Origin of the sequence: Halobacillus sp. ACCC02827 (assembly GCF_030291935.1) — a bacterium.
GTDB lineage: Bacteria > Bacillota > Bacilli > Bacillales > Halobacillaceae > Halobacillus.
This window is the reverse complement of the sequence record NZ_CP128168.1, coordinates 1,495,555-1,726,240: the sequence shown is the minus strand read 5'-3', so window position 1 is coordinate 1,726,240 and position 230,686 is coordinate 1,495,555. Positions and strand designations below refer to the sequence as shown.

Annotated in this window: 238 protein-coding genes and 2 riboswitches (2 of these 240 running past the window's edge); of the genes, 33 read left to right on the top strand and 205 right to left on the bottom strand. The window is 47.5% G+C overall.

The window, feature by feature from the left end; genetic code table 11:
* The 69 genes from nusA to smc form a co-directional block, all read right to left on the bottom strand.
* On the bottom strand, positions 1-1,090 hold the 5' portion of the coding sequence (gene nusA / locus QRD89_RS09205) for a transcription termination factor NusA (protein WP_008639616.1). 20 nt of this gene lie to the left of the window's left edge; the window shows 1,090 of its 1,110 coding nt (coding positions 1-1,090); the start codon lies at positions 1,088-1,090; its stop codon lies off the left edge, out of view.
* 14 nt (positions 1,091-1,104) lie between these two features.
* Positions 1,105-1,578, bottom strand: a complete 474-nt coding sequence (rimP, locus tag QRD89_RS09200) for a ribosome maturation factor RimP (RefSeq protein WP_008639614.1) — start codon at positions 1,576-1,578, stop codon at positions 1,105-1,107.
* Positions 1,579-1,931: 353 nt separating this feature from the next.
* On the bottom strand, positions 1,932-6,224 hold the full coding sequence (locus QRD89_RS09195; RefSeq protein ID WP_286096768.1) for a PolC-type DNA polymerase III: 4,293 nt from the start codon (positions 6,222-6,224) through the stop codon (positions 1,932-1,934).
* A 93-nt stretch (positions 6,225-6,317) separates the two neighbouring features.
* Positions 6,318-8,021: a proline--tRNA ligase gene (locus tag QRD89_RS09190; RefSeq protein WP_026577455.1), complete on the bottom strand. Its 1,704-nt coding sequence runs from the start codon at positions 8,019-8,021 to the stop codon at positions 6,318-6,320.
* Positions 8,022-8,103: 82 nt separating this feature from the next.
* Entirely contained in the window at positions 8,104-9,360 is a 1,257-nt protein-coding gene (gene rseP / locus QRD89_RS09185; protein WP_026577456.1) for an RIP metalloprotease RseP, read from the bottom strand.
* 108 nt (positions 9,361-9,468) lie between these two features.
* Positions 9,469-10,614 carry a 1-deoxy-D-xylulose-5-phosphate reductoisomerase gene (gene dxr / locus QRD89_RS09180; protein ID WP_286096767.1) on the bottom strand — a complete coding sequence of 382 codons (1,146 nt, stop codon included), beginning with the start codon at positions 10,612-10,614 and terminating at the stop codon, positions 9,469-9,471.
* Positions 10,615-10,630: 16 nt separating this feature from the next.
* On the bottom strand, positions 10,631-11,431 hold the full coding sequence (locus QRD89_RS09175) for a phosphatidate cytidylyltransferase (RefSeq protein WP_008639604.1): 801 nt from the start codon (positions 11,429-11,431) through the stop codon (positions 10,631-10,633).
* A 16-nt stretch (positions 11,432-11,447) separates the two neighbouring features.
* The gene (gene uppS, locus QRD89_RS09170; RefSeq protein WP_026577457.1) at positions 11,448-12,215 is read right to left on the bottom strand and encodes an undecaprenyl pyrophosphate synthase; all 768 of its coding nucleotides are present in this window, start codon (positions 12,213-12,215) and stop codon (positions 11,448-11,450) included.
* A 154-nt stretch (positions 12,216-12,369) separates the two neighbouring features.
* Positions 12,370-12,927 carry a ribosome recycling factor gene (gene frr / locus QRD89_RS09165; RefSeq protein WP_008639599.1) on the bottom strand — a complete coding sequence of 186 codons (558 nt, stop codon included), beginning with the start codon at positions 12,925-12,927 and terminating at the stop codon, positions 12,370-12,372.
* A gap of 2 nt (positions 12,928-12,929) precedes the next feature.
* Entirely contained in the window at positions 12,930-13,652 is a 723-nt protein-coding gene (gene pyrH, locus QRD89_RS09160) for a UMP kinase (RefSeq protein WP_008639597.1), read from the bottom strand.
* 107 nt (positions 13,653-13,759) lie between these two features.
* Positions 13,760-14,644 carry a translation elongation factor Ts gene (gene tsf, locus QRD89_RS09155; protein WP_008639595.1) on the bottom strand — a complete coding sequence of 295 codons (885 nt, stop codon included), beginning with the start codon at positions 14,642-14,644 and terminating at the stop codon, positions 13,760-13,762.
* A 137-nt stretch (positions 14,645-14,781) separates the two neighbouring features.
* Positions 14,782-15,519, bottom strand: coding sequence for a 30S ribosomal protein S2 (gene rpsB, locus QRD89_RS09150; protein ID WP_008639593.1), 738 nt, complete (start codon positions 15,517-15,519; stop codon positions 14,782-14,784).
* Between the two features lie 148 nt (positions 15,520-15,667).
* Complete coding sequence (locus tag QRD89_RS09145) at positions 15,668-16,129, bottom strand: hypothetical protein (protein WP_286096766.1); 462 nt, start codon at positions 16,127-16,129, stop codon at positions 15,668-15,670.
* Between the two features lie 31 nt (positions 16,130-16,160).
* Positions 16,161-16,937, bottom strand: coding sequence for a FliA/WhiG family RNA polymerase sigma factor (locus tag QRD89_RS09140; RefSeq protein ID WP_286096765.1), 777 nt, complete (start codon positions 16,935-16,937; stop codon positions 16,161-16,163).
* Positions 16,938-16,975: 38 nt separating this feature from the next.
* Positions 16,976-17,455, bottom strand: coding sequence for a chemotaxis protein CheD (locus QRD89_RS09135; RefSeq protein ID WP_286096764.1), 480 nt, complete (start codon positions 17,453-17,455; stop codon positions 16,976-16,978).
* Positions 17,456-17,462: 7 nt separating this feature from the next.
* A complete protein-coding gene (locus QRD89_RS09130; RefSeq protein ID WP_008639586.1) occupies positions 17,463-18,092 on the bottom strand; it encodes a chemotaxis protein CheC in 630 nt (209 codons plus the stop codon).
* Positions 18,092-18,562: a chemotaxis protein CheW gene (locus tag QRD89_RS09125; RefSeq protein ID WP_062513407.1), complete on the bottom strand. Its 471-nt coding sequence runs from the start codon at positions 18,560-18,562 to the stop codon at positions 18,092-18,094. Before QRD89_RS09125 ends, QRD89_RS09130 begins: the two co-directional genes overlap by 1 nt.
* A gap of 11 nt (positions 18,563-18,573) precedes the next feature.
* A complete protein-coding gene (locus QRD89_RS09120; protein WP_286096763.1) occupies positions 18,574-20,559 on the bottom strand; it encodes a chemotaxis protein CheA in 1,986 nt (661 codons plus the stop codon).
* Positions 20,560-20,564: 5 nt separating this feature from the next.
* Positions 20,565-21,623 (bottom strand): protein-glutamate methylesterase/protein-glutamine glutaminase, encoded by a 1,059-nt coding sequence (locus QRD89_RS09115; RefSeq protein WP_062513403.1) that lies wholly within the window; start codon positions 21,621-21,623, stop codon positions 20,565-20,567.
* Positions 21,620-22,480 (bottom strand): MinD/ParA family protein, encoded by an 861-nt coding sequence (locus tag QRD89_RS09110; RefSeq protein ID WP_286096762.1) that lies wholly within the window; start codon positions 22,478-22,480, stop codon positions 21,620-21,622. The genes QRD89_RS09115 and QRD89_RS09110 overlap by 4 nt, the downstream gene beginning before the upstream one ends.
* Positions 22,473-23,342, bottom strand: coding sequence for a flagellar biosynthesis protein FlhF (locus tag QRD89_RS09105; protein ID WP_353477946.1), 870 nt, complete (start codon positions 23,340-23,342; stop codon positions 22,473-22,475). Before QRD89_RS09105 ends, QRD89_RS09110 begins: the two co-directional genes overlap by 8 nt.
* An 8-nt stretch (positions 23,343-23,350) precedes the next feature.
* Positions 23,351-23,548 (bottom strand): hypothetical protein, encoded by a 198-nt coding sequence (locus QRD89_RS19245; RefSeq protein WP_008639576.1) that lies wholly within the window; start codon positions 23,546-23,548, stop codon positions 23,351-23,353.
* Complete coding sequence (gene flhA, locus QRD89_RS09100; RefSeq protein ID WP_286096761.1) at positions 23,545-25,575, bottom strand: flagellar biosynthesis protein FlhA; 2,031 nt, start codon at positions 25,573-25,575, stop codon at positions 23,545-23,547. The genes QRD89_RS19245 and flhA overlap by 4 nt, the downstream gene beginning before the upstream one ends.
* Positions 25,576-25,593: 18 nt before the next feature.
* The gene (gene flhB, locus QRD89_RS09095) at positions 25,594-26,679 is read right to left on the bottom strand and encodes a flagellar biosynthesis protein FlhB (protein WP_062513399.1); all 1,086 of its coding nucleotides are present in this window, start codon (positions 26,677-26,679) and stop codon (positions 25,594-25,596) included.
* A 3-nt stretch (positions 26,680-26,682) separates the two neighbouring features.
* On the bottom strand, positions 26,683-27,459 hold the full coding sequence (fliR, locus tag QRD89_RS09090) for a flagellar biosynthetic protein FliR (RefSeq protein ID WP_008639566.1): 777 nt from the start codon (positions 27,457-27,459) through the stop codon (positions 26,683-26,685).
* A 3-nt stretch (positions 27,460-27,462) separates the two neighbouring features.
* A complete protein-coding gene (gene fliQ / locus QRD89_RS09085) occupies positions 27,463-27,732 on the bottom strand; it encodes a flagellar biosynthesis protein FliQ (RefSeq protein WP_008639564.1) in 270 nt (89 codons plus the stop codon).
* 15 nt (positions 27,733-27,747) lie between these two features.
* Entirely contained in the window at positions 27,748-28,413 is a 666-nt protein-coding gene (fliP, locus tag QRD89_RS09080) for a flagellar type III secretion system pore protein FliP (protein ID WP_008639561.1), read from the bottom strand.
* Positions 28,406-29,038 carry a flagellar biosynthetic protein FliO gene (locus QRD89_RS09075; RefSeq protein ID WP_286096760.1) on the bottom strand — a complete coding sequence of 211 codons (633 nt, stop codon included), beginning with the start codon at positions 29,036-29,038 and terminating at the stop codon, positions 28,406-28,408. Before QRD89_RS09075 ends, fliP begins: the two co-directional genes overlap by 8 nt.
* 13 nt (positions 29,039-29,051) lie before the next feature.
* Positions 29,052-29,414 carry a response regulator gene (locus QRD89_RS09070; RefSeq protein WP_008639557.1) on the bottom strand — a complete coding sequence of 121 codons (363 nt, stop codon included), beginning with the start codon at positions 29,412-29,414 and terminating at the stop codon, positions 29,052-29,054.
* A gap of 22 nt (positions 29,415-29,436) precedes the next feature.
* Positions 29,437-30,609 (bottom strand): flagellar motor switch phosphatase FliY, encoded by a 1,173-nt coding sequence (gene fliY / locus QRD89_RS09065; RefSeq protein ID WP_286096759.1) that lies wholly within the window; start codon positions 30,607-30,609, stop codon positions 29,437-29,439.
* Positions 30,599-31,603, bottom strand: coding sequence for a flagellar motor switch protein FliM (gene fliM, locus QRD89_RS09060; protein ID WP_008639553.1), 1,005 nt, complete (start codon positions 31,601-31,603; stop codon positions 30,599-30,601). Before fliM ends, fliY begins: the two co-directional genes overlap by 11 nt.
* A gap of 26 nt (positions 31,604-31,629) precedes the next feature.
* Positions 31,630-32,046 carry a flagellar basal body-associated protein FliL gene (gene fliL, locus QRD89_RS09055; protein WP_008639551.1) on the bottom strand — a complete coding sequence of 139 codons (417 nt, stop codon included), beginning with the start codon at positions 32,044-32,046 and terminating at the stop codon, positions 31,630-31,632.
* Positions 32,043-32,261 (bottom strand): flagellar FlbD family protein, encoded by a 219-nt coding sequence (locus QRD89_RS09050; RefSeq protein WP_008639549.1) that lies wholly within the window; start codon positions 32,259-32,261, stop codon positions 32,043-32,045. Before QRD89_RS09050 ends, fliL begins: the two co-directional genes overlap by 4 nt.
* A 42-nt stretch (positions 32,262-32,303) precedes the next feature.
* Positions 32,304-33,236 (bottom strand): flagellar basal body rod protein FlgG, encoded by a 933-nt coding sequence (gene flgG / locus QRD89_RS09045; protein ID WP_286096758.1) that lies wholly within the window; start codon positions 33,234-33,236, stop codon positions 32,304-32,306.
* An 87-nt stretch (positions 33,237-33,323) separates the two neighbouring features.
* Positions 33,324-33,686 (bottom strand): TIGR02530 family flagellar biosynthesis protein, encoded by a 363-nt coding sequence (locus QRD89_RS09040; RefSeq protein ID WP_286096757.1) that lies wholly within the window; start codon positions 33,684-33,686, stop codon positions 33,324-33,326.
* Position 33,687: 1 nt separating this feature from the next.
* The gene (flgD, locus tag QRD89_RS09035; protein ID WP_286096756.1) at positions 33,688-34,131 is read right to left on the bottom strand and encodes a flagellar hook assembly protein FlgD; all 444 of its coding nucleotides are present in this window, start codon (positions 34,129-34,131) and stop codon (positions 33,688-33,690) included.
* A gap of 8 nt (positions 34,132-34,139) precedes the next feature.
* On the bottom strand, positions 34,140-36,476 hold the full coding sequence (locus tag QRD89_RS09030) for a flagellar hook-length control protein FliK (RefSeq protein ID WP_286096755.1): 2,337 nt from the start codon (positions 36,474-36,476) through the stop codon (positions 34,140-34,142).
* Between the two features lie 28 nt (positions 36,477-36,504).
* The gene (locus QRD89_RS09025) at positions 36,505-37,083 is read right to left on the bottom strand and encodes a MotE family protein (RefSeq protein WP_286096754.1); all 579 of its coding nucleotides are present in this window, start codon (positions 37,081-37,083) and stop codon (positions 36,505-36,507) included.
* A gap of 4 nt (positions 37,084-37,087) precedes the next feature.
* Entirely contained in the window at positions 37,088-37,537 is a 450-nt protein-coding gene (gene fliJ, locus QRD89_RS09020; RefSeq protein WP_008639536.1) for a flagellar export protein FliJ, read from the bottom strand.
* A gap of 15 nt (positions 37,538-37,552) precedes the next feature.
* Positions 37,553-38,860: a flagellar protein export ATPase FliI gene (gene fliI, locus QRD89_RS09015; protein WP_286096872.1), complete on the bottom strand. Its 1,308-nt coding sequence runs from the start codon at positions 38,858-38,860 to the stop codon at positions 37,553-37,555.
* Complete coding sequence (gene fliH / locus QRD89_RS09010) at positions 38,853-39,587, bottom strand: flagellar assembly protein FliH (RefSeq protein WP_286096753.1); 735 nt, start codon at positions 39,585-39,587, stop codon at positions 38,853-38,855. Before fliH ends, fliI begins: the two co-directional genes overlap by 8 nt.
* Positions 39,580-40,593: a flagellar motor switch protein FliG gene (gene fliG, locus QRD89_RS09005; RefSeq protein ID WP_008639530.1), complete on the bottom strand. Its 1,014-nt coding sequence runs from the start codon at positions 40,591-40,593 to the stop codon at positions 39,580-39,582. Before fliG ends, fliH begins: the two co-directional genes overlap by 8 nt.
* A 13-nt stretch (positions 40,594-40,606) precedes the next feature.
* On the bottom strand, positions 40,607-42,211 hold the full coding sequence (gene fliF / locus QRD89_RS09000) for a flagellar basal-body MS-ring/collar protein FliF (protein WP_286096752.1): 1,605 nt from the start codon (positions 42,209-42,211) through the stop codon (positions 40,607-40,609).
* 64 nt (positions 42,212-42,275) lie between these two features.
* Positions 42,276-42,590 (bottom strand): flagellar hook-basal body complex protein FliE, encoded by a 315-nt coding sequence (gene fliE / locus QRD89_RS08995; RefSeq protein ID WP_008639526.1) that lies wholly within the window; start codon positions 42,588-42,590, stop codon positions 42,276-42,278.
* Between the two features lie 12 nt (positions 42,591-42,602).
* Positions 42,603-43,055, bottom strand: coding sequence for a flagellar basal body rod protein FlgC (flgC, locus tag QRD89_RS08990; RefSeq protein WP_026577469.1), 453 nt, complete (start codon positions 43,053-43,055; stop codon positions 42,603-42,605).
* A 1-nt stretch (position 43,056) separates the two neighbouring features.
* The gene (gene flgB / locus QRD89_RS08985; protein WP_026577470.1) at positions 43,057-43,449 is read right to left on the bottom strand and encodes a flagellar basal body rod protein FlgB; all 393 of its coding nucleotides are present in this window, start codon (positions 43,447-43,449) and stop codon (positions 43,057-43,059) included.
* A gap of 337 nt (positions 43,450-43,786) precedes the next feature.
* A complete protein-coding gene (gene codY, locus QRD89_RS08980) occupies positions 43,787-44,566 on the bottom strand; it encodes a GTP-sensing pleiotropic transcriptional regulator CodY (RefSeq protein ID WP_026577471.1) in 780 nt (259 codons plus the stop codon).
* Between the two features lie 28 nt (positions 44,567-44,594).
* Positions 44,595-45,992, bottom strand: a complete 1,398-nt coding sequence (gene hslU / locus QRD89_RS08975; RefSeq protein ID WP_008637897.1) for an ATP-dependent protease ATPase subunit HslU — start codon at positions 45,990-45,992, stop codon at positions 44,595-44,597.
* Between the two features lie 12 nt (positions 45,993-46,004).
* Entirely contained in the window at positions 46,005-46,550 is a 546-nt protein-coding gene (gene hslV, locus QRD89_RS08970) for an ATP-dependent protease subunit HslV (protein ID WP_008637896.1), read from the bottom strand.
* Positions 46,551-46,555: 5 nt separating this feature from the next.
* Entirely contained in the window at positions 46,556-47,455 is a 900-nt protein-coding gene (xerC, locus tag QRD89_RS08965) for a tyrosine recombinase XerC (protein WP_286096751.1), read from the bottom strand.
* 287 nt (positions 47,456-47,742) lie between these two features.
* A complete protein-coding gene (topA, locus tag QRD89_RS08960; RefSeq protein WP_008637892.1) occupies positions 47,743-49,818 on the bottom strand; it encodes a type I DNA topoisomerase in 2,076 nt (691 codons plus the stop codon).
* Between the two features lie 384 nt (positions 49,819-50,202).
* Positions 50,203-51,072: a DNA-processing protein DprA gene (gene dprA, locus QRD89_RS08955; protein WP_235601463.1), complete on the bottom strand. Its 870-nt coding sequence runs from the start codon at positions 51,070-51,072 to the stop codon at positions 50,203-50,205.
* Between the two features lie 67 nt (positions 51,073-51,139).
* A complete protein-coding gene (gene sucD / locus QRD89_RS08950; RefSeq protein WP_008637886.1) occupies positions 51,140-52,042 on the bottom strand; it encodes a succinate--CoA ligase subunit alpha in 903 nt (300 codons plus the stop codon).
* Positions 52,043-52,060: 18 nt separating this feature from the next.
* Positions 52,061-53,221, bottom strand: a complete 1,161-nt coding sequence (gene sucC, locus QRD89_RS08945; protein ID WP_008637885.1) for an ADP-forming succinate--CoA ligase subunit beta — start codon at positions 53,219-53,221, stop codon at positions 52,061-52,063.
* Between the two features lie 136 nt (positions 53,222-53,357).
* The gene (locus tag QRD89_RS08940) at positions 53,358-53,630 is read right to left on the bottom strand and encodes an EscU/YscU/HrcU family type III secretion system export apparatus switch protein (RefSeq protein ID WP_008637883.1); all 273 of its coding nucleotides are present in this window, start codon (positions 53,628-53,630) and stop codon (positions 53,358-53,360) included.
* Positions 53,627-55,288 (bottom strand): hypothetical protein, encoded by a 1,662-nt coding sequence (locus QRD89_RS08935; protein WP_286096750.1) that lies wholly within the window; start codon positions 55,286-55,288, stop codon positions 53,627-53,629. Before QRD89_RS08935 ends, QRD89_RS08940 begins: the two co-directional genes overlap by 4 nt.
* A gap of 16 nt (positions 55,289-55,304) precedes the next feature.
* Entirely contained in the window at positions 55,305-56,069 is a 765-nt protein-coding gene (rnhB, locus tag QRD89_RS08930; RefSeq protein WP_286096749.1) for a ribonuclease HII, read from the bottom strand.
* Between the two features lie 108 nt (positions 56,070-56,177).
* Positions 56,178-57,020: a ribosome biogenesis GTPase YlqF gene (ylqF, locus tag QRD89_RS08925; RefSeq protein WP_008637877.1), complete on the bottom strand. Its 843-nt coding sequence runs from the start codon at positions 57,018-57,020 to the stop codon at positions 56,178-56,180.
* A gap of 10 nt (positions 57,021-57,030) precedes the next feature.
* Positions 57,031-57,579, bottom strand: coding sequence for a signal peptidase I (lepB, locus tag QRD89_RS08920; protein WP_026577475.1), 549 nt, complete (start codon positions 57,577-57,579; stop codon positions 57,031-57,033).
* A 107-nt stretch (positions 57,580-57,686) separates the two neighbouring features.
* Positions 57,687-58,031, bottom strand: a complete 345-nt coding sequence (gene rplS / locus QRD89_RS08915; RefSeq protein WP_008637874.1) for a 50S ribosomal protein L19 — start codon at positions 58,029-58,031, stop codon at positions 57,687-57,689.
* 127 nt (positions 58,032-58,158) lie between these two features.
* Positions 58,159-58,890, bottom strand: a complete 732-nt coding sequence (gene trmD, locus QRD89_RS08910) for a tRNA (guanosine(37)-N1)-methyltransferase TrmD (protein ID WP_008637872.1) — start codon at positions 58,888-58,890, stop codon at positions 58,159-58,161.
* A complete protein-coding gene (rimM, locus tag QRD89_RS08905) occupies positions 58,890-59,405 on the bottom strand; it encodes a ribosome maturation factor RimM (protein WP_008637870.1) in 516 nt (171 codons plus the stop codon). Before rimM ends, trmD begins: the two co-directional genes overlap by 1 nt.
* A gap of 8 nt (positions 59,406-59,413) precedes the next feature.
* Positions 59,414-59,800 (bottom strand): YlqD family protein, encoded by a 387-nt coding sequence (locus QRD89_RS08900; RefSeq protein ID WP_008637869.1) that lies wholly within the window; start codon positions 59,798-59,800, stop codon positions 59,414-59,416.
* Between the two features lie 80 nt (positions 59,801-59,880).
* A complete protein-coding gene (locus QRD89_RS08895; RefSeq protein ID WP_008637868.1) occupies positions 59,881-60,108 on the bottom strand; it encodes a KH domain-containing protein in 228 nt (75 codons plus the stop codon).
* An 18-nt stretch (positions 60,109-60,126) separates the two neighbouring features.
* Positions 60,127-60,396 carry a 30S ribosomal protein S16 gene (rpsP, locus tag QRD89_RS08890; RefSeq protein ID WP_008637867.1) on the bottom strand — a complete coding sequence of 90 codons (270 nt, stop codon included), beginning with the start codon at positions 60,394-60,396 and terminating at the stop codon, positions 60,127-60,129.
* An 85-nt stretch (positions 60,397-60,481) separates the two neighbouring features.
* Entirely contained in the window at positions 60,482-61,822 is a 1,341-nt protein-coding gene (gene ffh, locus QRD89_RS08885; RefSeq protein ID WP_026577477.1) for a signal recognition particle protein, read from the bottom strand.
* A gap of 12 nt (positions 61,823-61,834) precedes the next feature.
* Positions 61,835-62,164 (bottom strand): putative DNA-binding protein, encoded by a 330-nt coding sequence (locus QRD89_RS08880; protein WP_008637865.1) that lies wholly within the window; start codon positions 62,162-62,164, stop codon positions 61,835-61,837.
* A 75-nt stretch (positions 62,165-62,239) separates the two neighbouring features.
* Positions 62,240-63,496, bottom strand: coding sequence for a signal recognition particle-docking protein FtsY (gene ftsY, locus QRD89_RS08875; RefSeq protein WP_008637861.1), 1,257 nt, complete (start codon positions 63,494-63,496; stop codon positions 62,240-62,242).
* Between the two features lie 13 nt (positions 63,497-63,509).
* Positions 63,510-67,070, bottom strand: a complete 3,561-nt coding sequence (gene smc / locus QRD89_RS08870; protein WP_286096748.1) for a chromosome segregation protein SMC — start codon at positions 67,068-67,070, stop codon at positions 63,510-63,512.
* Between the two features lie 176 nt (positions 67,071-67,246).
* On the opposite strand from smc, the gene QRD89_RS08865 reads away from it, so the two are divergent.
* Positions 67,247-67,468, top strand: a complete 222-nt coding sequence (locus QRD89_RS08865; RefSeq protein WP_008637180.1) for a DUF1128 domain-containing protein — start codon at positions 67,247-67,249, stop codon at positions 67,466-67,468.
* A gap of 73 nt (positions 67,469-67,541) precedes the next feature.
* Here QRD89_RS08865 and rnc read toward each other — a convergent pair whose 3' ends face one another.
* The 9 genes from rnc to sdaAB all read right to left on the bottom strand — a co-directional run bounded on the left by rnc (position 67,542) and on the right by sdaAB (position 75,687).
* Positions 67,542-68,234, bottom strand: a complete 693-nt coding sequence (rnc, locus tag QRD89_RS08860; RefSeq protein ID WP_008637182.1) for a ribonuclease III — start codon at positions 68,232-68,234, stop codon at positions 67,542-67,544.
* 75 nt (positions 68,235-68,309) lie between these two features.
* The gene (acpP, locus tag QRD89_RS08855) at positions 68,310-68,543 is read right to left on the bottom strand and encodes an acyl carrier protein (protein ID WP_008637184.1); all 234 of its coding nucleotides are present in this window, start codon (positions 68,541-68,543) and stop codon (positions 68,310-68,312) included.
* 85 nt (positions 68,544-68,628) lie between these two features.
* Positions 68,629-69,369 carry a 3-oxoacyl-[acyl-carrier-protein] reductase gene (fabG, locus tag QRD89_RS08850; protein WP_026577480.1) on the bottom strand — a complete coding sequence of 247 codons (741 nt, stop codon included), beginning with the start codon at positions 69,367-69,369 and terminating at the stop codon, positions 68,629-68,631.
* Positions 69,369-70,313: an ACP S-malonyltransferase gene (fabD, locus tag QRD89_RS08845; protein ID WP_286096747.1), complete on the bottom strand. Its 945-nt coding sequence runs from the start codon at positions 70,311-70,313 to the stop codon at positions 69,369-69,371. The genes fabG and fabD overlap by 1 nt, the downstream gene beginning before the upstream one ends.
* Positions 70,310-71,314, bottom strand: a complete 1,005-nt coding sequence (gene plsX / locus QRD89_RS08840) for a phosphate acyltransferase PlsX (RefSeq protein ID WP_286096746.1) — start codon at positions 71,312-71,314, stop codon at positions 70,310-70,312. The genes fabD and plsX overlap by 4 nt, the downstream gene beginning before the upstream one ends.
* A gap of 15 nt (positions 71,315-71,329) precedes the next feature.
* The gene (fapR, locus tag QRD89_RS08835; protein ID WP_008637193.1) at positions 71,330-71,890 is read right to left on the bottom strand and encodes a transcription factor FapR; all 561 of its coding nucleotides are present in this window, start codon (positions 71,888-71,890) and stop codon (positions 71,330-71,332) included.
* Positions 71,891-72,075: 185 nt separating this feature from the next.
* The gene (recG, locus tag QRD89_RS08830; RefSeq protein WP_026577482.1) at positions 72,076-74,121 is read right to left on the bottom strand and encodes an ATP-dependent DNA helicase RecG; all 2,046 of its coding nucleotides are present in this window, start codon (positions 74,119-74,121) and stop codon (positions 72,076-72,078) included.
* Entirely contained in the window at positions 74,118-75,002 is an 885-nt protein-coding gene (sdaAA, locus tag QRD89_RS08825; RefSeq protein WP_008637195.1) for an L-serine ammonia-lyase, iron-sulfur-dependent, subunit alpha, read from the bottom strand. The genes recG and sdaAA overlap by 4 nt, the downstream gene beginning before the upstream one ends.
* A gap of 22 nt (positions 75,003-75,024) precedes the next feature.
* Positions 75,025-75,687 (bottom strand): L-serine ammonia-lyase, iron-sulfur-dependent subunit beta, encoded by a 663-nt coding sequence (gene sdaAB, locus QRD89_RS08820; RefSeq protein WP_026577483.1) that lies wholly within the window; start codon positions 75,685-75,687, stop codon positions 75,025-75,027.
* Positions 75,688-75,851: 164 nt separating this feature from the next.
* Between sdaAB and QRD89_RS08815 the strand changes: the two genes are divergently transcribed.
* Positions 75,852-77,180: an NCS2 family permease gene (locus tag QRD89_RS08815; protein WP_082794438.1), complete on the top strand. Its 1,329-nt coding sequence runs from the start codon at positions 75,852-75,854 to the stop codon at positions 77,178-77,180.
* Positions 77,181-77,277: 97 nt separating this feature from the next.
* On the opposite strand, the gene QRD89_RS08810 is transcribed toward QRD89_RS08815, so the two are convergent.
* The 11 genes from QRD89_RS08810 to QRD89_RS08760 form a co-directional block, all read right to left on the bottom strand.
* Entirely contained in the window at positions 77,278-77,658 is a 381-nt protein-coding gene (locus QRD89_RS08810) for a YuzC family spore coat inner layer protein (protein ID WP_502875718.1), read from the bottom strand.
* Between the two features lie 100 nt (positions 77,659-77,758).
* Positions 77,759-78,199 (bottom strand): Hsp20/alpha crystallin family protein, encoded by a 441-nt coding sequence (locus QRD89_RS08805; RefSeq protein ID WP_008637207.1) that lies wholly within the window; start codon positions 78,197-78,199, stop codon positions 77,759-77,761.
* Positions 78,200-78,263: 64 nt separating this feature from the next.
* Positions 78,264-79,976 carry an assimilatory sulfite reductase (NADPH) hemoprotein subunit gene (cysI, locus tag QRD89_RS08800; protein WP_008637208.1) on the bottom strand — a complete coding sequence of 571 codons (1,713 nt, stop codon included), beginning with the start codon at positions 79,974-79,976 and terminating at the stop codon, positions 78,264-78,266.
* Between the two features lie 21 nt (positions 79,977-79,997).
* Entirely contained in the window at positions 79,998-81,806 is a 1,809-nt protein-coding gene (locus QRD89_RS08795) for an assimilatory sulfite reductase (NADPH) flavoprotein subunit (RefSeq protein WP_008637209.1), read from the bottom strand.
* A 22-nt stretch (positions 81,807-81,828) separates the two neighbouring features.
* Complete coding sequence (locus QRD89_RS08790; protein WP_026577488.1) at positions 81,829-82,644, bottom strand: uroporphyrinogen-III synthase; 816 nt, start codon at positions 82,642-82,644, stop codon at positions 81,829-81,831.
* The gene (locus tag QRD89_RS08785) at positions 82,632-83,270 is read right to left on the bottom strand and encodes an NAD(P)-dependent oxidoreductase (RefSeq protein ID WP_008637212.1); all 639 of its coding nucleotides are present in this window, start codon (positions 83,268-83,270) and stop codon (positions 82,632-82,634) included. The genes QRD89_RS08790 and QRD89_RS08785 overlap by 13 nt, the downstream gene beginning before the upstream one ends.
* Positions 83,271-83,283: 13 nt before the next feature.
* On the bottom strand, positions 83,284-84,024 hold the full coding sequence (locus QRD89_RS08780) for a sirohydrochlorin chelatase (protein ID WP_008637213.1): 741 nt from the start codon (positions 84,022-84,024) through the stop codon (positions 83,284-83,286).
* A gap of 17 nt (positions 84,025-84,041) precedes the next feature.
* Complete coding sequence (gene cobA / locus QRD89_RS08775; protein ID WP_008637214.1) at positions 84,042-84,821, bottom strand: uroporphyrinogen-III C-methyltransferase; 780 nt, start codon at positions 84,819-84,821, stop codon at positions 84,042-84,044.
* Positions 84,822-85,430 carry an adenylyl-sulfate kinase gene (gene cysC, locus QRD89_RS08770; protein WP_008637215.1) on the bottom strand — a complete coding sequence of 203 codons (609 nt, stop codon included), beginning with the start codon at positions 85,428-85,430 and terminating at the stop codon, positions 84,822-84,824.
* Positions 85,431-85,435: 5 nt separating this feature from the next.
* Positions 85,436-86,581 carry a sulfate adenylyltransferase gene (gene sat / locus QRD89_RS08765; RefSeq protein ID WP_008637216.1) on the bottom strand — a complete coding sequence of 382 codons (1,146 nt, stop codon included), beginning with the start codon at positions 86,579-86,581 and terminating at the stop codon, positions 85,436-85,438.
* A 30-nt stretch (positions 86,582-86,611) separates the two neighbouring features.
* Positions 86,612-87,340, bottom strand: coding sequence for a phosphoadenylyl-sulfate reductase (locus QRD89_RS08760; RefSeq protein WP_286096745.1), 729 nt, complete (start codon positions 87,338-87,340; stop codon positions 86,612-86,614).
* A gap of 78 nt (positions 87,341-87,418) precedes the next feature.
* A riboswitch (SAM riboswitch) is annotated at positions 87,419-87,536 on the bottom strand.
* Between the two features lie 165 nt (positions 87,537-87,701).
* Positions 87,702-87,797, top strand: a riboswitch (SAM riboswitch).
* A gap of 139 nt (positions 87,798-87,936) precedes the next feature.
* Here QRD89_RS08760 and QRD89_RS08755 point away from each other — a divergent pair.
* A complete protein-coding gene (locus QRD89_RS08755; protein ID WP_008637218.1) occupies positions 87,937-88,809 on the top strand; it encodes a sulfite exporter TauE/SafE family protein in 873 nt (290 codons plus the stop codon).
* Positions 88,810-88,898: 89 nt separating this feature from the next.
* On the opposite strand, the gene QRD89_RS08750 is transcribed toward QRD89_RS08755, so the two are convergent.
* Positions 88,899-90,563, bottom strand: a complete 1,665-nt coding sequence (locus QRD89_RS08750; RefSeq protein ID WP_008637220.1) for a DAK2 domain-containing protein — start codon at positions 90,561-90,563, stop codon at positions 88,899-88,901.
* 32 nt (positions 90,564-90,595) lie between these two features.
* Positions 90,596-90,958, bottom strand: coding sequence for an Asp23/Gls24 family envelope stress response protein (locus tag QRD89_RS08745; protein WP_008637222.1), 363 nt, complete (start codon positions 90,956-90,958; stop codon positions 90,596-90,598).
* A 236-nt stretch (positions 90,959-91,194) separates the two neighbouring features.
* Here QRD89_RS08745 and rpmB point away from each other — a divergent pair, with 236 nt between their 5' ends.
* Positions 91,195-91,380: a 50S ribosomal protein L28 gene (gene rpmB, locus QRD89_RS08740; RefSeq protein ID WP_008637223.1), complete on the top strand. Its 186-nt coding sequence runs from the start codon at positions 91,195-91,197 to the stop codon at positions 91,378-91,380.
* A 53-nt stretch (positions 91,381-91,433) separates the two neighbouring features.
* Here rpmB and spoVM read toward each other — a convergent pair whose 3' ends face one another.
* From spoVM to QRD89_RS08670, 14 genes are all read right to left on the bottom strand, one after another.
* Positions 91,434-91,514 carry a stage V sporulation protein SpoVM gene (spoVM, locus tag QRD89_RS08735; RefSeq protein ID WP_035531293.1) on the bottom strand — a complete coding sequence of 27 codons (81 nt, stop codon included), beginning with the start codon at positions 91,512-91,514 and terminating at the stop codon, positions 91,434-91,436.
* A 42-nt stretch (positions 91,515-91,556) separates the two neighbouring features.
* Positions 91,557-92,219 (bottom strand): thiamine diphosphokinase, encoded by a 663-nt coding sequence (locus QRD89_RS08730; RefSeq protein ID WP_286096744.1) that lies wholly within the window; start codon positions 92,217-92,219, stop codon positions 91,557-91,559.
* An 80-nt stretch (positions 92,220-92,299) separates the two neighbouring features.
* Positions 92,300-92,950 carry a ribulose-phosphate 3-epimerase gene (gene rpe, locus QRD89_RS08725; protein WP_286096743.1) on the bottom strand — a complete coding sequence of 217 codons (651 nt, stop codon included), beginning with the start codon at positions 92,948-92,950 and terminating at the stop codon, positions 92,300-92,302.
* A 3-nt stretch (positions 92,951-92,953) separates the two neighbouring features.
* A complete protein-coding gene (gene rsgA / locus QRD89_RS08720) occupies positions 92,954-93,835 on the bottom strand; it encodes a ribosome small subunit-dependent GTPase A (protein ID WP_286096742.1) in 882 nt (293 codons plus the stop codon).
* A gap of 12 nt (positions 93,836-93,847) precedes the next feature.
* On the bottom strand, positions 93,848-95,878 hold the full coding sequence (gene pknB, locus QRD89_RS08715; RefSeq protein ID WP_286096741.1) for a Stk1 family PASTA domain-containing Ser/Thr kinase: 2,031 nt from the start codon (positions 95,876-95,878) through the stop codon (positions 93,848-93,850).
* The gene (locus tag QRD89_RS08710) at positions 95,878-96,636 is read right to left on the bottom strand and encodes a Stp1/IreP family PP2C-type Ser/Thr phosphatase (protein ID WP_286096740.1); all 759 of its coding nucleotides are present in this window, start codon (positions 96,634-96,636) and stop codon (positions 95,878-95,880) included. The genes pknB and QRD89_RS08710 overlap by 1 nt, the downstream gene beginning before the upstream one ends.
* 61 nt (positions 96,637-96,697) lie before the next feature.
* Positions 96,698-98,044: a 16S rRNA (cytosine(967)-C(5))-methyltransferase RsmB gene (gene rsmB / locus QRD89_RS08705; RefSeq protein ID WP_286096739.1), complete on the bottom strand. Its 1,347-nt coding sequence runs from the start codon at positions 98,042-98,044 to the stop codon at positions 96,698-96,700.
* Complete coding sequence (fmt, locus tag QRD89_RS08700) at positions 98,037-98,984, bottom strand: methionyl-tRNA formyltransferase (RefSeq protein ID WP_026577495.1); 948 nt, start codon at positions 98,982-98,984, stop codon at positions 98,037-98,039. The genes rsmB and fmt overlap by 8 nt, the downstream gene beginning before the upstream one ends.
* A gap of 27 nt (positions 98,985-99,011) precedes the next feature.
* Positions 99,012-101,423: a primosomal protein N' gene (gene priA, locus QRD89_RS08695; protein WP_286096738.1), complete on the bottom strand. Its 2,412-nt coding sequence runs from the start codon at positions 101,421-101,423 to the stop codon at positions 99,012-99,014.
* Positions 101,420-102,628 (bottom strand): bifunctional phosphopantothenoylcysteine decarboxylase/phosphopantothenate--cysteine ligase CoaBC, encoded by a 1,209-nt coding sequence (gene coaBC, locus QRD89_RS08690; RefSeq protein WP_286096737.1) that lies wholly within the window; start codon positions 102,626-102,628, stop codon positions 101,420-101,422. Before coaBC ends, priA begins: the two co-directional genes overlap by 4 nt.
* 123 nt (positions 102,629-102,751) lie before the next feature.
* On the bottom strand, positions 102,752-102,979 hold the full coding sequence (gene rpoZ / locus QRD89_RS08685; protein WP_008637239.1) for a DNA-directed RNA polymerase subunit omega: 228 nt from the start codon (positions 102,977-102,979) through the stop codon (positions 102,752-102,754).
* Positions 102,980-102,981: 2 nt separating this feature from the next.
* On the bottom strand, positions 102,982-103,596 hold the full coding sequence (gene gmk / locus QRD89_RS08680; RefSeq protein WP_008637240.1) for a guanylate kinase: 615 nt from the start codon (positions 103,594-103,596) through the stop codon (positions 102,982-102,984).
* Between the two features lie 14 nt (positions 103,597-103,610).
* The gene (gene remA / locus QRD89_RS08675) at positions 103,611-103,874 is read right to left on the bottom strand and encodes an extracellular matrix/biofilm regulator RemA (protein ID WP_008637241.1); all 264 of its coding nucleotides are present in this window, start codon (positions 103,872-103,874) and stop codon (positions 103,611-103,613) included.
* Between the two features lie 79 nt (positions 103,875-103,953).
* Complete coding sequence (locus tag QRD89_RS08670) at positions 103,954-104,832, bottom strand: YicC/YloC family endoribonuclease (RefSeq protein ID WP_162129288.1); 879 nt, start codon at positions 104,830-104,832, stop codon at positions 103,954-103,956.
* A 136-nt stretch (positions 104,833-104,968) separates the two neighbouring features.
* On the opposite strand from QRD89_RS08670, the gene QRD89_RS08665 reads away from it, so the two are divergent.
* On the top strand, positions 104,969-106,696 hold the full coding sequence (locus tag QRD89_RS08665; RefSeq protein ID WP_286096736.1) for an Rqc2 family fibronectin-binding protein: 1,728 nt from the start codon (positions 104,969-104,971) through the stop codon (positions 106,694-106,696).
* 46 nt (positions 106,697-106,742) lie between these two features.
* On the opposite strand, the gene QRD89_RS08660 is transcribed toward QRD89_RS08665, so the two are convergent.
* From QRD89_RS08660 to QRD89_RS08460, 41 genes are all read right to left on the bottom strand, one after another.
* The gene (locus QRD89_RS08660) at positions 106,743-108,092 is read right to left on the bottom strand and encodes a vWA domain-containing protein (protein ID WP_286096735.1); all 1,350 of its coding nucleotides are present in this window, start codon (positions 108,090-108,092) and stop codon (positions 106,743-106,745) included.
* A 139-nt stretch (positions 108,093-108,231) separates the two neighbouring features.
* Positions 108,232-110,418: an FUSC family protein gene (locus tag QRD89_RS08655; RefSeq protein ID WP_286096734.1), complete on the bottom strand. Its 2,187-nt coding sequence runs from the start codon at positions 110,416-110,418 to the stop codon at positions 108,232-108,234.
* A 150-nt stretch (positions 110,419-110,568) separates the two neighbouring features.
* Positions 110,569-110,841: a hypothetical protein gene (locus tag QRD89_RS08650; protein ID WP_235601483.1), complete on the bottom strand. Its 273-nt coding sequence runs from the start codon at positions 110,839-110,841 to the stop codon at positions 110,569-110,571.
* Positions 110,842-110,905: 64 nt separating this feature from the next.
* On the bottom strand, positions 110,906-111,535 hold the full coding sequence (gene pyrE / locus QRD89_RS08645; RefSeq protein WP_026577500.1) for an orotate phosphoribosyltransferase: 630 nt from the start codon (positions 111,533-111,535) through the stop codon (positions 110,906-110,908).
* Positions 111,510-112,232: an orotidine-5'-phosphate decarboxylase gene (gene pyrF / locus QRD89_RS08640; protein WP_286096871.1), complete on the bottom strand. Its 723-nt coding sequence runs from the start codon at positions 112,230-112,232 to the stop codon at positions 111,510-111,512. The genes pyrE and pyrF overlap by 26 nt, the downstream gene beginning before the upstream one ends.
* On the bottom strand, positions 112,198-113,130 hold the full coding sequence (locus QRD89_RS08635; RefSeq protein WP_286096733.1) for a dihydroorotate dehydrogenase: 933 nt from the start codon (positions 113,128-113,130) through the stop codon (positions 112,198-112,200). Before QRD89_RS08635 ends, pyrF begins: the two co-directional genes overlap by 35 nt.
* Positions 113,127-113,888 (bottom strand): dihydroorotate dehydrogenase electron transfer subunit, encoded by a 762-nt coding sequence (locus tag QRD89_RS08630; protein ID WP_286096732.1) that lies wholly within the window; start codon positions 113,886-113,888, stop codon positions 113,127-113,129. Before QRD89_RS08630 ends, QRD89_RS08635 begins: the two co-directional genes overlap by 4 nt.
* On the bottom strand, positions 113,885-117,085 hold the full coding sequence (gene carB / locus QRD89_RS08625; protein WP_026577502.1) for a carbamoyl-phosphate synthase large subunit: 3,201 nt from the start codon (positions 117,083-117,085) through the stop codon (positions 113,885-113,887). Before carB ends, QRD89_RS08630 begins: the two co-directional genes overlap by 4 nt.
* On the bottom strand, positions 117,064-118,173 hold the full coding sequence (locus QRD89_RS08620) for a carbamoyl phosphate synthase small subunit (protein WP_026577503.1): 1,110 nt from the start codon (positions 118,171-118,173) through the stop codon (positions 117,064-117,066). Before QRD89_RS08620 ends, carB begins: the two co-directional genes overlap by 22 nt.
* Positions 118,154-119,443, bottom strand: a complete 1,290-nt coding sequence (gene pyrC, locus QRD89_RS08615; RefSeq protein WP_062513347.1) for a dihydroorotase — start codon at positions 119,441-119,443, stop codon at positions 118,154-118,156. The genes QRD89_RS08620 and pyrC overlap by 20 nt, the downstream gene beginning before the upstream one ends.
* A complete protein-coding gene (locus tag QRD89_RS08610; protein WP_026577505.1) occupies positions 119,444-120,322 on the bottom strand; it encodes an aspartate carbamoyltransferase catalytic subunit in 879 nt (292 codons plus the stop codon).
* 181 nt (positions 120,323-120,503) lie between these two features.
* Positions 120,504-121,898: a solute carrier family 23 protein gene (locus tag QRD89_RS08605; RefSeq protein WP_286096731.1), complete on the bottom strand. Its 1,395-nt coding sequence runs from the start codon at positions 121,896-121,898 to the stop codon at positions 120,504-120,506.
* Positions 121,899-122,066: 168 nt separating this feature from the next.
* A complete protein-coding gene (gene pyrR / locus QRD89_RS08600; RefSeq protein ID WP_286096730.1) occupies positions 122,067-122,717 on the bottom strand; it encodes a bifunctional pyr operon transcriptional regulator/uracil phosphoribosyltransferase PyrR in 651 nt (216 codons plus the stop codon).
* Positions 122,718-122,799: 82 nt separating this feature from the next.
* Positions 122,800-123,711: an RluA family pseudouridine synthase gene (locus QRD89_RS08595; protein WP_026577507.1), complete on the bottom strand. Its 912-nt coding sequence runs from the start codon at positions 123,709-123,711 to the stop codon at positions 122,800-122,802.
* The gene (gene lspA / locus QRD89_RS08590; RefSeq protein WP_008639203.1) at positions 123,708-124,181 is read right to left on the bottom strand and encodes a signal peptidase II; all 474 of its coding nucleotides are present in this window, start codon (positions 124,179-124,181) and stop codon (positions 123,708-123,710) included. The genes QRD89_RS08595 and lspA overlap by 4 nt, the downstream gene beginning before the upstream one ends.
* 168 nt (positions 124,182-124,349) lie before the next feature.
* Positions 124,350-124,871: a DivIVA domain-containing protein gene (locus QRD89_RS08585; RefSeq protein WP_008639201.1), complete on the bottom strand. Its 522-nt coding sequence runs from the start codon at positions 124,869-124,871 to the stop codon at positions 124,350-124,352.
* Positions 124,872-124,936: 65 nt separating this feature from the next.
* Positions 124,937-125,728, bottom strand: coding sequence for a YlmH family RNA-binding protein (locus QRD89_RS08580; protein ID WP_008639199.1), 792 nt, complete (start codon positions 125,726-125,728; stop codon positions 124,937-124,939).
* 69 nt (positions 125,729-125,797) lie between these two features.
* On the bottom strand, positions 125,798-126,067 hold the full coding sequence (locus QRD89_RS08575) for a YggT family protein (RefSeq protein WP_062513343.1): 270 nt from the start codon (positions 126,065-126,067) through the stop codon (positions 125,798-125,800).
* A 3-nt stretch (positions 126,068-126,070) separates the two neighbouring features.
* Positions 126,071-126,520 (bottom strand): cell division protein SepF, encoded by a 450-nt coding sequence (locus QRD89_RS08570; RefSeq protein WP_026577508.1) that lies wholly within the window; start codon positions 126,518-126,520, stop codon positions 126,071-126,073.
* A gap of 20 nt (positions 126,521-126,540) precedes the next feature.
* On the bottom strand, positions 126,541-127,212 hold the full coding sequence (locus QRD89_RS08565) for a YggS family pyridoxal phosphate-dependent enzyme (protein WP_008639196.1): 672 nt from the start codon (positions 127,210-127,212) through the stop codon (positions 126,541-126,543).
* 22 nt (positions 127,213-127,234) lie between these two features.
* On the bottom strand, positions 127,235-128,032 hold the full coding sequence (gene pgeF, locus QRD89_RS08560) for a peptidoglycan editing factor PgeF (protein ID WP_286096729.1): 798 nt from the start codon (positions 128,030-128,032) through the stop codon (positions 127,235-127,237).
* 57 nt (positions 128,033-128,089) lie between these two features.
* Positions 128,090-128,365, bottom strand: coding sequence for a YlmC/YmxH family sporulation protein (locus QRD89_RS08555; protein ID WP_008639194.1), 276 nt, complete (start codon positions 128,363-128,365; stop codon positions 128,090-128,092).
* Between the two features lie 100 nt (positions 128,366-128,465).
* Positions 128,466-129,245 (bottom strand): RNA polymerase sporulation sigma factor SigG, encoded by a 780-nt coding sequence (gene sigG, locus QRD89_RS08550; protein ID WP_286096728.1) that lies wholly within the window; start codon positions 129,243-129,245, stop codon positions 128,466-128,468.
* Positions 129,246-129,323: 78 nt separating this feature from the next.
* A complete protein-coding gene (gene sigE, locus QRD89_RS08545) occupies positions 129,324-130,043 on the bottom strand; it encodes an RNA polymerase sporulation sigma factor SigE (protein ID WP_008639191.1) in 720 nt (239 codons plus the stop codon).
* Between the two features lie 17 nt (positions 130,044-130,060).
* A complete protein-coding gene (spoIIGA, locus tag QRD89_RS08540) occupies positions 130,061-130,969 on the bottom strand; it encodes a sigma-E processing peptidase SpoIIGA (protein ID WP_286096870.1) in 909 nt (302 codons plus the stop codon).
* 368 nt (positions 130,970-131,337) lie between these two features.
* Positions 131,338-132,495, bottom strand: a complete 1,158-nt coding sequence (ftsZ, locus tag QRD89_RS08535) for a cell division protein FtsZ (RefSeq protein WP_008639189.1) — start codon at positions 132,493-132,495, stop codon at positions 131,338-131,340.
* Positions 132,496-132,570: 75 nt separating this feature from the next.
* Positions 132,571-133,872: a cell division protein FtsA gene (gene ftsA, locus QRD89_RS08530; RefSeq protein WP_008639188.1), complete on the bottom strand. Its 1,302-nt coding sequence runs from the start codon at positions 133,870-133,872 to the stop codon at positions 132,571-132,573.
* 395 nt (positions 133,873-134,267) lie between these two features.
* Positions 134,268-135,200 carry a cell division protein FtsQ/DivIB gene (locus QRD89_RS08525; RefSeq protein ID WP_286096727.1) on the bottom strand — a complete coding sequence of 311 codons (933 nt, stop codon included), beginning with the start codon at positions 135,198-135,200 and terminating at the stop codon, positions 134,268-134,270.
* Between the two features lie 606 nt (positions 135,201-135,806).
* Positions 135,807-136,904 carry a stage V sporulation protein E gene (gene spoVE / locus QRD89_RS08520; protein ID WP_286096726.1) on the bottom strand — a complete coding sequence of 366 codons (1,098 nt, stop codon included), beginning with the start codon at positions 136,902-136,904 and terminating at the stop codon, positions 135,807-135,809.
* 64 nt (positions 136,905-136,968) lie between these two features.
* Positions 136,969-138,312: a UDP-N-acetylmuramoyl-L-alanine--D-glutamate ligase gene (gene murD, locus QRD89_RS08515; protein ID WP_286096725.1), complete on the bottom strand. Its 1,344-nt coding sequence runs from the start codon at positions 138,310-138,312 to the stop codon at positions 136,969-136,971.
* Positions 138,309-139,295, bottom strand: coding sequence for a phospho-N-acetylmuramoyl-pentapeptide-transferase (gene mraY / locus QRD89_RS08510; protein ID WP_026577512.1), 987 nt, complete (start codon positions 139,293-139,295; stop codon positions 138,309-138,311). Before mraY ends, murD begins: the two co-directional genes overlap by 4 nt.
* Before the next feature lie 39 nt (positions 139,296-139,334).
* The gene (locus QRD89_RS08505) at positions 139,335-140,693 is read right to left on the bottom strand and encodes a UDP-N-acetylmuramoyl-tripeptide--D-alanyl-D-alanine ligase (protein ID WP_286096724.1); all 1,359 of its coding nucleotides are present in this window, start codon (positions 140,691-140,693) and stop codon (positions 139,335-139,337) included.
* Positions 140,690-142,165, bottom strand: a complete 1,476-nt coding sequence (locus tag QRD89_RS08500) for a UDP-N-acetylmuramoyl-L-alanyl-D-glutamate--2,6-diaminopimelate ligase (protein WP_286096723.1) — start codon at positions 142,163-142,165, stop codon at positions 140,690-140,692. The genes QRD89_RS08505 and QRD89_RS08500 overlap by 4 nt, the downstream gene beginning before the upstream one ends.
* Before the next feature lie 43 nt (positions 142,166-142,208).
* A complete protein-coding gene (locus QRD89_RS08495; protein WP_286096722.1) occupies positions 142,209-144,131 on the bottom strand; it encodes a stage V sporulation protein D in 1,923 nt (640 codons plus the stop codon).
* Between the two features lie 87 nt (positions 144,132-144,218).
* Positions 144,219-146,366, bottom strand: a complete 2,148-nt coding sequence (locus tag QRD89_RS08490) for a penicillin-binding protein (protein WP_286096721.1) — start codon at positions 146,364-146,366, stop codon at positions 144,219-144,221.
* Between the two features lie 21 nt (positions 146,367-146,387).
* Positions 146,388-146,759, bottom strand: coding sequence for a cell division protein FtsL (gene ftsL, locus QRD89_RS08485; protein ID WP_008639173.1), 372 nt, complete (start codon positions 146,757-146,759; stop codon positions 146,388-146,390).
* Entirely contained in the window at positions 146,756-147,736 is a 981-nt protein-coding gene (gene rsmH / locus QRD89_RS08480; RefSeq protein ID WP_008639172.1) for a 16S rRNA (cytosine(1402)-N(4))-methyltransferase RsmH, read from the bottom strand. The genes ftsL and rsmH overlap by 4 nt, the downstream gene beginning before the upstream one ends.
* Before the next feature lie 21 nt (positions 147,737-147,757).
* Entirely contained in the window at positions 147,758-148,189 is a 432-nt protein-coding gene (gene mraZ / locus QRD89_RS08475) for a division/cell wall cluster transcriptional repressor MraZ (protein WP_008639171.1), read from the bottom strand.
* A gap of 162 nt (positions 148,190-148,351) precedes the next feature.
* Positions 148,352-149,977: a bacillithiol biosynthesis cysteine-adding enzyme BshC gene (gene bshC / locus QRD89_RS08470; protein ID WP_286096720.1), complete on the bottom strand. Its 1,626-nt coding sequence runs from the start codon at positions 149,975-149,977 to the stop codon at positions 148,352-148,354.
* A 158-nt stretch (positions 149,978-150,135) separates the two neighbouring features.
* Positions 150,136-150,519, bottom strand: a complete 384-nt coding sequence (locus tag QRD89_RS08465) for a DUF3397 domain-containing protein (protein ID WP_008639169.1) — start codon at positions 150,517-150,519, stop codon at positions 150,136-150,138.
* Positions 150,512-151,390 carry a 2-dehydropantoate 2-reductase gene (locus tag QRD89_RS08460; RefSeq protein WP_026577516.1) on the bottom strand — a complete coding sequence of 293 codons (879 nt, stop codon included), beginning with the start codon at positions 151,388-151,390 and terminating at the stop codon, positions 150,512-150,514. The genes QRD89_RS08465 and QRD89_RS08460 overlap by 8 nt, the downstream gene beginning before the upstream one ends.
* Positions 151,391-151,548: 158 nt before the next feature.
* Between QRD89_RS08460 and QRD89_RS08455 the strand changes: the two genes are divergently transcribed.
* Complete coding sequence (locus QRD89_RS08455) at positions 151,549-152,037, top strand: N-acetyltransferase (RefSeq protein ID WP_008639167.1); 489 nt, start codon at positions 151,549-151,551, stop codon at positions 152,035-152,037.
* 103 nt (positions 152,038-152,140) lie between these two features.
* Here the strand turns inward: QRD89_RS08455 and QRD89_RS08450 are convergent, their stop codons facing one another.
* The 4 genes from QRD89_RS08450 to QRD89_RS08435 form a co-directional block, all read right to left on the bottom strand.
* Complete coding sequence (locus QRD89_RS08450) at positions 152,141-152,623, bottom strand: RsfA family transcriptional regulator (RefSeq protein WP_008639166.1); 483 nt, start codon at positions 152,621-152,623, stop codon at positions 152,141-152,143.
* Positions 152,624-152,687: 64 nt separating this feature from the next.
* Positions 152,688-153,440, bottom strand: a complete 753-nt coding sequence (locus QRD89_RS08445) for an enoyl-CoA hydratase/isomerase family protein (RefSeq protein ID WP_062513327.1) — start codon at positions 153,438-153,440, stop codon at positions 152,688-152,690.
* A gap of 106 nt (positions 153,441-153,546) precedes the next feature.
* Positions 153,547-153,720, bottom strand: a complete 174-nt coding sequence (gene rpmF / locus QRD89_RS08440) for a 50S ribosomal protein L32 (protein WP_008639163.1) — start codon at positions 153,718-153,720, stop codon at positions 153,547-153,549.
* A gap of 48 nt (positions 153,721-153,768) precedes the next feature.
* Positions 153,769-154,290: a YceD family protein gene (locus tag QRD89_RS08435; RefSeq protein WP_008639161.1), complete on the bottom strand. Its 522-nt coding sequence runs from the start codon at positions 154,288-154,290 to the stop codon at positions 153,769-153,771.
* 193 nt (positions 154,291-154,483) lie between these two features.
* Between QRD89_RS08435 and QRD89_RS08430 the strand changes: the two genes are divergently transcribed.
* On the top strand, positions 154,484-155,695 hold the full coding sequence (locus QRD89_RS08430; protein ID WP_286096719.1) for a nucleotidyltransferase: 1,212 nt from the start codon (positions 154,484-154,486) through the stop codon (positions 155,693-155,695).
* Between the two features lie 35 nt (positions 155,696-155,730).
* On the opposite strand, the gene QRD89_RS08425 is transcribed toward QRD89_RS08430, so the two are convergent.
* Entirely contained in the window at positions 155,731-156,759 is a 1,029-nt protein-coding gene (locus QRD89_RS08425) for a SepM family pheromone-processing serine protease (RefSeq protein ID WP_008639157.1), read from the bottom strand.
* Positions 156,756-157,553: a patatin-like phospholipase family protein gene (locus tag QRD89_RS08420; protein WP_008639155.1), complete on the bottom strand. Its 798-nt coding sequence runs from the start codon at positions 157,551-157,553 to the stop codon at positions 156,756-156,758. The genes QRD89_RS08425 and QRD89_RS08420 overlap by 4 nt, the downstream gene beginning before the upstream one ends.
* A 161-nt stretch (positions 157,554-157,714) precedes the next feature.
* Between QRD89_RS08420 and spoVV the strand changes: the two genes are divergently transcribed.
* Complete coding sequence (gene spoVV, locus QRD89_RS08415; RefSeq protein ID WP_236096548.1) at positions 157,715-158,911, top strand: dipicolinic acid transporter SpoVV; 1,197 nt, start codon at positions 157,715-157,717, stop codon at positions 158,909-158,911.
* 19 nt (positions 158,912-158,930) lie between these two features.
* Here spoVV and coaD read toward each other — a convergent pair whose 3' ends face one another.
* The 3 genes from coaD to QRD89_RS08400 all read right to left on the bottom strand — a co-directional run bounded on the left by coaD (position 158,931) and on the right by QRD89_RS08400 (position 161,516).
* Positions 158,931-159,407 (bottom strand): pantetheine-phosphate adenylyltransferase, encoded by a 477-nt coding sequence (gene coaD / locus QRD89_RS08410; RefSeq protein WP_008639152.1) that lies wholly within the window; start codon positions 159,405-159,407, stop codon positions 158,931-158,933.
* Between the two features lie 14 nt (positions 159,408-159,421).
* Complete coding sequence (rsmD, locus tag QRD89_RS08405) at positions 159,422-159,994, bottom strand: 16S rRNA (guanine(966)-N(2))-methyltransferase RsmD (protein WP_081594849.1); 573 nt, start codon at positions 159,992-159,994, stop codon at positions 159,422-159,424.
* A gap of 259 nt (positions 159,995-160,253) precedes the next feature.
* The gene (locus QRD89_RS08400; protein WP_286096718.1) at positions 160,254-161,516 is read right to left on the bottom strand and encodes a hypothetical protein; all 1,263 of its coding nucleotides are present in this window, start codon (positions 161,514-161,516) and stop codon (positions 160,254-160,256) included.
* Positions 161,517-161,617: 101 nt separating this feature from the next.
* Between QRD89_RS08400 and QRD89_RS08395 the strand changes: the two genes are divergently transcribed.
* Positions 161,618-162,007: a DUF7147 family protein gene (locus QRD89_RS08395; RefSeq protein WP_008639146.1), complete on the top strand. Its 390-nt coding sequence runs from the start codon at positions 161,618-161,620 to the stop codon at positions 162,005-162,007.
* 34 nt (positions 162,008-162,041) lie between these two features.
* Here the strand turns inward: QRD89_RS08395 and QRD89_RS08390 are convergent, their stop codons facing one another.
* Positions 162,042-162,320, bottom strand: coding sequence for a YlbG family protein (locus tag QRD89_RS08390; RefSeq protein ID WP_008639144.1), 279 nt, complete (start codon positions 162,318-162,320; stop codon positions 162,042-162,044).
* Between the two features lie 99 nt (positions 162,321-162,419).
* Here QRD89_RS08390 and QRD89_RS08385 point away from each other — a divergent pair, with 99 nt between their 5' ends.
* Complete coding sequence (locus tag QRD89_RS08385; protein ID WP_152413415.1) at positions 162,420-162,746, top strand: hypothetical protein; 327 nt, start codon at positions 162,420-162,422, stop codon at positions 162,744-162,746.
* Here the strand turns inward: QRD89_RS08385 and QRD89_RS08380 are convergent, their stop codons facing one another.
* The 4 genes from QRD89_RS08380 to QRD89_RS08365 all read right to left on the bottom strand — a co-directional run bounded on the left by QRD89_RS08380 (position 162,747) and on the right by QRD89_RS08365 (position 165,243).
* Positions 162,747-163,190, bottom strand: coding sequence for a YlbF/YmcA family competence regulator (locus QRD89_RS08380; RefSeq protein WP_062513317.1), 444 nt, complete (start codon positions 163,188-163,190; stop codon positions 162,747-162,749).
* 82 nt (positions 163,191-163,272) lie between these two features.
* Entirely contained in the window at positions 163,273-163,638 is a 366-nt protein-coding gene (ylbD, locus tag QRD89_RS08375; RefSeq protein ID WP_008639137.1) for a spore coat protein YlbD, read from the bottom strand.
* Between the two features lie 57 nt (positions 163,639-163,695).
* Complete coding sequence (locus tag QRD89_RS08370; RefSeq protein WP_286096717.1) at positions 163,696-164,700, bottom strand: CAP domain-containing protein; 1,005 nt, start codon at positions 164,698-164,700, stop codon at positions 163,696-163,698.
* A 114-nt stretch (positions 164,701-164,814) separates the two neighbouring features.
* Positions 164,815-165,243, bottom strand: a complete 429-nt coding sequence (locus QRD89_RS08365) for a CBS domain-containing protein (RefSeq protein ID WP_008639132.1) — start codon at positions 165,241-165,243, stop codon at positions 164,815-164,817.
* 206 nt (positions 165,244-165,449) lie between these two features.
* Here QRD89_RS08365 and QRD89_RS08360 point away from each other — a divergent pair, with 206 nt between their 5' ends.
* Together QRD89_RS08360 and ytvI are read left to right on the top strand one after the other, a co-directional pair.
* A complete protein-coding gene (locus QRD89_RS08360; RefSeq protein ID WP_026577524.1) occupies positions 165,450-165,926 on the top strand; it encodes a YugN family protein in 477 nt (158 codons plus the stop codon).
* Positions 165,927-166,058: 132 nt separating this feature from the next.
* Positions 166,059-167,117 (top strand): sporulation integral membrane protein YtvI, encoded by a 1,059-nt coding sequence (gene ytvI, locus QRD89_RS08355; RefSeq protein ID WP_008639128.1) that lies wholly within the window; start codon positions 166,059-166,061, stop codon positions 167,115-167,117.
* A 39-nt stretch (positions 167,118-167,156) separates the two neighbouring features.
* On the opposite strand, the gene QRD89_RS08350 is transcribed toward ytvI, so the two are convergent.
* From QRD89_RS08350 to glsA, 10 genes are all read right to left on the bottom strand, one after another.
* Positions 167,157-167,699 carry a GNAT family N-acetyltransferase gene (locus QRD89_RS08350; protein ID WP_008639124.1) on the bottom strand — a complete coding sequence of 181 codons (543 nt, stop codon included), beginning with the start codon at positions 167,697-167,699 and terminating at the stop codon, positions 167,157-167,159.
* Positions 167,700-167,852: 153 nt separating this feature from the next.
* A complete protein-coding gene (locus QRD89_RS08345; protein ID WP_008639123.1) occupies positions 167,853-168,308 on the bottom strand; it encodes a DUF420 domain-containing protein in 456 nt (151 codons plus the stop codon).
* Positions 168,309-168,371: 63 nt separating this feature from the next.
* A complete protein-coding gene (gene ctaG / locus QRD89_RS08340) occupies positions 168,372-169,271 on the bottom strand; it encodes a cytochrome c oxidase assembly factor CtaG (RefSeq protein WP_008639122.1) in 900 nt (299 codons plus the stop codon).
* 157 nt (positions 169,272-169,428) lie between these two features.
* A complete protein-coding gene (ctaF, locus tag QRD89_RS08335; protein ID WP_008639121.1) occupies positions 169,429-169,755 on the bottom strand; it encodes a cytochrome c oxidase subunit IVB in 327 nt (108 codons plus the stop codon).
* A 3-nt stretch (positions 169,756-169,758) separates the two neighbouring features.
* Positions 169,759-170,382 (bottom strand): cytochrome c oxidase subunit 3, encoded by a 624-nt coding sequence (locus QRD89_RS08330; RefSeq protein WP_008639120.1) that lies wholly within the window; start codon positions 170,380-170,382, stop codon positions 169,759-169,761.
* Positions 170,379-172,250, bottom strand: a complete 1,872-nt coding sequence (gene ctaD / locus QRD89_RS08325) for a cytochrome c oxidase subunit I (protein ID WP_008639118.1) — start codon at positions 172,248-172,250, stop codon at positions 170,379-170,381. Before ctaD ends, QRD89_RS08330 begins: the two co-directional genes overlap by 4 nt.
* 38 nt (positions 172,251-172,288) lie before the next feature.
* A complete protein-coding gene (gene coxB, locus QRD89_RS08320) occupies positions 172,289-173,353 on the bottom strand; it encodes a cytochrome c oxidase subunit II (protein ID WP_008639116.1) in 1,065 nt (354 codons plus the stop codon).
* Positions 173,354-174,051: 698 nt separating this feature from the next.
* Complete coding sequence (gene pyc, locus QRD89_RS08315) at positions 174,052-177,495, bottom strand: pyruvate carboxylase (RefSeq protein WP_026577525.1); 3,444 nt, start codon at positions 177,493-177,495, stop codon at positions 174,052-174,054.
* Positions 177,496-177,700: 205 nt separating this feature from the next.
* Positions 177,701-177,982, bottom strand: coding sequence for an Fpa/YlaN family protein (locus QRD89_RS08310; RefSeq protein WP_008639110.1), 282 nt, complete (start codon positions 177,980-177,982; stop codon positions 177,701-177,703).
* Between the two features lie 87 nt (positions 177,983-178,069).
* On the bottom strand, positions 178,070-178,999 hold the full coding sequence (glsA, locus tag QRD89_RS08305) for a glutaminase A (protein WP_008639108.1): 930 nt from the start codon (positions 178,997-178,999) through the stop codon (positions 178,070-178,072).
* 89 nt (positions 179,000-179,088) lie between these two features.
* Here glsA and QRD89_RS08300 point away from each other — a divergent pair, with 89 nt between their 5' ends.
* Together QRD89_RS08300 and QRD89_RS08295 are read left to right on the top strand one after the other, a co-directional pair.
* Positions 179,089-179,583 carry a hypothetical protein gene (locus QRD89_RS08300; protein ID WP_008639106.1) on the top strand — a complete coding sequence of 165 codons (495 nt, stop codon included), beginning with the start codon at positions 179,089-179,091 and terminating at the stop codon, positions 179,581-179,583.
* Between the two features lie 85 nt (positions 179,584-179,668).
* Complete coding sequence (locus tag QRD89_RS08295; RefSeq protein WP_008639104.1) at positions 179,669-180,247, top strand: YhcN/YlaJ family sporulation lipoprotein; 579 nt, start codon at positions 179,669-179,671, stop codon at positions 180,245-180,247.
* A gap of 28 nt (positions 180,248-180,275) precedes the next feature.
* On the opposite strand, the gene QRD89_RS08290 is transcribed toward QRD89_RS08295, so the two are convergent.
* Positions 180,276-180,560 carry a YbyB family protein gene (locus QRD89_RS08290; protein ID WP_008639103.1) on the bottom strand — a complete coding sequence of 95 codons (285 nt, stop codon included), beginning with the start codon at positions 180,558-180,560 and terminating at the stop codon, positions 180,276-180,278.
* Between the two features lie 137 nt (positions 180,561-180,697).
* On the opposite strand from QRD89_RS08290, the gene QRD89_RS08285 reads away from it, so the two are divergent.
* Positions 180,698-180,901: a YlaI family protein gene (locus QRD89_RS08285; RefSeq protein ID WP_008639102.1), complete on the top strand. Its 204-nt coding sequence runs from the start codon at positions 180,698-180,700 to the stop codon at positions 180,899-180,901.
* A 53-nt stretch (positions 180,902-180,954) separates the two neighbouring features.
* On the opposite strand, the gene QRD89_RS08280 is transcribed toward QRD89_RS08285, so the two are convergent.
* On the bottom strand, positions 180,955-181,335 hold the full coding sequence (locus tag QRD89_RS08280) for a YlaH-like family protein (RefSeq protein ID WP_008639101.1): 381 nt from the start codon (positions 181,333-181,335) through the stop codon (positions 180,955-180,957).
* Positions 181,336-181,468: 133 nt separating this feature from the next.
* On the opposite strand from QRD89_RS08280, the gene QRD89_RS08275 reads away from it, so the two are divergent.
* Positions 181,469-181,651: a DUF5325 family protein gene (locus tag QRD89_RS08275; protein ID WP_008639100.1), complete on the top strand. Its 183-nt coding sequence runs from the start codon at positions 181,469-181,471 to the stop codon at positions 181,649-181,651.
* Positions 181,652-181,690: 39 nt separating this feature from the next.
* Here the strand turns inward: QRD89_RS08275 and QRD89_RS08270 are convergent, their stop codons facing one another.
* Both QRD89_RS08270 and QRD89_RS08265 read right to left on the bottom strand, forming a co-directional pair.
* Positions 181,691-182,497 (bottom strand): inositol monophosphatase family protein, encoded by an 807-nt coding sequence (locus tag QRD89_RS08270; RefSeq protein ID WP_008639099.1) that lies wholly within the window; start codon positions 182,495-182,497, stop codon positions 181,691-181,693.
* 147 nt (positions 182,498-182,644) lie between these two features.
* The gene (locus QRD89_RS08265) at positions 182,645-182,833 is read right to left on the bottom strand and encodes a YkzI domain-containing protein (RefSeq protein WP_008639098.1); all 189 of its coding nucleotides are present in this window, start codon (positions 182,831-182,833) and stop codon (positions 182,645-182,647) included.
* 181 nt (positions 182,834-183,014) lie between these two features.
* On the opposite strand from QRD89_RS08265, the gene QRD89_RS08260 reads away from it, so the two are divergent.
* A complete protein-coding gene (locus QRD89_RS08260; protein WP_008639095.1) occupies positions 183,015-183,650 on the top strand; it encodes a YktB family protein in 636 nt (211 codons plus the stop codon).
* A gap of 60 nt (positions 183,651-183,710) precedes the next feature.
* Here QRD89_RS08260 and QRD89_RS08255 read toward each other — a convergent pair whose 3' ends face one another.
* Both QRD89_RS08255 and QRD89_RS08250 read right to left on the bottom strand, forming a co-directional pair.
* Positions 183,711-183,983, bottom strand: coding sequence for a UPF0223 family protein (locus QRD89_RS08255; protein WP_008639092.1), 273 nt, complete (start codon positions 183,981-183,983; stop codon positions 183,711-183,713).
* Between the two features lie 17 nt (positions 183,984-184,000).
* Entirely contained in the window at positions 184,001-184,966 is a 966-nt protein-coding gene (locus tag QRD89_RS08250; RefSeq protein ID WP_369815261.1) for an NAD(P)H-dependent flavin oxidoreductase, read from the bottom strand.
* Positions 184,967-185,090: 124 nt separating this feature from the next.
* Here QRD89_RS08250 and QRD89_RS08245 point away from each other — a divergent pair, with 124 nt between their 5' ends.
* On the top strand, positions 185,091-186,560 hold the full coding sequence (locus tag QRD89_RS08245; RefSeq protein WP_008639089.1) for an aminotransferase class I/II-fold pyridoxal phosphate-dependent enzyme: 1,470 nt from the start codon (positions 185,091-185,093) through the stop codon (positions 186,558-186,560).
* A 53-nt stretch (positions 186,561-186,613) separates the two neighbouring features.
* On the opposite strand, the gene QRD89_RS08240 is transcribed toward QRD89_RS08245, so the two are convergent.
* Positions 186,614-186,727 (bottom strand): GapA-binding peptide SR1P, encoded by a 114-nt coding sequence (locus QRD89_RS08240; RefSeq protein ID WP_008639088.1) that lies wholly within the window; start codon positions 186,725-186,727, stop codon positions 186,614-186,616.
* A 213-nt stretch (positions 186,728-186,940) separates the two neighbouring features.
* A complete protein-coding gene (locus QRD89_RS08235) occupies positions 186,941-187,777 on the bottom strand; it encodes a polysaccharide deacetylase family protein (RefSeq protein WP_008639087.1) in 837 nt (278 codons plus the stop codon).
* A gap of 155 nt (positions 187,778-187,932) precedes the next feature.
* Here QRD89_RS08235 and QRD89_RS08230 point away from each other — a divergent pair, with 155 nt between their 5' ends.
* From QRD89_RS08230 to QRD89_RS08220, 3 genes are all read left to right on the top strand, one after another.
* Positions 187,933-189,003 carry an FUSC family protein gene (locus QRD89_RS08230; RefSeq protein ID WP_286096716.1) on the top strand — a complete coding sequence of 357 codons (1,071 nt, stop codon included), beginning with the start codon at positions 187,933-187,935 and terminating at the stop codon, positions 189,001-189,003.
* A 61-nt stretch (positions 189,004-189,064) separates the two neighbouring features.
* Positions 189,065-190,594, top strand: a complete 1,530-nt coding sequence (locus QRD89_RS08225) for a glycine betaine uptake BCCT transporter (protein WP_008639085.1) — start codon at positions 189,065-189,067, stop codon at positions 190,592-190,594.
* Positions 190,595-190,761: 167 nt separating this feature from the next.
* Positions 190,762-191,157, top strand: coding sequence for a hypothetical protein (locus QRD89_RS08220; RefSeq protein WP_026577528.1), 396 nt, complete (start codon positions 190,762-190,764; stop codon positions 191,155-191,157).
* A 112-nt stretch (positions 191,158-191,269) separates the two neighbouring features.
* On the opposite strand, the gene QRD89_RS08215 is transcribed toward QRD89_RS08220, so the two are convergent.
* Positions 191,270-192,586, bottom strand: a complete 1,317-nt coding sequence (locus tag QRD89_RS08215) for a YvbJ-related protein (protein WP_286096715.1) — start codon at positions 192,584-192,586, stop codon at positions 191,270-191,272.
* A 255-nt stretch (positions 192,587-192,841) separates the two neighbouring features.
* Between QRD89_RS08215 and QRD89_RS08210 the strand changes: the two genes are divergently transcribed.
* Positions 192,842-192,964 carry a hypothetical protein gene (locus QRD89_RS08210; RefSeq protein ID WP_255358485.1) on the top strand — a complete coding sequence of 41 codons (123 nt, stop codon included), beginning with the start codon at positions 192,842-192,844 and terminating at the stop codon, positions 192,962-192,964.
* 163 nt (positions 192,965-193,127) lie between these two features.
* Here QRD89_RS08210 and QRD89_RS08205 read toward each other — a convergent pair whose 3' ends face one another.
* From QRD89_RS08205 to QRD89_RS08180, 6 genes are all read right to left on the bottom strand, one after another.
* Positions 193,128-193,880, bottom strand: a complete 753-nt coding sequence (locus QRD89_RS08205) for an arylamine N-acetyltransferase family protein (protein ID WP_286096714.1) — start codon at positions 193,878-193,880, stop codon at positions 193,128-193,130.
* 71 nt (positions 193,881-193,951) lie between these two features.
* Positions 193,952-195,358: a dihydrolipoyl dehydrogenase gene (gene lpdA / locus QRD89_RS08200; RefSeq protein ID WP_008639079.1), complete on the bottom strand. Its 1,407-nt coding sequence runs from the start codon at positions 195,356-195,358 to the stop codon at positions 193,952-193,954.
* Between the two features lie 3 nt (positions 195,359-195,361).
* A complete protein-coding gene (locus QRD89_RS08195) occupies positions 195,362-196,642 on the bottom strand; it encodes a dihydrolipoamide acetyltransferase family protein (protein ID WP_008639078.1) in 1,281 nt (426 codons plus the stop codon).
* A gap of 29 nt (positions 196,643-196,671) precedes the next feature.
* Positions 196,672-197,649 carry an alpha-ketoacid dehydrogenase subunit beta gene (locus tag QRD89_RS08190; RefSeq protein WP_008639076.1) on the bottom strand — a complete coding sequence of 326 codons (978 nt, stop codon included), beginning with the start codon at positions 197,647-197,649 and terminating at the stop codon, positions 196,672-196,674.
* Positions 197,650-197,653: 4 nt separating this feature from the next.
* Positions 197,654-198,736 (bottom strand): pyruvate dehydrogenase (acetyl-transferring) E1 component subunit alpha, encoded by a 1,083-nt coding sequence (pdhA, locus tag QRD89_RS08185; RefSeq protein ID WP_008639074.1) that lies wholly within the window; start codon positions 198,734-198,736, stop codon positions 197,654-197,656.
* Positions 198,737-199,237: 501 nt separating this feature from the next.
* Positions 199,238-199,921, bottom strand: a complete 684-nt coding sequence (locus QRD89_RS08180) for a YkyA family protein (protein WP_008639072.1) — start codon at positions 199,919-199,921, stop codon at positions 199,238-199,240.
* Between the two features lie 181 nt (positions 199,922-200,102).
* Between QRD89_RS08180 and def the strand changes: the two genes are divergently transcribed.
* Positions 200,103-200,657: a peptide deformylase gene (gene def / locus QRD89_RS08175; RefSeq protein WP_286096713.1), complete on the top strand. Its 555-nt coding sequence runs from the start codon at positions 200,103-200,105 to the stop codon at positions 200,655-200,657.
* A gap of 122 nt (positions 200,658-200,779) precedes the next feature.
* Here def and QRD89_RS08170 read toward each other — a convergent pair whose 3' ends face one another.
* Entirely contained in the window at positions 200,780-201,559 is a 780-nt protein-coding gene (locus QRD89_RS08170) for a Cof-type HAD-IIB family hydrolase (RefSeq protein ID WP_286096712.1), read from the bottom strand.
* Between the two features lie 426 nt (positions 201,560-201,985).
* Between QRD89_RS08170 and QRD89_RS08165 the strand changes: the two genes are divergently transcribed.
* Together QRD89_RS08165 and rnjA are read left to right on the top strand one after the other, a co-directional pair.
* Entirely contained in the window at positions 201,986-202,195 is a 210-nt protein-coding gene (locus QRD89_RS08165; RefSeq protein ID WP_008639066.1) for a DNA-dependent RNA polymerase subunit epsilon, read from the top strand.
* A 3-nt stretch (positions 202,196-202,198) separates the two neighbouring features.
* A complete protein-coding gene (rnjA, locus tag QRD89_RS08160; protein ID WP_008639064.1) occupies positions 202,199-203,869 on the top strand; it encodes a ribonuclease J1 in 1,671 nt (556 codons plus the stop codon).
* 53 nt (positions 203,870-203,922) lie between these two features.
* Here the strand turns inward: rnjA and QRD89_RS08155 are convergent, their stop codons facing one another.
* From QRD89_RS08155 to QRD89_RS08135, 5 genes are all read right to left on the bottom strand, one after another.
* Positions 203,923-205,644, bottom strand: a complete 1,722-nt coding sequence (locus QRD89_RS08155) for a pyruvate oxidase (protein WP_062513310.1) — start codon at positions 205,642-205,644, stop codon at positions 203,923-203,925.
* A gap of 167 nt (positions 205,645-205,811) precedes the next feature.
* Entirely contained in the window at positions 205,812-207,275 is a 1,464-nt protein-coding gene (locus tag QRD89_RS08150; protein WP_286096710.1) for a hypothetical protein, read from the bottom strand.
* A gap of 29 nt (positions 207,276-207,304) precedes the next feature.
* The gene (locus QRD89_RS08145; RefSeq protein ID WP_008639061.1) at positions 207,305-207,586 is read right to left on the bottom strand and encodes a hypothetical protein; all 282 of its coding nucleotides are present in this window, start codon (positions 207,584-207,586) and stop codon (positions 207,305-207,307) included.
* Positions 207,579-208,130, bottom strand: coding sequence for a hypothetical protein (locus tag QRD89_RS08140; RefSeq protein ID WP_008639060.1), 552 nt, complete (start codon positions 208,128-208,130; stop codon positions 207,579-207,581). Before QRD89_RS08140 ends, QRD89_RS08145 begins: the two co-directional genes overlap by 8 nt.
* 97 nt (positions 208,131-208,227) lie before the next feature.
* Positions 208,228-208,914: a BMQ_0737 family morphogenetic spore coat protein gene (locus QRD89_RS08135; RefSeq protein ID WP_008639059.1), complete on the bottom strand. Its 687-nt coding sequence runs from the start codon at positions 208,912-208,914 to the stop codon at positions 208,228-208,230.
* Positions 208,915-209,229: 315 nt separating this feature from the next.
* Here QRD89_RS08135 and QRD89_RS08130 point away from each other — a divergent pair, with 315 nt between their 5' ends.
* The 3 genes from QRD89_RS08130 (at position 209,230) to QRD89_RS08120 (ending at position 211,056) form a co-directional block, all read left to right on the top strand.
* Complete coding sequence (locus tag QRD89_RS08130) at positions 209,230-210,438, top strand: hypothetical protein (protein WP_008639057.1); 1,209 nt, start codon at positions 209,230-209,232, stop codon at positions 210,436-210,438.
* 6 nt (positions 210,439-210,444) lie between these two features.
* Positions 210,445-210,849, top strand: a complete 405-nt coding sequence (locus QRD89_RS08125) for a M67 family metallopeptidase (protein WP_008639056.1) — start codon at positions 210,445-210,447, stop codon at positions 210,847-210,849.
* 63 nt (positions 210,850-210,912) lie between these two features.
* Complete coding sequence (locus QRD89_RS08120) at positions 210,913-211,056, top strand: hypothetical protein (protein ID WP_161484896.1); 144 nt, start codon at positions 210,913-210,915, stop codon at positions 211,054-211,056.
* A 159-nt stretch (positions 211,057-211,215) separates the two neighbouring features.
* Here the strand turns inward: QRD89_RS08120 and QRD89_RS08115 are convergent, their stop codons facing one another.
* The 5 genes from QRD89_RS08115 to QRD89_RS08095 all read right to left on the bottom strand — a co-directional run bounded on the left by QRD89_RS08115 (position 211,216) and on the right by QRD89_RS08095 (position 218,258).
* Positions 211,216-211,881, bottom strand: coding sequence for a potassium channel family protein (locus QRD89_RS08115; protein ID WP_008640449.1), 666 nt, complete (start codon positions 211,879-211,881; stop codon positions 211,216-211,218).
* Positions 211,882-212,035: 154 nt separating this feature from the next.
* Positions 212,036-213,049 carry a cytochrome d ubiquinol oxidase subunit II gene (locus tag QRD89_RS08110; protein WP_062513301.1) on the bottom strand — a complete coding sequence of 338 codons (1,014 nt, stop codon included), beginning with the start codon at positions 213,047-213,049 and terminating at the stop codon, positions 212,036-212,038.
* Positions 213,046-214,407, bottom strand: a complete 1,362-nt coding sequence (locus QRD89_RS08105) for a cytochrome ubiquinol oxidase subunit I (RefSeq protein ID WP_026577534.1) — start codon at positions 214,405-214,407, stop codon at positions 213,046-213,048. The genes QRD89_RS08110 and QRD89_RS08105 overlap by 4 nt, the downstream gene beginning before the upstream one ends.
* Positions 214,408-214,661: 254 nt before the next feature.
* A complete protein-coding gene (locus tag QRD89_RS08100; RefSeq protein ID WP_286096709.1) occupies positions 214,662-216,485 on the bottom strand; it encodes an ABC transporter ATP-binding protein in 1,824 nt (607 codons plus the stop codon).
* Positions 216,486-216,500: 15 nt separating this feature from the next.
* Complete coding sequence (locus QRD89_RS08095; RefSeq protein WP_008640443.1) at positions 216,501-218,258, bottom strand: ABC transporter ATP-binding protein; 1,758 nt, start codon at positions 218,256-218,258, stop codon at positions 216,501-216,503.
* A gap of 342 nt (positions 218,259-218,600) precedes the next feature.
* On the opposite strand from QRD89_RS08095, the gene QRD89_RS08090 reads away from it, so the two are divergent.
* Positions 218,601-219,440 (top strand): mechanosensitive ion channel family protein, encoded by an 840-nt coding sequence (locus QRD89_RS08090; protein WP_008640442.1) that lies wholly within the window; start codon positions 218,601-218,603, stop codon positions 219,438-219,440.
* Between the two features lie 98 nt (positions 219,441-219,538).
* On the opposite strand, the gene QRD89_RS08085 is transcribed toward QRD89_RS08090, so the two are convergent.
* From QRD89_RS08085 to cbpB, 5 genes are all read right to left on the bottom strand, one after another.
* Positions 219,539-220,828: a hemolysin family protein gene (locus QRD89_RS08085; RefSeq protein ID WP_286096708.1), complete on the bottom strand. Its 1,290-nt coding sequence runs from the start codon at positions 220,826-220,828 to the stop codon at positions 219,539-219,541.
* Between the two features lie 73 nt (positions 220,829-220,901).
* A complete protein-coding gene (locus QRD89_RS08080; RefSeq protein ID WP_026577537.1) occupies positions 220,902-222,017 on the bottom strand; it encodes an N-acetyldiaminopimelate deacetylase in 1,116 nt (371 codons plus the stop codon).
* A gap of 60 nt (positions 222,018-222,077) precedes the next feature.
* The gene (gene dapD, locus QRD89_RS08075; protein ID WP_026577538.1) at positions 222,078-222,797 is read right to left on the bottom strand and encodes a 2,3,4,5-tetrahydropyridine-2,6-dicarboxylate N-acetyltransferase; all 720 of its coding nucleotides are present in this window, start codon (positions 222,795-222,797) and stop codon (positions 222,078-222,080) included.
* A gap of 61 nt (positions 222,798-222,858) precedes the next feature.
* Positions 222,859-224,340 carry an MDR family MFS transporter gene (locus QRD89_RS08070; RefSeq protein ID WP_035387996.1) on the bottom strand — a complete coding sequence of 494 codons (1,482 nt, stop codon included), beginning with the start codon at positions 224,338-224,340 and terminating at the stop codon, positions 222,859-222,861.
* 87 nt (positions 224,341-224,427) lie between these two features.
* Positions 224,428-224,898, bottom strand: a complete 471-nt coding sequence (gene cbpB, locus QRD89_RS08065; protein WP_008640437.1) for a cyclic-di-AMP-binding protein CbpB — start codon at positions 224,896-224,898, stop codon at positions 224,428-224,430.
* A 256-nt stretch (positions 224,899-225,154) separates the two neighbouring features.
* On the opposite strand from cbpB, the gene trhA reads away from it, so the two are divergent.
* Entirely contained in the window at positions 225,155-225,793 is a 639-nt protein-coding gene (gene trhA / locus QRD89_RS08060; RefSeq protein ID WP_026577540.1) for a PAQR family membrane homeostasis protein TrhA, read from the top strand.
* Positions 225,794-225,865: 72 nt separating this feature from the next.
* On the opposite strand, the gene fadH is transcribed toward trhA, so the two are convergent.
* Positions 225,866-226,630, bottom strand: coding sequence for a 2,4-dienoyl-CoA reductase (gene fadH, locus QRD89_RS08055; RefSeq protein ID WP_286096707.1), 765 nt, complete (start codon positions 226,628-226,630; stop codon positions 225,866-225,868).
* A gap of 145 nt (positions 226,631-226,775) precedes the next feature.
* Here fadH and QRD89_RS08050 point away from each other — a divergent pair, with 145 nt between their 5' ends.
* The 3 genes from QRD89_RS08050 (at position 226,776) to QRD89_RS08040 (ending at position 228,654) form a co-directional block, all read left to right on the top strand.
* On the top strand, positions 226,776-227,636 hold the full coding sequence (locus QRD89_RS08050) for a metallophosphoesterase (protein ID WP_286096706.1): 861 nt from the start codon (positions 226,776-226,778) through the stop codon (positions 227,634-227,636).
* 263 nt (positions 227,637-227,899) lie between these two features.
* Entirely contained in the window at positions 227,900-228,367 is a 468-nt protein-coding gene (locus tag QRD89_RS08045) for a YkyB family protein (RefSeq protein WP_008639875.1), read from the top strand.
* A 68-nt stretch (positions 228,368-228,435) separates the two neighbouring features.
* Complete coding sequence (locus QRD89_RS08040) at positions 228,436-228,654, top strand: hypothetical protein (RefSeq protein ID WP_008639876.1); 219 nt, start codon at positions 228,436-228,438, stop codon at positions 228,652-228,654.
* Between the two features lie 60 nt (positions 228,655-228,714).
* On the opposite strand, the gene QRD89_RS08035 is transcribed toward QRD89_RS08040, so the two are convergent.
* The 3 genes from QRD89_RS08035 to QRD89_RS08025 all read right to left on the bottom strand — a co-directional run.
* The gene (locus QRD89_RS08035; protein WP_062513292.1) at positions 228,715-229,620 is read right to left on the bottom strand and encodes a chemotaxis protein; all 906 of its coding nucleotides are present in this window, start codon (positions 229,618-229,620) and stop codon (positions 228,715-228,717) included.
* 184 nt (positions 229,621-229,804) lie between these two features.
* Positions 229,805-230,209: a hypothetical protein gene (locus QRD89_RS08030; protein WP_062513290.1), complete on the bottom strand. Its 405-nt coding sequence runs from the start codon at positions 230,207-230,209 to the stop codon at positions 229,805-229,807.
* Positions 230,210-230,263: 54 nt separating this feature from the next.
* On the bottom strand, positions 230,264-230,686 hold the 3' portion of the coding sequence (locus QRD89_RS08025) for a DNA alkylation repair protein (RefSeq protein ID WP_062513288.1). The gene runs 276 nt beyond the window's last position; the window shows 423 of its 699 coding nt (coding positions 277-699); the start codon falls outside the window, past its right edge; it ends in the stop codon at positions 230,264-230,266.

Sequence of the window (230,686 nt, the reverse complement as noted above, 5' to 3'; positions counted from 1 at the left end):
CGTCAAGGTCAGATGCGTCTTCACCTTCAGAGGAAGCTTTAGTCAGGATTCCCTGTTCAAGCGCTTCACTCTCACTCTTTATATCAATTTTCCATCCTGTCAACTTGGCTGCCAGGCGTGCGTTCTGCCCGCGCTTACCAATTGCCAGGGAAAGTTGATAATCCGGAACGATAACGGTCGTTGCTTTATCCTCTTCATTTACGAGGACTTCGATAACCTTAGATGGACTGAGAGCGTTGGATACGTATTCTACAGGATCTTCGGACCACTGCACGATGTCGATCTTTTCACCCTTCAGCTCATTGACGATTGCCTGTACACGCTGTCCACGCTGACCGACACAAGAACCGACCGGATCGATTTCCTGATCTTCTGCATAAACGGAGATCTTCGAGCGGTCACCTGCTTCACGCGCTACGGATTTAACTTCGACCGTACCATCATAGATCTCCGGCACTTCCATTTCGAACAGGCGCTTAAGCAGTCCTGGGTGTGTTCTTGACACATAAATATGAGGACCCTTGTTGCTGTTCTCTACTTTCGTGACGAACACCTTGAGGCGGTCATGCACTTCGTAAGTTTCGGTAGGCATCTGCTCTCCCTCAGGGAGACGGGCTTCGATCTTGCCTAAGTTGACATAAACGAAACGCGGGTCTTTACGCTGAATGATACCTGTCATGACGTCTTCTTCGCGATCGACGTACTCTCCGTAAATAATACCTCGTTCTGCTTCCCGTACGCGCTGTGTTACCACCTGCTTCGCAGCCTGTGCTGCGATTCGACCGAAATCCATGGGCGTTACTTCAAGCTCTATGACATCTTCCAGCTCATAGTTAGGATCGATGCCTTTTGCTTCTTCCAAGGAAATCTCCTGTTGTGGATCCATAACCTCTTCCACAATTTCTTTACGAGCAAGCACCTTCATGGCACTTTCCTGCTCATTAATATCCACACGTACGTTCGTTGCAGAATTAAAATTTTTCTTATATGCAGAGATCAAAGCTGCTTCCAAAGCTTCAAGCAACAGGTTTTTGTCGATGCCTTTTTCCTTCTCTAGATAATCCATGGCATCAAATAGTTCACTACTCAACGGTTTTCTCCCCCTTAATTAAACGTGACAGCCAGATTTGCTTTTGCAATTTTAGCAAATGGTACGTCCAACTGTTTCTTTCTCGTCTTGATGGTGATTTCGACGGAAGCGACCCCATCCTCAAAGGCTGTAAGTGTCCCTTCAAATTCTTTCTCTCCATCAATCGGTTCGTATAGTTTCATATAGACATATTCCCCGACGTACTTCTTAAAGTCGGCTTCCGTTTTCAACGGTCGCTCTGCACCTGGTGATGCGACTTCTAGAAAGTAAGGAATTTCAATTGGATCTTCTTCGTCCAATTTCTCACTCAGCTGTTCAGATACTTGTCCGCATTCTTCTATGTCGATGCCGCCTTCTTTATCAATGAAGACTCGCAGATACCAGTTCTGTCCTTCTTTCTTGTATTCCACGTCGACAAGCTCCAAATTCATTTCATCCAATATAGGCTGAACGAGACGTTCAGTGACGGATGTGACATGATTACTCATGTTCTTCCCTCCTTCAATTGCAATGCTTTGCTTCTATTAGTATTGCATGGATTTGCAGATTTCATAGCCGTTTATCTAAGTTGACTAAAAAGCATTACGCAGGTTCAGGCATATACGTAAAATGTCACGAGAAACCGCTATGACATAAATCATAGCGGTTCGTCTCGTGGGCATCCAAGCCCCTGATGCATCGAAGTTTAACCACAAGCAAGAGCCTGGAATATGACGAAAGAGTGGGTTTCCCCACTCTTCCGCCGTTCGTATCGCTCTTCTCACCATTAGAAATATATCATACATGCTTCATTTATGCAACACATGAAGAAAATGACACGGGCTCTCACAAAGCAGGAAGATTAGAATAGAGAAAGCTGGTTTTCTTCCGGCATCCCTTCCAAACAGCCAAAGTTATCCAAGTATTCGAGAACGGTCTTAGAGATACGGCTGCGTTCCCTTAAATCCTGTTTGGATAAGAATTCGCCTTCTTTCCTTGCATTTACAATATTGATCGCGGCATTCGTTCCAAGTCCGTCCACAGCGTTGAATGGCGGGATCAGATAGTCTCCTTCTACTAGAAAGTCTGTAGCGCTCGATTGGTAAAGGTCCACATTCTTAAACCCATACCCACGTTCCGCCATTTCAAGGGAAAGCTCAAGAACAGTCAATAAGCTCTTCTCCTTCGGCGTTGCGTCAAGGCCCTTCCCTTGTATCTCCTGAATTCTCGAGCGGATAGCGTCCGCTCCTTTCATCATCGTTTCCAATTCGAAGTCGCTTGCTCTAACTGTAAAGTAAGCAGCATAGAAGTAAATGGGATAATGAACCTTGAAGTAAGCGATTCGGACCGCCATCAGGACATAAGCTGCTGCGTGGGCTTTAGGGAACATGTATTTGATCTTTTTACAGGAGTCGATATACCAGTCCGGCACCCCGTGTTTCTTCATCTCTTCGATCCACTCATCCTGAAGCCCCCGTCCTTTACGGACAAACTCCATGATTTTAAAAGCAAGAGATGGATCGAGACCCTTGTGCATCAAATAAACCATGATATCGTCCCGGCACCCGATAACTTCCGGCAATGTACAAATACCGTCATTAATCAACTGTTCCGCATTTCCAAGCCATACATCCGTCCCGTGGGACAGACCTGATATAATAACTAGCTCGGCAAACGTCTTCGGTTTCGTATCTTCAAGCATCTGCCGGACGAAGCGTGTACCAAATTCCGGTACTCCCAGCGTCCCTGTCTTACACATGATCTGTTCTGCTGTTACACCAAGTGCTTCCGGTCCGCTGAAAATCTTCATCACTTCCGGATCGTCGACAGGTATTTCCTTCTGATTGATTCCACTTAAATCCTGAAGCATGCGGATAACCGTCGGATCATCGTGCCCGAGAATATCAAGCTTCAGCAAGTTATCGTGGATGGAGTGGAAGTCAAAGTGGGTCGTTCTCCACTCGGATTTCGTATCATCCGCCGGATACTGGATCGGAGAGAAATCATAAATTTCCATATCATCCGGAACAACGATGATCCCGCCGGGGTGCTGCCCGCTTGTCCTTTTGACACCTGTACAACCCTGGACGAGCCTGTCTATCTCTGCATTTTTATATTGAAGCTGATGGTCTCCAGCATAGCCTTTCACGTACCCATAGGCCGTCTTCTCCGCAATCGTACCGATCGTACCCGCCCGGTACACACTATCCTCGCCAAACAACTCTTTCGTGTAGTTGTGGGCATGGGGCTGATATTCCCCGGAGAAGTTCAAGTCAATATCCGGAACCTTGTCCCCTTTGAAACCAAGGAACGTTTCAAACGGGATGTCCTGACCGTCTTTTTTAAGGGATGTACCACATTCCGGGCACTCTTTCTCCGGAAGATCGAATCCACTCCCCACAGAACCATCTGTGAAGAATTCATTGTATTGACAGGATGGACAAACATAGTGAGGCGGAAGTGGGTTCACCTCTGTAATATCGGTCATCGTAGCAACAAAGGAAGAACCGACGGAACCACGAGATCCCACTAGATAACCGTCCTCAAGCGATTTCGTTACAAGCTTCTGGGAAATCAAATAAATGACCGCAAAACCGTTACCGATAATACTGTCGAGTTCCTTTTCCAGACGCTTAACAATCAGGTCCGGTATCTGTTCGCCGTAAATGCTGCGGGCTTTATTATAAGACATCTCCCTGATTTCCTGCTCCGCCCCTTCGATATTCGGGGTGTACAGGTCATCTTTTACGGGTTTCACATCTTCGATCAACCCGGATACTTTATGGGTGTTGTCGACGACCAGTTCCTTCGCTTTATCCTTACCTAGAAACGACAATTCTTCTATCATCTCGTTGGTTGTCTTGAAATGGACTTCAGGAAGAGTTTGGCGGTTCAAAGGATTTCCGTTCTGGGAGGAGACGAGAATCTGCCGGTACTGCTTTTCATGCGGCTCCAGGTAGTGGGTATTCCCTGTAGCGACGACCGTTTTTCCAAGTCTTTCTCCCATAGCGACGAGACGCTTAAGAATATCCAGCACCTGCGCTTCTGTCTGAACGAGATCTTTCTCAATCAGGTGATTGTAGTTTCCTGGAGGCTGGATTTCAATGTAGTCGTAGAATTCGGCAACCTTCTCTGCCTCTTCCTCCGACTTCTGCATGATCGTTTCAAACACCTCACCTTTATCACAGCCGGAGCCGATCAAAATCCCCTCTCTATATTTAGACAATAGAGAACGGGGGATGCGCGGTACACGGTAAAAATAGTTAACATGTGCTTCTGATACGAGCCTGTAAATATTCTTAAGACCAGTACTGTTTTGAGCTAGAAGCGTACAATGAAAAGGCCGGGAACGTTGATAAGCTTTCCCTTCCCCCATATAATCGTTTAAGTTCTTATGGTTGGTAATTCCTCTTTCAAACGCACGTTTTAACAATTTCCACAAAAGATAACCGGTCGCCTCGGCATCATAAATCGCACGGTGGTGCTGAGTAAGTTCAATATCAAATTTCTTACACAACGTATTTAAACGGTGGTTCTTAAGTTCTGGAACAAGAAAACGGGCAAGTTCAAGCGTATCGATAACCGGGTTCTTTGCTTTTCCATAATCAATACGCTTGAACCCTGCATTTAGGAATCCCATATCGAAACTTGCGTTGTGGGCGACGAGAATATCGTCTGCCATCCACTCATGGAAATCCTTCAGGACGTCCCCGATCTCCGGCGCATCCTTTACCATATCGTCCGTAATACCAGTTAAATCGATTGTCGTTTGAGACAGCGGGTGATGAGGGTTTGCAAAGGACTCAAAGCGATCGATGATCTCTCCGCCCTTCACTTTCACTCCTGCAAGCTCAATAATCTGATCATATACGGCAGACAGTCCGGTAGTCTCTACGTCAAAAACGACATAGACATCGTCTTCGAGCACCCTGTCCTGGGCTTCATAAGCAATGGGCACCCCGTCATCAACGAGATTCGCCTCCACACCGTAAAGGATTTTTATGCCGTTCTTCTGGCCGGCTGCGTAGGCATCCGGGTAGGCTTGGACGACGGCGTGATCCGTAATGGCTACCGCCTCATGCCCCCAATCTGCCGCCTGTTTGACGAGACGGGAAGGAGCAACAGGAGCGTCCATCGCACTCATCGTCGTGTGCGCATGCAATTCAATCCGTTTCTCCCCTTCTGGTGCTTCGTCTCTGCGGAGATTTGGTTTCACTTCATTGATGTCATTAGCCATCATCGTCAATTCATTCGTGAAATTATCGGTCTGGATACTTCCCCGGGCCTTTACCCACATGCCTTTTTCCACATGCTTGAACATTTCTGCATGATCATCGCCGCGGGAGAACATCTTAATGGAGAAGGAATCACTGTAGTCCGTAACTTTCAATAGAAGCAGGTGTCGACCTGAGCGAAGTTCCTTTACTTCTACATCAAATACGTACCCCTGTACAGCAAGCTTTCTCTCTTCTTCCAGAATGTCCGACATCATCACAATATCATCCTGAATCTTATACCCGATTTCAAGCGGCCCTTTCGGTTTTGTATCATCCTTCTCTTTTGCGCGTTCTTCCTGTTCTTTAACCGCTTGCTGCACAAGAATTTTGTCTTCTTTCTGCCGCTCTTCCTGGAACTTCTTGATTTGTTCCTTCTCCTCTTTCACACGTGTAGACAGCATATATGGCGGAAGCCCTGTGACGGAACAGAACTGCTTCAGCGGTTCTTCGAGATTCTTTTGGACCGCGTGGCTTTCTGCAAGATTTCTACAAGTTAACATAATCTTATTTCCGTTAACCTCAGGCTGTTGTTCCATAAGTAAGTCTTTGTAACCAGGCGTCAAGTTCTTCAGAGTACGGATGAACGCCTGCCAATATTCCAAAACGTCTGATGGTGTCAATTCTTTTTCTGTCGTTTCCATCGTCCAGGAAACCTCTGCAATGGCGCGGAACGCGCTCGTAAGTTTGGACGTAAACAATTCATAGACAGACGGCGGCAGCGGTTTAGGCAGTTGAAAATGAAAGTGCCATACTTTCCTTTCCCGATAAACGACCACTTTTTCGAGACGGCTGTCTTTGAAATGAGGCTCAATCAAATCATGAGGAAATTGGATCTGTTCCAGCAGATAGTGCATTTTCTCCTGATTGGATACGCTCATAAGGGTTCCTCCTCTTCCACAGAACACAGGTCATCATGGAAATACCCTTGCTAAAGTTTCTCGCAGCAAGGGTATGTGTTCTCCATTCGATTCTTATGCCTGATACCAGTTTTTCACATAGTCGATGATTTCATTTGTTTCCAAGTCCTTCTGTTCTCCGGTTGCACGCTCTTTCAGTTCAACCACTGCTTCAGGAGCACGCTTTCCTACCGTTATCCTGAGCGGGACACCGAACAGGTCACTGTCTGCGAACTTGACTCCGGCACGTTCTTTACGATCATCATATAGGACCTCGATGCCCGCTTCAAGCAGCATCCCGTAAATTTCTTCTGCCAAATCCTTCTGCTCCTGCTTCTTCGGATTCATGGATAAAAGATGAACTTTGTAAGGAGCGATATTGGCCGGCCAAGTGATGCCGCGCTCATCATGATATTGTTCCACAATGGCAGCTACTGTCCGGGAGACACCGATTCCGTATGATCCCATGATCATTGTTTTCGCTTTCCCCTGATCATTTAAGAATGTCGCGTTCATGCGTTCCGAGTAGAATTCGCCCAGCTTGAACACGTGACCAACCTCGATTCCCCGCGCGAACTTAATGGAACCCTCACCGTCCGGGGAAGGATCCCCTTCTTGAATGAAGCGAAGATCTGCATACTGCTTCACTTGGAAATCTACACCGGGCGTTGCGTTTGTGTAATGATACCCTTCCTCATTTGCCCCACAAGAAGCATTAACAAGTGCTTCCACGGCAAAGTCTGCTACAACATCCACGTCTTCCGGCACATTAACCGGTCCAAGAGAACCGAAACCCGTTCCAAGGAGCCGCTTTGTATCTTCTTCCGATGCTAGTTCTACGACACCGGCGTCATACAGATTTTTCAACTTCACATCGTTGACTTCGTGATCGCCGCGTGTAATAACCATCACAAACGCTTCGTCCACTTGGAAAAGGATCGCTTTCATACCCTTATCGAGATCATGACCAAGGAAGTCCGCGACTTCCTTCATCGTTTTCTTACCTGGTGTTTCGACTTTCTCCATTTCTTTGGAGGCTTCTTTGGACTTCTCGTATTTAGTCACGACCGGTGCCATTTCGATGTTCGCTGCATAACGGGACGTATCGGAATAAGCGATCACGTCTTCCCCTACTTCCGACAGCACCATGAATTCATGGGTGTCCTTCCCTCCCATTGCTCCAGAGTCAGCAATGACCGCTCGGAAGTTCAAGCCTAAACGGCTGAAAATATTAGAGTAAGCCTGAAACATTTTGTCATACGTTTCATCAAGGCTTTCGTACGATTCATTAAACGAGTAAGCATCCTTCATCAAGAATTCACGGCCGCGAAGCAGTCCGAATCGAGGACGTGCTTCATCACGGAATTTGTTTTGAATTTGGAAGACGGTCAGCGGCAGCTGCTTGTAACTTTTCACCTCATCACGGACAAGGCTTGTGATTACTTCCTCGTGTGTGGCACCCAGCGCGAATTCACGGCCGTTTCGGTCATGCATTCGCATCAGCTCAGACCCGAAGGTTGTCCAACGACCACTTTCTTTCCACAATTCAGACGGCTCAAGAGCGGGCATCGCCATTTCGTGAGCACCGATTTTCTCCATTTCTTCACGTACGATAGCTTCTACTTTATTCAATACACGTTTGCCGATTGGTAGGAAACTGTAAATTCCAGATGCAATCTGGCGTATGTAACCTGCCCGGACGAGCAGCTGGTGGCTCTTAATATCCGCATCAGCCGGGTTTTCTTTCAACGTTGGAATTAACATTTGACTTTGTCTCATAGTGACACCTCAGTTCTTGATTAATAAAAGAAGCTAGAAGCCTAGGAATCAACCTGTACCTGAAGGCTTCCAGCCATATTTTCTATAAAAATAACCGTTGAATGTCGTTCCAGGTGACGACAAGCATCAGCAGGAACAATAGTGCGAAACCGATGAAATGGACCATACCCTCTTTTTGAGGATCGATCGGCTTTCCTCGGATTCCTTCTAATCCAACGAACAACAGACGTCCGCCATCCAGTGCCGGAAGCGGCAGCAGATTGACAATCCCCAGATTGATACTAAGGATCGCCGTCCACATGACGAAATTCGTGAAACCTGTCTGGACGACCTGGTCGGTGGCATCATAAATGCCGACAGGTCCGGAGAGCATATCAAGCGAGAACTGGCCTGTTACAAGCTTTCCGAGATTCGTAAGGATAAGCGTGGACCACTCGTAGGTCTGCGTGAATCCGAACGTCAGCTTCTTAGCGAAAGAATCCTCAAATGCCCTTGAAACGCCGACTTGACCGATGGTAATATCCTGCGCCTCTACCGCAGCAGGAGTAACATTCACTTCCTGCGTTTGGTCATTTCTCTGAAGCGTAAGTGCAACTTCTTCATCCGGATGTTCGCGGATGATCGTCGTGAATTCTTCCCACGTGTCGACAGACTGTCCGTCGACAGCAGTCACTCGATCACCAGCCATTAACCCCGCCTGGTCTGCAGGCGAATTGTCCTGTATGGTACCAAGCTTCGCTTCATCAGACGGCACACCCTGAGCAAATCCAAGGATCAGGAACAGAATAATGGCTAGTACAAAGTTCATTAAAGGACCGGCGAATAGCTGCATCGCTCTCTGCGGCACTGTTTTGGATGCGAATTGACGATCGTATGGAGCAATCTGCGTTTCCTTCTCATCCATGACGAACATCGCCTTCGGATCGACTTCAAAGAAAAGTTTCTCGTCCTCATCGATTTCATACCCTTCAATCAGAAGGTTATGATCGAGATCTGCTTTTTCCACTTCGATGACTCTCGCGTGTGGATGCTTCGACTTGTTGTTAACGATGATCCGATTCACTTTTCCTTCCTGGTTGAATTCAAGACCGATATGGTGACCGGCTTTCAATTCAACAATTTCGGGATCCTCCCCTGCTACCCGAACGTACCCACCGACCGGCAGCAGCCGAATGGTGTATAGTGTTTCGTTTCGAGTGAAGGCGAAGATCTTGGGTCCGAAACCGATCGCAAATTCACGGGCGAGCATCCCTGCACGCTTAGCGAAAATAAGATGCCCCCACTCATGAACGAAAACCAAAAGCCCGAACATGAGTATAAATGCAATCACGGTAGTCAAATGAAGCACCTTCCTTCTTTTATGGCATTGTTATCGAGCAGACTCGTCCGCTTTACGGCTCCAATCTGCAGCAGCCAGGAAAGGCGAACACCTTTCCCATTAAAACCGTTATACAAGAAAAGAACGGACGCTCTTTCTCGTTTCCTCATCTATAGAAATTATGGTAGACAAGTCCGGGTTATGAATCCTTGTGTGGTTTTCCAATGCTTGTGCAATGTATTTCTCAATATCGAGGAAGGATATTTTGCCTTCCAGGAAAAGCTGCACCGCTTCTTCATTTGCTGCGTTAAGCACCGTCGGCATCGAACCACCCGAAGCTCCTGCTTCATACGCCATTTTCAAACAAGGAAAACGTTCAAAGTCCATTTTTTCAAAATGAAGCGCAGCTATCTCTTCAAGGTTTAACGGCTTCGTAATCGGAAGCTCTTTCCGTTCCGGATATGTCAATGCATACTGGATCGGCACTTTCATATCCGGTGTTCCGAGCTGGGCAATCACGCTTCGATCGGAGTATTCCACCATGGAATGGATGACGCTTTCTCTATGAAGAATAACATGAATCTGTTCATAAGGTACACCGAAAAGCCAGTGTGCTTCGATCACTTCAAGCCCCTTATTCATCATGGATGCAGAATCAATGGTGATTTTAGCTCCCATACTCCAATTCGGATGCTTGAGGGCGTCTTCCACTGTTACCCCTTTTAATTCTTCACGTGTCCGGTCCCGGAAGCTCCCACCGGAAGCGGTGATGATCAGTTTATTTATATCTTTTGGATTCTCCCCGTTCAGGGACTGGTATATGGCAGAATGCTCACTGTCTACCGGGAGAAGTTCAACGCCGTACTTCTCTGCTTCTGCCATTACTAAATGACCGGCTGTTACCAAAGTCTCTTTGTTGGCAATCGCAATTACTTTCTGAGCCTGAATGGCTTTCAACGTCGCCGGAAGTCCAACACTTCCCATGACGGCATTGACTACTACATCCACAGCATCGGCTACACAGGCTTCAATTAAACCCTTGGATCCAGAAAGGACAGAAATACCTTCTATTTCTTTCTCCAGCTTGTCTTTGGTCTCTTCATCCTGAACGACTATCATTTCAGGCTGGAATTCCTTGATGAGCGGCAAAGCTTTTTCAATATTCCTTCCGAACGCCATTGCGTACAGACGGAACTCGTCGGGATGCAGTCGGATGACATCGAGGGTTTGAATACCAATGGACCCTGTCGCCCCGAGCAGTGCTATTTGTTTCATCTCTCATACTCCCCCTTTAGACCGTAATGAAATTAATTAAATGGAGGATCGGCAGAATGAAGATTAAACTGTCGAATCGATCAAGCACGCCTCCATGTCCAGGGAGGATTTTCCCGGAATCTTTAACGGCATAATGTCTTTTAAATGCAGATTCGACCAGATCACCGATCTGTCCTGCAATGGAAACCAATATCGTGACAAGCAGGATGACGATCAAAGAATGATCAAGTGGATAGACCCACTGAAACAGGACGGCCACGATGCAGGCAAGTACGATTCCCCCGATCGATCCTTCAATGGTCTTCTTCGGACTGATCTGCGGCCAGAGCTTGTGCTTTCCAAATGAACGGCCGAACAGATAAGCACCTGTATCCGTCGCCCAAACAACAAACAAGGAGAAAAACACATATTCAAGTCCCGCTTGTTGTGTTTCGATCAAATAATTAAATCCCATTCCGATGTAAATGGCGGACAGCAGGAGAAATCCGGCATCATCGAAAGTGAAGCGGTTCTTGACGAGTACCGTGTAGCTCAACAACACTAAAACGGCCAGAAGAGTTATTTCGGACTTCGTAATTAAATCCTCATCCGCCACAATACCGTCAAACACTTCATAAGGAAACATAAGCGCCCACATAAGCAGGAGACCAAGTCCTGCAGCGACTGAATATCTAGCAATTTTTTTCATACGTATGAGTTCCAGCAAAGCGATACTCGCAATGATGTACACGAACGCCTGGAACGGCCATCCTCCGAGCATGATGATCGGAATAAAGATCAATGCGGCAACTACTGCTGTAATGGTTCTTTGCTTCATAAAGATTAATCACACCTTATACTCCGCCGTAACGACGTTTACGATTTTGAAAATCATAGAGAGCTTTCTCAAAATGGCTCTCATTGAAATCAGGCCAATATACTTCAGTAAACCAAAATTCTGCATAGGCGAGCTGCCAAAGCAGAAAATTACTAAGCCTCTGTTCCCCGCTTGTACGGATCAGGAGGTCCGGTTCAATCAAGTCGGAAGTATAAAGCTCCTTACTGAAAACCTCTTCATTAATATCTTCCGGGACCAGTTCACCTGACTGGACTTTGGAAGAAATCTGCCTGACTGCCTGCACCATTTCAAAGCGGCTGCCGTAGTTGAGTGCAAAGTTAAGAATAAGTCCGTCGTTGTTCTTTGTTTTTTCCATCGCTTCTTTGACTGCCTTTCTCGTATGAGGTGGCAGGACATCAAAATCTCCGATGGTCTGGACCCGGACATTTCTCTCGATCAGTTCAGGCAAATATGTATTTAAGAAATCAACAGGAAGCTTCATCAGGAAATCGACCTCTTTTTTCGGGCGTTTCCAATTTTCAGTTGAAAATGCATACAGAGTGAGAACCTTCACGCCGATATCGGACGCATAACGCACGATCCGTTTCACTACTCCCATACCTTCCTTATGCCCGGCAATTCGCGGCATTCCACGGTTCTTCGCCCAACGGCCGTTTCCATCCATGATGATTGCCACGTGCTCCGGAATATGATCGTAATCGAGCCCGAGCGGCTGGGATTTCGGTTGTTTTTTTCTTTTGGCAAATGGAAACTTGATTGGCATGTTGAATCCTCCAGTCCGTTTCTTCCATCTTTCTATTATATACTATATTTCGACGATATGTCGTTCTATATGATGGAAACAAAATGAAAGCCGCGCTGCCAAACATCTACAGCGCGGCTTATACACCTCAAGGCATATGAGTTCAGGAAGAAGATCAAACTTCCATGATCTCTTCTTCTTTCGTTTTGGCCAACTCATCGATTTTGACGATGTGCTGATCCGTTACCTTTTGGACATCTTCCTGATAAGATCGAAGATCATCTTCTGTGAGTTCGCCGTCTTTTTCAAGTTTCTTCAGTTTGTCGTTGGAATCGCGGCGGATATTACGAATTTGTACTTTCGATTCTTCCGAGTACTTGCCTACTACTTTGGCAAGGTCCTTACGACGCTCTTCTGTCAGTGCAGGAATGTTAATTCTGACAACATTTCCGTCACTGGATGGAGACAACCCAAGATCCGCTTTCTGGATTGCTTTCTCAATTTCAGCAATCGCAGTCTTATCATATGGTGTAATGACAAGCAGACGAGGCTCTGGTGCGGATACTTGTGCAAGCTGGTTCAACGGCGTCGCAGCTCCGTAGTAGTCCACATACACATTGTCAAGGATAGATGGATTGGCGCGTCCGGCACGAACTGTCGCCAACTGGCGAGAAAAAGCTTGTACCGCCTGCTCCATTTGTTGTTTTGTCTCATTAATCACGGCTTCAGACATGATTATTTCCCCCTCACGATCGTTCCAATATTTTCGCCCATTACGGCCTTTTTGATATTACCGTCTTCTGTAATAGAGAATACCAATAAATCGATATCGTTGTCCATACATAGGGAAGATGCAGTGGAATCCATGACTCCAAGCCCTTCGTTAAGGACGTCCATGTAAGAGAGCTGGTCGTACTTGACAGCATCTTCATTCAGTTTTGGATCATCTGTGTAAACACCGTCAACATTATTCTTCGCCATAAGAATGACGTCGGCTTCAATCTCAGCAGCTCTCAAGGCCGCTGTCGTATCCGTAGAGAAATACGGATTACCTGTACCCGCAGCGAAAATGACGACACGCTTTTTCTCCAGGTGGCGGATCGCTTTTCTGCGAATATATGGCTCGGCTACCTGTCTCATTTCAATAGATGTCTGAACACGGGTCGGAATACCGAGGTTTTCCAGGCTGTCCTGCAGTGCAAGAGAGTTCATAACCGTTGCGAGCATTCCCATATAGTCGGCATTCGCACGATCCATGCCCATTTCTGCACCGACTTTTCCGCGCCAGATGTTTCCGCCTCCGACGACGACAGCAACTTCTACTCCCAGTTCCGCTACTTCTTTCACTTGTCTAGAGACAGACTTGATGATGCTCGGCTCCAATCCGAACCCTGCCTTACCACTCAAAGCTTCTCCACTTAATTTTAATACGATACGACGATAACGAGCTGTAGTCATAGTAACCTCCCGTGAATTTTGCTATTCCTGTTTGCTTGCACATCTGCCACTATGTAGCATGTTTGAAAATAGGGAACACCGACAGTGTCCCCTACTCTTCACTATCCTTATTTTTTAACTTGGCTCATTACCTCATCAGCAAAGTTTTCTTCACGTTTCTCCATACCTTCTCCTACTTCGAAACGATCGAAACCAGTGATTTGTCCGCCTGTAGAAGCGACGAACTGTTTCACTTTCTGGTCAGGATCTTTAACAAAGCTTTGGTCGAGCAGGCAGATCTCTTCGAAGAACTTGTTGATGCGTCCTTCTACCATTTTCTCAACGATGTTGGCAGGTTTGCCTTCGTTAAGCGCCTGAGTCTTAAGAACTTCGCGCTCTTTGTCTGCTTCTTCGGCAGGGATTTCATCACGGGATACATAACGAGGACTTACAGCCGCTACGTGCATCGCAACGTCTTTAGCTGCCGCTTCGTCTGTAGAACCTTCAAGGACGGTAAGGACACCGATGTTCCCACCCATGTGAAGGTAAGCACCAAACGCATCGTTATCTGTTTTTTCTTTGATTACGAAACGGCGAAGGGAAAGCTTTTCACCGATTTTCGCTACGCGGTCTGTAATGTAGCTGCTAAGAACTTCTCCATCACCGTGAAGTTTCTGTTCAAGCGCTTCTTCTACAGTAGCCGGCTTTTGGTTAACCAGGTGTTGACCAAGTTCTTTCAAAAGCTCTTTGAACTGGTCGTTCTTTGTTACGAAGTCTGTTTCACAGTTCACTTCGAAAAGAACAGCCGTGTTCCCTTGGATTTCAATTGCAGCAGAACCTTCTGCAGCGATACGATCTGCTTTCTTAGCAGCTTTGGAGATACCTTTCTCACGAAGCCACTCGATCGCTTTGTCCATGTCACCATCAGTTTCTGTCAGCGCTTTTTTACAGTCCATCATACCTGCGCCAGTTTTTTCACGAAGTTCTTTTACCATTTTTGCATTTACAGCCATTGTTAAAGCCTCCTTGTTAATATACAAATCGAAGCCGCTTCTCTGTCCTGGTCAAGGATGAGAGGCGGAATATTAAAGAAAGTCTCTTTAAAAAAGGTGATAAAGGTACGTCCCCTTATCACCTTTTTGACCCTTTTTTACTCTTGAGCAGCTTCTACTGCAGCTTCTGTTTCTTCCGTTGTTTCTGTTTCTTCCCCTTGTTTCGCTTCAAGAACAGCGTCTGCCATCTTGGAAGTCAACAATTTAACGGCACGGATTGCGTCATCGTTTGCTGGGATGACATAATCGATTTCGTCTGGGTCACAGTTAGTATCAACGATACCTACAACCGGGATATTCAATTTATGAGCTTCAGCGATTGCGATGCGCTCTTTACGAGGGTCAATGACAAACATTGCATCCGGAAGGCTCTTCATTTCTTTAATTCCGCCTAGGAATTTAACAAGACGATCTTTTTCTTTAAGCATGTCGACAACTTCTTTTTTAGGAAGTACGTCGAACGTACCGTCTTCTTCCATACGCTCAATATCTTTCAAACGATAGATACGTTTGCGGATTGTTTCGAAGTTAGTAAGCGTTCCACCCAACCAACGTTGGTTGATGTAGTACATGCCACAACGAGTAGCTTCGTCGCGGACAGTGTCCTGCGCTTGTTTTTTCGTACCTACGAAAAGAATGTTACCGCCGTCAGCAGCGACCTCTTTCACGTAGTTGAATGCCTCGTCTACCTTCTTCACAGTTTTCTGAAGGTCGATGATGTAAATCCCGTTACGCTCCGTGAAGATGTATTTCTTCATTTTCGGGTTCCAGCGACGGGTTTGGTGTCCGAAGTGAACACCAGCTTCTAGCAGCTGTTTCATAGAAATTACTGACATGTTAGTTCCTCCTGTTAGGTTTTTTTAGTATCCTCCGCCTCTATCATTTCCTCTAGTGAACTCTTCTTGTGAAGAGCAACCTCACCGGAGGATCCAAAGGCGTGTGTATTGACACCGTCAGTAAATATACCACAAGAGCGGAGGACGTTCAAGTTTTTTCGCTAGTTTTTTGGCTCCATTTGTACAACAGCTCCACTTCTGTCTTTCCTCTATCTAATTTCCGGGCTGTTTCTTCAATGGTAAGGCCGCTCTGCATCATGTCGATCACCTGCGACTGCAGGGAACGCTCATAAATAACTTCTGTTCCTTCTACAGGGACGGGGGGAGTATAAACCGGAGCACTCTCCCGAATAGATGCTTTCGCTTGGTGCTCATCGGTGTATGTGACCGGCTTTTGTTCCGGAGGATTTGCCACCCATGCCATCAAACGCTCATTCTCATCTTTCAGCTCTGCTAAATAGGAAGTAAACAGGTCGTCTATTTCAGAAGCGGTCTCTTGCTTCTGCTCTTCCAGTTCCCCTGCCTGTTTGACTCGCTTCATCAGTATGAAAATAGCATAAAGCAGCACCCCGTCGATCAGGAAGCTTATGGATAATAGAAATCCTGTCATCTAATCACCTGTCAATTCTGTTGATATTCCGTCATGCTTCTATCATCTCCCGTAGGGAATGACGCAGTTTATATATTGCTTTCGCATGAATTTGCGAGATTCTGGACGTGGTCAGCTCCAACACATGACCAATTTCCGTCAACGTCAGTTCTTCATGGTAAAACAAACTGATTACCAGCTGCTCCTTTTCATTCAACTGCCGTATTTCTTTTGCAAGCTCCTGGAAGTTTTCTTTTCGTACAATGGAGTCCTGTGGTGTCCGGGTCTGTTCATCAGGGATGGAGTAGCCGATTCCTTCTTTATGATCTTCCCTGCCGTCTTTCGGTTTTTCTTCCATAGAAAGGACGTTCGCATAAAGAGAGTCTTTCACGATCTCTTCCACTTCTGCCTGCGTGACCTCAAGCTCTGCAGCCACCTCCCATGAGGTAGGAGGACGCTGCAGTTTCTGCTCCAGCCTTTCTGTCGTCTGTTCCACCTTCTTAGCTTTGTCCCGGACAGATCTTGGGAGCCAGTCCTCTTTTCTGAGACCGTCCATAATGGAGCCCCTGATTCTGAAAGATGCATAGGTATCGAATTTCAAATCTCTTGTCGGATCGAACTTCTTCAACGCATCGTAGAGACCGAACATGCCCAGGCTGCGGACATCATCTTTGCTCACGCTTTTTGGAAGGTGGGCAGATATCCTTTGTACGTGGTAATTTACAAGATAATCATATCGCTCGACTAAGTGGTTGACAGCATCTACGTCCTGCTTCTTCGTCCAAAGTTCCCACCACTGTTGTTCCTGAGGAGATAAACAGATGGCCATTTTCATCCTCCCCGCTTGTTTATTGGATCGTTGTTCCATTATATAATCCGTTCCCCCGCCCCGACCGTTCGTATCTTAAGGGCATTGGTGGAAGGATCGAATTCAATTGTTCTTCCTTTTGATCCCCCAACGTCTGCTGCGACAATCGGAATATGAACCTTTGCGAGACACTGACGTACCGCTTGTACGTTCCTCGGCCCAATCCGCATCGTGTCATTTGCCTCCCCGAACTGAAACATTTGTGACCCACCGGCAATTTTCGCTTTAACCTTATGTAGGGGAACACGCTGCTCTTTTATTAGTCGGCAGAGATCTTCTACAGCTGTATCTGCATACTTGGCCCGGTTCCGCGCATTCCTTGAAACCGTCGAATCCGGCAGCATGATATGACCCATGGCCGCGAACTTTGACCTCTCTTCGTAAAGGACGATTCCGACACAAGAACCAAGTCCCGACGTACGAATCGTGTCCGGAGCTTTCACACCAGCCATCTCCCCTATCCCTACACGTATGAGCATCCCTATCTCACCCATCCGCTTGAATTCCCAACGACTTAAAAATACGGTCATAGGATACAGGATCCGGAAAGAAGAAAATGTGCCCTTTCATCGATTCCGCTTTCTCGCGGTCCACCAGAACCGTCTCTATAACCAGAGCAGTGTCCCTGTCAACGGCAATTCGAACCAGCCCTTCACTGAGGACGGCACCTGCCATATCCTTGGATAAAGAAGGAATGGACGGGTACATCGTGAGTGCTGTCATTTGGTTCAATGCTGCTAAATACGAGCCGGACAAAATGTTCCCAAGTTCTTTGACCGCAGATACAGCCAGCGTCGGATCATTTCTATATGACTGCCCGGCCGCAAAAGTCAAGTGGTCTGCGAACATGGCGGCTTGTTTAGGAGAGAAAAGAAAGAACATATATCCAGAGGCGTCGCCGTGGATTTGGAGGCAGACTCCTACCACTTCTTCTTCGCTCCCTCCAGCAAGTTTCAGCACCTCATCGAAACCAGCAGCATGGACATCGGGAACATGCATGTCAAAGCCTCTGCCCAGAAGACGGGAAAGGGCCGTCGCAGCATGCCCGGCGCCGATCGTCCCTATCTCCCTCCACACGTCTATGTGTGCCTTAGTATAGCTGAAGCTATCCTCCATTAATTTCCAGCCTTTTGTAAGCTCTTCGCTTCTTCTTCTGAGAGGATTTTCTCCAAATTCAACAAAATGAGAAGCCTGTGTTCCTGTTTAGCAACACCCTGTATATATTCCGCCTCTACGGTACCGACAATCTCAGGCGGTGGTTCGACTTCCGTTTCGTCCAGGTCAAGCACATCATTCGCTGCATCCACAATCAACCCGACATTCAGCTCTCCCACCGTTACCGTGATAATCCTCGTTCTCTCATCAGCTTCTTTGAACGGCAGGCCGAATCGTTCTCTAAGGTCAATGACAGGAGTGACTACTCCTCTCAGATTTAAGACACCTTTAACAAATGCACTTGTCCCCGGAACACGGGTGATCGGCATCATTCTTTCTATAGAACCTACTTGATCAACCGGGACCGTATATTCTTCATTATTGATTTGAAAGACGATGACTTTCCTAATGGATCGGCTTTGTTCCGTCATTTCTATCCCTCCTATTTAATTAGTGCATTGCTGTCCAGAATGAGCGCTACCTGTCCATCCCCAAGTATTGTAGCCCCCGAGATGGCGAATACACCGGAGAGGTACTCTCCGAGTGATTTCAGCACGACTTCCTGCTGTCCAATGAACGTATTGACAACGAGAGCTGCCATTTTTTCTCCTTTTCGAACGATAACAACGGAATAATGCTCCTTTTCTTCCAGCGATTCCGGTACATGAAGGATGTCTTTTAAGAAAACAAGTGGAACGACCCGCCCGCGGAAGTCGATGACCTTCTTATTGTGGGCATGGAGGATGTCTTCCTTCTTGACAATCGCGGTTTCTATTATAGAAGAAAGCGGAATTGCGTACTTCTCTTCCTGGACTTCCACAAGCATGACGGAAATAATGGAAAGTGTCAGAGGAAGCTGAATAGAGAATCTGCTCCCTTCTCCGGAGACACTCTCAATCGTGATGGCTCCCCCCAGAGATTCAATCGTATTCTTTACGACATCAAGGCCGACTCCTCTGCCGGAAACATCAGAAATAGTATCAGCAGTGGAGAAGCCGCTTGCCATGATCAACTCGAACACTTCCGAATCCGTCATGGTTTCCGCTTGTTCCCGTGTGATTATCCGGTTACCAACAGCTTTTTCAATTACCTTATCCCTATTTATTCCGGCACCGTCATCCGTAATTTCGATGAACACATGGTTTCCGCTGTGGTAAGCCTTGAGCTCCAAACTTCCTGCCGGGGGCTTCCCTTGCGCTGTGCGGATTTCCGGACTTTCAATCCCATGATCAAGCGCATTACGAATAAGGTGGACAAGCGGATCACCGATTTCGTCAATGACGGTTCGATCCAGCTCCGTTTCTGCTCCAAGTATGGAGAGATGGATCTCTTTATGGAGATCCCTTGAAAGTTGACGAACCATTCTTGGAAAGCGATTAAACACCTGTTCAACAGGCACCATACGCATATTTAAAATGATGCTCTGCAGATCACCGGAGATCCGGACCATCCGCTCTACCGTTTCCTGAAGCTCGTCATGCTTCATTTCATTAGAAATTTGTTCCAGCCGTCCACGATCGATGACAAGTTCTTCAAACAAATTCATTAATGCATCCAGTCGGTCGATATTGATTCGTATCGTTTTATTTCCAATCTGCTTCTTCTCTGATTCTAACTCTTCCTTCGTCTCTTCTTTTCGTACTTCTTTTATCTCCTGCGCCTTTTGTTCAGGAAGCTCATAAGGAGAAACGTCCACTTGCTCCACTTCCGAAACCTGAAGAATTTTCTCCTTTACTTCCTCCGCCGGTTCTGTTGTCGTCAGCAAGACGGTGAACTGTTCTTCGAAGGCTTCATTCTCCAAATCTTCTGCAGAAGGATTCGTTTGCAGCACTTCCCCCATTTGTTCGAGAACTTCAAATATCATGAACACGCGGACCGACTTGAGCAGGCAGTCCTCCCTTAAACGAACCCGAACCTCATAATTAATATGTCCCTGCTCCTCCGCTTGGCGAAGGACGGCGGAGGTATATTCATCAACCTTTGGAAGACCCTGCTCGGGCAGGGGATCGGCTGTTGTCGCAGCCGCTTCATCCAACTGACCAGCCGCAGTGCCTTCCTCTATGGATTGAAGCATGCGAACGACTTTCTGCACATCCCTCTCTCCATTTCCTCCATTGGCTATATCCACGACCATCGCTTCTAAATCATCAACGGAATCGAAGACGACATCAAGGACCGGACCATCAACGATAATGTTCCCGTTGCGAACGGCGTCCAGGACGTTTTCCATTTTATGTGTCAGATCAGAGAGATCCTGATACCCCATTGTGGCAGACATTCCTTTCAACGTATGAGCGGAACGGAAAATTTCATTAACAATGCTTAAATCCTCGGGATTCTTTTCTAGTACGAGCAGGTGGTCATTAATCGCTTGCAAATGCTCTCTGCTTTCATCGAGAAATACTTCTAAATACTGATTCATTTCCATTGCGTTTACTCCCTTCCGTTTTGGAGTGACAGGATTAAAGCCTTACTGATATCCTCTAAATCGGCTACTTCATCCGACAACCCCGACTTCACTGCTGCTTTAGGCATCCCGTATACGACACACGTCCCTTCGGACTGTGTGATGCTGTAGGTGTGCCGGATTTTCTGTTTCAATTTATGCAAACCTTCCGAACCGTCTGCTCCCATCCCCGTCATGACGACTACGGATGGAGTAACACCCGCCAAGTCTGACAAGGAAGAAAACAGCCGGTTGACCGAAGGGCGATGCCCGGACAGAGCAGGCGTCTGGTCCAGCACCGTATACCATTCACCGCCCCGTTCACGGACGGTCAAATGAAAATCTCCAGGAGCGATATACGCCGTCCCCCGTTCCAAACGTTCGCCGTCTTCCGCTTCTTTGATCGTTATCTCTGCCAGTCTGTTGAGACGCTCAGAGAGAGATTTCGTAAATCCTTTCGGCATATGTTGGACGATTAAGACGGGAACAGGAAGCTCCCGTGGCAACGAGGTAAGAACCTCTTGCAGGGCTCTGGGGCCGCCGGTCGATGTTCCGATGGCAATTAAGTTCCTTCTGTTTTCCGCCCTTAACCGTGGGTGGGTCCTTTGCTTTTCCTGCTTAGTGGAAGTGGGAAGAGCAGTAACATTGGCTCCTCCCGCAGCTATCACTTTCCTTATCACCTGGTACTGGACCGTTTCCATATCAAGGGAAATGGATCCGGACGGCTTTTGAATGACATCCACCGCACCTAAGCTCAGGGCTTTAATGGTGCTGTCTGCGCCTTCCTTGGTTAGACTTGACACCATAACGACAGGCGTCGGACGCTTCTGCATAATGATTTTAAGGGTGGTCAAGCCGTCCATCACCGGCATTTCTACATCCAATGTAATCACGTCCGGTTCAAGGGCCTCCATTTTCTCAAGCCCATCCCGACCGTTTCTTGCAGCAGCCACCACTTCTATTCTGGCATCCCTTTCCAAAATATCCGTTAAAATCCGGCGCATGAAAGCCGAATCGTCTATGATAAGAACCCGAATCTTGTTCATCGCTTCCCCCTTGCAAACATCAGATTCTTCAGCTTATAAAGAAATTTACCGGTCCGCTCCGGCTGCTTTTCATTTAAATAATTTCCGACGATATGCTTCATCATCATTCCTGCCTTGCCCCCTTGAGAATCAAGCACAAAGGGCCTTTGTCGCCTTACCGCTCTAAGAACGGCGCTGTCATCAGGAAGGAGGCCTGTTTCGTTCAACTCCTTTTTAAGAAAGCGCATAGCTACTGTTTTGAGCTTGTCCATGGTTTCACGCCCTTCACGGGCATCCAGAACCCTGTTTACTAAAACGGAAATTGGCAGATCCGGCGCCCTTTGGACTACATGCTTGATCATGGCATATCCATCCGTCATTGCCGTCGGCTCAGGCGTCGTAACCAGGACCGCTTCATCGGCCGAGCGTATGAAAGCAAGGCTTTCTTCAGTAGCTCCCGCCCCCATATCTAGAATAATATACTCATAGACTTCCAATAGCTGCCGGAACTGGTCTTGAAAGAAACCAAAGTCCCCCTCATCCATATGAAAAATGTCCGACAACCCTGATCCACCGGAAATATAGCCAAGCCCGGCAGGACCTTCCTCTATGATGTCACTGACGGATAATCCCCTGCGGAATAAGTCAGGAAAAGAATAAGCCGGAGTCACTCCTAATAGAATATCAACGTTTCCCATTCCGATATCCAGATCGATCAGCAGCACCCGTCTTCCTTTTTTCTGAAGTGTCAATGCGAAGTTAACAGATATGTTGGTTTTTCCTACTCCGCCTTTTCCACTTATGACTGCAATCGTCCTCGCCGTAGGAACAGTATCGTTTTCCATCCTCTGACGCAGCTGCTGTGCCTGGTCATTCATGAGCGAATCCCTCCATCAGCAACCTGGCAAGGTACATAGGCGATGCTTCTTTTCTATCATCAGGCACATCCTGACCATTGGTGAAGTACGCAATTCCCTTTCCTGTGGATGAAGCCATATTGACAGCACTTCCGATATGGACCGTTTCATCCATCTTCGTAAATATCAACTGATCGACAGGAAGATCTTTGAATTCTTTGTAAACCGCCTTCATGTCAACTAGCTTGCTCGTAAGACTCAACACGAGAAAATTCTCCGAATCGTTGTCGAAATCAATTAAATCTTTCAATTCCTCTACATAAGCAGCATCACGGAAATTCCGCCCTGCGGTATCTACGAAGACAAGATCATAATCTGCGAACTTTTCTCTTGCTGCCTTGAAATCATCCGCATTATAGGCTACTTCCAGAGGAACATTGAGAATGGTGGCATACGTCTTAAGCTGGTCTACAGCAGCGATTCGGTAGGTGTCCGTCGTAATGAATCCAACCTTCTGCTGCCGGTGAAGTATAGCGTCGGCTGCCAGTTTTGCAAGGGTGGTCGTCTTCCCGACTCCCGTGGGACCGACCAGATGTACAAAAGGTTTAGAAAACGTCGACTTTCCGAAACTCAACCCCTTTAAATGGTCGTATATTTCATTTGTCAGTCGTTGCTTTAACACATCCGCATCTTCTGTCTGCTCGTATTTTTCCAGCAGTGCATCAACGAAGTAACCGGCAAGATCTGTCTCCACTTCTTTAGAAATTAAATATTCATAGGCGTGTTGATAGAGAGGTGGATAGTGTGAATCCTTCTTTAACAGCAGTTCTTTCATCTGCCGGATTTCTTTCACGATTGCATCGCCATCCTTGGATGGCGGCATGTTTACCTCTAGTTCACTGCCCTGTTTTTTTGGTCTTCCGGATCGATTGCCGCAATAACCTCCGTCTGCTCACGCTTGAAAAAACCGAGGAATCCGCCAGTCTTTATGTTTTTAGAATTCAAAATGACGGCATCCGCTCCAAGCTCCTTTCGCACCTTCTTCATCGCTTCTGGCATCGTTGGCGCCTGGATTTTTCTTATTTTCATGCCACATTCACCACCCCTATGCTTTGTACCTCGGCACTTGGTTCCAGCTCGTTATAAGAGAGGACGACTACTTGTGGAAGGAAGCGATCCAAAAGCTGCTTCACATACATCCGAACAGCAGGAGAACAAAGAATAATGGCCGTTTCTTCCTGTAAGGACATCTGCTCCACCTGTTCTGCTATGGATTGAATGATTGCATGCTGGCTGTCTGGATCAAGGGCAAGATAGCTGCCATGCTCCGTTTGTTGGATGCTTTCTGCTATCATTTTCTCCACTTTACCGGAAACGGTGATCACCTTTACCTGGTTATCCGCCGACCGGTACTGGCCGGTAATCTGAGCGGAGAGCGCCTGTCTTGCATACTCGGCCAGGAGATCCGTATCACTCGTCATTTTGCCGAAATCAGCAAGGGTTTCAAAAATAATCGGCAGATTCTTGACAGAGACGTTTTCACGGAGCAGCTTGGATAAGACCTTCTGTATATCCCCGACGCTCAAAGGTTCAGGAGTCACTTCATTGACAAGGATTGGATAGGAATCTTTCAGGTGATCGATGAGCTGCTGCGTTTCCTGACGACCGAGAAGGTTATGGGCCTGTTGTTTAATGACCTCTGTAATATGAGTGGAGACGACGGAAGGAGGGTCGACGACCGTGTACCCAGACAACTCCGCCTCATCCTTTTGTTCTTCCGTTATCCATTTAGCAGGAAGACCGAATGCCGGCTCGTTTGTATCAATGCCTTCTATTCCGTCATCCCCTTCCGGACTCATAGCAAGAAAGTGATCGAGCAGCAGTTCCCCTTCGGCTACTTGATTCCCTTTAATCTTCAGCCGGTATTCATTCGGGCCCAGCTGAATATTATCCCTGATCCGAACCACCGGGATCACAATACCAAGTTCGATCGCCAGCTGCCGGCGGATCATAACAATCCGGTCGAGCAGGTCTCCCCCCTGGCTTGTATCCGCAATGGGAATAAGCGCATATCCAAATTCGAATTCTATCGGATCCATACTGATTAACTGGACGACATTTTCAGGCGACTTCATTTGATTGCCGTCTGCCTCATCCAATTCTTCCGGTTCTTCAATTAAAGGAGCTTTGTCTTCTCTCGACAGCCAAAAAGCCCCGAAGGCGAGAACGGAAGAAATCAAGGTCGTAAGAAAGAAGTTAATCGGGGTGAGGCCGAGCAGAAATATAGTGATGGCCGCAATATAGAGCAGCTTCGGATAGCGAAGCAGCTGGCTCGTTACATCCGTGCTCAAATTGCCTTTAGACGCAACCCTCGTAACTACAATCCCGGTAGCTGTGGAGATAAGCAAAGCAGGAATCTGACTGACAAGCCCGTCTCCCACCGTCAGACGCATATACGTATCAATCGCTTCATTAAATGACATGCCCATCTGGACCATCCCGATGATCAGTCCAAAGATGATATTAATCAGAACGATAATGATTCCGGCAATAGCGTCTCCTTTGACAAATTTACTCGCACCGTCCATCGCTCCGTAAAAATCCGCTTCCTGTTCAATCTTTTCACGGCGGTCTTTCGCCTGATGTTCGTTGATCATACCGGCATTTAAATCAGCATCAATGCTCATTTGTTTTCCCGGCATGGCATCCAATGTGAACCGGGCAGCCACTTCGGACACCCGTTCTGCACCTTTTGTGATGACAAGGAACTGGATGATAATCAGGATGATGAAGACGACGAATCCGACAAGCGGGTTTCCACCGATTACAAACGTTCCGAAGGTCGCCACGACACCGCCTGCATCCGCCTCTGACAAAATGGAACGGGTAGTGGAAACGTTCAACCCCAAGCGGAACAATGTTAGTAAGAGTAACAAAGTGGGGAACACGGCGAACTGTAATGCCTCTTCCATGTTCATAGATACAAGGATGACGATGAGAGCTAACGTGATATTGATAAGAATGAAGAAACTGAGAAGCCACCCCGGAAGTGGTATGACGAGCATGATAATAATTAAAATCACACCGATGAGTACAGATAAATCTCTTGCTGACATGTGGGGCACTCCTTTCTGTTACATTTTTTTCTCCAATTGATAAACGTAAGCCAACACTTCCGCAACGGCCTTGTAAAATTGTTCATCAATGGGTTGATCGAGTTCTGCATGCTGATAGAGAGAACGTGCCAGCGGACGGTTCTCCACGGCAGGTACCCCGTTCGCTTTTGCCACTTCCTTGATCTTCATAGCAAGGACATCCACCCCTTTGGCTATGACGATTGGTGCGGAGGACTGTGCTTCGTCATATTTAATGGCGATGGCATAGTGCGTGGGGTTGGTAATAATGACATCCGCCTTTGGCACTTCACTCATCATCCTGCTTGCAGCCATCTGACGCTGTTTCTCCTTGATTTTCGCTTTGATCTGCGGATCTCCCTCGATGTTCTTATGCTCATCCTTGACGTCTTTCTTCGACATCCGGATGTTCTTTTCGTGATCATACCGCTGATAGGTATAATCAAGAACAGACAATAGGAGCAGCGCCAGGGCGGAAACAAGACCCATGATGACAGTGGTAGTTCCGAAGAATGCCAGCGCCGCGTCCACATTCTTTTGAGACATCAGCATCATTTCATCTTTGTAATACCAAATGACAGAGAACGAAATGATGCCGATGACACTGATTTTCAATAGTGATTTCAGCAGTTCCACAAGTGCTCTGGCTGAAAAAATCCGTTTTGCACCTTTAATCGGATCGAGGCGTTTCAAGTCCATCTTCAACGGCTCACTCGTAAACATCACCCCTACCTGCAGAAGATTGGAAGCTAACCCTGCAAGGATGGCAATTCCCATAACCGGAGCGACCACCTTCGCTGCCTCTGTCGTCATTTCCAGGAAGACAGAAGCCGTCCTTTCTTCGGTCAGATCCATATAGAGATAATCGGTGAAAGCATGTTCATACATGCCGGTCATCGTCTCCTTCATGAATCCTCCAGTTAAATACAGAACACCGAAAACCAAAAGCAGCAGAAAACCCGTATTGACATCCTGACTCTTCGGGACCTGGCCTTTTTTCCTCGTGTCCTGACGTTTCTTCGGCGTTGCTTTTTCTGTTTTTTCATCAGCAGCAAAATATTGAAGATCCAATTGCAAATAAACCATCGATCAGCCTCCGAACAGTACCATCAAGCCGCGCATGGTATCAAGCATCGTTTCAAATAATTTACGGATTAAGAAAATATAAAACGGCATGGCTATGACCAGCACGGCAAGACCTGCAAAGATCTTCAGCGGAAGCCCGACAACGAAAACGTTTAGCTGCGGGACCGTCCTTGCAATAATGCCGAGCGCAATATCGACGAAAAACAGACACCCGACGATCGGCACAGCAAGCAGAAATGCCGTGATGAACATATGATTAAAAGCGTTGAGGACATATTCGATCCATCCGTCTTCCCTTAAAGGCAAAAGCTGGTCAAGCCCGATCCACTCATAGCTGTAGAACACTCCGTCGATCATTAAATGGTGACCATCGACAGCCAGAATGAGGATGAGCGTAACGATATACATATACTGACCGACAAGAGGGCTTTGGGCTCCTGTCTGCGGATCGATGACGTTGGCAATAGCGAAACCCATTTGGAAGTCGATGAATCCACCGGCGATTTGTATAGCTGCCAACACGATATAGGCGATTAATCCGACAGCAATCCCCACCGCTGCTTCCTTCAATAGAAGGAGTATGTATTCTGCATCAAGAGAGACGGCCGGAAGCGGTATCGTAAAATAAAGAATGGCTGCAAGGAAAACACTGAAGCCAAGCTTGTGCTGTGTTGGTACCGTACGGTAGGAAAACAGCGGCAGGGTGGCAAAAAAAGCCGTGATCCGAACCAATATCAGTAGAAACGCCGGTACGTTCACAAGAGCAATAGATTCAAGCATCCGTTAACCGACCAGCACATTAAGGTTGTTGAATATATTTGCTGTGAACTCCACCATGTTCGTCAACATCCAGGGACCGAAAACAATTAATCCGATTAATACAGCAACAATTTTCGGTATGAAGGCAAGCGTCTGTTCCTGGATCTGGGTCGTCGCTTGGAAGATGCTTACTACCAATCCAATAGCAAGAGCCAGTATGAGTACCGGTCCGGAAATGAGCAGTACTGTATAAATGCCTTCTTTTGCAAATGAGATAACCATATTAGTATCCATCCTGTACCTCCTGTCCTAAAACCCTTCTAGTAATGATTTCGTTATCAGATACCATCCGTCTACAAGGACGAACAGCAAGATTTTAAACGGAAGGGAAATCATAACCGGCGGCAGCATCATCATACCCATCGACATAAGCACGCTCGCCACGGCCATGTCGATGACTAGGAAAGGTACGAATATCATAAAGCCCATTTGAAAGGCTGTTTTTAATTCACTGATGGCAAAGGCAGGAACGAGCGTCGTTAATGGGACATCCTGAATCGTCTCCGGTGCCTCCATACCGGAATAGTTCATGAATAGCGCAAGGTCCTTCTGCCTCGTATGTTTTCCCATAAATTCCTTCATCGGCACGCTGGCCTCTTCATAAGCCTCATCAAGCGTAATTTCCTCATTAAACAACGGAGTCAACGCCTGTTCATTCACTTCCTGGAAAGTGGGAGCCATAATGAAAAACGTTAGAAATAATGCAATACCGACAAGAACCTGGTTCGGCGGCATCTGTTGGGTGGCAAGGGATGTCCGAACAAACGACAATACGATCAGAATTCTTGTAAAACTGGTCATCAGGATCAAGATTCCCGGAGCAAGCGACAAAACGGTCAGCAAGAGCAGAAGTTTTACAGAAGTAGCGACACTGCCGGGGTCAGAGCTTGAAAAAATGTCTACAAATTCATTCATCCCCGCCGCCCCCTTCTTTCCTGTCCAGCAGCCGTTTCCTTTTCTCTTTCATTTCCTTTAACTGGGTTTCAAATAACTGCTTGAAATCACTTGATTTATTTTCCGCCCTTCCTTGATGGAGGTTCTTTTTAATGACCTCCGTGAAGCCGGATGACATATCTTGTTTCTTCAATGCGTCTATCGTTTCTTCATCTGTAATTTCCGTAATTGCCTGCACGGAATCACCTACGCCTAAAATGAAGACGCGCCCGCCAATTCTAACTGCCTGAACGGACTTGTTCGGGCCGAGGTTCAATCCACCGAGGTTCTCCATCGTGCGATTCTGTTGGAAGAGCCTGTTCTTTTTATTAAAAAACTTTAGTAATGCATAGATGAGAGCGACAACGAAGGCCAAGGCGAGGATAAGCTTGATGACGTTCCACACCAATGACCCTCCCGACGGCGCCTCTGTTTCCGAACCGTTAACGGTTTGATTCTCCCCTCCGTCGTCATCCGGACATCCGGAAAGATCCGGATTATCCATGCATTCGACGACGGATGGCTGAGCGAGGGCCGTCCAAGGATGGCTACCCAAGAGGCTCCCGAACATGACTAGGATGACGATGACTCTGGCTGCAATGCGCATGTGCATTCCTTCTTCAACTTAACGCTTTTTGAATCGCTTCGATGACACGATCCGCCTGGAACGGTTTTACTATAAAATCTTTGGCACCGGCCTGGATGGCATCCACAACCATTGCCTGCTGCCCCATCGCGGAACACATAATGATCTTTGCCTGAGGATCATGACTTTTAATTTCCTTTAAAGCTGTGATTCCATCCATCTCAGGCATAGTAATATCCATCGTTACAAGATCCGGCTTTTCTTCTTTATATAAGTCGACCGCTTTTTGGCCGTCTTCCGCTTCCCCGGCGATTTCATATCCGTTCTTCGTCAAAATATCTTTTACCATCATGCGCATAAAAGCCGCGTCATCAACAATTAGTATTCGTTCTCCCATGTCTATTCCTCCTATTTATCCATTAACGTAGTTTAGTCAATCGTTCTTTCGGGCTTACAATATCGGTGACACGCACACCAAAGTTCTCATCGATGACGACAACCTCACCTTTTGCCATCAGCTTGTCATTGACGTGAATGTCGACAGGTTCACCAGCCAGCTTATCCAGTTCAACGACGGAGCCTGCCGATAAATCCAGTATCTCTTTCACGGTGCGCTTCGTCCGCCCTAGTTCTACGGTTACCTTAAGCGGTATATCCATCAACATATCCAGATTGTTTTGAGCCGCAGGCGTCATGGCACTGCTTTGGTCAAACTCCTGGAAACTTGCATGCTGAATGTCTGCCTCCTCCATGCCGTACCCTGAAGGCGCGCCTACATACTGCGGCTCCGGAGCCGCCTGCTCGGCAGTTTCTTTCACAGACGGGGGTTCCGGATCTTTTTGCGCTGATTCTTCCACGCGCGGAGATTCCGTAACTTGTTCAGGTTCTTCTTTCTTTTCCGGGTTCAGCAGTTCTTCCACCATCTCTTTCCCAAAACGGACAGGGATCAGCTGCATAATGCTGGAATCAATCAATGTTCCAATTTTAAGCTGGAAGGAAACTTTAACAAGCACTTCTTCGTTTGGAATCCGTTCGGTACCCTTATCCACCTCCAAGTCCAGAACATCGATAGCAGGCGGAGAAATATCCACCTTTTTATTAAAAATCGTCGACATACTGGTCGCCGCAGAGCCCATCATTTGATTCATCGCTTCCTGTACTGCACTAAGTGCAATATCACTGAGCTGAGCATCGGGAGACGTTCCATCTCCCCCCAGCATGAGGTCCGCGATAATCGCTGCGTCTTCGGTCTGGATCACGAGCACATTTTCGCCGCTGAAACCATCCGTGTACGTCACCCCTACCGCGACATGCGGTTTCGGGAATTCTTCCGGTAAATGAGCCCTGTCTACGACGGATATCGTCGGAGTTGTAATCTCCACCTTCTGATTGAGGAGCGAAGACAGGGCAGTAGCGGAGCTGCCAAAAGAGATGTTACCGATTTCCCCTAAAGCATCCTCCTCCAAAACAGAGAGGCGTTCCGCTTCTGGTGTATCTTTCTTATCCTTATCGAGTTCGGCAGAAGAGTCATCTCCTCCGCCTCCGTTCAATAGTGCATCAATTTCGTCCTGTGATAACATGTCATCCGTCATAATGTCCGGCACCTCCTTGACACTCTTCTAAAATTTGCACGGCCAGTTTATTGTTTAATTTCCCCGGCTGTATGTAAAACTTATCCTCTTCATCGACCCGCAGCATAAGCGGCTTTCCTATCGGCTGATCCAGGCGGATGACGTCTTCTGCTTTCAGATCTAAAAACTGTTCGATCGACATCGATGCCTCTCCTAATACCGCTCGGATATCAAGCTCGGTACCGCGAATGGTTTGAGTGAGTGCTTCCTGTTCAACCGGATCGCGTTCCTTCGGCTGTTCCTTCTGCATCCAGTAATGTACCGACAGCTTCGGAATAATCGGTTCTAATACGACATGAGGAATGCAGATGTTAATCATTCCGCTCGTAGAACCTACAGTCGTTTCCAACGAAACGACCACGACAGTTTCATTCGGTGATACGAGTTGAAGGAACTGAGGGTTGACTTCAAAATCCTCCAGTTCCGGTTCCATATCAACAATGGATCCCCATGCCTCCTGATAATTTTCCAGCGCATGTTCAAAGAGGTGGGACATGATCGTTGTCTCAATTTCCGTCAAATTGTCCACTTTGTTCACGCTGCTTCCCTTTCCACCGAGCACTCTGTCCATCATGGCATAAGCGACGTTTGGATTTGCCTCCATAAGTATCCTTCCTTCTAAAGGAGGAACATGGAAAACGTTCAAAATCGTCATCGTCGGAATCGAGCGGATAAACTCCTCATAGGGAAGCTGATCTACGGATGCAACCTCAATGTCGACATACGTACGCAGCTGCGCGGAGAAGTACGTCGTTAATAGTCTGGAAAAGTTTTCATGGATCCTCGATAAACTTCTGATCTGATCCTTCGAAAAACGGAGAGCCCGCTTAAAATCATAGACTCTTACCTTCTTCTCCTGTTCTTCCTGTTTTAATTTCTCTGCATCCATTTCTCCTGTAGAGAGGGCAGAAAGTAAGGAATCGATCTCGTTCTGCGAAAGAACTTCTTCAGCCAATACCTCACCCCCCTTTCCTATTGCATTTACTGCAGCACTTTGGTGACTGTATAAACATCTGTGACAGAGCCTTCATCCATAAATTCATTCAGCTTAAGTTTAAGCGTGGCTTCAAGATCCGAAAGACCGGACTGGAAGGACTCCGCATCCATTACAGCAAGCTCTTTTAAAAGAATATTCTGTACTTGAAAGTCCCGTTTCTCCAACTCTTTCACCGTATCTTTGCTGTCGGCGACAATACGAAAACTGATGCGGACATAGTCTCCGCTCTCCAAGTCTGTAGTGATCTCTTCTGTTGTATAGGATGAATCTACGATGTCATCAATGGAGCGTTCTCCACTGGCTTTCTTTGTATCTCCCATATTAAGCACCAGAACAAAGGCGATCACTCCAAGTACTAAAAGGCTGCTGAATGAAATCACCATGATCTTAAATAGTTTCATCGTTCCTCTTCACCACCCTTTTGTACGACGCGCAGCAAACCAATTCCCTGGTAATATTTCTTTACTAACCGAGCGACCTGCTCTTCGGACTCCCTCACAAGAATCGTCCGGCCGGAAACGGTCGTGATCGTCGTATCCGGATGGGACTGAATCTGCTCAATATACAGAGCATTAATCGTAAACGGGTCCCCGTTCAATTTCGTTAAAGGTATCATAGATTCACAGGAGGGCGGTTATGCCCTCCCCCTCCCTTCGGCTTATCGTTTCAAGTTGACGAGCTCTTGGAGGATTTCATCCGATGTCGTGATAATCTTTGTATTCGCCTGGAATCCGCGCTGGGCTGTGATCATTTCCGTAAATTCATCGGCGAGGTCGACGTTCGACATTTCAAGAGAACCGGAAACCATCTGTCCCGTTCCGTTTTGACCGGCAACCGAGAGATCGTTTAAGTTATCCAGCGGATTAGCCCCACTGGCACTAATGAATCCCGCATTATCCGTCATACGATATTCGTTACCGCCGATTTTCTCAAGCCCATCAGGATTGGAGAAATTAGCCAGGCGCAATTGGCCAGCCACTTTTGTTTCCCCGTTTCCGTCCACATAGTTGATCGTACCATTCGTCTGAATACTAAAACTTTGTGCATCCTCAGGGATTCTTAACACTCCGGCACCGTTTTGCGCCGTGTTCGGTCCTGTTTGATTTATCGTATACGGCTGTCCTACGACATACTTCCCGCTGTTGTTGACAAGAGCGCCGTCATCGTCCAAGTAAAAGTTTCCGGCTCTTGAAAAGCTTAGATTAATGTTTTGAATATCGCCAAATGAAGCATTAGGGTCAATTTCATCTGTTCCAGCCTCAGCTAAGACAAACATTCCATCCCCTTCTAAAGCGAGGTCAAGCGCCCGATTCGTTGTCTGTCTGTTCCCTTGCGTATGAATGGTGTCGATTGAACCAGTTTGGGACCCTAAACCAACCTGGGATGGATTCATTCCTCCTCGGATATTATCCACATTTCCGGCGGTCGGACCTTGAGCAGCAGATACGGACTGGCTCATCATATCCTGGAAGGATACCCTCCCTTTCTTGAATCCCGTCGTATTGACGTTTGCAATATTGTTACCGATCGTATCCAACTTCGTTTGGAACCCTTTCATTCCGGAAACCCCTGCATAAAGTGAACGTAACATACCAACCATTCCTTTCAATTTTTAATTGTATGACGCCGCTTCATTCATTCCGCGGCGTTGAAGGCTTCCCTGGTTGCGGGTCCGGCCTTATTTGCTTATAAAGATCGTTCCGTTGATATTTGTAAAAATCTGCGAGGCGGACTCTTCACGATCAAGCGCCGTCACTACCGTATTATTTTTCGTGCTTACGATTAATGTCGCATCATCCGTAACGATGAGAGAATCGGTAATGCCTTTACGTTTCGCTTCGGACATTTTACCGGCTATTTCTCCCCACATGTCTTCGCTGATGTCAATATTCCGCTCCTCCAGCCTGCGCTTTGCATGTTTACTGACCTTGACCTCTTTCGCTTCCTCCAATACATCCCTGAAGGAAGGAAAATCGTTCTTAACAGGAGCATTTTTAGGGATAGTAAGCGGTCGGTGAAGAGCTTGTATACGCGGATCCATATCATTCCTCCACCTTCCCGTCTTTGATTTGTGTGAGGCTGCCGACAGGAACCGCGGCTCCGTCTTCTATTTCAAAAAGGATATCTCCATCCTTCTGTTTGACCGATATCACCTGCCCTGCTTTGACTTCCTCGCTTCCCGTTTCCGGATTTGTGACCGCGTAAGATACTTCCTTACCGATCAAATGACTGTACTGAATGAGAGGGGGAGACTGTTGTCCGTCAAGGAAGCTCTGCAGAGACTGCGACATGTTAGTCATTTGTTCCAAACTGGAAAACTGGGTCATCTGCGCGATAAACTCTTTATCCTCCATCGGGTCAAGCGGATTTTGGTTCTGTATCTGCGTCATCAAGATTTTGAGGAAATCATCCTTACCGAGAATGTTACTGCCAGACGTCTGCTTCTGCTGATTTTTCAAATAGATGGACGGGTCAATGGCTGTCATGGAATCACCTACACTTTCTCATTCATTCTTAACAATTCTTCAAACGTTGGACCATCCTCTTCCGTATCATCGCGCTCGCGGTCCGGGGACGAACCCTGTCCATTTCGCTTGCTGCCGGATTCCTCCTGTTCTTTGCTTTCTTGATAAGCAAGGCCGCCGGCAGGGGTGTCCGTCCTTTCGACAACGACTTGATGTGGAGAGAACACGTGGCGCAGGTGGTGGAGGTTTCCTTCAATCACTTCTTTTGCAGATTGGCTGCCTACCATAAGCTTCACGACCATCTCGCCGTTGATTTGAGCCACTTTCACCGTCAAGTCACCAAGGTTTCCAGGTTTCATCTGGATGCGCAGCTCTTTATTGCCATGAAGGTCCGTAAGCATCCTGCTCTTTTGGACAAACTGTTCTAAATCCTTCACCCACTGCTTCATTTCTTGTCCGGAAGTCTTAGTTTCAGCCAAAGGAAAAGCCGGCTGTTCAGACATTCGGAGCACTTGGAAAGCAGCTTTATCCGCATTACCGTCTATGCGAGCCGCAGCCTCTTTTTGAAGAAGAGGTATAGAAGCAGAAGGAGCCGTCCATGGATCAAGGGCTTCTTTTGAGCGAATTGCCATACCTTGGGCCTTTTGTTCCCCTGATCGGTTCCCCGTCTCATAGAGACCAAGCTGCTGTTGGGCAACAACGGCATTTCTCACTGCCAGCGTAGTCGATTGCGGGGGTGGAGCCTGCCTCCCGTCCGTCACTCTTTCCAATACTTTAACCACTCTTTTCGAAAGGTCTTGCGATACGGTCATGGCAGCCGGTTTATGTTCCCCCTCCGTCCTGACATCCGAAGCGGCGGCACGATTCCCTTCAGCCAATGTAAGGGACAGCTGATTTAAAGGAAGCTGGGTTCGGATATCTGCCTGAAGTGGTTTTAACAAGGTAAAGGCTGCTTTATTTTCCACCTTTATATCAAGCACCGGTTCCCCTGATTCAGCCGTATATTGGACGGTCATCTTCCCTAATTGTTCCGGATTCATGGAAAATGTTTTCGAAATACTTTTGGATGGATGGGCGCGCATTTGCTGAAGGAAATTTCTCAAAACTTCCACAACAGAACTTTTTATCGTTTCTTCTGTCTCCACATCGATAGTAATAGGGCCACTCGAAGCTTTGGGTCCATCGGTGCGGACGCTCTGTGAAGATGCTTCTGCGTTTATAGGCGGAGCTAACCCGCGGTTACTGTTCGACTGGTTTATACGGCCGTAATGATTCAAGCCTGAGAAGCGGCCGTCTAACTTAACAGCATCCGCCAAATAAGGAAGTTCCGACGTTGTTAAATGGATAAATTGTAAGATATCCCCTGCATCAAACGCACGGTCTATTGCTCTGGAAAGATTCTCTGGAATTATTGCTGTTTGGACCGCCGAAGCTTGTCCATCTGGAGACAGCTCTCTATGTATCTCATGCTGAACCGGAAGCTCCCTGTTATGCAGACTGTCCCATTGCTCCATACGATGAAGAATAGTTGAGAGTAAGGGGGATTTGCTATCAGCCTCCACTCCCTTCTCCATCAAGGTGTGAAGCAAAGCATTCCATTCCTTTTTCAAATGTCCTTCCAACTTTATCAACTCTGCGCCATCATTAATCGAGACCTGGCCTTCATTCATAGAGGGCGCAAATGGAATAGACCCTTTTTGCTCCTCCCTGAGGGATGCACTGTCATTCCAAATCCTTTCCGGTAAAAAGGACAGCTCTTCTTTCAGGCTGTCTATAGATATATCAACATTCCGTTTTTTGTAAGTCCCGTTCGCTGCCGGAGTAACTTCCAGCTGATTCTTACCGATGCCCGTATTCATAGCTTCTACCGAAATGTCTTTCGCCAAGTAAGGAAGCTCTTCCACCATGCGAAGAAGGAAAGCATCCGCATCCCTTTTTTCGTACGCCGTGGTTACCTCACGGAAAACGTTCAAACGTTTCACGTTATTAGAAATCTGCTCGATACCTTCTGAGTCCAACGGTTGGTTATGTACGTCTTGTTGTCCTGGTGCGGCGGTTCTATACCGAAGCGCATGCCACTGTTCCAAACGCAGGCCGATCACGTCAAGCCTCTCTTCTTCTTCTTCGCTCCTCGGTAGCTTGTCGTATAATGTCTGGAATATAGACCGGAGTTCTTCCCCCAATTCATCCAACCCAACCGATTTCGCTGGACCCGCAGCCGGTGTTGAAACAGCTGCCTCCCCGATCATTCCTTCCAATCGCTCCTTGAACTGAGGGGCAAAATCAGGGGGTGATGTCGTTTGAACCGCTTGTCCTTGTAAAGGTTGAGGGTTAGCTTGTCCACTAAACAAAACGTTCCAATCCATTGCTATCACCTCCTTTCGAACGGTTCCTTTAAGAATCGATAAGCGCACTTGCGTAAGAGGCGGCTATCTCTGGGTCCATCTGGCCGAGAATGTCTCCTCGCTCTTCCACTGCTATCAAACGAAGTACTTGAACAGCCAAGTCCTGATTCATGGTGGAGATGATTGGAGCGGCTTCTTCCGGGTCCATCTTCTGGAAGGATGCAGCAATGTCTTTTGCACTGTCTTCTTCCACATCTTCCTGCCCCTTTTCCTCGGTCGTCCCTTCAAGCTCTTTCTCCAACTGTACAATCTGGTTTTCCATGTCTTTTTTTTCTGCATCCCCAGCCGAAGCCTGCTCTTTTAATTGTTGGATTTCCGCTTCTTTATTAGCTAACATCGCCTGTAGTTTATCCGTTTCCTCTGAGGACGCCGAATCCGTGGAAGTGGTATCTGCTATGCCGGGTATGTTAGCTCCGTACTTTTCCACCTGTTCAAAAACGTTGTAACCCATGAGCGTCATCACGATCACGGTCAATACAACCAGGAAGAGGAGCGGAAAGACAACAGCCGAAAATATCTTTAGAAAACGGCTGCCTCCTTTTTGCTGCTTTGGTAGTTTCTCTGCCATCCGATCACCTGTTCCTCCTGTTTAAATACTGGACCATGGACACTTCATCCATATTTTTATTTTCTTCCTGCTTGGCGTACTGTTTCTGTTTCTCTTCTTTGTTCTCAATTAAGCGTTCATATTTCTTCACTTCTCTGTAGGCTTCTGTGAGCTTCGTTTGCGTCCGATCCATTTTCCGCCTTGCCTGCTGAACCAGTGGCTGAAGCGAATGAATGATCTCTTCCAGACGTGCAATATACTGCTGATGCTGGAGGAACGCATGCGCCTGGATCGCTCTCTTCTCCATCGTGGAATTAAAGGCTTGAATAGCATCCTCTTTTTTCTTTAATGCTTCATACAGTCTATAGGCATGTTCTTCGAATTGATCAACCGCCTTTTCATGTGTACGCTGTTTCTCTTTTTTATCCCGATCCTGCAAGTCTCGTATCTTCTCGAACGTATGAATGGTAGTCATGCATTCACCTCTCTTTTATGAAAACAAACGATTCAAATCTTCCACCGAGTGTTCGAAGGTTGACGGTTCATGAATTCCCTGCCTCAAAAATTCCATAATGGCAGGATGATAATGGATCGCTTGATCGATCTCTTTACTGGAACCTTTTTTATACGCACCGATCTGGATCAATTCTCTATTCTCTTCGTAAGTGGAAAGAAGCGACCTCAACTGCTGGGCACGCTCGATATGGGATTCCGATACGATCTGTTTCATGACCCGGCTGATCGATTTCAAAATATGAAGAGCAGGATATTGCCCCTGTTCCGCAATTTTGCGGTCAAGAATGAAGTGGCCGTCCAGAATACCGCGGACGGTATCTGATATCGGTTCGTTCAGATCATCGCCATCAACGAGTACCGTATAAAAGGCTGTGATCGTTCCTTTATCACTGGAACCAGTCCGCTCCAGAAGTTTCGGAAGTTTCGCAAAAACCGACGGCGTATAACCTTTCGTTGTCGGCGGCTCTCCTGTCGCTAAGCCGATCTCTCTTTGTGCCATAGCAAACCTTGTAACCGAGTCCATCATCAAGTTAACGTCATATCCAAGATCCCGGAAGTATTCACTGATCGCCGTCGCTGTATAGGCGCCTTTGACCCGCATCAATGCCGGCTGGTCGGAGGTCGCGACAACTAAAATCGAGCGCTTCCTTCCTTCTTCTCCTAAATCATTCTCAATAAATTCCCGTACTTCCCGGCCGCGTTCGCCAATTAATGCAATGACATTCAAATCGGCCGAACTGTTCCGGGCAATCATTCCCATCAGCGTACTTTTTCCTACTCCGCTTCCGGCGAAGATTCCGATTCTCTGTCCTTTTCCGACAGACAGAAGTGAATCAATGGCTCTCACCCCGACCTGAATAGGCTCTTTGATCGGTGGTCTCTCCAAAGGATTCGGGGGGGCCTGGTCGGTCGGATACGGTCTTAGACCTTTGGGCAGCGCGCTCCCGTCCAGCGGATTACCCATTGCATCGAGAATGTTCCCGATCAGACCAATGCCTGCCTTGACATTCAGCGGCTGCTTTGTTGCTTCTACAAGACTTCCCGGACTGACCTCCCGAACTTCCTGGAACGGCATCAGCAGGATGTTTTCGTTATGAAAACCTACCACCTCCGCTGCCACTGGTGCCACTTTCCCAGATGGGGAATGGATATAGCAAAGGTCCCCCACGGATGCGTCCGGTCCCTTCGATTCAACCATCAGGCCTACGACGCGTTTTATCCTACCGAACCGTTTATATGTATCCGCCTGCCGGATTGCTTCCTGATAGATCGACTCATTCATCGCTGTCCACTCCAAACGCGGCTTCAAACAGTTTCTCCCTGAGTTCGGACAATTGACTGTCCACTCCTGCACGAATCATCCCAAAGGGAGATTCGATGACGCAGGCGTAGGGGGAAAGTTCTATGTCTGCATAAAGAACGAGCTTTGTGTGAACGTCGACCAATCTCTGGAGTTCTTCCATCTGGTGATGGAGAAGTTCGTACTGATCCGGATGAAGCTTTACTGTAATTTCCGGCTGATCCTGGACTTCTTTGACGGCATGCCTTACCAAAGATAGAAAGTAGTCATCGGATTGATCCAGCTGCTTTTTAACGACCTTCTCCGCACAAGCGACTGCTAATCGAAGAATGGTTTGTTCGCTTTCTTCCACCACTCTGTCATGCTGCTCTTTAGCCTGCCCCATGACCCGGTTGGCTTCCGAGATCTTCTCTTTGTATGACTCAAAACCTTCCATCCTTCCTGCTTCAAAGCCATCCAGGCGGCCTTCGTTAAACGCTTCTTCTGTAATAAGACGCTTTTCTTCTTCCCATGTCTTTCGCCACTGTTCTATTTCTTTTTCTGCTTTCTGAAGAATGCGCTCCCGCTCCGCTTCTGCTGAACGGAGTATTTCTTTCTGCTCCTGCTTCGCTTCTTGAAGCTCTGCATGGTGACGGGACTCCTCCCCGCGCGGGCCGATTGCAACTTGCCGGAGTTCAATGACGCGTCCGTGTTGATTGGATTTACACAATGATGTCATCTCCTCCGCCTCGGGCGATTACGATTTCACCAATATCTTCAAGGCGCCGGATTGCAGACACGACCCTTGTCTGTGCCTCTTCCACGTCACGAAGCCTGACTGGACCCATGATTTCCATCTCCTCTTTGAAGGTTTCGGCCATTCGCTGGGACATGTTCTTGAATACCATTTCCTTTACTTCTTCACTGGAGACTTTCAAGGACAAACGTAAGTCGTCATTATCGACTTCACGGATGACCCGCTGTATCGCACGATTATCAAGGGCAACAATATCTTCGAATACGAACATTCTCTTCTTAATCTCTTCCGCCAGTTCTGGATCCTGTATTTCCAAAGAGTCAAGGATCGTCCGCTCTGTACTGCGATCGACTCCGTTCAACACTTCCACAACCGCCTGTATACCGCCCGTATCGGTGTAATCCTGCATAACCGTAGTCGACAGCTTCTTCTCCAAAATCTGCTCGACTTGGCTGATGACTTCCGGGGAAGTGGAATCCATCGTGGCGATTCGTCTCGCTATATCCCCCTGCAGCTCCTGTGGCAGCTCGGAGAGTATCTGACCTGACTGCTCTGAATCAAGGTAGGAGAGCACCAGTGCGATCGTCTGAGGATGCTCATTTTGTATAAAATTCAAAATCTGTCCCGCATCGGCCCGGCGCGCAAAATCAAACGGCCTCACCTGCAGCGAAGAAGTCAACCGTCCAATGATATTGGCGGCCTCCGCAGGTCCAAGCGCTTTCTCCAGTATCGTTTTCGCATAACCGATTCCGCCTTGGGAGATATAGTCCTGGGCGAGGGCAATTTGATGAAATTGATCCAAAATCTCTTCTTTTTCTTTTGCATCGACTTTTTGTACCGATGAAATTTCCAGCGTCAATTGTTCAATTTCTTCTTCGTTCAAATGTTTGTACACTTTTGCTGCCACATCCGGCCCAAGGGCTATAAGCAGGGCGGCAGCTTTTTGTTTTCCTGTTAATCTTGTCTTTCTTAAGGCCATCCTTCAGACCCCCTTAATCTTCTGCAATCCATGACCGCAATAGTTTCGCAAAATCTTCCGGCTTCTCATTCGCCAGTTTCTCCAGCTGCTTCCGTTTCTGTGTGGACTCGTCTTCTTTCTCCTGTATCTCCTGCACTTCTTTCGATCGCTGCTCGATCAGTGGTTCTTCAAAATAGACGTATTCTTCCTCTTCCTCTACGTTCCTGCGTCGGAACAACAAGATCAAGAGCAGGATGATGAGTAGCGCGAGGACGCCGCCAGTAATATACACCCACAGAGGAATTCCCGGCTGTGCTTCAGGGGCGTCCGGTTTGCCATTGAACTCCTGGAAGACGATCGACACATTCTCGTCTGCCTCAATTTGATCTTCATAACCAGCATCGATGGAAGTCGTTATCATGGAGTCGACAATGGATTGAATGCCCTCTTCTACGGTCTGCTGCTCAGCGGCGGTCAAATATTCAACTTCGCCCTCTGCATTTGTCCCTTTTGTGTTATCCACAGCAACCTGAATACCAAGATTTCTTACTTTATACGGACTTTCTTCAATATTTCTCTTGATCCGGTTGAACTCGTTGTTGATCGTTTCGCGATTCATTTCATAATCGCCGTCTCCGCCCTCTTCACCTGCAGGGTAGTTGGCTACATCTTCATCTCCTGCTCCTGGAACGCCGCCTTCCGGAACGCCGCCTTCATAGGTTTCTTCAATGCGCTCCACACTTACCGGCAGTCCTTCCATCGTTTCAGGATCAACCGGTTCAACAAGCTCTTCGACACGGTTTTCTTTTGTAAAATCGATATCTGCAGTTACGGTTGCCATGACCTTTTGTTGACCGATCATGGTACCAAGCATCCGCTGCAGGCGCTGTTTTATGTCCCGTTCAATATCTTCTTTGACATTTTGTTGATATGTATAAGCGTCGGAGCTCCCCGCTAAGGAAGCATCATTAATGTCAAAATAATTAAAATTCTGATCCATGATGACGATATTATCTTTAGATAAATTAGGAACAGACTTTGATACCAGATTGTACAGCGTCTCTACTTGAGGCTGTTCGATACTTGCTCCCGGCTGTACGTTCAGGACGACGGATGCTGAGGCTTCCTGACCCTGCTCCGATGCAAACACCTGCTCCTCCGGCATGTTAATCATTACTTGGGCATCCTGGATTCCACTGATCCCTTTCATGAGATTGGCAAGCTCGGTCTGCATCGCATCCAGTTTGATGACATCAAACTCATTGTCCGTCATCCCCCATGATGTGTTGGCACTGAAGAATCCGTAATCGATCCTTCCGCTGTTCGGAAGACCGGACGCAGCAAGATCAACGAGCAGCGACTCCGCTTCTGTATCCGGAACGAGTATCGTCGTTCCGCCCTTATCCAATTCATAAGGAATGCCCCTTGTATCCAATTCTGATTTGATCTGGCCAATTTCCTGAAGCGTCAAATCACTGTAAAGTGGTGTCATCTTGGAACCGCCTTGTAAGACAGCAAGCAAGACTGCGGCCAGAATGACAGCTGCAACGGAACCAATGATCCAGCCCTTTTGTGATTTTTTCCGCTCTTTCCAAAACGACACGACTTTCTTTCTGTATGCGTTTATTTTTTCTTTCATAGCTGCCCCCAAAAAAAGCACAACCTACGCGAATGGTTTAGTGCTGATAATCGTTCGGTAATAATTAAACCTGCATACGCATGATTTCTTTGTATGCCTCAATTGTTTTGCTCTGCATTTCCACTGCCATCTGCATCGTTACACTCGCTTTTTGCGATGTAATCATGACGTCGTGCAGATCATCAATCTCCCCACGAGCAAGCGCCTTCGTCTTATTATCCGAAGCAATTTGTGCTTCATTGACCTGTTCAATCGCCTGCTTCAGCTGATTTGCAAAGGCCCCCTGGGCTTCCCCTGCAGATACGGCTTTTTTCCACTGGGATCCATTAGCTGAGGACATTTGCACCGGGGTATTCATCATGGAAGTCATTTCGACCATTCCAGTCCCTCCTTATTTTCCGATTTCCAAAGCTTTCATGAGCATATTCTTTGATGCATTGACAGCTGTTACGTTGGCTTCGTATGATCTTGTAGAACTCATCAAGTCAACCATTTCCTGCAAGGGATCCACGTTCGGCATTTCTACATATCCCGCTTCGTCAGCGTCTGGATGGTTAGGGTTGTACACCGTTTTAAAGGGTTCTGGATCTTCTACGATCCTTGACACTTTTACGCCGCCGTCCTCTCCAGAACCGGTCCGGGCCTGCGACAAATGACTACGGAAGCCAGAACCTTCACTTTGGAATACCGGCATCTTTCTACGATATGGCTCCCATTCACCGTTTTCATTCTGAACCGCTCGTGTAGCATCGGCATTCGCTATGTTGGAAGATACAATATCCATCCTCAACCTCTGAGCCGTCAAGGCACTCGCGCTTGTATTCATTGCCCGAAATATACTCACCCTATCTACCTCCTTTTATCACCGACTCCAAGCTTTTGAATTTCCCGCTCATCCGATCGACCAGTGCCTCATACTGAATTTGATTTTGAGCAAGGTCATTCATTTCTTTATCCACATCTACGTTGTTGCCGTTATGGCTGTACGTCGTCCCGGTTTTAGTAAAGGTATGAAAAGAATTGGACGTACGAGCCCGGAAATCAATGTGACGCTCATCTGTCCGTTTTGTCTGAATAGAAGCCAGCTCTCCATTCAACACGTCCTGAAAAGCTACTCCTTTAGCCTTATATCCAGGGGTGTCAACATTAGCTATATTGTTGGATATTGTTCTGTTTTTAGCTGTTGTGAAGTTTAAAGCCTGTTCCAATGTGGAAAAAGTACTACTGAATATGGTCATCGGCATCTCCTTTGTTTCCTTTATTCGACATTTTCTTTGATTACAGAAACAATTTTAAAAAAATTTGTATACCTCTGTCTATCTTTCCCGAATGATTTTTACAGAAGCTCGCCAAACACATCGAAAGAACTAGGTTTTTAATCCCCTTAATATGGAAAATAGTTACATATGTACAGGTCTTCTATTATAATGAACATTATGACATAGTTAATTGTCGAATTGTATTAATTTTTTGTCAAATATTCAAAATACTACTTATGTAAGTCATTTAAGGATAATTATGTAATTATTGCATAAAAAAAGCCGCTTTCAGCTGAAAGCGGCTTTTTTTATTATTTTAATTCGTACGAAGCTTTTGAAGCTCCAGTAGGAAATTATTATTAAGCACTTTGATATACGTACCTTTCATTCCCAATGAGCGTGATTCGATGACACCCGCACTTTCAAGCTTACGAAGCGCGTTTACAATGACGGAACGCGTGATTCCGACACGGTCTGCAATTTTACTGGCAACAAGTAGTCCTTCATTACCTTCCAGTTCATCGAAGATATGCTCGATGGCCTCCAATTCACTGTAGGAAAGAGAAGAAATTGCCATTTGAACGACAGCTTTGCTGCGGGCTTCCTGTTCAATCTCTTCTGTCTTCTCGTGCAGGATCTCCATTCCGACAACGGTTGCACCATACTCAGCAAGCAGCAGGTCATCATCATTAAAACTTCCGTTCAGACGGCTCAGGATCAACGTTCCTAAGCGCTGACCACCTCCGATGATTGGTACGATTGTCGTCAATCCTTCTTTGAACAATTCCTTGTTCTCTACAGGGAAAGCCGTATACTCGCTGTCAATATCGATGTCCGGCGTCGTTTCCTTAATGTTGAATAAATTTTGGGTATACTCCTGTGGAAACTGTCGTTCAGAGAACATTGCGTTCATGCGCTCGTTTTCAATTTCCTGGTTGATGGCGAAGCCGAGCAGCTTCCCACGGCGGCTTACAACGAATGTATTCGCTTCGATAACGTCTCTCATCGTTGCGGACATTTCATTGAAATCCACCGATTTTCCTGTTGTTGTTTGTAACATAGCATTGATTCTGCGTGCACGTTCTAGAAGTTTCATGTGCGTTTCCTCCTTGTTGATCTCATCCTTATAGAATGAATCGTGATAAGTCTTTGTTTTTTACAATAGATGATAGTTTGCTGTCTACATACTGTGGTGTAATCTCGATCGTTTCCATCGTAACGTCAGGAGCTTCAAAGGATAGATCCTCAAGCAGCTTCTCCAAGATTGTATGGAGACGCCGAGCTCCTATATTGTCGGTTTCCTGGTTCACTTCGTGAGCGATTTCTGCAAGTCTAGTAATAGCATCGTCAGAAAATTCAACCTTTATACCTTCAACTTCAAGTAATGCTTTATATTGTTTCAAAAGCGCATTGGAGGGTTCTGTCAAAATGTTCTTGAAATCCGCGACGCTCAGTTTATTCAATTCGACCCGGATCGGGAACCTTCCCTGGAGCTCAGGGATGAGATCGGACGGTTTAGCCATATGAAAGGCACCGGCAGCAATGAACAGAATATGATCGGTCGATACGGGGCCGTATTTCGTGACGACCGTTGAACCTTCAACGATCGGCAGAATATCACGTTGAACCCCTTCTCTGGAGACGTTCGCCTGATTGTCTCCTTTCGCTGCCACCTTATCAATCTCGTCGATAAAGATCATCCCGGACTGTTCCACCTTGGAAACGGCCTCCTGTCCGACTTCATCCATATCCACAAGCTTGCCTGCTTCCTCTTGTGTCAATACCTTTCGGGCTTCTGCAACAGAGAGCTTCCGTTTCTTCTTCTTCTTCGGCATGAACTGGCTGAAAGCATCCTGCATGTTCATTCCCATCTGTTCCATCCCGGAACCTTGCAGCATATCGAACATGGATGCTTGAGATTCTTCCACGTCAATTGTGACCATGCGATCCTCAAGCTCGCCGAGATCCAACTGATGTCTGATGCGGCTACGCTTCGTTTCAATTTCCGTTTCGTCTTTATCCTCAGCGGAATCCTTATCCTCTTGACCGCCTTGATTAAAGATCATCTCAAACGGGTTCTTAAAGTTGTTGCCCTGCTTCTTTTTGGAAGGGACCAGCAGCTTGACGAGTCTTTTGTTCGCCTGCTCCTCTGCACGGTCTTTGACCGCTTCCATCTTCTCCTGTTTAACCATACGGACAGCCATCTCTACAAGATCACGAACCATGGACTCTACATCGCGTCCGACGTAACCTACTTCCGTAAATTTCGTCGCTTCCACTTTTACAAATGGCGCACCGACCAGTTTGGCAAGACGGCGGGCAATCTCTGTCTTCCCTACCCCCGTCGGTCCCATCATTAGGATGTTCTTCGGAACAATTTCATCCTTCAGGTCATCCGTCAGCTGCATGCGACGGTATCTATTCCGAAGAGCGATCGCGACAGAACGCTTGGCACTGCCCTGGCCGATAATATATTGGTCGAGCCTTTCGACGATTTCTCTAGGCGTTAAATTTAATGACATACGTATGCCCCCTTAATCGAGAACTTCCAAAATGATTTGATCATTGGTGAATACACAAATTTCACCTGCAATTTCAAGTGCAGCTCTGGCTATCTGTTCCGCGGACTGCTCTGGGGAATAGCGCTTAAGCGCTCTTCCTGCACTGAGGGCGAAATTACCTCCGGAACCGATGGCTAAAATACCATCATCCGGTTCTATTACTTCCCCTGTACCAGACACTAGAAACATGTTTTCTTTATCCATTACGATCAACATCGCTTCCAGCTTACGGAGAACGTTATCGCTCCGCCACTCTTTTGCAAGCTCTACCGATGCTCTTGCAAGGTTGCCGTCGTAACTCTCCAACTTCCCTTCGAACTTCTCGAAAAGAGTGAATGCATCTGCAACAGAACCGGCAAAACCAGCGAGCACCTGATCATTGAATAATCGCCGCACCTTACGTGCGGTATGTTTCATGACGACTTGATTTCCTAGGGTAACCTGACCGTCACCGCTCATCGCACTTTTCCCCTGATGCTGTACTGCGAATATCGTTGTAGCATGAAATTGTTGATCCATAACCTTCACCTCTTATTTGCTCTTGGATGGGCATTCATATAAACATTCCGTAACCGGTCTTTCGTAACATGGGTGTAAATTTGTGTAGAAGACAGGTGCTCATGTCCAAGCAGTTCCTGAACTGCACGGAGATCGGCTCCTTCGTTCAGAAGATGAGTGGCAAAGGAGTGACGCAGTTTATGCGGATGAATATCCACAGTAAGCGCTGCCTTCTGCACCATTCTCTTCAAAATCAGACGAACACCGTCGGCCCGGAGAGGTCCACCTTTAGCGTTTAGAAACACTCGATTCGTTGCTTCGGTCCTTTTGTCAGACAAAACTTTTCTGCCGCTGTTGATATAGGTTTCAAGTGCTTCTCCCGCATATTGGCCGAACGGGACATACCTTTCCTTTCGCCCCTTCCCGTGTACCAGGACGGTACGCAGAGAAAAAGCGATGTCTCCCATTTCCACTCTCACGCATTCGCTGACCCGAATACCTGTTCCATACAGTAGCTCGATAAGCGCCTGGTCCCTCTGTCCAAGAGGGGTATCAAGGTCACTTACCGTAAATAGATGCTCCAGTTCTTCTGAATAGAAGAATTCAGGGATTGGTGCATCCTCTTTTGGAAGCGAAACGTTGATGAAGGGATTATTCGCGAGAACCTCTTCTCTCTCTAAAAAGCGGAAGAAACTTCTCAGACTAGATATTTTTCGTGAAACCGATCTTCTGGAGTACCCGTGCTCATGCTGCCTCGATAAAAAGACCCGGATCACAGGGTAATCACAGTCGTGTATAGTGAAGCCTTCAGATTGCAGAAAATCAGCAAATTCATCGATGTCTCTTCCGTAATGTTTCACGGTCAATGGTGAAGCATTTTTCTCAATCTGAAGATATTCCATGAATTCTTCTTTATAATTCTGCATCGTTTTTTGTCACCTCGCAAAGGCGCTTAAATTTTATCACATGCATGTTCCGAATAACAATGGATTTAATAAAAATGTAACAAAATTCTGAATTGTTTCCAACTATAAGCAATCGACTTGAGCATGTTTAAGTCATTAGTCATGGGTCCAACCTTATTTAACCAGCTGTCAAGTATGTAGCCTTACCAAACCGTAATTATAGCGCCACCTACTTCCGGTGTCAATCAAAAAGGGAAAAGAGCCTACAACTATAAGGATAGTCATAGGCTCTTATTTATATAACCGGATTATGCCTGCGGCTCTTCTTTATAATCACAGCTTGTACATTGGATTTGAGTGCCCTTCTTGACTTTCTTCTCCACAAGAAGCGATTCACATTTCGGACAAGGGCGGCTGATCGGTTTATCCCATGAAATGAAATCACATTCCGGGTACCGTTCACAACCGAAGAATTTCCGGTTTTTCTTACTTTTTCTTTCCACTACTTCGCCTTCTTCACACTTCGGACAAGTGACGCCAACCTTTTTAAGGATCGGCTTCGTATTCCGGCATTCCGGGAAGTTGGAGCAGGCGAGGAATTTCCCGTAACGGCCCATCTTGTAGACCATTTCATGACCGCAATTCTCACAATCAATCCCAGCCGGTTCGTCTTTGATTTCCACTTCTTCCATTTCTTTCTCCGCTTTTTCCAAGCGGGGCTCGAAACCTTTGTAGAAGTGCTGGATGATATTCACCCACTCCTCCTTGCCGTCTTCAATGGCATCGAGGTCATCTTCCATTTCTTTCGTAAAGTCGACGTCAATGATTTCAGGGAAGTACTCCTTCAATTGTTCTAAGACGATTTCCCCTAATTCCGTCGGTACAAAACGCTTATTATCAAGGGCTACGTACCCACGACGCTGAATGGTGTCGAGTGTAGGAGCATAGGTGGACGGACGACCTATACCAAGTTCTTCCAGCGTTTTTACCAAGCGGGCCTCTGTGTATCGCGGAGGCGGCTGGGTGAAATGCTGATTCGGCTTGATTTCTTCCGCTTTCACCGTCATTCCTTCTTCCAGATGAGGAAGCAGTTTATCTTTCTCTTTTTTATTATCATCGTTTCCTTCCACATATACCTTCATGAAACCTTTGAATTTCACTTCTGATCCTGTGGCACGGAACTCCACTCCTTCATTATAAAGGTGGACAGTCATGGTATCGAGTACGGCAGGAGCCATCTGACTGGCGATGAAACGATCCCAAATCAGTTTATAAAGGCGGTACTGGTCGCGGGAAAGAATGCTCTTCATAGCTTTAGGATCACGGTCGGCACCCGTCGGTCTAATGGCTTCGTGTGCGTCTTGTGCTCCTTCCTGCTTCTTCGCTTTCTTATCTGCACCCAGGTACTCTTTGCCAAAGTGGCCTTCCACATACTGTTTCGCATCTTCTTTAGCGGAATTAGACAGCCTTGTGGAGTCTGTACGCATGTAGGTAATTAAACCCGTCGTGCCTTGTTTTCCGCCAAGATCAATCCCTTCATATAACTGCTGGGCGATCATCATCGTTTTCTTGGCTCGGAAGTTCAATTTCCGCGCCGCTTCCTGTTGTAAAGAAGAAGTCGTGAACGGAAGGGACGGATTCCGTCTGCGCTCTCGTTTGTTGACTTTTTCAACGGAAAAATCTTTTCCCTTCATACGGCTCTGTATTTCTTTAACGTCGTTTTCTGTCTTCAATTCCTGCTTCTTCCCATCAACACCATAGAATGATCCTTGGAAAGCTTCCTTATCCTTCAAGAAATCAGCGTCGATCGTCCAATACTCTTCAGGCTCGAAGCTCTTAATCTCATTTTCCCGATCGATAATTATTTTTACGGCTACGGACTGCACACGCCCGGCGCTCAAACCTTTCTTAACTTTCTTCCAAAGGATCGGGCTGATGTTGTATCCAACAAGGCGATCAAGAATCCGGCGTGCCTGCTGGGCGTCAACGAGATCCGAATCGATCGAACGCGGATGTTTGAAAGAATCTTTGATCGCTTCCTTCGTAATTTCGTTGAAGACGACCCTGCAGTCGGAGGTATCATCAATATCGAGGCTGTGGGCAAGGTGCCAGGCAATTGCTTCCCCTTCACGGTCGGGGTCGGCTGCGAGATATACTTTCTTCGCTTTCTTTGCAGCGGTTTTCAGTTCTTTCAGGACGGGTCCTTTACCACGGATGGTTATATATTTTGGTTCGAATTCATTTTCAACATCCACACCCATTTGACTTTTCGGTAAGTCGCGGATGTGACCAAGTGAAGCCTTCACTTTGTATTTTTTTCCGAGATAGCGTTCAATTGTTTTTGCTTTCGCTGGTGATTCAACGATTACAAGATAATCTGCCATGTAGGTTCCTCCCATAGAGGTAAATTTCTCTGTTCCATTCTTTGATAATTTTTCATAAATAAATCTTCCCTATTATTAAATACAATGAAACCGTTTGTCAAACATGTTTCTTGAAAAACAACGCCCCGAGCTAAGCCGCATCTCCTTAAGTATCTCCCTGTTCACCCTGAAATTATCTCCTTTTGAATTCTCGGAACAGGAAAGCGTTTCCTACGAAAAACAGCGTGATATCAACCTTTTGAGGAAACGGTTCGGTACGTTTAATAAACAGAATATATGGAAACGGCACCTTTTGGCAATACATATGTTCGGGAGCGTGAAAAAAGTTACAATTTAATGAAATATCGGTCGGATATGGAAGCGAAAAGGAAACGATCCCAATTTCTATTCCCAGTCCTCCCATATATCCTCATAGGTATGGACAAGTTTCGCACCATCGTTGATCATCCGATGGCACCCTTCGCTCGTTTGACTTCCCGCCGGACCTGGCAGAGCATAGACGTCCCTCCCCTGCTCGAGAGCCTGATCGACCGTTATAAGGGTCCCGCTTCTAAGGCGGGCTTCCACTACAAACGTCGCTGTAGATAGACCGGAAATAATACGATTTCTTTCTGGAAAGTGATACTTCTTAGGCGGCTGATCCGGCGGATATTCACTGATGACGAGTTGAGTTTCAGCGAGGGTTCTATAAAGACTCTCATTATTACGGGGATAGACATGATGAAAACCGGAACCGAGCACAGCTATCGTTCTTCCCTTATTTTCCACTGCCAGCTGATGGGCATATTGATCGATTCCCTTGGCCATTCCGCTGATGATCGTAAAGCCCTTTTCTATCAGCGGGACTAGAACGGACGTCATCGCAGGATAGGCATATTTGGAAGGCTTTCTTGTTCCAATGACGCTCAACGGGCGAAAGGGGTGTAATAGAGAAGCGTCTCCTTGGAGATATAAAATGAGAGGAGGATCTGGGATTGTTCGGAGAAGGGGTGGATAATGCCTGTCGAACCATGTAACAACACGGCCGTGTTGTAAGATTTTGTCGAGTTTCTTCATTATATTAGGGTCGTTCCTATGATGAATGATACCAGCAGCACGGACGGGGGAAATACCAAGCATATGGACAAGCTCCTCCGCATCGGCACGGTACGGTAACAGCAGATCTGAATCTGCTCTCCCTATCCTTTTTAACAAAGAACGGGACATTCCCGGGATTTGATGCAGGGCGATCAAACGTGTTCTCCTGTTATTCAATCAGGCACCTTCTTTCCATTAGATAGAGACCGTGCCTTTAGATCGACACGGCCTCCGCCTTAGTTACTTAGTGGGTCTTGCATTTATCGAAGAGATTTTGCTCTTTCAACACTTTTATAAGCGTTTCTCCCATAACGGAAGGGGTTTCCGCCACTTCGATTCCGCATTCATTCATGACGCGGATCTTTTCGTCAGCTGTACCTTTACCGCCTGAAATAATGGCACCGGCATGCCCCATACGCTTGCCGGGAGGTGCTGTACGGCCTCCGATAAATCCAACGACCGGCTTCTTCATATTGGCTTTTACCCATTCGGCTGCCTCTTCTTCTGCCGTTCCGCCGATTTCCCCGATCATAATTACGGCTTCTGTATCTGGGTCTTCGTTGAAAGCTTTCAAAACGTCGATGAAGTCTGTGCCATTGACAGGGTCACCGCCGATTCCGACAGCAGTCGACTGGCCGATACCGGACTCTGACAGCTGATGAACCGCTTCATATGTGAGTGTTCCGGAACGGGATACAACTCCGACATGTCCTTTTTTGTGGATGTAGCCCGGCATAATACCGATTTTACACTCATCCGGAGTAATAACACCAGGGCAGTTAGGACCGACAAGGCGCGTTTTCTTTCCTTCCATGTATCGTTTTACTTTAACCATATCCAAAACCGGGATATGTTCTGTAATGCAGATAGCGAGATCAACCTCTGCATCTGTCGCTTCCATAATCGCGTCAGCTGCGAATGGTGCAGGTACATAGATGACGGATGCGTTGGCTCCTGTTTTTTCTACAGCTTCTGACACAGTATTGAATACCGGAATACCTTCGACTTCGGTTCCACCTTTACCAGGTGTCACTCCTCCGACGATTTGTGTACCGTAATCCACCATTTGTTTCGTATGGAATAGTGCAGTCGAACCTGTGATACCTTGGACTATTACCTTTGTATTCTTATCAATATAGACACTCATCCGTTTTCCCCACCTTTCTTACTTGACCAGTTCTACGATTTTTTGTGCACCTTCTGCCATGGAATCTGCAGAAGTGATATTTAGTCCGGATTCTTCAAGAATTTTCTTCCCTGCATCCACGTTCGTTCCTTCTAAACGTACGACAAGTGGAAGCGTAAGCCCGATTTGTTTAGTTGCCTCTACGACACCCTGGGCAATGACGTCACACTTCATAATTCCTCCGAAAATGTTCACAAAGATTCCTTTTACGTTTTCATCGGACAGGATGATCTTAAACGCTTCGGTTACCTTCTCCGCAGTCGCACCGCCTCCTACGTCAAGGAAGTTAGCAGGATCACCACTGTAGTGTTTAATTGTATCCATAGTCGCCATTGCCAGGCCCGCACCGTTTACCATACAACCGATATTGCCGTCTAATGCAATATAGCTAAGGTCATACTTGGACGCTTCTACTTCTTTCGGATCCTCTTCATCCAAATCGCGAAGTTCAGCAATATCCTTCTGACGGAACAAAGCATTGTCATCAAAGTTCAGTTTGGAATCCAGAGCGATAACGTCTCCGTCTCCGGTTGTGACTAAGGGATTGATTTCAGCTACAGAACAATCCTTTTGTACGAAGACGTCATAAAGTCCGAGCATGAACTTGACAGCTTTTCCGACCGCCTCCTTCGGAATATTGATTTGGAACGCCAACCGGCGCGCCTGGAACGGCGTCAAGCCTGTCACCGGGTCAACTACTTCTTTGAAAATTTTCTCCGGTGTAGCTTCTGCTACTTCTTCGATTTCTGTTCCGCCCTCTTCTGAGGCCATCATTGTTACTTTGCTTGTTGCACGGTCAAGGACAAGCCCGATGTAATATTCACTTTGAATATCGCAGCCTTCTTCAATTAGTAAGCGCTTTACTTCTTTACCTTCTGGACCAGTTTGATGGGTTACCAGGGTGCTTCCCAGTATCTCTTCCGCGTATGTACGCACTTCATCAAGATTCTTGGCAATCTTGACTCCTCCGGCTTTCCCACGTCCACCTGCGTGGATTTGTGCTTTTACTACAGTCACGCTGCTACCTAATTTCTCCGCTGCTTCAACAGCTTCATCTACGGTATATGCTACGTGGCCGTTCGGCACAGAAACGCCGAAATCACGCAAGATTTGTTTTCCTTGATACTCGTGAATATTCATGTTTCATCCTCCCATCATTTTTCACTGCATGTCCATTGTATAAAAAAACGCTATCAATTGTCCATACTAAGCTAGATTTCTGTCGAAAAATTCGCAAGATTGACAGATATTTTATTATGTAAACATAATCTATGCATTAAGAATTTCCCCATTCTTTGTCAGCTTTATAGACGAAAGCGAAAACTTCAGCAACGACATGATACAAATCTTCCGGAATGTGTTCATTCAAATCCAGTTCAGACAATAACTCCACAAGAGTCGGGTCTTCATGGACCGGAACATCGTGCTGCTCCCCTTTTTGTAGAATACGATCGGCCGTGCTGCCCGTCCCCTTCGCTTTTACTACCGGTGCCGCATGATGACCCGATTGATACCGGAGGGCGACCGCCCTTTTCTGTTTCTTGTTCATATCCACACATCTACTCCTTTCTTATCCGTTGCAGTTGTCTTCGGAGCACAGGTCTCTTTGGAATCATACACATGAAACTTTACCAGCCGGTATCCCTGCTCCGACAAACCTTGCTCCAGCTCTTTTTTATAGGATTCGACAAGGGCACCCGCTCCTTTTACCCCCGGCTCAACGAGTACGGATACGTTTTTATTATTGATTCGAAGGTCAAGGACCGTCTCGTCCAGGCTTTCAAGATTTAGATAAAATAGGATGTGACAGAATGACGGGTCCAAAGCTGAGCTGTTCCGCTTCTTCTTCCCGTCCATGGTTATGTAAATGTCACCGGAAGCATGAAAGACGGCTCCAGGGAGCTGAAGAAACAGCTGTACTCCTTGATCCGTCTCCCTGCGTGAGATCGACTGCATTTTATTTAACGTGTTCAGAGTCTCCTTGAGTACTTGCGGGGTCAGCAGGGCTTTTGATTCCGGATGCAGCAACAGAGATTTCAGGCTGTCTCTTTGTGGTTCTCCTGAAACCATCCGCTTTTCAGAATCGAATCCGTAACTGGCAACAGCCGCTTTCAAACGAATGTATGCATGTTCCTTTTCCGAAAGCTTAAGGAATATGCTTAATCGGCTGACCCAGTCCACCAGCAGGTCAATCATGGCCGGATCGTTTCTTATATGATGAAGACGACTAAGTAAATCAGGCCACACTTTGTCTACGGCCGGAGAAGAAAAACCAGGAGGAGAAGCAGTATCCTCTATCATCCCTTTTTCCAACGTGGTGGCAAAAGGAAGAAGAGGTGCTTTATGTGAAAGAGATGTCTTCATAATAGTAGGGGGATCAACCAACTCTCGAGACTGGACAACATCCCACACCCCTTTTAGTTTTTCCGCCATCTTTTCCAGGCTTTGTGGAAAGGGAGGTGATTCTTCCCCGTTTTCTGCCCATTGAAGCCAGGCAGAACGATAGGATGAAAAGGACTGGGTGGAAATTAAACCAATTTGACGGAAGAGCTGATACGAGCTTCGGTCTCCTTCTGCGACTTCCCGTAACAGTTTCGCTGCAGCAGATCCGGCTGCCGATTCCGAGGAATTCTCTGCAGTGAAGTGTGTCAGGACGCCTTGCAGCTTATTGATACGTCGTGATATCGGAGCTTGAGAGAGTGCTTGTTCCAGCTTGGCAAATGTTGCAGTGACAGAATGGGAGGCTTTCCTCACCAAGCTGTTAATCAGCGCAGGAGGTACCGTAAGCCCGCTCCTGGCCATGACCTGTATGAATTCGGCACTGTTTCGATCACTCTGTAAAAGAGGAAGGAATGGAGCGGTATGTGGTTGGGGGAAGACGGGGAGTGTATCCAGCATTGCTTTATCTGTGGAGAGGGGCTGTCTTCCTCCGGTCCGGGCAGGCATGGCTGCATGCCGCCCTTCGCGCAAAGCTTCCCACTTCATCACAGGTTCCGTTTCCAGTACTTTAAAGAAGTAGGTTCTGCCTTCTTTAACGTTAGACTGGGTATGAATAGAAAAAGAGCGGCCGCCGACTTCGACGACCGTTTTAGTACCCTGTGGGCGCTCTGACACATATCCTCGCACTACCTGATTCTTACCAGGGGTCTCCTTCATAGCAGCGTTTTGGATAATCGGACCGAGTTTGGACCAAATACCATTCAACATGATTATACGCCCTTTCTTACAAGACAGATTTCACAGGAGCGAAGCTCTTTCTATGGGCAGGTGTCGCTCCCAGCGTTCTCAACGCCTCTAAATGCTCACTCGTCCCGTACCCCTGATTAGACCGGAAATGATAACCAGGGTACGCCTCTTCCAGTTCTGCCATATAGCGATCACGAGTTACTTTGGCGATGACGCTCGCAGCGGCAATGGATACACTACGTTGGTCACCTTTAACGAGGCTTGTCTGGCTGCAGGCTGGATAATCGATCTCCATGGCGTCAATAAGCAGGTGGTCAGGTGATACAGGTAGCTGCTCTACTGCCCTCTTCATCGCCAATTTGGTAGCCTGATAGATATTCAAGCGATCGATCTCTTCACTTGATACGACACCTACGCCCCAGTCGGCCTCCTCCGTAATTCGGCAAAAGAACGCTTCTCTCTTCTTTAATGAAAGCTTCTTAGAGTCATCCAGACCCTCCAGATAGAAACCTTCCGGAAGAATGACGGCACCAGCAACGACCGGTCCGGCAAGCGGGCCTCTTCCTGCTTCATCAATTCCTGCAATCGCCTGCTTTCCTTGGGAAATCCATGCAATTTCAAATTGACGTTTCTCCTCGAACTGAGCTTTCTGCTCTGCTTTTTTTTCTTTCTCTTTCAAATAACGTTCCAAGAGCTTCTGGACACCTTTTCGTTCATCTCTTTGGAACGCCTCCCAATCTGCTGAAGTCATCGTTCCTTCTTTTATCCTTTTAGATATCTCTGCAATCGTCCGTTTTGACATGACAGTACGTCCACTACCTTTCTTCTTTTATCGGAAACATCTCTGCAATCATTAGCTTCTCTACATAAGAAAAAAGCGCAAGGCAGCTATTCCTGTGCGCTTTCTTCCTTATTCCGGACTTTCTAAACTGATCAAGCCGAATTTACCTGATCTTAGATCCTGAAGGATAACATCCGACACCTTCTCAAAATTGACGACGCCCCCGCTCTCGAGACACCCTCTTTTCCGACCAATCTGTTCGAAAGCTTCCATGATATCATCATAACGGTCGAATCCGAACCTCTCCTCAAGCAAAGCAGGATAATGGTCTCTCATGTAATCAAGAACATAAGCTGCCACATCTTCTTTCGGAAGGATCTGATCCTTGATCGTTCCGATGGCCGCAAGACGATAACCTACTTCTTCTTCTTCGAACTTCGGCCAGAGAATCCCTGGAGTATCAAGAAGCTCAAATTCCTTCTTCACTTTGATCCACTGCTGCTTAGTCGTTACCCCCGGCTTATCGCCGGTCTTGGCCATCTTTTTATTGGCAAGACGGTTGATGAGAGTGGATTTTCCAACGTTCGGGATGCCAAGAATCATTGCTCTGGAAGCACGCGGTCGAACGCCCTTTGCTTTCAATTTCTCCAGCTTCTCCCTGCCCAGCTCTTTCGCCTTCTGGACTACTCGTTGTACATCTTGTTTTTTATTTGCTTCAATTGCGACTGCCGGGATGGATGACGCTTCAAAATATTCGATCCACTCTGCTGTTTTCTGCGGATCGGCTAAGTCCTTCTTCATAAGGACGATCATCTTAGGTTTTTCTTGTAATATTTCATGCAGCATCGGGTTCTGGGAAGAGAAAGGTGCTCTTGCATCGACAAGTTCGATAACGAAATCGACGAGCTTCAACTTCTCTGCCGCTTCCCGCTTTGCTTTGGCCATGTGGCCGGGATACCATTGAATAGTCATCGTAAACCTCCTAATTAACAAGACTGACCCGATTAAGCGGCCAGTAGGACAAAACAGCCTGTCCGACAATTTGATCATCGGAGATCATGCCGAGCATCCGACTGTCTGTGGAATTGTTGCGATTGTCCCCAAGCACGAACAGATGCCCTTCCGGAACAACTTCATACGATCCGGGCAGCTCTTCCATGGAGAAGTCTTCGGTGAAACGCACACCCTCGGGAAGTTCGCTTTTTCTTTCATCAAGGAAAGGCTCGTCCACCGGTTCTCCGTTTACGAACAGCTGATCATTTTCATACTGAATGTGATCCCCGGGCAGACCGATGACACGTTTAATGTAATCTTTCCGCTCAGTCGCATGAAACACTACGACATCAAAACGATCCGCAGAGCCTAATGTATAGTTCAATTTACTAACGATCAAGTGATCCCCGCTATGTAGTGTATCCAGCATAGACGGCCCTTCAACAACAACCGGCGCAAACAGAAATACACGTACCACGACAGCAAGTACAGCTGCAATGACGAAAGCCTTTATCCAATCTAACCATTGTTGTTTCATACTAGTCCCCGCTTCCTGGGCATTCGAAACAGTTAAAAAGCTGTCTCCCAAATCTTTCTTGACTAGAAAAAAGGAGCTTGACAGATGCAAGCTCCTTTCTCTTGAAATTAGATAATTTCTTTAATACGTGCCGCTTTACCACGCAGGTTGCGCAAGTAGTAAAGTTTCGCACGACGTACTCTACCACGACGAGTACGCTCGATTTTAGCGATACGTGGAGAGTGAACAGGGAATGTACGCTCAACGCCTACACCGTAAGTAATTTTACGAACAGTGAATGTTTCGCTGATTCCGCCGTTCTGGCGCTTAATTACAACACCTTCGAATACCTGGATACGCTCGCGAGTACCCTCGACTACCTTCACGTGTACTTTTACAGTGTCACCAGGACGGAAGTCTGGGTGGTCTGTACGAAGCTGTTCTTTTGTAATGTCATGAATCAATTGTTGCATGATCTTCACTCCTTTTTAACTAATGCTCGTGTTTTCTATGAAACAGCGGAACATCGTTTTCCACTTAAACCGTTCGTTTAAGCACAAAGATTAATATACCACAGGACCGGGCAAAGTTCAACAGCTCTCAGCTATTTTCCCATTCCCTGATCCAAGATTTCTCCTTATCAGAGAGTTCCCTGTCTTTTAACAAATCCGGACGACGCTCGAATGTCCGTTTCAAGGATTGATAGTGGCGCCATTCTTCAATCTTGGCATGATTGCCTGACAGAAGGACATCCGGAACTTTACGTCCGCGGAAGTCGGCTGGTCTTGTATAGTGTGGATGTTCAAGCAGCCCGTTGGAAAAGGAATCCATCGGAGCTGATTGTTCATTACCAAGGACACCTGGTACAAGCCGCACCACGGAATCAATAACGACCATTGCCCCGAGTTCCCCACCCGTCAACACATAGTCTCCGAGCGATATTTCATCCGTTACAAGTTCTTCCCTTATCCGCTCATCATACCCCTCATAGTGACCGCATATGAACACTAAGTGGTCTTCCCGCGCCAATTCCTCCGCTTTCTTCTGGGAATGCGGTTCTCCCTGCGGGCATAAAAGGACGACCCGTGGTGGTTTTTCCGATTTGTCTTTGATGGCCTGAATGCTGTCAAAGATCGGCTGGGGTGATAATACGAGTCCTGCACCACCACCGTAGGGATAGTCATCCACTTTGTTATGCTTGTTCTCTGTATAATCCCGGAAATTCACATAATTATAAGTGAAGGCTCCCTGCTCTTGAGCCCGCTTCATAATAGAAGTCTGCAGCACCCCGTTGAACATTTCAGGAAAAAGCGTCAAAATATCGATATGCATCAGTCAAGCAGCCCCTCTATTGGATCGATGACCACCGTCTTGTTATCTACATCCACTTGCTTTACAACAGACTCTATATAAGGAATAAGGACATCTGCGCCCTGTTTTTGCTTGACAACCCAGACGTCGTTCGCACCAGGTGTCAGAATCTCCTTGATCAAACCAAGCTCTTCCCCTGTCTCCAAGTACACCGCACAGCCTATGATTTCATGGAAGTAAAATTCGTGCTCGCCAAGCGGAGCCTGAGCTTCCTCGGAAACCATCAGCTTCCCATTCTTATATTGTTCTACATCGTTAATGGAACCATGTTCCTCGAATCGAATCAGATCGAACCCCTTATGGATACGGTGCGTCGTTATGACGAGGGGTTTCGGCTCCTTGTTTTCTTGAACCAAGTAAAGCTGCTGTCCCGGCTGGAAGCGTTCGTCAAAATCCGTAACGCGATGGACCTTTACTTCCCCCTTGATGCCGTGTGTATTAATAATTTTTCCGACGTTGTACAATTGTTTATCCATGTATATGACTACCTCGCTCGTATGACTTTTCCATCTTTAATGACGATTTCCTGTTCCTGTGTTATGTCCTTCCAACAATCGCCTTCGTGGACGGTGACTAATACGTCTACTTCGTCCGTCTTGAGCTCACTTCCATCAGGCAGGATGTCCAGCTGTGTCGATTGATATTCCAACCAGCGAAGCTGATCTTTTCTCCGGCTGATTTCTTTAGAGAATCTCTTCTCGACTTCCTGCTTCGAGAGGCCGGGTTTACGTTCCAACTTCTTTTGTTCGAACATCAATTGCTCACATTCCTGATCAAGCTGTTTCCATTTCTGGTCGAAGTTCCGCTTCATCTCTGCACGGCTATTATTGGTCAGTACTTCTTTTACCGGGACTCTTCTGATGATCTGCATCTTCGTTCCCTCACCACCGCTTCCTCATGCGTTTCATACATGAAACTAGTAAAAAAGGGAAAGGTTCTCCCTCTCCCTTCTTACATGATATCCAAATAGATTCGCTTATCGGAATCTGAGCCTGCCGCATACACGACAGTTCGAATCGCTTTCGCAATCCGCCCGTTCTTTCCGATCACTTTTCCAACATCATCGGGATGGACGGAAAGATGATAAATCAGTTTATGATCTTCTTCTTTTACGTCCACCTTGATGTCTTCGGGATGATCGACAAGCGGAGTGACGATCGTTTCGATTAAGGCTTTCATGGGATCACCACTACTTCGTTATTGGTTTTTCTTTTCGTGGAACTGCTTCATGATGCCTTCGTTTGAGAATAGGTTACGAACCGTGTCGCTTGGCTTCGCGCCGTTGGACATCCAGTCGATCGCTTTGTCAGCGTCGATCTTAACCTCTACAGGGTTAGCGACTGGGTTATATGTTCCGATTTGCTCGATGATGCGACCATCACGAGGAGAACGGGAATCTGCTACTACTACACGGTAAAATGGGTTACGTTTAGAACCCATACGTTTCAGGCGAATTTTTACTGCCATATTTAACAACCTCCAAAATTTCTTTAATGTTTCACACAGATTTAGATTTTAGCAGAAGTTCAATGGTGTGTAAAGGTTTTTTCCATTACATAAACGGAAATTTAAATCCTTTACCTTTTTTCCCTTTGGTATTGCTCATCTGCTTCATCATTTTCTTCATTTCTTCAAACTGTTTCAAAAGTCTGTTGACCTCGGAAACGGACGTTCCGGACCCTTTGGCGATCCGTTTCTTGCGGCTTGCGTTCATGACGGACGGATCCTGACGCTCATGCTTGGTCATCGACTGGATAATCGCTTCCACATGAACAATCTGTTTGTCATCAAACGAGACGTTCTGCAAGCCTTTCATCTTATTGGCGCCGGGGATCATGTTGAGGATCTCATCCAACGGCCCCATATTCTTCACCTGCTGCATCTGCTCAAGGAAATCCTCGAAAGTGAAAGAGGCTGTACGCATCTTCGTTTCAAGCTCACGCGCCTGCTTCTCATCAACCTGGGTCTGTGCCTTCTCGATGAGTGTAAGCATATCCCCCATCCCGAGAATACGGGATGCCATACGTTCCGGGTGGAACGTCTCAAGCTGATCGAGCTTCTCTCCCATACCGGCGAACTTAATCGGCTTCCCTGTTACTGCTTTAATGGAAAGAGCCGCACCACCGCGGGTATCCCCATCCAGTTTTGTCAGGAGTACGCCGCTTACATCAAGCTGCTCATCGAAGCTTTCCGCTACGTTGACGGCATCCTGCCCTGTCATCGCGTCGACGACGAGGAAGATTTCATCCGGGTTGACCGCTTCTTTGATTTCCTGCAGTTCTCCCATCAGATCTCCATCAATATGCAGTCGGCCGGCGGTATCGATCAGCACATAATCATAGTGCTCTTCCTTAGCCTTGGCGATAGCATTCTTCGCAATATCCACAGGATTCGCTTCCGTTCCTTCCGCATGAACAGGCATACTCAGCTGCTTGCCAAGCGTCTCCAGCTGCTGGATGGCGGCCGGGCGGTAAATATCTGCTGCGACGAGCAGCGGGCTGCGGTTGTAGCTTTTCCTTAGGAGGTTGGCAAGCTTTCCGGTGGTCGTCGTCTTACCGGCACCTTGAAGTCCGACCATCATAATGACAGTCGGTGGTCGTTTGGCGACGGCGATTTTGCTTTCGTTCCCACCCATAAGCTCGGTGAGTTCCTCTTTGACGACTTTGATAACCTGCTGCCCCGGAGTAAGGCTTTCCATTACTTCCTGGCCGATCGCGCGCTCTTTAATGCGCTTGACGAAGTCTTTGACGACTTTGAAGTTTACATCGGCCTCGAGGAGGGCGAGGCGAACTTCACGCGTCATTTCTTTTACATCTTGTTCGGTCACCTTCCCTTTGCCTTTGATTTTCTTAATCGTTTCCTGCAAACGGTCGGATAAACCTTCAAAAGCCATTGAAAGCCCCCCCTATTCTAATTCTTGTAGTTGTTCCAGCCAGTCATGGAATCGTTCCGGAAGCTTCTCTTGTTCTATTTCTGCTTCCATTTCTTTGATCACCTGCTGGCGTTTCTGGAATTTTTCATATAGCAGAAGTTTCTTTTCATATTCTTCCAGCATCGTCTCTGTTCGGCGAATGTTATCATAAACCGCTTGACGCGAGACATCAAAGGTTTCGGATATTTCACCAAGCGAGTAATCTTCGAGATAATATAACTCCATATAATTTCTTTGTTTAGGAGTCAACAACGATTGGTAGAAATCAAAAAGATAGTTGATACGTGTCGTTTTTTCCAGCACGTTGGAAGCACTCCTTGTTAAGTGAAATACCTTTACACATAAATATTAACGGAGCCTGTCCCCAGATGTCAAGGCTTAAGACGTTTTTTCTTCGTCCTCTTCATACTCATCGATCATGTCAGCAAACAAACCGTAGACGAATGCATGGGCGTCGAAGTTCTCAAGGTCGGTCACTTTCTCACCGAGGCCGACCAGTTTAACCGGAATGTCCAGCTCCTTACGGATGGCAAGGACAATTCCACCTTTAGCCGTCCCGTCAAGCTTGGAAAGCACGATACCGGAAACATCGGTCGCTTCTGCGAATGTCTTCGCCTGACTCATTGCATTCTGACCCGTTGTTGCATCAAGGACGAGCAGTACTTCATGAGGAGCCCCCGGAGCTTCTCTTTCGATGACGCGCTTCACTTTGGAAAGCTCATTCATCAAATTGACTTTGTTCTGCAGTCGGCCGGCCGTATCACAGATGAGCACATCGGCATTTCTTGATTTGGCTGACTGGATCCCGTCAAAGATGACGGCTGCGGGATCGCTTCCTTCGCTGTGCTTCGTCACGTTCACGCCGACACGCTTACCCCACTCCTCCAACTGCTCAATCGCACCGGCACGGAATGTATCTCCTGCTGCAAGCGTTACGTTCTTCCCTTCTGACTTCAGGCGGTGTGCAAGTTTGCCGATTGTCGTCGTCTTTCCGACGCCGTTTACACCTACGAAGAGATAAATGGTCAAACCATCAGGGTTTTCTTTCAGGCCTTCCACTTCACCTGCATCATCATCTCCGTAATAGATTTCCACCAGTTTCTCGGAAATGACCTCCTTCACCTGCTGTGGATCTTTAATGTTCTTTCTTTTTACTTCCATTTCAAGCTCTTCAATCATTTCCATGACGGTTGTCACACCGACGTCTGCGGAAATGAGTACTTCTTCCAGCTCTTCGAAGAAATCTTCATCCACCGTGCGGTACCTGGCGACGAGGTCGTTTATTTTACTGGAAAAGGAGTTCCTTGTCTTTTGAAGGCCTCGTTTGAACTTCGAGGCGATGGTGTCTTTCTCTTCCTCCACGTCTGTTTCCGTTTCCGACTGGATTTCTTCTTCATCGGCTTCCTCAACTTCTTCCTGTTCTGTAGAGGAAGGATACTGCTCAGGTGATGCTTGACCGGCGGTTTCTTCAGACGTGTCCTTTTCCGGGGCAGGTACCTCTTCCGACTTGACTTCGGTCTCTCCATCAAGGGATTCCTGCTCTGTTTCTTCCTCTTGCTCTAAAGGGAGTTGTTCCTTTTTCTCTGTTTCTTCATTCTTCACAAACTTCTCTTTCAACTTTTTGAAAAAACTCATCGACTCATCCTTCCTACGCTTCCAATAATTCCGGTGCTTCTTCCAACCTGACAGAGACGAGTTTGGATACTCCCGACTCCTGCATCGTCACACCATAGAGTACATCTGATTCTTCCATCGTCCCTTTCCTGTGAGTAATGACGATGAACTGGGTTTTCGCACTAAACTCCTTCAGGAACTTTGCAAACCGGTCGACATTTGCCTCATCAAGAGCCGCTTCCACCTCGTCCAGGACACAGAACGGGACAGGTCTGACACGCAGGATGGAGAACAACAGCGCGATAGCAGTCAGCGCCCGTTCCCCTCCTGACAGAAGACTCATATTCTGCAGTTTCTTACCTGGTGGCTGGGCGACGATATCGACACCTGTTTCAAGCATATTATCAGGATCGGTAAGTTTAAGGTCGGCTTTTCCGCCTCCGAAGAGACTGCGGAACACTTCTCCGAATTCGTTACGGATCTTCGTAAACGTGTCTTCAAATTTCCGCTTCATCTCTCCGTCCATTTCTTCTATAACCGTATGAAGCGTCTGTTTCGCTTCCAACAGGTCGTCCTGTTGGGTCTTTAAGAACTCATATCGTTCAAGGATACGGTCATACTCATCAATAGCACCGATGTTTACTGTTCCCAATTCTTCAATGGCGCGCTTGATCAGCTTCACTTTCGTCTCTGCTGCAGCCATATCCTCTACAGGGGCATACTCCCGTTTCGCCTTCTCAAAGGTCATGACATATTCTTCCTGCAAGTAGGAAAGCATGTTCTCGAGCTCTACATCCTGGCGGTTAGCTTTGACTTCCTTCTGCTGAATGTCCTGGATAAAGTTCTGGTGGTTCCGTTTTAATTCCTTCAACAACTGCTCCGCCCTCTGAATGGAGACGCCGTATTCATTCCTTTCTTTCCGGCGTTCCTGGATCAGGACAGAAGTCGTTTCCTTCCTCTGCTTCGTCTCCTCAATCAGTTCGAGCAGTTCTTCTTCCGTTTGGTTGGACTCTGCAACTTCCATCAACTGTTGATAAGAGGAACGGTTTCCACGTAGCTCTTGTTCAATGAGTGCTTTCTCCTCCAAGTAACGGCCGGTTTTCTCCTGCTGATTGGAATAGGCTGATTCCTGTTCGGCAAGCTTGATCTCAAGCTCCTGTTTTCGGTTGATCAGCTTTGCTTCGTCCAACTTCTGGCGTTCTTTCGTGTCCGTCAGTTCATCGATTTTCTTCTGAATCAGTGTAAGTTCTTCCGCTAACGACGCAAGGACTTTCTCCAGGTTATTTAATTGATCATGGGCATCTTCCCTGTCCTGATCATACTGGGCTTGATCCTGATCGAAAAGCTGCAGTTGGTCATTCAGATGGTTCCATTTAAGTTCCAGCTCTCTCAAAGTCGATGCCTTCTCATATTCTTCCCTCTTCCATTCGGAGAGTTCCTGATTATGTCCGGCTGCTTCCTTCTCTTGAAGGGTGAGCTGCTCTTTCAGCTGCATAACCTTCCGCTCCATGTCTTTCGCTTTCTGGTCATACTCACCGATCTTGGCTGTGAGATCCTGCAGTTCTTTCTCCCTTGTAAACAGGGACTGGTTGGACTGTTTCTTTGCACCACCGGACATCGAACCGCCCGGATTCACAACATCCCCGTCTACTGTCACTATTCGGTATTTCCGGTTCAAATAGTTTGCAAGCTGGTTGGCACTCTTCAAATCCTCCGCAATCACGATATGACCGAGCAGGTGCTGAATCGCTTTTGCATAAGGTTCCTCATACTTTACTAACTCTCCCGCAATACCCACAAACCCGGGCTGACCGCCAAGCTTTTCTTTGCCATAGACAGAGCGTGCCTGAATGGCATCCAAAGGGAGGAACGTCGCCCTCCCTTTGTTGTTGCTCTTCAGCCAGTGAATCGCCTGTCTCCCTGTCCGCTCATCCTTGACCACGATGTGCTGCGCCTGAGCTCCAAGAGCCGTTTCAACAGCCGTTATTAAATCAGAGGGGATGTCAATGAGTTCAAGAACCGCTCCTTCCACACCAGGGAGCTGCCCTTTCTGACGAGCCTTCAGCACTTCCCTGACGCCTTGGAAATAACCGGTGAAGTCTTCTTTCATATCCTCAAGCATCTCTTTCTTGGAACGCATCTTCTCCAGATATTGATAGCCTTTATACAATTTCTCCTGCGACTCTTGGTAAGCCGTTCTGCTCTGCTCCACCTGAGCCGTTAATGATTGAATCGTGAATTCCAGCTTTTGCCTCTCACTCTTAACTTCTTCTTGTTCAGAAGTGGTCAACCGAAGCTGTTCTTCCAGTTTGGCTCGTTCATCCCTTAAATCTTTAAACTTATCGTTCTGCAATCCTTTTTTGGAATGAATCTGATTTAACTGTTTCTCCAAAAGCTGCTTCTCGTTCCGTTTGGCCGCTTGTTTATTCAACAGTTCAATGTACTCACTCTTCAAATCTTCGATCTGTTCTTCGATCCGGTTGACATCTTTATTCAGGGCCTGGTTCGTTTGGTTGAGTTCCCGCCTCGTTTCCTTACGGATCTGTTTGGTTTCCTCAAGGCGCTTCGTCTCTTCTTCCGCGGTCACCTTCAACCTCTCCAGTTTTTCAGAAAGGTCTTCGTATGCTTCTTCAAGCTTTGATTTATTCTCTTCGAAATGTTTATGGCGTTCCTTCATAAGTTGTTTCTTACCTTCAAAATTTTCAAGGTCTTTCGTGAGAACCAACAATGTTTCCTGAAGATCTTCAATCGACTCATCCAACGCCTGCATGTCCGACCGCTGCTTCAAGACTGTTTGTTCTTTGTTATCAATCTTTAATTGTAAGGAAGCCTCTTCCGCTTTGATTTTCTCGAGGTCTTTCAAAAGTGCCTGCCATTCTCCGTGCAGCTTCTCAATTTGTGTGATGAGAAGGGAGATTTCTATATGTTTCAATTCATCTTTCTTCTCCAAGTAATCTTTAGCAATAGCCGCCTGTTCCTTCAAAGGCTCCAGCTGACCATCAATTTCATAAAGAATATCCTCGACACGGTTCAAGTTCTCTTGTGTCTCGGATAGTTTATATTCCGCTTTTTTCTTGCGCTGTTTGTATTTAAGCACACCGGCTGCTTCTTCAAAAATCGATCTGCGTTCTTCTGCCTTCGAACTTAATATCTCTTCCACTTTCCCTTGACTGATGATAGAGAAAGCTTCCCGTCCAAGGCCGGAATCCATAAATAGATCGACAATATCCTTTAAACGGCATGTTTGGTTATTAATATAAAACTCGCTTTCACCAGAACGATACACTCGTCTTGTGACACTGACTTCCTGATAGTCAAGAGGAAGTGCCTGATCGGTGTTATCTAATGTTAAAGTTACTTCCGCCATATTTAATGGCGCTCTTGTCTCACTGCCTGCAAAGATGATATCTTCCATCTTCGCACCGCGCAGGGAACGAGCGGACTGCTCACCAAGCACCCAGCGTATAGCATCGGTTATATTACTCTTTCCGCTGCCGTTAGGACCGACGACGGAAGTCACACCTGTTACAAAGTCGACGGTTACCCGTTCGGCAAATGATTTAAATCCAATAGTATCCAATTGTTTGAGGAACATACTCATCCTCCTGTATTTTCACAAATCTATCTGTCACTCAACTTGTATATTTTATCATATTCGCACACCCTACGGTAGGAAGGTTCCGCCTCTTTATCCGATGAGGGTTTAAAAAACGATGAAACTGATTTATTATATGTACTAGTACTATTAAGCGCACTGGAGGAGGAAACACCTTGAGTTTACAAGAAGCCAGCCAAGAGAATCTGGCCGTGATCATCCATGACATGGCAGATAAACTGCAAGTCGTCAACCGTTCCCTTATGGATCCGGAAGACTACGATTTGAATAATTATGAAGAAATCAAATCCCTTCATGACATTATTGAGATGAAAGGCAGTTTAAGCGTCTCCGAGATACAAGCCTTCGTTACGGAACTCGGACAATACCGCAAGTAACAGGGCCGTATCCAATTAGAGCTAAAAAAAGACCGCGCCAGGCATGAAATGAGTTGCCGTGGACGGTCTTTTTTTATGAAATCGCTCCGTGATTCTCCAGCGCCTGCTGGGCAGCTTTCTGTTCTGCTTCTTTTTTCGTCCGTCCGACTCCGATTCCACCGATATCATCCTGGATACGGACGTGAGCAATAAATTCGCGGCTGTGGGCAGGTCCTCTTTCTTCGACGATTTCGTATTCAATTTTACTATTCTTATCTCGTTGTATGAATTCCTGCAGCTGACTTTTAAAATCCATCGCATGAGAAAAAGCACCTTTTTTCACTTTCGGATAAACGTAAGTTTGAAGGAACTGTATGACCTTGTCATAGCCTTGATCCAAATAGAGGGCTCCGATGAACGCTTCAAACACGTCAGCCAAAAGTGCAGGCCTGTTGCGTCCACCCGTCATTTCCTCTCCTTTACCGAGAAGAATAAGCTCCTGGAAATTCAACTCATTGGCAAACTCTACCAAAGAGACTTCACAAACGATGGAAGCCCTGAATTTCGTCAGCTCCCCCTCTGCCATATCAGGAAATTCCCGATACAGGTATTGGGATACTCCCAGTTCCAAGACCGCGTCACCTAGAAATTCGAGACGCTCGTTGTCTTCGCGGTCGGTTTTCCGATGCTCATTCACATAAGATGAATGCGTGAAAGCTTGTTCCAGTAACGAAATATCACGGAACTTTATGTTAATTTTGTTCTGGAAACTCGAAAAATCATCCATAAATCACCTTGTCCTTTACTGAGAATTTCTGAAATACAGGAAAGGCTGCCCGTATAAAACGGACAGCGATTCTCCTTACGACTGGCTGCTTATGTAATTCACAGCGTCGCCTACTGTATTGATTTTTTCAGCTTCTTCATCAGAAATTTCCAAATCAAACTCGTCCTCAAGCTCCATTACTAGCTCAACTACGTCAAGAGAGTCTGCTTCTAGATCTTCTTTGAAGGAAGCTTCCATAACCACTTTGGACTCATCAACGTCGAGACGATCGACGATGATCTGTTTTACGCGATCAAATGTATCTGCCATTGGAACCTCACCTCCCTTCAGTAATTATAGTAAGGTGCCGGAAAAAGCGCAAGGACTTATCCAATAACCTTTTCCGCCACGTTTGTTACATCACCATTCCACCGTCAATGTGAAGCGTCTGGCCTGTCATATAATCTGCGTCCTCAGAGGCAAGAAAACGCACGACACGCGCGACATCTTTCGCTTCACCCAGACGGGATAAAGGAATCAGATTAAGCATCTGCTCCCGCTGTTCATCTGTCAAAGCATCGGTCATATCCGTAGCAATATACCCCGGCGCTACCGCGTTGACATGAATGTTCCGCGCGGCAAGCTCCTTAGCATTCGACTTCGTCATTCCTATGACACCGGCTTTTGCAGCTACGTAGTTCGCCTGGCCGGGGTTTCCGGAGACGCCGACGATGGACGCGACATTGATGATACGGCCATACTTCTGCTTCATCATCTGACGCGTCACACCTTTCGTACAAAGGAAAACACCTTTTAAATTGGTGTCGATGACGGCATCGAATTCTTCTTCCTTCATCCGCATCAGAAGGTTATCCTTCGTGATGCCAGCGTTGTTAATAAGAATATCCAGACTGCCGAACTCATCCACAACAGTCTTCACCATTCGTTTCACATCATCTGCATCAGACACGTTCGCCTGAATTTTAATAGCTGTTCCGCCGTTTTCACGGATTTCCTGAACGACTGCCTCGGCTTTGTCTTCACTTCCGGCGAAGTTAACTGCCACTTTTGCTCCTTTTGCTGCAAGCTCAAGGGCAATCGCTTTTCCTATTCCTCTGGAAGCTCCCGTAACAAGAGCCGATCGATCTTGTAAAATCATGAAGACTCCTCCTTATTCCATTCCAAGAATGCGTGCATAGTATCAGGGTCCTGGATACTAAACGTTTTCATCCTGCGCTTCACTTTGCGAACAAGGCCGCTCAGCACCTTCCCATGACCTACTTCGACGATGGCATCGACATCCTCTTCGACGAACGCGTCTAAAATTTCATGGAAACGGACCGGTGAATACAATTGCTCAACAAGCAAGTTCCTGATCGTTCCAGCGTCTGTTACAGGCGCTGCCGTCACATTTGCATAGACCGGAATCTGCGCATCTTTCACTTCTATACGATTCAAATACTCTGCAAATTCATCACTGGCCGGTTTCATCAATCTGGAATGGAAAGGTCCGCTTACGTTCAATGGAAGGACACGCTTCGCTCCGGCATCGGATAGTTTTTCAGAAGCTTTGTCCACGCCCTCTTTCGTACCAGAAATAACGATTTGTCCAGGACAGTTAATGTTGGCTAAATCTACCGTGAGGTCACCGTCGAAGCCTTCCAGCGTCTTTTCGATATCAGAACGCTCAAGACCCAGCACGGCTGCCATCGTCCCTTTACCCGTCGGGAAAGCCTCTTCCATCAATTTTCCACGCACGTGAACAAGCTTCACTGCATCAATTGGATCCAGCGCACCAGCACTGACAAGCGCACTGTACTCACCAAGGCTGTGGCCTGCCGTCATCGCCGGTTTTATTCCTTCTTCTTCCAAGACCATCTGGATGGCTACACTATTAAGAAGAAGAGCCGGCTGGGCATTCTCCGTTTTCGTCAAGGTTTCTGCAGGACCTTCAAACATGAGGGTCGAGAGTGAATAACCGAGCGCTTCATCTGCACGGTCGAATAATTCCTTTACAGAAGGGTACGTCTCATACATCGCTTTCCCCATGCCTACCTCTTGAGAGCCTTGTCCTGGGAATACTGCTGCTATACGTTTCATGATTCATCCTCCTCTGAATCCATTTGTTTGAGCGTTTCCGCAATAGTTTCTGTCACATTTAACTCCACCATCTGACAAGCTTGACGAATGGCGTTGAAAACGGCTCTTTCGTTAGACGAGCCGTGGGCTTTAATCACAGGTGCTGCTAAACCGAACAATCCTGCTCCTCCATACTCCGAGTAATCAAGCTGTGTCTTCAATCCTTTCAGATCGTTTTTAGCAAGACCAGCAGCAATCTTCGTCTTAAAGTTACTCATGAATGTTTGTTTAATCATAGAGAACATCGACATAGCCGTACCTTCAATTGTTTTTAATGCGACGTTACCTGTGAAACCGTCAGTCACTACGACGTCCGCTGCACCATTCAGCAAATCACGTGCTTCCACATTTCCGACAAAATGAATCGGAGCATTCTTCATCAGTTGGAACGCCTTCTTCGTCAAATCGCTGCCTTTTCCTTCTTCTGTACCTACATTCAGCAGTCCGACACGGGGACGTTCCAAACCGCGGACTTGTTCTGCATAAATGGAGCCAATGACGGCATATTGCAGTAAATGCGCCGGTTTCGCATCAACGTTCGCACCGACATCAAGCATTAAGAATCCTTTTCCGTCTATGGTAGGAAGTGTCGGGCTTAACGCCGGACGATCCACACCTTTCATTCTGCCGACAATGAATAGTCCCGCACTCATCAGGGCACCCGTATTTCCGGCGGAAATGCAGGCATCAGCCCTTCCTTCCTTGACTTCATTCGCCATGAGAACCATGGATGCATTCTTCTTCTTTCGAACAGCTCTTACAGGTTCATCTTCCGCCGTAATCATTTCTTTCGTATGTATTACCGTTACGTTTTCCTGCCCCTTCAAATAAGGGGAGATCAGCGATTCATCTCCGACCAGCGTGATGTGCAGTCCATCAATGGCATCAGCTGCCTGGACGGCTCCTTTCACGACAGCTTCCGGAGCATGGTCGCCTCCCATCGCATCTATGACGAGTTTCATCTCTTCCATCTCCTTCTATTGTTTAGAACGGTACATTTCAAATGTACCCGCAAACACTTCTTCCTGACCGACGTAGCTGTGGACTTTGACAATCGTTCTGCCCTTCTCCCCTTCTCCTTGGACAGTCGCTTTGGCAACGACGCGCTCCCCGAGTTTGACGGGACGGGAGAAGTGTATAGTGGACCGGGCAGTCAAAGCAAGTTCATCGTCGATCAAGGCTACAGCAAGTGAATTCGCCTGGGCGAACAGGTGGTGCCCCCTCGCAATGTGATTACGCGAGAATACGTGGTCGGGACGAATATCCAAAATGGAAATAGCCCTGTCGTCCAATTCAAGATCTACAACCTCACCAATGACTTCTTCGATAGGCAGAGCTTTCACCGTACCGTTCCATTCCTGATTCGCAACAGATTTAATTCTTTCACGAAGCTCCGGAATCCCCATTTCCATCCGGTCGAGACGAATGGTTTGTATACTGACACCAAAGGTTTTTGCAAGCTCTTCATCCGTAATAAAAGGCACACGGTCAATTTGATTTTTCAATTCTTCCTGACGAATCTTCTTAGGTTTTCTCATATTGATTCCACCGTTCATCTAGCATAAACGCTCGACTTTATGACTAGGTACTAATAGTAATATATAATACCATGTCCGATTACGCAAGGAGGGGGTTATTTTTCTGAAAATTCCATCCGGTTCTCTTTCATAAATAAAAGGTTCCGGCTTGTCTGCCGGAACCCTGGAGGAAGAAATCATATCTCTCAGTCCAATACATTCCCAAGAATACTCTTATCCTCATACAGCAATTCCTTCAAAGAGTGGTAGCGTGGATCTCGCTCCAATGAATCAGAAAGGACGAGATCAGCTGCATCCTTCCGCGCCGTTTCCAACGCTCTGTAATCATGAACCATATCTCCGACTCTGAATTCCGGAAGGCCGCTTTGTTTCCTGCCGAAGAAATCTCCAGGCCCCCTGAGCTTCAAATCCTGCTCGGAAAGTTCAAAGCCGTCATTCGTTTCGGTCATGATCCGCATCCTCTCTTTGCCCACATCGCCCTTAGGGTCTGCAAGCAGAATACAGTAACTTTGATCAGAGCCCCTGCCGACACGGCCTCTAAGCTGATGGAGCTGAGAAAGTCCGAAGCGCTCGGCATCGTAGATGACCATCATGGTCGCATTCGGAACATTCACCCCTACTTCCACCACCGTCGTAGATACAAGAATACTCAGCTCATTAGCTGCAAACCGTTCCATGACGGCTTCTTTCTCTTCATTATGTAAGCGTCCATGCATGAGGCCGACGGAAACATCCGGTTCAAACACAGCACTTAATTGATGATAGAGATCAACAGCATTCTGTATATCCAGTTTATCCGACTCTTCAATCAACGGGCTGATGACATAAGCTTGATGTCCCTGGTCAATTTCTTTTTTAATAAAGCTTAAAACGCGGTTGGTCATCTCACCTTTTACCCAATAAGTCTCTACCGGCTTCCTCCCTGCAGGCATTTCATCAATGACGCTGACGTCCATATCCCCGAAAGCCGTTATGGCCAGCGTCCGGGGGATCGGTGTCGCCGTCATGAACAGTACGTCCGGATGTAAACCTTTATCCCGAAGGGCTCTCCGCTGTTTGACACCGAAACGATGCTGTTCGTCAACAATAACGAATCCCAGGTCGGAAAACACGACCTCGTCCTGAATCAACGCATGAGTACCGATCAGGATATCTACTTCTTTCCGCTCAACAGCCTCCAATATTTCCTGTCGCTTTTTCCCCTTTATGGAACCTGTAAGCAGAGCGACATTGGCACGTCCACTAAACATTTCTTTAAGCGATTGGTAATGCTGCTCAGCAAGAATTTCTGTAGGAACCATGAGCGCTCCTTGAAAACCGGCGGTGATGGATGCATAAAGACCGATGGCAGCTACGGCGGTTTTACCTGAACCAACATCCCCTTGCAGCAGGCGGTTCATTCGATGCGGATGCTTCATATCGTGGAGAATTTCCGCAAGCGCCTTTTTCTGAGCCGAGGTCAGTTCGAATGGCAGGGCCTGTACGAACTCCGTCAAGCGTCCGTTGTCATACCGCTGGACAAGCCCTTCACTCGCCTCCCGGTGATACTTACGGAGAAGCTGCATTTTGAGCTGAAAGATAAGAAACTCCTCATAGATGAACCGGCGCTTCGCATGCTTAAGCAATACCCTGCTGTCGGGATAATGCATTTGTCTTAAAGCCTGTACGCGGTCCGGAAGCTTATATCCCAATGTCAACTCTTCAGGGAGAATCTCAGGAACGTCTTGCCCATACGCATCAAGAGCTGTACGGATCACTTTCCTGAGTGTCGTTAAGCTGACTCCTTCTTTCAGCGTATAAACCGGCTGGATCGGTTCCTGTTCTTTCGACTCGCCTTTTTTGAACTGGCTGACTGTAATCTGCAGCCGCTGCTGGTCCCATTTCCCCGTCACCGTAACGGTATCTCCCGGGTTCAGCTGTTTCTTGGCAAAAGCGCGATTGAACATTACAGCCTTCACAGCGAACTGTTCCACCTGCAACGTGAACGTCAACCGCGACTTTTTCCTACCAAAAAAACTGAGGACAGGATCGGAGACGACCTGTCCCTCAATTGTCGCCTTCTCATTGTTTTCTAATTCTGTCAGGGGTTTAATTTCATAAGAATCATAACGGTGCGGAAAATAAAACAATAAATCCTCGACCGTAAACAAACCCAATTCATTCAAATTCGTTGCCAGTTTCGGTCCTACACCTTTCACTTCACTGATAGACTGTTGCAGCAATGGTTTCACTCTTTCTTCAACGAGATTCCGTACACTTTCGCTTCAAGCTCTCTTCCTGTTGGAGTGGCGGCGAGCCCCCCCTGGGCTGTTTCACGGAAATCTGACGGCATGCGCTGTCCCACCTTATACATGGCATCGATAACCTCATCACATGGAATACGGCTCGTCACACCTGCGAGCGCCATATCTGCAGCTACGACTGCGTTCGATGCCCCCATGGCGTTCCTTTTCACACACGGGACTTCCACCAATCCAGCTACAGGGTCGCAAATTAGACCTAGCATATTCTTAAGTGTTATCGCCATCGCTTCCGCTGATTGGGAAGGAGTGCCTCCTGCCATTTCTACAATGGCCGCAGCTGCCATACCGGCAGCAGAACCTACTTCCGCCTGACAGCCGCCTGCCGCACCGGAAATAGAAGCATTATTGGCTACAACGAATCCGAAAGCGCCGGACGTAAACAAGTACCGTACCATCTGTTCCCGCGTCGGTTTCAATTGATTTTTCACAGCAAACAATGTACCCGGGACACACCCGGCACTTCCAGCTGTCGGCGTCGCACAAATCGTACCCATTGCCGCATTGACTTCGTTAGTGGCAACTGCTTTACTTACGGCGTCCATCATCAGATTACCGGATAAAGGAGTATGATTCTTCATATAATTCTGGATGAGTACGGCGTCACCTCCGGTCAGGCCGCTGTGGGATTTTACCCCTTTCAGTCCATCCTCAACTGCTTTCTCCATTACAGACAGGTTCCTTTCCATCTGCTCGATCACTTCTTCTCTCGTCAGCTGCTTCACGTCCATTTCCTGACGGATCATCACTTCCGAGATCTGTATGTTTTGACTCTCTGCCATTTCAACAAGCTCTGCTACGTTGCGAAACATGGGATCGCCCCTTTCTTTGTTGTCAGTCTGATATTTTGGCTACTTGTGTAATATGATCAGCACGCTCCAACTCGTTCAAAACGGAGTCGTCGATATTCTGATCCACTTCGATCACCATAAGCGCCTGTTCTCCCTGCGCTTTCCTCGATACTTCCATTCTACCGATATTGATTTCATTCCTGGCAAGGACCGCCGTCGCAGAGGCAATTGCTCCGTAACGATCATTATGAATCAATAAAATGGCAGGGTGGCTTCCCGACAAACGCAGTTCAAAGCCGTTCAGCTCCGTAATCTCCGCCTTACCGCCTCCGATGGATATGCCTACAAGCTCAAGTTCTCCATCCTCATCACCTATTTTGACGCGGGCGGTGTTCGGGTGATCCGTATGGGAATCCTCCTCATAAAAACGGATTTTCATTCCGTTCTTCCTTGCTGTTACCAAAGATTCCCGGATCCGCTGATCGTCGGTATCGTAATCGAGCAGCCCTCCGATAATCGCGACATCTGTACCGTGCCCTTTATAAGTTTTTGCAAATGATCCATACAGATGGATATGCGCATATTTGGGCTCTCTGCCGAATAAATGACGTGCGGCTCTGCCTATCCTGGCCGCACCTGCTGTATGTGAACTGGACGGACCGATCATGACAGGTCCGATGATATCGAAAACAGAACGATATTTCATTTGTTTCACCTTCCCCTTGTTTCTGTCTCTATTGCACGAAAGAAAACGCTTACTAACATCGAATAATCCCCTATCATCTTATCACAAACTTGAGATTTTCACCTCCATTTTACTAGAATACAAATAATGCTGCTTGTAAGATACTTTAATCAAGAGTAAAATAGATGGTTGTGGGTTACTCGGTAACCGGGTGGGAGAGGGATAACTTCATAGAGGAGATTGAAATGCTCAATCAGCAAAGCAATCGTGCAGACTGGAAGAAAGAGGGTCTGGCAGGTTTAATCGGCTATTTTACGACTGTTTACATCGTAGCTGTCAACAGCCAGATCATGGAGAGTGCCGGACTTCCGCTTGAAAGCGGAATGGTGGCAACGATTCTTGCCAGTGCACTAGGCTGTTTGATCATGGCCTTATATGCGAACGCACCTATGGTTCTGATACCAGGTATGGGGGTCAACGCTTTATTCGCCTATTCCATTGTCGAAGGGACAGGAATGGATTTCCAGCAGGGGCTGGCCGTTGTCGTCGTTGCTTCGATACTGTTTCTCATCACAGCATTTACGAAGCTTGGAGACTGGCTGAAGCAGGCGATCCCTTCTTCTTTGAAGCACGCCATTACGGTCGGATTAGGTTTATTCCTTACATTGATCGGATTGGAGAAAGGTGGACTTGTCGTCAAAGGCGATCACTCGTTGATTGCCCTTGGAAACCCCTCGTCAGCACTCGTAATGACGAGTATCCTGACGCTGTTTATCGGCATTTTCCTCTTCACCAGAAATGTACCTGGGAACTTCCTGATCACGATGGTCGCAGGAACGATTCTTGCGAAGTTCACCGGCGTTCTTGGTGAAAAAGGAGATCCCATTTCTCTCGGAAGCCAATCCTTCGCCTATATGCCGGACTTTTCAACCATTGGACAATTCGGTTTTTGGATGGCGGTCTTTCCGCTGGCGATCGTACTCATCTTTGAAAACATGGGTTTGATCCACGGACAGCTGGGAATGCTTGATCAAGAAGGGAAGTTCAAACGTTCTTATCAGGCGTCTGCCTTTTCCGCACTTACGACAGGGTTCCTCGGCACTTCGCCTACTGTTTCATCCGCAGAGAGTGCAGCTGTTATAGCCTCAGGCGGTAGAAGCGGAAAATCGAGCTTGACGATGGCTGTGTTGTTCATCGGGACGCTTTTTCTAATCCCTTGGATCTCTATGGTGCCTTCTACAGCTATTGCGCCGATTCTAATCATCGTCGGGGCACTTATGGTGCAGAACATCAAAGAGATTCCGATTGACCAATTATCAGAGTCCATGCCGGCCTTTCTTATCATTGTGATGATTCCGTTCACTTATTCCATAGCAGATGGGATGGCTTTTGGATTTATTGCCTACCCTATTGTCAAGTTTGCTATTGGAAAGCAAAGGGAATTGTCGGCACCGGTCGTTCTTATCGCCATGATCTTTCTCATTGAATTTATCGTTCGTTCACTTGGACATTAATACAGATGAACGTATTTACCCGTTCTCTAAAAAAACCGGCTGCACCCTTTCTCTTGAAGAAGGGCGATCAGCCGGTTTTTTATTTCGCTACAAATCCCTAACCTCTTTGGACACGCCAGCGGAGCATTACGGTCATTTTGCAGCAGTCCACCCCTCCAGCCGTGCCTTTCCACTGAATTTTGATCCTCTCCGGGTTATAATCAAAGTCGAAATCTCCCACTGCTCCAGCCTCTTTAATCATTTGTTCCACCTTTGGACGATTCGACCGCTGAGCTGCCTCCATTAGCTCATCGGCGAATTCCTTCGATGCCTCCACCCGCTCCATCACTTTCTCTGCCCCGTTCATCATTTGTTTCGCTGCCTTCGCAGATTGACGAAACAAGCTGCTGTCGACTTCAGGGAAAGCTGGTCTGCCGACTTGAACATAAGCAGGAATCCGGTAATCATACATGAAATAGGGATAGGGTACCCAGACCATAGGCAAGAATAAAACCTCCCCTTGTTTGCTCCTTTCTTCATGTTTATGTGAATAGGCAGAAAAGAAAACAAAAAAAGAAGACGTTGAAACGTCTTCTTTTTTAATCTTCAATAGGAATGATAGACGAACCCTGCTTTTTAAATAAAATCGTCAGCAGGCCGTCTTGGAAAGATGCCCGAAAGACAGTGTCTGAAACAGTGAATGGAAGTGGAATGATTCTTTCTTTCCGAGTAAACGAACGGCTCTGATTAAAATAATTCATGGAGTGATCATGAACGTAACGATCCTCGGAACCCTCCACCCTGATTCTCACCTGGCTGCCGACATGTTCAAGATGAATCTGCTCTCGCTTAACTCCCGGAAGATATGCTTCAATCGTGTATTCTTTGTCTGTTTCAACCACCTCTATCGGAATAGTGGTGGTTTGGATATAGTGATCGAGCTTCTGGAAGGCATCTCCAAAAAAGGAATCAACTACTTTCATCACATCTTCCAAATCCTGCTGAAACAAATCCGGCAAATGATCGTTTTTATTCTTCATAGGGACACCTCTTTGGTTGAAGTTATACCCTACCAACATATGCCCAGATCAATCTTCAGGTTCCTCACTCATGGAAATCAAGACCGGATGCCACCGCTTTTACATAGCCTTTGCGGATAACGAAGTCTCCGAATTTCTCGTCCTCTTCCCTTTCCTTCGCATAGCGGTGAATCATCGGTTTCAGCTCTTTAAGGATTTCTTCTTCACCAATGTTCTCTCTATACAATTTATTCAAACGATCCCCTGTGAATCCAGCTCCGAGATACATGTTATATTTGCCAGGCCCTTTTCCAATGAATCCGATCTCTCCCAACGCCGGGCGGGAACACCCATTCGGGCATCCGGACATCCGGATAACGATCTCCTGTTCTTTCAATCCGGCTTCATCTAAAATCTCTTCCAGGTGGTCGATCAATGTCGGGAGATACCGCTCCGCCTCCGCCATCGCCAATCCGCAAGTCGGCATCGAAACACATGCCATTGAATTTCGACGGAGAGCAGAATTCTGGCTGCCGTCCGACAACCCGTATTGTTCAATCAATGCTTCAATCACAGGCTTCTCCGCTTCTGATACTCGTGAGATGATAAGGTTTTGGTTGGGGGTCAGACGGAATTCCCCGATTTGGGTTTCCGCTATTTTTCTCAGTGCTTCCTTTAATTTATACCCTTCCGCATCCTTGATGCGTCCATTCTGGATAAAGAATGTGTGGTGCCAGGTCCCGTCTTCTCCTTTGACCCAGCCGTACCGGTCCCCGTTGTGATCAAAATGATATGCCTTCGCTTCTTCCAACGCATAACCTAATCGACGATTAAGTTCCTCCAGAATCTGATCGGCTCCTAATCTGTCAACCGTGTACTTGAACCGGGCGTTCTTACGATTGGAACGATTGCCGTAATCCCGCTGTATCGTCAAAATTTTCTCCGCTACATCAACCACCTGCTCCGGCACACAGAAGCCGATGGTACGACCGAGCTGCGGATATGTCGAAGTGTCGCCGTGGGTCATTCCCATCCCCCCGCCAACGACGACGTTGAATCCCTGCAGCTTTCCATCGTCCAATACAGCGATGAACCCCAGGTCCTGTGAAAACACATCCACGTCATTGGAAGGTGGAACGGCAATGCCTATTTTGAATTTCCTCGGCAGATACAGCGGTCCGTAAATCGGCTCTTCTTCCTGACCGTCCACCACTTTTTCTTCATCCAGCCAAATTTCATGATAAGCTCTTGTCCGCGGAAGGAGATGTTCACTCACTTTCTTCGACCACTCATACACTTCTTTATGAAGGGCGGATTGCTCAGGGTTAACGTTACACATGACGTTCCTGTTCACATCGCCACATGCCGCAATGGTGTCCATCAATACGGCATCCATCGCCTGTATCGTCTTCTTCATGTTCCATTTTAAAATACCGTGCATTTGAAACGTCTGACGGGTCGTCAGTTTCAGCGTTTCATTGCCGTACTGGTCTGCCAGACGATCCATAGCCAGCCACTGGTCGGGAGTCGCCACACCACCGGGAAGGCGCACCCTGATCATGAATTGATACGCCGGCTCTAATTTCTGCTTTTTTCGTTCGTTCCGCAGGTCCCTGTCATCCTGCATGTAGCTGCCGTGAAATTTCAAAAGCTTCGTTTGATCATCAGGAATGCTTGCAGAAAGCGGCTCCTGGAAACTCTCGACAAGATCGCCCCGTAAAAACCGGCTCTTTTCTTTAATCTCTTCCATTTCACTCGGAGGACCTTCCGGTTTATGCAATGTTTTGTGTTCAGACATCCGTAAAACTCCTTCCCGCTATTAGTAAACGTCTCTCTGATAGCGCTTTGATTTTCTAAGTTCTGTCAAATAATTTTCTGCTTCTTCTCTTGTATAAGCGCCTTCCTGCTGGAAGATATCAAGCAGGGTTTCCTGCACGTCTTTCGCCATGTGTTTCTCATCGCCGCAAATATAAAGATAAGCACCTTCCTCAATCCATTGGAAGACCTCTTTACTCTTTTCACGCAGGCGGTGCTGCACATAGACCTTTTGATCGGTATCCCTGGAAAAGGCAACGTCCATATTCGTCAGAACGCCGTCTTTGATCCATTTCTGCCATTCCGTCTGATAAAGAAAGTCCGTCACGAAGTGCTGTTCACCGAAGAACAGCCATGACTTCCCTTCCGCTTCCGACTCTTCCCATTCCTCCATAAAGGAACGGTAAGGTGCAATACCAGTACCAGCGCCGATCATGATGATCGGCCGGGTCGTGTCTTCCGGAAGCTTGAAATTCTGGTTTTTCTGTACAAAAACCGAAAGCTGATCCCCGGGTTTCGTCCTTTCGGCACACTGTCCGGAACAGACTCCCGTCCGCTTTCTCCCATGAGAATCATATCGAAGCGCCCCTACCGTCAAATGAACCTCGTCGGGGTTGGCTTTCAGGCTTGAGGCAATTGAATATAGACGTACTGGAATCTTACGTAATGCAGTAAGGAATGCATCGACATCGACTTCCCAAGGTCCATAGTCTTTGACGAAATCCAACAGATCCCTCCCGTGAATGTATTGGGAAACTTGCTCTTTATCTGTCAAGAGATCCGCTAAACTCTCATTAGAAGTAAAAGGAGCGAGCTTTTCGAGGAGGGGCTTGGTAAGAACCGTAATCTCAAAATGGGTCAGCAGCGCTTCTCTAAGCGCACGGACCTCCCCTTGCTTATTGACTGAGACGGACCTCTCCGGATCCCAATTCATCTCTGTAATCAGTGCATCTACCAAGGAAGGCTCATTTTGGGGATAGATTCCGAGACTGTCTCCAGGCTCATAGGTCAGACCGGACCCTTCCAAGTCGATCTCCAAATGCCGGGTTTCTTTGTTGGAACCCTGCCCGTTCAAATTGATGTTCTCCAACACTTCCGCCTGAAACGGATTAGATTTGGAGTGGACCGGTACGTCGTCCGTAAGCGGTGCAGCAGCTGCAGCAGGAGAATTGGTTTCTGACGCAGAACCCAGCTGCTGACTAACGCCCCGCCACCACTCCTCCGCGGGATCTTCATAATCAAGATCACAATCGACCCTCGGATACATCCTTTCCGCGCCAAGTTCAGCGAGCTTCTCATCGATCACTTTACCGGTCTCGCAGAACAAGTCATAAGAGCTGTCTCCAAGTGCCAAAACCGAATACCGAACCCCCTCCAGCTTCGGTGCACGCTTCCCATGGATAAATTCATAAAACGACAGCGCGTTATCCGGCGGGTCTCCTTCTCCATGCGTACTGGTCAAAATGAGAAGATCCTCTACATTTTTCAAAGCCTTCGGTTTGAAGTCATCCAGTGCTGATAACGTCGTTTCAAACCCCTTCTTATCCAACGTTTCCTTGTACTGTTCTGCCAGTGACTGACAGTTCCCCGTATGAGATCCGTAGAGGATGGTAATACTCCTCGTTGCAGCAGCCTTCTCCTCTGTAGTGGAAGGGTGAGACTGAGCAGCAGGGTCTGCTTCGGTTGAAGCCAGGGAAGATGCCAAATACCCGCTTAACCATATTTTTTGATGATTACTTAATGATGTTAATAACTGGTTTAACAAGTCCGCCTGATCTTTATTGAACGGACTGTTGCTGACTTGTAAGGACAACATTTCCACCTCCATAAAACCTTTATTTTTTTATTTCGGAAGCTTTCGCTTTATAGTAGCGATCAAGTGTGACGACCATCGCCCCCATTTTCGGACGGGCGGGCTGAATCACTGTGGATATTCCCTGACCGGCAAGCTCCTCTGCTGTTACTTTGCCAACGGCGACGGCTGTGACGTCCTTTTCGAAGGAAGCGGTGAGACGGCTGCGATCCGCATCTTTTTCAAACAAGTTTTTCACCTGAGTTTTACTCGTAAACACCACCGCATCCAGTTCCCCCGCAAAAATAGCATTCTTCAAATTGTCGATAATGGACAAAGATGGCTTTTCAAATGTGTAAGGCTTTGATAAATAGACGGAAAATCCAAGTTGTTCCAAGGATTCCTTCCATACGGCATCATCCTGATCATACGCCTGCAGGAACAACCTTCCACCCGAAGCCGCTTCTTTCTGAATGCGCTCCACAAGATCCTTCATCGTCCCATCTGCCGCAACGAGGGCCGGCTGTATCTCGTTTTCTTTTAACCAATCCATTGTCTTCGAACCTCTAACAGCAAGCGTTTCCGTGTTCAGCTTTTTTACAAAAGCACGGGACAATTTTCTTTCAGAGGCTGCATTGTTAAGCGTCCTTGCACCGATTCCGGTTGTTAAGACGACAAGGTCGAATGGTTCATCCAGATAGTCTTTGACATTTCTCACACAGCGCTCTTCGTGGAGCACCTGCTTCCCTTGAATCGGATAGACAGAGGCACGGCCGCCTAAATTTTCTATAAGAGAAGTAATGGCTTCCGACCTTCGATCCGCTGCCACACCTATGTGTTTATTCGTTAATCCTGACACGTCCCTCCCCCTTTCCTATAGCTATGTATATCATCAAGCACCCGCTTTTGCGCTTCTGTATCGTGGTAGTCCTCCTTGAGGATTTCTCTTAAAAAATCATGCTGTGTTTCTTTGTTCATACTGCTTTCTTTAAGCAGCGTACGGCAGTGATGTAAGAAGTCAACATACTCCCCATAGCCTTCGCCGTATTCGCTTTCCAGGCGTTGTTTTAATTTGGAGGCAAGCATCGGACTCGCTCCGTCGGTTGATACGGATATTGTCAACCTCCCGCGTTTAAGGAACCCCGGAAAGTGTACATTCCCCCCGCTGCCACCATCCACTCTGTTGATCAGTGGTATCCTTTCACTTAAAGCAGCAATACGGTCATTCTCTTTTTGGTCGCTTGTAGCAATGATCAGGAGGTCCGTTCCTTTGCTGTCGGAACTAGTGAACGTTCGACGGTAACAAGTAATCTCCCCACTCTTCTCCAACAGGGAAAGCTCGGGATGGAGGGAAGGGCTGACAACGATTATTTCTGCGCGGCAGGTCATCAGCGTTTTCACCCGCTTAAGCGCGACGCGCCCACCGCCGGCAACGACGACTCTCCGCCCTTTCCATTCCACCATCATAGGTAAGTGACTGTTCACAGGAAGTCTCCTCTCAAGGTGTCTTCATTCCCACCAGCGTTTCTTTCACACGATCCGCCATCGCTTCGATCATATGAGGATGGTCATTCAAATGTCCGGAAATCTTCACCGCATATCCTTGTTCCGCAGCCTTTTGCACCTTAGCTTCCATAGAACGGAGAAGTACTCCGGTAAACCACAGGTACGGGACGACGACGGTAGGCTTACCCGATTCCAACACTGCATGAAAAGCCTCATCGTAGCTTGGAGTGATTGCGGCAAGGTAACAAACATGAACACTGTCCGCACCCGCTTTGCTCCGCAAACGCTCTCCAATAAATTCCATTGCCGTTCTTGTTGATGGATGTCTGCTGCCCCTTCCAACGAGAAGGATATTAGGAGTTTGATTCCCTGCAACAATGTCCCTTACTCGATCAACAAGGACGTCAATAATACGCTCCTGTACTCCAAGGGGTTCCCCGTAATGCAGTTCAACACCAGGAAAGCGCAGCTTCGCCTTATCAAGCTCCTCCGGTATATCTTCAAAATAATGCCCCGCGCTCAGAAGCAGTACCGGTAAAACGGCGATTCTCGTCGCACCCTTCTTGACAAGACGGTGGATTCCTTCCTCAATGTCTGGTTCGGCTAATTCAAGAAAACATCGTTCGAAAAGGGGAATGCCGATCTCTTCCTGGACTTTACTCAAAAAATCAAGCGCCTGCTCTGTTGCTTCTTTCTTTCTGCTTCCATGACTGACATAGAGAACTGCGTCCATCTTTCTCCCCCTTTCATTCAGCCGACAATCGATTTTGCGATGTCCACCTGGTCCTCCTGCTGTATCGATTCAAACCACTGCAGCTGCTCACGCAATTTCACAACTTCACCAACGACGATCATCGCCGGGTTCTTCATATCTGCAGCTTTAGCAACGATATCCTCAAGCGTCCCGGTAACGGTTTCCTGCTGTTCCGTCGTGCCCCATCGAACGAGAGCGACAGGAGTATCGAGCCCTCTGCCATGTTTCACGAGTTTTCCGCAGATATCCGGCAGCTTCTTCACACCCATGTATATACAAAGAGTGTCCATACTTTTCGCTACGTGTTCCCAATAAGCATCCTCTTCAATGCCAAGCTTACTTACCCCGGAGATGAAGGCTACGGAAGAACTGTATTCCCGATGGGTGACAGGTATGCCTGCATAAGCGGGAGCCGCGATACCGGAGGTAATTCCGGGAACAATTTCAAAAGCGATCTGGCGTCGGGAAAGTTCTTCCGCCTCTTCTCCACCGCGCCCGAATACGAACGGATCGCCGCCTTTCAATCGAGTGACTGTTTTGCCCTGAAGCGCATATTTACACAAAAGATGATTGATTGTTGATTGTGTCAAGGCGTGATGATCCGGCCGTTTCCCACAGAATATAAGCTCCGCATGATCCGGGGCTTCATCGAGTAATTCTTGATTGATGAGCCGGTCATACAGAATAACGTCCGCCTGCTGGATTGCTTTCAGCCCTTTGACCGTAATCAAATCATAATCACCTGGTCCTGCTCCGACAATATAAACCTTAGCCATCTATGATGCTCCCTTCGGTATCCACCCTTTTTCTTCCAAAACCTGCAACAGCTGTTCGGCACATGCTTCGATATCATATTGATGAGAGGAAACAACAGCTTCCGGTGTTTCGGGGGCTTCATATGGAGAATCGATTCCAGTAAAGCCTTTGATCTCTCCGGAGCGGGCTTTTTTATAAAGCCCTTTAGGATCACGTGCTTCACAAGCTTCCAATGGACACTCAACATAAACCTCAAGGAAGTCCCCTTCTGGAATTGATGCGCGCACCTGCTCCCTGTCACTCTTGAACGGAGAGATAAATGCTGTCAGTACAATCGTCCCACTATCAGCAAACAACTTTGCGACTTCCCCAATCCTTCGAATATTTTCCGTACGATCCGCTTCAGAAAAACCGAGATCCGCATTCAATCCGTGACGGATGTTGTCGCCATCAAGCAGATACGTATGAACACCACGCTCATGCAGGAGATGGTTCAGCTGATTGGCGATGCTGGACTTGCCGGAACCGGAAAGTCCCGTGAACCAGAGGACACCACTGTGGTGTCCATTCTTCTTCCGGTAGGATTCCTGACTTACAGATGCTTCGTGCCAAGTAAGATTCCGTTCCATTCCCTTCACCCCTTTACGTCTGCAGCTTTCGCCTGCAGCCCTTCAATCAGAACTTCTACAACTTCCGGGCGGCTGAATGTCTTCGGCGGTTTCTCCCCGCTCCGTAACAGCTCACGGACTTTGGTTCCGGAAAGGATGACGTGATTTTCCTTATCGTGCGGGCACGTCTTGTGAGAGGCCATCGCTTCACATGCCTTACAATAAAAACTGTGTTCAAAGAACATCGGAGTAATATCAAGTTCGCCTTCGCCGTAGTGTGAGAATATCTTCTGTGCGTCATACGTTCCGTAGTAGTCGCCTACTCCAGCGTGGTCACGGCCGACGATGAAATGAGAGCAGCCGAAGTTTTTACGGACGATGGCATGGAAGATCGCTTCCCTTGGACCTGCGTAGCGCATGGCTGCACGGAAAACGGCCAGGGTCACGCGGTCCTTCGGATAGTAATGATCAAGCAGTACCTGGTAGCTCTTCATCCGAACATCACTTGGTATGTCATCGCTCTTCGTCTCGCCCACCAACGGGTTCAGGAATAAACCGTCAACCGTCTCCAAGGCCGCTTTTTGAATATATTCGTGGGCGCGGTGGACAGGGTTCCTTGTTTGGAAACCGACAACCTTCCTCCATCCGTTCTTTTCGAAAAGTGCTCTCGTTTCTTTCGGATCGAGGTAAAACTCTTCTCCGTGTTCTTTTGCTGACGAAGCAAAAACCTGGATAGTACCGGATACATAATAGTCGGGGCGTTCAAACAACTTTTTGACACCCGGGTGAGCAAGGTCCGTAGTTAAATATACTTTTTGCGCTTCTTTTTCTTTGTCAGGTTTGAAGATGTCTTCGATCTCAATCACACCGTACACCGTTCCATCATGGATAAGCTTGGCTTCTTTTCCTAACGATTCTGCCTTCTCTTGACTTACAGGCAGCGTAATCGGAATGCTCCAGGGTGTCCCGTCTTTCAAACGCATCGTATCGACGACGGATTCATAGTCTTCCTTGTTCAGGAACCCTTCCAGCGGACTGTATGCTCCGTTACCGATCAGCTCCACGTCACTGAGAGCCATTCCATCCAGTTCGATACTGTCCTTCGGTAAATCCTCCGGTGTTTCGTTCCATCTATTGATTAACTTCCCTCCATGGGGTTTAATGACTGCCATTTCATACATCCTCCTATTAGTTCGTTTCGATTAATTCGTTTCTGATGGGCCCGGGGTGTGAAGACCACACTCCGTTTTATTAAATCCTTTCCAGCGGCCGGAGCGGTCGTCGCCGACGGCCTGGGATGTACAAGGAATACATCCTACACTTGGATAGTTTTGGTCATGCAAAGCATTGTAATCCAAGCTATTTAGTCGGATATAATGCCATACGTCGTCCCAAGTCCAATGTATCAGTGGACAAACTTTCACGGACTTAAACCGTTCATCTTTGTTGATGAAATCCGTCTTCGCTCTGCTCGGGGACTGTTCTCTGCGCAGGCCGGAAAGCCAGGCAACCGCACCGGACAGTGCCTCTTCCAACGGTTTGATCTTCCGGATGTAACAACACTGGTCCGGCTGTCTCTTCCACAAAGCGGAACCATGCTCTTCTGCCTGTTCTTCCACTGTAAGCTCCGGTAATTTCATATGAATATGAAGCGCCGGATACCGCTTCTTCACTTTATCAATCAAATCGTAGGTTTCCTGGAAGTGAAGACCTGTGTCGAGAAAAACGACATCCGCATCCGGTTTGACCTGCGAAATCAGATCGATGAGTACCATTCCTTCTGCGCCGAAGCTGCACGCATAAACCACGTCAGAACCATACTGGTCGTATGCCCATTGAATGACCTTTCTCGCGCCTTTCGTATCATCCTCTGGCTGATCATTTTTGAATGGATCACCGGAAAAATGCTGGTACGTAAGTAAGTTTCCCATACACTCGCCTGCCTTTCTCCAAATAAAAACGCCCCTCTTCCGGAAAAGAAGAAGGGCGTCTGAAAGTAAGATACGTCCTTCTTATCTTTCCAAATGCTTTCAGCATCTGCTGGAATTGGCACAGCGTCTAACTTTAACGGTTAGACCCGTTGCCGAGGCTTCGATGGGCCAGTCCCTCCACCTCTCTAGATAAGAAAAATTAGTCGGTTGGATATTTCAAAAAAACTAATTGATTCAAATAGTAGGCTTCTTTCTAAGATATGTCAACAGGTTTTTTAAAAATTACAACTTTTCTGTTTTTAATATTGACAATGGTCCCCCTCTGCTTTAATTTGGTAAGTAATCAAAGCAAGATACTATATCCTTATGAAGAGCCGGGGGAGGAAACTGGTCCAACGATCCCGCAGCAACCTTTTAAAGGTGCTCCATCCAGCAGACATTGTCTGAAAGATAAGGAGAGGAACGAAAGCCTCTTCTGTGTGAAGGTTTTTTTTATTTTTGTAGAAAACCTCTTCACACATAAAACCAAGTATTCTCATATGATTAATCATACACCATATGGGAGCTGGAATTAAAGGGTAAAAGGAGAGGTTGGATTGAATAAATTAATTGTTTTCGCATTAGTGGGATTTTTTGCTCAGTTAGTCGATGGTGCTCTCGGCATGGGCTTCGGATTGACTTCCTCAACGATTCTGCTTGCCTATGGACTTGCTCCGGCAGTAGCTTCTGCATCCATTCATATGGCTCAAGTGGCAACGACGGCCGCTTCCGGCTTCTCTCACTATAAATTCGGGAATGTCGATAAGCGTCTCGTCGTTATTCTGGCTGTTCCCGGTGCCATCAGCGCTTTTCTCGGTGCAGCTGTGTTAAGCTGGGTTCCAGGAGAAATTATCCGACCCTACATATCACTCTTCCTCCTCGTATTAGGAATCTATATCATCATTCGTTTCCTTACCATGGGACAGAAGCGGCGCCAGGAGAAGCGGCCTTTCAAAAAGAGCTTTTTGTTTCCACTTGGATTTATCGGAGGTTTTCTTGATGCAGTCGGCGGCGGCGGGTGGGGACCAGTGAATACGCCCGTTCTCCTGGCAAGACAGAAGCTTGAACCCCGAAAAGTGATTGGAACGGTAGATACCAGCGAATTCATCGTCACTGTTTCTGCGACCCTCGGGTTTCTTATCTTTCTTGGCTGGGAGCAATTCAGCTGGCTGCTCGTATCTGCGTTTGTGATCGGCGGGGTTATTGCGGCCCCCCTTGCTGCCTGGCTTGTGAAAATAATGCCGTCTCTCGTATTAGGTGTCCTCGCCGGTGGATTCATCGTTTTGACAAATATCCGAACGCTTTTGAATACAGTAGAGCTTGGAGACACCTCCATCGCCATTATTTACACGGCTTTAGTCCTTGCCTATATCTGCATGGTTCTCTTGTCCATCCGCAGAAACTTCCGGCTTAAGCCGGCAACCAGGTAGCAGGAACAGTGTTGTCCTGAGCAGCACGCTTTTATGATAATATAAAAAAAGAGATCAGAGCTGTATGCTCTGATCTCTTTTTCTATATTTTATTCAATAGAGAAGATATAGGAATAAATCGGCTGTCCACCTGTGTGAACTTCCACTTCCAAATCTTCGAACGTATCTTCAATATACGCTTCCAACTGACCAATTTCATCTTCTTCAACTTCTTCACCAGTAAGAATGGTCAGGATTTCATCTTCATCCTCATCGATCATCTCGCGAAGCAGAGCCTTCGCTGCCTCTAACGCTTCTTTTGCCGTTGTTTGTATTTTACTTTCCGCGATCCCCATAAAATGGCCTTTTTCAATGGCTAGTCCATCGATCTGGGTATCCCGTACCGCATACGTAACCTGTCCGGTTTTCACTTCGGACATCAGCTGGCTCATTTCCTCTTTATTCGTGTCAAGATCCGCTTCCGGATTAAATCCTAGAAGAGCACTCATTCCCTGCGGAATGGTCTTCGTCGGAATAACGGCTACTTCCACATCAGCAAGCTCGGCCGCCTGTTCCGCCGCCATCACAATATTCTTATTGTTCGGGAGAATGAGCACACGGTCTGCATGGGCTTCCTTGATCGCTTCCGACAGATCCTGGGTACTAGGGTTCATCGTTTGTCCACCTTGGATGACAACTGTCGCGCCGAGGCTTTCGAACAATTTCCTGATCCCTTCCCCCATACTTACTGTGACGATACCGTATGGAGCTTTCTTTTCCTGCTTAGCGCCTTTTTTCTTGTCTCCTACAATAGATGTATGCTGTTCACGCATATTCTCGATCTTCATGTTAATGAGACTGCCGTACTTCTGACCGAGCGTCATCGCTTCGCCGGGATACTCGGCATGAACATGCACTTTAATTAAGTCTTCATCGGAAACGACTAGGAGGGAATCACCAATTTCGCTGAGCTGGTTGCGGAATGCATCCTCATCATAAGGGTTTTCCGCAAGCTTGTCCTCTTCGAATTTCACCATGAATTCCGTGCAATAGCCGTATTCGATATCTTCCGTATTCATGAAATCCTGAGCAGATTTATGATGTTCTGCATTGACCATATCATCCATGGATACGGTTTCCTGAACTGCCGGAAGTTCTTCCCCTTTCAAGGAAGCAAGAAATCCTTCATAAATGGTTACAAGACCCTGGCCGCCACTGTCCACGACTCCGACTTCCTTTAAAACAGGAAGCAGTTCCGGGGTCCGTTTAAGCGATGCTTTCGCAGCTTTTACCACTTCTTCCATAAACGGAATGAAAGCCGTGTGCTTTTCTGCAGCTTCCACCGAACCTTCCGCTGTTTCACGGGCTACGGTAAGAATTGTTCCTTCTACCGGTTTCATAACCGCTTTATAGGCTGTATCCACGCCGCCTTCAAGAGCCGCCGAGAAATCTTTCGTTGTCAACGTTTCCTTATCTTCATTAACTTTTGAGAAACCACGGAAGATTTGAGAAAGGATGACACCGGAATTCCCACGGGCGCCCATAAGCAGTCCCTTGGACAGTGCTTTCGCCACTGCCCCTGCATGATTTTGATCTACGGTTTTCACTTCCTCCGCTCCGGAGGTCATGGATAAGTTCATGTTCGTTCCTGTATCTCCGTCTGGTACGGGAAATACGTTTAGGGCATCGATCATCTGGGAATTTCTCTTCAGATGATGCGCCCCCTGTAAAATCATTTCGGCCAACATTTTGCCGTCTAGCTTTTCTACCGTCACACTTACGTCCTCCTTTGACTGCAACCGCTGCTTTATGCGCTTGTCACACGGACTCCCTGGATAAAGATGTTCACAGAGTCAACGGACAAACCGACTGTTTTGTTCAGTGTGTATTTCACTTGAGATTGGACGTTATGAGCCACCTCAGAAATCTTCGTCCCATAACTTACGATGATAAACATATCTATATGAAGGCGATCTTTGTCCTGTCTGACAACGACCCCTTTGGAAAAGTTTTCTTTACGGAGCATTTCGGACAGGCCGTCCCGTATCTGGTTCTTCGAAGCCATGCCGACAATTCCATAACACTCGACTGCCGCCCCTCCGGCGATCGTTGAGATTACTTCATTACTAATAGTGATATGACCATATTGGTTGTTCAAATCCACGGACATATAGATCCTCCTTTATAATCCTCGTATTCTTACTCAATTATAACATAAGATTCACAGGTGAATTCTGCTTCAATTCCCGAAAAGGATCTGAATATCCCTTATATACTTTGAGACATATCCATGTATCTGTCAAGAAGAAATTCTTGATATAATTCGACCTATCTTATTGCAAACCTTATTTTGATATGATAAAGTTACTAAGTATCTGATGATTTATGTAACAGGAGGGATTTTTCATGGCACGTAGTGTTATATCTGGTAAAGGTACACGTTCAGGTAACCACCGTTCACACGCGATGAACGCTAATAAACGTCAATTCAAAGCTAACCTTCAAAAAGTACGTATTCTTGTAGATGGTAAGCCTAAGAAAGTTTACGTTACTGCACGTGAGCTAAAATCAGGCAAATTACAACGCGTATAACTCTTTGAACAAAAGAAGCACCCGGATTCCGGGTGCTTTTTTTGTTGGGCCTGTTAGTCTTTTTTGAATGTACTTATGACTGCACGCACTATGCCCCCGACGAACCGCGGGAGTTTGATAGTATAAAATTTCAAAGAGCCCCCTCCTCCTGTTATAACTGATGGAACAACCCTTCTCTACCCTCTATTAGTCAAGTCTTTGCTTCTTATTACTAAGAGTATGCCTGCCTGAAAGGAAAAAGTACCCGTATCTTCAAGAAGCCTGTTCGAAATGCAGAGGGTTGATCCATAAGGTACATATGCGTCTGTGAGTGGATAATAAAAACCCTTTAGAGTAAGCCCTGACACATCCAGGGTGACAGGCAGGAAAGAGATGTACGGGTATTCTTCATCCGCTTCTATCGTATGCTCTCCGGCTTTGACTAATTCCACTCGATTTTGTTTATCTACGATGGTCGCTTTCACATCCCGTTCTGCAAGCGTGTAAAGCAGCTGAATGTTAGCTTGGGAATGATCAAGCCTTCCTCCCGTCACTCCGACTAATAAAATATGCGCAGGGTTTCTTTTTTGTGCTTCTATCACAGCAAGCTCAAGATCGGTTTCATCTTTCTCATCCGGATACATACGTGTTTCAGCTGCCGAAGCCTGAATACGCCTTAATACTTCCGGTGATACAGAATCAAAGTCTCCGATGGCAAGATCCGGTTTAATGCCTTGCTCGATCAGTACTTCGGCTCCCTTGTCTGCACCGATCCACAGGCAATCCCCTTGCACTGTCTGTTTCAGGTCTGGTACGTAAGCTGCCGGTCCTCCTCCGACAACGACGATGGTGTGGTTCATATGATTCCCTCCAAGATTAATGATGAATAAACAAGAAGCTCAAATGGATGCCTGCTGGCAATCATTTGAGCTTCTTCCCCTTATAAAGAGCTGCGAATCGCATCTATCGCTTTTTTACGGTCGGGGTGATTGAAAACAGCGCTTCCTGCTACGAGGACATCAGCACCGGCTTCGGTGCAAAGGCGTGCCGTTACTTCATTGACGCCGCCATCAATCTCAATTTCAAAATCCAGCGCTTCTTCCGTTCTCCATGCATCGATCTGGCTGACTTTTGGCAGTACAGAATGTATGAATGACTGACCACCGAAACCAGGATTGACCGTCATTAACAATACAAGATCCACGTCTTTCAGTATAGGACGAATCGCTTCGGCAGGTGTCGCAGGGTTAATGACCACACCTGCTTTCACCCCGTGACTTTTAATCAGTTGGATGGTGCGGTGGAGGTGCGGACACGCTTCCTGATGGACCGTTAGAATATCTGCGCCCGCTTTGGCGAACGTTTCCACGTAAGCTTCCGGATTCTCGATCATTAAATGGACGTCAAGCGGAAGGCTCGTCACCGGGCGGACCGCATCAACAATCAAAGGGCCGATCGTAATGTTTGGAACGAAATGTCCATCCATGACATCTACATGGATATAATCCGCGCCTGCGAGCTCGACGTCTTTAATTTCCTCTCCCAGTTTAGCAAAATCGGATGCTAAGATGGATGGTGCAATTTTTGTCATCGTTTAATACCTCGGCTTTCTATTCTGTATTTCTTCCAGGAACTGCAGATAATGATGGTAGCGCTGGCTGCTGATGTTACCTGCCTCTACTTCCATTTTCACCGCACATTTAGGCTCTTTGTGATGCAGGCAGCCTCTAAATTTGCACCCATCCTGAACCGCCACAAATTCCGGAAAGCACTCCGGCAGCTGTTCCAGTTCCAAGTCTGCAAATTCAAGCGAACTGAACCCCGGCGTATCTGCTACAAGCCCATTAGATATTTCATAGAGTTCCACATGCCTCGTCGTGTGCTTCCCGCGGCCGAGACTCTCTGATATTTCATCCGTATCAATGGACAACCTGGAATCGATGGAATTCAAGAGAGAGGATTTCCCTACCCCCGACTGACCGGCAATCACAGTCGTGCGGTCTGCAAGATGGGACTGGATCAAGTCCATCGCTTCTGGATCATTGACAGCAGACAGGATAACCGGATAGCCGATTTCGCCATACATCGTCTCATAATGCTGCATCTCTTTCACCTGATCTTCATCCAGACGGTCCATTTTCGAAATAACGATAATCGGTTCAATCCGTTTCGCTTCCACAAGAACAAGGAAACGATCGAGGAGAAGCGCATTGAAATCCGGTCGGGTAGCGGATGTTACAATCAGAGCCTGATCCACATTGGCAATCGGCGGCCGCACAAATTCATTTTTCCGTTCTTCAATAGATAAAATATACCCTTCTTCCCGATTGTCCGCTTTGAATTCGACCATGTCACCGACGAGAGGAGACACTTTCTTCTTCCGAAAGTTACCTCTCCCTCTGCATTGGTAAATTTCTCCCTCATGAAGGACATAATAAAACCCGCTTAAGGCCTTGATTATTTTGCCTGTCGCCATGATTTCACCTTCTTAATACGATACACTTTCTTCTGCAATGACTTCGTCACCCCTTTGAACTTTATACGCTGCTTCCGTATCTTCGGCAATCGTCAATGTTATATCGAACGACGTCGTCTCGGTAATGGTCTCCTCAATGACAGGCTCTTCCATATCCCGTTCCAAGTCATCCACATAAATGAGCACCTTCTGCTCGGTCTCTTCCGAAGCCTCATCGAATGGCACTTCTACCGAGACGGTCTCCTCCCGAGGCGGCTTTTCCTCAGGACCGAGGGAAACCGTGATGGTTACCGTCGAACCTTCCTTGACTTCTGTGTATGGGTCTGGATCCTGCGTAATGACGCGTCCCTTCTCCACTTCATCGGAATACTCTTCGACTACCTGCATTTTAAGATTACGATTATCAAGATAACTTTCCGCCTGCTCCTTCGTCATATCATCCAGCCGACCTAAATCGATGGTCGGTGGGCCGCTGCTGACACGGAAAATGACCTTCGTTTCATCCGGAAGTACTTTCGTCCCGGGTTCCGGGGACAGCTGCGCCGTAATTTCTCCCGGCGGCTGATCGCTCGTTTCGGGTATTCGTTCAATTTCAGAATACCCTTTATCCCGAAGCTCCTCTTCGACACTGTCGAAATCTTCCCCTGTGTAATCTTCAAATTCGACCCGTTCTCTTCCAAGGCTTGAATAAACGGTTACTTCAGACTCTTCTTGAACCGTACGGCCGGCTTCCGGATCCGTCCGAATGACCATTCCCTCTTCGACATCTTCTGAAAACATCGTTTCCCGGTTCACTTTTAAGTTCAAATCGCTCAATTCACTGTAAGCCTCTTCATATTCCATGCCTGCGACATCAATCATCTCGACTTCTGCCGGCCGAATAAATCCAGGAACATAAAGTGCAGCTGCCGTTCCGCCACCCAAAAGCAGAAGGATAAGGATCGTGACGATCCACGGCCAGACTTTGCGTTTTTTCTTCGGTTTTTTCGGCTTATTTACTTTTTTATTCTTTTTCTTTTTGCCTTTCTTCGCCGGAGCAGGAGGTTGGTTATATTCCTGCGTTTCCTCCTCAGCAGAAGTCTGGACACCATTCGGCTGAGAATGGATAATCGTGTCTTCTTCGGTCTGTTCACCATACACATCATTTGTAATGACCGGGATGGCCTTCGTCATTTCTTCCTCGTCATCCTGCGGTATTTCGAAAGCCGCTTCATCTCTCCGATCGAGTTCCAAAGACGTTTCAATATCCTGTTCCATATCCAATACAGACTCATATCGGTGGAAGGGATCTTTAGCCGTCGCTTTCAGAACGATGTTCTCCACGCTTTGCGGAAGGTCCGAATTCCATCGTTTCAAGGATGGTGTCTCATGCTGCAAATGCTTTAAAGCAATGGACACAGGAGACTCACCGGAGAAAGGAAGGCGTCCTGTCAGCAGTTCGAAGAAAACAATACCAAGAGAATAAATATCAGATTTCTTTGTAGCGACACCGCCGCGTGCCTGCTCCGGTGATAAATAGTGGACGGAGCCGAGCACCGAATTCGTCTGCGTCAGCGAAGTAGCACTTAACGCCATCGCAATCCCGAAGTCTGTTACTTTTACATGTCCATAGTGATCAATTAATATGTTCTGCGGTTTTATGTCCCGGTGAACGATTTCATTATCATGGGCATGGGCGATCGCAGAGGCTACCTGCCTCATGATATCGACGGCATCGGAAGCGTCAATCGGGCTGTGCTGTTGGATGTACTGCTTTAAGGTCATTCCGTCCACGTATTCCATCACCATGTAATAGATGTCATCTTCTTCCCCGACATCATAGATGTTGACGATATTAGGATGGGAAAGGCTTGTGGCAGACTGTGCTTCCCGGTGGAACCTGGCAATGAATTCCTCGTCATTCCCGTGTTCTAAACGTAGGACTTTGACGGCCACCTCCCTGTTGAGGATGGTATCATGGGCGAGATAAACGTTTGCCATACCCCCGCCGCCGATCATCTCCCCTACGCGATAACGGTCATTAAGGAGACGGTCCTGGAGCATTATTGTACACCCTCTTTCTCATGGGTTGCCGAATCATAATGGACGACAGCAAGGGTGATATTATCTTCTCCGCCCCGTGCGTTGGCCAGTTCAATTAATCGACGGCAAAAATCTTTCCATTCCCCATGAAAATCTTTCAGCTCAGATAATTCCTGATCATTCACCTTGTTCGTCAATCCGTCTGTACACAAAAGAAGACGGTCATCTTTTTCAAATTCCAGCGTGCGGACATCCGGTTCCAAACCGAATTCGGTTCCGAGAGCTTTCAACAGAACGTTCTTCCTGGGATGATGTTCCGCCTCTTCTTCCGTGATCTGCCCTGTCCGTACCAGCTCATTGACTAAAGAATGGTCATCTGTTACAGACTGGAACCCATATGCATTCGCAAGGTAACAACGGCTGTCTCCGATATGAGCGATTGTCGCAAACTGGTCCGTGCTGATAGCTGCAACAATCGTTGTCCCCATCCCTTGACATTCCTCGTGCTCATCCGCATATGCTTTTATTTCATCGTTTGCGGACCGAACCGTTTCTATCATCCACTGCTCTGCCTCTTCCGGAGTCGCTATAGTGCCGGATTCTTTCCATTTGTTATGTAAATGATCGGTTGCCATCCGGCTTGCAACGTCTCCCGCCTGGTGGCCGCCCATTCCGTCGGCAACGACAGCGAGGATTGGTGCTTTTTCGGAAAACACACCACCCGCATCTTCATTATGATTGCGAACTTGCCCTTGGTCTGTAAGAAAATAGCCTAACATAGACTCACCTACTTTTGATTTCCCGGGGGCCACCGGAAATACAACCGATGCACCCTCCGAGTTATTGTTTGATCAATCGGGTCAAGAAAAATCCATCTGTATCCCACTCGTGCGGGAATAGCTGAAGTCCGTGTTCAGAAAGGCCGATGCCGTCCCTCAAAGCAGGTGGCAGATCTTCCTTAAACGAAGGATCCACACGGAATTCTGGATGTTTGGAAAGAAAGTGCTTCACAGCTTCTTCATTTTCATGACGGTCTACTGTACACGTACTATAAACAAGCTTGCCGCCTGATTTCAACAAAGGTGCCATCTCATCGAGGAGATCATCCTGGATTAAACGGAGGGAGTATATATCCTGTTCCGTTTTATGATACTTTATATCCGGCTTTCCGCGCAAAACACCGAGTCCGGAGCAAGGAGCATCGAGCAGAATACGATCAAAGTGTTCTGCCGCATGTTTCTCGCCGAGTTTTCGAGAATCGGCCTGCCCTGCCGTAATCGAAGTCAACTGCAGCTGTTTTGCTTTCTTCTCTACAAGCTTCGCTTTCTTCTCATGCAGATCATAAGCCAGTATTTCCCCTTCATCTGCCATCTTCTCCGCGATATGTGTCGTCTTGCCGCCGGGGGCACTACAGGCGTCAAGGACAGTCATACCTGAAGCAAGATCCATCATCTCCGCAACAAGCATGGAGCTTTGATCCTGTACGGTTACATATCCTTCCGCAAACAGCGGGTGTTTAAGTATGGCACCACCAGTGACGATCAATCCTTGCGGGGACAGCTGGCTTTCCTCTACGGTAAGCCCGTCTTCTTCCAGTCTGGAAACGACCTCTTCTCTGTCCATCCGCAGCGGTTGAATTCGGATGCTCATCGGCAAATGGCGGTTGTTCGCTTCACACATCGCCTCCGTCACTTCTTCTCCATATTGCTCCGCCCAACGTTTGACAAGCCAAAGTGGGTGACTCGTTCGGATCGCAAGCTTTTCCACCGGATCTGTAATCTCATCCAGATCCCGTCCACCATTCCTCTGTACGTTACGCAGCACACCATTCATAAACGATACGATTCCCTTGTGGCCGCGCTTTTTCGATATCTCTACCGCTTCATGGATGATTGCATGATCCGGAACCCGCTCAAGGAACATCATTTGATAGACGGACATATAAAGAAGCCAGCGGACCCAGGGCTTTATTTTCTTTTGTTTCTGTATATAAGGTTGTATCGTATAAGCAATGAGATCGCGGCGCTGAAGAGTGCCGTATACGATTTCTGTCAACAGCCCGCCGTCCTGCCTGGAGAAATCCTGTTTATTGATTTCTCTATCCAGCAGTACGTGGCTGAAGCCGCCTTGATCTCCGATTCTCGTTAATAGATCGAGAGCCGTCTCTCTAAGTAAAAATTTAGTCATGCTGCTCCCCCAGACGATCTCCGATTTCTAATGATTGACCGGATCCGTTAATAAAGGCCTGGCCGTCCATTTTTTTCTTGCCGGACGGCTGCAGGGACGTAACCTTGACCGTTTTCCCGTCTCCGGTGGCGACAAGAAAACCGTCCTCTTCGATCCCAGTGACTGTTCCGGCTACTTCGGAACTTGTGCCGTCCACTTTCTCCACCCACCAGATCTTCATTGGTTTATCGTTCCAATACGTGTAGGCGACAGGCCAAGGGTGGAGGCCTCTCACATGATTATAGATGGTCTGCTGATCCTTGTTCCAATCGATAAGCTCCTGCTCCCGTTTAATATTCGAAGCAAAAGTGACGAGGGTTTCGTCCTGCTTCTCCGGTGTGATCTCCCCGGCCAACAGCCTCGGCAGCGTTTCGGCCAACAGGTCGGAACCAGCTTCCGAAAGTTTATCATGGAGTGTTCCGACGTGGTCCTCATCCGTAATTGGGACAACTGTTTTGGCAAGCATATCGCCGGCATCCAGCTTTTTGACCATATACATGATCGTAACGCCCGTTTCTTTCTTACCTGCTAAGATGCTGTAATGAATCGGTGCTCCTCCCCTGAATTCAGGGAGCAGGGATGCATGGACGTTGATACATCCGTGCTTCGGTTCTTTTAACAACGCTTCCGGCAGGATCTGTCCGAAAGCTGCAGTAACGATCAAGTCCGGGTCATAAGCCAAGACTTCCTCGTATTCGTTCTTGATTTTCTCCGGTTGAAATACAGGAATGCCGTGCTTTTCCGCAGCCACTTTGACGGGCGGCGGGGTCATTACTTTTTTACGACCTTTCGGGCGGTCAGGCTGGGTGATGACGAGGACGACCTCGTATCCTTCTTCTATGATGCGGTCGAGAACGGGGACGGCGAAGTCCGGTGTTCCCATGAATGCGATTCTTGTCATGACTAGTTGCTCCCTTCTGACGACAGCTTACATAAGCTGGTACGGTTGAAAATCAACCGTGATTTGTAATCCATTTTCTTGTTTCATTTCTTCTTCATAGTAATGCAGGATCCGTTCCACGAATTTCCGCTGCTCTGGTTCTTTCTTGTATTTTACCATGCATTGATAGCGATATCTATTATTGATCCTGGTCAGCGCAGACGGCGTCGGCCCCAGTACAAAGGCACCATCGGACAATTGCTGCTGCATGAACATCGTTATTTTCTGGGTGACTTCCTGAACTTTCAGCTGATTCGGATGAGAAACCGTGAACAGCGTTAAGTAGTAATAAGGCGGGTACCGGAACGCTTTCCTAAGCTTCATTTCCTCCTGGAAAAAACGCTCAAAATCGTACGTGCTTGCAAGTTCAATGCTGTAATGTTCGGGTGTGTACGTCTGGACGACGACTTCCCCCGCCTTTTCGTGTCTCCCTGCCCGGCCGCTGACCTGCGTGAGGAGTTGGAACGTCTTTTCTGAAGCGCGAAAGTCAGGAAGGTTGAGCATCGCATCGGCCGCGAGCACTCCGACGAGCGTAACATTTCCGAAATCCAGCCCCTTTGCGATCATCTGTGTTCCGAGTAGAATATCCGCCTCTTTCTCACCGAACTGTTTCAGAAGCCGTTCATGAGCACCTTTGCGCCGGGTCGTATCCACGTCCATTCGGAGTACGCGCGCTTCTGGTATAAGCTCCTGCAAAGCTTCCTCCACCTTCTGTGTTCCAGTACCAAAGAAACGAATCGTTTTGCTTTCACACTCCGGACATTCCTTAGGCATTGGTTCTTCGTGGGAACAATAGTGGCATTTCAATTTATTCTGCCGCTTGTGATAGGTGAGGGCAATATCGCAGTGTGGACATTCCTGCACATGACCGCAGTCCCGGCACATGACGAATGTAGAATAACCACGCCTGTTCAAGAACAAGACGATTTGTTCTCCTTTGGCAATACGGTCCTCTATTTTCTCCTTCAACACCCGTGAAAACATCGTACGGTTCCCTTCATGAAGTTCTTCTCTCATATCGACAAGCTCTACTTCCGGCATGACCGCTTCGTTCATCCGTTTTTTCATCGTTAGGAGGTGATAGTTTCCCTTGACCGCCCTGGCGTAACTTTCAAGAGCCGGAGTCGCGCTTCCGAGAACGACGGGGCATCGGTGCGTCTCCCCGCGTTTGATGGCGACGTCCCTCGCATGGTATCTTGTTCTGTCCTCCTGTTTATAACTGGTTTCATGCTCTTCATCAATAATAATCAATCCGAGATTCGTAAAAGGAGCGAAGATGGCAGACCTTGCCCCCACGACGACCTGAACATCCCGGCGCTGGACCTTCCGCCATTCATCATACTTCTCCCCTGCAGAAAGGGCACTATGCAGAACAGCCACTTTTGACCCGAACCTTCCCTTGAATCGTTCCACCATTTGCGGAGTCAGCGCGATTTCCGGCACCAGCATGATTGCTTCTTCCCCTTTATCGATCACTTCCTGTATGGATTGCAGGTATACTTCCGTCTTACCGCTTCCGGTCACTCCGTGCAGCAGAAAAATTTCATGCTGCTTCTGTTCAATAGAACGGAGGATCGGCGTGATGGAAGACTGTTGTTCATCCGTTAACGGAAAAGGAGTTGTCCGCTCAAACTCTCTCTCGCCGTAGGGATCGCGGAACACTTCCTGCTTATATTCGCGAAGCGTCCCATCCTCTATAAGCGGCTTCAAGGAAGCCGGGGTTGTCGAAAGAAGCGACAGCAGCCGCTTCTTCTCTAATGCATGCGGATATTCAATGAAAAACTCAACAATCGCCAACTGTTTTTTGGCCCTCGGGGATATGTCCTGCCATTTCTCCTCCAATTGCAGTGGTTCAAGTGCAGGTTCCACCATCGGAATGACTTTCTTCGTTTCTCTGCTCTTCACTTCATAATGGACATCCACTTCGCCGTCATCCATGTGCTTCTTCAACAGACGGTAGCTGATGCCGGATCGTTCGAACTCCTCGAAATCAACGACACCCCTTCCATCAAAGAACCGATCCAGCTCCGGCACGAGCGGTTCCTCCGTCAACTTCCAAAGTTCCTTGCGGTATTTCGCTTTCATCACCTGAGGAATCATAACTTGGAGGCAGGATATATAGTAACTGAGCGTCTGACGGGAAAGCCATTTACCAAGCTCCAACAGTTCCTTTGTCAGCGTAGGAAGCACGTCCAGTACATCCGTGATGTTCTTTACCGACGGGAAACTGCTTGTTTCGGATAAAGAGACGACGTAGCCCATAATTTTTCTCGGGCCGAAGGGGACGATCACCCGGACGCCCGGCTGAACGATGCCTTCAAATTTCTCCGGAACTTTATAATCAAAGGGTCGATCCGTATTTTGAGATGGAACATCTACGATGACGTTGGCAATTGTCACGGGGTGTCACGCTCCACAAGCTCCCCGTATGCTTCTGTCAGTATCCGGGCGGCAAGCTCGTCTTTGCTCTGAAGCGGATACGTCTGCTCCTGCCCTTTTTTCGTAAGGAATAGAGAGGCGTTCGTATCCGTTCCGAACCCGGCCCCCGGATCTCCTACATTGTTGATCACGATGGCATCCAGGTTTTTATTGATTAGCTTTTTCCTCCCATAATGCTCCACATCGTTGGTTTCAGCTGCGAAGCCAATTAAATACTGGTGCTCCTTGCGCTGGCCCAACTCGAAAAGAATATCCTTCGTCCGCTCCATCTCCACGACATAATTTCCGTCCTGTTTTTTCATTTTATGTTCATAGGTGACTTTCGGTCGGTAGTCGGCGACGGCAGCTGATTTGATGACAATGTCCTGATCAGGATAATGCTGCATCACAGCCTGAAACATATCTTCTGCCGTTGTTACATCGAAGCGATTTACGCCCGGGGGTGTATCCAGCTGAACCGGTCCCGCAATCAGAGTGACGTCCGCTCCAAGCGCTGCGGCCTGGCGGGCAAGGGCAAAGCCCATCTTCCCTGTCGACGGGTTGGTGAAGTAACGGACAGGGTCAATCTTTTCCCTGGTCGGTCCTGCCGTAATTAATACACGTTTCCCTTCCAATATCTTTTTACGGTCCATTTCCCCTTCGAGCACGCGTACGATCGTTTCCGGTTCTTCCAGCCTACCCTTCCCGACATAGCCGCAGGCAAGATATCCTTCTCCGGGCTCAATGAATCGAAAGCCCCACTCATCCAGCTGCTTCATGTTATTCATCACAGCAGGATGACTGTACATATGGACATTCATCGCAGGAGCAATGTAAACAGGTGCTTCTGTGGCAAGCAGTGTCGTCGTCAACATATCATCCGCATGGCCACCTGCCATCTTCGCTATCACGTTGGCTGTAGCAGGAGCGACGAGGAACAGGTCTGCCCAGTCCGCGACATCGATATGCTGTATTTGGGATGGGTCCTGTTCATGAAAAGTATCGGTGTATACAGGCTGTCTGGAAAGCGCCTGAAACGTAGTCGGCGTGATGAACTGCTGCGCACTATTTGTCATGATCACCTTCACGTTCGCACCTGCCTGTACCAGCTTGCTCGTTAATGCAGCAGCTTTATAAGCGGCGATCCCGCCGGAGACTCCCAATGCAATGTTTTTTCCTTTTAACATAAGACGTTCCCCTTTGCTCGACTGGAATATATGTTTGCTACGTAGTAAAAGCCGCGCTGGATTCAGAGAATGAGCGCGGCTTTTGTACTTCTTATGGACCAAACGCATAACGAACGTCCGGTTTTATAGCGTTTCTGTACGGGCCTGGATTTCATCAGACTCGATGAAGTTCAACTTGCCGCTGTCGATTTCTTCTAAAGCGACACCTACTTGTTGAAAAGAGTTCGGGTTTTCGACCATCGGCGCGCTGCCCTGTTTCAATTCACGGGCTCTGCGGGCAGATAATGTTACAATCGTGTACTTGGATTTAATTTTTTTCTGTAGGGAGTCAATAGACGGTTCCAGCATCATAATTATTCATCCTCCAATGCTTTCTTATATTGATGAGCTACACGCTCACGCTTGCAGTGTTCACTGGCTACGATGGATTGTACTTTCGATACGGCATGATTAATGTCATCGTTGACGACAACATAATCATAGGCATCCATCATATCAATTTCTTCTTTAGCTGCGAGCAGACGGTTTTTCACTTTATCTTCTGTCTCGGTACCGCGGTTGACGATGCGGTCTTTCAATTCTTCCAAAGAAGGCGGAATTAAGAAGACGAATACCCCTTGCGGAAAGTTCTCGCGGACCTTCATCGCACCCTGGACCTCGATTTCCAGGAAAACGTCTTTCCCTTCCTCAAGCGTCTGCTCCACATATTGACGGGGTGTTCCGTAATAGTTGCCGACATACTCGGCATGTTCAATGAGCTGTCCTTGGGAAATCAATGTCTCAAACTCATCTCTCGTTTTAAAGAAATAGTCGACGCCGTCCACTTCCCCTTCACGAGGTTCGCGTGTCGTCATACTAATAGAATAACGCAAATCTGTCGACTGTTCGAACAAAGCCTTTCGTACAGTACCCTTCCCGACCCCGGACGGGCCGGACAGTATAAATAAAATTCCTTTCTGATCAATCACTTCAGTTTGTCCCCCTAATTTTCATCTGAAATCTCATCATGGCTGATTACCCGCTGCCCTACGGTTTCCGGCTGAACGGCGGAAAGGACGACATGATCGCTGTCGGTAATGATGACGGCTCTCGTTCGACGGCCGTATGTAGCATCTACTAGTTTATTATTGTCACGTGCAACGGTAATAATACGTTTGATGGGCGCAGATTCCGGTGAAACGATCGAGATAATGCGGTTGGCAGAAACTACATTTCCAAAGCCGATGTTAATTAACTTCAAACTCAAAGCTGACTCCTCCTTCTTCTGACCAAGCACTGTAATCACTAACTCTATTATATGAAAAAACTAGTGATAAACACAATTGTTATTCGACATTTTGCACTTGTTCTTTCATTTTCTCCAATTCATTTTTCCATTGGATGACGATCTCGAGCAGTGCGCTGTCATTGGATTTCGAGCCGATTGTATTCACTTCGCGATGCATTTCTTGAATCATGAAATCAAGCCGGCGTCCGACAGCCCCCTTTTCATTCAGGAGACGTTCCACCTGCAGAAGGTGGGAATCCATCCGGGTCAACTCTTCTGTCACGTCCCCTTTTTCTGAAAGAATGGCAATCTCTTTGAGAAGCTGGGACTCTTCCGGGTCGATGAATTCTCTTGAGAATTCTTCAACCCTTTGTTTAATCCGGTCCCTGTATTCCTTGATAAAGGCCGGGCGTCTTACTTCCATTCTCTTTAACAACGCCCGCATAGCCCGAACACGTGCTTGGAGGTCTGTCCAGATCCGTTCCCCTTCCAGACTCCGCATCTTATTCAAGGCCCGCAGCGCAGCAAACATCGCTTCGTCCAGTACAGGTTTTATGTAGGATGTATTCTCCTTTGTTTCCTTAACAGAAAAAACATCGTCTAACTTGGATACCATATCAATAGTCATTTCGCCCGTCAAATCATAATGACTTTTCAGTTTCTTCCATTGATGAATATACTGATCGGTCAAATCCCAGTCGATATCCACCCTCTTTTTCAAAAAGCCGTCTCCGTCAATCATGACAGATATGTCGATATGTCCTCTTTCCAGCTCTTGTTTAACGGCATTTCGTACAGCCTCTTCCATAGATAGAAAGCTCGCGGGCAGTTTCACATGGATATCGAGAAAACGATGGTTAACAGCTCTCAACTCAACATGAACGACCGTCCCATCCTTTTCCACCCTTCCCTTACCGTATCCCGTCATACTCTTCATCCATCTCACACCCATCGTAGATTATCCGAAACAACATTCTACCATTAGCCGCTTCGTATAGCGAGGGTGTAAGGAATTTTCTTAGAATTCCCTCCTGTACTCGTGCTATACTTGCAACAGTAGAGAGGTGAAGACCATGTCGTTTGACGGAATCGTCACCCGGGCGATTACTCATGAATTAAATGAGACCATCCGCTCGGGTAGAATTATGAAAATTTATCAGCCGACGGACACGGAACTGGTATTTACCGTCCGTTCCCAGAGAAAGAAACACAGCCTGCTGTTATCGGCTCATCCCAGTTATGCACGCTTCCATCTGACGGAAGATATTTATAACAACCCGAAAGAACCGCCGATGTTGTGCATGCTGCTGAGGAAACACCTGGTCGGAGGATTTGTAGAAGAAATCGAGCAGGTGGATATGGAACGAATCGTAAAATTGAAAGTCCGAAGCAGGAATGAAATTGGAGATGAAACAATCAAGACCCTGATTATAGAAGTGATGGGGAAACACTCCAACATCCTGCTTGTAGATGAAGAGGAAGGGCATATTCTAGACAGTATCAAACACCTACCTCCTTCGCAGAACAGGCACCGTACTATCATGCCCGGTCAGCCATACAAACTCCCTCCGGAACAAGGAAAACTTAATCCAATTGATTTAGATCCGGATCTATTCATCAGAAAGCTTGACTTTAACAGCGGAAAAATGGATAAACAAATCCTTAATCTCGTCATGGGATTCTCGCCGATGATAGCCAAGGAGATCGTTCATCAGGCAGGGCTTGGTGGGTCAGATGCCCTCAAGCAATCCTATAAGAGCTTTCGGGATCGTATCCTTGCCCACGATTATACGCCCCAGGCGCAGCTCAGCGGAAAGAATCAGTTCTATGTATTTCCACTCCAAGCATTTGATGGGGAAGTGGAACAGTACGAGAGGGTAAGCGCCATGCTCGATGACTACTATTCGGGCAAAGCGGAAAGGGACCGTGTCAAGCAGCAGGCCGGCGATCTCCATCGTTTCATGAAAAATGAGAGAGATAAAAATATCCGTAAAATCAAAAAACATGAAGATACGTTGAAAAAATCGGATTCCGCCGACCGCTATCAGCGATTAGGAGAGTTGTTGACCGCTCACATGCATCTCGTAAAACCGGGGGATGAAGCGGTAACAGTCGTTGATTACTATGATCCGGAACAGGCCGAGATCACCATCGACTTGAATCCGAATAAATCCCCGAGTGAAAATGCTCAAAGCCTTTTCCAAACGTACCAGAAACTCAAGAAATCCAAGCAGGTCGTCCAGGTGGAGATAGAAAAAGCGGAAGATGAAATTGCCTATTTCGACCGGCTGCTTCAACAGGTGGAGACCGCTCGGGAAGAGGATATTGAAGAAATCCGTGAAGAGCTTCGCGAGCAGGGCTACCTGAAGAAGAAGCCCCAGTCCAAAGGAAACAAAAAGAATAAGCAGGCAACCCCGGCACCCGAGGCATTCGAAGCCAGTGACGGAACGCTCATCTACGTAGGAAGAAATAACAAACAAAATGAATACTTGACGAACCGGCTCGCCCACAAAACAGACATTTGGCTCCATGCCAAGGACATCCCCGGGTCCCACGTCGTCATTAAGAGCAGCGACCCGAATGAAGACACCCTGTTTGAAGCAGCACAGCTGGCAGCGAACTTCAGTAAATCGAGCCGCTCATCCTCTGTACCGGTCGATTATACTCTGATCCGTCATGTGAAAAAGCCATCCGGTGCTAAACCAGGCTTTGTGACGTACGATAACCAACAGACCTTATTTGTAACACCTGATGATTCTTTCATTAAAAAGTTGAGAAAGAACAAAAAAGAACAGCAGTAGAAGAAAGCCGGACGATTGTAACAATCGCCCGGCCTTTTACGTTCACTCAGTTGCTGTATTGATCCTTTTTCTCTTTCCCTTTATCGAGAATATCCTCTCTTCTTTCATCGCCTTCCTCATCCGTCTGGTCGAGAGCGGCATCAAAGTCCGCTTCCAACTCTTTCAGCGTATCTGCCCGTTCCTCAATGAGGTCATAGATTTGTTTATTCGTATCACTATCGATTCGATCGTCTTGTGATAAGTGTAGGACTGCATTTTTCAGGTTGCTCTGTTCCCGGAACGTAAGGTTCTTAAAATCGGTCCTCTCCCTGTACAACTCATTTAACTTATCTGTCTGTTCTCTCGCGACGTTATTAAAATTATCGGTCGTCCACCTGCTCCATTCGTTAAAGAGACGAACTCGTTCTCTTTCGAACAGACGTTGGAAATCCGCTGCAGAGTCGACGCTTTCATACTCCCCGCCGCCGGCCTTGGCTACATCCATTAACTGTTCCTGCCCTTCATCATCCACATCAAAACCAATAACGTGGATGGTTCCTTCTTCCCCGGAATCGCGCAGAGCACCTGCTGCCGCGACTGGATCACCGCCGCATGTTTCGATTCCGTCACTTACAATATAAACCAACTGCTGCCTCACTTTCGGTCCGGATTTCAAATCCTTCTCCGTCTCTTCTATGGCCTTGGCAATCGGCGTCCACCCAACCGGCTCTACCCCTTCCAGTGTTTGTTGGAAAGCTCCTTCATCGTAAGCCTTCCTGTCGTAAACATTCTCAGTACTGGAACAGGACAATGCTTTATCAGACTCTTTGCTGCTGCCCTCCTGTCCATAAATACGAAGAGAAACATTCGATCCTTCCGGCATGGAGGCCACAAAATCATGGATGGCGTCCTTCGCATGGTCCATCTTCTGTCTGCCGTCAATCGTCTCTGCCATACTTCCACTGGAGTCCAGGAGGAACGTTATGTTGGCGGAACCTTCCACTTTCTTCCCTTCCTCCAGTTCCATTCCTCCAGGTGTATCAGACACCTCTGTTTCGATATTCGCTTGGAATGATTGGATGAACTCTGAGTATTCACGGTATTGCCCGGATTCACTCATTAAAGGGAGGATGTTCATATATATTTCCTCCGCTTCCATTCCTTCCATGTCCAAGTCATCCAAGGCTTGGTTAACCTTTTCTTTATCATAATGCTCGCCGGCGTATTCCCCAGCCTCTTCCTGGAGAATATCATCCATCGTTTCCGAAAGCTCCATGGACGGAGATTCTGCCGGCTCCGATTCCTGCTCCTTTCCCGGTACCTCCTCCTTATTGACAGTCTTCGTCTCTTCTCCTGATGAGCAAGCAGTGAGTACCAGGATCACTAACAAACCGAGCATGCCTACGTAATTTCTCATTCAAATCCTCCTGTTCAACTTGCGTGTTCGTTACAGGAATTACGGACTGTGGGAGGGATTGTTTCACATTTCGCCAAAGATGGGAGTATACTCCTTCCACCACTCATCCCATAGACCTATAAATGAAAAACCGCAAACCTTAATCGGTCCGCGGTTTCATTTCTTGATTCCCTTCATTTGCGCCAAGCACATCGCCCATAAGCATCAAAGCTTGATTTATTTTCCATACATAGTAGAGGTGATGAACGAGATCGCCCTGATTTTCGTTGTGGTTCGGAGCGTGGCGTTCGATTTCTTCTCTCTCTTGTTTAAGGTCATAAAACTCTCCAGCAATCTTATTCGTTTCGATCAACGTCTGGACAAGTTCCATATTGTAGCTGAGTTTCCTCTCCATTTCTTCAAACGTCCGGCAGAGTTCTTCTGGATATTGAAAGTTCTTCTGATAAGAGGAAGCGACCAAATGTTTAGCATAATAGTTAATGGCCGTAAACACGGTGATCAACCTTGGAAGTCTGGAATACTTCCTCGCACCAGGGCCTTGAAGAATCGGCTTTGCTTCATCTTCCATAGCCTGGATTTTATCATCCATATCGAAAGCGGTGTTGGCTAAATTCTTCACCTGCACCGGTGTACGGAACCCTTTCACGTAGGAAGTGACGTATGTTTCCAAATTCTCGAGATAATCGGTGAAAACTTCCGTAATCTTGTCCATCGTTCTGGATGGGAGAATAAACGCAGATACGGCTAGAGCAATTGCCGCACCGATGATGGTATCAAGGACACGGGCACCCAGCAGCTGATAGCTGATTCCTCCGAGCAGGAGATCGTACATAAAAGCAATGAGCATCGTAATGAAAACACTCATAAGCGTATAGGATACAGTCAGTAAATAGAAGGCGAAGAAAACGACGGAGAACAACAGAGCGATGATCAGGACAATGTGTCCGGATACGAGATTGGCAAGAAGAAACCCGATGACGGCGCCGATAACCGTTCCGACGGACCGCTCCAAGCCTTTCAAGTACGTTCTTCCTACCGTCTCTGTACCCAAGAGGACAATGAAAGCAGTAAGGACAATCCAATAAGGCTGGATCGGTGATATCAAATAACCGGCGATTATGGCAATCGTTCCGGCTATCATCGACTGAATCGCCTTTTTCGTGGTAGGTTTCATTTCTTTGGTACCCGTATCCTCTTCCTTTTCTGTTTCTTCTATTACCTCTTCTGAGCTGTTATCTGCAATATCGTCCCTTACTTTCTGTGCCCCTTCTGTTACATGCGAGGCGATCGCTTCAATCCGTCTGACGAGATACAGCCAGCCTTCCGGAGGACCGGTACGCTCTTCGAAAAGATCATCGATAAGGCTTCTTAAAGCAAGTACCACATTTCTTGCTTCCTTCAGGTTTTCATCTTCGCTTCCTGTATCCAGTATCTTTGCCTGCTTTAGTGAATGGATGACACGCACAAGCAGTGAACGCAGCTCATCCATTTCCAATGCCCCGTCTTCCTTCAAACGTTTCAGGCTGTCTGAAAGCGTCATGACGAACATGGCCGTATCGAAGATATAGAGACGCAGTTGACTCGGCTTCAAACCCTGCCAAAGTTTACGAACGTCTTCTTCATTGATATCCGTCGATACATTACTCGCATACTGCCTCAATTTCTTGACATTGTATTCCGCTTTTCTCTTTTTTGCCTCTGTCATATCCGGCTCTTCGATAATCTCAATCATCATTTCGAAAGTAAGGTTCGCCTGTCTGTGAAAGGATTGGATGCTGCGTCTGAGCAATTGAGCCGAATCTTTAAATAAATAGAAATTATAAAAGAAGGCGTAACTGATCCCGATGATGACCGCCAGATAAAACCATGGAAATTGTGCGGGGGGGAGTTTCAGAAACGAAGAAAGATACGTTGTAAAGAAGGCGATCATACCCAGCGAGAAGTACCGGCTGCCATACTGAGAAAAATAGAAACTGCTGAAAATGATAATAATCATCAGGATGGCTACTAGTACGGCATTGAAGGAAAGTAAAGAGCCTAGAGTAATTCCACTACTGGCTGAAATCGCAAGCAGTCCCGTCGTTACCTGCTTCTTCCTCCTCGTATCATCCATGACGACCATGATCCCCATCATTCCCGCCATACCGGAAACGACCGCCGGGAGCAAGGGGGAGTGACCGAACATGTTCATAAGGAAAATGGTCGTAAAAACAGAAGAAATAAGACTGATCGTCGCCTTTCCGGCTTGACTGAGCCGCTTTCTTCCAGGATCCGATGCTAATAATCTCCTGAACCAATATTTCACACGCAGTTTTGCTTCTACCATTATGTGTACCGCCCCCTTTCCGATTTTTTATTCATACTTATCTATCGTAATCCGTTTTGTTTGTGAGGACAAATGATTTGACCGCCGTATCCTTATTTTTAAGTATTCCAACTTTTTGCAGACAAAAAGACCACGACGTGCATCGTGGCCTTACGTAAGGAAATAGGCGAAAAAAGCGACGGAACCAAAGTAGGAGAATACCGCCTGCGCCCAGTAGCGCTTCCGCTCTCTCTTAAGCATGACAAAATTCCAGAGAAAGAAGACCAGCATCGAAAGGGTCAGAGAAAAAACCGGTTCGAGTACAGGCATCGATTCCAAAAATGTGAGCGCCACCCATGAGTATAAATAAATAAAACAGGTCAGGATTCCAAGGGCGGCATTCATGAGAATGAAACAAGAGTGCTTGTTTGATTTCACTGTCATCACCATTTTTATTTGATGCTTTTATCCTACTAGTGTCCTGCTTAAATAGCAACACCATCTCCCGTTAAGTTTGTGTAAAAATGTAAGGATCCTGACGCCATTCCGCCATCAGCCTTCGCTCTTCCTCATTCATCCGCTCCGCATCAACCAAAGCATTCAGCAGGTTTTCGTAGCTTGTAATGGAGCGGTATGAGAGTCCTGCTTCCTTAAAGGCTTCATCCGCTTTATGAAGACCATAGGTGAAGATGGAAAGGACCTCAAGCACCTCCACTCCCTCCTTCTGAAGAGCCTCGGCTGCTTGTATGGAAGATTTCCCTGTAGAGATCAAATCTTCAATAACGACCGCCTTTTGCCCTTTGCGGATTCTTCCTTCGATTTGGTTACCCTTCCCGTGTTTTTTAGCAGAAGCACGGACATAAACCATGGGAAGCTCCAGCTTTTCCGCAATCCACGCTGCATGAGGAATACCTGCCGTTGCGCATCCCGCAATGACATCGACTTCCTCTCCGAGTTCTTCAATCTTTTCTATAAAAGCAGCGATGATTTTTTTCCTGATCTCCGGATAAGACATCGTTAATCGGTTGTCGCAATAAATGGGAGACTTAATGCCGGATGTCCAAGTAAAAAAGTCTTCTGTCTCAATTTTGACTGCTCCGATGGAAAGAAGGTCATGAATGAGCTGTCGATTGTCCATAAGTAAAAGCCTCCTTGATTTGTTGATATGTAGCAAATGGGTTTTCTGCATCTCTGATCGCCCGACCGACGACGATGGAGTTACTGCCCTTCTGGCCGGCAATTTCAGGCGTAGCTATCCGTTTCTGATCGTGGGCATTCCCTCCAGGAAGACGAATCCCCGGTGTCAGAGCAGAAAGCTTCGTATGTTTGTGGATAAGCTCCGCTTCCTCCACCGAGCATACGACACCGTCGACACCGCTTTTCTCTGCCAGTTGTGCATAATGAAGCACGACATCATGGAGCTTTCGATCATATAAGAGCTCTTGTTCCATCATCGATTGGTCAGTGGATGTGAGCATAGTTACGGCAAGAAGGATTGGCGTATGACCAGCCGCTCCCTCCTGCAAGCCATGTTTCGCACTTGTCATCATCCTGCTTCCCCCCTGGGCATGGACGTTGACGACGTCTACACCAAGAGAAGCAAGGTTGCGCATCGCTCTCCGCACGGTTTCCGGAATATCATGAAGCTTCAGATCCAGAAAAATGTTGTGGCCGTTCTGTTTTAGACGTTCGATGATGGAAGCACCTTCCCTGTAATAGAGCTCCATTCCGACTTTAACAGGGATTCCTGTTAGCTGATGACGTTCAAGAAACCCGAGGGCTTCTTCCCCTGTTTCAAAATCAAGTGCGAAATAAACTGGTTGCAGTTCTTTCATCATGCGCCCCTCCTATCGCTTCTTCCACAGAAGAAAATCCATACTTGCGGAGTGTCTCCGGTAATTGATCGATGATCTCCTTACAAATGAACGGGTTCTTGAAATTGGCACTGCCGACAGCGACAGCGCTCGCACCTGCGAGTAAGTACTCCACCACATCTTCCGCCGTTTCAATTCCGCCCATCCCGATGATCGGTAAATCGACGGCAGCATAGACCTGGTGGATCATCCGGATGCTTACCGGTTTAATAGCAGCTCCTGAAAGACCCCCGGTCTGGTTGGCGATCACCGGTTTACGGGTTTTTGGATCGATACGCATCCCTGTCAATGTATTAATCATGGATAAACCGGACGCCCCGCCTTTTTCTACGGCCCTCGCCATAAGGACAATATCCGTAACGTTCGGAGAAAGCTTGACGTACACCGGTACAGCACTCGCATCGACCACTTTCCGCGTGACTTCTTCCGCCAAGGCGGGATCCGTTCCGAATTGGACGCCACCTTCTTTAACGTTCGGACAGGAAATGTTCAATTCCAGTGCATCGACGTGGGAAGAGATCCGCTCAGCGACAGAGACATATTCCTCAATGGTGCTGCCTGCGACATTCGCAATGATCGGCATACCCTGTTCCTTCAAAAAAGGGATCTCATCGCGGATGATCCCATCGACGCCAGGATTTTGCAGACCGATCGCATTCAGCATACCGCTCGCCGCCTCGGCTACTCTTGGCGTGGGATTCCCGTATCGTTTGTCACCGGTCGCTGCCTTCATGATGACTGCTCCAAGCTCAGCCAAATCATAAAACCCGGAAAATTCTTTCCCAAAACCGAAACATCCGGACGCCGGCATAATCGGGTTTTTCAGTACTAATCCTGGAAGGATAACTTGTGTTTTCATGAAAGGACAACCTCCTTCGCGTCAAATACCGGACCGTCACAGCAGATCCGCCGGTATCCCTTCTCATCGTTCGCTTCGACGACACAAGCGAAACATGCGCCGATTCCGCATCCCATCCGTTCTTCCATAGAGATATATCCGGGTTTATGATCCAGCTGTTTCTTCACCGCTTTCAGCATGACGGTGGGACCGCAAGTGAAATACATATCACAAGATTCCTCGACTGAAGGCAGGACATCGGTGACAAAACCTTTCGTACCAAGGCTCCCATCATTCGTCGTGATATGGACATCACCGAATTCAGCAAATGCTTCTGTAAGAAACGTATCTTCCGCAGATTGGAACCCAAGGACGCTTGTCACTTCTACTCCGTCTGCTTTCAGCTGTTTTGCCAAATTATAAAGCGGCGGTACGCCGATCCCTCCACCGACGAGCAGGGCATGGCGGATGCCAAGATTCTGTGCAGGGAATCCGCTGCCGCCCGGGCCTAAAACATCAAGGTCTTCCCCGACTTTTTTTGTTGTGAGCGCATCGGTCCCTTTCCCCATCACTTTGTAAAGCAGCATAATCGTTTCCTCTTTCACATCCATGTCTGAAATGGAAACGGGCCTGCGCAGGTAAAACCGTTCGTCCACTTGAATGTGGACGAACTGGCCGGGAGCCTTTATATCATGGACGATATCCCCTTTCAAAAGGAGACGATACGTATCTTTGGCAATCTTTGTATGTCCGATGATATTCATAAGGGCTCGCTTCATGAAGTCACCCCTTCCATCGGTTCAATAGCTCTTGCCGTAAAGGACATCGCGTTGATGACGTCCACGATGGATCGCGCCGTATCAAGGCTTGTCAAGCAAGGAAGTCCGTGTTCCACAGCTTCCCGGCGGATACGGAATCCGTCAGAGCGGGACTGCATCCCTTTGTTCAGGGTATTGACGACGACGTGTACGTCTCCGTTTTGGATAAGATCGATGACATCGCGTTGGTCGGACCCCACTTTACCGACTGCTTCAGCCGGAATAGACGCTTCTTTCAGAACAGCTGCTGTTCCTTCCGTTGCAAACAGGCGGAAACCGAGCTCATAGAAGATGTTGGCAATGTCGAGCATCTCATCTTTGTCCTTATCCGCAACCGTAAGCAGAACCGAACCCTGCGTTGGAATCTTGAGTCCAGCAGAAGTCATTCCCTTGTACAAGGCTTTCTCAAGAGTCTGGTCATAGCCGATGACTTCTCCAGTGGACTTCATTTCCGGTCCAAGCGTCGTATCTACGCTGCGAAGCTTCTCGAAGGAGAAGACGGGCACTTTCACATACACGCCGTTCGGTTTTGGTGCAACACCGGATTTGTACCCAAGAGACGCCAGCGATTCTCCAAGAATCACCTGGGTTGCAAGCCTAGCCATTGGAACACCGGTGATCTTGCTTAAAAACGGTACCGTACGACTCGCACGAGGGTTGACCTCCAGAACATACGCGGTACCCTTGTAAGCGACAAACTGGATGTTGATCAAGCCTTTCATATCCAGTTCCCTTGCGATTTTCGTCGTCGCTTCGATACACTGTTGTTCCAAATCAGCGGTTAAGCGCTGCGTCGGATAAACGGCCATCGAGTCTCCGGAGTGAACGCCAGCCCGTTCGATATGCTCCATGATTCCTGGAATGAAGACGTCCTTTCCGTCTGAAATCGCATCGACTTCGATTTCCATCCCTGTCATATACTTGTCGACTAAGATCGGATGTCCGTTATGCACCGTAACATTCGACTCTAAATACGCTGCCAGCTCCTCTTCGGAATATACGATCGCCATGGCACGTCCACCAAGGACGTAGGAAGGACGAACGACCAGCGGGTAGCCGATCTTTTCTGCTGCCGCATACGCTTCTGCTTCACTCGTGACACTTTCTCCGCCCGGTTTGGCTATATCCAGCTTATTTAACAGGCGTTCGAACAAGTCACGGTCTTCGGTCTTGTCAATTGACTCCATTGTCGTACCAAGGATCTGCACCCCTTGTTTAGACAAGTCTTCGACAAGGTTGATCGCCGTTTGACCGCCGAATTGTACGATGACCCCTTCCGGCTGTTCCAGGTCGATCACATTCATCACATCTTCTATGGTAAGCGGTTCGAAGTATAGCTTGTCCGAAACGCTAAAGTCTGTTGAAACTGTCTCCGGGTTGTTATTCATAATGATCGCTTCATATCCCATCTCTTTAAGAGCGAGTACGGAGTGAACCGTTGCATAATCAAATTCGACCCCCTGCCCGATTCGAATCGGGCCGGATCCGATGACGAGCACTTTCTTCTTCTCAGACTGTATGGACTCGTTCTCGTCTTCATACGTACTGTAGAAGTAAGGTGTCTCCGATGCGAATTCCCCTGCACACGTATCTACCATTTTGTAGACGGGGCGCAGTCCCTGCTCTTTTCGGACATGCATGATTTCAACAGATGTCGAGCCTGTCAGACGTGCAAGCTGCTGATCGGAAAAACCAAGCTTCTTGGATTTCTCCAGCAGTGCTGGTGTCAAACCGTTTTCTGCGATTGCGTTCTCTACATCAATGATGCGCTTCAGCTTATGCAGGAAGAAGAAATCGATACCTGTGATCGCGTGAATTTCCTCGAGTGTATAGGACCTGCGCAGAGCTTCTGCCAAAAGGAAGATCCGCTCATCGTCTGCTTTTTTCATACGGAAACGCAGCTCTTCATCACCAAGCTTAACCGCGGACGGCAGATAGAATTCCTCGGTTTCCCCTTCCAGAGAGCGTACCCCCTTAAGCAGAGATTCTTCCAACGTACGGCCGATACTCATGACCTCTCCCGTCGCCTTCATTTGGGTACCGAGCTTACGATTTCCTTTGGCAAACTTATCGAACGGCCAGCGTGGAATTTTCGTAACGACATAGTCAAGAGCCGGCTCAAAGCAGGCGTAAGTCGTTCCCGTGACCGGGTTCTTAATTTCATCCAGTGTCATGCCGATTGCAATCTTCGCTGCAAGCTTGGCGATTGGATACCCTGTCGCTTTCGATGCAAGCGCCGAAGAACGACTGACACGTGGATTTACTTCGATAATATAGTATTGGAAGCTGTGCGGATCTAGTGCAAGCTGCACGTTACATCCACCTTCGATTTCCAAAGCCTGTATGATGTCAAGCGATGCATTTCTGAGCATTTGGTATTCGCGGTCACTCAGCGTTTGGGATGGTGCGATTACGATGGAATCTCCCGTATGAATACCTACCGGGTCGAAGTTCTCCATGTTACAGACGACGATTTTGTTACCGGCGCTGTCACGCATAACTTCGTATTCTATTTCCTTAAATCCTGCGATGTTCCGTTCAATCAAACACTGACTTACAGGGGAAAGAGCCAGACCATTTCGGGCCGTTTCCCGAAGCTGTTCTTCATTATCGCACATTCCACCTCCGGCGCCGCCCATCGTGTAGGCTGGACGGACAATTACCGGATAGCCGATTTGATCTGCAAAAGCGAGGGCCTGATCGACCGTACTGACGATTTCACTCTCAGGTACCGGCTGTCCCATCTGGTGCATGAGGGAACGGAATTTCTCCCGGTCCTCCGCTCGTTGGATGGCATCAAGAGGAGTACCGAGCAGCTCGACATCGTAGCGTTCCAGGATCCCGGATTCGCTCAACTCTACCGCTAAGTTCAAACCGGTCTGCCCGCCAAGCGTCGGCAGGATTGCGTCCGGTTGTTCCTTCCGAATGATTTTCTTAAGAAATTCAAGGGTAAGAGGTTCCATGTAAACCTGGTCCGCAAATGTATGATCGGTCATGATTGTCGCCGGGTTCGAGTTAGCCAGAATGACTTGATAGCCTTCTTCTTTCAAAGACTGGCAGGCTTGTGTTCCGGAGTAGTCAAATTCCGCCGCTTGTCCGATGACAATCGGGCCGGACCCGATAACTAGAATTTTGTTTAGATCTGTGCGTTTAGGCATGAAGATTCCTCCTTCGTCTTCTCTTCCGTACGTTCGATTCTTTCAAGAAATTCATCGAATAAATGAGCTGTATCTTCAGGTCCTGGAGAGCTCTCCGGGTGGTATTGGACACTGAATACTTCAAATTCTTTATGTTGTAATCCTTCGACACTGTCATCATTCAGGGAATGCTGAGTCAATTCAAGATCCGTGTTCTGGAGCGACCCTCTGTCTACGGCATAGCCATGGTTCTGCGACGTCATATACGTTCTGCCTGAGCGAAGGTCTTTGACCGGTTGGTTGGCACCGCGGTGACCGAATTTCATTTTGGACGTGTCTGCACCGGCTGCAAGCGCGATAAGCTGATGCCCAAGACAGATACCAAAGATCGGAACCTTCCCGATCAAGCCGCGAATCGTTTCGATCGCTTCCGGTACATCTTTCGGATCTCCAGGTCCGTTTGAAAGCATGACCCCGTCCGGCTTCAGCCGTTCGATTTCAGTGGCAGATGTATGATAAGGAACAACGGTGACGTGGCAGTTCCGCTTCGTGAATTCTCGCAGGATGCCGTGCTTCATTCCGAAGTCCATTAGAACGATCCGCTTTCCTCGGCCGGGAACGACATACGGTTTGACCGTGGATACCTGCTCCACCTGGTTCCTCGGAAGTTCTGCTTCTTTGAGCTCCTGCAGCACTTCGTTAACAGAGCGGTCGCTTGAAGTGATGATTGCCCGCATCGTACCGTGCTGACGAATGATCTTCGTAAGCTTTCTTGTATCAATTCCGCTGATGCCTGGAATATGTTTCGCTTTCAGGAAAGCATCAAGCGTTTCTTCATTTCTGAAATTGGATGGATGTTCACAATGTTCTTTGACGATGACACCGAGAACGGCCGGGTTGACTGTTTCAAAATCATCCCGGTTTATGCCGTAGTTCCCGACTAGCGGGTAGGTGAAAGTGACCAGCTGGCCACAGTAGGATGGGTCTGAAATTACTTCCTGGTATCCAGTCATTCCCGTATTAAATACGACTTCCCCTATCGATTCACTGTCACTGCCGAACCCTTCTCCGACAAAAATTGTTCCGTCCTCAAGCACGAGTTGTTTCATATGAACTCTCCTCCCAAACTGTATTTCCATTCATTAGTGTACGTACCGGCCAGCCTTTCACCTTCCAGCCGTCAAACGGTGTATTTTTCCCTTTCGATACGAATGTTTGGCGGTCGATCGCCTTTTCTGTTTCCAAATCTATCAATGTAATATCGGCAGGAGCACCGACCTTGAGCGTCCCGTATGGAAGCCCGAAGGTTTCTGCAGGTTTCCGGCTTAACAGCCCGACAAGTTGTTCCAAATCAAGGACTCCCTTACCTACCAGGTGCGTGTAGAGAAGCGGGAATGCTGTTTCCAATCCTGTAATCCCGAACGGCGAGTATAGGAAGCCCTGCTGCTTCTCTTCTTCCGTATGAGGCGCATGGTCTGTCGCAATGAAATCAAGCGTTCCGTCCAGCAAACCGTCGATCAGTGCCTGATGATCCTCTTTGGAACGGAGCGGAGGATTCATTTTAAAGAAAGCATCATCTTCTTTGACGTCCGCTTCATTCAAAAGCAAGTGGTGCGGTGTCACTTCCGCTGTCACGTGAATGCCGGCCCGCTTCGCATCACGGATCACCCTCACAGATTCCTTCGTCGAGACGTGGCACACGTGGTAATGGCACCCTGTCGCTTCTGCGAGCAGGACATCCCTGGCAATCTGGACCGATTCTGCCACATTCGCGATACCCGGGAGATCAAGCCTCTCACTCACCTCTCCAAGGTGGGAGACACCCTTATAAACAAGAGAATTATCTTCACAGTGAGCAACGATCGCTTTTCCGTACTTCGCTGCTTCCTTCATCGCCTCATACATCGTACCTGCTGTCTGGACTCCGACACCGTCGTCTGTGAATGCAAACGTACCAAGACCGCTGAGTGCTTCCATATCGACAAGCTCTTTCCCTACCTGCCTTGTGGTGATCGACGCATAAGGGAGGACTCGGATGACGGCATCCCGATCGATAACCGCTTGGACCTGCTTCATTATCTCCACAGAATCTGGAACCGGCGTCGTATTCGGCATGGCACAGACGGTTGTAAACCCGCCTTTCGCTGCCGCTTGTGTTCCTGTTGCGATCGTTTCCTTCGCTTCTCCTCCCGGTTCCCTCAAATGAACGTGGACATCCACGAATCCCGGCAGGATAAGGTTACCTCCGGCATCGATGACCTCATCTGCCTCCCCTGCTGTAGTCTCGATTTCGACTATATGTCCATCCTCGATGACTACTTCACAGGACTCCAGGCTACCTTCGACTATTCGTTTACCGTTGATGATTTTCTTCTTCATTTAAAGTTCCCCTTTCATCAATGCGTCGATGACGGCCATACGCACCGTCACGCCGTTCTTCATTTGGGTAAAGATCCTTGATTTACTGGATTCTACAAGGTCGCTGTCGATTTCTACTCCCCTGTTCACTGGAGCAGGGTGCAGAATGATGCTGTGTTCCCCCATGCGTGCTTCTCTCTCTTTCGTCAATCCAAACTGATCTAAATACGACAGGACAGAGGCACCTTGTTCATGTCTTTCATGTTGAATGCGCAGCAGCATCAGGGCATCACAACGATCGACCGCTTCGTCCATCGTTATGTATTGATCTGTAAGAGTCGGGTCCTGCCATTCCGGCTTTGTCACGAATGTGACGTTTGCGCCTAATTGTTTCAGGGCGTGGGCATTGGATCTCGCGACTCGGCTGTGTTTCAAGTCACCGGCAATCGTTACTTCCAGACCTTTGAAACTCTTAAAATGTTCGTGGATCGTATAGAGATCCAAAAGCGACTGTGTCGGATGCTCTCCGCAGCCGTCTCCAGCGTTCACGATCGAAAGGTTCAATCCTTTGGTACATTCCTGCAGGATGCCTGTTTCCGACTGCCTGACGACGGCGAGGTCGACGCCGATCGACTCCAGCGTTTTCAGCGTATCGTACAAGCTTTCTCCTTTCGTGACGCTTGAGGCTGCATCATCGAGGTGAAGAACGTCCATTCCGAGTCTGCGTTCGGCGATGTGGAAACTGCTCTTCGTTCTTGTGCTCGGCTCTAAAAATAAGTTGGCAGCGAACCTCCCTTGATAAGAAGGAAGACGATCCGTCTCCTCCATATGTTTCGCCGTTGCAAACAAGTGCATGATCCTCTCATTGGACAGCTTCTTCATGGATAATAAATGGGACAAGGATTCTATTGCAGGCATTCTCATCTCTCCAATCTTGTGATAATAGAGATACGAAGGGTATAAAAAACACCCCCAGGCGTCTGGGGGTGTCGTGCTCGCTGCATGCGTAACGAGCCAATCCCTCGTACACCTTTCTGAGCCTCACAGGACTCGGTTAAAACGTGACTGAGTGTTGGTTATTTCAGGAAGCTGCGTGATGATTGTCTTTCTCTTTGTCCATATCTTCCGGAGCTTCGAACATATTGCCATTGCCGATGCCCTTTTCTTTGCCGGGCAGAATCAGGTTCAACAGGACGCCGATGATTGCAGCTAAAGCCATACCGGCAATTTGGATGCTGTCGGTCACTTGGACGAACGCACCACCGACTCCGTTAACAAGGATGACAGATGCGATGATCAGATTTCTCTTTTCACCGAAGTCGATCTGGTTATCGATCAGCATGCGCAGGCCGCTGGAGGCGATGATCCCGAAGAGAAGGATCGAAACGCCTCCCATCACAGCGCTCGGTATTGAACCGATGACTGCGGTGATCATACTGACGAATCCGAAGAAGATGGCAATGACCGCCGCTCCTGCAATGACGAACACGCTGTAGACTCTGGTGATCGCCAGGACACCGATATTCTCTCCGTAGGTTGTGTTCGGAGGGCCGCCGAGACAGGAGGCGATTATCGTCGCCACTCCGTCTCCGAGGATCGATTTATCAAGTCCGGGATTCTTAAGGAAGTTCCGTCCGACAACTTTGGATAACACCATTTGATCTCCCGTGTGTTCGGTGATTGTAACGAGAGCGAAGGGAACCATCAGGAAGACGATTTCCCAGCTGAACACATCGAACGGGGAGAAATCAGCAAACGGGACTACGAAATCCGGTATATGGAATACTGCACTAAGGAACCCTCCGAGAGAGTCTGAAGATGTAACAGCCGACCACTCCGCCTGTATTTCAGTCGTATCTACAATCCCCTGGGTGAGGGCGAAAACATAGCCTCCAACGATTCCGAACAATATCGGAAGAAGGGAGAAGAATCCTTTGAAGAAAATCGATGCGATAATCGTCAACGCGAGCGTAACAAGGGCGACCATGAAGTGTGTTCCGCTGTAAATGTTTTCTTCCTGGCCCGGGAGGTACATCGCCATGTCAATCGCGGTCGAGGAAAGACCTAAACCGATGACAATGATCACCGGACCTACCACAATCGGCGGGAGAATTTTCATTAACCAGTTCGTACCGAAGATGCTGATTAATAATGCGATAAGCCCGTACACAAGGCCGGAGAGAAAGCTTCCGACCATTGCTCCTTCTACCCCGTGTGTCTTCGATACTTCCATGATCGGATAGATGAAAGCGAAACTTGATCCGAGATAAGCCGGGATCTTTCCTCTGGTAATCAGCAGATAGGCCAGCGTCCCGAAGCCGCTTGATACGAGGGCGACCGACGGGGACAAGCCGGTGAGGAACGGTACAAGAACCGTCGCTCCGAACATGGCGAATAGATGCTGGAGGCTTAGGGTGAGCCATTTGTGTAATTTTGGTACATCGTGGATATCCAATGCTGGATTATGTTTTGTCATGATGATTCCTCCTTAGATCAGTCACAGTCATGGGGAGCAAAGGGGCATAAAAAAACCTCTTTGCGTCCCTAGGTACGCAAAGAGGTAGACGTGTACAACGATACACGCTCATCGATACGAACCTTTGAAGCCTCACGGGACTTCCTTTAAAGGACCGGATTATCTGTTTCATTTTTCATAAATTCTCACTTCATCTGCTTCATCCGTTTCGGATAAAGTAACAGTTATAACTTCCTCAAGGGAAGTGGGAACGTTCTTTCCGACGTAATCGGCACGGATCGGAAGCTCCCTGTGTCCTCGATCCACGAGGACGGCCAACTGGATTTGGCTTGGTCGGCCATGGTCGATGAGGGCGTCCATTGCGGCACGCACCGTCCGACCTGTATAGAGGACGTCATCGACGAGGATCACTTTCTTTCCGTCGATATCAGCCTTGATGTTCGTTTCCTTCAGCTGCGGTTCCGGAGCATCCGTTTCCGGAGTAAGGTCATCCCGGTACAGCGTGATATCAAGCTCCCCGTCCGGAAGTTCCGCCCCTTCTATCTCCTGGATCTTATGTTTCAGGCGCTGGGCAATCGGCACCCCGCGGGTCTTGATTCCTACAAGGACCAAATCTTCTATCCCTTTGTTCTTTTCGATGATCTCGTGGGAAATTCTCGTCAATGCACGGCGGATGGCCGCGTCATCAAGGACCGTCGCTTTCGCTTTCATGCACGCTCTCTCCTTCAACAAAAAAGCCACTTTTCCGCATGAGGGCAGAAAAGTGGCTTTGTGAATACACGAATCGCGCATTCTTACCGTTTTCCTTCTCAGCCTCACGGGACTGTCTTTTAAAGGTCTGTTAATTTCTATATCCGATTATGTCAAAGCACGGCTTATTTGTCAAGAAGGGATTCGACAATTATCCTTCTCTTGTCTCCAAATAACGAAGAGCTTCCTTGAATTCCTCCGGCGGTTCCACTTCGAACTGCTTCCATTCCCCGGTGCGAGGATGCTCAAAACCAAGCAACTTGGCATGAAGGGCCTGTCCGTCCAAATCGAGCGTTTTGCGCGGGCCGTACTTCGGATCTCCGGCAAGCGGATGGCTGATATAGCGCATGTGTACACGAATCTGGTGGGTACGTCCGGTTTCCAGACGGCACTCTACCAACGTATAGTCTTCAAAGTGCTGCAGCACACGAAAATGGGTGACCGCATCGCGTCCGTTATCGACGACGGCCATTCGCTGGCGGTCCCTCGTATCCCGGCCGATCGGGGCATCAATGGTACCGTATTCGTGTGTGATGTCTCCATGAACGATAGCCACATATTTACGCTCCACCGATTTCTCAGACAGCTGGCGTGCCAATGATTGGTGTGCCACATCATTTTTAGCTACCATCAGCAGGCCGCTTGTATCTTTATCGATCCTGTGGACGATACCCGGGCGCTCGACACCGTTGATGCCTGACAAGTCATCACAATGATGCAGAAGAGCATTAACGAGTGTACCGGAATAGTGTCCCGCAGACGGGTGGATCACCATACCGGATGGTTTGTTGACCACAATCACATCTTCATCTTCGTAGACAACATCAAGCGGAATATCTTCCGGAAGGATATCCATCGGCTCCGGCTCCGGGATATACCATGTGATGACATTACCTTCCTGTACTTTATAATTGCTCTTCACCGGCTGATCGTCAACTTTGACGACGCCGTCTTTCAGCCACCCCTGGATCTGGGAACGGGAGGCGTCTTCAATCAGTTCTGCCAAGAGTTTATCGATGCGTGATGATTGATCATTCTCTGTTACGATATACTGTTCACTCAAGAGTTCAAACTTCCTTTCTTTCTCCGCTCGTCGACGAATGTAGCGATCATGATAAGGATCACTCCTATGACGAGGGACGAATCGGCGATATTAAATATCGGAAAATTATACGTGAAAATGTACGTGTTCGCGAAATCAACGACTTCTTTACGGAACACGCGGTCAATGAAGTTCCCGACGGCACCGGCAAGAATAAATGCTAGCGCGACACCGACAAAACGGCTTTTTCTGCCATATTGATGCAGGTAATAAACGACAAAAGCAATCACAAGAACCGTGATGATATAGAAGAACCACATCTGCCCCTGCAGAATCCCCCATGCGGCTCCCTGGTTTCGGTGCGAGGTCAGGTAGAAGAAATCTTCTATAATCGTAATGCTCTCGCCGAGATTCATTTTAGTCACGACGAGCCATTTGGTCCATTGATCAAGCGCAATCAATGCAATGATAATCAAATAATACACATACATAAGCGTCCTCCATCAAACATATTCCTAGGCTATTGTACCATAAAATCGACCTGCCCATAGAAAAGATGCCGTCCAATTAGAGGGCGGCATCTTCTATACACAGGTACATCCGTTGATCTGAATTAAAAACCTATAATGAAAGAATTGCTTTATCCTTATGTACGTCCCTTACGCCTGCGGGCTGTACGCTTTTTCTTCTTCTTCCACATCCGTTTCATCATCGATTTCCGTCTGGAAGATGTGGTTCCAATCATCGTTTTCAATCATATCAATCTGGGCTTCCACCAGCATACGCAAGCGTGTCTTGAACACTTTTGCCTGCTTCTTCATTTCTTCCACTTCAATGGAAAGGCGGCGGGATTTCTCAAGAGCCTCATTGATGATACGATCGGCATTCTTCTCTGCTTCTTTTACAATCAGCTTCGATTCTTTATTTGCGTTGTTTCTTACTTCCTCGGCCGTCTCCTGTGCTACCAGGATCGACTTGTTGAGCGTTGTTTCAATTGTATTGAAATGGCTGAGACGCTCATTCAGCTGCGTGACCTCGCGCTCAAGCTCTTTCTTTTGACGTATGACGATTTCGTAGTCCTTGATCACCTGATCCAGGAACTCATTTACTTCATCTTCGTCGTAGCCGCGAAAACCCTTCGTAAATTCTTTATTATGAATATCCAGTGGTGTTAAAGGCACACCATCCACCTCCTATATCAAATCCATGTACGTATTCCATTTCGACATGGAACGGCCAAATCCTGCTATTTCGAAGGATTCGTTCCATTTAATTTAGCTGTCTTCACCTTGTATTTCTCTTTTTTCGTCTGGCCGAGCACTTGAAGCAGCCTGCTTCTCCCTTTTCCTCTAAGGGAAAGCATGTCTCCTTCTTCCAGAGAAAAGGCGGGATCTTCCACGACCCGGTAGTTCACTTTCACTTGACCGGAATCAATAAACAGACCTGCTTTTTTACGGGACATACCGTAGATCTCTTTGACGAGGACGTCAAGCCGGAGTGAGGAGACCGTAGACTCCCTTTCCGCCCATTCCTCATCGCTCTCCAGCAATGCAGAAAACGGTTTTTCTTCGAATTGGACGTTTGAGCGTTTAACGCCGGTCAGGTTCATTTTAATGTATTCGCTGATTTCTGACGCCGCGATGATCTGGATTTTGCCGTCCCGGACAATCAAATCACCAAGCTTCTCGCGACGGATGCCCAGAGACATAAAAGCACCGAGGACATCCCTGTGCTCCAGAGTGACGAACTTATCCGGGTACGACGCCTCCAAAAGAACGAGCTGATAGTCCTCCGGTGCAAGTATTTCATAATCCGGCGCAAGAATCGCCCGTTTCCGTTCATTCGACGCACCGCCGCCTTCCATGCCGTAGATAAGGTCGGGATCGTTGCCGAGAATCGTCTTCACGATCATCTGCTGCCTAGGATCGAGAAAGTCTGTCAGCTTCCGCTGGTACTTCATGGCGACTTCCTCCCGCATCGCCGTCACCTGGTCGATGAATGGTTGTTCCTCTTTGCGAAAATGTTGATAGATCTCCAAATCTTCCAACCTCCATAATTACGAAAAGGAACAGATAAAGAGCACGGGCTCTATGACCTGTTCCTTGTTTTAAAGTCCTGAAAGCATGAAATACAGTTGATTCAATCCCTGCCCGGCAAAACGAAGGACCAGGATCGCCACAATCGGCGAAATGTCAATCATTCCAAGCGGCGGGATAATTCTTCGGAACGGTTCCAGGAAAGGTTCCGCAAGTCTTCCCAATATTTCTCCGAAGCTGGATTCCCTTGCTCCAGGAAACCAGGAAAGAAGGATATAAATGATTAAAACCCAACTATATAGTTGTATGACCGTTCCAATAATATTAAACAAAAACGCCATGGCCTACCACCTTCTGTTAATGTCGTCATCTTCCTGTGAAAGCATTTCCGAAATGGATCCGGAAATCTCCACGTTATCCGGCGTACACAGAAACGTCTGTGAACCGAGTTTCTGAATATCTCCACCTATAGCATAAACGGTGCCGCTCAAAAAATCCACAATTCTCTTCGCCTGCATATGATCGACGCGCTGAAGATTAATAACGACCGCACGGCGGCTGACGAGTTGATCGGCGATGTTCTGGGCTTCGTTGTAGCTGCTGGGCTCACTCAAAACCATTTTGGATGAGCCTTTCGCACTCTTCAAGGATACAACGTTACCAGTATCCTGTTTCTTCTGGGAGCGCTGGTTGTACGTTTGCTCCTCTTCCACCTCATCCTCTACTTCTTCTTCGATATATTCATATTCATCATCCAATGTGAAAAAAGAACGAAATTTATTCTTCATACTCATTGTTATCACCTCTGATTTTTTTATTCACCGACAAGGCTTGTCCCAATCCGGACGTGTGTCGCACCTTCTTCGACAGCTAAGGCGTAGTCGTTGCTCATCCCCATCGATAAGTGTTCACATGGAGCATGGGCGTACCCTTTGTCTCTAATTCTGTCTCTTAAAGCTCTTAACTGACGGAACACACCCCTCAGTCTCTCTTCATCGTCCGTATGCGGGGCCATTGTCATAAGGCCTACGACACGGACATTCGAATATTCCTTGATCGCTTCGATAAATGCAGGGACTTCCTGTGCCTGCAAGCCGTGTTTACTCTCTTCTTCACTTATGTTCACCTGGACGAAGCACGGAACAGGCTTGTCTGCGCGTTTATGGATTTCTTTGGCTAATGATTTGCGATCCAGGGAGTGGATGACTGAAACTTTATCAATGATATCTTTCACTTTCCTGGTCTGGAGGGAACCGATAAAGTGCCAGGAAGCATCATCGCCAATTTCATCGTATTTCTCCAGCAAGCCCTCTTTACGATTTTCACCAAGATTGGTCACGCCTGCTGCGACTGCTTCTCTGGCACGCTCGATCGTGACATATTTCGTAACAGCGATCAAAGTGATTTCCTCCATGGCTCTTCCGCAGTTGCCACAGGCTTGTCTTATATTCTGTTCGATAGTTGCCAGGTTTTCTTCGACCGTCATTCCAAAACTCCTTCTTCTCTTATCATTCCGGGAACCCGATGAACCCGAGCATGCGTCCCGTTTTTCCATGGTCGCGCCGATGGGAATAAAAGACCGCCTCTTCCTCGTATGTACAATATCCCGATACATGCAGATGTTCCAACGGGATACCTTTCTTGATCAGCATATGGGCATGAAGCGATTTCAAGTCAAGAAGATATTTCCCCGCCTCCTGCTCGATCAAACACGCTTTTTTGTGAGCATCAGGAACAGCATCCGCTACTTTATCATCGACTTCGTAGCGCTCCATCCCGATGGACGGTCCGATGATGACACGGATATCCTCTTTGCGGCATCCCTGCTCCAGAAGAGCGTCAAGCATCTTCCCCGCCATTTCTTTTACAGTCCCTTTCCACCCGGCATGAGCGATACCGATCCATCCGGTTTCCGGATCGTAAAAGTAAAGGGGAACACAATCCGCGAAGAAAGCCGCAAGAAGTATGCCCCGCTCTTTCGTGATCAGCCCATCTACGCCGGCCACAGCCGTCGCATGGGAAGCCGCACCCTTTCCGCGGTCACTCCTCTGTACGACGTGAATCTTCGTCCCGTGTATCTGCTCGCCGATGACCCAGCTTTCCAGAGGAAATGCAAGCTCCTCCGCAAGCCTTTGTCTATTTTTCACAACGGTTTCCGCTTCATCTTCGACATGGAGCCCCATGTTCAATGTGTGATAAGGATTTTGACTGCAGCCGCCGCTTCTTGTGGAAATTCCCGCTACAAGTTCCGGGAAGTTTTCCAAACAAGCCAGCTGCTTCTCTGATTTCCGTTTGAAGGGTTCCATATTTTCAACACCTCAATTTCTCTTCATTTTAACACATAATTCCGCTTATTTCTTGTTTTATTCCTCTGATTCTGCCTTTTGGGACGTAGGGATGCCCTTGTAGGCGGACTTTTTCACTAAAATGACATCCGCACCGATATTGACGATCTGATCCCAAGGTATGACAAGCTCTTCCTCCTTCCCGAACAACCCCATTGCTTTCCCTTTTAACGTGAGCACAAGCCCTTTAAGACGGCCCCGCTGTGTATCAATATCCAAGTCGCTTATATATCCAAGACGCTCTCCTGTTTCCATGGCAATGACGTCTTTCATCTGCAGTTCCGTGATTTTCATGTATTCCCCTCCTCTCTTACACTATATGCAGAAAGAAACAGGAATAGAAAAAGAGCCATGCATAAAAAAAGCCCCGCCGGATCGGCGGAGCGCTGGATCATCATTGAAACATCGAAGCATTCATTTCTTTAATCGCCGCCTTTTCCAGACGGGAAACCTGTGCCTGGGAGATGCCGATCTCATCAGCGACCTCCATCTGTGTCTTCCCTTGAAAGAACCGCTTCGTCAAAATCATTTTCTCACGGTCATTCAACTTCTTCATGCCTTCCCTGAGAGATAATTCATCAAGCCAGACGGAATCCTTCTCGCGGTCGTCTTTCAATTGATCAACCACGAAGATAGGATCTCCACCGTCATTGTAAATCGGCTCAAAGAGGGAAACGGGATCCTGAATCGCATCCATCGCGAAAACGACATCTTCTTTCGGAACACCCATGCGTTCGGCAATTTCATGAGGAGCCGGATCTTTATTCGTTTCACCAATCATCTTCTCGCGCATCTGCAGTGCTTTGTATGCCGTATCCCGCAGGGAACGGGATACACGAATCGGATTATTGTCCCGAAGGTATCGGCGGATCTCCCCGATGATCATCGGAACCGCATACGTGGAGAATTTAACATTATGACTCAGGTCAAAATTATCAATCGATTTCATTAGACCAATACAACCGACCTGAAACAAATCGTCCCCATATTCTCCACGGTTGTTAAAACGCTGGATGACGGACAATACGAGACGGAGGTTTCCATTTACCAGTTGTTCCCTCGCTTCGATTTCCCCGCTTTGCAGTCGTTTGAACAGGTCTTTCATTTCCGTGTTCTTCAGTACTGGAAGTTTCGATGTATCTACGCCGCATATTTCTACTTTATGTCGTGTCAATGTAAGACCCTCCCAAGAAGCTGTGACTGTAATCAGTTCTAAGTATCTCCCTGGGAGGAAAATTTATGCACGATGCTCTTATACCATTTTATCGAATTCTCTCTGAAGCCTGCGGATGATTTTCTTTTCGAGCCTTGATATATAGGACTGGGAAATGCCCATCATGTCCGCTACGTCCTTCTGCGTCTTTTCCTTCTTACCGATAAGACCGAACCTGAGCTCCATAATTTGTTTTTCCCGGTCGTTCAACTGCTCCAATGCCGATTTCAACAATTTCTTATCAATTTTCTTCTCGATTCCTTTTGTAATGATGTCCTCTTCCGTACCGAGGATATCCGACAGCAGCAGCTCATTGCCATCCCAATCGACGTTCAACGGCTCATCGAAAGATACCTCTGTTTTTAATTTATTGCTCTTCCTCAAGTGCATAAGAATCTCATTTTCTATACAGCGGGAAGCATAGGTGGCAAGCTTGATTTTTTTCTCGGGATCGAACGTATTGACGGCTTTAATGAGCCCGATCGTCCCGATACTGATTAAATCTTCTATGTTCAACCCTGTGTTTTCAAACTTTCTGGCAATGTAAACGACGAGCCTCAAGTTCCTTTCGATCAACATCGCCCTTGCCGCTTTGTCTCCTTTTGGAAGCAGCTCGAGCAGTTCTTTCTCTTCCTCTCTCGAAAGTGGCGGAGGCAGCGCTTCGCTTCCTCCGATATAGTAAATTTCATCCTGCTTGATACCAAGCTTCATAAGCAGACGGTAGTACCACAGCCTCGCCTTAAAGAACCATTTGAACATCGAATCCCCCTCCTGGATCATGCAGATTTACCTTTTACCATCATGTGCGGGTGAATAAGCATGTGATAAAGACGATCATGAGTCAAATCCTTCTGCTGGACGCCGAGCAGCGGATGCTTCATTTCTAAATCCCCCGCATCCGTATGGACAATGATCCGCTCGACAACCAGTGTCAACAGCAGGCCGCTTTGAGACCCGGCTGCCCTGAATGGAACGAGCCGGATCGCAGCCTGTGTCTCTTCCGCCAAGTCCTCCATCGTAACCGTCACCTTGTCCACATCCAAACGATCCAATTCTACTTTTGAAAAAAACTGCCCCCACAGGTGCTGATCTGCTAAAAATACAATTTTTCCGCTGAGCGGATCGGTGAGCTGATTTCCACTGTCGACGAGCCCTTTACAAACTGCCTGCCGCCCCTGCCACTCCACCGTCACGTCGTAAATATCTTCGAGCTTCATCCGGTGGACACTGACTTGGTTCAAACGCCATTTTGTAAAAAAATAAGAGACCGGAAATCCCAGGACGACAAACAGCCAACTGACCGGGTCGCCGTAACCACCGCGAAACGTCACGACCGCTCCGTGCAGCACATTCACTTCTGAAGCCAGGAAATAGTGTACCCCCATCATGCTTCCACCGATCGCAAACGTAATGAAATAAAAACTGATCCACTGGACGAAAAATGCGCGGAGAGAGGTGAATGTAAAGGTTACCCAAATGATAAGCAGAGAAAAAACAAGTTTACCCATACTGCTGACCATCCACGAATCCGGCATGTAGATCGTGATAGGGACGATGGTCGATGCAACAAAGGCGCCTGTTACCATCCGTAGCCTGGATGACTTTGACCGCGTTACCCCCTGTGTAAGCGAAAGAATCATCCCGTCCATCAATAAATTGAGCAACCAAACAGCATCTAGGTATATGATTCCCTCTCCCCTCCTTCTCTGTCTGCTGTTACTAAAAAAGTATAAGGCCGTCCTTATGAAAAGTCTGTCAGAATCTGAACCTGTATTTAGCAAGTTTTGTAGAAGGGTGAAATCATACTCCTGCTGCTTCTAATACGAAAGAGTCGACGAAGGAAAATAAAAGAGAAAGCAAATGTATTAAGGGAGAAGGTTAAGGGAATATAGCCTTAGGAACGCATAAAACGCGGAAAACAGACGGCTTTTCGTAAGATGAATTTTATTTCATAAATTTGGCTGGATGAATCCGTAGAATAGGAAAGTTCCCTTGAAATCGGGTTTTCAGAACAAAAAAAACCGCCTGAAAAGGCGGTTTTTCGAAAACTGGTTTATCGACGGCGGTTGCGGTTACGCAAGAATGTCGGAATATCCAGCGTGTCTTCTTCCTGATTCGGTTTCTGCTGGGGCTGTGGTGTATGACGACGTGGCTGTTCTTCACGAACGCTCTGTCGCTCCGGCTGCTGCTCCACCTGTTTAGGCTGGCTTGCCGGGTTTGCCTGAGGGCGTTTCTTCTGCTGTCCCTGTGCAAGTTGGGACTCGTCAAATCCAGTAGCGATCACGGTCACAACGATTTCATCTTTCAAGTTCTCATTGATAACGGAACCGAAGATGACGTTTACTTCCTGATCTGCTGCGGATGTTACGATATCTGCCGCTTCCTGTACCTCATAGAGGCTTAAGTTAGCGCCTCCACTGATGTTCATAAGGACACCGTGTGCGCCATCAATCGATGTTTCAAGCAACGGGGAGGAGATCGCTTTCTTCGCTGCTTCCGCTGCTCTGCTTTCTCCTGTTGCTATACCGATTCCCATCAATGCAGATCCTTTATCGACCATGATGGTCTTCACGTCTGCAAAGTCGACGTTAATTAATCCAGGAACGGCAATCAGATCGGAAATACCTTGGACACCTTGACGAAGGACGTTATCCGCTTCGCGGAACGCTTCAAGCATCGGAGTATTTTTATCAACGATTTCAAGAAGGCGGTCGTTAGGAATAACGATCAGTGTATCGACTGCGCCTTTCAATCCTTCAATTCCGCCTGTAGCTTGTGTAGAACGCTTACGTCCTTCAAATGTGAACGGACGTGTCACGACACCTACAGTCAAAGCACCAAGTTCTTTAGCCACCTGGGCGATAACCGGTGCAGCACCTGTTCCGGTACCTCCACCCATTCCGGCAGTAACGAACACCATGTCTGCTCCTTGAAGGGCTTCCTCGAGCTGCTCTTTGCTTTCTTCTGCTGCTTTACGGCCTACTTCCGGGTTCGCACCCGCACCAAGACCACGCGTTAATTTACCGCCGATCTGCATTTTGACTTCTGCTTTAGATAAGTTCAGTGCCTGGGCGTCCGTATTCACCGCAATGAATTCGACACCTTGGACACCGTGCTCGATCATACGGTTGACGGCGTTGCTACCGCCGCCGCCTACCCCGATTACTTTAATGGTTGCCAGTTGGTCCATGCTTGTATCAAAATCTAACATCTTCCGTTCCTCCTAATACACGAGATTACAAGATTTATTGGTTCGTCTGTCCATCGACCGACTCAAACTTGTGGGTTAATCAAAGAAATACTTCAATAGATTGCTGAAGCCTGACTCTTTTTTCTTCTCTGGTTTCTTTGTTTCTTCTTTCTGCTGTTGTTTAGCCGTTGATCGCTTCTGTTTCTTCGGCTGCTGCGATTCTTCATGGAAGTCTTCCGATACGGAAGGGAAAATCTCTTTCCCTTGTATTTTCGCATTACGATAGGCGAATTGCAAGATGCCTACGCCGCTGGTGAACTGCGGTTCTCGAACACCTATATAATCCGGGATGGCAAGCCTTACATTGGCATGGAACACGTCCTGGGCCAGTTCAAGCACACCGGGCATATTCATCGTTCCACCCGTCAGCACGAAACCGCCGGGCAGCTCACGCACACCCATCTTCTGAATCTCCTGCGCAGCGAACACGAAAATTTCTTCCATTCTAGCTTCAATCATATCAGAGATTTGCAGTTGATTGAATGCTTGTTGACGATTACTTCCAATTATTGTGACAGAAAAGTTTTCTTCTTCATTAGCATCGTCGAAAAAGGCGTGACCGTGGTTCATTTTAACCTGTTCCGCTTCCTCTGTAGAAGTACGCAGGCCGATGGATAAATCCTTCGTTACATTATCTCCGCCGAACGGGATCATGCCCGTGCCCTTCAAATGCCCTTCCTCAAATACGGAAACTGTAGTAGAACCGCCTCCAACATCGATCAGAGCGACACCGAGGTTTGTTTCATCCCCGGATAAGGAGACAGTGCCGGAAGCGAGCGGCTGCAGACAAACATCCAACACTTCCAGTCCTGCTCGTTCCACACATTTCAATGTATTATGTAAAACGGTTTTCGCGCAGGTAATGATCATTCCTTCCATTTCCAAACGAACACCGATCATCCCTCTTGGGTCTGTAATTTCATCCTGTCCATCCACGATAAACTGTCGTGGTATGACATCTATGATCTCCCTTTCCGGCGGAATGGAGACGACTTGTGCAGCATCGATCACACGGGCGATATCTTCGTTACCGATTTCACGAGTTTCGCTTGAAACGGCTACTACGCCATGACAGGACTGCAGTTGTATATGATTACCGTTTACCCCGACGACGACGCGGTCGATCTTCATGTCCACCATCCGCTCCGCCTGCTCTACGGCAGAACGAATCGAATGGACCGTTTGGTCGATATCCACGATAGCGCCTTTCTTCATTCCGTTCGATTTTGCTGTGCCAACCCCGATAATATTGAGGCTGTCGTTCATCACTTCTCCAATTATCACTTTAATCCGACTTGTACCTATATCTAAACTAACTAAAATTTCATTCTGATTCACCAGTGACGCACCTCCTGTAACAAGCCATATAAGTAGTTCAAAGCATATCGAATTCACGTTCAAAAAACAATCGCTGCAATATAAACGTAAATGAATTGATATATTCGAATGGTTTATGCATTTCCTTTATCCTAGTGGCAAACTGGTACTATATAGTTGTTTTCCACAGACTTTCGTTAATTTCCTTTTAAATACGCTGATTTTTTTCATCTTTTCATTAGTAATTTCTGGACAAAAGCAGCCTGTGCAGCAGAACGTCCGCCGAGAAGGAATGCACCCCGTCCACACAGCCGTGATGTTAAGGACAGATATACGCGGTATGGACTTGAAGGGCGGGGAATGAAAACACCGCAGCGACGCGGGTTCAACCCCTCCCCTACTCTCTTCGGAAGAACTTATTGTATTGTGGAAGCTTGGTCAGATTGTTCCGACCCCGGAGCGCTTTCAGACTCACCTTCCCCGTCATCTGCTTCCTCCGGTGCTCCTTCCGGTTCAGGAGCGACTTCATCCGGAATCGCAGGCTCTTCAGGTGCTGTCTCTCCTGTCTGTGTCTCTTCCTCCTCCGGGCCTTCCTCTTTATCAGAGGATGAGAATTCCTCGAAATAGGCGCCGACTCCGATATGTATGACACCTTCTGCGCCGTCCTCCAATTGAGAAACGATGGAAGGATAAGCAGGCATCTTATCAGAGAAATTACGGATGGAAGCCTGAACCTGGAAACCGTCATTCATGTAAAGACGGATCTGGTAAGGATTCCCTTCCTCCGGTTCCCAGTGTATTTCGGAAATCAGACTGGACACACTGGACGGAAGCTCCTTCAATTCCTGGGACATCTCTTTCAAATACGTTTCTTTTGTGAATCCGGCCAGAATCGGTGCATCCCCACCAGGATAAGCGTCGGAACCGTCAAGCCTCGTCCCATTTTCCAAAATCGCGTAATACTTTCCATCCTGCTGAACATATCCGATACGCTCTGCCTCTGTCACGTCAATATGGACAGTATTCGGGAAACGGCGGTCCACCGTCGCCGACGTGACTTGTTTATGACTTTCAATATTCTTCTCTGCTTCTTTGTCGTTCACTTTCCAGTAATTCGTGTTTGTACTCAGCTTCGCAAGCTCCATAATCTTCTCTTCAGGCACATGATCATTGCCTTCCACGACGATATTTCGAACGTTGCTGAGCGGCGACTGGAGATAGATGACCGTCGCAATCAGCAAAAATAGAATAGTCAAATACACAATCAATCGACGATTGGCTTTCTTTCGCCTCGTCTGCTTCAGTTTTGGTATGCGATCTTCTATGGAAACCACTTTTCTCTCTTCCATAACGGGCATTTCTCCTTACTCCCAGACACCCTTTCGATGCTCTATCTAGCTGTCGGAAAGAATGATATTCCTTGATATGTGTCGATGTTCAATACACCTATCCATTGCCATTATATCACAAAAACGGTGCACGAGATTGAGAGAGTTTTACTAGTTTGCTAGCAAATTTCATACAAAAAAACAGCCGAATCGGGAGATCCGGCGTCCATTCGCTAAAATGGTTTACCCATATACAAAAAACTCTAAACGAAAAATTAAAGGATTATGTAAAAAAGCTTACATTAAAACCTAATTATAGTTTACAGAAGAAAAATATGGCTCTATTACGGCTTGTTTTTTGGTTCGTTCGTAACGGTCGGAAAGTTATGATCCGAGGCTCTCCTATCCGACAGCCGGGATGGAAGTGCCGTTTATCCGTGAATTCATGAATGGACGTAGACCTTGGTACACAGGGCTTTCGTTCCGTAAATGACCGGGGAGCGGAGCAACGGGATGCTGTTACCTGTACAAAAATGAAAAAGCACTGCCATCAGGCAGTGCTAGGGGTCGGGAACACTCAAGGAGAATCCTATTTGGAATTTCACCTGTTGCTTTACAAAGACAAGGTTATTTTGCCGAGTAGCGGCTTACACTGAGCAGCAGGCCGAGAGCTGCAAGGGTCAGCGTAAGGGACGAACCTCCATAGCTTACCAGAGGGAGGGTGATGCCGGTAACGGGAATCAGGCCGGTTACTACACTCACATTGATCATGACCTGAATGGCTATCATTCCAACGATACCAAGAGCAAGCAGCGATCCGAACAGATCCGGTGCATATAAGCTTGTCCGAATCCCCCTCCACAGCAGAATGAAGAACAGGCTGAGAACAAGCAGTCCACCGAGAAAACCAAGCTCTTCTGCAAGCACAGCAAAAATGAAATCCGTCTGAGGCTCCGGCAGATAGAAAAATTTCTGCATACTGTTACCAAGCCCTAAGCCGAGAAGTCCGCCCGGTCCAATGGCATACAATGATTGAATGATTTGAAACCCAGCACCAAGCGGGTCTTCCCAAGGATGAAGAAACGCGGTGATCCGTTTAATCCGATAAGGGGCAGAAGCAATCAACCCGATCATGCCAGCCGCACCAGCTGCGGCAATCCACATGAAGTGGCTGACTCTTGCACCAGCTGTGAACAGCATAACAAGGCATGTCCCGACCATGACGACACCTGTCCCTAGATCCGGCTGTAGCATGATCAAAGCAAACGGAACGAGAATGAGGGCAAGACTCGGAAGAAAGCCTTCCTGAAAGGAGGCCATCTTCTTCTGACGCTCGGATAAAAAACGGGCCAGGAATAAGATCAAACCGAGCTTCATGAATTCGGAGGGCTGGATACTGAACATCCCGACACCAATCCAGCTCCGGGCGCCGCCGCGCACCATCCCTACTCCGGGAATAAGGACGGCGATAAGGAATATGAGACAGACGACAAGGATAACTTTCGCGTGTCTGTGCCAGACATAATAAGGAATCCGCGACAGTACTGTCATGGCTATGAGGCCGGCTGCCGCAAAAAGAATCTGCCGCTTCGCAAAGAACCAGGGGTCGTCAAACTTATATTCCGACCATATACTCGAAGAGCTGTACACCATGATGATACCAATCGTCAATATACCGAGGATCGAGACTATCAGCCATAAATCCGGCTTCTTTTGTTCTTCCATACAAAAAAGCCCTACCTCCCATCTTAGTGGAAAACAGGGCTAAAGCTTGTCGCATAAGCCCTTATTAGAGCTTATGCACCGCTTCTATAAACATGTCGCCTCTTTCTTCGAATGTGCGGTACTGATCCCAGCTGGCACATGCCGGAGACAGCAAAATTACATCTTCTGCTTCAGACTGCCGGTAAGCTTCATGGACGGCTTCTTCCATCGTATCTACCTTCCCAACCGATTCAATCCCGGCATCTTCAGCCGTCTTCATGAGCAGCTCTGCCGTCTCGCCGAACACGATCATCGCCTTCACTCCCCCGAGGTAAGGCAGAAGTGAGTCGAAGCTGTTCCCGCGGTCCAGCCCTCCGGCGAGAAGGATGACTGGTTGTTGGAAGGACTTCAACGCATAGGAAGTCGCAAGGATGTTGGTCGCCTTCGAATCATTATAAAACAATCGGTTCTCTTTCTTTGTGACGAACTGCAGCCGATGCGGGACGCCTGCGAATGTACGGAGAACTTCGATGATGGCCTGGTTCCTAATACCGTTAACCTTCACGCAGGCGACGGCGGCTAATATATTCTGCAGGTTCTGCTCCCCGACAAGCACGATTTCCGAAAGCTCTATGACCGCTTCTTCTTCAAAGTACAGATGCGTGTCATCCACCCAGGCTCCCTTCCCTTTTTCTTTCAGTGAAAACGGCACGAGCTTCGCTTTCGTCTGTGAAAGGAAGGCCTGAATCCTTTCATCATCGGCATTGTAAACGAGGGTATCCGCTTCCGTCTGGTTCCTGGTGATCCTCGCTTTCGCTTCATGATAATTGTGAAGCGTATGGTGGTAATCGAGATGCGCTTCATACAAATTAAGCCAGACAGCGATATCCGGACGGAATTCTTCTGTTCCAAGCAGCTGGAAAGAAGAAAGTTCGGTCACCATCGTTTCATCGGCTTCTGTGGAACGCGCTACTTCACAGGATACGTGTCCGATGTTGCCGGCTAGGGCGACCTTCTGCTCGTCTGCTTTAATCATTTCATGAATCAGCGTCGTAGTCGTCGTCTTCCCGTTGGATCCTGTGACTGCTACGAGCGGTCCTTCGTGCAGCAATCCGGCGAGCTCCACTTCTGTTACAACCGGCATCCCTCTCTCCACCGCTTCTGAAACAATCGGATTTTCATAAGGGATTCCCGGATTCTTGATCAGGTAATCAACACCATCCAGAACGGACAGCGGATGCCCTCCAGTAATCACTTCTGCACCTGCTTCAATTAATGCACGGACTTCCGAACTCTCCGGATCTGCCTTCAAATCGTTAACCCGTACCTGCACACCGCTGTCCAACAACAAGCGGGCCGCAGCTGTTCCACTCTTTGCTAAACCCAAAACTAATACATGCGTATAGGAAAATTGCTTCAACGTCTTCATCGGAACATCACCTCAATATAAATACCAATAACAGCAAATAAAAGCCCCACTGTCCAGAATGTCGTTACTACACGCCATTCAGACCATCCCTTCAGTTCATAGTGATGGTGCAGCGGACTCATGCGGAAGACCCGTTTGCCGGTCGTTTTGAAAGAGATGACCTGAATAATAACGGACAACGTTTCTAAAACGAATACGCCACCGATAATAACAAGAATTAATTCCATTTTCGTAAGAATGGCAATGATTGCGATGGCTCCACCTAAGGCAAGCGAGCCGGTATCTCCCATGAATACTTTAGCCGGATGGGCATTAAACACCAGGAATCCAAGCAGGGCTCCTACGACCGCCAAAGAAAAGAGCGTGACTTCGACATTCATATCTCCTGTCCAGGCAAGGATGGCGAATGCTCCAAAAGCGATGGCTGCTGTACCCGCAAGCAATCCGTCCAGTCCATCCGTTAAGTTAACGGCGTTGGAGGCACCGACAAGCATGAACAGAATTAGGATGGCGTAACCCCAGCCGAGATCAAATTCCACGGAAGTTCCAGGAATGCTGATATAGGTAGGGAATCCGGAGTTGCGTAAAATGAAATAAACGACCAGAGCAATAATGATCTGGCCGAGCATCTTCTGCTTGGAAGTAAGGCCGAGATTGCGCTTGAGAGCGACTTTAATATAGTCATCCAGGAAACCGAGCAGTCCGTACCCCACAAGGACGAATAGCAGGATGAACAATTCCGCTCCATTGGAATCCGGATGGAAGACAGCACTTGCAATCAGCGTTGTTGCAAGAACGGCAACGATGATCATGACTCCACCCATCGTCGGTGTTCCTGATTTCTTCTGGTGGGATTCAGGCCCCTCGTCTCTAATGGCCTGCCCGAATTTTAATCGTCTTAAAAATGGTATGATCATCGGCGAAATCACGACGGTGATAGCGAATGAAATTGCCATAGTAATTAGTAGTATGTATTCGTTCATTAGTACGTTTCCTCCTTAAGCATCATCATCGCCTGTCGATCAGTCTACAAGATCCGTCAGCAGCTCTTCGAGTTTCATCCCACGGGAAGCTTTAATAAGAACTACAGTATCAGCAGTCAGTAACGAACGCACATGATGACTTAACGCTTTCTTTTCTTCAAAGTGTTTAGTTTCCATATCCGGATATTCCGCCCGTGCGGCGTCGGAGATCTGTTTGGCGTGGGCGCCGATGGTGAATACGGCTGAAATCGATTCATCGATGGCGTCTGCCACACTCCGGTGGAGCATCTCTGATTGATCTCCCAATTCAAACATATCACCTAATACTAACACTTTTTGGGTTTTTGATGTCAAATCTTTAATAACTTCAATGATGGCTTTCATAGACGTCGGGGACGCATTGTACGCATCATTTATAATAAGAGACCCTTCCGGACCTTCATGTTTTTCAAAACGCATGGCAGACATCTGTATGCGGCCGAATCCATTTTGAATTTGTTCTTTCGTCAACCCGAGACGCTCGGCGAGGGCAATGACAAATGTGGCATTCTTCACATTATGTTTCCCGGCCATAGGCAGCGTATAGGTGGATGCACCGACACGGAACGTCGTGTCATTATCGGAGGACGACTCAATTACGGCTTGATAGTCACAGTCATCACCAAATCCGCAGCTGATTGTTCCTTCCTCCTGTTTCTTGTGTTCAAGCAGCGGTTCGTCACCGTCCAAAATCAACGATCCTGTCCGGGAAAGTCCCTCCGTGATTTCCAGCTTCGCTTTTGCGATGGCTTCTCTCGATCCAAGGTTTTCAATGTGAGACTCCCCGATGTTCGTAATGATGGCGTGATCCGGTTCTGCAAGATTGGATAAAACGGAAATCTCCCCTGCCCGGTCCATTCCCATCTCCAGTACGCATGCTTCCGTCTCAGGGTCCATAGAAAGGATGGTCAGCGGAAGCCCGATATGATTATTAAAGTTGCCTGCCGTTTTATGCGTCCGGAAACGGGTCGACAGCACGGCTGCGACCAGGTCTTTCGTAGTCGTTTTTCCATTTGATCCCGTTACACCGACGATGACCGGGTCCACCTTCTTCAAATAGTAGTCTGCAACATCCTGAAGCGCTTTGGTCGTATCGTCCACGAAGAACAACGGGAAATCCGTCGGTACAAGGGCAGGAACCTCTATGTCTTTCTGCCACACTGCTGCGACAGCCCCGTGTTTGATCGCATCACCAATGAATCGGTGGGCATCGAACGATTCGCCAACGATAGGAACGAACAGGCTCTGCTTCGCTTCTTTACGGGAATCGGTCATGACGGATTCAATACGGATGCTGTCTTTGGACGCTCCTTTACTGTTCGGATACAGTTTCGATAGTTCTACCACTTCTAGTATCATGTTGGATGCTCCTTCATTTCTCTTAGTATCTGTTTTGCTGTCTCTCCATCATCAAATGGATGGCGGACACCGTCCATTTCCTGATAAGTCTCATGACCTTTACCTGCAATCAGGACGATGTCGCCTTGCTTCGCCTGCTTCAACGCTTGCTTTATGGCTTCTCTCCGGTCTTCAATAATGGTATAGTTCCCCTTCAACCCGATCGTCATGTCATGAAAAATCTGTGCCGGTTCCTCCGTCCTGGGATTATCATTCGTAAAAAAGACAAGGTCCGCGTTATCCACACTAAGCCTGGCCATGAGGGGACGCTTGCTTCTGTCACGATCCCCGCCGCAGCCGACTACGACGATTTTTCTTCCCTGACATATTCCATCCAGAGTTTGAATCACATTTTCAAGGGAATCCGGGGTATGGGCATAATCAATGACTACGCCGAAATCCTGCCCCTCCCGTATCGGTTCAAAGCGGCCCTTCACTCCCTTACTGCTGCCGAGAGACTGCTGAATGGTCGCAAGAGGGATGCCAGACAACACAGCTACCCCTGCCGCCGCCAGCATATTGTATATGCTGAACATCCCCATCATAGGGCTGTCGATCCTAACGTTTCCAATCGGTGTAATCAACTGAAACTGCGTGCCCGTCTCCTTCAGGACATAATCCTTCGCCATGACATCCGCCCGCTCGTGGATGCCGTATGTGAGCAGTGCCTGTGAGGTCGATCGGATGAATTTTATCGCAGATGGAGAATCTTTATTAATGACGGCAAATTTCTCACGTCCCTTATTATACCCATTTCCTAATTGTGCGAACAATAGGGACTTAGCACGAAGGTAATCGTCGAAATTGTCGTGATAATCAAGATGATCCATCGTCAAGTTTGTAAAGACAGCGATATCGAAATCACAGCCGTACACCCGCCCCTGATCCAGTGCATGCGAGGATACTTCCATGATTACCTGATCTACTCCTTCTGCACGCATATCGGATAGATACCTTTGGAGCGTAAGTGCATCCGGAGTGGTATTCTTTACAGGGAAGACTCTGTCTCCTACCTTCACCTGAATGGTTCCGATAATCCCCGTTCTCTGTCTGTGAAGCCGGAACATCTCTTCAAGAAGGTACGTGATCGTCGTCTTCCCGTTAGTACCGGTGATGCCGATAACGGGAAGGAAATGAGAGGGTGTCTTATAGAAAGCACACGCCATCATAGCAAGTGCCCGTGACGTATCGTTGACGAGCACAACAGGCACATCTGTATCCGTCACTTCTTCCGCTACGATCACTGCGGCCCCCTTTTGAACCGCTGAAGCTATGTAACGGTGTCCGTCTGCCTCCACCCCGCGGATAGCGATAAATACATCGCCCTTACAGGTCGTCCGCGAATCCATGGACAAACCCTTGACCTCTATATCTGCAACCGGCTGAGTCGTTTGATAGAAAGGAAGAAACTGTAGCAGCTCACTCATTTTCATACACGTCACCCTACCTGCATGCAAATTTTATTATAGCGTAAAATCAATTCCCCATATAGACACGAACCTTCGAACCGCTCTCTACTTTCACACCCGGTTCCGGTGACTGCGTGATGACTTCCTTACCGTCGCCGCTTGCCTCAATTTCTAAATTCAAAAGCATCTGCCCCAGTTCTTCTTCGTCCATTCCGATGATATCAGGAACTTCCACGAGTGGTTCCTCCGGCCACGCATATTCTTTTTCCAGGCCATCTTTCCTCGGTTTGACCCCCATCGCACGCAAACTGTCGCCCATAATGCTGCCAACAATCGGGGCAGCGACGACTCCGCCGAATTGAACCGTGTCCTTCGGGTTGTCGATAGCAAGGTAAACGACTAATTCTGGGTCGTCAGCAGGAGCAAAGCCGATAAAAGAAACGATGTGATTGTTCTCCATATATCTGCCATCCGGACCTACCTTCTGGGCGGTACCCGTTTTTCCTCCGACGCGGTATCCTTCAACGTAAGCCCCTCTCCCCGTTCCTTGTGCAACGACGCTCTCAAGGGCACGTCTGATTTCTGCAGACGTCTTCTCGGAAATGACGCGCTCCTTCATATTCGGTTCATTTTTCTCGAGGATGTCGCCGCTGACAGGATCACGCCATGCTTCCTGAATATACGGTTCATAATAATAACCGCCGTTCACTGCGGCCGCAACTGCCATCGCTTGCTGAATCGGTGTGACAGATACCCCTTGTCCGAAGGCTGTCGTAGCCTGCTCTACCGGCCCGACGTTCTCTTCCTTAAAGAGGATTCCCTTTCCTTCTCCTTCGAGGTCGATGCCGGTCTTCTCACCAAAGCCGAAACGATGAATATATTCAAACAAGCGTTCTGTGCCAAGACGCTGTCCCAGCTGTACAAAACCCGGGTTACAGGAATTCTGTACCACTTCAAGGAACGTCTGATCGCCGTGGCCTCCGCTCTTCCAGCAGTGCAGGGTCGAGCCGTCGACATTGATTGATCCGGAATCATGAAAGTGCTCGTCATCCAAATCGACGAGATCCTCTTCCAACGCTGCAGCAAGCGTAATGATCTTGAAGGTCGATCCGGGCTCGTACGTACTCCAGACAGGCAGATTCCGGTTATATACTTCCGGTTTGACCTCTTGATAATTCGCCGGGTTGAAATTGGGACGGGACGCCATCCCAAGCACTTTGCCGGTATCCGGATCCACCGCCAGCGCTACGGCTCCATCCGGATTGTATTTCGCCTGTGCAATATCAAGTTCCCTCTCGATGATGGACTGTACTTTGTAATCGATTGTCAGCTGAAGATCCTTGCCATCCTCCGGCGGGCTGTATATGTCCGCCATATCCGGCATTCGTTTCCCTTTCGCATCGGAGAAAAAGGACAGCGCGCCCTTCTCCCCTTTCAGTTCTTCATCATAATAAGCTTCCAGCCCGAGCAGCCCCTGGTTATCGATGCCGCTGAACCCAAGCACGTGCGAAAGAAACGAACCATGAGGATAATAACGCTCCGAATCCTTTGCTACATAAACCCCCGGAAGCTGCAGGGACTGAATGGCCTCCGCCTGCTTTTCCGATATCTTGCGGCCTTCCGGATGAATCCGTTCGATTGACGTCTTCTTCGTCACGTGACCAAGCGCCTTCTCTACATCCATATTCAGAATTTGAGCCAGATCTTTAGCAGTCTTGTCCGGATCCTTCACCTGTCTGGGTACAACCATGACCGTCGGAGCGGACTGATTCCCCACAAGCACTTCCCCATTCGTATCGAGGATCTCTCCCCGCTCCGGCTCGAACGTAATATCCCTGCTCCACGATTCTTCCGCTTTGGAGATCAGGAAATCACTTAAGAAGAACTGTACATATCCAAGTCTCCCTGCAATGACAAAAAAAATAACCATTCCCACAAGAAAAACAGTGACTAACCGTTTCTTTACGATTACTTGCGATACTCGTCTCATCTCTTAAACTCCTTTGAAAAGTCGTTAGAGTCAGCTTGTATCACTATATGCAATCAAGAAACGATTAGAACACTGCCTGGAATGGTGTTACTCAGAGGCCGGAGGGGAAAGTTCCACCACCAGATAGCCTCCTTCTTTTATTGGTGAGCCTGCCGGTATGCTTTGTTTTTCAACATATCCATTACCCATTGTTTCAATATTCAGTTTGAAATGCCGCGCAAGACGCTGGATATCCCTGATGGAATAACCGGTCAAGTCAGGCATCTTCGGCTGATCCGTGACGATCATGATCTTCTGGTTCTCTACCACTTTCGTACCGGGTTCAGGTAGAACGGCTGTCACTTTACTGCCATCGCCGATGACTTCCACATTTTCGAAAGTCTCTTTCAATTTGCGGGCCGCTTCATCTGCCGGCTGGTCTGTGACATCAGGCAGGGAGAGCGGGGTCATAGGCTCTTCTACTTCTTTATCCGGCTTGATATCCATATAATGCAGACTGTTCTCCATGACCGTCTTCACGATATAGGAAACCGGCTCCGATCCAAGTTCCGTCGGTTCAAGGTCCGGCTGCTGGACAGCGACATACATAAGAAGTTCCGGGTCTTCTTTCGGTGCCATTCCCATGAAGGAGAAAACGTAATTGTTTCTGCCTGTAAGATAAGTGCCATCCTCTCCCGTCAACTGGGCGGTTCCTGTCTTTCCTGCCAGTGTATAGTCATTCAGTTTGAAAGACTGGCCCGTGCCGTGCTCGGAAGTGACGACGGTTCCGAGCAGATCTCTCATCTGTTTCGCCGTATCCGGGGAAATCGGTGCTCCGATTTGTTCCGGTTTATTTTCTTTCACGACCTTGCCGTCCTCACTGGAGGTGATTTTCGAAAGAACGTATGGTTTCATCATCTGACCATCATTGGCAATCGACGTCGCCGCCGTCATCAGTTGAATCGGCGTGAACGTCGATCCCTGTCCAAAGGCTGTCGTTATCTGCTCGATCGGACGATCGAATACGATTCTTCCGTTGCTTTCATTCGGAAGGTCGATCCCCGTCTTTTTATCAAGGTGAAAGTCAGAGAAATATTTACGAAGTTTCTCCGGTCCCAGAACATCGTACGCAAGCTTGGAAGCCGCCACGTTGGATGAACGCTGGAAGCCTTCATCATACGTTATGGACCCCCAGCCGTTCCGGTTGTTATGGTCCCCGATGACAGGCGAGTCTTCCGTCACCTTGTACGTCCCTGACTTGAACATGTCACTTCCTTTATAGACGCCTGCTTCAATCGCACTTGCCCAAGTGAACATCTTTACGGTCGACCCGGGTTCAAACGGGTTGGAAATCATGTCGTTATACCAGTTGTCTACATCTCCGATTGCGTTCGGATTGTAGCTCGGTCGGTTACTCATCGCGAGGATTTCGCCCGTTTTCGGGTCCATTACCGCCGCCATGATTTTCTTAGGGTTGTACTGCTCATCTACTTCCGACATCGCATCTTCCAGGAATGTCTGAATCTTCTGATCGATCGTCAAGTAGACTTCGTCCCCGTTTTCCGGTTCTTTCATCACTTCATTCGGATTCAGCAGCTTCGTTCCATACTTATCCCGCTCGTAACTGATTTCGCCCTTCGTCTCTTTCAAATACTTCTCCATCTGCTTTTCGATGCCGGTCACACCGGATATTTCCCCTTCCGATGTACGGGCAAAGCCGATGATATGAGAAGCGAACATCCCGTTTGGATAATAGCGCTTCGCTTCTTCTGTAAAGTTTATGCCACTTATGTCAAGATCCTCAATTTCTTCCTTTTTCGCCTGTGAAAGATCACGGCCCTTAGAACCGAATTCGATTTGGAACCGATCGTTTTCCTGGCCGTCTACGATTTTCTCCTTAATTTCACTCGCATCCATCTCAAGAATCGGAGCAAGCTTCTCCGCCGCTTCATCCGCATCCTGCAGATGGTTCGGCTCCGCGGAATTTATGGAATAATCCGGATCCAGAATCGCATAGATCCGATAAGTCGGACGGTCGTAAGCAAGAACCATCCCGTTCTTATCGTAAATCTTGCCTCGTGTTGCATCGATATCATAGGTCGTCTTCCGCACGTTCTCCGCCCACTTCTTCAAGTCCACCCCTTCGACTTTCGGAGCCGTTTCAATATATAAGAAACGGCCCGCGATGACGAGGAACAGGACTCCAAAAGCCAACAGAAGCAGGGCGGCGCTGCGATTGGTTTTCTTATTCTTCATCACGCATCACCTGAGTGAGAGTCACTCATCGGAAACCTTTCCGGCCTGTTTTACTTTGGCGTTTTGGATATCGAGCCCGTTTTCTTTAGCAATACCCAGTATACGGTCCGGGTTACTTAATTCTTTGACTTCATAGGCAAGATTCTCATTGACCGATTCCTGTTTCGAAATGTTTTCCTCGAGACTGCGGATGTCTCTATTGAGAGAATCCGTAGAGGAGGAGAACTGAACAAGGAATACAGAGGCGGCGATGACGACGGCACTGGAAACGGAATACAACACTTTCTCTCCTGTACTGATCCACTTCTTTTTATGTACCTTTACTTTCACCTGCTTCTGTTTATCAGGCTGATGTAAAGGCTGTCTTTGTCTTCTTATTTGCTCCGCGCTCATGTTTGCTTCCACCCTTCATTGAATTCAAAATCCTTATTCCAAGGTTTGACTTTCTCGACGATTCTTAGTTTGGCTGAACGGGAACGGCGATTCTCTTCAAGCTCTTCCTCTTCCGCCACAATAGGCTTTCGGCTGACGAGATGGAAAGGTGGCTGTTTATCCTCCGGTATCATTGGCAGATTCTTCGGAAGCGGCGGATTCGAACTCCACTTCTTGAATGCCTGCTTACACAAGCGGTCTTCAAGAGAATGGAATGTGATGACAGCGATTCTGCCGCCGACGCTTACGGAACGCGCTGCCTGATGGAGGCTGTCCTGAAAGGCTCCTAATTCATCATTGACCGCAATACGAATGGCTTGGAAAATCCGTTTAGCCGGGTGTCCGCCTTTTCTTCTTGCGGGTGCCGGGATTCCATCCTTGATCAATTCCACCAGTTCTCCCGTCGTTTCGATCGGTTTATCTTCCCTTGCCGCTTCAATTTTACGGGCGATCTGCTTCGAGAATTTCTCTTCTCCATATTTGAAGAAAATACGAACCAAATCCTCATATGCCCAATCGTTAACGACTTCTTTTGCGCTTAACGGGCGGCTTTGGTCCATCCGCATATCAAGCGGTGCATCCTGGTGATAACTGAAACCACGCTCTTCCACGTCCAGCTGAGGGCTGGAGACACCGAGGTCATAAATGATCCCGTCCACTTCAGGGATGCCCAATTCTTCCAGTTTTTCTTCCAGCTGTCTGAAGTTCGCATGGACGAACGTCACCCGATCTCCGTACGGCTCCAGTCTTTCTTTTGCGGCTGCCAGTGCAATCTCATCCTGATCGAAACTGATCAGCCGTCCTCCGCTTTCAAGCACAGATGCGATCGCTTCGGAATGTCCTCCACCACCGAGGGTGCAGTCTACGTAAATCCCTTTCGGATCGACAGCTAAATATTCAATGGTTTCTTTTTTCAATACACTATAATGTTCAAACATGGTTTCACTCGTTTCTGCTTGTCAGATATCAAAATCCAACATATTCTCTGCAATCTCTGAGAAGGATTCTTCCGATGCCTCGAAATAACTTTCCCATTCTTCATGACTCCAAAACTCTATTCGGTTGGAAACACCGATCACGACACATTCCTTTTCCAATGATGCATACTTCCGAAGTGTCGGGGGGACATTCACCCTCCCCTGCTTGTCCACTTCGCATTCAACAGCACCGGAGAAGAAGAAGCGGGTGAAGGCCCGGGCATCTTTCTTAGTAAGGGGAAGCTTTTTAAGCTTCTCTTCCAACAGTCTCCATTCATCCATAGGATAAGCAAACAAACATTGATCTAAACCCCTGGTCAGGACGAAGCTTTCGCCGAGATCGGGGCGGAACTTGGAAGGCACAATAATCCTTCCTTTCGCATCGATGTTATGTTGGTATTCACCCATGAACATAGAGTTCCCCCACCTTCTGATTTCACCTTACCACATCGCCCCACTTTTCTCCACTTACTTTTTATTCATTCTCTCCCAACAGCAAAAATCCTGCCTCGAAAGGCAGGATTTTAAAGGGTGGAAGCTATTTTTCTGTTCGTGGTAGAAAGTGGGTGACTTCCCCTACAAATATACGACAAAATGGTCCTGCTCAAAGCTCAGATGGTGTCTATTCAACCGGCTGAACAACTCCATCCCGTGCTGGTTGACCCATGGGAGAATGCTCCACACTCGTTCTTGAAGGCCCCCGGATGGATGAAGTGTGACATCGATGTCCGCAAAAAGATCCATTTCATATTGATGACGGTTTTCCATGGATTGGTGGAGACGCTTCTCCATATAATCGATATGATCCAGGATATATTGCAGGTTCTTCTCTGCAAGCTGCCCGAGATCTGTACTGATACCGGCCGATGCCTGTCGTAAAGGAGCATGCACACGGTCGATCTCTTCCTTTACTTGTTCAGACAGACGTCCGATCGGAGGTTGACTCATCGCGGCAAGCCAATTGACTTTCTCCCCGGCGACACCGTGTCGGACAGCATGCTCAGCTGTGATCTGGAACTTCTCCAGGCTCTGTCCTGTCTTCCTGTCGACGAGTGTAAAGGACAGCCTCGGGAAGACAGGCGGCATACAGAGACCCGCCGCATCGAAGGCTGGTTTAAGGGCAGACCAGTAGTTGATTTCACCGGGACCACCGATGAAAGCAAGCACCGGGAATAACGACTCCTGCATCAACGGCCTTGTCACCACGTTGTTACTCAATTGCTGCGGGGAGTGCTCTGCTATGTGAAGCAGCTCCTCTTTCGATAAAGCCACTTCATTATTTTTCCCTCGGAACATCCCGTCTTCCTCCCGGTTAAGGAGAATGCGCTCTTTTCCCCGGTGGTAAAAGAGGTGGGCGTCATTGATTTCACTGTCCAGTAGTGTTTCGTAGCCGGCCTGGCGGTTCTTCTGAAGGACAGCATATACCCCCTGGGCAATTTCACGGTTGTGCTCAATCATATTCTTAAAATAATCCGACTCCAGTTCTCTCACTTCCGGGGCATGGGCATCGATCAAAACGATCCCCTCATCCGGGAACAAGCGATACACCAATCGAGCAAAGAAGTCCGTGTACGTCTTGGACTCGTTCAACTGACGGTCCATTTCCTTGAACAGATCCAGGGTATATTCGGTTTCCGAAATCATCTGAAAGACATCCTTCAGCCATTTACGCCCCTTCTCCTGATCGATGTCCAGTTCTGAAACCGATGCTTTCGTTTCCGGCATGTGGTCGATGGTCATCTTACGCATGTGGTCGTCTTCTTTCATGAACACATGATGGATTTCATCAAAGTCGTGGTCTTCCCCGGCGATCCAGAAAACAGGGACTACCTTCCGCCCCGTTGCTCTCTCGCTTTCTTTCGCCAGCTGCAGGACAGAGATGATCTTGTGGACGGAGTAAAGCGGTCCTGTAAGAAGCCCTGCCTGCTGTCCGGCTATGACAACGACACTGTCTTCTTCTTTCAGTTTCTCAATATTTTCCATAGAGGCGGCGGGCGCATCCCAGCGGGTATTCATTTCTGTCAGCACTTCTGCCAAGGCTTCCCGCTGATAAGGCTGTTTTTTCAGCCTGTCCAGTCTTGCCTGCCAGGTCGCATCTTCGAAAGGGTGGTACGCAAAACGGTCGGCTACCGCTTCATAATTCTGTTTATAATCCTGGAAGAACGCTTGCTTGGACGGTAATTGTATTGGGTCGATACGCATATCTATATGGCTCCTTTATTTGCTGAAGTTACATGGTTGAAGTATGTATCCTCTTGTATTGTACAAAAAACAGGAGGATACTTCACCTCATCTGTTTGGAGAAGATACGCAACCCGCGTTTCCAGGCGTTGTATCTCCGTATGGCTCCCCCCACCATATCAACTGAAGAACAGCCTGTCGACCAAGCCGAACAAGGACAAACCCATATACAGAACCATAAACAACAGGAAGCTTACCCGCCACAAGCTTCTCCAGGCGCGTAAAAAGCGGACTTCCTCCTTCCACTTATACTGAGCAATGATCGATGCAGCAAATAATAACAGTAATAAGATGATGATGACAGATAAAAAGCTGCGGTCGAACAATACGATCAGAAGCACGTGGACAGCTAAGATGAAGACTGGTGCTGTGTAATTGGCCGTACGGTGGAGAGCCTTAAGCTTATAGCGGCTCATTTTGCGTGCGCATAAATAAAAGAGGACGAGAAACGGAATCGGCAGGGTCACGATTCCTGCAATGACATACACAAAAAGATCACTCATTCGTATTCCCTCCTTCCTCCCATTCTATGGCCCGGACAGCGGTAACGATGAACTCATGATAGGGAAGCGGCCGGGTGCCCTCTTCTAAAATATAGCCGGATATGGCATCCACTTCTGTCTGTCTCCCTTCCATAAGGTCAACAAGCATGGAAGAATGGTTGCTGCCTGTCTTCTCTGCGATCCGACATACCCTGTCCCATTCGTCCGGAAAAGAGAGAGAAAGGACGTCACAGGCTTCTTCACAGAGTTTCCGTGCTATATCGCTAAGATAAGGGTTGGTAAGCAGTTCTCCGTTTCTCACTTTAAAGACGGCGGTTACAGGATTAATGACCGCATTCACAAGAAGCTTTTTCTTCAGCATCGTCTCCGCCCGTCCCTCCAAATAAATCGGGAAATCCTCTTCCGCAAGCGCCTCAAACAGGCGGCGATATACCCCAAAGCCCTCGTCTGTTAACGGCGCTATTCGCATGACACCTTTTCCTGTGTGACGGACGGAGCAATCGTTTTCTTTCCTCGCTCCATGTTCCACAATTCCTGTAAAACACGGACGCGGATCGAGGGAAGCACGCCTATAGTGCGTCATACCGTTTTGCAGAAATAATAACGGGACACCGGCCGGGAGTCCATCATCCAACACATCCGGAAGATGATGCTGCTTTACGGTCAAAAGGATAAGGTCCACCTCCTCATCCAAGGAGCGCGAAGCCTTTACAGGGACGGGACTTTCCAGCGTATCGCAGGCAATTCCGTTCTTTGTCAACATTCTCCTTTGTTCTTCGCGCCGCACGATCATATGTACCTCGTGGTGTCTGCCCAGGTATGCGCCGGCGAGCAATCCGACAGCCCCGGCTCCAACTATTCCTATTTTCATGAATCCTCCCCATTTCTTCCCATTCTAATTCCCTATTGTAGCAGAATAGTTTCTGCTGGTGCAGTCGATTCTTGTCCACGAACCAATTGTTCATTTATTTCTGAATTTTTTTATATTATAATATAGAGAGATACAGATATAAGAAAGGGGATTCCATCATGACAACGAAAATGAAAGTCCAGCCGCTACTGGTCAATTATAAAACGCTGGAAGAATTCAAGAGGTTCAAGGAATATGGCAATCAGGAACTTACGATGCTGGAGGATCTTGAGAGCAATATTGTAGAGAATGACAGTGAATCACCATTTTACGGCATTTATCATGGAAGCGCTTTAGTGGCGCGGATGAGCTTATATCGTGTGAAATCGAAATATGACCATTACTTCAAGCCTCCTCAGGACTATCTGGAGTTATGGAAGCTCGAGGTGCTTCCGGACTATCGTGGTCTTGGATATGGAAAAGCGCTCGTAGAGTTCGCAAAAGGCTATGATCTTCCACTGAAAACAAACCCGCGCATTAACTCACACAGTTTTTGGGAAAAGATGGGCTTCCAAAAAGCCCATTACGATGTGGAAAGAGATCTTGGGGAGAACCCTCTTATCTGGCTTCCTTCGGGAGTCGAGGAGCGGCCCGCAGAAGAGAAATAAACGAAGAAAGGCCTCTACGCTGTTTGGTAGGGGCCTTTTTCATTGGCGTGTGTGCGGTAAATAGGAAGATAATAGAGAAGAAGTCCACGCTTTTATTAAATGATTACACGCCACTTTCACTTTTACGCTTTTCCTTCACCCAGTGGACGAGCTTATCCATCTCATTCCACGCCGCTTCCCATTGTTTGAGCTCTTCTCTTAACTTCTCGTTCGCTTCATTCAACTGCCTCAGCTGAACTTCGAGGCTTTCCTTGCCTTGTTCATCGTATTGTCTGCTTTTCATTTCCTTCAGAAAAGAAATAGCAGCATCAAGCGACATCGGCGTCTCGCCGTTTCCGGAAGCAGCCGTATACAGTGTGCGTGTCGCTTTCCGACTGTTTTTCGCTTCCTGGATTTCCTTCTGATACTGTTTACGGACGGTCGCATTCCACCTGAATCCGCATGCAGCGGGGGTTCGATGCAGCTTCTCCGCAACTTCCTGAAAGGCCTCGAGCTGTGTTTTTCCCTCTGTGATATATTTCAGTACCGTATCTGCAAGAAAGACGTCTTCCTCGTCCTTCCAGGCGTCTTGTCTAGGAGCATCCATAGCATCCCTCCTCTATCGTTTGCTTATAGTTATGCATAAGGGGGGATTGATAGAATCGCATTCCTCATCTTTTTCTCTCCCGGAATCTTCGGACCGCTTCTTTATGTTCTTTTGAGTCCCATAAGTCGGAACACGTCCGGACTTCTGCTTCCATTCGTTCCGCAAGCTCGTCTGCACCCAGCTCTCTGACATATTGTTCTTTCAACACCCTTAATTGTTTTATAGACTTGGCTGTAAAAGGGGCGAATAAGTGATCTATGTTTACCATAATCTTTTTATGTAACCATCCATAATGATAAGCCTCTTCCATATCAAACATCGACGCTTCCATTAACCACCGGACGGCAGTTTCCGGACGAACTTTCCTGTATAACAAGACACCGCCGCCCCAGCCGGGGATGATTCCCAGACTTCCCTGAATAAATCCTGCTTTCGTTCCCGGAACCGCGTAGCGGAAATCACAAGCGGTGGCAATTTCACATCCCCCTCCTCTTGCATCTCCGTTCAGTAATGCGATGGTTGGAAGTGGGAACAGAGCGAGTGCATACAATACATCCTTCATCGGGGACAACAGACGAAATGCCTCTTCCCCACTGATATCGCCGTGCAGTTCTTCCAGATCTCCTCCTGCACAGAAAGCCCTGTCCCCTGCTCCGGTCACAACAAGCAGTTTCAACGAACGATCAGCCGCGAGGTCGGTCAGTGCAGCCAGCATTTCTTCCGCCATCTTCTGATTCACAGCATTTCGCTTCTCCGGTCGATTCATCGTGAGCACGGCAACGCCCTCCCGCTTACGCTCTACTAAAATATATGACATGTGTGTCTCCCCCTTTCTTACTAATGTACCAGAACAAAGAAAGAACAACAGGCTTATCCGCAAAAAAAAAGAGCCTCGACCGAAGTCGAAGCCCTTTTCGATGAACTTAGTTGTTCACCACTTGTTTTCCGTTGTATTGTCCACAAGATTTGCAAACATGGTGTGGTTTGGAGTACTCACCACAGTTATCACATTTCACCATTCCTGGTGCGTGAAGTTTCTTGTGAGTACGGCGTTGGTTTTTGACTTTTTTAGACGTTCTACGCTTAGGTACTGCCATGTTGTACACCTCCTTTAAAATACGATTCTGAGAACCAGGAAGACTATCTTAGTCGTTCTCTTCTTCATTTAATAATGATTGCAGTTTAGCCAATCGAGGATCCACTTTCTTTTCCTCAGGTTCCTCTGTAACCACCTGCCAGCCTTTCCCCACCTGGGGAGCTGCTTCATGGGCCTCATCATCATCGGAAAAGACGCGAGTCGGAATCTCCAACTGTACATTTTCCTTGATATAAGGCGTTAAGTCAAGCACTTCTCCATTCACGGAATGAACTTCAGAGTCATCTTCTTCTGTATGGTAAGGTGACAGATTAAATGCCTCCAGAGCATTAATGTGAAATGGATAAGTCACATCAACTAACGTCCGGGCACAAGGCAACACCATTTCTCCATCGATTGAAAAAGTTACCGTTATATCATTTCCTTGAGTCATTGCTTGACCTTTGACATGAACAGGGGAAATCCTGCGAATGTCATTGTTCAATTCTGCTAATTCGCGAATATCTACGTCATCCTCAAAGTGGAAAGGTTCCTCACCTGTCCGCTTGAGTTTTTGTAGAGGAAATTTCATAGTTATCACCTCATGGCAACAAGAGTTATTGTAAAAGTATTTGGTTGATTTGTCAATATTTTTTCTTTACAGCATAGAACCTTCGAGTGATCCGTCCTGACGTTTTAACCAAAGATCCTTAAGGAAAGCGAATTTTTCCTATTTCCATGATAAAATAAACCAAACACTTGTTCAAGGACGAAGGAGGTTTTTCATGAAATCCTGCGGAGTGGTTGTCGAGTACAACCCTTTTCACAATGGTCACTACTATCATCTTCAACAAGCAAGGAAACAGACGGAAGCGGACTGCATCGTCGCCGTCATGAGCGGTCCTTTCCTGCAGCGGGGAGAGCCTGCCATCATAGACAAATGGCACAGAACGAAGGCGGCGCTAAGGGGCGGCGCGGATCTCGTCGTCGAACTTCCCTTTCTCTATGCCGTCCAAAACAGCGACTTTTTCAGTAAAGGGGCCATCCGGATTTTGGCCGATCTGGGTGTCCAAGCCGTCTGCTTCGGCAGTGAGAGTGGACGGATCGACGCTTTCTTGCAAACGAAGGAGCAGATGGAGCTTCATGAGGATACGTATCAGGAAACACTCAGGAAAAGCATGGCAGAAGGCCTTTCCTTTCCCGAAGCGTCGCGGTTGGGATACGAAGCCATCGATTTCCCCGACGGTGCGGTCGACATGTCCCAGCCGAACAATATCCTCGGTCTTAGTTATTTGAAAGAAATCGCTGCTTATGCCCCGCATATGGATCCGGTGACGATTCTTCGGAAAGACAGCCATTACCACGAGGAAGACATTACCGGAACCATCGCAAGTGCTACAAGCATACGCAGGGAGCTGTTAAAAAAACAATGCTTGACTGAAGCGGCAGTGAAATCCCTGCGAAAGGATACGGTGGAGCAGCTGCATTCTTATCGCTCTATGGCGGGAGTGTGGCATGAATGGGAGCGTTATTTTCAGCTCCTCCAATACAAGGTCGGCACGATGGAAGCTTCCGTACTCAGAAGCATTCACGGGGTCGATGAAGGGCTTGAGTACAGGCTGAAGCGCCTGATGAAGGACGCTGTATCCTTCCAGGACTTTATGGATAAAGTCAAAACAAAACGCTATACATGGACGAGGCTGCAGAGGACGCTTGTGCACATCCTTGTCGGGACAGATAAAGAAACCGCCCGGCGCGAGCTTCAGGAAGAACAACCGCCTTATGCCAGAGTACTCGGAATGAATGAGCATGGACGCTCGTTCTTGAAAGAAGCTAAAAAAACAACGCCTGTACCTGTGATTACCCAGCCACAACAGCTGACTCATCCTCTTCTTGAGCTTGAGGAACGGGCGACGGCTGCTTATTACGCTCCTCTCGCGCCGAAGCAGCGCACGGCACTCATGAAACGGGAATACCAAGCCCCTGTTATTCTGTAATCAAAAAGAGCCGTTCTGTAAGAACGGCTCTTTTATTACCCCTGTTCCGTTTTCATGTCTTTCAAATAGTTAAGGGCATCGGTAAAGGTATCAACAGGAACGACCTTCATATCCGTATCGATCTCCTCCGCCGTTTTCTTCGCCACTTCGTAATTGGAGCCTTTCCTTCCCTCTTCATTTGGAGCGAAGAACACGTCGGCACCTTCCTTCGAAGCAGCTACCACTTTCTTATCAATTCCACCGATCGGGCCGACGATTCCTTCATAATTGATTTCTCCGGTACCGGCAATTTCAAGACCGTCAGTCATATCCTCTTCGGTCAGCTGATCATAAATTTCCAGGGAGAACATCAAACCCGCACTCGGTCCGCCGATATCCCCGCTCTTTACGTTTACTGCCGGATTGACATCAACAGACCGGTCTGTAACGAGGGAAATACCGACTCCGATTTTGTCCGGTGTATCCGGGAATGGAGCAAGCGCGACATCCCTCTGAATAGTCTCTTCCCCTCGTACGATCGTCAGTTTCACCGTGTCCCCTTCCTTCATTTGACTAACGTAGTCAATCAAATCGCTCGTCTCTTTAATCTCTTTGCCGTCCACCTCTGTGATCTGGTCGCCTATCTCCAGTTCATCCTCTGCCGGCATGCCGTCAACAAGACTCATGACATACACGCCTTCATAATTGATCTGGATATCTTTCCCGGCTGCCTGATAGGCAACGACTTTCGCCGCTTCCTGGGATGTCTCCATCATCTGCAGCTGAGCGTGGAAGTATTCTTCTTCCGACACGCCTTCCGGGCGGATTTGATCAATTGGATAGATTTGATGATAGGGACGGATTTTGGCAAGAAGCCATTGGATCGGCGTCGCTTGTCCGCCCCGGACGGTCACAAGGTGCATATCTCCTTTACTTTCATACCCTCCGTCCACTTCGACAATTGGATTGAGCGCATCAGCCGTTCCCGGTTTATAAATATAGAACGGAAGACGATACGCCCCGAGAAAAGCGACGATCAGTAATGTAATGACCGCGGTTATTACCAGTCTTTTATTCGATTTCATTTTGTTCCAGACTCCTTCCACGCAGCGAGTTTCTTACGTATTTCTTCCATGCTGTCCTCCGCTGCCTTCTCCCCTGCTTTCACGATCTCGGGTATGTTTGTGAACGCACGGGAACTGTACCTGGAGACATCCGGACGGATCATGACATCCGCATCCGAGGAAACACCCGTCGCTGTAAGCAGTTCATCCTGCATGATGTCAATGCTTTGGGTGATGACGTCATAGATGGAGTTGATATTTGGACTGGCATCGAAATGGGCACAGTCGATCGCAATGACAAAGTCCGCCCCCATTCCTTTCACGACGGAGACCGGAACCCTGTCCATGACTCCTCCGTCTATGTACAAACGATCCCCAATCTTCTCAGGCACGAATATCCCCGGAATAGCGATACTTGCCCGTACCGCATCGCTCGCAGGGCCGCTTGTGAAAATTTTTTTCTTTCCTGCATATAGATCGGTAGCGACGATGGACATCGGAATATCCAAGTCTTCGATCGCCTTCCCGAACGTAAACAGGCGGATGTACTCCTTGATCCTCTTCCCTTGGACAAACCCCATTTTCGGGACGGTAAAATCAAGGAAATATTTGCGCTTGAATGTGAACGCAAGCTTGTATAAATCGTCCATTTTTTGTCCGGCAGCAAAAAAAGAGCCAACAAGCGCTCCCATACTGCTTCCGGCAATTAAATCGACTGGTATGTGCTGCTCTTCGAGGACTTTTAATACCCCCAAGTGTGAAAACCCCCGGGCGCCACCAGAGCCCAGAGCCAAGCCGATCTTCGGTCTTCCCACATGGCATTCCCCTTTCTCGCGAGTAGTTTATTTTATGGAATAAACCGACTCCTTATGAGCGTACACATAGAATATGGACAAACCTTATATCCAGCCGAAATATATCCTCATTCTACTATTTCTCTAGGTATAAGTACAGAAAACTGCGATACCGGAGGAGGTTGATCCAGATTTCTAAATTGAAGACCGTCGTTCTTACCCTGATGGCGACTTCTCTTGCGGTTGCTTTGATCCTTTACCCGAAAGACGCCCTCTCCGCAAGCTTGAGGGGACTTGATATTTGGTGGGAAATCGTCTTCCCGTCCCTGCTTCCCTTCTTCATCACGGCAGAGTTCCTGATCGGTTTTGGTGTTGTCCACGGTCTCGGAGCATTGAGCGAACGATTCATGCGGCCGCTGTTCAACGTTCCGGGGTGTGGAGGGTTCGTATGGGTAATGGGGATGGCGAGCGGATACCCGGCCGGGGCAAAATGGACAGCTGATCTCCGGAAGAAAGGAGAGGTGACGCGAGTGGAAGCAGAACGACTGGTGGCGTTCACGAATGCGTCCAGCCCTTTGTTCCTTTTCGGCGCCATTGCTGTTGGTTTTTTCCACGATGCCAACCTTGGTGTTCTGCTCGCTGCTTCTCACTACGGCGGCAATATGCTTGTAGGCATCGGGATGCGGTTCTATGGGAGAAATGACCGGGAACAACGATCCATGGAGCGGAAGTCGTCAACGTGGAAAGATGCTTTTTGGAAGATGCATCACTCACGCCTGAAGGATGGACGTTCTTTCGGTAGACTAATGGGTGACGCTGTGACCCGTTCTGTCGATACGCTACTTATGGTCGGGGGATTCATCATGCTCTTCTCCGTCCTGACTGAGCTTCTCAAACAAACGGGCGCCATTCATATCTTCACCCATATCCTTGCATGGACGGGCCTTCCAGATGCTTTCCAAGTTCCTTTCGCTGCCGGAATGCTCGAGTTGACGACTGGAGTAGGAGCGGTGACAGACACACACGAACCCCTGCTCGCCCAACTTTTAGTGGTCAGCTTCATCCTTGGCTTCCACGGCTTTTCTATTCAGGCACAGATTGCAAGCATCCTGTCGGAAACAGACATTCGTTTCCAACCTTATGCGCTCGCCCGCATAGCCCACGGCGTTCTAGCAACGGTACTCATGTTCATCTGCTATGCCTTTTACGTCCGTTCTCCCTTTCAGACACAATCGCTGCCGATTTGGAACCCGGATGAGCGATTCACGCTGCCGATTCTGGAATTCTTCCACGAGTATGGTCCACCAATTACTATGATTGCCATCCTCTTTATGATTGCTGTGAAATGGACAAAAAAAAGACAATCCGCTTCTTCATGAAGAAGGATTGTCTTTTTCGTTAAAATTTCTCTGCGAGTGCTTTTTCGACCGCAGGAGGCACCAAATCGGAAATATTCGCCCGATATTTGGCGACTTCCTTTACGATACTGGAACTTAGGAAAGAGTATTGGTTGTTCGTCATGACGAAGAAGGTTTCAATGTCTTCGTTCAACTTTCTGTTCATGGATGTAATCTGCATTTCATATTCAAAGTCACTGACCGCCCGCAGGCCGCGAATAATGGCATTCGCATTCTTCTCTTCTGCATAATCCATCAGAAGACCACTGCAGGCATCGACAGAAACGTTATCCAAGTCCTTCGTTACTTCCTCCAGAAGCGCTACGCGTTCATGGACATCAAACAGCGGTGATTTGCTTTGGTTGTTGAACACCGCCACCGTCACGTGATCGAACACTTTGGCACCTCTTCTGATAATGTCCAGATGACCATATGTAACTGGGTCGAAGCTTCCCGGACAAATTGCTAGCTTTGTCATCTACTTAATCCTCCTCATTGAAAAATGCTCACGCCGATATTGCTGCCGTAGAAGTCGGTTTTCTGAAGTTTCAGACGGCCCGCTTCTTCCGGGATATCTTCCGAGGCATCGTGCTCACAGACGATAATAGCATCATCTGCAACAAGATCGTTCTGTAAAAGCGCTTCCATTAAATCCTTATACGAGAACTTCTTATAAGGAGGATCAAGGAAGATATATTCAAACTCCAACCCGCGTTTCCCCGCAGCTTTAATCGCGCGTTTCGCATCGGTACGAAACACTTCCACCCTGTCTTCTATATCGAGCAGTTTGATGTTTTCATATACGGTCTGGACCGCTTTCTGCTGCTGGTCGACGAAGACACAGGAATCCGCCCCGCGGCTGATCGCTTCGATTCCAAGACCACCACTGCCGGCGAACAAGTCCAGTGCCCGTCCACCATCAAAGAAAGGACCAATTCCGTGAAAGACGGCTTCTTTCACTTTATCTGTCGTCGGGCGTGTTTTATGAGTAGGGACAGATTTCAACTGTCTGCCCTTGAATTGACCTGCAATCACTCGCATTGTGTACACCTCTTTTGTCAGCATTCCCCATAATCCTACCATAAATTACGTCTTTCGGGGAAGTGCATCCTTGTGGGGACGCTTATCTATAAAAATTTCCTGTTCCATGAATATCCGGCTGGACTTATGCCCATACTAGCAACGGAAGCGGATGATACTGCTTCTGAAAACGGAGAAGACTTACATCCCCATAAGTTCTTCCTCCGGTTTCTCCTCTCCCTTTACTTTTTTGTTTCATCTTGCATGATCCAAAAAAGCAGGGCTGCCCGTGATTCGGGCAGCCCTATTTTTTTTGAAATGCGCTGAACAAATCGTCTACATACCGTTTTTTCATATAAAATGTTTCGCCGAATTGTTTCAGTGCCCCTTCCGCTATCCCGAAGTCCTCTTCGTTGAAGATGAAGATAGGCTCATTTTCGTAAAAGACGTACTCTCCATCAGGTGTAAGGATTCGTATCTGCCCTTCACCAACAGAGACCAAGCTGTATCCTCGCTGTTGTGCCAATTCTTTCACGGAATAATACGGCTCTTCCTGGTAAACGACTGCCTGCACCGGCTCGTGTTTAAGAACAAAGTACAGTTCCTTCTCGCCTTTCCTAAAGTAGGAGGTTTTCATACCTGTAATCTCATAAAGGGAGCGGTCTAGAAAGGATGCAAGGTCGGCAGGGGCTTCGGAGCGTACGATCTTTTGTTCCAATAAATCACGAGCCGCCTTAGAAAGACCATCCCTGTTTTCCGCACCTATCAGTCCAACCGCCCGTTCGATTGTGTTACCATCTTGCTCGGAAGATAACGAGGTCAGCTTTCTCTTTAACAGTTCCATCCTTAGAGCATCGTCATCTTTACCGGGCACCTGCCAGTATCCGTCTTCTACTTTAAGGGATTTTGTACCGGTGCGGACAACGGCAGGCCCGTATAAGTCAAGAATCTCCTTGAACGATTCCCTGTCTTCCTCCAGCCAGTTGTTCTTGTCAGAAAGAAGCACCGTACTGTCCTCATACGTCCATTCCTCCATACCTCTTGTCACATAAAGAGGATATTCTTTCCCGAACTTAAAACGGTGAAAATGTATCCTGTCGAGCTCGATGTCTGCCGGCTTTCGGACAGGTGCCGCCCAATTTCTTTCGGAACCTGCAGCATCCAATATTTTCAGAGTGAAGGAAGACTGGACCGGGCTGCCGTTTTTGTGTACTACCAAATGCCAATTATCCCACTGCTTGTTCTCTGGAATCTTTACCGTATACGTAAGGTGTACGGAGGCTGTCTCTTCCAGGTTTAACTGTTGACCATCCACCAAACGGCATCCATCTTCTTCGTATGCACAGGATACGTCCCCTGCACCAGGAGGGAAATCGATCTCATAAACACCCGGTGCAAGAACCGGGTAATGATACGTGACAACGGCTATTTGTCGCTCTGCTTCGATTGTGATCTGCAGTTCCTGTTCAGGCTTCGCACCACCTTTCCCTGCCGCATGCCACTGATAGGCAAGGATAACGGTGAAAAAGACGAAGACCAGCCAGCCTGTCTGCTTCCATATTTTCAATAGAACTTCCCTCCTTTCCTGAGAAAATCAACGTTCACATTTCCTGACATTCGTGCTACCTTTAAACGAGAAGATGCAACGAAGAAAGGATGTTCTTATTTATGATACAGAAATTCATCGAACTTGGCGAAGGGTATGCGGATATTTATGAATTAATTGATCTGGGCGAACGAATGCCGGATCGTATTCAGCACGCCATCGCTTTTTACAGTGAGAAGGAAGGCAAACCGACCGCTTCCCTTTCGCTTGTCATGAAACCCGCCTTCGGAGATAAATTTCAACCGATTTATATATGCAGAGAAGGGATCCCAAATCCCCACGAGATGCCTAACAAGCGGTTTGATCTATTTAAGGAAATGGCCGAGAAAGCCGGCAAAGAGGTAAGCGAATTCACAATCAAACCATCCAACCTCTTTCCGGAAACCGAATTGTTCTATCAACACTTGATCGGCATTCTTCGGATGAACCGTTTCATCGCTCCACTCACATAAAAAAGGAACTTCCGGTCGGAAGTTCCTTTTTCAGTCAAATACCCATCTTATAGTCATACTGCTTCGCCTTATCGGGCTTCGCATTTTCATAATCCGTCCGTATTTCCGGCTTGAAGGAAGGCTCGACGCGGGAAATGAAAGGGAGGCGTTCCAGCTTCTCCATCTTAAACTCCAAGTCCTCCTGATTAACATAAATGAGGGCATACTTCATTTTTTTGGAAGCATGGATCAAATGCCCATGTTTCTTTATCTGCCTGATGTTTTTCATATGTTGAAAATAGACGATAATTCCTTGCCGTTTCGTTCTGTTCATAGTCCGTCTCTACTCCCCATGAAACATAATTTGTTAACGACAGTTTACCAAATGAGGAACAAGCCGGCAATGACTCTTTTTTTGAAGGGTGGTATTTTCATGCAGACCGATCAGGAAAAAGCTTGGCAGAAGTTCGAATCCTTGTTGGACCAATCTCCTCTTTTTAAGCAAGTTACATCAAAAATATATGCCGGGATGCCGTTCTTTTATCTTCATACAGATAGATCCGTTGACCGAGAACCCGTTGAAAATACGCTGAAAAACTGTGCAGCGACTGCGATGAAAGGCAAACGCCTGACCCTTGCGATGAGTTATGTACGCAAGGATCAGGCGCTTTATGTGTATCGGGTTCGGTTTCTCGTACCACAAAAGAAGATGTTCTGCTGTGGGAATGGATGTACCGACTGCATCCGTTTGGAGCGGTAGTCAGGAAGCGCAGCCGCAGCTTCCACCACTACCACAGCCGCCGCTGCATCCGCTGTCGGTAAGGGCCGCGCCGTTTTTCGGTACTTTAATCTGTTCGCTCACGCTGAAAGCAACACTTTCGCTTATTTCATCCAGGAGCTTTTGAATCTCGCGTTCCGCTTTCTTGAACTGTGCCACGGATTCATGCATATCCATCTCCCTTTTTACCAGTCGGACTTCCTTCATGATCGAATTGTAATCCGGGTGATAGCGACCGAATCGCTGCACGTCCTCATAGTGTTCTTTCATATCTGCAAAGCGCCTGATGAGCTTCTGCGCCTCTTTATCGTTGGCAAGAGCCGTTTTCGCCTCTTGGTAATGCTGCATCGTATCGGAGTTCATGACCATCCGGCCTATAGACTCGGAACGGTCCAGGATATCGACAATCTCCATTGTAGCTAACATAATAACTTGTCCACCTCCATCTCTATCTTATCAAATAGGAAGGCAGATGGAAATGTAAGAATCTCCACCTGCCTCTTTCTCCCTAATAATAGGGGTACTCCATTTTCTCTTTACCCTGTGTGGAATCACTCCGGACATCGGTGATCAACTGCTGGAACTGGCCCAACGCTCCATTTAGTTCATCGATCTGACGCGATACCTCTTCCCAGTTTATATCTTCCATCAACAGGCCGATTTGTTTGATCCAGTCCATCTTCGCCTGACCGGGTTCGTTCTTGACTTTAGGAAGGGATCCCCAGAACGGATCCTTTTCACCCAGGATCAGCCATTTCTCGTAATAGTTCTGGATCAAACCATGATTTTTACGGAGCTGTGCCTTCACTGCAGGTTTACGATCGACGAATGCTTTGAACTGTTGGACATTCGGGTGCAACTCATTCGTTCCCATTTCCTACACCTCACTGTCAGAATTACAGTATAGCCTATGCATAAAGAAGCGAGGCGTTCATGGGAGTGTCAGGAAATTCTGGGTGTAATGCATTCGGAAGACACCGATGCCGACATGAGTGAATTCCGTATCCAGCAGTGCTTTTCTATGGCCGGGGCTGTTCATCCAGCCGTTCAAGGCGGCTGTCGGATCGACGTAACGAGCGGCAAGGTTTTCTCCCGCCCGGGTGTAAGAAATGCCTTCCAAGCGCTCCTTCAATCCATTTCCGTCCGGAGAATGATGAGAGAAATAATCCGATCGTGCCATGTCCTCACTATGCCGGTAAGCGACTGCTCCCGCTTCTTTATGCTCCTTGAGCTCATCCGCTCCCTCCCGTTTCCTTATGTAATTAGTAAGGGCGAAGATCTGCGCCTTTTCCCCTTCCTGCACGGCTTCCCACTCTTCTCTATCCAAGTACTCCGCTGCCGGGAGTGCCCCGTTATAGACGAGACGGTACGGTTGCTGCCGAAGCAGGAAATCATTACGGATCAACCGAACAGCAGAAACCTTTTCTGTCACCGTATCGATATATAACTGGAGCGACCACTGCTCTTCAAATGGTAAGAGCGGCCTCGTCCGAACGTCCTCTTCCGATAATTCAAAGGTATAAGGACCTTCACTCGGTAAGGGGAATTTTCTCTGCAACGTCTTACGCCTGCCGATGGTTTGGTAGGAATCACCGACTCGGACATCCCCGTGTTTAACTCTATGGAATACAACCGCCGTTACTGCTTCCCCTTCATACATCCCAATCAGGATCGGTGCCTCTCCTTCTTTGTACATCCACCACTGATAGCCGTATCTCCCAGGGTCCTTCTTCATCGGTGCACCCAACAGCACCGCGAGATCTTTCGCGGTCGCCCCCGGAATCATTTCCAAGGAGAACGCTTCTTTCTCTTGCAAGGGCTCCCCCGTTGTCACTACAGCCTCTTCCAAACCTTTCTCTTCTTCCCCACCTATCTTCCATAGCCCAAAAATAAGCAAGGCCGCTGCACATCCCCAAATCAACCCCCATCTTTTCATCCGTTCCTCCTTGTTAAAAAGTATTTACTTATATGTATAATAATCATCCAAATCATCTAAATCATCTATGAACATTATAAAAGACAACCCGCCCTAAAGCGGGTTGCCTTCTTCTCAGTGGAGTTCCGGACGTTCGGAAATATCCTGCAAAGCCACTCCAGCTGCATGGTCGGACATTTCTTCAACGGAGAGATCTCCGAGAGAAAGCATGCCGACGAGTTTGCCGTTTTCCACGACAGGCAAGCGTCTGATTTGGTGCTGAGCCATGATCCGGCTCGCTTCTTCCAATGACGTATCCGGTGAACAGTTGTACATATGGTCACTCATCACCTGCTGGATCGGTGTAGAATCGGGCTGCTTCGCCGCATAACCGCGAATTGCCAGGTCACGGTCCGTGACCATTCCCATAAGGTTCCCCTGCTCATCGCAGATTGGAATCGCTCCTACGTTCCTTTCTTTCATCATGGAAGCCGCTTGGCTCAATTGATCATTCGTATGACAGACAACTACATCACTGGTCATAATATCTTTTACCGTCTTCATCAATAATTCCTCCTTCATTAAGTCGAAATCAAACTTTATTGTCTCCTATTTGAGGATTTTATTACATGCAATGCCGACCCTTTTGTTGTATAATATAACTGTAAATGCCAATAGTAAGTAATGGAACGGAACACCATAGACAATTGCGAAATAAATCCGTACGATCGTCCGGTAAGATACATAACAATTTGTGAGGTGTATAAACTATGAGGTTAGAAGGTACTGGTATGGAAGGTCTTGTCGTCGACCTTAAACCGCTTACGGAATTAATGGAAAGCAACGGTTTTATCCTTGGCGGCTCCTGGGATTATGAGCGAGTAACGTACGATTACAAGTTGGAAGCACCAGAAAAGAATGTGACCCATTACATACGGATTCAGGGATTCGCCGTTGAAGGGGATGTCGATCGCGGAGATGCCGTCATCCGGCTTCTTCAGCCTCTTCTAGGACGTCATTATTATCCTCACGGCATCGAGTATGGGCATCAGGAGGGCTTTTCTAATGATTTAGTAGAAAGAGCCTTATCCTTGGTACACAAAGTCGCAGACGGCGCGAAGAAATACCATACACAAGTACCTGAACATATTGTCCTCGATAAATTAAAGAAATGGGCACAGGAAAATGAAAACGAAGAAGTGCTCGCAAAAGTGAATGAACTTTCAAACGATCCGGACCGCCGCTGATACAGCCGGATGCCACTGAGTCGCACATCATTGAATGATGGGCGGCTTTTTTAGCAGACCTGTATATGGAAACAGGTTCCATTTATGCAAACTCTACACAGATTCATGGGGGAAAGGAGAAAGATACTTAAATTGTTCCGATATCTTTCAAAAAAACAATGGCTGCTGATCATGGCAGCTATCCTACTTATCATCATCGCCTACTTTATTCTGCCTGTGTCGATTCCGCTCGTCCTGGCATTTGTGACGGCATTATTCTTGAATCCCTCGGTTCGATTTTTCGAATTCAGGTTCCGGATCAACAGGAAAATGTCTGTGACGATCGTGTTTCTTTTGTTCCTTGTATTTCTCGGCCTTCTCGGTTCTTTCACGATAACGAAAGCAGTCACTCAAATTGTGCAGCTGGCTGACAACGCTCCGGGTTATATTAACCAAATCAACGATGTCCTTCTGGACTGGGAAGAGAATATGTCCAGCTTCACACAGAATATGCCGAAGGAGTTCGTCGACAAAGTAACGAATGAACTTACAAATGCAGTGGACAGGACTTCCAATACGATTGCAGAAAAGCTTGAAATTACAAATATCGCAGCCGCCGCGGCCAAGATACCGGAATTACTGGTCAGTCTGCTCGTTTATCTGATTGCCCTGTTTATGTTTATGTTGGAGCTTCCGCGCTTACGGGAAAAGATGCACAACAATTTCACGGAAGCGACATCTGAAAAAGTTAAATTCATGAATGCTCGTCTGTCCTATGTCGTGTTCGGCTTCCTGAAAGCCCAATTTCTTGTGAGTATTATCATTTTCATTGTCTCTCTGGCAGGACTACTGTGGATTGCACCGGAAGTCGCTCTACTGATGTCCTTTATTATCTGGATCATCGACTTCATTCCAATTATCGGTTCCATTGTTATTCTCGGTCCATGGTCCGTCTATACCCTGCTCACCGGTGATGTGGCTACCGGAACGAAGCTCGCCATTCTTGCTATCGTCTTACTGGCTATAAGGCGTACAGTCGAACCGAAGGTCATGGGTCGGCATATCGGGCTCTCCCCGCTTGCCACGCTCATCGCCATGTATTTAGGACTGCAGCTGATTGGACTGCTCGGATTTATCCTTGGTCCTCTGCTTGTCATCGCTTTTAATTCCGCTAAAGAAGCGGGAATTATTAAATGGAATATGAAAATATAAACGATAAAAACCCGGAAGCATCCTCATGCTTCCGGGTTTTTAAATTCCTTCGTGAAACGTATTCTGTTTATGATCCTTCGGTGTTTTATCTTTCTTGAATACAAGGATATCCTGGCTTCTTCCCGTATGGTTAAAACCGTTATTGATTAAAACTTTCTGTGATGGAATATTTCCCTTATCACACTGCGCTTCAATCCCCTTTACATTCTCCTGGCGAAACGCCCATTGACACAATGCATCCACTGCTTCCGAGGCAAAGCCGAAGTTACGCTCGGATGCGACGATATGGTAGCCGACTTCTATGTTTCCATCTTCATCGGGCAGGCCTTTAAAACCAATATCCCCGATTACATGTTCTTCTTCAAGGTCGATGATCACCCACGGTCCGAATCCAAGCTCTTCCGGATTGTTCTCCAGCCTCTCTGCATACATCGGGAGCAACGCTCGCAGTCCGTCATGCGGCCAATTTTTATTCCAAGGCAGTTGGAATTTGTAATAAAAAGCCAAGGAATTCTTCATCAATGTTTGTGCCAAATCGAGTGTGACCGGAAAAAGCTTCAATCTTGCTGACTTCACTTCCATCCGTAATCCATCCCTTTCCTATATGTATAGAGGATTTTATTAGTACATTCCTTTATACCTTTTTCCTCCAGTTGTTAAACAAAAAAACAACGAATAATTTCGTTGTTTTTCCTAACTTCCGTGAGAGGAATGGCGAAAGCAGCGACCTTCCACTTATGTACCTAGAATCGCCTTGATCATACTCGTCGTCACGCCGCCGTCGTAAATGATGTAAAGAAGCAGATAAACCGCAACTCCGGTAACGGCGGTGAAGAACCAGATGATACTTGTTACTGGTCCGATTTTTCTATGTCTTCCAATGTTCTTCTTAAACCCGAAAAGCAGGGTCACGATTCCAAATACAGCCCCTGCTGTCGCAAGGAAGATATGAAAAATGAGGAAGATCGTATAGTAGACTTTGATTTCATCCGGTCCACCGAAACTTGTATTCCCGACAAAGACAGTCCGGCTGGCATAGATGATAAAGAAAGTCAGTGCACTGACCGCAGCAAGCAGCATTACTTTCCTGTGTGCACTCTTTCTATCCTTAATAATCAAATACCATCCGACAGCTACAAAGACGGCACTGATTACGATGAAAAATGTACTTAACGTCGGCAATATTGGCATACAAGCACCTCTTTCCCTTTTCAAACAATGGTGATATTAACTTCTGGTTATTAAATGGACGCTTCAAGTCTCTGTTCCAACTGTACCGGGAAGCGGATCGATCGTATCTTTTTCTTTATTAAACCATTGGAAGAAGATATAAGCGATCACGGATCCGAAAATGATCTCCTGCGTTACTTTCATGATAATCCCGCCAAGCTGTTGATCTTCAAGGACCGGCATCGCTGAAAAATAAGAAGGACCAGTCAGCGTTCCTGACAAACCACTCAAAACATCCGCTGGCACACACAGGCTCATTGCCTGAATCCAAGCGCCGCCGTCTGAATATGTCGCATAGATTGGTGACCCGGCAAAAATAATCAGCCCGCAGGCAGGAGTAATCAGGACGCCGTTTGCAAAAATGAATCCAATTTTCAACAGGGGACTCAGCCTGTCCATCCGTTTCAGCGGCGGAAAGACGGAAAGCCACATACAGAAGGCTGTAAACAGAATGAACGTCGTGATCAACGTGTGCGCCCACTCACTGGATTTGGCAAAATCGAATATAGGCGGCATATGATAGATAGAAAACAAGCCGTTGAATACGATTAGAGAAAGCAGTGGTTTCGTTAAGAAACTCATAACGGGAGCAATCCCTCCAGCCGTCAGGACTTTCTCCCAAATCCAGACGGGAACACCCTTAATAATTAAAATTGGGAACAGCAGATAATACAGCGCCATCTGCGTCATATGGGCGGTGAACATGATATGGCTCAAGAGATCGACAGGAGAGCCTTTGATGGTGTATAAGAGAACTATACCCGAATAAAACAGCACTTGCTGAACAATGGAAGGTCGCGCTTCCCCTTCCTTTCTCCCCGGACCGGTCACATAATAGTAGACAGATGCCAGTACCAGGACAAAAAGAAGATAGAATGGACTCCACAGTGCACGGAAGCCGAAGATTTGAAGTTCTAACCACATGGTTGCCACTCCCTGTTCGTTGTATTTTCTTCTTCATTTTACCGAATTCATTTGGAAAAAACGAGGAAATATTAAGTAATATTCCCACTATTCATTATTTAGACAAAATTATTGCGAATGAAGAAAAGACCGGACACGTGTCCCGGTCTTTTCCCAGTTACCACCAAACGATAGAGGTGAACGTGATGATTGTCAGGAGTGCCACAGCCGCTCCGCCGTACATCATCAACGCCGGCATGTCGTGCCCTTTGTTTTTCATATGCATAAAATAATAGAGCTGGAATGCCACCTGGACGACTGCAAGAACAATCAGGATCGGGATGATGAAATACGAACTCACTTCCATGATCACCATTCCGAAAGCAATTAAGGTGAAGAAAATCATCAGCACAAAGGTGATCACCTGCTGCTTCATTTCTTCCTTGTGCTGTTTCTTCTCATACTCCGCCTTGTGGACAGGTTTGGTATATGTTTTCTTCGCCATCACTTAACCCACCTTTCCCATAAGGTAGACGACTGTGAAAATGAAGACCCATACAACGTCGATAAAGTGCCAATAAAGACTGGCGATGTAAAACTTAGGGGCATTGTATAAGTTTAAGCCCCGCTTTTGGTTACGGATCATCAACGTAACGATCCAACTGAGTCCGAAGAGGACGTGTCCGCCGTGAAAACCTACCAACGTGTAGAAGGCAGAACCGAACGCAGAAGAACGGAATGTGAATTCATACTCGTGGATGTAATGGACGAATTCATAAATTTCCAATCCAAGGAATCCAAGCCCGAGCAGCACCGTCACTCCAAGCCATGCCTGCATCTTGCCGAAATCGTGGTTTTTCATGTGATACATCGCATATACGCTTGTTAATGAACTCGTCAGAAGGAGCATCGTCATAAGGAACACAAGTTCAAGACCGAATAAATTCTCCGGTGTGTTCTCTCCCTGTGTGGAGCCGTTCAGAGCAAGATAGGTTCCGAACAGACTCGCAAACAGGACCGTTTCCCCACCGAGGAAAAACCAAAAACCGAGAAACTTATTCTTTCCTTCGAGGGTGGCCTTTTCAGGATCATGCGGCATTTGTTTGGGATTCAATACATCTTCATGACTCATTTCTTGGCAACCCCCTTCTTAATATCTTCTTCCAACTCTTCTTTATGGATGTGATGGCCGAGATCATCTTTTACAGACCGGAGCAGCATCGATAGTAAGGTGATTCCCATCCCTGCGAAGACCGCGATCAACCAGGAAGAATCATCGACTTGATAAATGAAGCCGAAACCGGCGATGAAAAGTCCTAAAGACATAGTAAATGGAAGAATCGATGCATTCGGCATATGGATGTCACCAAGTGGTTCTGCCGGAGTCATCCCCTCTTTTCCATCCATTTTTTCGACCCACAATGGATCCAGGCCGCGGACCAACGGCGTCTGTACGAAGTTGTAGTGCGGCGGAGGGGAAGGAATGGACCATTCAAGCGTACGGCCGCCCCAAGGATCCCCGTCGACCTTCTTCTCACGAACGGACGTGTAAATGACGTTGATCATAAAAATAACGGTTCCAATCGCCATCAGGAAGGCCCCGACCGTACTGATCAAGTTTCCTGTTTCCAACCCCTGTCCTTCAAGGAATACCCAGTAACGTCTCGGCATCCCCATCAGCCCCAGGAAGTGCTGAATGAAGAATGTCAGGTGGAAGCCGATGAAAAACGGCCAAAATGCCAATTTACCTAATTTTTCGTTCAATACTTTACCAAACATCTTCGGCCACCAGTAGTGCAGAGCCGCGAACAATCCAAAGACGACACCGCCGACGATGACATAGTGGAAGTGACCGACTACGAAATACGTATCATGATACTGGTAATCGGCAGCCGCCGCTGCCAGCATAACCCCTGTCATTCCACCGATGGTAAAAGAAGGGATGAAGGCGACAGACCAAAGCATTGCAGAGGTCATCTTGATCTGGCCGCCCCACATCGTGAAGAGCCAGTTGAATATTTTGATTCCGGTCGGAACCGCGATGGCCATCGTAGCTACGGCGAAAATGGAGTTAGCAATCGGTCCCATTCCGACGGTGAACATATGGTGGGCCCATACCATGAATCCAAGGAACCCGATCAATACCGTAGCAAATACCATTGCGGAATATCCAAACAAACGCTTTCTGGAAAACGTCGAGAAGATATCACTGAATGCACCAAACAGCGGCAGGATCAGGATATAGACTTCCGGGTGTCCGAAAATCCAGAATAAGTGTTCCCAGATGATGACGTTACCACCGAGGGCGACGTCAAAGAACGCAGAACCGAACATTCGATCGAACATCATCAGGAACAAACCGACCGTCAAAGCCGGAAAGGCGAACAAAATCAGTGTACTTGTCACAAAGACCGACCATGTGAACAACGGCATCCTCATATACGTCATACCAGGCGCACGCATATTGACGATCGTTACGAGAAAGTTGATCCCCCCGATCAACGTTCCGGCACCTGATATCTGCAGACCCATGACATAGTAGTCAACGCCGTGACCAGGTGATGTCGTCGATAACGGTGCATAGTTGGTCCAACCGGCATCCGGCGCTCCTCCTGTGAACCAGGAAACATTCAGCATCAATCCGCCGAACAGGAAAAGCCAGAATCCCAAAGAATTCAAAAATGGAAAGGCGACGTCCCGCGCCCCGATTTGTAACGGTACAACGGCGTTCATTAATGCGAAAATGAGCGGCATAGCCGCAAGGAAAATCATGGTTGTTCCATGCATCGTGATCATTTCGTTATATAGTCCAGCCGAAATGAAATCGTTGTCCGGTTTCATCAGCTGAATTCTTATAATCATGGCCTCCAGACCGCCGATAAGGAAAAATAATCCTCCGGCAACCAGATAAAGATGCGCGATCTTCTTGTGGTCTACGGTAGTCAAATAATCCCAAATCGCAGCACCGAGGCCTCGCTTGTGTGCTACTGCAGTACTCACGCTTTAACCTCCCTTTTCAACCTCTATCAATTATTGAATCACTCGTCCTCACTCTGTGTCGGAACATCACTGCCCACGTCAGAGTGCTGCAATTGTAATAAGTAATCGGCAATATCAGCTGCCTCGTCTTCTGTAACAAGCTCGGACGGCATCTGGTTTCCAGGCTTCACTTCATCCGGCTGTACGATCCAGTCGACGAGGTTCTCCTTGGAAGGCTCTAATATACCGGCAATCTTCTCCCGATTACCGAAGTTAGCCAGATTCGGCCCCACACCGGCAGACGCTCCACCGATAGCGTGACAGCTCATACAGTTATCATTGAAAAGTTTCTGACCATCCTGAGCGGATGTCGTCTCCGGAGCGGCTTCCGGATCAATATTCTGCATGTCTTCCACCCACTGATCGTACTCATCCGGACTGACCGCCACCACGCGGAAATCCATCAAAGAGTGGGAAGGACCGCAAAGCTCGGCACAGTGTCCCCAGTAGACCCCTTCTTCATTAGCTTCTAAGTACATGGTGTTCATATTCTCTCCTGGATTCGTATCCATCTTTCCAGCGATGGAAGGAAGCCAGAAGGAGTGGATGACATCACTGGATTTCATATTTAAGTAGACACGCTCGCCTGTCGGGATGTAGAGCTCCTGACTGACGGCAATTTCCTGATCCGGGTAATTGAAATGCCACCAATATTGGTTCCCGGTGACTTCGATCGTCACAACCCCTTCATCCCCTTGAGTGGATTGATCAGCAAGATCGAAAGTCGCTTGTACGGTAGGAATGGCCAGGACAAGCAGAAGGATGATTGGAATGACTGTCCAGATCACTTCCAGCGCCTTGTTGCCTTCCGTCTGTTTCGGAATGACGTGTTCCTGTCCTTTCTTTTCCCTGAAACGGATAAGAACGAAGGCGTAAATGGCCATAACGATCACAAAAACAAAGATCATGATCGCAATACTGATCAACATAAGATCCAATAATAATTCCGCTCCATACCCCTTCGGTTTCAAGGCACTAAGGTTCTCTTCTCCACATCCGGAAAGGAACGCGGTAAGAAAACCGAGTAAAAGGAAAGAACGGAACTTATTCGTCCAACCTCTCATGCGCAATACCTCTCTTTCTCTTATAGTGACAAATTATATTTTAAAGCCCGATCCATAAGGACCGGCCATAAAAACGAAAACCCGGTAACCGGCTTAGTTCAAAGCCTTATGTAGGTATTCTTCAACAGCAGAGGTAAATCTTTCATGCAGGACTAGTGATATCGTGCCTCTTTCCAACAATCGTATGCAAATAGGTGTGAACAAAGCTCTGTCATCTTCCACTTCCTGTCGGATGAAATTTGGAAGAATCGGTGAAGGTATCATGGAGAATCACTCACGAAAGCGGTTCCGCAAGTTGAAAAATAAAAAAGTCTAAAGGATGACAGATTAAGGTCGGTCATGCTTCTTGAACAGGATGGAATAAAGATAAATTCTTACTGCTTCCACCAATGTTAACAAGCATGTAAAAAAGAAACTGTTTCTTGCTAGAAAAGTAATTTAATGACAGGAAACATCAAATAAATTGTATCATGTAATCGCTATCGTATCTATTTAAACAGAGGAATTTTATTATTTTGTGACGAATTTGTGAATTTTTCAATGAGGCACTCATAAGCTTCGAATCCGAAGCTTCCCAGTACCGCAAAGAGGATCTCCACCTACCATCCTATCCAAGATGACCAAGAAATAATCGTAGATCTATAAAGCAGCCTCTGCCATCAAAAAAATACGCGCCCCCTTAGGGACACGTATTTATCTTATTCAAATTCGATGAGGAGATCTCCTACATGAATCGCATCGTTATTGGATACATAAACATCTTTGATTTTCCCGTCGAATGGAGCTTGAACCGTCGTTTCCATCTTCATGGCCTCGGTGATCATCAGATGATCCCCCTTCTTTACATCTTCTCCTTTGCTGGAAAGGACTTTGACGACTGTACCAGGCATACTCGCTCCTATATGTTTATTATTTGATTTATCGGCTCTCGGACGCTCATCAACAGCCGCCTTCACATTCTCATCACGTACAACGACTTCACGAGGCTGACCGTTCAGCTCAAAATAGATAACGCGGGTTCCGTCGATCTGGGGTTCTCCGACAGAAACGAGCTTGACGATCAATGTTTTTCCCTGTTCGATCTCTACTTCGATTTCCTCTCCGAGGCGCATTCCGTAGAAGAATGTCGGCGTATCAAGTACAGACATGTCTCCGTACTGTTCCGTGAATCCATGATAATCCATGAACACTTTCGGATAAAGAGCATAGCTGATCATATCGAAGCTGGTCACCGGACGGTCGAGTTTATGGAACAGCGTTTCTTTCAGATCCGTGAAATCTACCGGCTCCAGCAATTCTCCCGGGCGTACGGTAATCGGTTCCCGCCCTTTAAGAATAATACGCTGGAGCTCCTGCGGAAACCCACCGTACGGCTGTCCAAGATAGCCTTGGAACAACTCTACCACGCTGTCCGGAAAGTCAAGCGTGTCCCCTTTGTCATATACGTCATCCTCGTTTAAGTCATTTTGAACCATGTAAAGGGCCATGTCTCCGACCACTTTGGATGACGGTGTTACCTTGACGATATCACCGAACATGTCGTTTACACGACGGTACATCGTCTTCACTTCTTCCCATCTGTTCCCAAGCCCGACGGCTTTCGCCTGCTGCTGCAGGTTGCTGTACTGCCCCCCTGGCATCTCATGCTCATAAACTTCCGTATGTGGAGCCATCATACCGCTTTCAAAATCCTGGTAATACTTTCGGATATCTTCCCAGTACTTCCCGAGCTCTTCATAAGCTTTGATGTTGACATCAGGCTTTCTTTCGCTGCCTTCCAAAGCATAATAAAGGCTGTTCGCACTCGGTTGTGACGTTAATCCGGCCATCGATCCTGCGGCAACGTCTACTACATCAACACCCGCTTCTACCGCTCTGGCATAGGTAAATAAGCCGTTTCCGCTCGTGTCATGCGTGTGAAGATGGATCGGAATATCCACCGTCTCTTTAAGAGCTGTGATCAATTGATAAGCGGCTTCCGGCTTAAGCAGCCCTGCCATATCCTTGATTCCTAAAATGTGGGCACCAGCCTCTTCCAATTCCTTGGCAATCCGCTTATAGTAATTCAGATCGTACTTCGGACGGCTTTCGTCGAGAATGTCTCCTGTGTAACAGATGGCTGCTTCTGCTACTTTGCCGCTTTCACGCACCGCATCTATGGTCAGCTTCATTCCTTCCACCCAGTTCAAAGAGTCGAAAATACGGAATACATCGATTCCGGCATTTGCACTTTTCTCCACGAACTCACGGATGAGGTTGTCCGGATAATTTTTGTATCCGACCGCGTTGGATGAACGAAGGAGCATTTGGAACAATACGTTCGGTGCTTTTTGACGCAGCTTTAATAGACGCTCCCAAGGGTCTTCTTTGAGGAATCGATAAGATACATCAAAGGTGGCTCCTCCCCACATCTCCAAGGAGAATAAATCTGGAAGCAGGCGTGCAGTAGGCTCTGCGATGTTTTCAAGGTCTTTCGTTCTTACTCTTGTGGCAAGGAGCGACTGGTGAGCATCACGGAACGTCGTATCGGTGAGGAGCACATCCTTCCGTTCCTTCAGCCATTCAGCAAGTCCTTCCGGGCCGCGTTCATCAAGAATTTGCTTTGATCCCTCCGGCACAGGTTCGGAGTATTTGACTTCGGGAACCCTGGGCTTCTGAAATGGAGGTTTCTTCCGGTTGCCGTACCCTTCAAAACCGTTGATCGTCCGATCGGCAATATAGGAAAGCATCTTCGTACCACGGTCTTTCCGCTTAGGAAATACAAATAGTTCCGGTGAACGGTCGATGAAGGTGGTATCATATTCGCCTGACAGGAACTGCTTGTGCTGAACGACATTCTCAAGAAAAGGAATATTCGTTTTAATACCGCGGATCCGGAACTCTTTCAAATTACGGACCATCTTATTCGCTGCCTGATCGAAGCTCAGTGCCCATGTGGACAACTTCACAAGCAGGGAATCATAGTAAGGGGAAATGACGGAACCATGAAACGCATTCCCTGCATCGAGACGAACCCCGAAACCTCCTCCGGACCGGTAAGCCATGATCTTCCCTGTATCCGGCATGAAGTTGTTTAACGGATCCTCTGTCGTAACTCGGGACTGGATCGCGTAACCGTGCGGTTTGATTTCATCCTGATGAGGAATGCTGACCCGGTCACTATGTAGTCCGTACCCTTCCGCTAAAAGAATTTGGGTCTGGACGATATCCACACCTGTAATCATTTCTGTGATCGTATGCTCTACCTGGACACGGGGGTTTACTTCTATAAAATAAAAGTCATCGCCGGTAACAAGGAACTCAACTGTTCCAGCATTGACATATTGAACATTGTCCATTAATTTAACCGCTGCAGCACAAATCCGCTCCCGGAGATCATCTGAAAGATTAACACTCGGAGCCACTTCCACCACCTTCTGGTGACGGCGCTGGACAGAGCAGTCACGCTCGTATAAGTGGATGACGTTGCCTTCATGATCCCCCATGATCTGCACTTCGATGTGCTTCGGCTCTTCAATCAGCTTCTCTACATATACTTCATCACTTCCGAAGGCAGCCTTCGCTTCCGAGCGGGCACGGTCATAAGAATCTTCCAGGGTCTCTCTACTGCGGACGACCCGCATGCCCCGGCCGCCGCCGCCCATGGATGCCTTGATCATTAACGGATAGCCGTGTTTGTCACCAAAGGCTCGTATCTCATCCAAACCGCTTACAGGACCATCGCTCCCGGGAATGACGGGAATATCCGCTTGAACCGCCTGGTAACGGGCTTTTACCTTATCCCCGAACATGCTCAAATGTTGGCTGGTCGGGCCGATGAACGTAATTCCCTCTTCTTCACATCGACGGGCAAATTGAATGTTCTCTGATAGAAAGCCATAGCCCGGGTGGATGGCATCTACTCCGACACTTTTCGCGATTTCGATGATTCCTTCAATGTCCAGGTAAGCATCAATAGGCTTCTTACCTGCCCCCACAAGATAGGCTTCATCCGCCTTATACCGATGATAGGAGCCTGTATCCTCCTGAGAATAGACGGCGACCGTACGGATATTCAGTTCCGTACACGCGCGGAATACACGAATCGCGATCTCCCCACGGTTCGCTACAAGAACTTTGTTGATTTTTTTCACTTGTGCCATAGTCCCACTCTCCATTTCTATCATTTACTATGTCTGTTTCTGGATGTAATCTGCAATGGATGATCTTTCTGTTACTTTTACTACATAGGAACCTATTTTTCCTGCTTTTTTGACTTTTCCAATGGATGGCAGTTATCCGTGCGCTGTTTTTTAAAAACTAAAAAACTCAAACTACAACAAGTATTGTCGTAATTTGAGTTGATAATCAAGACTTTTGAGAAGCCTCGTGCAGTACATTCAATTGTTTTTCCAAATTATCCAACAGCTGTTTTCCCTCTTCATCACTAATCAGGTTCAGCCGGACCGCAAAGTGGATTTCCCTGGATAAACCGAACATCTGTGTATCTAAAACCTCTTCATAAAGTGGACACTGAGGCATTGTCAGATTGTCCATCTGTACTTTAATCAACTGTAGAATTTTATCAGCATCAGCTTTAAGAAGGGCATAGGCTTTCTCACGATGATCCACAGCCACATCAGACAACATCAAAATCCCCTCCCGAATACATGTCTTTCTTTTTAACATCTTATCGTTTACACGCAAAAAATGCAACATTGGAATCGCTTGGCATCGTCAAAAAATGGACAGGTCATAACGGTTGGAGAGGATCTCCAGCAGCTTCAGCCCGACGACGCTGTTTCCCTTCTCATCAAGGCTTGGCCCGTAAACCGCTATCCCTCCAAAATGATTTAAGGAAGCAAGCACCGATCCGGAAACACCACTCTTCGCAGGGATGCCCACTTTAATCGCAAAGGAACCGGAAGCATCGTACATCCCACACGTAACCATAAATGTTTTACATATTCTGGCCAGGTGTTTCGGAATAATCCGCCTTCCGGATTGAATATCCACCCCGCCGTTTGCAAGGAGGGCACCGATTCTTGCCAGCTGGCAGACATTGACCTCTATCGCACACTGCTTCGTGTATGCATCGAGTGTCTCTTCCACACTTCCCGTGACAATTCTATGCTGCTTCATATAGAAAAGGAGGGATCGGTTGAGAAAGGCTGTTTCAAATTCAGAGCCGGCAACTTCCTCATTGTACGTAATGGAGTGATCATCCGTCAGTTCATGCATGAAACTGAGCAGCCTCCCCACTTTCTCATCCGGTGTGTCTCCGTGAATCATATTTGTAACCGCAAGCGCTCCTGCATTAATCATTGGGTTAAGCGGTTTAGAAGGTATTTGTTCCAAACGGTAGATCGAGTGGAATGGATCCCCCGTCGGTTCCATTCCGACACGGTCAAAAACGTAGGATTCCCCGTTATCCATCAATGCAAGCGCAAGTGCAATCACTTTGGAAATACTCTGCAAAGTGAACCGGACCTCTGTTTTACCTGCTTCCACCGATTCTCCATTTACATAATGGATGGCAACTGCCAGATCTTCGGGGTCCTGGCGTGATAAGGCTGGGATATAGTTGGCTACTTGTCCGTCATAGGCATAGGGCCGGACATTATCCAGCCATCCGGATAATTCCTGTTCGGTAATATCTTTTTTCAATGAAAGGACCTCCCTGTAATGAAATCGAATTCATTTTTTGCTATGCTTTTTATGCATGAATTTTTTACTATTCGAAAGGTGGCTTCGCCATGATTGTCCAAATAGCAGGAAATGTAAAATTCCCGATCACTCTGGATCCTACCGTATGGATCTTCGATGATCGGAAGATGACGTTCGACGAAATATTCGAACCGGATGAAGTACGGGCACAATCGGAAGAAGAAGACGAACTCAAACGCAAGTCCCTACGCTTTGACAGAGAAGTTTACCAACAGAAAATTAACCCACCGGTGAACAAGAGCTTGAACCGATATGAGAAACAGCGGATATTGACCGGTACGTTCCTTATGCCGATCCAGCCGTTCCTCGAGACGAGTGAGCCGGAAAAAGAAGTCACACAGGCCGCTTTACATACGGCTTCAGGAGAACACGTCGTCGATGCCGATGTTCTGAAGCACGCCTACCTGCTGTTCGCAGAGAATGGAAAGCCGCTCCAAGAAGAAGGGCCGGTCCATCTGTATTTCCAGGATGGTTCCAATCGATCCGAACCGATCAAAGGCATCAAAAAAATTGAATTGAAGTAAACAATTGGACAGCTGATACAGCTGTCCTTTTTGCATATTATCCACCATAAATCACAGGCTATAAATAAAAAAAGTGGTGTTTCCAGTGAAAAAACTTCTATTGACAACTGCGCTGTTGTTTACAGCCGCCTGTCAGCAGCAATCCGGTGAAGAGTCGCTGCTTCAGGAACGACAGGGTGAGACGGAACTGAAATATGTGACGGACTCGGATCCGGTGGAAAGAAAGAACTTAACGAGCCAGCAGGCAGCCCGGCATTTGGCGAAAATTGCCGTAGAGGTTCCTGACGTCCATGATGCGACAGCGATCGTACTTGGTAACTATGTAGCCGTCGGCATTGATGTGGACAAGGATTTGGACCGCTCCCGCGTCGGGGTCATTAAGTATTCCGTCGCTGAAGCGCTCAAGCATGATCCGTACGGCAAGCAGGCAGCCGTCATTGCCGATGCAGACGGGGTCGAACGCCTTCGAGGACTTGGCAGAAAGATTGCTGAAGGACATCCGGTCGAAGGTGTGACGGATGAACTGAGCCAGATTGTCGCCAGGTACATGCCCGAAGGTCCGATTAACGAAAAACCGCAAACAAATACAAACGAAGAAACGATACCAAAAGATAAAAAAGAGAATCTGGAAGATGTCCAAAAGAAACAGTCGAAGGATCATTAACAGAAAAACAGCTAAATCCATAAAGGATTTAGCTGTTACTTCTTTCCAGGATCTCTCTTTCCTTCTCTGTTAGTTCGTTGTAGTATTGAACACCGAACTGAGAGCCTTCGGACACCATGTCCGCATTTTCCAAATGAGAGACTTCCGGCTTACCGGCTTCCTCAATCGGCATATCATCCTTGGAGGTGAACGTACCTTGAATGGATTTTGCCTTGTCTTTTACCTGCTTGCGGTTATCCTCATCTTTCAGGAAATAAGCAAGTGTTCCTCCTGCTACTGCTCCAACTGCGGTAAAAATCCAACGTTTCTTCATCCAACCACCCTTTCCTTGACTTCTTTTCTTACATTTCCCAACCACCTGTCCAATCAAACGTGGAATCTGCATCTATTTTAAATTGCCATCATATGTTAAACTATATGTAATCGTTTTGAAAGATAGAGGTGAAATAGATGCGTGTACAATGCGTGATATGCGACAAGATTGAAAAAATCGACAGTTATTGTTTACAGGCGAAGCGATTGAGAAACAGGCGGATTCACACGTACATGTGTCAATCATGCCACGATCGCATTGAAAAAAACACGAAAAAACGGCTCGCTTCCGGTTCTTTCCGCTTTCAAAAGGAGAGAAAGAAAGAGAAGCATTTAAGCTGAAGTAAACTATAGAACCGTAGAGCCCGGGTGCCTGCACCCGGGCTCTTTCCATATCAGGACGGCTCTCTCCCGGCTCTTTCCCTGCGTTCCCTGTGAAGACGAACACGGTAAACACCGAGAATAAGGGCTGCCACCATCAGACTTTCCGGAATCGGCAAGTTCAACCCTAACAGAAGAGTCAGTATGAAGGTACCGATGACGAGCACCCCGTATACGACAATCGTCTTCAATACAGGCAGTTTTCTTGCGAATCCAAGCTTGAAAGTCGCGATCGCCAGCAACACGACGGTCAAATATAATAATAAAAACGAACGAAACAACATTCCCACTTCTGTTTCATCATTCAAGTTGACTTCACTTCCCAGCCCCCGGAAGAAGAAATCCGCTACCGGCCACAGATCGGCGGGGACCGGTAATGTAGACATGTCCCTCATGAAGTCCCTCCTCCACTAGTTCGGCTCCTTACTTTCCCATCATACTAAATTTATCCAGGATAAGCTACCCATGACAGCATTTTCATTATTTAGACAAATCCTATATAATAGAGAAGAATTGAGGTGAGTCTTTGTGAAGAATTTTCAATGGAGCAACGGCTTTTTGGCCCTGCTTGTCATCTTGTCCTTTGTCGCTGTCGGGTTTGCCTTAGGCCAGCAGGTCTTCTGGCTTGCGGGTGCCTTTTTCCTGCTCGGCTTCGCGATCATGAGCGTCGGCCTGCGAAGAAAACGTAAACTACAGCAGGAACACGCATAAAAAAGAGCGGTCTCGAATCCGAGGCCGCTCTTTTTACTCTTATTTCAAAAGGACATATCCTTCAAGAATTTCTTCATGAATGTTCGCTCTTGATGCAAGGACAGTCGTTTTATTTAACAAATCAAGAGGTGACCCGTCCGCTTTCGTTACGGTCCCTCCCACTTCATTAACGAGGATGGCACCGGCAGCGTAATCCCAAGGCATAAGAGACATCGTCAAATAACCGTCCATAATTCCCTCCGCCATGAATGCGAATTCCAAAGCAGCAGAGCCGTAAGACCTTGTGCTCCGCAGTTTCTTAACAAGGTTCTCCATCCCTTTATGTTCCACGTAGGGATTCTCAGGTAGGAGCCACGTCGTATTTAAGGCCAGGATCGACTGGTTTAATGGACGTTCCCCGCTCAATTGTGGGAGACGGGTTTCGTTCTTATACGACCCTTCCCCACGCTTTGCTGCATACAAAGTATCTTCCATCACGTTATAGATCAAGCCTATTTCACCGGTACCTTCTGAATAGATTCCGATGGAAATAGCAAAATTCCTTTTCTGGTGAACGAAATTCATCGTACCGTCAATCGGGTCGACGATCCATACCGTTCCGGACAAATCTTTGATATCATCTCCGAAGCCTTCTTCTCCGAAAAGCAGGTGGTCCGGATAGGTTTCTTTTATTTTCTCCGCAAAAAATTTCTCCGTCTGTTGGTCCATTTCGGTTACCAGGTCATTCGGGTTTGATTTCGTTTCGATGGATCTAGGTGAATCGATTCCAGCCCGGATGTTTTCGCCTGCTTCATAGATCCATGCCTTCGCATGATCATAAATCTTATTCTTCATCTGTTGATCCATATCATCGTACCCCTTCTCTAAGTGTCACCCTCCATCCTATCAAAATTTGACAGGAAATGCATCAAATAGGCTCTCCCCTAATGCCGCCGGGAGTCCTTGTCCTCCTTCCAAACAAAAAAAAGCGAGCAACGGAAATCGCCGCTCGGTCTATATGGACCATTCAATCAGTTGTCTACGAAGTTCAGAGAGACGTTTTTTCGTCTTCTTCATCTGCTCTTGATCTCCCGCAAGAATCGCATCATGTAAGGAGACCAGTTCGTAATCAATTTCCATACGGATCACCGGGAGCTTCTCTTCTGCTTCTCGCTTACGCAACGCTTCCATGACATGTTTCATTGCCAAACCCCTCCCTTTCAAATCCTTACTATATATATATGTGACATTTGCGACAGAAGTTTCAGTTAGATTACTTATATGTAACCCATTTTTACAACGTTCAAACCAGACGAACACATCGCTTAGTAAAGCGGATGTGTTGTGGTAAAATAAGACCGAACTAACCGGAGGTGTTAATAGAATGAGTACGTTCCACGGATTCACCCAGGAAGATTTCGACGTCTTTTCCATTCCAGGACTTGAAAATAGAATGGAGGCATTGCGGGGCAGGATTTCCCCGAAACTGGAAGCGATTGCTACAGACCTTGCCCCTGATGTGACTGCTATGACTGGTGACGAGATGTTCGTTCACGTTGCGAAGCATGCCCGCCGGAAAACGAACCCGCCGAACGATACGTGGGCAGCCCTTGCATCCAACAAACGCGGCTATAAAAAACTGCCGCATTTTCAAATCGGCTTGTGGGAAACCCACGTGTTCATCTGGTTTGCCGTCATCTACGAGAGCCCGATTAAAGAGGACTTCGGAAGAAAGCTCGAGCATAGTAAAGCAGCTATCTTAAAGGAAATACCGGATGATTTCGTCTGGTCGATCGATCATACGAAACCGGATGCCATCCCTCACAGCGAGGTCGATGAGGAGAAGTTCTTAAGCATGACAGAGCGGCTGCAGTCCGTGAAGAAAGCGGAGATTCTCTGCGGCCGCCATTTGGAACGGGGGGACTTGCGCTTGAAGGACGGGGAAGCTTTCCTCGAATTGTGCAGAGAGACGTTCCAAACGCTTGAACCACTCTACCAGGCAACGAAACAGTTGGCCTGAAGAATTCAATGAGCAGTTATAGAAATAAGGAAAGGGCGCCCCATTGGGGCGCCCTTTCCTTTACATCTTCACTTTATCTTCCGGATGCTTGGAACGCGCTTCCTTCACCGTCCGGTAACAGGAATAGCCGGATTCTTTCTCAAATTTGCCGCAAAGCGTCTTCTCTTCACTTTTCGAAGGGACGATCTGTTTGAATCTCGTATAAGCAAGGAGCAATTCCTCCTGCTTCACCCCGTTCTCGTATGCTTTCTCAACTAAACTGTAAAAATTGACAACATCGATGATTTCCTCCTTGGACCAGTGAACTTCATCGATTGGATACGTATAACTCATAAAACAATCCTCCTTATTTACGGACAGAAGCGGGTACGGATATCAGCCGCTTCCTTAAGCATGCGGTCAAAAAGTTCTTCGACTGTCGGTACATCGCTGATTCGGCCGGCCACCTGACCCGCCCAGCCGAATCCTGCACTTTCTTTTCCTTCATGAATAAAAGCGCGGTTCGCTTCGTTCCCGATGAACGTCTTCAAACCGTCATACCCCGCTCCTTCTGCCTCCAATTCCAGAATACGTGCTGTCCACTCATTTTTCAATGCCCTCGCAGGTGCTTGAAGACTCCGTTTAACAATGGTCGTTGACGTTTCGTCAGCCTCCACAAGCGCCTGCTGATAAGAAGTATGGGCGAGGGTGCATTCTTTTGTTGCGATGAAGCGCGTCCCCATTTCTATGCCTTCTGCACCAAGGGAAAGAGCGGCCATTAATCCACGTCCGTCGCCGATCCCGCCTGATGCAATAACCGGGATCTTGACAGAGTCCACCACCTGCGGGGTCAGGACCATCGTTCCGACGTCATCACGCCCAAGATGCCCTCCCCCTTCCTGACCCACCACCATCACCGCGTCGGCGCCCAGCTGTTCTGCTTTGACCGCCTGCCTGCGGGACGCCACAAGCACAAGGGTCTTCACCCCATGTTTTTGAACCATTTCAAGGACAGGCTTAGGATTACCCCCTGTGACCGATACGACTGGGACGCCTTCATCGATTGCCGCCTGCACCATCGCTTCGTACGGCCTGCCGTGCTGACCGATAGCGAAGTTGACACCGAACGGCCGTGCCGTCTTCTCCCTCATACGCCCGATCTCCTCTTTCAATACCTCCGGACTTTCCATGCTCATCGCTGTCAATTGTCCAAGACCGCCTGCCTCGGAAACTGCTGATGCAAGTTCTGAATAAGCCAGGTGTGCAAGCCCCCCCTGAATAATCGGATATGTAATGCCAAGCATTTCGGTAACACGTGTCGACCATCTCACATCCATCCGCTCCTTTCCTTCCCATTTTATCATGGTTGGAAAAAAGGATACATAAAACACTAGCCAGTTATCCCCCTCCTCTGCTATAATTCATTTGCTTTTCTATTTGTAAAGAGGTGTAGCTTTTACTATGAACCAACACGAGACGCCCCTGTTCACAGGGCTCAAGAAACATAGAGATAAAAAACCGACACCGTTCCACATTCCCGGTCATAAGAACGGAAAAGGAATGGACGAAGAATTCCGGGCATTCATTGGAGAGAATGCGCTGTCCATAGATATGATCAACATTGAACCTCTGGATGATCTACATCATCCGCAGGGCATGATTAAAGAGGCACAGGACCTTGCAGCAGAAGCGTTCGGTGCAGACTATACATTCTTCTCTGTCCAGGGGACCTCCGGTGCGATCATGACGATGATCATGAGCGTGTGCCAGCCTGGAGATAAAATCATCGTCCCACGGAATGTCCATAAATCCATTACGACTGCTGTCATCCTTTCCGGTGCACGACCGATTTTCGTACACCCGGAACTGGATGAACGCTTCGGTATATCCCACGGGGTCACTCCGGAGGCCGTGCAGAAAGCCATCGAAGCCCACCCCGATGCTAAAGGTGTGCTCGTAATTAATCCTACGTATTTCGGTGTCACGGCGGATCTGAAGCAGATAGTAGAGATCGCTCACGGGTATGACATTCCCGTCCTTGTCGATGAAGCACACGGGGTCCATATCCACTTCCATGAGCGTCTGCCACTGTCTGCGATGCAGGCAGGTGCAGACCTCGCTGCAACCAGCGTCCATAAGCTCGGTGGATCGCTTACGCAAAGCTCCGTATTGAACCTTCGGGAAGGCCTTGTATCACATGAACGGGTTCAGACGATCCTTTCGATGCTCCATACGACATCAACTTCCTATATCCTGCTCGCTTCCTTAGATACAGCACGGAGACATCTAGCTGTCAACGGACGTAAGCTGATGGAAGAAACGCTCCGCCTGGCAGACGAAACAAGAACGAGGCTCAACGATATTCCATCCATTTACTGTCCTGGAGAGGAGATCCTCACGAGTCATGCCACAGTGGACTACGATCCTACGAAGCTGATCATATCCGTTAAGAAACTTGGTATGTCGGGTTACGACGTGGAAGTATGGCTGCGGGAACACTACGCGATCGAAGTCGAACTCTCCGATCTTTACAATATTTTGTGTATCATCACCCCGGGCGACCGGGAAGAGGATGTCGACAAATTGATCGACGCCCTCTGTCAATTGGCTGAGGAGCGTTCCTCTGCCGTCGAAGTGGCAAACGCTAAGGTGAAGGTGCCGGATATACCTGTACTTGCGATATCGCCGCGGGAAGCTTTTTACTCCACAACGGAGACCATGCCTTTGAAAGAGGCTGTCGGACGAATCAGTGCCGAATTCGTTATGGTGTACCCTCCAGGCATTCCGATTTTCATCCCTGGTGAGATCATTACCAAAGAGAACGTCGATTACATTCACGAGAATATGGAAGCTGGTCTCCCTGTACAGGGTCCTGAGGATGACACGTTGGAAACCATCCACGTTATCAGGGAACAGAAAGCATTTCAATAAAAAAAAGAACCAAGCCGCCTTTTCCGGCGCTTGGTTCTTTTTTATTTTATCCCCTATTGTTCTTTCGGTTTATTGCAAGTTGGACATGTGCTGTAAAGAGTAGCCACCTTCTCATTATCGTAATGCTCGATTACCTTCTGACAGTCTTGACAAATGATTGTACCCATCTACATCCACTCCCTTTATTTGTAATCGTTTTCAATGTAAGTTCATTTTAATATGGCACAAACGAAAAATCAAGCCCAAAAGTATAACTTTTTAATAAATGTGTTATACTAATTTTCTCCTTCCTACAATATATGTGATACGGAAAAGATTTAGACAAAAAAAGACCATCCGGAGATGGTCTTCAGCCTGTACATTATGTGGTTCGTTCTCTCTTAAGGCGTTTGAATTAGTGCAGGATCGAGGAGCTCATAGCCCTCTTCCCGGAGACCATCGACGATATCACCGAGCGCTTGATATGTCCATTCCCTGTCGTGCATAAGCAGGTTGGCCCCGTCATTCAAATATTCGGAATGGACCATGATGTCAGCAAGAGCTTCCGGATTCTGATACTGCTTCTCCCAATCGTAGCCGTAGGTCCAATTCATAACAAGCATTCCTTCTTCTTCCGCCAAACGCTTGGAGAAATCAGTGTTGGAGCCGAAAGGTGCACGGAAGAACTTCGGCCGTTCGCCTGTTATTTCTTCCACGGTATCACTGACGCTCACAATTTCTTCCCTCTGCTGTTCTTCTGTCAGGTCCTTCAAGTTGGCATGTGTTGCCGTATGGTTCCCAATGGCAAAGCCCATTTCATAAATTTCCTTTAATTTCTGCTTCCCTTCTTCCGAATCGATGAAGTGTCCATTCACAAGAAAAATGGCCGGTGCGCCTTTCTCTTTCAGCAGACGGGCCATTTCAACCGCATGTTTATCGGGAGAGTCGTCAAAGGTCAGCAGAGCAACTTTCGGATTGGCATCCCCGATCGGCTGAAACGACCAGTTTCCCGTAAGTTCGTACTGAGGCGCTGTATCGGCCGTCGCTTCTTCCGCTTCCTCTTTGGTTTCTGAATCCTCCTTGTCGGCTTCATCTTCGGATGTCTGCCCGGAATCATCAGACGTCTGTACATTTTCTTCTGCTTTCTGGTCTTTCTCCTGTCCTTCCTGTCCATTCGTTTCGGAACATGCAGCAAGCATGATCAGCAGGATGAAGAGGAATAGGGACCACTTCTTCATAGTAAACCCTCCACTGTTATGTATTTCCACATATTCCATTATATCCGACAAATCTACATTTTTTCTATGTTTTTTAGGTAATTTGTTATATAATGTTTTGATGTGGTCTTTCATTAAATATCTATTTTTCATTTTTTATTGAATGGGTGATGGAAATGCTTCAAGCAATCAAGCGATTCAAACTTCTCGGAAGCCGTACATTGAAGACGGGTATATCTGTCTTTCTGACTGCATTGATTTGCGGTTTTTTTAATTTACCCATTATTTTCGCTGTCATAACCGCAATTGTCACGATCGAGCATACGGCAGCCGACTCGATCAAGAAGGCGGCAGTGCGTTTCCCCGCCTCTGCAATCGGAGCTCTGCTTGCTACGGCTTTCTACGGACTTTTCGGAAAAGGTGCCCTTACGTTTGCGCTGGTTGCGATGGCGACTATTGCTGTCTGTCACAAACTGAAGCTCGATGCCGGCATTCTTGTCGCCACCATTACGGCGACAGCCATGATTCCGGACTTTCAGGACCATTATTTTGTTTCATTCTTCACAAGATTGGGTACTACATCCATTGGGATCATTGTTTCGACATTTGTGAACTTTTTTCTGCTGCCGCCCAATTATTCCCCAATGATTTACAAAAACATCAATGGCCTTTATAACCAAGCCGGCCTTCTCCTGAAACGAATAATTTATGATATTACGGCAGAATCTAAAGAGAAAACACGGAGTAACCAGCGGTCTTACCGGCAGCTGACCGCTCATCTGGAGAAAACTCTGCAGCTGTCAAGTTATCAGCGGGAAGAATGGAAGTATCACCGTCACACGAATGAAGAAATGGTCGCTTTTCAACTTTCCCAAAGGAAGCTCGCAGCCTTCCAGCAAATCGTCTATCATCTGGGGAATCTGCAGTATGTTCAGACGAAGGGATCCGATTTCTCGGAATCTGAGAAGGAACTTCTGCATTCTTTGACGGATCATTATGTCCGGGTATTACTGGACCCGACCCATTCCATCCAGGAAGAGCAGTTTCAAAACGTCGCCCATTTGGACCGTTTATTCTGGAAATGGAAAGAAGACCACGTCATCAAGAAAACCACATACCGACACCACCTCCCACCACAGACAATCCTGCTTTATGAAATGCTGTGCTTCCATGATGTTTTGGAAGAACTGCAGGACTTATCTGCAAAACAGATGGCCTTGGTGGAGAAGTGCTACTTAAGAGATTGATCGTACAAAACTGTACAAAGGGGAATGTGCACAAACAAATCCATTAGGAGGGAACTTAGACATGAATCAAGTAACTAAAGTATTTTACATTTCCGTCGTCATTGCGTTCTTATTCATCATCTGGGGAACGATTCCAGAATCAACGCTGCCGACATGGAACCTTGCTAACATTACATCAAATGTCCAAGGATTTCTTACAGAAAAATTCGGATGGTTTTACCTGCTGTCCGCTACAGGATTTTTGATTTTCGCCATTTATTTAATCTTCTCTAAATATGGTAATTTGAAATTGGGTAAACCGGATGAAGAACCGGAATATTCTTATCTCACATGGTTCGCTATGCTTTTCAGTGCCGGTATGGGTATCGGCCTCGTATTCTGGGGTGCAGCGGAACCACTTTCCCACCTGCATACACCAGCAGGCGTAGAACAGGAGCCGATGAGTGAGGATGCCGCGCAGTCCGCGTTGAAATATTCCTTCTTCCACTGGGGACTCCACCCTTGGGCCATCTATGCCGTCCTTGCACTGGCACTGGCATTCTTCAAATTCCGTAAAGACGCTCCCGGCGTCATCAGCGCTGCCCTGACACCGATCCTTGGTGAGAAACGCGTCAAAGGCCCGATCGGAACGTTGGTCGATGTCATCGCTGTATTCGCAACGATCTTCGGTGTTGCAACATCACTCGGTCTTGGAGCACTGCAGATATCCAGTGGTCTCGCGTACACATTTGACGGCTTAAGCGATACGTTCGCTCTTCAGTTGACAATCATCGCTATTGTTACCGTCTTGTTCATGACATCTGCCATGACAGGTTTGAACAAAGGGATCAAGTACTTGAGTAACACGAACATCGTGCTTGCAATTGTACTTATGCTCTTCCTGCTGTTCGCCGGTCCGACGAACTTCATCATGGACTTCTTCACAACGACACTCGGAAGATATGTCCGTGACCTTCCGCAGATGAGCTTCCGCATGACGCCGTTCTCCCAAGATAATACGTGGGTACAGGACTGGACGATCTTCTACTGGGCTTGGTGGATCTCCTGGGCTCCATTTGTAGGTACATTCATTGCCCGTGTATCCAGAGGACGTACCATCCGCGAATTCGTTCTCGGTGTCCTGCTCGTCCCTACGATCTTCGGAGCTCTTTGGTTCTCCGTATTTGGTGGATCTGCGATCTTCCTTGAGTTCTTCCAAGGAGTAGACATTCAATCCGATGTAAGCGAACTTGGTACAGAAGTCGCGCTGTTCTCTATGCTGCAGCATATTCCGCTTGGTTCAGTCATGGCAATTATCGGACTGCTGTTGATCAGCACGTTCTTCATCACGTCTGCCGACTCTGCGACCTTCGTTCTCGGTATGCAGACGACCAACGGAAGCCTGAACCCTAAGAACCAGGTGAAGTTCACTTGGGGTATCATTCAGGCCGGTGCAGCCGCTGTACTTCTTTGGCAGGGTGGATTGAGTTCCCTGCAGACAGCAGCAATAATCGCCGCCTTCCCGTTTACATTCATCATGATTTTGATCTGCTTCTCCCTCTTCAAAGCATTCCAGGAAGAAGGCAAAAAGGTCAATTTGCGTAAGAAATAAAGATATCCTCCCCCTCGGTCCCGTGGATCGAGGGGGTTTTATTTTACACATTGTTATCATAAAGCGACATAAGGCTTTCATTTCCGTAACAAAACGATAACAGTTCCAACTATCCCCTAGTCCTTTGTTACACTTAGGATGGAACGAAGCTAAGGGAGTGGCGGAGGATGAACAAGTACCTGATCATGACGTTTTTTGCTGTCCTGTTGTTAGCCGGTTGCATACCGAAAACAGAAGATGTCCAGGTTCTGAAGGCATCACCTCTCGATTATGAGTTGTACCTCTACACAGACAGCGATGAGCAGGAAGCAGCAAAAAATTATATGAGCGCCCTGCTTGATTGGAAAGTCAAACAACAGGATACAGAAGAGCTGGAATTTAAACAGCAGGAGATGAATTCGGATAACCTTCGTCTGACGAAAGAAGATCTCCCTGCCCTTGTTGTTAAGAAAGAAGGAAAGACCGTTAAGACGATAAAAGGTGATAACCGGCATATTGATATTCTTACAGCACTGGAAGATTCCATCAACATGACCGGTTCCTATACAGAAAAACCTTCCTGATGGACAGGAAGGAAAAAGATCCGGCCTCTACAGAGACCGGATCTTTTCATATTCGATTCTTTTCTTCCTATTCAACGAGGATGAGTGCGGAAACTCTACATGCAACAACCAATTAAAATTCCGTTTTCACTACACCTTCCCCAGACATATAGTCCTCTCCCACGTGACGCTTATTCTCTTTATCGTAGATGATCCACTGCTTCTCCTGCTCATCATACGTCAGAACAACGACAGTGGCATCGAATGACTCTCTCATCTCTGTATCAATATATTCATAAACTTCCCTGGATTCCTCGTGAAACTCGACAGGAACTCTTAATAAGTCCACGCCTCCCTGTCCTTGTTCATAACTTGCATTCTCTATGTCTATCAGCGTTCCAAGGGCTTTTCCTTCAAAGTAATTTTCCTCATCAAAATCTTGGATTTGGACGATGTAGTCCTTTTCCAATGGATCACTGATATTAGTAAGTATCTCCACATCTTGTTCTTTCTTGGCCTTTACTTCCTCCTCAGCGAACCGGTTGATGGCAGAAACTACTGCCTTTTTCATCGCATCGCCTACCACAGGATCGGGAGTCAGATCATACCCTTCCAACTTAGCGAAACCTTTTCCCACATCGGTGTATTCATCCTCCCCGACCACAAACGATTTACTTGTCGCCTCTCCCCACGGGAACTCCTTGAATCCTTGAACCGTCATTCCTTCTCCAATGGGACCAACGGCAAGCGTCTCGTTAATTGTTTGCTCCGTGTCTTTTCCTTCTACTCTCACTTTAGTTTCCGGTGTCTGAGACGTGACAGTAACCTTCTCTCCTGTCAAATCCATTTGAACCGCCTGCGAATAATCCCCTTGTTCAAACAACGTCACTTCTTTGTCTTCGGAAACCTTTGTATATTCATATTGTTTAGAGCCATGAATCGTATAAACTCCGGGTCCGAACGTACCAAGCCGCTTTGTTTCCTTGTTTGACATATCGATCTCGGCATCCTTGAAAGTAATCTCAGCATCTTCAGGAGCCTGCAGATCCAGATGAAACCCAGCCGCCTTTATCGCATACGCAGCTCCAAAAAGCCCCTCTTCCTTCTTCATATAAAATCCACCGTTAGCCAACTCGTTTGCACCGGCTGAAATCGATGTATCGCCTTTCGATTGGTACGCAGCTGCCTGCCTGTTTAATACTTCCATTTGATCAGACCAATCATCTTCATTTTGCTTAAAATATGTAATCATACTTTCTGCGTCTTCTGTACTCCACTCGATGTCATCTTCGAGCTCGACCATGTCGAACAGGCGATCTGAATCTTCCGCCTGGACCGCTTCCTTAAAATCCGTCAACACGTCAGAAGGGGACGGCTTGCTCATTTGAATGACGACAAAGACAAGAACCGCCAGTACCGGTAAAGCAACGAATATCATTTTTTTCTTCATTCTATCTCTCCTATCCCTTGTGATACGAGATACAATTTAACATATTCTTCTATATCGCACAATATATTCTTAATAAAGAAAGCATAATGAAAAGCAGAGAATAGAATTCTCTGCTCATCCGGTTCCTATCATAATTATATTGTCATCCGGGTCTTGTATAGTAAAAAAAGAAAGATCATCGAAGACGGTAATGTCACTGATCTCTCCAAGCTTTCGGTTCTTCACGAATTCCGCAGCGGATAGGATATCATCCGTATGGAAGTTGAACAGGGGCAATCCGCTTTGCTTTTCCTTATCAAACTACCTTCCCGTATCCAGAGTCAGGCCGGTGTGATGGTCAAGCGGGATGTTTTGCACGGGGGGAGACACAGCATCTAACGGAGTGGATAGGCCATACCACCTGCTGGATGCCTTTAAATCCGTGACAGGTACGAGCACCGTATGAATCACAGGACGAATAGGGCTGTTCACCTATGACACCTCTTTTCCCTTTTCTACATACTGTTCTATAGGGACGGGGTATCTCCTTCTTTTCCTGGTATCAAAAAGAAGACATGCCGAACTCGTTCTGAAGAAGCAGCTTCTTCTCTTCCTCCTCGATCCCGGTTCTTTCTCTGCCGAAACGGGTTGTTTGTATCAAGGTATTTCCGGAAATAGTCAGTCTGCCGTCAGCTGAAGCAATCGTAGCGATATCCTTACCTGTGAAAGGAGAAGAAGGGGAGGTCTGGTTATACTCGCAGGCCTTATGGAAATCGTCTAATTTTCTTCCTCTGGACAAAAAACGGTACAGCGTCTGCCACTCCTCTGAGTCATCTTTCTTTCTCTGCAGATAGAATGCTTTCCCGCACTTATCGACGCGGTAATCCCCGCTCACGTCTCTTGAAACCTCCCCGCTCAGGCGAAGCGGCCTCCTCGTAGAATCTCCGAATCCAACATCAACCAAATACTCCGATCCATCCAGGCACACGATGATAGCGGCATGGCTGTCCTCTAGAGCCCAATCCCCATCCGGCTGCTTCACTGTGGCACTGATCAACCGCGCTTCATACCCCGCCTTTCCGAGCAGCCAATGAAATAGACCATTCAGTTCATAACAAAATCCTCCTCTTCTGCGGAGAACAACTTTATCATAAAAGGATGGTATATGCAGTTCAATTGGAACTTGACGGATGACATCCAAGTTCTCGAAAGGGACATGAAGCATATGTTGATCCTGAAGTCTGCTCAGGAAGGACAAAGAGGGTGCCTCCAACCTGTTTACATGAATACGCTTTAAATAACGCTCTACTTCCATCTTCCTGCTCTCCTCTCTATATAAGAGAAAAAGGCAAAAGCTCCGAAGAGCTTTTGCCTTTTTTAAAATAATTACATGATGTGGATTGGGTTACCCAAAGCTACTTCAGCAGCTTCCATCGTGATCTCACCTAGAGTTGGGTGAGCGTGGATTGTAAGAGCCAAATCTTCCGCCGTCATGCCTGCTTCTACAGCAAGGCCAAGTTCAGCGATCATGTCACTAGCGTTTGGACCTGCAATTTGAGCACCGATAACGAGACCATCATCTTTACGAGTAACCAGTTTCAAGAAACCGTCACTGTCGTTAAGAGAAAGAGCACGTCCGTTTGCTGCAAACGGGAATTTAGCTGCTTTTACTTCGTAACCAGCATCTTTCGCTTCTTGTTCTGTGTAACCAACAGAAGCAAGTTCTGGATCAGAGAATACAACAGCTGGAATTCCAAGATAGTCGATTTCAGACTTCTCACCAGCAATTGCTTCCGCAGCGATCTTACCTTCGTAAGAGGCTTTGTGAGCAAGTGGAGGACCAGGAACGATATCACCGATAGCGTAGACGTTGTCAATGCTCGTACGGCACTGTTTATCCACTTCGATAACACCTTTGTCGCTCATTTTCACGCCAAGGTCTTCCAAGCCGATTTCGTCTGTGTTCGGACGACGACCAACGGTAACAAGTACGTAGTCAGCGTCGATGGATTTCGTTTCGCCTTTAACTTCGTAAGTAATGGTAACGCCGTCTTCACGCTCTTCCACACCTTGTGCAAGGGCGTTCGTTTCGATAGCGACGCCTTTTTTCTTCAGACGTTTCTTAACGACAGAAGTCATTTGCTTCTCGAAGCCGCCAAGGATATCGCCTGTACCTTCAAGGATCGTCACTTCTGTATCGAAGTTAGCGTAAGCCGTACCAAGCTCTGTACCGATGTATCCACCACCGATAACGACCAGTTTCTTAGGAATCTCTTTAAGGTTAAGAGCACCTGTAGAATCCAGGACGCGATCAGAGTATTTGAAAGTAGGAAGCTCGATTGGACGAGAACCTGTCGCGATGATTACGTTGTTGAACGTGTAAGTTTGAGAATTTTTCTCATCCATAACGCGAACCGTGTTTTTATCCACGAAGTAAACTTCACCTTTTACGATGTCTACTTTGTTTCCTTTAAGAAGCCCTTCGACACCACTGGTAAGTTTGTTAACGACACTGCCCTTCCACTCTTGTACTTTTGTGAAATCAACAGTCGGGTTCTCCGATTTGATACCCATGTCTTCGGATCCTTTTGCATGCTCATAACGGTGACCCGCTTGAATCAATGCTTTGGAAGGTACACATCCAACGTTAAGGCAGACACCGCCGAGGTTGCCTTTGTCAACGATTGTAACTTTTTGTCCTGTTTGTGCAGCGCGGATGGCAGCTACATAGCCGCCGGGACCCGCACCAACTACTAACGTGTCTAGTTCAATTGGGAAATCTCCTACTACCATACTTTACGCCTCCATCATAATTAGTTGTGGATCGTTCAGTAAACGCTTGACGTTGTTCATTGCGTTTTGAGCTGTAGCACCATCGATGATACGGTGGTCGAAGCTCAAGGAAATCGCAAGGACAGGAGCGACTACTACTTCACCATCGCGGACGATCGGTTTGTCAGCGATACGGCCGATACCTAGGATCGCTACTTCTGGGTGGTTGATTACCGGAGTAAACCATTGACCACCAGCAGAACCGATGTTCGTGATTGTAGTGGAAGCACCTTTCATTTCTTGTGCTGAAAGTTTACCGTCACGAGCTTTTACAGCAAGTTCATTGATTTCGCTGGAGATAGAGAAGACAGACTTACGATCTGCGTCTTTAACGACTGGAACCATAAGGCCTTTATCTGTATCTGCCGCGATACCAATATTATAGTAGTGTTTCTGAATAATTTCATCTGTGCTGTCGTCAATAGACGTGTTCAGTACAGGGAATTTCTTCAGTGTGGAAACAAGAGCCTTCACAACATAAGGAAGATATGTCAGCTTGATTTCCTGTTCAGCAGCAACTGCTTTGAATTTCTTACGGTGGGCAACAAGTTCTGTTACGTCCACTTCGTCCATCAACGTTACGTGAGGAGCCGTATGCTTGGAATTAACCATAGCTTTGGAGATCGCTTTACGGATACCGCTCATCTTCTCACGTGTTTCCGGATATGCTTCGCCCGCAGCTGGTACGGCCTGTTCGGAAGAAGTAGAAGCAGATGCCTCTTCTTTCTCTTCTGCAGGTGCTTCAGAAGCAGCCGGCTGTCCGCCGTTCAAGAAGCTTTCGATGTCTTCTTTCACGATGCGTCCGTTTTTGCCGGAGCCCTGTACTTTACGGATATCCACATCGTTGTCGCGAGCGAATTTACGTACAGAAGGCATGGCTACGACGCGCTTGTCTTCATCTACATCGCTCTCTTCAGATGTTTGAGGCTCTTCGGATTTCGCTTCCTCTTTAGGAGCTTCTTCCTTCGCTTCTTCTTTAGGTGCTTCTGAGGAGCCTGTATCTTCAGAACCGTCATCAATCGTGATGATGACCGTACCTACAGTTGTTACTTCTCCTTCATCCACGTGAAGCTCTTTAACAGTTCCATCTACTTGAGAAGGAATCTCTACAACGGCTTTGTCGTTTTGTACTTCACAAAGCACGTCATCTTCTTTTACTTCGTCGCCAGGCTTGACGAACCACTTTGCAATTTCACCTTCGTGGATACCTTCACCGATATCAGGTAGCTTAAATTCAAATGCCACGGTTGTTCCCTCCTATAAGTTAGAGATGATTAAAAGTTCATAACATCGTTGACTTTTTCAACGATTGTGTTGTGGTTAGGCAACCATACTTCTTCCGCTTGAGTGAATGCATATACTGTATCCGGTGCAGCTACACGCAGAACAGGAGCTTCCAAGTGAAGAATGGCTTTTTCTTGAATTTCAGAAACGACGTTCGCTGCAATACCAGCTTGTTTCTGAGCTTCTTGAACGACTACCGCACGGTTTGTCTTCTTAACAGATTCAAGGATCGTTTCGTAGTCAACCGGGCTTACAGTACGAAGGTCGATAACTTCTGCACTGATTCCGTCTTTCTCAAGTTCTTCCGCTGCTTTAAGGGAAGAGTGTACCATTGCGCCGTAAGCGACCAATGTTACGTCTGTACCTTCGCGCTTCACTGCAGCTTTATCAAGCTCTACCGTGTACTCTTCTTCCGGAACTTCTTCACGGAAAGAGCGGTAAAGCTTCATGTGCTCAAGGAAGATAACAGGATCGTTATTGCGGATGGAAGAGATCAATAGACCTTTCGCATCGTAAGGGTTGGATGGAATAACTACACGAAGTCCAGGCTGTTGTGCCATAAGGCCTTCCAGGCTGTCTGCGTGAAGTTCTGGTGTGTGTACACCACCACCGAAAGGAGAACGGACCGTAATCGGCATTGGACGTGTACCACCGGAACGGTAACGGTAACGTGCCATTTGACCGCTGATTGCATCCATTACTTCGTATACGAAACCGAAGAATTGGATTTCAGGTACCGGACGGAAACCAGTCAGGGCAAGCCCGATGGACATACCGCCGATTCCGGATTCAGCAAGAGGCGTATCGAATACGCGGTCTTCGCCGAATTCACTTTGAAGACCTTCTGTCGCACGGAATACACCGCCGTTTTGACCGACGTCTTCACCGAAAATCAGCACGTTTTCATCATTTTTAAGTTCTGTGCGCATCGCATCTGTGATGGCTTGAATCATAGTCATTTGTGCCATGGTCTTATTTCGACTCCTTTTCTTTGTATTCATCCAATTGTTCTTTCAAGTTGGATGGAAGCTCTTCGTGCATGATACCGATCAAATCAGTAACTGTCTGCTTCGGAGTATTGTCAGCTTCCTTGATGGCAGCTTTGATTTCTTCTTTTGTCTTTTCGATCAATTCGTTTTCTTCCTCTTCAGACCACAGGCCTTTCGCTTCAAGGAATTTACGGAAACGAACGATTGGATCTTTCTTCTCCCACTCGCTGTCTTGATCTTCCGTACGGTAACGAGTCGGATCATCTCCGGCCATTGTGTGTGGACCATAACGGTAAGTAAGCGTCTCGATCAATGTCGGACCTTCTCCGTTTACGGCACGCTCACGAGCATCTTTCGTTGCAGCATAAACAGCAAGAACGTCCATACCGTCTACCTGAATACCTTCAATTCCTGCAGCTACTGCTTTTTGAGCAATCGTTTGTGCAGCAGATTGCTTTTCAACAGGTACGGAAATTGCGAAACGGTTGTTCTGAACGACAAAGATCGCTTGCGCACCAAAAGCACCTGCGAAGTTAATACCTTCGTAGAAGTCACCTTGAGACGCACCGCCGTCACCTGTGTAAGTGATTGCTACAGCGTTCTCTCCGCGTTTCTTATAGCCAAGTCCAACACCGGCAGTCTGAGTGATCTGCGCTCCGATGATGATTTGCGGGCTTACTGCGTTAACGCCTTCAGGCATTTGGTTCCCTTGGAAGTGTCCACGAGAGAATAGGAACGCCTTGTGAAGTGGAAGGCCGTGCCAGATCAATTGTGGTACATCACGGTAACCAGGGAGAATGAAGTCCGCTTTCTCCAATGCAAATTGTGTACCCAGCTGGGAAGCTTCCTGCCCTGCTGTTGGTGCATAGAAACCAAGACGTCCTTGGCGGTTAAGCGCGATAGAACGCTGGTCCAGGATACGCGTATAAACCATACGGCGCATAATTTCTTTTAGATCTTCGTCTGATAGGTCAGGCATGTAATCTTCATTTACGATTTCGCCTTCCTCATTCAGGATTTGAAACGTTTCGAACTGATTTTCGATGTTCTCAAGAGTTCGTTTCAAAGTGTTTCACCCTTTCCTTTCGTATTTTAAAATGGATGCTGTGAGTAGCTTTCCCAAATATGAAAAAAAACTGTACCGATTTGCTCTTTACGTTTTTACCCCGTCGTTTAGGGAACTAATCATACAGAGAATACCATATAAACTGTTACACTCAAGAAGCAAAATTCAATGGTACAATGTCAATCCACTATGTAGTTTAGCTCAATTCGTCATCATTCGTCAATCACTTCGCAGTATATATTCTTTATATAGTACGAGACTAAACACACAGCAATCGGAAAGCAGCTGATTCTGTCGATGAAAACAACTATACTGTATCACCTGAAATTACTGCCTGTATTAATTCTACGTTTTTTCTTATCAAGAATCAAATGAAAAGTATAACATTTTCCCCGTGTGTGAAAGGGGGAGTTTTCACAGTGTTAACTTAATAATCACCCACCCATGCCCTTCTCTTCTATAAGCAATAGAAGAAGCCGCTGCAACAGCAGCGGCTTCTTCTCAGGATTCCTTGGATTCTTCATGATCCTCATATTCCACATTTAAGGACAAGGCATCGTAAAGTTCTTTCTTCTTATTATTGTAGGCGTCCGTATATTCATTAAATTCTTTATTCTTATCCATAACCGTCTGATAGCTCTCGTTGATTTTCTCAATCTGGCCCTGCATGGCTTCCTGCGTCAAATCTTCCTTCTGAAGCATATCATAGAGCTCTTCGTCCAGCTGAAGGGCTTTTGTGTAAGCACTGTAAAGAGTCTGGTATGTATCGTAGCGCTGATCCATTGTTTCTACGAGGGCTTCGGCCTCGTCTTTCGCTTCGGCCTTGTCCTCTTCCAAGTCTTTTGCAAGACCATCTATGTTATCGAACTCCTCTTTGGCTGCGTCGATGCTCTCTTTCTCCAGTTTCAGCTTCTTCTTCCGATCTTCTACAATAGCAGAGGCTTCCTTGGACTTCTCTTTGATTTGATCCATCTGGTCCGTCTGAAGATCAATGATCTCTTCGTAAAGTTTCTGTTCCTTCTCTTCCAGCTCCACCATCGGCTGCTGCTGGTCGCGGAATGCATCTTCCAAAGAAACCGCTTTTTCCAAATGATCGTACATCGCTTCGTGTGCGGACGTCCCCGTACATGCAGACAGCAAGATTGCAGCAGCACCCAGGCCTCCGATCAGCATACGTTTCGGCACAGCTCTTCCCCCTTGAATTTCTACGTAATCGTATTGTAATCTTGCCATATCTACCATAGTATAATAAATGATATTAAATGGAAACACCTTTTCACAAATGTTACCAAATAGATGGCCGATGGTTTTCTTAATGGAACCGGCGTGCTATTGTAGAACTTGTTTTCCAGAAAGGATGTTGTAGATGATTACGATGGATGATATCGTCCGGGAAGGTCACCCCGCTTTGAGAACCGTGACCGAAGAAGTCTCCCTCCCACCATCCGAAGAGGATAAAGAGACGTTGGAAGAAATGCTTCAATACTTGAAGAACAGCCAGGATGACCAGGTGTGCAGCCGGTACGGCTTAAGACCAGGTGTCGGTCTGGCAGCTCCGCAGATCAACGTGAATAAACGAATGCTTGCCGTACACTTCACGGACATGAAGGATAAGCTCTACAGTTATGGTCTGTTTAATCCGAGAATTGTCAGTCATTCCGTTGAAAAGACGTATTTGACATCAGGGGAAGGATGCCTCTCTGTTGACAGAGAAGTACCCGGCTACGTCCCTCGTCACCGCCGAATCACCGTAAAGGGCACAGATCTTGAAGGTAATGAAGTCAAGCTGCGTCTGAAAGATTACGCAGCTATCGTATTTCAACATGAAATCGATCACCTGCACGGCGTCATGTTCTACGATCATATTGATATGGATAATCCTTTCAAAGAGCCGGAGAATGCTACACCCGCCGACCGATGAGAAACCTCTGTATGTATAGAAGAAAGACAAATCGCTTCTATAGAACAAAAAATCCGGGTGATCGTCTATCTCAGATGATCACCCGGATTTTTTTATGCTTGATTTCTTTTATTTCCTCTCGGTTACTTCAATAAACCAAGCTCATAAATGGCGTGGGACAGACCATCTTCCGAAACGTCCGTCGTAACGTAGTCACTTACGGCCTTCGTTTCCGGTACAGCGTTCCCCATAGCTACCCCGGTTCCGACTTCTGAAATCATTTCAATGTCGTTGAGTCCGTCACCGAAAGCGTACGTATCCTCCATGGTCATGCCGGCTGCTTCGATCATTTTCTTAATTCCCTCCGCTTTAGATCCGCCTTTAGGAAGAACATCACAGGAGAGCGGATGCCAGCGAATGAAGTCGAATGCCTCGTACGCCTCCTCATATTGTTCAATTTCTCTTCCTTCACAGAAAAGCAGGGATTGATAGATGTTACGACCGCTGTAGAAACCTTCATCTGCAGTAGGATGGTCAAGCAGAAGCGTGCCGAGACTTTGGCGAATAGAGTCATGATCAGGCGTAGACGCTCTCATCTCCTCTTCGTTCATAAAGACCATCGGATGGTCATTCTCTTCTGCGTGGACGTGCAGCTTCTGAAGTGCTTCTTCTGAAAGTGGGTTTTTGTAAATCTCTTTCCCTTCAAAAACTACGTACTGTCCGTTAAAGCTCACATAGGAATCGATTCCAAGTTCTTCTCGCAAGCTCTTGTACATGAACGGGGCACGGCCGGTGGCAATGGCACAGTATACCCCTTGCTCTTTCAATTTCTGTATGGCCTGTTTTGTCTTTTCAGGAAGTTTCTTATCATGGTCTAGCAGGGTGCCGTCTATATCGAAGAAGGCGATTTTTTTATTTGTCATACCAGATCCTCCTACATGGATTTCCACATTTATACTAACATAGTGTCTTCTTTGGCTATACTGTAGCATGAGTGGATAAGTTTGAGAAGAAAAACAAACGATAACGACAAAATATAAAATGTAATGTTTCATTCTTCCACAAACCGTATTATACTAGAGATAACAGGGATTGGGCGGTTTTAACGTTTTTGGCGCTTTTCTTCATCTGGTGAAAGGGGATGGATGCATATGATGAAGCGTCTAAGAAGGAAGCTTAGAAAACGTTGGAAGAATTTAATGAATCGTAAAACATACGCGTAATACCATTGTCCAGGTGCAGCGAAACACCTGTGACTATCATTATCATTACCATGCGGGTTCGAAACGTGCTATGATGATGGAAGGACAAGAATGTGGAAATTATATCTAGTTAGGAGCGATAGTGCAATGATATTCAAAGTTTTGTATCAGGAACTGGCAACAGAAGTTCCTGTCCGTGAACATACGAATTCCATGTATGTGGAAGCGGAAACAGAGAGAGAAGTCAGAGAAAAGTTAAAAGATAAAGGGTTCAATATTGAATATATCCAGGTGCTTGATGAGGATCACCTGGGATATGAGAAGCAATCCGAAGATTTCGCGTTGGAGACATTTTAATTTATGAAATTCGTGAAGAATGACCAGACAGCCGTATTCGCCCTTGGCGGACTCGGTGAAATTGGTAAAAACACATACGCAGTTCAATTCCAAGACGAAATCATCCTCATTGATGCTGGTATTAAATTCCCGGAAGATGAACTACTCGGTATCGACTATGTCATTCCGGATTATACGTATCTCGTGCAGAACCAAGATAAGATCAAAGGGCTTATCATCACACACGGACACGAAGATCACATCGGCGGTATCCCTTACCTGCTGCGTGAAATTAACATTCCAATTTATGCAGGGAAGCTTGCCATCGGCTTGATTCGCAACAAGCTTGATGAACACGGTCTCCTTCGCAGTGCGAAACTGAATACAATTCAGGAAGATGACATCATCAAGTTCCGTAAAACATCCGTGTCCTTCTTCCGCACGACACACAGTATCCCTGATTCCTACGGTGTAGTTGTTAAGACACCGCCTGGGAACATCGTTCACACGGGAGACTTTAAATTCGACTTCACCCCTGTCGGTGAACCTGCAGACCTCGCTAAAATGGCGGAAATCGGTAAAGAAGGTGTACTTGCTCTTCTTTCCGACAGTACGAACAGTGAAGTACCAGGCTTTACGAAGTCAGAGCGTGTCGTAGGAGAAAGCATCCAGGATATCTTTACGCGTATGGATAACGGTCGTTTGATTTTCGCAACGTTCGCCTCAAACATCCACCGCCTTCAACAGGTAGTGGAAGCAGCCGTTAGGAATAATCGGAAAGTAGCTGTTTTTGGACGGAGCATGGAATCTTCCATCCGCATCGGTCAGGAACTTGGATATATCCGTGCCCCTAAGGATACGTTCATTGATGCTCAACAAATCAACCGTCTGCCGGCTAATGAAGTCGTCATTCTCTGTACCGGTTCCCAAGGTGAACCGATGGCTGCCCTGTCAAGGATCGCAAACGGTACCCACCGTCAGATCCAAATCCAGCCTGGCGATACAGTCGTGTTCTCTTCTTCCCCAATCCCTGGAAACACGATCAGTGTCAGCCGTACGATCAACAAGCTTTACCGTGCAGGTGCCGATGTTATTCACGGTCCATTGACAAACATCCATACCTCCGGACACGGTAGTCAGGAAGAGATGAAACTGATGCTCCGACTGATGCAGCCGAAATTCTTCATGCCGATCCACGGAGAATACCGCATGCTGAAAGAGCATGTGAAACTCAGCCTTGATTGTGATGTCAAAGAAGAGAACTGCTTCGTTATGGACAACGGTGACGTGCTTGCCCTTGGTAAAGACGAAGCCTCCATCGCAGGTAAGATCCCTTCCGGTTCTGTCTATGTAGATGGCAGCGGAATTGGTGATATCGGTAATATCGTACTACGCGACCGCCGTATTCTTTCCGAAGAAGGCCTTGTCATCGTCGTCGTAAGTATTAATATGAAGGAATTCAAAATCGCTTCCGGCCCGGACATCATTTCCCGCGGATTCGTTTACATGAGAGAATCCGAAGATTTGATTAAGGAAGCACAGAAGCTGGTAAGTTCTCATGTTGAGAAAGTCATGGAACGCCGTACAACGCAATGGTCAGAAATCAAAAACGAAATCACGGATACGATCGCTCCGTTCTTGTTTGAAAAAACGAAGCGTCGTCCGATGATTCTTCCAATCATTATGGAAGTATGATCGAATGAACAAAACCCGCGCCGGGATGACCCGGCGCGGGTTTTTCTTTTTGATCAAGTCAGGCGCTGGAGCGCTTTTTTCATATCCGGCAGATCAAGCGTCCCGGATTCAAAGAAGTTCTTAACGATATATTTCGAGAAATTGACCGCTGAGGTGTAATCAATTTTACCAGGAAGAGGCGCCTGATCTTCGATAACGACATCAATGATGACCGGCTTATTCGATACGAAAGCCTGCTTCATTTTCGGCTCCAATTCTTCATAGGAGCGAATGCGGTATCCCTCTCCCCCGCAAGCTTCGGCGAACTTGGCAAAATCCACTTCCCCAAGGTCCGTCGCATAATTTAAATGCCCCATCTGTTCCTGTTCGTATTTGATCATTCCAATCTTACTGTTGTTTAGAATGATCATTTTAATCGGAAGATCGTACTTAACGGCTGTAACAAAGTCATGCATCACCATGGAAAAGCCACCGTCTCCGGAAACGCCGATCACCTGTTTATCCGGGAAGGCTTGTTTCGCAGCCAGTGCTCCCGGCAGGCCGCTCCCCATTGTAGCAAGCCAGCCGGACATGAGAAACTTCTGATTGACAAGATGCAGGAATCGGGAAAGCCATACGGTAACATTTCCTACGTCTCCGGATATGATCGCACCGGATTCCATATGCTTCTCCAGCTCATACATAACCTGTGGTGCATGGAGCGGGTCCTTTGTGGAACGTTTCTCTTCCTGAAGCGCAATCCGCCAATCCTTCATCTTTTCCTGATAATGACGAAGATAGCCGCGTTCCCCCACTGGAGTAATCAGTTCGATCAGCGCCTGTAAAGTCTCCTTGCTGTTTCCAGGAAGACCAAGCTCAATCGGATAGTATTTGCCCAGGTTTTCCGGCTTGTTATCGATTTGGACCGCCTTCACCTCTTCCGGAAGAAAATCACGGTACGGGAATTGCGTACCGATGAGAATGAGAAGGTCGGTTTCCTTCATTGCATGGTAGGCAGGCTTTGTGCCGATCTGACCGTGCTGCCCTAGACAGTACGGATGATTGTCCGGGATGATTCCTTTACCAAGAAGGCTCATAACGATAGGAGCCTGGATCGTCTCTGCGAATTGAATCAACTCAGCGGATGCATCCTTCGTCCCTTGGCCGGCAAGAATGAGCGGTTTCTCCGCCTGCTCGATTAAATGCCGGGCCTCTTTCAGCTGATCCGAATTGGGAACGATCTCAGGACGATAGTAGGTTCCGGCAGTCAAACGCGGTTCGTTCTTTTGTTTTTTTGCAAACAGATCGTCCGGTACGATGAGAACGGAGACCCCTTTGTTTGCATAAGCTTCCTTAATCGCTTGATCTAAGAGATCGGGAAGCTGTGCTTCTGTTTCCGCACGGCGGTTGAACACCGCAACATCATCGAACATGCGCTCCAAATTGATTTCCTGAAAAGCACCTGTCCCCACCTCTTCACTATGTACCTGTCCGACAAGGGCAAGTACAGGAGCTTTATCCGCCTTGGCATCATACAATCCATTAAGTAAGTGAACAGCGCCGGGGCCGGCAATCGAGAGAGTCACTCCAAGCTTTCCGGTGAGTTTCGCATAAGCTGCAGCCGCAAGCGCTCCGGTTTCTTCATGACGGACCTGCAGGAAGGATATTTCTTCCTGTCTCTTTCGAAGGTCGTCCATCAGCTCGTTAATGGAATCGCCGGGCATTCCATAGATGTGGTCCACCCCCCAATCAATCAATTGCTGTGTGATCACTTCTCCTGTACGCTTTTCAAACATCTGTCTCATCCTTTCTCTGGTGAACAATATAATAGCTTCTAATGGTTCTTATTTCCTTTCCTGCAAAGCTTTAAACAAATCGAGGAGATACTGGTCCTATTTTCTCCTGATTCCGTTGAATCTTTCGCACAAAAAAAGAGCAGCCTCCCGGCGTGCCCTTCGTTCGTTCAATCTTCCTGACCATCCCGTTCTTCCATCTGAAGGATCTCTTTACCAAGCTGATCAATTTTCTCTTCCAGTGCTTCCATGAAGATGATTTTGGAATCCAGCTGTTCTTCATACTCGAACGTCTGTCCGAGGATATTCTTCATCTGCTCATCTAGAACGGACAGGATATCGCTGGGAGTATCCGCGCTTCCTTCCTTGGAGAACATGCCGAGGACCTTTTCATTCTGCTTTTTCAGATGAGTCTGGATCATCTGCAGTTCCTCCACTTGTTCATGAGCCTCCTTGAGCTGCCTCTTTAAGTCGGCGACATCAGACTGATAGTTCTGTCGTTCTTCTTCCCACAACCTTCTTTCCTGATTACGGGTATGCTGCTCATCTTCCAGTTGCTTTAAAGCAGCAACCTTCGTCTCCAGTTCCCTTCCGATGCGTCTCGATTCGTCTTCTGCTTTAATTTTCGATTGTTCCAACTCCCGGACTACATCTCTTTGTTTATTCAAATCCACCTCCGCGCCGGAGAGAAGATCGCCGAGCTGTTTTGTATAATACACGTAGTATTTGATATCCGAGCAGAGCTCCTTATTTTCTGTCTCCAGTCGTTCCTGCTCTTCTTCCCTTATGTTAAGGAGTTGCTGTTTTTCCTGTGCTGATTGCTTCAAACGGATGATGTCCTTCTGAAATTGACGTTCCCGAAGCTTCCATTCAGAAACAGTCGCTGCAGACTCCCCTGCTGTTCTGGCCAATTCCCCTTCCGCCTTCCGGACTTCCGTTTCCAATTGTTTCGCTTGATCTTTCCAAACGGCTGCCTCCTGTTCCGCTGCCTCCAATCGTTTTTGAATTTCCGCATTCTCCTGTGCCAGCCCTGCTGCCCGCGTCCTGTTCTCCAGGTAAACTGCTTTCCAGTTATGCTTCTGTTGTCTTTCTTCCTGGACATATTCCCGCTGGTCTTTCGCTTCTTCTCTCAGACCTTGAGCCTTTCGGAACAACGAGTCTTTCGCTTTCTTTTCCGCTGCAAGCTTATCTTTTAGAAGGGAACGCTCTTCCTTCCATAAGGATTCTCTTTCCTCCGAATGCTTTTCAGCCTGCTTCAGCTGATATTGATAAGCAGATGATTCTTTTTGCAGACGAATGAGACGGGTTTGTGCGGATTCAAAATCTTTTTGGAACCTCGCTGCCTTCTCTTTCCATAACGCCGTTTCTTCCTCCATTGTTTGTTTCGCCTTTTCCATACTGGCAATTTGCTGTTCCATCCCCTGGATGCGTTTGACAGATTCCTGGGTTGCGACACTTTTTTCCTTTTGCAGCTGTTCTTCCCTGTCACGAAGGGCGGTATTCTCTTTTTTCAGCTTCTCCAGCAGGGCATAGTGATAATTCTCCTGATAATCTTTCACTTTCTCCTTGTACTTTGCCAGTTCCGACTTGAAATGAATGATCTTCTGTTGTAGAAGGATCGTATCTTTCTCCATAACCATAACCCCCCAGGTAGGAATTCATTTCAATTCAAACGGGAAAGTAAATCGGTCCACTCCCGTTCGCTCTCCTCAATGTACTGCTTTACCGCCTGCCTATCCTCCGTGTTGTCTGTTACCTTTTCAGCATTCCATCCATGACGCTGATTCATGGCCAACATCATAAGAATCATCTGGATGGTGTCGTCATCCAGAAAAACAAAGCTTTGACTCCGCTTCTCTTCGTCTGTTTTCAACCTCGTTACTTGACGGGTCATCCATTCTTTCAGCCATTTACGAAGCACCAACTGGAGGTCTAGCTCATCCACCTGCATCCCCCTCCCCACTAAGGTTGATTTGATTGAGCGAAGGAATCCCCTCCTTCGCCTCCTCTCCATAGGTGTATCCATTCAGACTCCCCGCATATTTCTTATCTGCGATCCATTTCATTTGAAAATTGGAGAAGGTCAGTTTCTCTCCCGGAGAGATGAGCTGCTTTCCGGAAGGGCGCAGCCAATACTCTGTTTTGTTGTCTGCTTCATTCAAACGTTCCCAAGCCCCGGACATTTGCAATTTCTGAATCGAATCTTTGTACAGATACTTCCCGGAAAACTGAAAGGGGGAGTCCTCCGACAATTGAAGACAGATGTAAGGATCCACGAAAGGTTCCTCACCGATATTATGGATATGATAGCTTCCAAGAAGAATGCTTTCTTTTGATCTGTCATGCGCAAGGTGAACCGAGTATGTAAAATAGCTGATCACCTTCCAAGACCTCGCCTTTTCCAATTCCTTGATCCGATCTCGAAATGCTTCCATGTAGCGCTTCTGTTTCTGCTGCCATTCAGAAAGCAGCTCAGCCGATCCTTTCATGTGTTTCACCTCCGTACTGTCTGAACACAAGGAGCCGAATTAAGACAAAAAGAAAAAAGAGAGGAAGAAATCCTCTCTTTGATTCTATGCCTGAGTATTAGCACTTATCACCGGATAGTCCCGGGCCATCGTCCACATTCGGGAACAATACAGGACATTGAGGTGGGATGGTTGGAGCAGGGCAAGGCGGGATTGGAAGAATATCACGCGGTTGGCAGAAGTCCGCTACGATTTCTAGCGTTACGTCGTATGTGGACTGAATGCTTTGGCACAGACGAACCGTTACAGTAACGTCAGTCAATGTGTCTTCCAAAGAACCATTTTCCTCACAGGAGAAGTTACAGATGAAGCAGTCGAGATCTGTATAAGAAACATCGACATCTGTTCCATCCGGCGCACATAGAAGCACTTGCTCACAACGTGTAAAGTCGACAGAACCGACTTCAATAGTACCGCCGCCAAGTTCAGGGATAAGCTCGACAAGAACAGTCACGGTGAAGTTTTTACGAATGTTGACCAACTGCAGAGTCAACAATGTTCCATCAACGACCAATTCTTGATCGGTACGACCTACGATTTCGATAGGGTCTACTTCTGCCGGTTCTACGACACAAGTGACATTCTCGATATCTGTACACTCCAGCAAATCTCCTGTCGGTCCGACCGGTAGATCGAAATCACCCAACGTCAAATCAAAAGACGCTTCGTTGATAATCCAGTCGTAAACTTTTTCTGTGTTGATACAAAGGAGCTCTTGGCCCCCCATTAAATTTTTTGCTTGCATGATTTGCAAACACCTCCGAATAAGATTTTCTCTTTCATTCGTAGCATATGAACAAGTGTACAGTTGGGTCTAGTGCTATCGCTGATATTTGGTGTGCTTTTGCGAATTGTGCGAACACCCATAATAAATGCGACAAATGGAAATGTGTGACTGTCCGATACAAACAACTACTTTTTTGTTCCGTGCTGCATACAATAGTAAGAAAAAAAACAGGACGGATTTCCAAGGTCATGCGTGTCAGAAAAATCGGCACATTTGTCACGTATTGGTGGTTCATCAATAGTATATTAATGTGCTGCAAAAGGGTGATGAGTAATGGATCTGAACAACACGTACAGTCCGGAAGCGATCGAAACCATGAAAGCGAAATTATCCCTTTACAAGGAAATGCTCCACTCCATCAAAACAGGAACCATAGCCGACGACTACCTTCTAATGAAACAGGAATCCGATGGGTTCCATCATAAATTCGAAGGAGTAATGAAACGTATGGAAGAGTACCACTACAGTGCAGACCAACGAACGAATCAGCTGGCTGCCCAGCTGCAATCTGTGAACGACACCGTCAGTACATTAAAACGCGACATCGATTTCATTAAGGAGAAGATGGACCGCCTTCAAGTCCACGACTTAATGGAAAAAATGAATCGGGTAATTGAGGTACAGGAGCGGTCGAAGCAGCAGGATGAATCGGGAGAAGTAAGTCGATTGAAAGAAGAATTAAGGCAGCTAAAAGAACAGCAGCACAGACAGAAAGAAACGGAATCAAGTGAAGTGAAGCGGTTAAAAGAAGAATTGGCTTCGTTGAAAAACCAGCAGGTTCCAAGCAAGCAGACGGAAACAAGCGAAGTGGACCGTCTGAAGGAAGAACTCGACGGCTTGAGAGAACAGCTGGTTCATTCAAGACAACAAGTTCCGGAAATGCCGATTGAAGAACCAAGAGAGCAGGCACCTGCACCGAAGAAAACGTCGGAGTACAGAAAACTTCAAAGCATGCTGCAATCTTCACGGAAGTACCATACAGGCAGAAGCGATTATTACCCACCTATGTCGCAGCCAGGGTATCAGCAGCAATCATCCTATTATCAGAACCAGCAGGGCTTTCAACAGAATGGCATCTCTTTCCCTGAATCCGGAAATAATAAGCCAGGAAAAAGACGGATGCCCGGTCATTCTGCTATGGACTTCAACCAGAACACCATCATTCGAAAAAAAAACGGTGAAGAAACCGCCCAGAGATTAGAAGAAAACAGGAAACCAGAAAAAGTCCAGAAGACTGTCACGAAGAATCCGGAACCCTTGGAGAAAGAGTCCAACCAGAAAGCCCTCTCCATTAAAGAGACGCTTCCTCATAAAGAAGCGGATGATAAGCCTAAGATGGCCTCTTTTCGAATTGCCAACAGACCTAAATCCCTGCCTGCACGCGGTCGAAAAGTGGAATCATTCACGCAGGAGAATGACGAAGATGCACCGAAGAAGCGAGAGCGTGCTTCGATCTTTTCATTCTTTCAAAGAAGGCTGTGAGCTTCCATGATCGAACTGTCTGAAGAGCAGTATGAACAGATAATGGAGCACGGACGCAGGGAATGGCCGCTCGAAGCCTGTGGTTTATTGGCCGGAGAGGAACCAGGAGTGATCCTATCCGTCTGGCCGTTGGAAAACGAATGGAAGGCTAGAAACCGTTTTTTTGTCAGTGCCAAGGTAGTCGCACAAACGTTGGAACATGTGAGTCATGCGGGACATAAGGTGTTGGCGATCTATCACACTCACCCTGATACAGCACCTTATCCCTCTTATACAGATCTCCTTCACCACCCCGACGATAATGTCATCATGGTCATTCTTTCTTACAAGACCAATCCTCCACACATGCGATGTTTCACCATTAAAAACAGGACATGTGACGAACACCCTTTTTCAATTAAAAAGCGATAAATGCCCTCCCATTTTCCGCATTTTTTCTTATAATACATTATCAAACCATAAGGAGAGGTATTCGTGAAAGCTAGAAGAGTGAGAAGACAAGTTCAAAGCAGCAGGTCTGTTAAGAAGTCCAGCACGCCGATTGTCATTGAAACATCACCGCAAACAAAAGTACAACGCCCGGTAAGACGCGGCGGATGCTGCTTGAAAAAAAGGTAACTCGTTCCCTTCTCACCTCCGAATGAGAATATGGACGATCGAAGAGTACAATCGAGGGCTGAAGGAGCCCTCCATGCCTGAGCCAGACGATAATGAATCATAAATATTTCATATATATATTAGAAGCCCATCCTGCAGGATGGGCTTCTTCGTAATGATTTAATCTTCAACAACGAGGTTCTTCTCGAACCGGCTGATATCTTTATCGGCCCCGATGACGATCAGGACATCCGTTTCCCGGATTTCTTCACTTGCCATCGGAGAAACGATAACGTCTTTATGGCGTTTGATTGCCACGACGTTACATCCGTACTCGGCACGGATATCCAGATCAACAAGCGTTTTTCCGCTCATTTTACTGCCGGCCTTCACTTCGACGACGCTGTGATCATCAGAAAGCTCGATATAATCCAGAATATTATTGGAAATGATATTGTGCGCGATCCGTTTCCCCATATCCCGTTCCGGGTGGACAACTTGATCGGCTCCGATCTTGTTCAGGATTTTCTCATGGTAGTCATTCTGCGCTTTAACCGTAATTGTTTTGATTCCCATTTCCTTAAGGATCAGAGTGGTCAGCATACTCGCCTGGATGTTGTCACCAATCGCGACAATCACATGGTCGATGTTGCGGAATCCCAGTTCTTTTAAAACGTGTTCGTCCGTTGAATCAGCGATGACGGCATGAGAAGCGATATCTCTGTACTCGTTGACTTTATCTTCATCCAGATCAAGGGCTAGCACTTCCATCCCTTCCCTGCTCAACTCACGGCATATGCTGCCGCCGAAACGACCCAGTCCAATGACTGCAAATTCTTTTTTCATGATTGTTCCTCCATTTATCAGGCCAAATGTACATCCATTCTATCATAAAAGAAAGGCGAATGTTATGCCAGTACCGATCGATCTTCCTTTCACAAGGTTAGCATAAAAAAGGAACGCCCGCTGCTGCAGACGTTCCAATCATTAGACCCTGTATCTATTTTTTCCCTTTTACATATTCTGCATCGAACAGGAACAGGCGCATCAACAGGATCAGGGAAGGGATGAGTAACAAAAGCCCTGCGATGAATACAATGACAAGTGCAACAGCCATCGCGTCATTTGTCACTCCGCTTGTCAAGGTTACGAAAGGCTTCAATAGATAAGGCAGGTGGGAAGCTCCGTAGCCGAAGAAGGCAAAGAAGAACTGGACCATGACGGCGATGAACGCCCATCCATAATGTTTCCCTCTATATACGAGAAAGACGGCAAGCATAAAGGCGGCGACAGAGAGGCCGAATACCCACCACAGATCAAGCGCCTTGTTGAAATGCTCCTCGTTCTGCTGACTGAGGGCAATGAATGTCGTCAGACTGGCGATAATCGTAGGGGAACTCCAAAACAAGGCATAACGACGGACGAGATTAAGAGCAGGCTGATCGTCCGCTCTGTGAGCGTAATAGCTGAGAAACATCGAGCTGATATACAGAACGGAAACAATCGCAAGGAACACGACACTCCAGGAATAAGGGCTGGTCAACAGTTCTCCGACGAGCAGGTGAACCCCGTCCGCCGTCTCTTCGATGTAACCCCCTTCCGAGATCGTCAACCCGGTCGAAAGCGCAGCCGGAATAAGCAGTCCGGTCGCCCCGTACAGGAACATGTAGAAGCTGTTATTTTTCGATCCATAATTCTCAAACGCGTAGAATGAGCCGCGAATGGCAAGGAGAACAATGGCGATGCTGCCCGGAACGAGCATGGCCTGACCGAAATAGTAGGCCATATCCGGGAAGAATCCGATCAGACCGACGAAGAAGAACACAAAGAATACGTTCGTCACTTCCCAAACAGGAGATAAATAGCGGGAAATCAGTTTATTTATCACATGGTCCTGCTTCGTCAACCTGGCATAATAGGCGAAGAAACCAGCGCCGAAGTCGACGGATGCTACGATTAAATACCCGTAAAGGAACAGCCACAAGACGCTGATCCCAATCAATTCATAGTTCATTCATCGGCCTCCTCTCTCGCTGCTGCCACCTGCGGATATCGTCGTTCCATTTCAAGCTCGGCTGGTCTCCCCTTAAAGATTTTTCGCAGGGTAAGGATACACCCGAGGGCAAGCACCAAATAAAGGACGGCGAACAGGACAAACATCTGGGTGACATAAGGTGAGGTCGTCGCACCCTCGGCAACGGTCATAAACCCGCGCAGAATCCATGGCTGCCGGCCGACTTCCGCAAATATCCACCCGAATTCGACGGCGAGCATGGACAATGGTCCGGCAAGCGCAATTCCCCAAAGAAGCAGCGGATGATACGTATTCCACTTCTTCACTTTCCAGAACACGAGGAACAACAGGGAAATGCCGAGCAGGTAAAATCCGATCGTCACCATCAGATCGAACATATAGTGTATCCATAACGGCGGACGTTCTTCTTCAGGAGTTTCATTCAGACCTTCTACTTCCGCCTGGAAATCGCCGTGAGCAAGGAAGCTCAGAGCGTTTGGAATACGGATGGCGTTCTCCACCTCATTATTCTCATTAAGTCTTCCAAAAACGACAAGGTCTGCTCCTTCCTCCGTATCGAAGTGCCATTCTCCTGCAGCAAGCTTCTCCGGCTGGTGTTCAGCAAGGAATTTCGCTGATAAGTCCCCGGCAAGAGCCGTCAGAATAGCAAAAATGAACATCATGGAAACCGTTAATTTCAAAGCTTTCTTATGATAAGCACTTCCTTTTTTCACTAAAATAATAAAAGCGGCTATACCAGCAAGGATGGCGGCTGCTGTCAAATAGGATGAAGATACGACGTGAAACACCTTTGTCGGAGTTGCAGGGTTGAACATCGCTGCAATTGGATCGACTGCCGTGAAACGACCGCCTTCCAGGTCGAATCCCTGCGGCGTGTTCATGAAGGAGTTGACCGTCGTGATGAAAAAGGCGGACATCGTCCCTCCAATCACCACAGGAATGGACAAAAGCCAGTGATGGATCGGGTTTTTGAACCGGTCCCACGTATATAAATAAATGCCCAGGAAGATCGCTTCGAAGAAGAAGGCGAACGTCTCCATAAAGAGCGGCAGAGCAATGACGTTACCTGCGATCTGCATAAAGCTCGGCCAGATCAAAGAAAGCTGCAGGCCGATCGCGGTTCCAGTCACGACCCCAACGGCTACGGTGATGGTATAACCGCGGGTCCATCGTCTTGCCAGTAATGTATAGTGAGGATCTTTCTTCCGGATCCCGATAAATTCAGCGACGGAAACGAGCACAGGAACACCGACTCCGATCGTTGCGAAAATAGCATGGAATAATAGAGTCATCGCCGTCAGTGACTGACTTACGGCGACGTTATCAAAATCGAACATGAATCTTCCTCCTAACGAACTCGTGGTAATCTATCCGATACACTTAGTATAATGCGGTCATTCCACTTCGTGGGCAGTCAGTGTTGACGATTTTGTGACATACTTCACAAACTTCACATTTCCTTCAAAAATCCTTCCGTTCGACATTACTCGTTTACCCCTTCCGGCACGGATCGTAACAGAATCTTCCACAAAAAAAGAAGCCGTCATGACTGACGGCTTCCATATTTACAAGAAATGAATATCCAATGGAATTACATAGCATCGAGCATGCGGAACTGGGCTTTGACTAATTCGTAGTACTCCCCTTTAGCATCCATCAGTTCCTCGTGCGACCCGTGCTCTAAAATTTTCCCTTGCTCGAGTACGAAGATGTTGTCTGCTTCCCTGATCGTCGACAATCGGTGAGCGATCATGATGGCTGTCCGGCCTTTCAGAAGTCTTTTCAGCGCCTGCTGGATTTTCACTTCTGTTTCCGTATCGATACTCGCTGTCGCTTCATCCAGTATTAAAATCCTCGGATCAGCCAGAAGGGCGCGGGCGAAGGATAAGAGCTGCCTTTCCCCTGCAGACAGAATGCTTCCTCTCTCTTCAACTTCCGTTTGATATCCTTCACTGAGTCTTTGGATAAAACCATCGGCTCCAACAACCTTCGCAGCGTCCATGACTTCTTCATCGGATGCACCGGGTCGTCCGAAGCGAATGTTCTCCATGATCGTCCCTGAGAAAATGAATGTATCCTGCAGGACGACACTGATCTGCTGGCGGACACTATCGATGGTCGCATCACGAAGATCGACACCGTCGATTCTCACAGAACCTCCCGTCGGGTCATAAAAGCGGCTGATTAAGTTCGCGATGGTCGATTTACCGGACCCGGTATGGCCGACGAGGGCTACCGTCTCCCCTGCCTTCATCTCCAATTCTATGTCATGGAGAGCAATTCGCTTCTCATCATAGGCGAACCGGACGTGATCAAATTCGATGTGACCTTTCATATCTGTCAAAGTAACAGCGCCGGCCTTTTCTTCCACATTCGGTTTCTCATCAAGAAATTCAAAGATCCGCTCGGATGCGGCCATGGCCATCAACAGCTGATTGTAGACCATACCGAGACGTGAAATCGGCTCCCAGAACATTCCCAGGAAGAAGGCAAAGGATACGAAAGTACCGATTTCCACATCGCCTTCAAGGATAAGATGAGCTCCGAATGCGACCAGAATAATGGTACCTGCGGCATTACTCATCTCGACGAATGGCCGGAACATGGCACTTTTTCTAGACGCCGTATTCCAAGATGCGAAGGTGTCGCTGTTGACACCATCGAAGTATTCCGTATTTTCCCTCTCCTGTGAGAACGACTGGGTTATTCTTACACCCTGCAGACTCTCATTCAAATGGGAATTCAAGCGCGACTGCTGGATCCTCACATCCTGCCAGGAGCGGCGTATGTTACGCCTGAGCTTCGTCGAAATGTAAAACATGATCGGCATGATGACAAGGACGGCGAGGGCAAGCTTTGGACTCAGCACAAATAGAATGACAATAATTCCGGTCAACATGACGATGTCCATCAATAAATTGATAATTCCATTTGTGAACAGTTCCTGAAGGGAGTTGATATCGTTCATGATCCGCACAAGAATAGAACCGGCGGATCTGGAATCAAAGAACTTATGAGACAAGCGCTGGACGTGGGAAAACAAATGCTGTCTCAAATCGTATATGACGTTTTGACCAAGGATGTTGACATATTTAATCCGAAGAATATTGCCGACATAGCTGAGCCCGTATAAAACGGCGATTCCAACGACAAGCTCGATCAATAAATTGGTATTGCCGTCTTTAATCGCTATATCGATGGCCACTTTTCCGATCAGGATTGGAACGACAAGCCGGACCAGCGTCGAGACCAGCATTGCAATGATGGAGATTGGCAGCAGCGTCTTGGCGTACGGCTTTATGTAAGCAAGCAGACGCCACATTTGTCCCCAGTTAAACGGCTTCTCAATGGCCTGGTCCTGTGTATATTTGAAACGATTCAAATGCTTATTCGTTTCTGTTTTTTCAGCAGACATCTTCACTCCTCCTTCTTACGAAACGTTGGATGCGTTCAGTATTTTTTCTTTATCCTGGTATTGGATATCATAGATCCGTTGATATGGGCCGTTATTGTGTAAGAGATCATCATGGACACCACGCTCCTTGATTTCTCCATCTTCCAGCACCAGGATTTCATCCGCGTGCTTTAAGGAAGAAATCCGGTGGGCGATGATGAACGTCGTCCTCCCTTTCATCACTTCCTTTAGTGCCTTCTGAATCTGGAATTCTGTTTCCATATCAACCGCGGATGTTGCATCATCGAGAACGAGGACAGCCGGGTCGATTAGAATCGAGCGTGCAATAGCAATCCTCTGTTTTTGACCACCGGAGAGTCCCATCCCCCGTTCACCGAGCAGCGTATCATAGCCGTCGGGCATTTCCATGATGAAGTCGTGTGCCTGAGCACGCTTGGCTGCCTCGATCACTGCGTCTTCGGAAGCATCAGGATCGCCATAGGCGATGTTTTCCCTGATGGTCGTCGAAAACAAGAAAGACTCCTGAAGAACAAAACCGATATTCTTCCGCAGGGATTTCAAACCATAATCCGAAACAGGATGGTTATCGATGAGCACCTCTCCCGCCTCCGGTTCATAGAAGCGTGTAATCAGCTGGGTAATGCTCGTTTTTCCCGAACCAGTCGGTCCGATCAGGCCGATCGTTTTGCCGGGAGGCGCATCAAAAGAGATATGCTTCAATGCGGAATCATCCCCTTCGACATACGTTAAGGTGACATCGCGGAAGGTGACATGGCCATTTAGACGATCAACGGACAGCGCGTCCTCCCTCTCCTGGATGTCTTCTTCCGCCTCTAATATCTCAAGCAGACGCTCTCCGGATGCTTTGGCTTGAGAAAACAGGTTGATGACGAAACCGATGTTCATGAGCGGCCCCAGGATATACCAGACGAGACTGAAGAAAGCGACCAGCTCCCCAAGCTGCAGCGAGCCATTGACAACTAAATATCCGCCGTAAGCCAGAAGTGCGACGACGCTCACATTTCCAATGAATTCCATCAGAGGGAAGAACTTTGCCCAGATGTTGGAAGATGTAATGAATTTAGAGCGATAATCGCTGCTGCTGTCCGAGAAACGACCGATTTCGAAATTCTCGCGGGAAAGGGATTTGACCGTATTCATGCCGCTGATGTTTTCCTGCACCCTTGTATTCAACTTCCCGAATGACTTACGGATTCTTCGGAATGCGGGGTGGACTTGAATTTCAAAGCGGTAGACGACCACGGCAAGAAAAGGCATAGCAGCCATCGTAATGAGCGCAAGAGGTACAGAGAAATAAAACATGACGCTTAAACTGATAAGGATGAGCAGGACGATACGAACGAGCTCCGAGAATCCCATGGACAGAAAGAAACGGAACCCTTCGACGTCCGCCGTCAAGCGCGACATCAAATCTCCCGTCTTCGCATTGTCGTAATACTTGAAAGAAAGCCTTTGCAATTTCTTGTACAGCCCGTCACGCAGGCGATAGACAGAGCGGATCCCGAAGTAATCGCCGAGATACTGATGGTAATAAGTAGCAATACCCTTGATTACCATCAACAAGAGGAAAACCGCGCAGATGTAAGGGATCCACTCGTACCGTCCCCCTGCCACGACGTCATCGATGGTCACCTGCAGAACAATGGGATAGACGACTGTAATAGCCGTCACAAAGAAAAGTGAGAATAGAGATAAGAAGAAATATTTCCGATAGGGCCAGTAGAATGCCTTTAATTTCCTGAATGTTTCCATAGATGCCCCTCCTTTTTGTTTATCGTCCGATGGGAAATTTGTTTCGGAACATAACTATAAATATATCGGGTATCGAAATATTTTTCCACCTATTCGACCCAATTTTTAAAATTTTCTGTTCTTTACCTTCAAACAACTTTCTAAGAATTCCATCTTATTGTGGAAGAACGATACACCCTGAGGTAATAAGAAATGCTGAGAAAGGCTGAAAAAAGAAGTAATACGGCAGCAAGCATTCGACATCTATCTACAAATTCATTCTTAATCGTTGAAATCCCCCTGTGATTTCCGATATCCTATGTAGGAGCAGTAGAAATTGGAAGACAGGAAGGAGTTTTGACTTTGAACATTTTTGAAGAGGGATTTAAATTTAATGCGGCAGAGCTGGTGGACAGCCTTATTTCTGTCGGCTTGGAAATCATCGTATTATTAATTGCGTTTGCTATCGTCAAACCGCTTGGTTCGAAAGCGATCGGTGCCGCAATCGATCGGATGGGTCAACAGCGGAAATTATCGGAGGGGCGCACAAAAACCCTTCATCGTTTGTGTGTCAATTTATTTTCTTATGTATTGATCGCCATTCTGATCATGATGTTGCTCACTGCTGTCGACATCAATATCGGACCGCTTCTTGCCGGTGCCGGTATCCTTGGACTTGCGATCGGTTTCGGTGCGCAGGGACTTGTGTCCGATATCGTGACCGGTTTCTTCTTATTATTGGAGCGTCAGGTCGAAGTCGATGATTACGTAACTGCCGGCGGGTACGACGGAGTCGTGGAAGAGGTAGGTATCCGCACGACGAAGATCCGCAGCTTTGACGGTACGCTCAATTTCGTACCGAACCGCAACATTTCAGGCGTGGCGAACCACTCCCGCGGAAATATGCGCGCCCTTGTTGATATTGGCATCGGCTATGACGAGAATATTGACGAAGCTATGGCGGTACTTCAGAAGGTGGCTGATGACTTTGCGTCCGATGAGCGTTTCAAAGAAGGTCCGAACGTCCTTGGCGTCCAAAGCCTTGGTTCTTCCGATGTCGTTATCCGTATCCTCGGAAAGACAGAGAACATGGAACAATGGGCAGTGGAACGCGATATGAGAAAAGCGATGAAGGAAGCCCTGGACGCTGCCGGCATCGAAATCCCCTACCCACATCAAGTTAACATACGCAAAGAAGCATAAAAAAAAGACCCTGATGGGGTCTTTTTTTATTGGCGAAGGAATGTCCTATACGCTTGTTCATGCTATTCTCAATTCTCAAGACCCTCCGGCCGGACCTTTTATTCGTAACCCCGGATCACTTCCACCTTTTTGATCTGCCCCCTGTCGACACCGATCACGCGGAACTGATAATCCTCCGCTTCGAGCACCGTCCCTTGTCCTGCTTCATAATCTTTCATATAGACCCATCCTGCTATGGTATCGACATCCTGTCCGGTCAGGTGGAGATCAAAGTAGTCATTGATTTCCTGAAGCGGCGTCTTTCCTTCCAAAAGGAAGTGACCATTCTTCAGGCGTTTGATATTTCTCTCCTCCGCAGCATCGAACTCATCCCGGATTTCTCCGACGATTTCCTCAATAATATCCTCAATCGTGATGATACCGGCAGTACCTCCGTACTCATCGATCAGTAAAGCGATATGGCTCCGCTCTTTCTGCATCTTGACGAGTATTTCCTGAATAGGTACATTCTCGAACACCTTCATAATCGGGCGGATATACGGCCGGATGTTTATATCTTTGGAGCCGTCTTCATATAAAAGTTCCTTCATATGAATTAAACCAATTACGTTGTCTTTATCCCCGTCCACGACCGGGTACCTGGTAAAGCGGTTCTGCTTCATTTCTCGTTCTGCACTGGCAATGGATTGGTGAGCATCAAGGACGACCACCTCTGTCCTCGGCACCATGATTTCCTTCGCCATTCGATTGTCAAATTCAAATATCCTGTCTACATACGTGAACTCGGAGTGGTTGATTTCTCCGCTCTGGTAACTTTTCGTCAAAATATGGCGGAGTTCTTCTTCCGAGTGTACCTCTTCCGATTCCTTGACGACTCCAAATCCGAGCAGGCGGACAAGCAGATTAGCTGATCCGTTCAAAAGAACGATCAGAGGGTACATAATTTTACTATAAAGGAGAAGCGGCCGCGCCAGAAGCAGACTCAGCTGTTCCGCTTTTTGTATCGCTACGGTTTTCGGTGCCAGCTCTCCTAAAACAACATGGAGGAAAGTGATGACAAAGAAAGCGACAGCGAAGGAAAGCGTATTTGTAAAGCCTTCCGGCAGCGAAAGGGAACCGAACAGTGGATGGAGCAGCACTTCAAGCGTCGGTTCACCGAGCCACCCTAGACCCAGCGCCGTAATCGTAATGCCCAGCTGGCAGGCAGATAAATAATAGTTCAAGTTTCGGACGATCTTCAGCGCCATCTCAGCCCGCTTGTTTCCTTCCTGCGCTTTCGCTTCCAAACGCGTCCTTCTTACCTTAACGATAGCAAACTCACTGGCAACGAAAAATGCCGTCAATGCAATCAATAATGCAACGGCGATTAATTTTATGGTGGTTTCCATCCGCAAACCCTCCTCCTGCATACATCAAGCCTACTTTATTGTTTGCTTGTATATAGCAGGTATGCATGGGTATCTATAGTCCGCGGATCGTTTGTTCGACAACATCCACACCGACGGTGAGTGCTGTCTCTTTAGGTTTCAGCGTTGCATGATGCAGGCCGGCATCAGACTCTACACCGAGCCAGAACATAAAACCAGGAATTTCTTTGATCATATATCCAAAATCTTCTCCTGTCATGGCCATCAAAGCTTCTTTGTATTGGTAATCCGATTGTTCTACAATTCCTCGGAACTGCTTCACGTATGTGTCGTTATTGAATACTTGATGGTAGTTTGATCCGTAATCGATGTGAATTCGACAGTCATCAGCAATTTCAAATCCTGTGGCCACTTTTTCGATCTCTTTCTTCACCCGGTCCATCGCCTCCGGTGATAATGTACGGATCGTCCCTTCCAGACGGGCCGTTTCAGCGACGATGTTCTGCACCGTGCCTGCTTCCACTTTCCCGATCGTGATGACGGCACTGTCCAGTGGATCGACTCTTCTCGCGACAATCTGCTGCAAGTGGGTCACGAATGTACTGGCACTGACCACCATATCCCGTGTCAGATGCGGAAATGCTGCATGCCCTCCAAGTCCGTGAAAATCGATAAACAGCTCACTTGTATTGGCAAACAGGAGACCTGGTTTGGAAGATACTGTCCCGACAGGCAGTTCCGGTGCAATATGAAGCCCGAACAGGACGTCCGGACGGAAGGATTTCATTTCCTCCGCCTGCATCATCGGCTCCGCACCGCCCGGCCCTTCCTCTGCAGGTTGGAAAAGAAACACGACATCATCTTCTGTCGGCTTTTCCGCCAGACGGGTGAGAGCCCCGAGCGCGATGGTCATATGGAAATCGTGTCCACACGCGTGCATCCTCCCCGGGTATTCCGAGGCAAAGTCATAGCCGGTCTGCTCCGTCAACGGTAATCCGTCCATGTCGGCCCGGTAGCCGATTGTCTTCGCTCCTACAGTTCCTCTGACTCTGACAAAAATTCCGGTCCTCCATGTCTCAACAACCAAAGCCTCCTGAGGAAGCCCAGCAATATAGTTCAATAAATAACGCTGGGTTTCAAATTCCTGAAAGCCGAGCTCCGGAATACGATGTAATTCTCTTCGCACAGCTGTCAACTGCTCTTGCTGCATGGTGGTTCCTCCTTATAAGAAAGGCCTTGCTTTGCCAGCAAGGCCCAGTAATTCGTTAAATTAATTGTCCAGTTTACGCAGTTCCTGCTTGATCTCGGTTTTCGACTTCGTCTGATCATCGATTTCCTTAAGAACTTTCGCAGGGGTACCGGCAACAAGTGTATTCGGCGGAACATCTTCCGTTACAATCGCTCCGGCAGCAACAACAGCACCTTCACCGACGGTTACGCCCTCCAGTACTACAGCGTTCGCACCGATGACAACGCCATCCTCGATGACAACCGGTTTAGCGGATGGCGGCTCAATAACACCTGCAAGTACGGCTCCAGCACCGATGTGGCAGTTCTTCCCTACTGTTGCGCGTCCTCCAAGAACCACGTTCATATCGATCATCGTACCTTCCCCGATTACAGAACCGATATTGATCATGGCACCGAACATGATGACGGCTCCATCTCCGATCTCTACTTGGTCGCGGATGATAGCACCAGGCTCGATACGGGCATTGATATCTTTCATATCCAGCAGCGGAATTGCGGAATTACGGCGGTCATTCTCTATTACATAATCCGCAATCTTAGACTCGTTTGCATCAAGAACCGATTTAATGACTTTCCACTCTCCGAAAAGGACGCCGGAAGTACCGGAGACGAAATCCTGCACTTCTTCTCCGAATTCGATACTTTCAAGATCGCTCCCTTTGACGTAAACTTTGACCGGTGTTGATTTCTTGCTATTTGAAATGAATGAAATGATTTCATTAGCGTCCATCTGCTTCATGTTGTTTCCTCCTCTATGTATTTCTTTCCCCCTTTACTTTATCAAAGCACCGTGCCTAATTTCAATCCTCTTTTTTCGGAAGTTGCAGAATTAAAAGAAAACTGACAATGGCGAGCACCAATAAACCGATGTAAACAAGGTGCAGGCCGTCCGTGAGTCCGTCCTGCAAAACACGAAGCTCCTCCGTCGTTAAATCGCCCCGGCTTTCTTCCCTAAGCAGGGAATTGGCGGAATCGACTCCGAGCGAATCAGCTAAGCCTGCTTCCTTGATCGTACCTGCAAGCCGGCTGTTCAGGAGGCCTCCTAAGAGTGCCGCCCCCACGGCACTGCCGATCGTCCTCATGAACATATTGGTTGCTGTCGCGATCCCCCGCTGCTTCCAAGGCACGGCATTTTGAATGGACACAATGAAAGAGGTCGACGTCAGACCCATTCCAATCCCGATGAACAATGAAGCACAGGCGGCGAACCACGGACCTTTATCAGGTGTAAGCATGGTAAAGACCGCTCCCCCGATAATAAGGGAAACTCCTCCGATCCATGCGGTTGGTCTATATCCTATTTTCAGGATGAGACGTCCTGCAGCCGTCGAAGCAATCGGCCAGCCGATCGACATAGTCGTCAAGGTGAAGCCCGCAACGGTCGCAGACTGCTCCATTACTCCCTGGACGAATGCAGGCAGGTAGCTGCTGACGCCGATCAGAATCATTCCTGTCGTGAGAGAAGTGAGGTTGGCGTAGCGGATGGAAGGGATCTTCCATAACTCGACCGGAATCATCGGGTCTGCTATTCTTCTCTCGTGAAAGACAAAACTCAAAGCCCCCGCTGAAGCTGCAGCAGCAAGTCCGGCAATTGGAAGCGAGCTCCACTCGAGTCCCGTACCTCCTTCTACAAGGATAATCATGACAGTACTGATGGTAACGACCACCAGTAGCGACCCTGTCCAGTCGACCGAACGCTTTTCTTTGACCTTTTCCTCCTTAAAGAAAAGCAGGATACCTGCGAGAGCCAGCAGGCCGAGCGGTATATTCATCCAAAATACGTAATGCCAGCTGAGTATATCCACAAAAAAACCGCCCAGAACAGGACCTGTAACAGCAGAAATCCCCCAGACGCTCGAGAGGTAGCCTTGGATCTTCGCCCGCTCCTCTTTCGTGTAGATATCGCCTACAATCGTCGTCGCAATCGGCATCAAAGCACCCGCTCCGAGTCCTTGAACAAGCCTTGCCACGATCAATACTTCCATAGAAGGAGAAAGTGCACTAATGACCGCTCCCGTTAAAAACAAGCTGATTCCGACCATGAAAATCGGTTTTCGACCATAAACATCGGACAGTCTGCCGAACAGCAGAACCGTAGAGGCATTGGTCAATAAGTAGGCGGAGAATACCCAGCTGTACAAGCTGAACCCACCAAGGTCGGCCACGATGCTCGGCATAGCCGTCGAAACGATCGTCGCTTCGATGGCTGCCAGGAACATGGCAAGCATAATCGAAGCAAGGACGAGTCCCCTTCTCTGTCTGTTTTTCTGCAAAGGATTCATCCCCTTTATCTATGTAATCGCTTTTACTATACTACAAAAAATAGATGACATCAGGAAGATGCCATCTATTCCGGTATAGTTTTTGTATTATGCATTCGATTCGTTCATCGTGTGTTTGAAGGTTTCGTGGTAGTGTTTGCTGAATTGTTTTAGTATTGTGCGGCGGGTGACGATTCCGTCAAATTCGCCTTCCGGATTGGTGACGCAGACAAAAGGAAAATCAATCAGTTTATGAAGGGCATCGATCATCGTATCGTCCTGTTTAAGGCACGGTACCTCTTTATCCATCACTTCCGACACCTTGATATCCGATAAGTGATGAAGCTCGAACCTTTCCATTCCCAACGTTTCCTCCAGTATCTTTGTCTTACTGATCACCCCTTGGAATTTGTACGTAGGGTCCAGTACAGGAACTGCAGAATAGCCTGATTTCACGAGGACTAGCAGCGCGTGCTCCAAAGGATTGCCTACCTGCACGTGGGCGACCTTCTCTGATGGGATCATGATCTCTGATACGAGAGGGATCCTCAATGTTTCTGTTTCTTCTATACTTACCATAATCATGTTCACTCCTTTGTTCAACATCTGAAGGAGCAGAAAGAGACGCTCTAAGGAACCATTACATAGTTTAACATAGATCAAGCCTGATCACGAACCGCAATTTCCGACAATTCTCTCTCTGACGCATTCGGACGACTATCTATTACCCACTATTTGGATAACATCAAACCTCTTCTTTCTGCTTCCCTTTATAAATCACTTTTATAGGCGTATAATGAACACACCTGATAGTATTGGAGTGGAATAGATGGAAATGATGACACACACCTTCTCGAAACGCGAGGAAATAGCGAATGCTGTGACGCACGGGATAGGGGCTGTCCTGAGTGCTGCCATGCTCGTCCTTCTGATTGTGTTCGCAAGTATCGGCGGCAATGCATGGCACATAACAAGTGTGACGATATACGGTGTATCCATGCTCGTCTTATATGTTTCTTCGACACTCGTCCACAGTTTTCCTCCAGGGAAAGCAAAGGACCTGTTTGAAATCTTTGATCACTCGGCGATTTATTTATTCATTGCCGGCACCTATACCCCGATTCTGCTCGTCCCATTAAGAGGAGCGCTCGGTTGGACTCTGTTCGGCATCGTATGGGGGCTTGCGGTTCTCGGTATTCTGTTTAAGGTATTCTTCGTCAAACGTTTTGTTGTAATGTCCACCGTTTTCTATGTACTGATGGGCTGGCTTATCGTTCTTGCCTGGGGTCCGCTTACCGCTCAGGTTCCAGCCGCCGGCATCACGTACCTCGTCGTCGGAGGCGTCCTGTATTCCATCGGTGCAATTTTCTATGTATGGCGCAGTTTCACCTATCACCATATGGTTTGGCACTTGTTCGTCCTCGGTGGGTCGATCCTGCACTTCTTTACGGTATTCTTCTATATCATCGGTTGAAGTGATCGTTCCATCAGCACATAAAAAAAGGTTCAGAGCCGGATGAAGGTTCTGAACCTTTTTCTATGTGAATCAAAATGGATGTTTGTTCAGCCACTGTCCGCCGTCCAGCGTTACCACTTCACCATTCATGTAGGAAGCTTCTGAGAGAATGAAATTTGCGAGAGCCGCAATCTCTTCCGGTGTTCCGAGACGCTTCAGAGGTACGGACTTCAGTGTCCGCTCCGCCGCTTCCTCCGACTGAAACAACCGGTCTGCCCCACCTGTCCTCTCAATCGGCCCAGGGGCAATGGCGTTCGCCCTTATACCATACTTACTTCCCCACTCCACAGCAAGCGTGCGGGTCATGGCAAGGACTCCCGCTTTAGCCGAGGCGGAATGAATAACTCCTGCCCCTGCTCCCCATGCATATGTGGCGACAATATTCAGAATGGATCCTTTGATTTTGTTTTCAATCCAGTAATTTCCTACGGCATGACTGCAGTAAAAGGTACCATTCAGTACAATGTTAATGACCGCATTCCAGCCGTTGGGCGATAAATCCTCCGCAGGTACGATGAAATTACCTGCCGCATTATTAACAAGATGATCCACCTTACCGAAAACGCTTACAGTTTCAGCGACCATTCTCTCTGCATCTTCCACTTCTCGCACATCCATCTGAATGGTAAGGACGTCATCTTCCTTTCCTTGTGCAATTTCCTTCCGCGCCGCTTCCAGACGTTCTTCGTTTCTACCGGCAATGGCGACCTTTGCTCCTGCCTCCACGAAACGTTTAGCCATATGGAGCCCCATCCCGCTCGATCCTCCCGTGACAATGACTACTTCGTTCTTCATGACAAATTCCTCCTCTTTTCCTCTTACATATCTTTCTACACGCATAAAATGAATTCCTGTTCATTTTATAAAAAACGCGGTATTTTCGACGAATTATTTTTTCGTTTCGTGATATAATGGCGGAAGAATTCGGGGGAGTGCTGCTATGAAAATGAGTCGTAGAACCTTTCTGAAACGCGTGTTATCCGGTACAGCAGGCATTCTCGGGATCGGCGCTTTTGGATACTCGTATGCCCGTTATCTCGAGCCTCACATGCTTCAGACAAAAACCTATTCGATTACAAGCGAGAAAATTCCGGGAGCTTTCCACAATTTCAAAGTTCTCCAGTTCTCCGATACCCATCTCGGGTTCCATTATGATATAAACCAATTAAACAAGCTCTCAGAGACCATCAATGGGTACGAGCCCGACCTCCTGCTTTTTACCGGCGATCTCGTCGATAAACCCCACACGTACGATTATCCTGTGGAGCTTGTGCAGGTGCTCAGGAAACTGGAAGCTAAACGCGGGAAGTACTGGATTTACGGAAACCACGACCATGGTGGTTACGGTACAGACAAAATCCGGGACGTGATGGACCAGGGCGGCTTCCAACTTTTGCAGAACGAACACATCCTCATTCGAAATGGGTCTGCATCTTTTGCCCTTGCAGGTTTGGACGATGTGATGCTGGGGAAACCGGATATTGAAAAAGCATTGAACCGTATTCCAGAGGATTTATTCACACTCCTGATGGTTCATGAGCCGGATGTAGCCGACGACTATCAACGCTACCCGATCGACCTTCAACTTTCCGGTCACAGCCATGGAGGACAAGTGCAGCTGCCGTTTTACGGGTACATGGTCACCCCTCCCTATGCGGAGAAATATGTCGAAGGTCATTACCGCTTGGAACAGGGACTCGATTTGTACGTGAGCAGAGGCATCGGAACGACACGGCTGCCTTACCGTTTCCTTTGTCAGCCGGAAATTTCGTTATTTCTCTTGAAATCAAATGATTCTTAAAGACTACACATAAATCATGCAACCATACGAATACAAGTGGTACACTAGAAGAAGTTTACTTGTAGGAGAGGTCCTGTTGGTTATACTAAGACAGCTCTCTCTATCCTCCTCCTACCTAGAGAGGGACAGGCTGATGCATCCGCCCGTTACCAAAGCGTCTTTTACAGCCAGGCGGATCTATGACGGGAACTTCCGTTACACCGCCTTTCGTCAAATCCTAATAGATAGAAAACCGTTTGAATTGGATGGAAAGGAGTCCACTGATGAAAGAAACACATTTATCGAACCGGGAATTGGCAGAATCCTTATTTATCGTCAACCGCCATGCCAAGACAGCTCCGGAACCAAAGCACTTATACGACATCAAAAAACAAACCATCGAAAAACTCCTTCAGGAAAACCGCGCGAAGAAAGTAGGACTTCACTTCTCGGACCACCCGAGATTCAGCCAGCAGCATTCGACTCTCCTGATTGAAGTCGGGGGCTATTACTTCCACGTTCCTGCACATAAACAGGATTTCGATCAACTCAAGCACCTCGGTAAAGTCGACCAGTCCTACCGCAATCCTAAGCCGAAGCTTTCCCTGTCGAAAGCGAAGCGGAATCTTTACCACTATTTGGATTGGAAAATGCCGAAAAAACCGATGCATGCCATGCAGACGACAAGTCCGAGCTTTCTCGGGCAGCCGACCGGCGGTCCGTGGAACCAACGCAGACGAAGGGATCGCTGATAAAACCGCTCCTTATGTTTCGCTTCTGTAAAAATAAGGAATGAAACATAAGGAGGAGGCTGATTTCCATGACGATGGATCCAATGGAAGACTTTCTTTATCATTTGAAGAAGTATATGGAATACACGACGGAAATGCGTTCATCCTATGAGCATCTGACCGCAGAACAAAAAGAAAAGGTCATCCAGGCGTCCCCTGCAGGGAAGGACCCGGAAGTACTCTCCAAGCATGCCTACGCCTGGCATGATAAGCTTTTCACACAGAATGAGATGGATAAAAAAAGATGACAAGAGGCCGCTTTGCGCCCTTTGTCATCTTTTTTTCTTCGTGCCCCTCGTTTACAGCTGTTACAGAATAAAATGGTCGATCCATTTAACAAGGTCGACGATTTCCGGTTTGGACACTTGCGCATCAGCACCGACCATTTCTCCCTTATGCCGCAGATCATCGGTGATCAAGGAAGAGAAGATGATCACCGGCAGCTTGCTCATTGCTTCATTTTCTTTAATCAGTTTTGTCAGATGATGCCCGTCCATACGGGGCATCTCAATGTCTGTAATGATCAATTGATATTCCTCTTCCAGCACTTTACCTTCTTCTGCCAATCCTGCCAAATGATCGTATGCTTCTTTGCCGTCTTCAAAGCTGAACGTCTGCTCATATCCTGCTTCCCCGAGTGTCTCCTGAACCATTGCCCGGAGCATGGCTGAATCCTCTGCCAGCAGAATTCGTTTCGTCGACCGATCCCGGTCTCCAAGTTCCCTAAGCTGCCCTTTGTGAATGCTGGACTCCGGGTTAATGTCAGCGACGACCTTCTCAAAATCAAGCAGAAGCATCATTCCCTCTTCCATCTTGATCACACCTGTGACCTGCGTCTCCAGCCCTTGATACATACGATCAGGCTTTTCGATATCACTCCATGAAATGCGGTGGATCTGGGTAACGGTATGTACGTGGAAAACAATTTTTGTCTGATTAAATTCCGTAAGAATGAATTTATCCCGTTCCGGATTTTCCGAGGCAGGGAAACCCAGGGCGTGTGCCACATCCACCACCGGCACGACCTCTCCACGAATTTCTATAATTCCCTCCACCGACTTATGGGAATGAGGGATTTTCGTAATAGGATGCGGGTTTAATATCTCCTTGACTTTGATGACGTTGATCCCGAAGCGGTTGCCCCCGATACCGAATTCTACAATCTCCAATTCGTTGGTGCCGCTCTCCAATAGGATTCCCTGTTCTTTGTTCACATTTCATCGCCCTTCCTGTATCGGATCTATGCCTTATATCGACATTCTTCCTGGAAGGTTTAGAAAAGAAGTCCTACTTACAAAAAAAGCCCCAGAATTCAGGCTCAATGACATGTATTCATGCAAGCAAATATACTTATTCTCCCACGTAAATGACAAAGAGTCCGTCGTCACAGAAAACATCCTAAGCTGCTTTTTTGTGGCGACGGCTGAGTTTCTTCCAGCTCCGCTTTCCTGCCTGAAAGAGGATATAACATAAACCGAAGCTGCTTATGCCAAGCAGGGAAATCGACCAGAAAAAGTCAGGCAGCATCGACGTGTTTCCGCTCATCGCATAACGATCAATCAGTTGAAGAAAGACGAGCACTGTCAGACTGCTGCCCAGGTAGCTTGCAAAAGTCTTCCAGTTATGAAGGATGATCCACTCCATTACGGGTTTCATCACCCACATGACGGCCGCCATCAACAGAAATACAAGTGTGAATTGGACGTGGTGGGGTTCAAGGCCGAATATCCCCAATAGATCAGGGTCCAACATCCGGATTGCTCCATCCAGAATAGAGGGGTCCAGCCATTCGGACAAATTCATGTACGTTCATCTCCTTGTTCTCATTACTACCATTATGAACAAGGAAAGATTTCCTTAAACGTCCAGCATGCCCTGTGCTTTCATCCATTTCAATGCTTCTCTTCTGCTGAGCGGGCGGAGCGGGTGACTTTCTACAAACAGAAGGACGGCTTCCGGTGCTGTCTTGCTGTATTCCCGCAGCGCCCATCCGATTGCTTTCTCGATAAAAAATTCCCGCTCCTCTTTCAACTCATGGATGACGTGATATAACAGGTCCCGATCCGTCTTTTCCTTGTATCTCAACTGATGCAGGAGGCTCGAGCGGCGCAGCCACATCGTTTCCGACCGGCTCCATTCCTCCGTAACAGGACGGAGAAAATCGGGGTAACGAAGGAAGAAAGCACCACACAATTTCGACGCGATCGGATCGACCGTATCCCACCAGGGTTTCGTCTCCAGCAGTTGTTTATACCCGTCGATGGCGGACGGGAGCGTTTT

Coding starts and splice junctions, on each gene's coding strand:
- rimP (WP_008639614.1), bottom strand. CDS start 1,578: ATGAGTAATCATGTCACATCCGTCACTGAACGTCTCGTTCAGCCTATA.
- QRD89_RS09195 (WP_286096768.1), bottom strand. CDS start 6,224: ATGAGCGTATCCAATCAGGAGAAAATGCACTATCTGCTGGAACAGATC.
- QRD89_RS09190 (WP_026577455.1), bottom strand. CDS start 8,021: ATGAGACAAAGTCAAATGTTAATTCCAACGTTGAAAGAAAACCCGGCT.
- dxr (WP_286096767.1), bottom strand. CDS start 10,614: ATGAAACAAATAGCACTGCTCGGGGCGACAGGGTCCATTGGTATTCAA.
- QRD89_RS09175 (WP_008639604.1), bottom strand. CDS start 11,431: ATGAAGCAAAGAACCATTACAGCAGTAGTTGCCGCATTGATCTTTATT.
- uppS (WP_026577457.1), bottom strand. CDS start 12,215: ATGCCAATCAAGTTTCCATTTGCCAAAAGAAAAAAACAACCGAAATCC.
- frr (WP_008639599.1), bottom strand. CDS start 12,927: ATGTCTGAAGCCGTGATTAATGAGACAAAACAACAAATGGAGCAGGCG.
- pyrH (WP_008639597.1), bottom strand. CDS start 13,652: ATGACTACAGCTCGTTATCGTCGTATCGTATTAAAATTAAGTGGAGAA.
- tsf (WP_008639595.1), bottom strand. CDS start 14,644: ATGGCTGTAAATGCAAAAATGGTAAAAGAACTTCGTGAAAAAACTGGC.
- rpsB (WP_008639593.1), bottom strand. CDS start 15,519: ATGTCAGTAATTTCTATGAAACAGCTGCTAGAAGCTGGTGTTCACTTC.
- QRD89_RS09145 (WP_286096766.1), bottom strand. CDS start 16,129: ATGACAGGATTTCTATTATCCATAAGCTTCCTGATCGACGGGGTGCTG.
- QRD89_RS09140 (WP_286096765.1), bottom strand. CDS start 16,937: ATGGCCATCTGTTTATCTCCTCAGGAACAACAGTGGTGGGAACTTTGG.
- QRD89_RS09135 (WP_286096764.1), bottom strand. CDS start 17,455: ATGCTCATACGTGTAGGGATAGGGGAGATGGCTGGTGTGAAAGCTCCG.
- QRD89_RS09130 (WP_008639586.1), bottom strand. CDS start 18,092: ATGGAGGATAGCTTCAGCTATACTAAGGCACACATAGACGTGTGGAGG.
- QRD89_RS09125 (WP_062513407.1), bottom strand. CDS start 18,562: ATGACGGAACAAAGCCGATCCATTAGGAAAGTCATCGTCTTTCAAATC.
- QRD89_RS09120 (WP_286096763.1), bottom strand. CDS start 20,559: ATGGAAATGAATCAGTATTTAGAAGTATTTCTCGATGAAAGCAGAGAG.
- QRD89_RS09115 (WP_062513403.1), bottom strand. CDS start 21,623: ATGAACAAGATTCGGGTTCTTATCATAGACGATTCGGCTTTCATGCGC.
- QRD89_RS09110 (WP_286096762.1), bottom strand. CDS start 22,480: ATGAATGACCAGGCACAGCAGCTGCGTCAGAGGATGGAAAACGATACT.
- QRD89_RS09105 (WP_353477946.1), bottom strand. CDS start 23,342: ATGCCGCCATCCAAGGATGGCGATGCAATCGTGAAAGAAATCCGGCAG.
- QRD89_RS19245 (WP_008639576.1), bottom strand. CDS start 23,548: ATGAAAATAAGAAAAATCCAGGCGCCAACGATGCCAGAAGCGATGAAG.
- flhA (WP_286096761.1), bottom strand. CDS start 25,575: ATGTCAGCAAGAGATTTATCTGTACTCATCGGTGTGATTTTAATTATT.
- flhB (WP_062513399.1), bottom strand. CDS start 26,679: ATGGTTTATTTGCAATTGGATCTTCAATATTTTGCTGCTGATGAAAAA.
- fliR (WP_008639566.1), bottom strand. CDS start 27,459: ATGCTTGAATCTATTGCTCTTGTGAACGTACCGGCGTTTCTACTGATA.
- fliQ (WP_008639564.1), bottom strand. CDS start 27,732: ATGGATACTAATATGGTTATCTCATTTGCAAAAGAAGGCATTTATACA.
- fliP (WP_008639561.1), bottom strand. CDS start 28,413: ATGAATGAATTTGTAGACATTTTTTCAAGCTCTGACCCCGGCAGTGTC.
- QRD89_RS09075 (WP_286096760.1), bottom strand. CDS start 29,038: ATGCGCATTGCAGCCAGAGTCATCGTCATCCTAGTCATGTTCGGGAGC.
- QRD89_RS09070 (WP_008639557.1), bottom strand. CDS start 29,414: ATGGGAGAACGAATACTAATTGTTGATGACGCGGCTTTTATGCGCATG.
- fliY (WP_286096759.1), bottom strand. CDS start 30,609: ATGACGGATGACATGTTATCACAGGACGAAATTGATGCACTATTGAAC.
- fliL (WP_008639551.1), bottom strand. CDS start 32,046: ATGAAACTATTTAAGATCATGGTGATTTCATTCAGCAGCCTTTTAGTA.
- QRD89_RS09050 (WP_008639549.1), bottom strand. CDS start 32,261: ATGATACCTTTAACGAAATTGAACGGGGACCCGTTTACGATTAATGCT.
- flgG (WP_286096758.1), bottom strand. CDS start 33,236: ATGTTACGTTCACTTTATGCAGGGGTTTCCGGAATGAAAGGGTTCCAA.
- QRD89_RS09040 (WP_286096757.1), bottom strand. CDS start 33,686: ATGGATCCGCGTATACAAGCTCTTCACCGACCGCTTACTATCCCTAAA.
- flgD (WP_286096756.1), bottom strand. CDS start 34,131: ATGACAGCCATTGACCCGTCCATCTATTTGAAAAATCAGCAGAAGCAG.
- QRD89_RS09030 (WP_286096755.1), bottom strand. CDS start 36,476: ATGGATTGGAACGTTTTGTTTAGTGGACAAGCTAACCCTCAACCTTTA.
- QRD89_RS09025 (WP_286096754.1), bottom strand. CDS start 37,083: ATGGCAGAGAAACTACCAAAGCAGCAAAAAGGAGGCAGCCGTTTTCTA.
- fliJ (WP_008639536.1), bottom strand. CDS start 37,537: ATGACTACCATTCATACGTTCGAGAAGATACGAGACTTGCAGGATCGG.
- fliI (WP_286096872.1), bottom strand. CDS start 38,860: ATGAATGAGTCGATCTATCAGGAAGCAATCCGGCAGGCGGATACATAT.
- fliG (WP_008639530.1), bottom strand. CDS start 40,593: ATGGCCTTAAGAAAGACAAGATTAACAGGAAAACAAAAAGCTGCCGCC.
- fliF (WP_286096752.1), bottom strand. CDS start 42,211: ATGAAAGAAAAAATAAACGCATACAGAAAGAAAGTCGTGTCGTTTTGG.
- fliE (WP_008639526.1), bottom strand. CDS start 42,590: ATGGTCGAAATGACTTCCATGATGAATACCCCGGTGCAAATGTCCTCA.
- flgB (WP_026577470.1), bottom strand. CDS start 43,449: ATGACCATATTCAGTAGTACTTTTTCCACATTGGAACAGGCTTTAAAC.
- codY (WP_026577471.1), bottom strand. CDS start 44,566: ATGAAACTTCTAGAACGTGCACGCAGAATCAATGCTATGTTACAAACA.
- hslU (WP_008637897.1), bottom strand. CDS start 45,992: ATGTCATTAAATTTAACGCCTAGAGAAATCGTCGAAAGGCTCGACCAA.
- hslV (WP_008637896.1), bottom strand. CDS start 46,550: ATGGATCAACAATTTCATGCTACAACGATATTCGCAGTACAGCATCAG.
- xerC (WP_286096751.1), bottom strand. CDS start 47,455: ATGCAGAATTATAAAGAAGAATTCATGGAATATCTTCAGATTGAGAAA.
- topA (WP_008637892.1), bottom strand. CDS start 49,818: ATGGCAGATTATCTTGTAATCGTTGAATCACCAGCGAAAGCAAAAACA.
- sucD (WP_008637886.1), bottom strand. CDS start 52,042: ATGAGTGTCTATATTGATAAGAATACAAAGGTAATAGTCCAAGGTATC.
- sucC (WP_008637885.1), bottom strand. CDS start 53,221: ATGAATATTCACGAGTATCAAGGAAAACAAATCTTGCGTGATTTCGGC.
- QRD89_RS08940 (WP_008637883.1), bottom strand. CDS start 53,630: ATGAACAAGAAACAGAAAAGGGCGGTCGCCCTCCGGTATCAATCGGGT.
- QRD89_RS08935 (WP_286096750.1), bottom strand. CDS start 55,288: ATGTTGAATGGTATTTGGTCCAAACTCGGTCCGATTATCCAAAACGCT.
- rnhB (WP_286096749.1), bottom strand. CDS start 56,069: ATGTCAAAACGGACGATTGCAGAGATATCTAAAAGGATAAAAGAAGGA.
- ylqF (WP_008637877.1), bottom strand. CDS start 57,020: ATGACTATTCAATGGTATCCCGGCCACATGGCCAAAGCAAAGCGGGAA.
- lepB (WP_026577475.1), bottom strand. CDS start 57,579: ATGAAACAACAATGGTTAGATTGGATAAAGGCTTTCGTCATTGCAGCT.
- rplS (WP_008637874.1), bottom strand. CDS start 58,031: ATGCAACAATTGATTCATGACATTACAAAAGAACAGCTTCGTACAGAC.
- trmD (WP_008637872.1), bottom strand. CDS start 58,890: ATGCATATCGATATTTTGACGCTTTTTCCTGAAATGTTCAACGGGGTG.
- rimM (WP_008637870.1), bottom strand. CDS start 59,405: ATGGATAAACAATTGTACAACGTCGGAAAAATTATTAATACACACGGC.
- QRD89_RS08900 (WP_008637869.1), bottom strand. CDS start 59,800: ATGCAGATCATCAGAAGAGTCCCGGTAAAAGAAGTACTGACCAATAAT.
- QRD89_RS08895 (WP_008637868.1), bottom strand. CDS start 60,108: ATGAAAGCCTTAATCGAAACGATCGTCACTCCGCTTGTCGATCATCCC.
- rpsP (WP_008637867.1), bottom strand. CDS start 60,396: ATGGCAGTAAAAATTCGCCTGAAACGTATGGGTTCTAAACGTAACCCA.
- ffh (WP_026577477.1), bottom strand. CDS start 61,822: ATGGCTTTTGAAGGTTTATCCGACCGTTTGCAGGAAACGATTAAGAAA.
- ftsY (WP_008637861.1), bottom strand. CDS start 63,496: ATGAGTTTTTTCAAAAAGTTGAAAGAGAAGTTTGTGAAGAATGAAGAA.
- smc (WP_286096748.1), bottom strand. CDS start 67,070: ATGTTCCTCAAACAATTGGATACTATTGGATTTAAATCATTTGCCGAA.
- rnc (WP_008637182.1), bottom strand. CDS start 68,234: ATGGATGATTTTTCGAGTTTCCAGAACAAAATTAACATAAAGTTCCGT.
- acpP (WP_008637184.1), bottom strand. CDS start 68,543: ATGGCAGATACATTTGATCGCGTAAAACAGATCATCGTCGATCGTCTC.
- fabD (WP_286096747.1), bottom strand. CDS start 70,313: ATGAAACGTATAGCAGCAGTATTCCCAGGACAAGGCTCTCAAGAGGTA.
- plsX (WP_286096746.1), bottom strand. CDS start 71,314: ATGAAACTCGTCATAGATGCGATGGGAGGCGACCATGCTCCGGAAGCT.
- fapR (WP_008637193.1), bottom strand. CDS start 71,890: ATGAGAAAACCTAAGAAGATTCGTCAGGAAGAATTGAAAAATCAAATT.
- sdaAA (WP_008637195.1), bottom strand. CDS start 75,002: ATGTTTCGCAACGTAGCAGAGCTTGTTGAAATGGCAGAGAGTCAAAAC.
- sdaAB (WP_026577483.1), bottom strand. CDS start 75,687: ATGAAATATCGTTCTGTTTTCGATATCATCGGACCTGTCATGATCGGT.
- QRD89_RS08815 (WP_082794438.1), top strand. CDS start 75,852: ATGGTTGTGGGTTACTCGGTAACCGGGTGGGAGAGGGATAACTTCATA.
- QRD89_RS08810 (WP_502875718.1), bottom strand. CDS start 77,658: ATGGTCTGGGTACCCTATCCCTATTTCATGTATGATTACCGGATTCCT.
- QRD89_RS08805 (WP_008637207.1), bottom strand. CDS start 78,199: ATGAAGAATAAAAACGATCATTTGCCGGATTTGTTTCAGCAGGATTTG.
- cysI (WP_008637208.1), bottom strand. CDS start 79,976: ATGTCTGAACACAAAACATTGCATAAACCGGAAGGTCCTCCGAGTGAA.
- QRD89_RS08780 (WP_008637213.1), bottom strand. CDS start 84,024: ATGGACGCAGTTCTCTATGTCAGTCATGGAAGCAGAAAGAAAGAAGCA.
- cobA (WP_008637214.1), bottom strand. CDS start 84,821: ATGGCTAAGGTTTATATTGTCGGAGCAGGACCAGGTGATTATGATTTG.
- cysC (WP_008637215.1), bottom strand. CDS start 85,430: ATGGAACGGAATCTTACTTGGCACGAAGCATCTGTAAGTCAGGAATCC.
- sat (WP_008637216.1), bottom strand. CDS start 86,581: ATGGCAGTCATTAAACCCCATGGAGGGAAGTTAATCAATAGATGGAAC.
- QRD89_RS08760 (WP_286096745.1), bottom strand. CDS start 87,340: ATGGGAAACTTACTTACGTACCAGCATTTTTCCGGTGATCCATTCAAA.
- QRD89_RS08745 (WP_008637222.1), bottom strand. CDS start 90,958: ATGTCCGTGGATTTGAACAACCAATATGGTCATATCACTATTAGTAAT.
- rpmB (WP_008637223.1), top strand. CDS start 91,195: ATGGCACGTAGTGTTATATCTGGTAAAGGTACACGTTCAGGTAACCAC.
- QRD89_RS08730 (WP_286096744.1), bottom strand. CDS start 92,219: ATGAACCACACCATCGTCGTTGTCGGAGGAGGACCGGCAGCTTACGTA.
- rpe (WP_286096743.1), bottom strand. CDS start 92,950: ATGACAAAAATTGCACCATCCATCTTAGCATCCGATTTTGCTAAACTG.
- rsgA (WP_286096742.1), bottom strand. CDS start 93,835: ATGGCGACAGGCAAAATAATCAAGGCCTTAAGCGGGTTTTATTATGTC.
- pknB (WP_286096741.1), bottom strand. CDS start 95,878: ATGCTCCAGGACCGTCTCCTTAATGACCGTTATCGCGTAGGGGAGATG.
- QRD89_RS08710 (WP_286096740.1), bottom strand. CDS start 96,636: ATGTTAGGCTATTTTCTTACAGACCAAGGGCAAGTTCGCAATCATAAT.
- rsmB (WP_286096739.1), bottom strand. CDS start 98,044: ATGACTAAATTTTTACTTAGAGAGACGGCTCTCGATCTATTAACGAGA.
- fmt (WP_026577495.1), bottom strand. CDS start 98,984: ATGACAAGAATCGCATTCATGGGAACACCGGACTTCGCCGTCCCCGTT.
- coaBC (WP_286096737.1), bottom strand. CDS start 102,628: ATGTTAAAAGGAAAAAACATTGCATTGGGAGTCTCCGGCGGGATCGCC.
- rpoZ (WP_008637239.1), bottom strand. CDS start 102,979: ATGATGCTGGAACCGTCTATTGACTCCCTACAGAAAAAAATTAAATCC.
- QRD89_RS08670 (WP_162129288.1), bottom strand. CDS start 104,832: ATGAAGAGTATGACGGGATACGGTAAGGGAAGGGTGGAAAAGGATGGG.
- QRD89_RS08665 (WP_286096736.1), top strand. CDS start 104,969: ATGTCGTTTGACGGAATCGTCACCCGGGCGATTACTCATGAATTAAAT.
- QRD89_RS08660 (WP_286096735.1), bottom strand. CDS start 108,092: ATGAGAAATTACGTAGGCATGCTCGGTTTGTTAGTGATCCTGGTACTC.
- QRD89_RS08655 (WP_286096734.1), bottom strand. CDS start 110,418: ATGGTAGAAGCAAAACTGCGTGTGAAATATTGGTTCAGGAGATTATTA.
- QRD89_RS08650 (WP_235601483.1), bottom strand. CDS start 110,841: ATGACAGTGAAATCAAACAAGCACTCTTGTTTCATTCTCATGAATGCC.
- pyrE (WP_026577500.1), bottom strand. CDS start 111,535: ATGGACAATCGACAGCTCATTCATGACCTTCTTTCCATCGGAGCAGTC.
- pyrF (WP_286096871.1), bottom strand. CDS start 112,232: ATGAAAGAACTGCAACCAGTTTATTTCGCACTTGATTTTGAAACAGGG.
- QRD89_RS08635 (WP_286096733.1), bottom strand. CDS start 113,130: ATGAAAACACAAGTTATCCTTCCAGGATTAGTACTGAAAAACCCGATT.
- QRD89_RS08630 (WP_286096732.1), bottom strand. CDS start 113,888: ATGAAGCGAGCCCTTATGAATATCATCGGACATACAAAGATTGCCAAA.
- carB (WP_026577502.1), bottom strand. CDS start 117,085: ATGCCTAAACGCACAGATCTAAACAAAATTCTAGTTATCGGGTCCGGC.
- QRD89_RS08620 (WP_026577503.1), bottom strand. CDS start 118,173: ATGAAACAACTCGTGCTTGAGGACGGAACAATTTTTGTCGGAGAAGGG.
- pyrC (WP_062513347.1), bottom strand. CDS start 119,443: ATGAAGAAGAAAATCATCAACGGTAAACGAATAGTCGAAGGTAGCCTG.
- QRD89_RS08605 (WP_286096731.1), bottom strand. CDS start 121,898: ATGACAAAACATAATCCAGCATTGGATATCCACGATGTACCAAAATTA.
- lspA (WP_008639203.1), bottom strand. CDS start 124,181: ATGTATGTGTATTATTTGATTATCATTGCATTGATTGCGCTTGATCAA.
- QRD89_RS08575 (WP_062513343.1), bottom strand. CDS start 126,067: ATGGCGTTTTTGTTTAATATTATTGGAACGGTCATACAACTATATAGT.
- QRD89_RS08570 (WP_026577508.1), bottom strand. CDS start 126,520: ATGAGTATGAAGAATAAATTTCGTTCTTTTTTCACATTGGATGATGAA.
- QRD89_RS08565 (WP_008639196.1), bottom strand. CDS start 127,212: ATGACGGTCGAAGAAAACCTGGCAACTATCGAACAGAATATAAGACAA.
- pgeF (WP_286096729.1), bottom strand. CDS start 128,032: ATGGAACCCTTCAAACGGAAATCAGAGAAGCAGCTGGCTTGTTTGGAA.
- QRD89_RS08555 (WP_008639194.1), bottom strand. CDS start 128,365: ATGAAAATCACGGAACTGCAGATGAAAGACGTCATTGCCATGGAAACA.
- sigE (WP_008639191.1), bottom strand. CDS start 130,043: ATGTTCAAATGGTTCTTTAAGGCGAGGCTGTGGTACTACCGTCTGCTT.
- ftsZ (WP_008639189.1), bottom strand. CDS start 132,495: ATGTTAGATTTTGATACAAGCATGGACCAACTGGCAACCATTAAAGTA.
- QRD89_RS08525 (WP_286096727.1), bottom strand. CDS start 135,200: ATGGAAGAGAGAAAAGTGGTTTCCATAGAAGATCGCATACCAAAACTG.
- spoVE (WP_286096726.1), bottom strand. CDS start 136,904: ATGGAAGAACAAAAGAAGCCGGATTTATGGCTGATAGTCTCGATCCTC.
- murD (WP_286096725.1), bottom strand. CDS start 138,312: ATGAAGACGTTGAAGCAATTTTCCTATACGCATGTATTAGTTTTGGGT.
- mraY (WP_026577512.1), bottom strand. CDS start 139,295: ATGAACGAATACATACTACTAATTACTATGGCAATTTCATTCGCTATC.
- QRD89_RS08505 (WP_286096724.1), bottom strand. CDS start 140,693: ATGATACTAGAAGTGGTAGAACTATCGAAACTGTATCCGAACAGTAAA.
- QRD89_RS08500 (WP_286096723.1), bottom strand. CDS start 142,165: ATGAAAATGAGTGAGCTGCTACAGTTTCTTCCTTTCTATCAAACGACT.
- QRD89_RS08495 (WP_286096722.1), bottom strand. CDS start 144,131: ATGAGACGAGTATCGCAAGTAATCGTAAAGAAACGGTTAGTCACTGTT.
- QRD89_RS08490 (WP_286096721.1), bottom strand. CDS start 146,366: ATGAAGAATAAGAAAACCAATCGCAGCGCCGCCCTGCTTCTGTTGGCT.
- ftsL (WP_008639173.1), bottom strand. CDS start 146,759: ATGAGCGCGGAGCAAATAAGAAGACAAAGACAGCCTTTACATCAGCCT.
- rsmH (WP_008639172.1), bottom strand. CDS start 147,736: ATGTTTGAACATTATAGTGTATTGAAAAAAGAAACCATTGAATATTTA.
- mraZ (WP_008639171.1), bottom strand. CDS start 148,189: ATGTTCATGGGTGAATACCAACATAACATCGATGCGAAAGGAAGGATT.
- bshC (WP_286096720.1), bottom strand. CDS start 149,977: ATGCGTATCGACCCAATACAATTACCGTCCAAGCAAGCGTTCTTCCAG.
- QRD89_RS08465 (WP_008639169.1), bottom strand. CDS start 150,519: ATGAGTGATCTTTTTGTGTATGTCATTGCAGGAATCGTGACCCTGCCG.
- QRD89_RS08460 (WP_026577516.1), bottom strand. CDS start 151,390: ATGAAAATAGGAATAGTTGGAGCCGGGGCTGTCGGATTGCTCGCCGGC.
- QRD89_RS08455 (WP_008639167.1), top strand. CDS start 151,549: ATGACAACGAAAATGAAAGTCCAGCCGCTACTGGTCAATTATAAAACG.
- QRD89_RS08450 (WP_008639166.1), bottom strand. CDS start 152,623: ATGGATGCTCCTAGACAAGACGCCTGGAAGGACGAGGAAGACGTCTTT.
- QRD89_RS08445 (WP_062513327.1), bottom strand. CDS start 153,440: ATGTCATATATTTTAGTAGAGCGTAAGCGGGAGGGCGTTGCCGTGCTC.
- rpmF (WP_008639163.1), bottom strand. CDS start 153,720: ATGGCAGTACCTAAGCGTAGAACGTCTAAAAAAGTCAAAAACCAACGC.
- QRD89_RS08435 (WP_008639161.1), bottom strand. CDS start 154,290: ATGAAATTTCCTCTACAAAAACTCAAGCGGACAGGTGAGGAACCTTTC.
- QRD89_RS08430 (WP_286096719.1), top strand. CDS start 154,484: ATGAAATCCTGCGGAGTGGTTGTCGAGTACAACCCTTTTCACAATGGT.
- QRD89_RS08425 (WP_008639157.1), bottom strand. CDS start 156,759: ATGAAATCGAATAAAAGACTGGTAATAACCGCGGTCATTACATTACTG.
- coaD (WP_008639152.1), bottom strand. CDS start 159,407: ATGACAAAGCTAGCAATTTGTCCGGGAAGCTTCGACCCAGTTACATAT.
- rsmD (WP_081594849.1), bottom strand. CDS start 159,994: ATGCTGACAAAAGAGGTGTACACAATGCGAGTGATTGCAGGTCAATTC.
- QRD89_RS08395 (WP_008639146.1), top strand. CDS start 161,618: ATGATACAGAAATTCATCGAACTTGGCGAAGGGTATGCGGATATTTAT.
- QRD89_RS08390 (WP_008639144.1), bottom strand. CDS start 162,320: ATGAACAGAACGAAACGGCAAGGAATTATCGTCTATTTTCAACATATG.
- QRD89_RS08385 (WP_152413415.1), top strand. CDS start 162,420: ATGCAGACCGATCAGGAAAAAGCTTGGCAGAAGTTCGAATCCTTGTTG.
- QRD89_RS08380 (WP_062513317.1), bottom strand. CDS start 163,190: ATGTTAGCTACAATGGAGATTGTCGATATCCTGGACCGTTCCGAGTCT.
- ylbD (WP_008639137.1), bottom strand. CDS start 163,638: ATGGGAACGAATGAGTTGCACCCGAATGTCCAACAGTTCAAAGCATTC.
- QRD89_RS08370 (WP_286096717.1), bottom strand. CDS start 164,700: ATGAAAAGATGGGGGTTGATTTGGGGATGTGCAGCGGCCTTGCTTATT.
- QRD89_RS08365 (WP_008639132.1), bottom strand. CDS start 165,243: ATGAAGACGGTAAAAGATATTATGACCAGTGATGTAGTTGTCTGTCAT.
- QRD89_RS08360 (WP_026577524.1), top strand. CDS start 165,450: ATGAGGTTAGAAGGTACTGGTATGGAAGGTCTTGTCGTCGACCTTAAA.
- QRD89_RS08350 (WP_008639124.1), bottom strand. CDS start 167,699: ATGGAAGTGAAGTCAGCAAGATTGAAGCTTTTTCCGGTCACACTCGAT.
- QRD89_RS08345 (WP_008639123.1), bottom strand. CDS start 168,308: ATGCCAATATTGCCGACGTTAAGTACATTTTTCATCGTAATCAGTGCC.
- ctaG (WP_008639122.1), bottom strand. CDS start 169,271: ATGTGGTTAGAACTTCAAATCTTCGGCTTCCGTGCACTGTGGAGTCCA.
- ctaF (WP_008639121.1), bottom strand. CDS start 169,755: ATGGCGAAGAAAACATATACCAAACCTGTCCACAAGGCGGAGTATGAG.
- QRD89_RS08330 (WP_008639120.1), bottom strand. CDS start 170,382: ATGAGTCATGAAGATGTATTGAATCCCAAACAAATGCCGCATGATCCT.
- coxB (WP_008639116.1), bottom strand. CDS start 173,353: ATGAGAGGTTGGACGAATAAGTTCCGTTCTTTCCTTTTACTCGGTTTT.
- pyc (WP_026577525.1), bottom strand. CDS start 177,495: ATGGCACAAGTGAAAAAAATCAACAAAGTTCTTGTAGCGAACCGTGGG.
- QRD89_RS08310 (WP_008639110.1), bottom strand. CDS start 177,982: ATGTTGTCTGATGTGGCTGTGGATCATCGTGAGAAAGCCTATGCCCTT.
- QRD89_RS08300 (WP_008639106.1), top strand. CDS start 179,089: ATGATTGTCCAAATAGCAGGAAATGTAAAATTCCCGATCACTCTGGAT.
- QRD89_RS08290 (WP_008639103.1), bottom strand. CDS start 180,560: ATGAAGAAACGTTGGATTTTTACCGCAGTTGGAGCAGTAGCAGGAGGA.
- QRD89_RS08285 (WP_008639102.1), top strand. CDS start 180,698: ATGCGTGTACAATGCGTGATATGCGACAAGATTGAAAAAATCGACAGT.
- QRD89_RS08280 (WP_008639101.1), bottom strand. CDS start 181,335: ATGAGGGACATGTCTACATTACCGGTCCCCGCCGATCTGTGGCCGGTA.
- QRD89_RS08270 (WP_008639099.1), bottom strand. CDS start 182,497: ATGGATCAACAGATGAAGAATAAGATTTATGATCATGCGAAGGCATGG.
- QRD89_RS08265 (WP_008639098.1), bottom strand. CDS start 182,833: ATGAAACATGTCATGGAAGCGTTGCGTAAGCGAGAAGCAGAAGAGAAG.
- QRD89_RS08260 (WP_008639095.1), top strand. CDS start 183,015: ATGAGTACGTTCCACGGATTCACCCAGGAAGATTTCGACGTCTTTTCC.
- QRD89_RS08255 (WP_008639092.1), bottom strand. CDS start 183,983: ATGAGTTATACGTATCCAATCGATGAAGTTCACTGGTCCAAGGAGGAA.
- QRD89_RS08250 (WP_369815261.1), bottom strand. CDS start 184,966: ATGGATGTGAGATGGTCGACACGTGTTACCGAAATGCTTGGCATTACA.
- QRD89_RS08245 (WP_008639089.1), top strand. CDS start 185,091: ATGAACCAACACGAGACGCCCCTGTTCACAGGGCTCAAGAAACATAGA.
- QRD89_RS08240 (WP_008639088.1), bottom strand. CDS start 186,727: ATGGGTACAATCATTTGTCAAGACTGTCAGAAGGTAATCGAGCATTAC.
- QRD89_RS08235 (WP_008639087.1), bottom strand. CDS start 187,777: ATGAAGAAGTGGTCCCTATTCCTCTTCATCCTGCTGATCATGCTTGCT.
- QRD89_RS08230 (WP_286096716.1), top strand. CDS start 187,933: ATGCTTCAAGCAATCAAGCGATTCAAACTTCTCGGAAGCCGTACATTG.
- QRD89_RS08225 (WP_008639085.1), top strand. CDS start 189,065: ATGAATCAAGTAACTAAAGTATTTTACATTTCCGTCGTCATTGCGTTC.
- QRD89_RS08220 (WP_026577528.1), top strand. CDS start 190,762: ATGAACAAGTACCTGATCATGACGTTTTTTGCTGTCCTGTTGTTAGCC.
- QRD89_RS08215 (WP_286096715.1), bottom strand. CDS start 192,586: ATGAAGAAAAAAATGATATTCGTTGCTTTACCGGTACTGGCGGTTCTT.
- QRD89_RS08210 (WP_255358485.1), top strand. CDS start 192,842: ATGGAAGTTGAACAGGGGCAATCCGCTTTGCTTTTCCTTATCAAACTA.
- QRD89_RS08205 (WP_286096714.1), bottom strand. CDS start 193,880: ATGGAAGTAGAGCGTTATTTAAAGCGTATTCATGTAAACAGGTTGGAG.
- lpdA (WP_008639079.1), bottom strand. CDS start 195,358: ATGGTAGTAGGAGATTTCCCAATTGAACTAGACACGTTAGTAGTTGGT.
- QRD89_RS08190 (WP_008639076.1), bottom strand. CDS start 197,649: ATGGCACAAATGACTATGATTCAAGCCATCACAGATGCGATGCGCACA.
- def (WP_286096713.1), top strand. CDS start 200,103: ATGATTACGATGGATGATATCGTCCGGGAAGGTCACCCCGCTTTGAGA.
- QRD89_RS08170 (WP_286096712.1), bottom strand. CDS start 201,559: ATGACAAATAAAAAAATCGCCTTCTTCGATATAGACGGCACCCTGCTA.
- QRD89_RS08165 (WP_008639066.1), top strand. CDS start 201,986: ATGATATTCAAAGTTTTGTATCAGGAACTGGCAACAGAAGTTCCTGTC.
- rnjA (WP_008639064.1), top strand. CDS start 202,199: ATGAAATTCGTGAAGAATGACCAGACAGCCGTATTCGCCCTTGGCGGA.
- QRD89_RS08155 (WP_062513310.1), bottom strand. CDS start 205,644: ATGTTTGAAAAGCGTACAGGAGAAGTGATCACACAGCAATTGATTGAT.
- QRD89_RS08150 (WP_286096710.1), bottom strand. CDS start 207,275: ATGGAGAAAGATACGATCCTTCTACAACAGAAGATCATTCATTTCAAG.
- QRD89_RS08140 (WP_008639060.1), bottom strand. CDS start 208,130: ATGAAAGGATCGGCTGAGCTGCTTTCTGAATGGCAGCAGAAACAGAAG.
- QRD89_RS08135 (WP_008639059.1), bottom strand. CDS start 208,914: ATGCAAGCAAAAAATTTAATGGGGGGCCAAGAGCTCCTTTGTATCAAC.
- QRD89_RS08130 (WP_008639057.1), top strand. CDS start 209,230: ATGGATCTGAACAACACGTACAGTCCGGAAGCGATCGAAACCATGAAA.
- QRD89_RS08125 (WP_008639056.1), top strand. CDS start 210,445: ATGATCGAACTGTCTGAAGAGCAGTATGAACAGATAATGGAGCACGGA.
- QRD89_RS08115 (WP_008640449.1), bottom strand. CDS start 211,881: ATGAAAAAAGAATTTGCAGTCATTGGACTGGGTCGTTTCGGCGGCAGC.
- QRD89_RS08110 (WP_062513301.1), bottom strand. CDS start 213,049: ATGAACTATGAATTGATTGGGATCAGCGTCTTGTGGCTGTTCCTTTAC.
- QRD89_RS08105 (WP_026577534.1), bottom strand. CDS start 214,407: ATGTTCGATTTTGATAACGTCGCCGTAAGTCAGTCACTGACGGCGATG.
- QRD89_RS08100 (WP_286096709.1), bottom strand. CDS start 216,485: ATGTCTGCTGAAAAAACAGAAACGAATAAGCATTTGAATCGTTTCAAA.
- QRD89_RS08095 (WP_008640443.1), bottom strand. CDS start 218,258: ATGGAAACATTCAGGAAATTAAAGGCATTCTACTGGCCCTATCGGAAA.
- QRD89_RS08085 (WP_286096708.1), bottom strand. CDS start 220,828: ATGGAAACCACCATAAAATTAATCGCCGTTGCATTATTGATTGCATTG.
- QRD89_RS08080 (WP_026577537.1), bottom strand. CDS start 222,017: ATGCAGCAAGAGCAGTTGACAGCTGTGCGAAGAGAATTACATCGTATT.
- dapD (WP_026577538.1), bottom strand. CDS start 222,797: ATGAAGCAGATGGACGCTAATGAAATCATTTCATTCATTTCAAATAGC.
- QRD89_RS08070 (WP_035387996.1), bottom strand. CDS start 224,340: ATGAATCCTTTGCAGAAAAACAGACAGAGAAGGGGACTCGTCCTTGCT.
- cbpB (WP_008640437.1), bottom strand. CDS start 224,898: ATGGTAAGTATAGAAGAAACAGAAACATTGAGGATCCCTCTCGTATCA.
- trhA (WP_026577540.1), top strand. CDS start 225,155: ATGATGACACACACCTTCTCGAAACGCGAGGAAATAGCGAATGCTGTG.
- fadH (WP_286096707.1), bottom strand. CDS start 226,630: ATGAAGAACGAAGTAGTCATTGTCACGGGAGGATCGAGCGGGATGGGG.
- QRD89_RS08050 (WP_286096706.1), top strand. CDS start 226,776: ATGAAAATGAGTCGTAGAACCTTTCTGAAACGCGTGTTATCCGGTACA.
- QRD89_RS08045 (WP_008639875.1), top strand. CDS start 227,900: ATGAAAGAAACACATTTATCGAACCGGGAATTGGCAGAATCCTTATTT.
- QRD89_RS08040 (WP_008639876.1), top strand. CDS start 228,436: ATGACGATGGATCCAATGGAAGACTTTCTTTATCATTTGAAGAAGTAT.
- QRD89_RS08030 (WP_062513290.1), bottom strand. CDS start 230,209: ATGAATTTGTCCGAATGGCTGGACCCCTCTATTCTGGATGGAGCAATC.